We start from the raw sequence: 224,469 nt of genomic DNA on the forward strand, positions 1-224,469 counted from the left end.
GGAATGCGGACCGCGCATTTCCCAGACTGAGGAGCGAATTCCCTGGTTCCTTCGTCCTTCGGCTACGAGGAGATGTCCGTGAACGACTGGCCGCACTTGCTGAGCACGTTGCTGGACCGCCGGGACCTGTCCACGGGGCAGGCCGAATGGGCGATGGACGAGGCGATGACCGGCGCGGCCGGCCCCGCCCGGCTCGCCGCGCTGATGATGGGGCTGCGGGTGAAGGGCGAGACGGCCGCCGAGATCGAGGGCCTGGTCCGCGGCATGCTGCGGCACGCGGTGCCGCTGGCGGTGCCGGGCCGCTGCCTCGACATCGTCGGGACCGGCGGCGACGGCTCGCACAGCGTGAACATCTCCACGATGTCGGCGCTCGTCGCGGCCGGGGCCGGCGCCCGCGTCGTCAAGCACGGCAACCGGTCCGCGTCCTCGGCCTGCGGGTCGGCGGACGTGCTGGAGGAGCTGGGGGTGTCGCTCGACCTGCCGGCCGGCGAGGTGGGCGGGATCGTGGCGGAGACCGGGATCACCTTCTGCTTCGCCCCGCTGTTCCACCCGGCGATGCGGCACGCCGCCGGCCCGCGCCGCGAGCTCGGTATCCGTACGGTGTTCAACGCCCTCGGCCCGCTGACCAACCCGGCGCGGCCCGCGGCCCAGGCGGTCGGGGTCGCCGATCCGGTGCTGGCGCGGCGCATCGCCGAGGTGCTGGCGCGGCGGGGCACGGACGCGCTGGTCTTCCGCGGTGACGACGGGATGGACGAGCTGACGGTCACCACTACCTCCACGGTGTGGTCGGTGTCCGGCGGTGCGGTGCGCCGGGAGTCCTTCGATCCGCGGGACGTCGGCGTCCCCCTGGCGCCCGCGGAGGCGCTGCGCGGCGGGGACCGGGTCCACAACGCCCGGGTGGCCCGCGAGGTCCTGGCGGGCGCCACCGGTCCGGTCAGGGACGCGGTCCTCCTGTCCGCGGCAGCGGGCCTGGCCGCGTTCGACGGCGGCCCGGGCCCCCTGACCGAGCGCCTCGCCACCGGCGTGCGGCGGGCGGCCCGGGCGATCGACTCCGGCGCGGCGGCGGCGGTGCTGGACCGGTGGGTGGCGGTCTCGGCGGAGCGGATGGCCGCCGTGCGGGGGCGTGCGGTGGCGGTGGCCTGACCGCGGGGGACTGCCACACGGCCCCGCGCCCGACGGGATGCCGCACGACGTGCGCATCTCAGGGGCGCGGGGCGGTGACGATGTGCGGCTGCCGCCGCGTGGGCGCGACCGGCCCCGGAGGCACCCGCACCCGGGCCCGGACAGAACCCCGCAGACGCCTAGCCGCCCGGCGTCAGCGCCGCCACGGCACCCGCGCCGTCGCCGCTCGTCACCAACGCCTCCCCCACCAGCACCGCGTCCGCCCCCAGCGCCGCGTACCGGGCCACGTCGGCGGGCCCCCGCACGCCCGACTCGGCGACGCGCACGACGCCGGCCGGCAGGAGCGGGGCCACCCGGCCGAACGTCGAGGGGTCGACCCGCAGGGTCTTCAGGTCACGCGCGTTGACGCCGACGACGCGCGCGCCGACGGCGAGGGCGCGCTCCGCCTCCGCCTCGTCGTGGGTCTCCACCAGCGCCGTCAGGCCGGCCTCCGCCGCCAGCGCCGACAGGTCGGCGAGCAGCGGCTGTTCGAGCGCGGCGACGATCAGGAGCACCAGGTCCGCGCCGTGTGCCCGGGCCTCCCACACCTGGTAGGGGTCCACGACGAAGTCCTTGCGCAGCACCGGCAGGGCGACCTCGGCCCGCACCGCGTCCAGGTCGGCGAGGCTGCCCCCGAACCGGCGGCGCTCGGTGAGCACGCTGACCGCGGCGGCGCCGCCCTTCTCGTACGCCGCCGCCAGCGCGGCCGGGTCGGCGATCTCGGCCAGCGGTCCACGGGACGGGCTGGCCCGCTTCACCTCGGCGATGATCCTCGGCCGTCCGTCCGCCGCGCGCAGCAGCGGTACGCAGTCGACGCCCGGGCCGCGCGCCGCCGCGCGCTCCCTCAGCTCCCGCTCCGGCACGGTCCGCCGGCGTGCGGCGAGGTCCTCGCGGGCCCCCGCCACGATGTCGTCGAGCACTGTCATCCGTACTCCCCCGTTCCGTCCGTCCTGCCTCGGTGTGCCGTGGCGAGGGGCCCGGCGCACCCGCCGGGCCCCTCGTTCCGTTGTGCTCAGGTCATCGAGACGACGACCTTGCGCGTCCCGGTGAACGCCTGCCGGCCGTGCAGCACGGACGGGTTGTCCACGATCATCACGTCGCCCTGCTGCCAGGGCTCGGCCAGCTGGTGCGCGCGCTGGGCCGCGCGGACCTCGGCGAGGTCCGCGTCGGACAGCGGGGTGCCGTCGGCGTACGTCACCCAGTGCGGCAGGTCGTCCACCGAGTCGGTCAGCGACATCAGCAGCTCCCCCTCGTCGTCGGGGAGGTTGGACGGGTGCCACTGGTCGGCCTGGTTGAACCAGGTGTCGCGGCCGGTGCGCGGGTTCTCGATGACACCGGGGCGGTGCTGGCGCACCCGCAGGCCGCCGTCGCCGGTCCACTCGAACTCGGCCTCGGAGGCGGTGAGGAACTCCTCGACCACCGCCTTGTCGTCCGTCTCGAACGTGTCCTGCCAGGACTTGCCGAGGCCGGCCCCGCCGTGCAGGTACTGCCGGTAGACGACGCCGGCGGCGAACCGCTCGCGCAGCGCGGGCGAGAGCGCGCCGAGCAGGGCCTCGCCGTCGCAGACCGGGGTGGCGCCGCCGGTGTCGGGGGCGTCGAGGCAGCAGAAGTACAGCCGGTCGGGCCACTTGCGGGCATACGACAGCTCGTTGTGCAGGGAGATGTCGTAGCGCGCCGGGTACTCGGTGGAGGTGAAGACGCCGTCGGAGAGGGTCGTGCGGGGGGTGTTGCCGCCGCGGTAGCTGTCGATGAGGTCGCGGCCGAAGCCGCTGACGGCGGCGTGGAAGGCGGTGGTGTCGGGGATGCCCGCGCCGCGCAGCATGACCACGCCGTACGTGTCGAGCAGCGCCCGCACCCGGTCGCGCACCTCGTCCCAGCGGTTCTCGTCCCAGGTGCCGGCCGGGGTGCCGGTGTGGAGGACCGCGAGCCTGGTGCCTCCCGCGGTCCGGATCTCGTGCCGCATCTCAGCGAACCTCCTCGCCGGCCGGCTCCGCGCCCAGCGCGACGGGCAGGCCGCTGTAGCCCTGGATGAAGTTGGAGTAGAGGCGCTGCGGGGGGCCGAGCAGCACGATGTCGGCGACCATGGCGCGCAGCGCCTCCACCATGGCGTTCACATGGACCCGGCCCAGGAAGGCGCCGAGGCAGAAGTGCGGTCCGTGGCCGAAGACCACGTGCTTGTTGGGGCTGCGGCCGACGTCGAAGGTGTAGGGGTCGGTGAAGACGTCCTCGTCGAAGTTGGCGGAGGCGTTCCACAGGGTGACCACGTCCCCGGCCCTGACGACCCGGTCGCCGAGGGGTACGTCGACCAGGGCGCGGCGCCCGAAGTGCATGGCGGGCGTCGTCCAGCGCAGGATCTCCTCGGTGGCCGTTTCGGAGGTGACCTCGCCGCTCTTCAGGCGGCGCCACTGCTCCGGGTTCCCGGCCAGGGCGATGAGGCCGCCGATGATGGACATCCGGGTCGACTCGTCGCCGCCGAGGATGAGGCTGTAGCTGTTGAGGACGATCTCGTCGTCGCTCAGCGGCTTGCCGTCGATGGTGGCGGTGGCGAGCGTGCTGAGGACGTCGTCGCCCGGGTTCGCCCGGCGTTCGGCGGCGAGCTGGGAGATGTAGAGCAGGATCTCGTTGCGCGCCATGAGCGACTCGAACTCGTCCTCGTCGGAGCTGTGCCGCGACAGCGTCCGGGTGTTCCACTCGACCAGCTGCGGCCGGTCGGCGGCCGGGATGTCGAGGAGGTCGCCCATGGTGTGCATCGGGATGTGGTCGACGACGTCGGTGACGAAGTCGACCCGGTCCGACGCCACCGCCGCGCCGAGGAGGTCCCGCGTGTGCCGGTGGACGCCGTCCACGACGGGGGCGAGGACGCGCGGCGAGAACGACTTCAGCATCAGGTTGCGGATCTCGCGGTGGCGCACCCCGTCGGTGACGGCGAGCATCTTGCCGGCGGCCGAGTCCTCGCCGCGCAGCAGCGTGGTGAGCACGGTGCCCTTCTCCGAGGTGAACCGCTTGTTGTCCCGGTAGACGGCGACCGCGTCCTCGTACCGGGAGATCACCCAGAACCCGGGGGTGCCGGGGCCCGCGGGGTGCCAGTGCACGGGGCTCTCGGTGCGGAACCTGCGCCACATGGCGTGCTGGTCGACGTCGAGGAAGGTCTGGGGATCGGTGAGGTCGAGCGCGGCGGGCTCCGGCGCCGCCGCGCGTGCTGTGACAGGCATGGTGGAGGGTCCTTTGCTCAGGGCTTGCTGAAGCGGCGCAGGCTGACGGTGACGCAGACGGCGAACAGGGCGCTCAGCGTCACGGCGACCACGATCAGCGGGTGCTCGCCGACGTAGCCGGGTCCCGTGGTGGCGGGGTTGCCCCACAGGTCGCGGCAGGCGGCGATGACGGCGCTGACCGGGTTCCACTCGGCGATCGGGCGGACGGCGCCGGGCATGGACTGCGGGGAGAGGAAGGCGCTGGACAGGAAGGGCAGCACGATGACGATGAACGGGGCGACGACGCTGATCGTCTCGATGCTGCGCAGGGTGGTGGCGAGCAGCACGCCGAGCCACAGCATCACGTAGGTGAAGGCGGCGATCAGGGCGAACCCGCCGAGCGTGGGCAGCAGACCGGTGTGCGAGCGCCAGCCGAGCAGCAGCCCGGCTCCCGTGGTGACGACGAGCGCGGCCAGGGCGGTCAGCAGGTCCGCGGCGGTGTGCCCGAGGGGCACCGCGGACCGGCTGATCGGCAGTGACCGGAACCGGTCCACGATGCCGCCCTGCAGGTCCATCGCCATGGACACGGCCGTCGGCCCGACACAGGCGAGTCCCACCTGGACGGCGCCGCCGGCGAAGACGTACTCGACGTAACTGCCGCCTGCGGGAAGGGCGATGGCGTCCCGGAACAGGTAGCCGAGCAGCACCATCGACACCAGCGGGTTGAGGACGACGCCGATGGCGCGGCCGGGGCCGCGGCGCAGCCGCCGCAGCCTGCGTCCCAGGACGGCCAGCACCTCGGTGGTGAAGGTCCTCAGGCCCGACCGGGCCCCGCCGACGGGGGAACTCGGGGCGGGGGCCCGGCCGGGGGTCGGCGCCGCGGGGGACGGCGCCGGGGGGAGGGTGGTCGTCATGCCGGACTCCGATCGTCCTGGGTGGTCGGCGGTGCCGTGCGCCGGGTGCCGCCCCGCGCGGTGCCGAGGTCCGAGGCCGCGAGGACGCCCTTCCAGCCGGCCCGGCGGGCGGCGGCCCAGACCCGGCGCCGGCGGGCGGCGGCCGCGCGGGTCGCCGCCCGGGAGGCCGCCGCCCTCACCGGTCGCCTCCGTCCGAGGCGGCGTGCAGCCGGTCGAGTTCGGCGGCGACGGCACGGCCGATGCGGTCCAGGTTCGGGCCGGTGAGCATGTCGTCGTGCCCGCAGTCGACGTGGTGGACGGTGACGGGGCCGCGGGCGTGGGGCTCCCACAGCCGGTCCTTGTCCGTCACCTCGCCCCAGGGCGAGCGGTCGGCGAGGAAGAGCTGCATCTCGCCGTCGTACCGGCCGGGCCGGTAACGGGTGTTGAGGACCTGGTGACGGGCCATCAGGCCGACCATGCGGCTCATCCGCTCCTCGCCCAGCCGGGCGAGCGGGTTGTTGTCGCGCCGCAGCACCTCCACCAGGTCGGCGGGGGTGAGGTCGCGGCCGGCGAACTCGGCGGGGTCGTGTCCGATGCCCTCCAGGAGCCAGGCGAGGGAGCCCTGGACGTCCCGTTCGTCGACGACGTCGGTACGGGGGTAGGCGTCGAGGTTGGCGAGCAGCCCGACCTCCTGGCCGGCCGCCCGGAGCTGCACGGCGATCTCGTAGGCGAGCAGGCCGCCGTAGGACCAGCCGAACAGGTGGTAGGGCCCTTCGGGGCGGACCCGCCGGATCAGTTCGACGTAGGCGGCGGCGTTCTCCTCGATGCTGTCCGGCAGCGGCGCGCCGGCGACGACCGTCGGCGACTGCAGGCCGTACAGGGGGTGTTCCGTCCCGATGTACCGGGCCAGCGGCAGGTAGGACAGCGCGAGTCCGACACCGGAGTGCACGCAGAAGACGGGCGGGCGTTCGCCGGTGGGCCGGATGGCGAGCAGCGGCGCGAACGTGTCCGTCTGCTCCGGTTCCCCGGCCTCCGCGATCGCCTCGGCGACGGCCCGTACGGTGCTGCGCATCGCGGGGGCCGGTGCCTCGGGGGCCGGTGCTTCGGAGGCGGGTTCCGGCGCGGGCCGCGGTGCGGGTCCGGGGCGCAGTCCGGCCGCGAGGGCCGCGACGCTCTGGTGCCGGAAGACGTCCGCGATGGTGATCCCGATGCCCTCCTTGCGGGCCCGCGCCACCAGCCGCAGCGACTTCATGCTGTCCATCGACCGGGTCTCGAAGAAGTTCTCCGCCGCGCCCACGGACCCGGCCCCGACCACCTCGGCCACGATCGCGCACAACCGCTCCACGACCGGATCGGCCTCGGCGGCGGGAGCGTCCGCCGCCGGGACGGCCGGCTCCGCCGGGGCGGCCACGCCCCGGGTGACCTTCCGGCCGGTCCGCCACATGCGCGCCCCGGCCTCGCCCCAGGGGTCGGCCACGAACCGCTCGGCGGTGGCCGTCGCCCGGCCCGCGTAGGCCCGGGCGACGGCCGCGCCGGCGAGGTACAGCTCGCCCTCGGCGGCCGGGCGCAGCGCCTCGTCCAGGACGTAGCCGTGGGCGGGCCACGGGGCGGCGTCCGCCGGGACGGTGCCCGGGGCGGACCATGCGGCGGACGGGCGCTCCCGGGTGGCGACGCCGGTGCCGGCCAGCAGCGCCCCGAACAGGCCCGCCTCGCCCGGACGTCCCTCGTCCAGTGCGGCCGCGACGTGGGCGGCGGCCGTGCGGTGCTCCACGACGGTGCCCGTGGCGCCGCCGCGGGTCACGTACGCGGCCTGTCCGGGCCGGGCCGTGCCGGGCACGGGCCGGGGGTCCGGCACCGCGGCCCCGGTGCGCAGGCCGGCGACGTCGAGGACGAGCACCGGCACCCCGGTCGTCCGCAGGCGTCCGGCCAGGCCGGCGGTGGTCAGGACGCAGACCGGGTCGACGTCCGCGAACAGGGCGCGGACCGCGTCGGCCGGTTCGTCCGCGGCCAGCGGCACATAGGCCGCGCCCGCCTTGAGGACGGCGAGGGCCGCGAGGGCCTGGTCGGCGGCGCGCGGCACGGCGAGTGCCACGGTCCGCTCGGGACCGGCACCGGCCGCGACGAGGGTGTGCGCGAGCTCGTCGGCGTACCGGTCGAGGTCCGCGTACGACAGCGCCTGCGGGCCGCTTCCGGTGGCGACGGCGTCGGGCGCCTCGGCGACCCGCGCGGCGAACAGGTCGAGCAGGGTCGTCTCGGGCAGCTGCCGCACGATGCCGGCGAAGGCGTCACCGTCGGCCGAGCCGTCGCCGTCGGCGCCGCCGGCCCCTTCGTCTCCGTCGGCCGAGCGGTCGGCGGACCGCTCCGGGGCCGCGGGCGCGTCCGTCCCCGCGATCTCCAGGTCGCCGATCGTCATGTCCGGATCGGCCACCGCGCCGCGCAGCACCTGCGTGAACTGCGCCGCGAGGCCCTCGGCCGTCTCCCGGGTGAACAGGTCCTCGCTGAAGGTCAGCAGGCCCTGCATGCCGTCCGTGCCGTACGCCGGCACCAGTTCGACGACGAGGTCCAGCTTGGCCTGCCGGGACGGGACGTACTCGGGGCGGGCGGTCAGGCCGGGCAGGCCCAGGTCGCGTACGCCGTCGTACTGGACGGTGAGCGACACCTGGAACAGCGGGTGCCGGTTCAGTGCGCGGGCGGGCCGCAGCGCGTCGACCACCTGGTCGAACGGCACGTCCTGGTGGGAGAAGGCGGCGAGGTCGGTCTCCCGGAGCCGGTCGAGCAGTTCCCGGAAGGTCGGGTCGCCGCCGGTGTCGCCGCGCAGCACCAGGGTGTTGAGGAACATGCCGACGACGTCCGCGAGCGCGTCGTCCGTGCGGCCCGCGACCGAGACGCCCACCGGGACGTCGGTGCCCGCGCCGCGCCGGGTCAGCAGCGTCGACAGGGCCGCCTGGAAGACGATGAACTCGGTGGTGCCGGTGGAGCGGGCCAGTTCGCCGACGGCCGTGCACAGTGCGGCGTCCACGTCGAACAGGACCACGTCGCCGGTCCGGGTGCCCCGGTCGGGGCGGGGGAAGTCGGCGGGCAGCGGGGTCTCGTCGGGCAGGCCCGCGAGCGCGTCGCGCCAGAAGTCGAGCTGTTCGGCGGCGAGGCTGTCCGGGTCGTCGTCGTCGCCGAGCAGTTCGCGCTGCCAGACGGCGAAGTCGGCGTACTGCACGGGCAGCGGTTCGAAGCGCGGGGCGCGGCCCTTGCCGCGGGCCCGGTAGGCGGCGGCGAAGTCGCCGAGGAACGGGCCCATCGACCAGCCGTCGAAGGCGATGTGGTGGATCACGAAGAGCAGCACGCACTCGCCCGGGCCCGCCGGGAAGAGGCGGACGCGCAGCGGTGTCTCCTGGGTGAGGTCGAAGCCGCGGTCGGCCTCGGCGGCCACCGCCGCCCGCACCTCGCCGGCCGGGACCGACACCACCTTCAGCGCGGGCGTACCCGCCACGGCGTCCAGGACGCGCAGCGAGGGCACCCCGTCGGTGTCGGGGATGACGGTGCGCAGCACCTCGTGCCGTTCGGCGAGGTCGCGCAGTGCCGCCTGGAGGGCGTCCGCGTCGAGCTGCCCGGTGAGCCGGAAGGCGAGCACCGAGTTGAAGGAGCCGTCGGCGCTGCCCTCGCGGCGGTTGAGGAACCACTGGCGCTGCTGGGTGAAGGACAGCGGCCGCTCGGCCCCGGCCGGCGCGGGCGCCAGTGCCGGGCGTGCCCGGTCGGCCTGGGCCACGCGGGCGGCGAGCGCCGCGACGGTGCGGGCCTCGAAGAGGGCGCGGATGGGGAGTTCGGCGCCGAGGACGCTGCGTACCCGGCTGACCAAGCGGGTGGCGAGCAGCGAGTGCCCGCCGATCTCGAAGAAGTCGTCGTCGGCGTGGACCTGTTCGCGGCCGAGGATGTCGGCGAACAGGCCGCACAGGATCTCCTCGACGGGGGTGCGCGGGGCGCGTCCCCGGGTGCCGGCGCCCAGTTCGGGGTCGGGCAGGGCGGCGCGGTCCAGCTTTCCGTTGGTGGTCAGCGGGAGCGCGTCCAGGGCGACGACGGCGGACGGCACCATGTAGTCGGGCAGTTCCGTCACGAGGCGGTCGCGCAGCACGGTGGTGTCCACCCCGGCGCCGGCTCCGGCGGCGACCACGTAGGCGACCAGGCGCCGCTCGCCCGCCTCGTCCTCGCGCATCACGACGGCCGCCTGCTCGACGCCGGGCATGGCCGTCAGGGCCGTGGAGATCTCGCCGAGTTCGATGCGGATGCCGCGCAGCTGCACCTGGTCGTCGGTGCGGTCCAGGTAGTCGAGTTCGCCGTCGGGCAGCCAGCGCACCAGGTCACCGGTGCGGTACATGCGGCTGCCGGCCGGTCCGTGGGGGTCGGGCACGAACCGCAGGGCGGTCAGGTCGGGCCGGCCGAGGTAGCCGCGGGCCAGGCCGCCGCCGACGTACAGCTCGCCGGCGGATCCGACGGGGACCGGGCGCAGCGCCCGGTCCAGGACGTACACGCGGTGCGCGGCGGTCGGGCGGCCGATCGGGGGGCGTCCGCGGCCGGGCACGAGCGGCCCGCTGACGGTGCAGCCCACGACGGCCTCGGTGGGCCCGTACCCGTTGAACATCCGCACCGAGCCCGCCCAGCGGTCGACCACCTCGGCGGGTACGGCCTCGCCGGTGACCACCATGCGCAGGTCGGCGGGGAGCGTGCTGCCCTCGGGCAGCGCGCCGACGACGACCGGCGGCAGCGCGGCCAGGTTGATCCGCTCGTCGTTGATCAGGTCGACCAGCGGCTGTCCCGGGGTGCGGTGCTCCTCGTCGGCGATGACGAGGGTGCCGCCGTTGAGCAGGGCCAGCATGATGCCGAAGACGGAGGCGTCGAAGCTGAAGGACGCGAACTGCAGGACGCGTACGTCCTCGTCCAGCCCGAACCGCTCGGTGAGGCTGTCGACCATCGCCATCAGCCCGGTGTGCGGCACGGTCACCCCCTTGGGGCGGCCGGTGGACCCGGAGGTGTAGATCATGTACGCGGTGTGCAGCGGGTGAAGCGTCCCGTGCCGGTCGCCGGCGTCGGTCAGGTCGGTGCCGTCCAGGTCCGCCAGCTCCGCCGCGGTTCCGGGCGAGTCGAGGAGCAGGGGGGTGTCGGTGACGATCGGCAGCTCGGGCAGCCCCGCCGGGCGGGCGGCGGTGTCGGTGTCGGTGAGCAGGACGGCGGGCCGCGCGTCCGCCAGGAGGTAGCCGATGCGGTCGGCCGGGTAGTCGACGTCCACGGGCAGGAACACGGCGCCCGCCTTCAGCGCGGCCAGGGCCGCCACCACCAGCTGCGGGGAGCGCGGCAGCAGGACGGCGACCGGCTGTTCGGCTCGTACGCCCCGGGAGACGAGGAGCCGGGCGAGCCGGTTGGCGCGGGTGTTCAGCTCGGCGTAGGTGAGGACGTCGGCGCCGAGGGAGACGGCGGGCTTGTCCGGGAAGCGGGCCGCCCACCGCTCGAAGGCGTCGGTGGCGAGGGCCGCGGGTTCGGGCCTGGCGGCGTCGACGCCCGCCCAGGCGCGGGTGAGCCGGTGGCGTTCGGTGTCGTCGAGGGTGTCGACGTGGCCGAGCGGGACGCCGGGGTCGGCGGCGAGCCGCTCCAGGACGCGCAGGAAACGCTGGACGAAGCCGTCCGTGTGCTCCTCGGTGAACACGTCGGGCCGGTACTGGGCCTCGACGCGCAGCCGCCCGTCCGCGCCGGGGAAGACGCCGATGGCCAGGGGGTACTCGGCGACGACGCGGGCGGTCCAGCCGAGCATGGCCAGGCCGGGTATGTGCTCGCCGATGCGGTCGAGGGCGCCGGTCGGGTAGTTGTGGAAGCTGACGACGGTGTCGAACAGCTCGCCGGCTCCGGCGCACTGCTGCACCTCGGCCAGGCCCAGGTGGTGGTGGGGTTCGAGGCCGAGCTGGCGGTCCTGGAGGTCGGCGAGCACCGCCTCGAAGGGCTGTGCGGCGTCCAGCCGGGCCCGGACCGGGAGGGTGTGCAGGAACGCGCCCACCATCCGCTCCACTTCCGGCAGTTCGGCGGGGCGGCCGGAGACGACCGCGCCGAAGGTGACGTCGTCGCGTCCGGTGAGGGCGCCGAGGACGGTCGCCCAGGCGCCCTGCATCACGGTGTTCAGGGTGAGGCCGCGGCGGTGTGCCCAGCGGGTGAGCGCGTCCGTGACCTGGTCCGGGATGCCGGCGACGAGGGTTCTGGGCAGCACGGAGACGCGGTCGCGGTCGGCGGGGCCGAGCCGGGTGGCGCCCTCCACGCCGGCGAGTTCGGCCCGCCAGGCCGCGCGGGCCGCCTCCTTGTCCTGCGCCGCCGACCACTCCAGGTAGCGCTGGGCGGGGGCGACGCGGGCGAGGGCGGTCGTGTCGGCGCCGTCGGCCCACAGGGTGACGAGTTCCTCGGCGAGCACGGCGGACAGGGACCAGCCGTCGACCAGCATGTGGTGCGTGGTCCAGACGACGCGGTGCCGGTCGTCGGCGAACCGGTAGACGGTGAAGCGGGTCAGCGGGCCGCGGGTGACGTCGAAGCGGTGCAGCCACTCCTCGTCGGTGCGGCGGGCGGCCTCGGCGTCCACCTCGGCCGCGTCGACGTGGGTCAGGTCGACCTCGGTCCAGGGCAGTTCGACGTGGCCGGGGACCAGCTGGACCGGGTCGCCGGTGTCGCGCTCGCGGAAGCAGGCGCGCAGGCCCGGGTTCCGTTCGAGGAGTGCCTCGGCGGCGGCGCGCAGGGCGGTGCGGTCCAGGGCGCCGCCGATGTCCATGACGACCTGGAGGGTGTACGCGTCCATGCCCTGCCGGTCGAACTCGGCCTGGAAGAGCAGTCCGCGCTGGAGCGGGGAGAGCGGCAGGATGTCGGTGACGCCGCGCAGCTCGGCCTCGTAGGCGTCGATCTCCCGCTGCTCGACGTGGACGAGCGGGAACTCGGCCGGGATGCGGCCGGTGCTGCCGGGCCGTTCCGCGTGCGCGGCGAGGGCCCGCAGGGCGCGGAACCAGGTCTCGGCCAGGTCCCGTACGCCGGCCTCGTCGAGCAGGGCGGAGGCCCAGGTCCAGTCGGCCACCAGGACGGGGCCGTCGGGGCGGTCCTCGGTGACGGCGACGACCTCGACGGGCTGGCGCAGCGGAGTGCCGGGGGCCGCGGTCTGTCCGGCTCCGCCCGCCACCATGGACCAGTCGCCGCCGCTCGCGGTGAACCGGCCCAGGTAGTTGAAGGCGAGCTCGGGTACGGGGGTGCGGGCGAGGACGGCCGCGGTCTGCGGGTTGAGGTGGCGCAGCAGGCCGTGGCCGATGCCGTGGTCGGGCAGGGTGTGCAGGGTGGCCTTGGTCCGCTTCAGGGCGGTGCCGAGGGACGGGCCGGCCTGCCACACGTCGTCCCAGTCGAGCCGGCCGACGTCGAGGCCGACGGGGTGGACGCTGGTGAACCAGCCGACCGTGCGCGACAGGTCCGGGTCGCCGGCGATCTGCTCGCGGCCGTGTCCCTCCAGCTCGACCAGGGCGCGGGTGGCGGTGGAGCCGCCGCGGCGGGCGCGGTCGGCGAGGGCGAGGGCGAGGCCGGTGAGCAGTACCTCGTTGATCTCGGCGTGGAAGGCGGCGGGCACCGTGGTGAGCAGGGCCGCCGTGTGCTCGGCGGGCAGTTCGATGCGCAGGGTGCCGGCGCTGCCGTGCACGTCGCGGGCGGGGTCCAGCGGCTGCTCGGCGAGCGTGACCGACTCGCCGGTCGGCTGCTCGGTCCACAGCGGCAGTTCCGCCACCCGGTCCGCGGTGCGGGCCTCCTCGGCCAGGGTCTTCGCCCAGCGCCGGTAGGAGGTCGGTACGGCGTCCAGCCGCGGCTCGGTGCCGGTGGCGACGGCCTCCCAGGCCGCGCGGAGGTCGGGCAGCAGGATCCGCCAGGAGACGCCGTCGACGGCGAGGTGGTGGACGACGAGGAGGAGCGTGCCGGGGGCGTCGGGGTTCTCGTCGCTCAGCAGGACGGCCTGCATGACGAGGCCGTCCTCGGGGCGCAGCCGGGCACGGGCCGCGGCCAGTTCGCCGGCGAGGCGGGCCGGGCGGTCACCGTCGGCCGGGAGGGTGGCGGTGCGCAGCACGTCGGCGGCGGTGACGCCGCCCCGGGGCTGCGTGGTCAGGGACCACAGGCCCGGCACCGGGACGGTGAGGCGCAGGCGCAGGGTGTCGTGGCGGTCGAGGACGGCCTGGAGCGCGCGCTCCAGCCGGGGGGCGTCGACCTCGGCGGGCACGGTGACGGTGGCGTACTGCGCGAACTCCCTCGTCTCCTGCGGGAGATGGGCGAGCAGCTCGCGCAGCTGGTCGGCGACGGGGAGGAGTCCGACCTCGCCGACGCCGTCCTCCTCGGCGGCGGGCGCGGCCTGCGCGGCCTGCCCGGTGTGGCCGGCCGCGGCGGCGATGGCCGCGGGGGTGCGGTGCCGGAACACGTCCCGGGCGGTGATGACCAGGCCTTCCCTGCGTGCCCGGCTGACGACCTGGAGGGAGCTGATGCTGTCGCCGCCGAGGGCGAAGAAGCCGTCCTCGGGGCCGACCTCGGGCAGGCCGAGGACCTCGGCGAGGACGGCGCACAGGATCCGCTCCTCGTCGGTGCGGGCGGCACGGCCCCGCGTGGGGGCGCCGAAGTCGGGGGCGGGCAGGGCCTTGCGGTCGACCTTGCCATGTGCGGTCAACGGCAGTTCGTCCAGCGCGACGAGGGCGGTCGGCACGAGGGCGCCGGGCAGCCGCTCGACCAGCAGGCCGCGGGCGGCGGCGGTGTCCGGGCGGACGCCGTCGCCGACGACGTAGCCGACGAGCCGCTTCTGTCCGGCCGGGTCGGTGACGGCGGCGGCCACGGCGTCGGCGATGCCGGGCAGGGCGCGCAGGGCCGTCTCGACCTCGCCGAGTTCGATGCGCTGGCCGCGGATCTTCACCTGGTGGTCGACGCGCCCCACGAAGGCGAGCTGCCCGTCGGACCGCAGCACGACGTGGTCGCCGGTGCGGTACATGCGGGAACCGTCGGCGGCGAACGGGTCGGGCACGAACGTGGCGGCGGTGCGGCGCGGGTCGGCGAGGTAGCCGCGGCCGACGCCCCGGCCGGCGATGAACAGTTCGCCCTGGACACCGCGGGGTACCGGCCGCAGGTCGGCGCCGAGGACGTACAGCCGGGTGTTGCGCAGCGGCCGGCCGATCGGCACGACGGGCGCGTCCAGGTCGCCGGGGCCGGTGAGATAGGCGTGCGTGACGTCGTCGGAGCACTCGGTGGGGCCGTAGAGGTTGGCGAGCGGGATGCCCGGGTAGCGGGCGAACCAGCGGGTGCACAGGTCGGCGGGGAGCGCCTCGCCGTTGGAGATCATCCAGCGCAGGGCGGGCAGGGCGGGTGCGGTGCCGGCCGCGTCCCAGACGTCGAGGGTGGCGCGCAGCAGGGACGGCACGACCTCGATGACGGTCAGCTCCTCGGCGCCGATGACCGGGAACAGGACGTCCGGGTCGGCGATGTCGCCGCGGGCGAAGGCGCGCACCCGGCCGCCGACGAGCAGGGTCGTCAGGGTCTGCCAGACGGTGACGTCGAAGGTGACGGGCGCGTTGTGGACGAGCGCGTCGGCCTGGGTCAGCCCGAACTCCTCGATCTTGGCGAGGAGGTGGTTGACCATGCCGCCGCGCTGCACCATGGCGCCCTTGGGCTTGCCGGTGGAGCCGGAGGTGTAGATGACGTACGCGAGGTCGAGCGGGCCGCCGGTGACGGGGGCCAGGTCGTCGGCGGGGTCGGTGCGGCCGTCCAGGACGTGCACGGGCAGCGGCTCGTCCAGGGGCGCGGTGATCCGGCGTGCGAGGTCGGCGTGCTCGTCCTGGGTGAGCAGGGAACCGGCGCCGCTGTCGCGCAGCAGCGCGGTCAGCCGGGCGGCCGGGGCGCCGGGGTCGAGGGGCACGAAGGCGCGTCCGGCGCCGAGGACGGCGAGTTCCGCGGTGACGAAGTCACGGCCCGGCTCGGTGAGGACGGCGACCGGTCCGTGGCCGGTCAGCAGGCGGGAGACGGCGGAGGCCCGGCCGACCAGTACGGCGTAGTCGATGCTGCCGCCGTCGTCGGTGACGGCCACCGCGTGCGGTGCCCGCGCGGCCTGCTCCCGGACGCGTTCCACGACGCCCCGGTAGGGCGTCTCGCGGACGGGACCGGTGAGGGTGGCGGAGAGGTCGGCGCGCTCGTCGGCGGTGAGCAGGTCGAGGCCGCCGAGCGGGGCGTCGGGCGCGGCCCGGAGGAAGGCGTCCAGGAAGGCGGTGAACCGGTCGAGGTGGGTGCGGATCCCGGCGCGGTCGTAGCGTGCGGTGTTGCCGCTGAGGTCGACGCCGATGCCGGCCTCGCCCTTGTCGGCGACGGTGAACTCCAGGTCGTCCACCAGGCCCGTGGACGGGCTGTAGATGGTGGCCTCGCAGGGGCCGATGGCCAGCTTCTCGACCTGCGGCATCATGTTGAGGAACGGGCCGAAGGGCCGCCGGTCGTCGCTGGACAGGCCCATCGCCCGGCGGATCCTGCTGACGCGGTGGCGCTGGTGCTTCAGGCTCTGGGAGAACACCTGGTACGTCTCGGCCAGCAGCGTGGCGCGGGTGGTGTGCGCGGGCACGGCCAGGCGCAGCGGCAGGTTGTTGACGACCATGCCGGGGACGCGCTGCATGGTGCCGCCGACGCGGGCCGTCACCGGCAGGGCGAGCAGTACGTCCTCGGTGCCGGCGGTGCGCGCGGTGTAGGCGCCCAGCGCGGCGGCGAGCGTGGTCTGCCAGGTCACCCGGGACTCCCAGGCGACCGAGCGCAGCAGCTCGGCGGTGCGCTCGGGCAGGACGGTGCCCTCCTGGTGGAAGGTCTGGGCGGGCTCGGCGTCGCGGGTGGCGAGGCTGATCAGCCCGGGGCCGTCACCGACCTGCCGCTGCCAGTAGGCGGCGTCGCGTTCGGCCTTCGGCGACGCGGTGTACGCCGCCTCGGCCTCGACGAGTGTGGCGAGCGGGGGGAAGCGGTTCTCGTCCAGGGAGGTGCCGTCGAGCAGGGCGCCGTAGATCTCGGAGAGCCGCTGGAAGTAGATGACGTAGCTGAAGCCGTCGGAGACGAGGTGGTGGTTGAGCAGGCAGAAGAAGGTGCGCTCGGGGCCGAGCGTGAACACGCTCAGCCGGAACAACGGGACGTGCGCTGCGCCGTCCGGCCCCTCGCCCGGTGCCTCGTCCGGGCCCTCGTCCAGCGGGAAGGGCACGGCGAGGTCGGCGCGGATCGCCTGCTCGGCGGCGGCCGCGGGGTCGGGGGCCGTGCCGACGTCGGTGACGGTCAGCGGCAGCGCGCCGAGCGGTTCGACGAACTGGCGCGGTTCGCCGCCCCGGTCGTCGAACCGGGCGCGCAGGCACTCCGACTCCTCGGCCAGCCGGGCGAGGGCGGTGCGGAAGAGGTCGAGGTCGAGCGGTCCGCGGATGTCCCAGTAGATGGCGGTGTTGTAGGTCGCGCCCCCGCCGGAGAGTTTCGCGTCGAACCAGATGTCCTTCTGGCCGGCGGTGAGCGGCAGGCCGGCCGTCTGAACGGATGTCATAGCAGTCCCCTAGCGAAGGTCACTGAAGTCACGCCGTAGTCGTGGAGTGGGTATGGGGGGTGGGGTGGAGGTGGTGGGGGGCGGTGCGTGGGGGTGGTGGTGCGTGGAGGGCGGTCGTGGGGCCCGGGGTGGGCGGGGTCAGCCGCAGCCGCCCGCGTGCCCGTCGTCGGTGGCCGTGCCGATGCCGACCGCGGTCAGCTCGCGCGGTATCCCGGCGGCCGGCTCCTCCTGGGAGCGCAGGTGCTCCACGAACGCGTCGAGCCGGTCGATCCCCCAGAAGCGGCTGTAGCCGTGCACGAAGAACGGGACGCCGAACACGCCGTCCTTGCAGACGTCGAGGAGGATGCGGATGCCCTCGGCGCGCAGCTCGGGCCGGTCGCTGGCGCGGGACAGGCGCTGCGGGTCGATGCCCAGCTCCCAGCCGATGTCCTCGATGGTGCGCGGGTCGCAGATGTCGCGGCCCTGGCCGAACCTGGCCCGGTACACCGCGTCGATGTAGTCGTGGCCGCGGCCCTGGGCGGCGGCGACCAGGTAGCCCAGGTGCGGGACCTCCCACACCGGGTCGCGGTCGACCGGCCAGGTGACCTTGATCCCGCGGGCCTTGGTGAGGCGGCCGACGTCCTGGAGCACGTAGCGGTTCTTCTCGCGGGACATCTCCGAGTACGGGAACCGGCCGCCCTGCTCCTCCATGAGCCGGGCGCTGAGCGGGTCGGGCTCGAAGAACGGCACCCATTCGAGGCGCTCGGCGAGGTCCCGGTGCTCGGTCATCAGCGTGCGGTAGGCGAGCCACGAGTAGGGGCTGCGCAGGGAGAAGTAGAACCGCGGCGTCTTGTTCTTGGGCATGGTGGCGCCCCTTTCCGGTCAGACGACTTTCCGGTCAGACGACGAGGCCGCCGTCGACTCCGAATACCTGTCCTGTGATGTACGAGGCGCGGTCGGACGCGAGGAAGGCCACCAGGTCGGCGACCTCCTCGGGGCGGCCGAGGCGGCCGAGCGGGATCCGCTCGGTCATCTTCCTGACGTGGTCGTCGGCGAGGCCGGAGAGCATGTCGGTGTCGATGAAGCCGGGCGCCACCGCGTTGGCGCGGATGCCGTAGCGGCCGGACTCCTTGGCGAGTGCCTTGGTGAAGCCGATGATCCCGGCCTTGGTCGCCGAGTAGTTGGCCTGGGTGGCGTTGCCGTAGACGCCGGCCACCGAGGACAGTGTGATCACCGAGCCGGACCTGCGCTTCATCATGGCGAACACGCCGGCCTTGCAGAGGTTGTAGGTGCCGTCCAGGTTGACCCGCAGTACGGCGTCCCAGTCGGCCGGCGCGAGCATGACCAGCGGGTTGTCCCGCACGATGCCCGCGCAGGACACCACGGTGGCCAGCGGGCCGAGTGCGCGCTGGGCGGCCTTGACGAAGTCGTGTACGGCGTCGTGGTCGGCGACGTCGGTGCGCGCGGCGTACACCCGGGCGCCCTCTGCGGTCGCCTCCTCGGCGACGGCGTCGGCGGCCTCCTTGTTGGACTGGAAGCAGAACGCCACGTCGTAGCCGTCGCGGGCGAGCCGGGTCACCACGTGGCGGCCGATACCGCGCGAGCCGCCGCTGACGAGGGCGACGGGCCGGTCGGTTGCGGACATGCTGGTCTCTCCTGAGGGCTCTGGGGTGGGTGTCGGCCGCTTGGGCGGCCGGTCCGCGTGGCTCACACGCCGGTGAAGACGGCGCAGCCGACCTGGCCGTCCGGCTCGACGCCGGTCACCAGGGCCGCCTCGCCGGGGCCGAGGCCCTGCTCGCCGGCGGCGGCGAGGACGGCGGCCAGCTGGAGCGCCGTGGCCGCGGCGGAGGTGTCGCCGAGGTGCTCGCGCAGCCGGATCCAGGCGGGGTCGGCGCCGGGCAGGGCGTCGGTGACGGCCTGCTCCTCCTCGGCGGCCGGCTTCCCGCCGCCGCCGAGCGGGGCCACGAACCGTACGGAGCCGGGCGCCACGCCCGCCGCGTCCAGGGTGCTGCGGACGCAGGCGGTGAGGGCGTCGCGGATGCCGTCGGGTCCCTGGTAGGCGCGGAAGCGGGTGCCGGCGATCCGGGCCAGGACGGTACGGCCGGCCGCGGTGGCGTCCTCGGCCGGCTCGACCAGGAACACGGCCGCGCCCTCGCCAAGCGGGGTCCGCCGCTCCTCCTCGGCCCGCCCGTGCCACTCCAGCCAGGCGCGCTGGGTGGAGAACTCCTCGGCGGCCCCGCACAGCACCCGGGCGCAGTGGCCGCCGCGGTGCAGGCGCAGCGCGTAGCCGAGGGCGAGCAGACCGGTCAGCGCGCCGCCCGCGACCGTGGTGTTGGGGCCCTTGATCCGGTGCCAGATGGCGCTCTGCCCGGCGGCCCGGTTCATCACGGTGTTCGGGAAGCGGGCGGGCTCCACGTGGTACGGGCGCTCCCCGGACAGCGAGTCCTTGGTGAAGTCCATGATGCTCTGGACGCTGCCGGAGCCGGTGCCGAGGACCAGGGCGGTCTGCTCGGGGCGGCCCTCGAGTTCTCCGGCGATGGCGCCGACGAGTCCGCCGACCGCGGTGACGGCGAGCGCGGTCACCCGGTCCATGGTCCGGGTGCCCTTCTTGCCGACGTACTTGGCTGCGGTGAAGTCGGGTACCAGGGCGGCCCGTTCGAAGGGCACGGGGTAGCTGTCGTGGTCGAGGGCGGCGATCGCGTCGCGCCCCTCGGCGAGCCCCTCCCGCAGCGGGGCGTTGCCCACGCCGTAGGGGGAGATCGCCGACCAGGCGGAGATGACGAGGGACGACGGCATCACACGGCCTCCTTCAGGGGCTCCGGGCGGTCGGTGCGCCGTGTGCGGTTCATCCGGCCGAGGATCAGCACGGCGTTGTTGCCCGCGAAGGCGAGCGCGTTGTTCTGCACGACGTTCAGCTCGGCGGGGCGGGCCTCGTTCGGCACGCAGTCCAGGCCGCACTCCGGGTCCGTCTCGCGGTGGTTGACCGTCGGCGGGATGAAGCCCTCGGTGAGGGCGAGGGCGCAGGCCGCCGCGGCGAGGGCGCTGGCCGCCCCCATGGAGTGGCCGATCATCGACTTGATGGAGACGGTGGGCGGCGGGGTGTCGAAGACCTGCCGGATGGCTCCGGCCTCCGTCACGTCGTTGGCCCGGGTGCCGGTGCCGTGCGCGGAGATGAAGTCGATGTCCTCCTGCGCCACGCCGGCGTTGCGGTGGGCGACCTCCATGCACCGGGCGAGGCTGTCCTGGTCGGGGGCGACCGGGTGGTGGGCGTCGCAGTTCAGGCCGTAGCCGAGCACCTCGGCGTAGATCCGTGCCCCGCGGGCGAGGGCGGACTCCAGGCTTTCGAGGAGGAGGATGCCCGCGCCCTCGCCGGTGAGGATGCCCTTGCGGTCGATGTCGAAGGGCTGGCAGACCTCCGGGGCGATGGTGCCCAGGCGGTAGAAGCCGGTGAAGGTCTTGCGGCAGACGGCGTCGGCGCCGCCGCACAGCGCGGCCTCCACCTCGCCGTGCCGGATGGCGTCGAAGCCGCTGCCGATCGCGTAGTTGCCGGCCGCGCAGGCGGTCGGGATGGTGAGGGCCTCGACATCGACCAGGCCGAGTTCCCTGACGATGCCGCTGGACAGTCGTCCGGCCTGCGCCCGGCGGGCCACGCCGGGCGACAACCGCTCCGGTCCTTCCGTGAGTTGGGTGCCGACCAGGGTGTCGAGGTCGCGCGACTCGGCGTCGGTGGTGCCGACCGAGACCAGCACCCTGCGCTCGCGCAGGTCCTGCGCGGTCAGTCCGGCGTCGGCGACGGCCATGTTGGCCGCGGCGACGGAGAACTGGGTGGCCCGGCCCAGCTCCTGGGGGTCGACGTGGTGGATCCAGTCGCCCGGCACGAAGTCGGCCACCTCGCAGGCGTTGGCGTGCGCGAAGCCGGTCGTGTCGAAGGCCGTGATGGGCTTGACCCCGCTGCGGCCGGACTTCAGTCCGTCCAGGAAGGCCGGGGCTCCGAGCCCGATGCTGGTGACCGTGCCGAGTCCGGTGATGACCACTCGGCGTGGCTGCTGCTCGTCGTCGTACACCATGCGCTCCCGTCGCATCCGTGGGGCGGGGGTGGCTAGTTGGCCCGTGCGGCGACGGCCTCGCCGACCACGGTCACGACGCCGTCCAGGTTGACCATGCGGGACAGCTCGGCCTGGTCGATGTCGGTGCCGAAGGCCCGCTCCAGCTGGGAGAGGATCTCGATGGCGCCCATCGAGTCCGCCTCGTGGTCCTCCTTGAAGCGGCTGGTGTCGGTCATGTCCTCCGGCTCGATCTCCAGGATGTCGCAGATGATGCCCTTGATCCTGGCGCGGTCCTCGGTGTTCAGCTCGTGTGTTGTCGTCATGTCAACGATGCTGGCCGATGCCGCTGACCGTTCACTGACGAGTCGCTGACACGTACCGCCAGGCTCTGCCCCAAGGTCTCAGGAGGCGGCGGAACCGGTGAGGAAAGACTGGAGTTCGGGGAGTTCGGCGCGGTGCTCGACGAGCCAGCGCCAGTATCCGGGGATCGTGCGGGCGTAGCCGCAGTAGTAGTCGCGGACCGCGTGCACGAGCCGGCGTACGGTCTCCTCGGTGACCGCGCCGCGCCGCCACACCAGCTGCATCTCGACCAGCTCGGTGTCGGCCAGCGGGGTCAGCCGTACGTCGGGGGTGGCCCCGGAGGGCGTGGCCAGGGCCGCGGCCCCGCTGCCGGCCACCCAGGTCATCGCCTCGCGCTGGGTGCTGACGTGGTGCAGCACGCGGGCGGAACCGGGCCGGCCGAGTCCGGTGAGCAGCCGTTCCTCGACGGTGTGCAGCCAGTGTTCCCGCGAGTAGCGTACCCAGGTGTCCTCGGCGCGCCCCTCGTCCGCGGGCAGGGCGAGCCAGACGGGTTCGCGCACCACCGTCACGCTGCCGAGGGCGGGTTCGGCCGGGTCGGGAGCGGGGGCGGACAGCCGGGCGGGGCCCGGTACCAGGGCCACGGAGAGCGTGCCGCGGCGCACGCCCGCGACCGCGGCGTCGGGCGAGAGGGTCTCGGTCAGCACGGCGGTGCCGGGCAGCACGCTCTGCAGGGCGTCGCCGAGGGTGGGCGGGGTCCATTCGGTGTTGCCCAGGCGCAGGTGGCCGGCGCCGGCACGGCCGGCCTGGGCGTTGATCTCGTCGGCCCGTCGTACGAGGTCGCCGAGCAGCGGGATGAGCCGCTCGCCCAGCGGGGTCGGTGTGACCCCGCTGCGGGAGCGCTCGAAGAGTTCACCGCCGAGAGCCCGTTCGATGCGTCGGAGCTGGGCGGTGAGGCTCGGCTGGGGAAGGCTGAGTTCGTTCGCGCCGCGGGAGATGCTTCCGGCTTCACTTATCGTGACGACGATCCGCGCATGCCTCAATTCGATGTCCATGAGCCGCCTCGGTTTCGGAGCAGGCAAACGGAATCCGCCCGTCCGGGACCTGACCGGATGATCAGGTCCCGGGCGGACGGAGTTTCCACTGCCGTTCCACGGTAACCGCGCGGCGACGGACGACAACCCTCCTCTTGAGGTTTTCCCGTACTGCCCCAGTCCGGCCTCAGTATGTGCTCAGACATTATTCAGACCTTATTCAGGCCTTATTCAGTGATCCGTCAGTGCTTTTTCAGCGGTTATTCAGCGCTTCTTCAGCGTTACTTCAGTGAACCGCCAGTTCTTTGCCGGTCGCTTCCGCGGCCGTTCCTCAACAGCCCTCCAGCTGTTCAGCCGTCATTCCCTAGCGGTGTGCGAGGACCTGCCGCGGTTCGCCGAGCACGTCGTCCTGCTGCAGAATCGCCTGATAGGCGCGGTGCAGTGCGCGGCCCGGTTCCAGACCCATTTCGTCGGCGAGTCTGCGGCGGGCACGGTGGAACACGTCGAGGGCCTCGGCCTGCCGCCCCCCGTGGTAGAGCGCCAGCATCAGCAGTTCGGTGAGCCGCTCCCGTTCGGGATGCTCGGCGGCCGTCCCGCGCAGTTCCGGCAGCGAGATGCGGTGCGGGTCCACCGCGAGCCGCGCCGTGGTCAGGTCCTCGTACACGGTGATGCGCCGTTCCTCCAGATCGGCCGCGGCGATCCGCACCCGCAGGCCGTCGTGGGCGTCCGTCAGGGCGAGACCGCGCCACAGGGACAGGGCCTCCTCCAGCGCGACCGCGGCCAGCGTCGGGTCGCTCGCCACCAGGTCGGCGCCGCTGCGCGCCAGCTCCCGGAAGCGGTGGGCGTCCACCCGGTCGGCGGGGACACCGAGCTGGTAGCCCCCGCCCACGGTGCGGATCAGCTCGTCGCCGCGCCGGCCGGTGATCGACTCCAGGTACCTGCGCAGCCGGCCGACGCTCGCCTGCAGCGCGTTGCGAGCGTTGGCGAGCGTGCGGCCCGCCCACAGCTCGTCCTCCAACTGGTCCGCCGGGATCGTGCGTCCCGGGGAGAGCGCGAGCAGGGCGAGAATCGCCGTCAGCCGCTTCGACCCCACCGCGTGCTGTCGATTGCCGTACCGCACGGAAACCGAACCGAGAACCTGTATGTCCATGAGCGACGCCCCCGTAACTCGTTGGTTTGAGGCCCAAATATCGCCCGGGTCCACCGGTCAGGGGAAATACCATCCGCGTCGTCCGCGAACGTCCGCATGGTATGGGGGCCCCTTGCTGGGGCGCACGCCACGCGGGCATAATGCCGAATGAGGCTGACGGTTCGCTGACGCCGACCGGATTCCGGCCAACGAACCGATGCACCATGCGTTTTTCAGCCGTGGCTTAACGACCTGTTGTGCCCCGGCGCCGATTCCTAGGCTCCTGCCATGTCCGGAAGTCGGTCAACGAACAGGAGTCACCCCATGCTCAACAGACTGGTCATTGTCGGCGGCGGAACAGCGGGCTGGATGACGGCCTCGTACTTCAAGGCCGCCTTCGGCGACCGCATCGACATCACGCTGGTGGAGTCCGGCAATGTCGGCGCGGTCGGCGTCGGCGAGGCGACGTTCAGTGACATCCGGCACTTCTTCGAGTTCCTCGGGCTCAAGGAGAAGGACTGGATGCCGGCCTGCAACGCGACGTACAAGCTGGCGGTCCGGTTCGAGAACTGGCGCGAGGAGGGCCACTACTTCTACCACCCGTTCGAGCAGATGCGGTCGGTCAACGGCTTCCCGCTGGCGGACTGGTGGCTGAAGACGCGCCCGACGGACCGGTTCGACAAGGACATCTTCGTCATGCCCTCCGTCATCGACGCCGGGCTCAGCCCGCGCCACCTGGACGGCACGCTGATCGACCAGCCCTTCGACGAGGGCGCGGACGAGATGCAGGGCCTGACGATGTCCGAGCACCAGGGCAAGACGCAGTTCCCCTACGCCTACCAGTTCGAGGCGGCGCTGCTCGCCAAGTACCTGACGAAGTACGCGGTCGAGCGCGGCGTGAAGCACATCACGGACGACGTGAAGAAGGTCAACCTCGACGAGCGCGGCTGGATCTCCAACGTCACCACGGCCGAGCACGGTGACATCGAGGGCGACGTGTTCGTGGACTGCACCGGGTTCCGCGGACTGCTGCTGAACCAGGCGCTGGAGACGCCGTTCATCTCCTACGCGGACACCCTGCCCAACGACAGCGCGGTGGCGCTTCAGGTCCCGATGGACATGCAGGCCCGCGGCATCCTGCCGTGCACCACGGCCACCGCCCAGGAGGCCGGCTGGATCTGGACGATCCCGCTGATGGGCCGGGTCGGCACCGGCTACGTCTACGCCAAGGACTACCTGTCCCCGGAGGAGGCCGAGCGTACGCTGCGCGAGTTCGTGGGCCCGGCCGCGGCGGACGTCGAGGCCAACCACATCAAGATGCGCATCGGCCGCAGCGAGAACTCCTGGGTCAACAACTGCGTCGCGATCGGCCTGTCCAGCGGCTTCGTGGAGCCCCTGGAGTCCACCGGCATCTTCTTCATCCACCACGCCATCGAGCAGCTCGCCAAGAACTTCCCCGACGAGTCCTGGAACCCGGTCCAGCGGCAGCTGTACAACGACTCGGTCGCCCATGTCATGGACGGCATACGGGAGTTCCTCGTCCTGCACTACGTCTCCGCCAAGCGCAACGACACGCAGTACTGGCGCGACGCGAAGACCCGCCGCGTGCCGGACGAGCTGGCGGCCCGCATCGAGAAGTGGAAGACCCAGCTCCCCGACTCGGAGACCATCTTCCCCTACTACCACGGCCTGCCGGCGTACTCCTACCACTGCGTCCTGCTCGGCATGGGCGGCATCGAGGTGCAGGCCTCCCCGGCCCTCGCCCTCGCCGACCCGAGCGCGGCGGAACGGGAGTTCGCAGCGATCCGCGACAAGACGCGCCGCCTGACCGAGACGCTGCCGAAGGCGTACGACTACTTCGCCGCGCAGCACTGACCGCCCACGCCCGAAAGGTCCTGCGCGATGGACTTCCTCCACCTCCTGGGTCGGACCGGGCACCTGGTGGCGCTGCTCGCCGTGGTTCTGCTGCTCGCCCGCGCGGGCCGGGCGGCGGCGCGGCGGCTGCGTCAGCCCGAGGTGATCGGTGAGATCGTGGTGGGTCTTCTCGCCGGACCCGCCGTGCTCCACCTGCTCGGTCGGGACACGTTCGACGCGGTGCTGCCCGGGTCCGTCCTCGACGCGCTCACGGTGATCGCCAAGGCCGGGCTGGTGCTGTTCCTCGTCGGGCTCGCCCACGAACTGCGGGCCGGTTCCGGCGTCGACCGGCGCTCCACCTCCTGGGTGGCGGCCGGAGCGCTGGTCCCGCCCCTCGTCGCGGGCACCCTGCTCGCCGGTTTCGTCCTGCTCCAGGACGACCCGGCGGTGCGCGGGGACGCTCCGCTGCCCGCGTTCGTGCTGATGGTGGCCGTCACGATGTCCATCACGGCCGTGCCGGTACTGGCCCGGATCCTGGCCGACCGCGGCCTGAGCGCCACGCCGGCCGGCCGGCTCGCGCTGGCGGCGGCCGTCGCGATCGACTCCGTGGGCTGGCTGCTGTGCATGCTGGCGATCGGCCTGGGCTCCGGGAACGCGACGGGCTTGCTGCACTCGGTGCTCGCCCTGGGCGTCGGTGCGGCGGGCGCGCTCGCCGTGCGGTACGGCGTCCGCGTGCCGGTGGCGGGGCGGGCCTGTGCCCGCCGGCCGCGGACGGCCGCGGTGGTGCTCGGCGCGGTGGCTCTGGCCGTGGCCCTGACCGTGGAGCACCTCGGCATGACGGCGATCCTCGGTGCCGCCCTGGTGGGCTTCGCGATACCGGCGGGTGACGACAGCCCGTGGGAGCCGGCCGTCGCCCGGCTGGCCCGGACCGGGCGGGCGCTCGTCCCCGCGTTCTTCGTCGTCACCGGAATCACCGTCCTCGACGAGGCGTTCTCGCGGGTTCCGTGGGCCCTGATCGCGGTGACCGTCGTGCTCGCCTCGGCGGGCAAGGGGATCGGCGGCTACCTGGGCGCGCGTCTGGGCGGGCGGCCGCGCGGGGACTCCCGCCGGATCGCGGTGCTGATGAACGCGCGCGGACTCACCGAACTGATCGTGCTCCAGGCCGGGTTGAGCGCGGGAATCCTCACCGCGCCCCTGGTGCTCGCACTGACCCTGATGGCGGTGACCACCACCGCCGCGACGGGCCCGCTGCTCGGTCTCCTCGACCGCGGCACGAGCACCCCCGAGCCTGCTCCCGCCGTCGAACTGGTCGCCGCGGCGACAGAAAGCAGTGCCCGATGACCGAGTCCACCATCCGGACGACAGCGGCCCCGGCCGCCCTGTGCGACGACTTCCGCTCGATGATGAGCGGCTTCCCCACCGGGGTCGCCGTGATCGCCGCGGAGGACCTCGACGGCACCCCGTGGGGGATGACGTGCTCGTCGGTGTGCAGCGTCGCACTCGACCCGCCGACCCTCCTGGTGTGCCTCCGGGACGGCAGCCCCACGCTCCAGGCCGTCCTCGCCTCGGGCGAGTTCACCGTGAACCTGCTGCACGAGGACGCCCAGGGCGTCGCCGAGCTGTTCGCCTCCGGGGATCCCGAGCGTTTCCGGGTCACCCCCTGGGAGCGGACCGCCGACGGCGCGGGACCGCATCTCCCCCGGGACGCGCACACGATCGCGGACTGCACCGTGGCCCTGACCCAGCGGATGGGCGACCACGTGACGGTCTACGGACGGGTGCGGGACGTCCGCCGGCCGAGCGGGCGGCCCCCGCTCCTGTACGGGCTGCGGCGGTTCGCCGCCTGGCCCGCCACCACCTGACCACGGGTGCGGGGCGCGTCACCGCCGCGGTGGCGCGCCCCGCGCCCCCGACCCCAGCCACCCCCCTTTTCCACGGCCAAAGGACAGCCCATGATCGGGACACAGGACCCGCCTGCCCAGCCGGTCGTCCGGCTCGACTCCGTCAGCAGACTCTACGGCGGATCGAAGAACCGGGTGACAGCACTCGACAACGTCAGCATCAGCCTGGAGAGGGGTACGTTCACCGCCGTCATGGGCCCCTCCGGCTCGGGCAAATCGACGTTCCTGCACTGCGCGGCCGGCCTCGACCGGCCCTCCTCCGGCTCCGTGCACCTGGACGGGGTGGACATCGGCACGCTCCGCGAGAAGGCCCTGACCAAGTTCCGCCGCGAGCGCATCGGTTTCGTCTTCCAGGCGTTCAACCTGCTGCCGGCGCTGAACGTGGTGGACAACGTGACGCTTCCGCTGCGGCTCGCGGGCACGCGCCCGAAGAGGGCCGTGGTCGACCAGGTCCTGGAGCAGGTCGGGCTGTCCGGCAAGCGGCACAGCCGGCCCGGTGAGCTGTCCGGCGGCCAGCAGCAGCGCGTCGCCCTCGCGCGGGCGCTCGTCACGAACCCCGCGGTGATCTTCGGTGACGAGCCGACGGGCGCCCTGGACACCCGTACCGCCGCCGAGGTCCTCACCCTGCTGCGGCAGTCGGTGGACGTCGTCGGCCAGACCATCGTGATGGTCACGCACGACCCGGTGGCCGCCGCGTACGCGGACCGGGTCGTCTTCCTCGCCGACGGCCGGCTCATCGGCGCGCTGGAGCGGCCGACCGTGGACCAGATCACCGAGCAGATGCAGAAGCTGGGCACGTGGGGCGACCCGGTCGCGATCCGGCACACCGGGCGGGAGGCGCGCCGGTGATCAGGATCGCGCTGCGCACCCTGCGTTTCCACAAGGGCGGGTTCCTCGCCTCGTTCCTGGCGCTGTTCGCCGGTGCCGTCATCGTCATCGGGTCCGGCGGGCTCCTGGAGACCGGCATCCACAACGCGGCGCCGCCGCACCGGCTGGCCGCCGCACCGGTCGTCGTCACCGGCGACCAGAACTACCGGCACACGCGGCAGGAGCTGGTCTTCCCCGAGCGGCTGCGCATGGACGCCGCGCTGGCGGGCCGGATCGCGAAGGTCCCCGGCGTCGGGTCGGCGGTCCAGGACATCTCGTTCCCGGCGGCGCTCACCCGGGGCGGCGCGGTCACCGGCCACGGCTGGTCCTCCGCGAAGCTCTCCCCCTACCGGCTCACCGACGGAACGGCACCCACCGCGGACGGCCAGATCGTCCTCGGCGAGGCGCTCGCCGAGCGCGCGGGCGTGCGGACCGGCGAACGGATCCGGCTCCTCGTCCACGGCACCGAGCACGACTACCGGGTCGCGGGCCTGGCCGCCGGCCCCGACGACGGCGCGGACGTCTTCCTCAAGGACGCCGAGGCCGCCACGGTCGCGGACCTCGTCGGCAAGGCCGACACCATCGGCGTCTTCCCGGCCGCCGGCGCCGACCCGCGCGAAGTCGCCTCCGCCGTCCGCGACCTCGTCGGGGACGCCCCGGTCAGCGTGCTGACCGGTGACGACCGCGGCCGCGCCGAGAACCCGGACGTGGTGTCCGACGGCAGCGACCTGATCCCGCTCGCCGCCGCGTTCGGCGGCCTGTCGGCGATGGTCACGATCTTCGTGGTGGCGAGCACACTCGGTCTCTCCATCCAGCAGCGGCAGCGCGAGATGGCCCTGCTGCGCACGATCGGTTCCACGCCGGGGCAGCTGCGCCGGCTCATCCTCGGCGAGACCCTCGTCCTCGCGATCGTCGCCACCGGGCTCGCGGTCGTCCCGGGACCCCGGTTCGGGCACTGGCTCCTGGACGCGTTCGCGGACGCGGGCGTCGTACCCGACGCGATCGCGTACCGGGCCGGATCCGTCCCGGTGATCGCGGGTGTCGGTACGGCCCTGCTCACCGCGGTCGGTTCGGCGTACATCGCGGCGCAGTCCGCGGCACGGACCCGGCCGACCGAAGCGCTGGCCGAGGCCACGCTGCAGCGCCGGTGGTTCAGCGCGTTCCGGCTGGTCGTCGGGCTGCTGTGCCTGGTCGGGGGTGCCGCCCTCGCCTGGGGCACCTCGCGTGCGGCGGGACCCGACGCGGCCGGTGTCGCCACTCCGGCGGCGATGGTGTGGGCGGCGGCGTTCGGTCTGCTCGGTCCCGTCGTCGTCCGCGGCATCGTGGCCGTGCTGCGCCGTCCCGTCGGCAAGGTGTCCGGACTCGCCGGCGAGCTGGCCGCGCACAACGCGCGGGCGCGCACCGCCCGGCTCGCCTCCGCCGTGATGCCGGTCATGCTGGCGAGCGGCCTGGCCATCGGCCTGATGTACATGCAGACGACCCAGTCCGAGGGCGCCCAGAAGGCGTTCGACGACAACCTGCGCGCGGACGTCGTCGTGACGTCGGCCTCCGGCGGACTGCCGCTCGGCCTCGTCGACACCGTCCGCAGGCAGCCGGGGGTGGCGGCGGCGTCCGCGCAGATCCCCACGACCGGGTACATCGAGCCGGACCGGCCGATGCGGCCCGCCGACGGCGAGGACAAGGGGCCGCAGCCCACCGAGCTGTCGATGCAGGGCGTCACGCCCCAGGGCCTGGACCGTACGACGGCGTACCGCGCCGTGAGCGGCAGCCTCGCCGCCCTGGACGGCCACTCCGTCGCCCTCCCCGCCCGCTACGCCGAGGGCCGCGCGCTGGGTGACATGGTGCCCCTGCGCCTCGGTGACGGTACGCAGGTCAAGCTGAAGCTGGTCGCCACCGTCGACGGTCGGCGCGGGTACGAGACCGCGCTCGTCCCCGCGTCGCTGCTCCTGGGGCACACCGACGGCGGGCTCGTCCCGCAGATCATGGTGCGCGCCGCCGCCGGCACGACCCCGGCCCAGCTGACCCGGAACCTGTCGAAGCTGGCCGGGCGGCAGCCCGGTCTGCGGGTGAGCGGGACGGAGGTGCTGACCGCGGCGCGGGCGAAGGCGGACGACACGCAGGCGTGGATGGCGTACCTGGTCCTCGGTGTCGTCGTCGGCTACGCGACGCTCGCCCTGATCAACACGCAGGTCCTCGCGACGACCGAGCGCCGCAAGGAGTTCATGCTCCAGCGGCTCGTCGGGGCCACCCGCCGGCAGGTCCTGCAGATGATGACGGTGGAGGCGTCCCTGGTGGCGCTGGCCGGCATCGTCCTCGGCCTCCTGGTCGCCGTGGCCACGCTGGTGCCGCTGAGCATGAGTGTTCTCGGCACCGCGCTGCCGGGCGGCTCCCCGTGGATCCTCGTCGTGGTGCTGGCCGGGGCGGCGGCGCTGACCCTGGCGACGACCCTGCTGGCGGCGGGGGCGGTGCTGCGGGGCCGGCCCGGGGACATGGCGGGCATCAAGGAGTGACCTGCCGCCCTCCGCACGACAGTGGCGCCCGGCACGGATCTCCGTGCCGGGCGCCACTGTTCGGCGGGCCGGGGGGCCTCAGGCCGCCGGCGTCGTGCGTGCCGTCAGGTCGACCACCGGGTGCGGGTCCCGGTGCCGTACCACCGCGCCCGCCGGACGGCGGCGGGCCGGGGCGCGTACGGCGGTGGGGGCCGCCGGGCGCGGGGACATGCCCTTGAGGAGGGCCACGCCGAGCGGGGTCAGGGTGTGCAGCACCATGTTGCGGATGCGGCGGGTCGTGATGAGGCCGGCCCGGCGCAGCACCGCGGTGTGCTGGCTGGCGCCCGCCGCCGAGATGCCGAGCCGGTCGGCGAGCTGACTGGTCGTACAGCTGCTGCGCAGGGCGTGCAGCGCGGCGGCCCGCGTCTGTCCGACGAGCGCGCCGAGCGACTGCCCGCTGTCGTCGGGTTCGTCCCACAGCCCGGCGGCCTGGTGGGTGTCGGGCGGCGCGGCGAACGCGAGCACCACCGGGCCGTTCTCGGCGCGGCGGCGGGTGATCCGGCCCGGCCGGTGGGCCAGGAACACGGACGGCGTGAGGACCAGGCCCCGGCCGCCCAGGCTGATGTCCTCGTCCGGGCCGTCCGCGATCTCCAGTACCGGGGCCCGCCATGTGATCTTCGAGTGGAGGGTGGCCAGGAGCAGCTCGACCCCGCCGGCCATCAGCACGCGGCCACGGGCCTCGCACTCCGCCTCCAGGTAGTGCAGCAGCTGCTCCCAGTACGGGGCCACGGCGGCCCGCCACACCAGGGACAGGTCGCCGGCCGCCGGATGGAGGAGCGGCCCGGACGCCGCCCGGGCGGCGGGGGCCTCGGCGCTGACGCTGCGGGCGCTGCGCTCGATGAGGTCGAGCAGTCCGTCGAGGCCGGGCGCGGCGCTGCCGCCGCTCAGCGGCAGCGGCCACTGGATGAGCCGCTCCCCGACCTGGCTGCGCCAGCGGGCGAACGGCGCGCTGACGCCGCGCCCGAGCAGCCCGTACGCGAAGGCGCTCTCCACGACCGGGCCGGCACTCGTGCGCAGCCGGACCCGGGCGAAATCGGCAGGGGTGAAGTGGATGCGTTGCATAGGAAAGCCCCCGTGGATGTGCTGCTGGCGTCGGTCGCCGTACGGCTAGACCGACTTGCCGGTGAGAGAGACGAACACGTCGTCCAGAGTGGGCCTGCGCAGGGCGAAGTCGGCGACGGTGACGTCCGCCTGCCGCAGCGCGGCCGCGGCGGCCTCGATGCTCTCCATGCCGTCGCTCAGCACGATCGACACGGTGCCGTCCTCGGCGTCCACGGAGGGCTCACCGGGGGCGACCCGGCGCAGCGCCTCGGCGGCCCGGGCCACGCTCTCCGGCCGGGTGAGGGACACCTCGAGACGCTCCTCCCCCGCCTTGCGCTTGAGCTCCTCGGGGGTGCCCTCGGCGATGACACGGCCGGTGTCGATGACCGCGATCCGGTCGGCGAGGACGTCGGCCTCCTCCAGGTACTGGGTGGTCAGCAGCACGGTGACCCCGTCGGCCACCAACTCACGCACCGCGTCCCACAGTTGGGAGCGGCTGACCGGATCGAGGCCCGTGGTCGGCTCGTCGAGGAAGAGGACCGACGGAGTGGCCACCAGGCAGGCGGCCAGGTCGAGGCGGCGCCGCATGCCGCCCGAGTAGGTGCGCGCCGGGCGGTCGGCGGCGGCGGTCAGCTCGAACCGGTCGAGCAGCTCGGCCGCCCGGGCGCGCGCGGCCCGGCGTCCCAGATGGTTCAGGGTGCCGATGAGGGCGAGGTTCTCCCGCCCGGTGAGCATGTCGTCCACCGCGGCGTACTGCCCGGCCAGCCCGATGCGCCGCCGCACCTCGGCCGGCTCGCGCACCACGTCGTACCCGGCCACCCGGGCCCGGCCGCCGTCGGGTGCGAGCAGGGTCGAGAGCATCCTGACGGTGGTCGTCTTGCCCGCCCCGTTCGGGCCGAGCAGGCCGAGCACGGTGCCCGGGGCCACCGCCAGATCGACTCCGCCGGACACGTGCCGCCGGTCGTACCGCTTGTACAGGCCCTCGGCCTCGATCGCCCATTCCACCGCTGTCACCGCCGCTCCCTCGCCCCGACCCGGCCGGATCCGTCAGGCGGCCGGGGCGTCGGCGGACGGGCCGCGCAGGCTGCGCGGGCGCAGGTCGGTCCAGTGCTCCTCCACGTACGCGAGCGCCTTGTCGCGGGAGGTCTCGTCCAGGGCCACCGTCCAGCCGGCGGGGCGCTCCGCGAAGGCCGGCCACAGGGAGTGCTGGCCCTCGTCGTTGACCAGCACCAGGAAGGTTCCGTCCGGGTCGTCAAAGGGGTTCGCCACGTCGCACGCTCCAGGTCGTGTCCGATTCGATCGCCCGTTCGTGTCGTCCGGGCATCTCCAGGATCCCGACCCGCGCTGACGGATCACTGACCAGTCGCTGACGGCCGCCGGGGCGGACTCACCCGAGCACGAGGGAGCGGGTCGCCGCCACGTCGCACTTGCCGTTGGCGTTCACGACGATCTCCGGCACGGTGTGCACGGCCTCGGGCACCAGGGCCGAGGGCAGCACCGAGGCGAGCGCGGTGCGGACCGTGCCGGCCAGGTCGCCGGCGGGGACCGCCGAGACGGGCCGTACGAACAGCTCCAGCGTGTCGATGGGGCCGCGCACGATGTCGAAGGCGGCGTCCGCGACGCCCGGCACGGACAGCACGTGGTGGCGGAGTTCGCCGAGCTCGATCCGGTGGCCGTTGACCTTCAACTGGTCGTCCCCGCGCCCCAGGTGGAGCAGCGTGCCGTCGGGGCGGAGCTCCACCACGTCACCGGTGCGGTAGGCACGCCCGGCCGGTCCGCCCAGCTCGGCCTCGTCGATGAACCGGTTCCCCGACCGCCTCGGGTCGAGATAGCCGGCGGCGACCGCCCGCCCGGCGATCACCAGTTCACCGGGGCTGCCGGCCGGCACCGGACGCAGCTGCTCGTCCACGACGTACGCCCGGGTGTTCCAGGCCGGCCGGCCGATCGGCACGGTGGGCGTCGCGGGCACCGTCGTACGGTCGAAGCGGAACGCGCAGCAGCCGATGGTGGTCTCGGTCGGTCCGTAGTGGTTGACGAGGCGGACCCCGTCGAGGCGGTCGCCCAGGGAGGCGATGAGCGCCGGGTCGAGCCCCTCGCCCCCGAACATCAGCAGCCGTGTCACCCGGTCGTAGCGGGGCGGCTCGGCGAGGACGTCGAAGAAACGGGCGTGCGAGGGCGTCATCTTCACGAAGGTGTACGGGTCGTCCGGGCGCTCGCCGAACAGCGTCCGCTGGTCCCACAGCCCGGCGACGGTCACGACGGTGCGCCCCTGGGCGAGCGGCACCCACAGCGAGGTCATCGCCAGGTCGAAGCCGAGGCTGCCGAACAGCGGGCTGCCCATGCCCTCGGAGCCGACCAGGTCGCCGCACCAGGAGACGTAGTTGGCGAGGGAGGCGTGCGGCACCCGGACACCCTTGGGCGTACCGGTCGAACCGGAGGTGAACACGATGTACGCGATGTCCTCGGGGCCCGGCAGGCTCCCCCCGAGATCGGGCGCGTCGGCGTCCGGCAGGGCGGCGATGTCGAGGTACGGCATCGACGCCGGCGCGGACAGGTCCTCGGTCCCGCCGGGGCCGGAGTGCAGCAGCGCGGCGGGGGCCGCTCCCGCGAGCACGGCGGCGGTACGGTCGCCCGGGTGCTCGGGGTCGATGGGCACGTACGCCGCGCCGAGCACCATCACGGCGAGGGCGCCCACCACGGTGTCCGGGGTACGGCCGGCGAGGAGCGCCACCCGGTCCCCGGCCCCGACCCCGGCCTCGTCCAGGGCCGCCGCCACGACGAGGGCTCTGCGCCACAACTCCCGGTACGTGAGCCGCTGTCGGGCCGAGCGCACCGCGAGGGCGTCGGGCCGGGTCCGCGCGTGCCGGAGGACCATGTGGACGACGGACGCCTCCGCGACGGGGCGCACCGCGCCGGACACAGAGCTGGGGTGCGGGACGTGGGCCATGGCTGCTCCTGGGACGGCGACGGGACGAACGGGCGGGAACGGCGGGGGCGGACGACGAGGGGGTGAGGGGGACGCCAGCGTAGAAACCGCGGTGCCGCCCTCACCACGCCCTTAAGCCCCCGCCGAAACTCACCGGTCAGTCGCGCCGGCGAAGGCGACCGCGACGAGGAGCCCGTCCCGGGCGACCCAGCGACCGTCGAAGTCATGGCCTTGGTCGGGGCCTTCACCGGGCCCTTCGCCGGTGAGCACGGCGGCGCGGAACGTCCGTCCGGCCCCGTCGAATGTGATCACCACGTCCCGGAAGCCCAGTTCGCGCCGGGTCCGCGGGAACCACGCCTTGAACACGGCTTCCTTGGCGCAGAACAGCAGCCGGTCCCAGCAGGCGACGTGCGGATGCTCCGCCCGCAACGAGGCGATCCGCTCACGTTCCTCGGGCAGCGAGACGGTGTGCAGCACGCCCTCGCGCAGCGGGAGCGAGGGCTCGGCATCCACGCCCAGGGCATCCACGTCGCGTCGCCACGCCACCACGGCGGCCCGGTACCCCCGGCAGTGCGTCATGCTGCCCACGACCCCGGCCGGCCAGCGCGGTACGCCCCGCGGGTCCGGGACCAGCGGCACGGGGGCGTGCCCGAGCGCGGTCAGGGCGCGCCGGGCGCAGCCGCGGACCGTGGCGAACTCGCGGCGCCGCCCCTCGCTCACCCCGGCGACCGCGGCCCGCTCCTCGGGGAGCAGGACCTCGTCCGGGGCGTCGGCGCGGGTCTCGGCCCCGACGGCGTACGGCGGCAGCAGCTCCTTGACCAGCGACCGGCGCACCGGGATCACCGGGATCACCGGGATCACCGGATCCGCAGCACCGCGGCACCCAGCGGCGTGTCCGGATCGGCGAGGTCGAAGGGGAGGTCGAAGTGGTGGCGTCCGGGGACGACGAGACCGGTCACCTCGGTGCCGCCCGCGCGGGCCGCCGCCACGAAGCGGTGGTGCTGTGCGGCGAACGCGTCGGTGTCGTTCTCGGCGAGGGCGACGACGAGTGGGGGCAGGCAGGCGGGCACGCGGAGCTGCGGGCTGCAGTCGCGGGCTTCGGCGGCGTCCATGCCGAGGGCGTCGTTGACGTAGGTGTGGCGCAGGGGTTCCAGGTCGTAGACGCCGCTGAGCAGCGTCGCGGAGGCGAACGTGCCGGGTGCCTGCCGGTCGGCGGCGTCGAGCAGCGCGCTCGCGACGAGGTGGGCTCCGGCGGAGTGGCCGCCGAGGTGAACGGCGCGGGGCCGGACGGGAAGCCGGGCGCGTCCGGTGGCGACGCTGTACAGCGCGTCGCTGACGGAGGCGGTGATGTCGCGCATGCGGTGGCGCGGCGCGAGGCCGTAGCCGAGGGCGGCGAAGGAGATGCCGGCGGCCACGAAGTCCCGGGCGGCGAAGGCGGCTTCGGACTTGCTCAGCTCCTGCCAGTAGCCGCCGTGCACGAAGACGAAGAGGGGGGCGCCCGGGTCGGCGGCCGGGAACAGGTCGAGCCGCTGCTCGGGCCGGGGACCGCAGGGCAGGTCCAGGTGGACGGTCAGCCCGGCGCGGGCCCGGGCGCTGTCGGTGGCGTACCGGGTGAGGTGGACGTCGAGGTCGGTGACGCGCGAGCTGGGCGAGTAGGCGCGGTCCAGGTCCGTTCGGCCCAGGTCCGTACGGGCGGTGCCGGGGGCGGGGGTCGCGGTATCGGAGGCCGCGGCACCGGAGGTCGCGTCGGCGGTGGTCACGACAGGGGTGTCCAGACCTCGGGCAGGGCCCTGCGCAGGGCGGCGCGCCACAGGTAGGCGGCGCCTTCGGACCCGGCGGTGCCGGCGGCGGTGCCGAGGTAGCGCTCGGCGAGCGCGCCGTGCCGGGCCCGCCAGACGGCGGTGGCCTCGTCGAACTCCAGGAGGGCGAGGCGCACCCGCTCGACGGCGGCGCGGTCCGCGCAGGTGTCGGCGAACTCCCGGTAGGCCGCCGCGACCGAGCGCTCCTCCAGCCGGGCGAGCAGCCGGGCCCGGTCCTGCTCGGTGAACCCGGCCGTGGTCAGGTAGCGGGTGTCGCGCAGGCCGCAGAGGAACTCGATCTCACGCCACTGCGCGGACTGGAACCCGCTGGCGTCGCCGAGGGCGGTCCTGATGTCCTGGAACGCGGCCGGGGTGAGGGTGGCCAGCACGTCGAAGTGCCCCGTCAGCACGGACATGATCCGGGGCAGCGGGGCGGCCCGGCGTACGGCCAGGTCCGCGTCGCCCGCGTCGAGCGCCGCGCGCACCTCCTCCAGGTGGCGGGTGACGACGGCGAAGAGGATCTCGCAGGACTGGTGCGTGGCCATGAAGAGGACGTGGTCCACGTCGTCGTCGTGGACGCGGGCGGCGCTCAACAGCTCGTCGAGCCGGAGCACCTGACCGTAGGGCGGGGCTGTGGTCACGGCATTCACGGGGGCCTTCTTCCTCGCGTGTCCTCGCGCGTCCTCGTGTACGGAGCCCGGGGAGGGGACGCGGACAGGGCGGGTGGGGTGGTCCCGCGAGCGTAACCACGGGTCCGCCCCTCGATCACCGTGATCAAGCGGAGCCTTAAAGGACCACCTGAGACCGCCCGGCGTCCGAGCCGCATGAATTCTTCATCTCGCAGTGATGACACCGGCACTGGGCGCAGTTGCGCGGACTTCGCAGAATCTTCCCAGGAACACCGCAGGGCACAACCAGGAACGACAGAACGCCTCTCACCGCCGGGTACGACCTACCACCAGGGACATCACTGTCATGAACATGTTTTCCTCCGGGATCCAGCTGAAGGCCGTCGGGGCCGACGGCACCGTCTCCTCCCGCCCCGCCCGGGCCGCCCTCGTGATCGAGGACCTCGACGCGGTGGCGGACCACACGGTCGCGCTCTCCACGTTCTGCATCCAGGCCGAGGCCCTGGTGCCGGCCGCCGCGCGGAGAGCGGGGCGGCTCGACGCATGACACCTTCCGATGGACGGACGGAGCGCTCAGGGCTGACGGACCGGTTTCCCCGGCCCGACGCGGGGGACGGCGTCCTGGTCGGCTTCAAGGGCCATCTGCGCCCCACGGTCCTGCCGGACGACGCCACCTACCTGGTGTCACGCCGCGGCGTGACCGCACTGCACGGCCCCCAGGCCGAGGTGCTCGTACCTCTCCTCGACGGCTCGCGCAGCCCGAGCGCCGTACTCAGCGAGGCCGCCCCGGTCCTCGGCGACGAGGACGCCCAGGCGGCGCTGCGCGCCCTGGACGGCGCGGGCCTGCTGCGCTGGAGCGCTCCCGGGCAGCCGCACACGGACCCGGCGGCCGAGGCCTACTGGGACCTGATCGGCCTGGACGGCGGCCGTGCCGCGATCGCCCTCGCGGGCGCCACCGTCGCGATCGAGGCGCTGCCCGGGGTGTCCCCGGCCACCGTGATCGAAGCCTGCCGCGCCGAGGGGATCACCCTCGCCCCGCCCGGAGGCCACGCCGACCTGTCCCTCGTCCTGTGCGACGACTACCTGGCACCGCAACTCGCCGCCGTGGACGCCGCGCACCGCGCCTCCGGGCGTCCCTGGCTGCTGGCCGCGCTGTGCGGCGCGGACCCCTGGGTCGGCCCCGTGTTCCGGCCCGCGGACGCCGAGAGCCCCTGCTGGCACTGTCTTTCCGTACGGCTGCGCGGGCACCGCCGGTCCGAGGTGCCGGTGCAACGGGCCCTGGGGCTCGACGGACCGCTCCCCCGCCCCGTCGCGTCCCTGGCCACCGGGCGCACCCTGGCCGCCGGCATCGCCGTCCTGGAGGCGGCCAAGTGGCTGGCCGGGATGCGCGATCCGGAGCAGAGCCACATCCGCACGCTGGACACGGTCCGGCTGCGCACCGCCTCACACCCGGTGAGCCGGCGTCCGCAGTGCCCCGCGTGCGGGGACCCCGGCCTGGTCGCCCGGCAGGTGCACGCCCCGTTCCGGCCCGTCTCACGCACCAAGGCGGTCACCGACGGCAGCGGCCACCGGGCGCTGACGGCCCGGCAGATGCTCAGCCGCTACGGCCATCTGGTGGACCCGGTGACCGGCGTCGTCAAGGAGATCAGACCGGCGGGCGGCTGCCCCGACTTCGTGACCTCCTACGTCTCCGGACACAACCTCGCGATGGGGTCCGCGACGCTCGCCGGGCTGCGCTCCGGACTGCGCGCGCTCAGCGGCGGCAAGGGCCTGACCGAGACGGAGGCCCGCACCAGCGCCCTGTGCGAGGCGGTCGAGCGCTACAGCGGGACCCGGCACGGCGACGAACCGGTGGTACGGGCCTCCTACCGCGACCTCGGCCCGGTGGCCGTGCACCCGAACGACTGCCAGCTGTACGCGCGGCGCCAGTTCGCCGAACGGGAGCGCTGGAACGCGGCACACTCCCGTTTCCAGCACGTGAGCACCCCCTTCGACGAGAACCGGCCCACCGACTGGACCCCCGTCTGGTCCCTGACCCACCGGACCCGGCGCCTGCTGCCCACCTCCCTGCTCTACTTCACGGGCGCCGGCACGGGACCGGAGCACGACGACGGCCTGTGGGCCGACTCCAACGGAAACGCCGCCGGCAGCAGCCCCGAGGACGCCCTCCTGCAAGGGTTCCTCGAACTGGTCGAGCGGGACGCGGTCGCCCTGTGGTGGTACAACCGCACCCGCCAGCCCGCGGTCGACCTGGACGCCTTCGACGAGCCGTACGTGGACCGGCTGCGCGACGGCTACCACGGCGTCCACCGGGACCTGTGGGTCCTCGACCTCACCTCGGACTTCGGCATCCCGGTCATGGCGGCGCTCTCCCGCCGCCGCGACAAACCGGCCGAGGACGTCATCTTCGGCTTCGGCGCCCACTTCGACCCGCGGATCGCCCTGCGCCGCGCCCTCACCGAGATGGGCCAGCTCCTCCCCGCGGTCTGCGACGCACGCCCCGACGGCTCCGGCTACCGCATCCACGACCCCGAACCACGCCACTGGTGGCAGCACGCCACGGTGACCGACCAGCCCTACCTGACCCCGGACCCCCGCCAGGCGCCACGCACCCCCGCCCACTGGCACACCCCGCACCGCCCCGACCTCCTGGACGACGTCCAGGCCGTCACCGACCTGGTCCGCGCCAAGGGCCTGGAACTCCTGGTCCTCGACCAGCGCCGCCCCGACCTGGACCTGCCGGTGGTGAAGGTGATCATCCCGGGCCTGCGCCACTTCTGGTCCCGCTTCGCCCCGGGCCGCCTGTTCGACGTACCGGTGACCCTGGGCCGCCTCACGGAACCGACGGCGTACGAGGAGCTGAATCCGGTGCCGTTGTTCGTGTGAGGCCGACACCGGCCGCGGGCGGCGGACGGGGGCGGACGGGTGGACCGCCACACCCGGCGCCACGGCGCTCACATCGGCGCCCGCGCCGGCCGGGCAGGCCGCCTCGCTGGTGCGCACACCCCGGCCCGGGCACACTGCCCCGCATGCGTGACGACGACTCGCGGCCGACACCCGATCCCGCAGACACGGCCGCCTGGAACGCCTACCTCGCGGAAGGCAACGCCAAGCAGGCCCGCAAGCGCGTGGCGGCCGATGTGCTGCTGCGGGACCCGTCCGGCCGTGTGCTCCTGGTGAACCCCACCTACAAACCGGGATGGGATCTGCCCGGCGGGATGGCGGAGGCCAACGAGCCGCCGGAGGAGACGGTACGCCGTGAGCTGATGGAGGAGCTCGGCGTACGCGTCACCCTGCGCGGGCTGCTGGTGGTGGACTGGGTGGCCCCGCACGGCCCCTGGGACGATCAGCTCGCGTTCGTCTTCGACGGCGGCACCCTGGACGAGGACCAGGCGGACCGGCTACGGCCGCGGGACGACGAGCTGTCCGAAGCCGCCTTCGTCACCACCGCCGAAGCCGCCACCCGCCTTCGGGACCGTGTCCGGCACCGGTTCGAGCACGCTCTGGAGGCAGTGGACGCGGGACGGCCGCTGTACCTCCGCGACGGCGCGCCCCTCACATGAGGGTGCGCATCCCCCGGCACCTGGCCTGCGTCTCGCCGCCCGGTAGCCCGGGCGGCAGACGAGTCGGGCTGTACGCCGGGTTCTGTTCCCCGGTGTCCTCGCGGACGCCGGGGCGACGGCCATCCATCTAGGACCGGCGTTGCCGCCGGCCTCGTGCGGTCTACCCGCGGACTCGGGCGGGCAGCCCTCGATCGTCCGCGCAGAGACGCCCCTCTTCCGAAAGGCGGCCCCTTCTTGACCTTGCTCCGGGTGGGGTTTACCTAGCTGCCCAGGTCACCCTGGGCACTGGTGGTCTCTTACACCACCGTTTCACCCTTACCGAGGACCGAAATCCCCGGCGGTCTGCTTTCTGTGGCACTGTCCCGCGGGTCACCCCGGGTGGCCGTTAGCCACCACCCTGCCCTGTGGAGCCCGGACGTTCCTCGGGAAGCCCCCTGGGGGAACTCCACGCGGCCGTCCGCCCGGCTCGTCTGCCGTGCCGACCATGGTACCGGTCGACCGCCGCGCCGTGGACCGCCGGCCGCCCTCCCGCCCTGGCCGCCGGCCGATCGCCTGCCGTGGCCACCCGCCTCAAGGGCCTCCTGGTCCGCCCGGACGCCTTCATGGCCCGGGTCCGACGACCCGCGTCCCGCCCCCGGCCCGGCAAGCCGCAGCCCGCCCCCGACCCGGCGCCCGCCCCGCCCCGCCCTTGACCCCGCCGTAACGTCAACGTCTGTACTGATCCCATGCGGATCGGAGAACTCGCCGCCGCCGTCGGCGTCACGACGCGGACCGTGCGGCACTACCACCATCTGGGCCTGCTGCCCGAAGCCGAGCGGCTGTCCAACGGGTACCGCCGGTACACGCTGCGTCACGCCGTCGTTCTCGCCCGGGTCCGGCGGCTGACCGAGCTGGGCCTGGGTCTCGGCGAGGTCCGGGACGTGCTCGCGGACGACGCCGGCAAGGACCTCACCGAGGTGCTGACCGAGCTGGACGCGGACCTGGCCCGGCAGGAGGAGGAGATCGGGGAGCGGCGTCAGCGGCTGCGGGCGCTGCTGGAGGCCGGGGAGCTGCCCGCCGAGGGGCCCGTGTCCCCCCGGTTGGCCGGCCTGCTCGACGCGCTGCCCGCCGGTGACTCCCCCATGGCCGCCAAGGACCGGGAGATCCTGGCCCTGGTCGACGCGGGGGCGCCTCCGGAGGAGCGGGAGCGGCTGTTCTCCGTGCTGCGTGGCGCCCTGGACGACCCGGACGCGGTGGCGCGTGCCCGGCGGGCGTACGCGCTGCTGGACGCGCTGGCGGACGCCTCCCCCGACGACCCGCGCGTGGAGCGGGCGGCACGGGCGCTGGCCGACTGTGTGCCCGACGGTGTGGTGACGGGTCGTCATGCCGTCGATGACAGCGCGTTTTTGCGTGCTTTCTACGCCGATTTCGCCCCCGCCCAGGCCGAGGTGATCCGTCGTACGCTGAAGATCCTTTCCGGGGAGGGGAAATGACGATGGTGTACCGGTTGGCCCGGCACGAGATGCGGCTGTTCGCCGGGCTGGCGCTGTGGCTGGCCCGGCGGACCCACGGCACCGCCGGCGGGCGGGCGTTCGGGTATGCGCGCGGGCAGGGTGCGACGATGCTGGGGCTGGCCTTCGTGTGTGTGGTGGAGGCGGTGGGCGTGGCCGTGATGCTGCGCGACATGCCCCTGGCGCACGACGTGATGCTGGTGCTGGACGTGTACACCGTGCTGTTCGTCGTCGGCCTGCACGCGGCCTCCGTGGTCCGCCCGCACGTGCTGACACCGGACGTGCTGCGCGTGCGGTACGGCGCCCACGTGGACCTGCGGATCCCGCTGGCCGGGATCGCCGCCGTACGCCGGGAGACCCGGACCACGCACCAGCCGGAGGGGGACACCCTGGACCTCCCCGTCGGTTCCCAGACCACGGTGACGCTGGAACTGTCCGAGCCCGTGGTCCACACGAGTCTCCTCGGCCGCCGCCGGCGGGTCGGCACGGTGCGGCTGTACGCCGACGACCCCGGCGCCCTCGTCCAGGCCCTCACGCCCCGGTGAGGCGAGGCCCCACGCCCGGTGGATCCGGATCCGCACGCCCGGTGAATCCGGACTCTCACGTCCGGTGAATCCGGATCCGCACGCCCGGTGAATCGGATCCGCACGGCCGGCGGATCCGGACCCTCACGCCCGACGGATCCGGACCCTCACGGCCGACGGATCCGGACCGTCGCACCCCGGTGGATCCAGGCCCTCACACCACGGTGAACAGGATCTTCGCCGTGCCCGGGTCGGCCCGGGCGAGGCGGACGCGGAGGCGTTCGCCGAGCGGCAGGCGGTCGCCCTCGACGCGGCCGATGACCGCCGGGGTGAGCACCTGGACGGTGCCCACGGTCGGCTCGTGCTCGTCGACGTCGACCACACAGCCGTCGAAGACGTCCCCCACCCGGTCCTTGAGCAGGGCCGCCTCCACGAGGTCGACGCACTCCCGCTCGGCCGTGCCCGCGCGCCGGGAGCCCTCGGCCATCCGCGCGGGCAGCGCGTCCAGCGCGGCGAGCACCCAGTCGGGCGGGTCCTGCCCGGCCGCGGCGGCGAGGCACAGCTCCGAGGCGTGGCGGTCGGCCAGTCGGCGCAGCGGGGCGGTGCAGTGGGCGTAGGGCGCGGCGACGGCCGCGTGCAGGGTGTGCGCGGGCAGCCCGCCGCCGTGGAAGACGGTGTACCCGGCGCCGCGCAGCAGCGTGGTGCACTCCTGGAGGAAGGCCGCGTGGTGCGGGTCGTACGGGTCCAGGTGGCGCACGAGGGCCGCGTACGACAGGTGGTGCGGCCAGTCGATGTGGAGGGCGATCGCGGTACGGCGCAGCCGGGCCACCGCCCCGTCGGGGGCGGCCGGGAGGGTGCGCAGGATGCCGGTGCCGTGGGTGAGCATCAGATCGGCGGCGGCCATGCCGGTGAGCAGGGAGAGCTGCGCGTTCCAGCCGTCGGCGGGCAGCGGGGCCCGGTAGCGCAGCGCGTAGGCGTGGTCGTAAGCGACGATCTCCTGCTCGGGCACGTGCAGGGAGATGCCGCCGCGCTCGGCCTCCAGCCGCTCCCGCGCCTCCCCCACCTCCTTGAGCAGCGCCACCGGCTCCTCGGCCGTCCCGGCGTCGATGTCGCGCTGCACGCCCGCGTAGTCGAGCCGGGCCCGGCTGCGGACCAGGGCCCGGCGCACGTCCACGGCGCGGGTGCGGCCCGCCTCGTCCAGGTCGGCCGTCCACAGCACGGCCGGCCGGGTCTGGCCGGGCAGCAGACTGGCCGCGCCCTCGCTGAGCACGGCCGGGTAGAGGGGGATCCGCTCGTCGGGGAAGTACAGGGTGGTCACCCGCCGGTGCGCCTCCGCGTCCAGCGGGCCGCCGGGTGCGACGAAGGCGGCGACGTCGGCGATGGCGTACCGGACGCGGTAGCCGGAGCCCCGCCGGGAGAGGTGGACGGCCTGGTCCAGGTCCTCGGAGCCGGGCGGGTCGAGGGTGAAGAAGGGGATGTCGGTCGCGTCGGCCGGCGGCAGGGCGGGGTCCCTGGCCGCCTCGTCGGCCGCCTGCCGGACCTCCGGCGGGAAGTCCTCCGGGACGCCCAGCTCGGCGCGGAGCGCGGTGAGCGCGGCCCGGAGCGGGGCCTCGGGGGCGCCGGTGACGCGGATCCTGCGGCGGGGCATACAGCGAGCGTAGGCCGGGGGCGGGCGGGCGGCACGCCGTACCCTGGCGCGGAGGTCTACGTGAGGAGTGCGTGTTGCTGGTCCTGCTGCCGCCGTCGGAAGGCAAGGCGAACCCGGGCGAGGGCGCCCCGCTGGAGCTCGCGTCGCTGTCCCTGCCGGGGCTGACGGCCGCGCGGGAGGCCGTGCTCGGCGAGCTGGTGGAGCTGTGCGCGGCCGACGGGGAGAAGGCGCGCGAGGTGCTCGGGCTGAGCGAGGGGCTGCGCGGCGAGGTCGTGAAGAACGCGGGGCTGCGCACGGCCGGCACCCGCCCCGCCGGGGAGATCTACACCGGTGTGCTCTACGACGCCCTGGGCCTGGCCACGCTGGACGCGGCCGCCCGCCGGCGCGCGGCGGACTCGCTGCTGGTGTTCTCCGGGCTGTGGGGCGCCGTACGGGTGACGGACCCGATCCCCTCCTACCGGTGTTCGATGGGCGTGAAGCTGCCGGGGCTCGGCGCGCTGGCCGGACACTGGCGGGCGCCGATGGCCGAGGTGCTGCCGGAGGCGGCCGGGGAGGGGCTGGTGCTGGACCTGCGGTCCTCGGCGTACGCGGCGGCGTGGCGGCCGAAGGGCGAGGTGGCCGGGCGGACGGCGACGGTACGGGTGCTGCACGCGCCGACCCGGAAGGTCGTCAGCCACTTCAACAAGGCGACCAAGGGCCGCATCGTCCGCGCCCTGCTGACCGCCGGGGCCGCGCCGGCGGATCCCGCCGGGCTGGTGGAGGCGCTGCGCGGGCTGGGGTACGCCGTGGAGGCGGAGGCGCCCGGGAAGGCGGGCAAGGCGTGGGCGCTGGATGTGCTGGTGGACGAGATCCACTGAGCGCGCGTTGCAATATATGCAACGACCATTGCGTGTAATGCCGCCGCTGGGCACGATGAGGGCATGACCTCGCCGCTGCCCTCCCTTCCGGCTGCCTCCGTGCTGGACCTCGCCCCCGTCCTGCCCGTGGTCGTGCTGGCCGACGCCGCCGACGCCGTACCGCTCGCCCGGGCGCTGGTGGCGGGCGGGCTGCCCGCGATCGAGGTGACGCTCAGGACCCCGGCGGCCCTGGAGGCGGTGCGTGCCGTCGCCCGCGAGGTGCCTCGGGCTGTGGTCGGCGCGGGCACGGTGGTCACCCCGGAGCAGGTGGAGGCGTGTACGGCGGCCGGGGCGCGGTTCCTGGTCAGTCCCGGGTGGACGGAGGCGCTGCTGGCGGCGATGCGCGGGTCCGGGGTGCCGTTCCTGCCCGGGGTGTCGACCGCCTCGGAGGTGGTCGCGCTGCTGGAGCGGGGGGTGCGGGAGATGAAGTTCTTCCCGGCGCAGGCGGCGGGCGGCACGGCCTATCTGCGGTCGCTCGCCGGGCCGTTGCCGCAGGCCCGGTTCTGTCCGACCGGCGGGATCGGGCCGCAGACCGCGCCGGAGTACCTGTCCCTGCCCAACGTCGGCTGCGTCGGCGGCAGTTGGATGGTCCCGGCGGAGGCGGTGGCCGCCCGGGACTGGGACCGGATCGAGGAGCTGGCGCGGGCGGCGGCCGGGCTCGGGGCCGCCGGCCGGCTCAGGGACGCAGGTGGGACGTGTCGTTGAAGAGCCGGACGCTCGCGTTGCCGTCCGCGTAGTACGCCACCGCCGACAGGGAGGCGGCCGAGAGCTCCATCCGGAACAACGACTCGGGCGGGGCGCCCAGGGCGAGGCGGACGAGGGTCTTGATCGGGGTGACGTGCGTGACCAGCAGGACCGTGCGGCCCGCGTACGCGGCGACCAGCTCGTCCCGCGTGGCGGCGATCCGGGTGGCCGTCTCGGCGAAGCTCTCGCCGCCGCCGGTGGGGCGGGCCTCGGGGTCGGCGAGCCAGGCGTTCAGGTCGTCCGGGTGGCGCTCCCGGACCTCGCCGAAGGTCAGGCCCTCCCAGGCGCCGAAGTCCGTCTCCCGCAGGCCGCCTTCGACGGTCACGTCCAGACCCAGACGGGCGGCGACGATCTCCGCGGTCTCGCGGGTGCGGGCGAGGGGGGAGGCCACGACCGCCTGGATCGTGCCGCGCCTGGCGAGCGCCTCGGCGACGCGGTGCGCCTGTTCGCGGCCGGCGGCGGAGAGGGCGGGGTCGCTGCCGCCGCTGCCGGAGAAGCGCTTCTGCGGGGTGAGCGGGGTCTCGCCGTGCCGCAGGAGGACGAGGGTGGCGGGGGCGCCGAGGTCGGGGGCGGCGCTCCAGCCGGGGCTGCTGGGCAGGTGCCGCCCGGCGGGAGGTGCCGCGGCGGCGGCCTCCGTCGCGCGTACCGCCTCCGCTTCGACGTCCTCCTCGGCCGGAGCCGCCACCGGCTTCTCCTGACCGGCGGTCCGGCCCTCCGCCAGCGCCGCGCGGGCCTTCGCCGCGCCCGCCGCCGCGTCCCCGGGCGGGCCCGACGGCGCGGGGGCGGCGGGCGGGGTGTCCAGGGCCGCCCTGGACTCGGACGGGGACCACTGCCGGCCCTGCGCGCCGGCGTCCATCGCCTCGTTGGCCAGGCGGTCGGCGTGCTTGTTCCGCTCCCGCGGGATCCACTCGTAGGCGACCCGGTCCGGGGGGAAGACGGTGCGGGCCTCGGTGGCCAGGGGCTTCATCGAGGGGTGCTTGATCTTCCAGCGGCCCGACATCTGCTCGATGACGAGTTTGGAGTCCATGCGGACGTGCACCGTCGCGCCGGCGTCGAGGGCGTGGGCGGCGCGCAGGCCGGCCACGAGGCCGCGGTACTCGGCGACGTTGTTCGTGGCGACGCCGATGTACCCGGCCGTCTCCGCCAGCGTCTCCCCCGTCGCCGCGTCACGGACCACGGCCCCGTAGCCCGCGGGCCCGGGGTTGCCCCGCGACCCGCCGTCGGCCTCGACGATGAACTCCCGCACGCCCAGCGCCCCCGACGCCCCTACAGGCCCGACTCGGCCGTGCGCACCAGGATGCGGCGGCAGTTCTCGCAGCGGACCACCGTGTCCGGCGCCGCGGCGCGGATCTCGTTCAGCTCGGTGATGGCCAGCTCCTGCCGGCAGCCCTGGCAGGTGCGGGCGTACAGCTTGGCCGCGCCGATCCCGCCCTGCTGCGAGCGCAGCTTGTCGTAGAGCTTCAGCAGCTCCGCGGGGACGGAGGCCGCCACGACCTCGCGCTCCTTGGTGACCGAGGCGACCTCGGTGTCGATCTGCTCGAACGCCGCGTCCCGCCGGCCGGTCGCGTCGTCGATCTTCGCCTGGACGGAGCCGACCCGCTCGGTCAGCTCGCTCACCCGCTCCTGCGCGGCCTCGCGGCGCTCCATGACCTCCAGGACGACGTCCTCCAGGTCACCCTGCCGCTTGGCGAGGGAGGCGATCTCGTGCTGGAGGTTGGACAGGTCCTTCGGCGAGGTGACCGCGCCGGAGTCCAGGCGCCGCTGGTCGCGGGCGGCGCGCTGGCGCACCTGGTCGACGTCCTGCTCGGCCTTGGTCTGCTCGCGGGCGCAGTCGCTCTCCTCGGTCTGCGCGGCCACGAGCAGGTCGCGCAGCTGCGTGAGGTCCTTCGTCAGCGACTCGATCTCGGCGTGCTCCGGCAGGGACCTGCGCTTGTGCGCGAGCTGCTGCAGGCGGACGTCGAGGTCCTGGACGTCGAGGAGTCGGATCTGGTCGGCGGGCGCGGCGTTCAGTTGGGGGCTCCTGTTTAGCTAGAGGTGGTGGACGCCGCGTGGGCGGTCCAGGGGTCGGTGACCGTCTTGGAGACGTGGACGCGGAGGTCCCAGCCGTGGCGGTCGGAGATCTCGTCGAGCTGGCCCGCGGCCAGCTCGCACCAGGGCCACTCGGTGGCCCAGTGCGCCGCGTCGAGCAGCGCGAGGGGGCTTTGGGCCACCGCCTCGGACGTGGGGTGGTGGCGCAGGTCGGCGGTGAGGAAGGCGTCGACGCCGGCGGCACGGACGTGCTCGAAGAGGCTGTCGCCGGAGCCGCCGCTGACGGCGACCGTGCGGACGACGGCCTCGGGGTCGCCGGCCACCCGGATGCCCTGCGCGGTGGCGGGCAGCCGCTCGGCCGCCCGGGCGGCCAGCTCGCGGACGGTGAGCGGGTGGTCGAGTGCGCAGACGCGGCCGAGGCCCCGGCGGCCGTGCGGGTCGGAGGGGTCCGGCACGAGGGGGCGTACGACCCTCAGGTCGAGGGCTCCGGCGAGGGCGTCGGAGACACCCGGGTCGGCGGTGTCGGCGTTGGTGTGGGCGACGTGCAGCGCGATGTCGTTCTTGATCAGCGAGTGCACGACCCGGCCCTTGAAGTGCGTGGCCGCCACGGTGGTCGTGCCGCGCAGATAGAGCGGGTGGTGGGTGACCAGCAGGTCGGCACCGAGCTTCACCGCCTCGTCGACGGTCTCCCGCACGGGGTCGACGGCGAACAGCACCCGGGTGACCTCCTGGTCGGGGTCGCCCACCACCGTGCCGACCGCGTCCCAGGACTCGGCCCGCTCGGCGGGCCACAGGTTCTCCAGCGCGGCGATGACTTCAGACAGACGGGGCACGGCCCAAGGCTACCTGGCTGTTCGGCGGGGCTGTACCGCATGCGTCCGGTCTGTCCCCGGTCAGCACACACGCCCCGGTTTCCTCAGGTGAATCGCTTCTGCACCACCCGTACGTGTGAAGCCGGGGAGGGCCGGTCCCCCGCCTGTGCGTGCGAAAACTAGCTTCGTCGCCGGAGGTGACGAAGCGATGACGGCCTGTGCGATCGAAGCTCCGTCCACGGAGGGAGCCGGCGGCGTGCCGGAGGCGCGTTGTGTGATCACGGCGGACGGCGCGTACGCCGCCCGGCTCGCGCGCGAGGGCGACTCCTGGTTCCCGGAGCGCTGGACCCTGGACGGCCCGGAGCCGTACGCCGTACCGCTGCCCGGCAACCAGCCGGAGGAGCCCGGCACCGAGGTGCAGCCGATGGGCGACGGGCGGGTGCTGATCCACCGGCCGGCGGCCGGACGTCACGCCTTCTCGCTGCTGTACCCGACCGGCCCCGGCACCGGGGAGCTGCCGCTGGGGGCGGTGGAGTCCCCGGAGCCCGGCACCCGGCTCACCCTGCTGCCGCCGGCGCCGGGGGGCGTACGGGCGTACGCGCTCGCGGCCGGGCCCCGCTCCGGTGTGGTGTGGCTGGTGGCGGGCGGGGCGTTCGGGCCCGAGCGGCTCGCCGAGGTGCCGGGGCGCTGCTCGGGCGGGGTCTGGCTGGACGGTGCCGGGCGGATGCTGGCGCTCGACCGGGAGCTCGGCGGGCGCACCAAGACGGTCGTGGTGGACCTGGAGCGCGGAGAGGTCTCGCCGCTGCTGCAGATCGCGGACGGCAGCGACGACCGGCTGCTGCTCGCCGACCCGGACAGCGGCCTGCTGCTGATCTCCTCCGACGCGCCTTCCCCGGGGGAGGCGCGGCTGGGCTGGGGGGTGCTCGGCAGCACCCTGCCGGTGCGGTTCCCGGAGTGCCTGCGGGTGCCGGAGTGCGCGGTGACCCCGTTCGCGATCCAGCCCGGGCAGGCGCTGATGCCGGAGAACTGCGCGGTGGGCCTCAGGATCGAGGGCGCGCTCGGCAGCTGGGTGGGGACCTGGCGGCCGGCCGAACGCCGGGTCCGCCATCTCGCGGCGCCCGAGGGCTGGCTCGCGGGGGCCGGGGTGTGGACCCGGGACGCGGTACTGCGGCTGCCGTACGCGACCCGGACGACGCCGTGCGGGGTGTCGGATGTGGCGGACGTGGACGTGGGGGACGAGACCGCGGGAATGACAGCGGTTGTGACGGCGGCCACGGAAGCGGATCCTCCGGGGGCGGGCCGGGAAGCGGCGGCCGACGCGCGTCCGACGGTCGCGGAAGCGGATGCTCCGGTGCCGGTCGTGGCCCGTCCCGTGCCGTTGCAACAGGCGCCTCTGGCACGGCTTGTAACGAACTAGTGGCGGTTGGCGTGTGCGCCTGGATTCGCACCGTGGTGTGCCGGTTACACTCGCCCGGCTGTACGAAAGATCATGTTGACGGGGTGAATACGTCCGATGAGCGACACCAGCACCACTGAGCAGCTGTCTGCCGACTCTTACGAGACCGCCGGCCACGGCCGGCACCGGGGCCCGGTAGCGGCCCAGGAGAGTGAGTCGACTCCGCACGGCCGGCACCGTAAGCCGGTCAAGGAGACGGCCGAGGCGGCTGCCTGACGGTAGTGAAGAAGAGGGGGCGTTCGCGCGGCGGACGCCCCCTTTGCCGTACCTCCGCCTTGCCGTACCCGGCCGTGCCTCAGCCCCGCCTGAGCCCCAGCACCTCCGCCGCCGCGAACGTCTCCCCCGCCGGCCGGCCGGCGTAGTGCGGGGTGAGCAGCGCGTCGAGTTCCTCGTGGCTGAAGGTCTCCTGCTTGCTGTCGAACTTGGCCGCCACACGCGGCCGTTCGAGTACGGCCACCATGCCGCCGTGGACGACGAGCAGTTGGCCGTTGATCCCGGCGGCGGCCGGCGAGGCCAGGTAGCCGACGAGCGGGGCGACGTGCGCCGGGTCCAGCGGGTCCCGTCCCCCGTCGGGTTTCCGCAGGCCCGCGAAGACGTCCTCGGTCATCCGGGTCCGGGCGCGCGGGCAGATGACGTTGGCCGTGACGCCGTACTTGGCGAGGGCGAGGGCGGTGGAGGTGGTCAGGCCGACGATCCCGCCCTTCGCCGCCGCGTAGTTGGGCTGGCCCGCGGAACCGGCCACGAAGGCCTCCGAGGAGGTGTTCACGATCCGCCCGTACACCGCCGCCCCGGCCGCCTTGGACCGCTCCCGCCAGTGCGCGGCGGCGAAGCGGGTGGTGTTGAAGTGACCTTTGAGGTGGACGCGGATCACGGAGTCCCACTCGTCCTCCGTCATGGAGAAGACCATGCGGTCACGCAGGATGCCGGCGTTGTTGACGAGGATGTCCAGCTTGCCGAACTCCCGGGCCGCCAGCCCGACCAGCTCGCCGGCCTGCCGGAAGTCCGCGACGTCCCCGGTGTGCGGTACGGCGGTGCCGCCGGCCCCACGGATCTCCTCGACGACCTGCTCGGCGGGGCCCGCCGACGCCGCGCCCGAGCCGTCCCGGCCGGGTCGCCCGTAGTCGTTGACGACGACGGCCGCGCCGAGCCGGGCGAGTTCCAGCGCCTCGGCCCGGCCCAGGCCGCGCCCGGCTCCGGTGACGATCGCGGAGAGTCCCTCGAGTGGCAGTGACATCGGCCGGCTTCCTCAGATCTCGATGCAGGTGCGCAGGGCGGTCCCGGTGCGCATCTGGTCCAGTGCCTCGTTGATCTCCGCGAGCGGCACCCGGTGGGTGATCAGGCCCGCCAGGTCGACGCGGCCCGCCCGCCACAGGGCGATCGTGCGCGCGTAGGAGCGCAGCACGTCGCCGCCGCCGTACAGGGACGGCAGGATGCGCTTCTCGTCGAAGAACAGCTCGAACATGTTGAGCCGGAGGAAGTCGTCCATGGCGCCGGCGCCGACCACGACGAGGGTGCCGCCGCGCCGGGTGTTCTCGTAGGCGGTGCGGGCGGTGGCGGACCTGCCGACGACCTCGAAGACGTAGTCGAATCCCTCGCCGCCGGTGACCCGCTGCCTGGCGTCGGCCAGCTCCTCCGGTGAGACGGCCCTGGTCGCACCGAACTTCAGGGCGGACTCGCGCCGGGAGGCGACCGGGTCGACGGCGACGATCTCGGCGGCGCCCTTCAGCCGCGCCCCCTGTACGGCGGAGATGCCCACGCCCCCGCACCCGATGACGGCGACCGACGAACCGGCCGCCACGTCGGCGGTGTTGAGCGCGGCACCGAGTCCGGTGGTCACTCCGCAGCCGATCAGGGCGGCGATGTCGAAGGGCACGTCCTCGGGGATCGGCACGGCGCAGCCGGCGTCGACGACGACCTCCTCGGCGAAGGTCCCGGTGCCCGCGAAGCCGAACAGGTCGCCGCCGGGGCGCCGGAAGTTGGGGGTGCCCGCGTTCATGAACCCGGCCAGGCAGAGCCGGGTCTGCCCGCGCCGGCACGACGGACAGGCGCCGCAGGCCGGCAGCCAGCACAGCACGACCCGGTCCCCCGGCTTCAGGTGCCGTACACCGTCCCCCACCTCCAGGATCTCCCCGGCGCCCTCGTGCCCGGGCACGAAGGGAGCCGGCTGGGGCAGCACCCCGTTCATCGCGGACAGGTCGGAGTGGCACAGCCCGGTGGCGCGCACCCGGACCCTGACCTTGCCGGGACCGGAGCCCACCGCCTCGACGTCGTCGAGGACCTCCAGCTTCTCCTGGCCGATCTCGTGCAGTACGGCTGCGCGCATGGTGCGGCTCCCCTCGCGGTCTCTCAGGAATGCTGGACGACGGTGTCGGCGAGGACGGGCGCGTCGTCGCGTTCGACGGCGCTCACGGCGATCCGCACGGAGCCTTCGAAGCCCCACATGCGGATCCGCAGGGTCTCCCCCGGGTACACGACCCCGGCGAACCGCGTGGTGTACGACCGCACCCGGCTCACATCGCCGCCGAGCAGGGTGTCCACGACCGCCTTGAGCGTGACCCCGTAGGTGCACAGGCCGTGCAGGATGGGGCGTTCAAAGCCGGCGGGCTTGGCGAACTCGGGGTCGGCGTGCAGGGGGTTCCAGTCGCCGGACAGGCGGTAGAGCAGCGCCTGGTCCTCGCGCAGGCGCCGCTCGACGACCCGGTCCGGCTCCCCGGCGGGCGGTTCCGGACGGGCGGACGGCCCCCGGTCGCCGCCCCAGCCGCCCTCTCCCCGTACGAAGATCTGCGCGTCGTCGGTCCACAACGGGCCGTCGGCGTCGGTGACGTCCGTGCGCAGGACGAGGATGGCGGCCTTGCCCTTGTCGTACACGGCGGCGACGCGGTGGGTCGCGGTGGCGGTGCCCTCGGCCGGGAGGGGGCGGTGCAGGGTGAGTGTCTGGCCGCCGTGCAGGACCTTGGCGAGATCGACGTCGACGCCCGGCATGGACAGTCCGCTGATCACCCCGGGCGAGCCGGCGCCCGCGACGGTGGCGAAGCTCGGCAGGACGTGCAGCCGGGACTCCAGGGTGTAGCGCAGTTCGTCGGGGTCGGTGGCGGGGACGCCCGCGCCGATGCCGAGGTGGTAGAGCAGGACGTCCTTGCGCGTCCAGGAGATCTCTCCCGACCGGGGCTCGGCGGCGAGTGCCTGGGCTGCGTCGATGGGCATGGGGCTCCTGACGGGTCTCAAGACCTCGGTGCGGACGTCCGCACCGTCGGCCGCACCGAGGTCGTCCACGAGCGGACCTAGAACGCGTTCCAGTCCGGCGCCCTCTGTATAGCCGAGCGCTCCACAGTTGTGAAGACTCCTGACACTCTGTCAGTTCGGGACGAATGTACTGCGGGACTCCCCACATGCGTCTCTGCCGGGGCCGGGCCCCGTTCCGTACCGTTCGATCCGTACGCTGTGCTGCCCCGCCGCGACCGGGCGGGGAGAGACGAAGGCTTCGAACGGGGGACACCGAGATGACGTGGTGGCGGAGACCGCGCTGCCGACTGGCGGCCTTGCAGGCGGAACGGCTGGAGTGGCGGGCGGAGATGCGGCGTGCCAAGGCGGCCCGGCGGAGCGGCACCACCGTGCACGATCCGGGCCCACCGCCCACCGGCTTCGCCCTGCTGCCCTGGCTGCTGATGGGCATGGGCTCCTTCTCCAACCTGCTCCAGGGCCGGACCCCGAACCCGTGGATCGGCGGCCTGGGCCTGCTGGCCTTCAACTCGCTCTACGTCTACGTCTCCTTCCGCGCCTTCGACCGGGCCAAGCGGGAGGCGGCGTCCACCCGGGTGGCGCTGGGCCTGATGGGCCTGCTGACCACGGGCCTGGCCCTCGGCTACGGCGGCAGCTGGCTGATGTTCTTCCCGCTGCTCGGCCTGGCCGCCGGCGCCGTCCTGCGCGGACCGTGGCTGGGCCGCACCGGCATCGTTCTCGCGGTGTACGCCGGTGCCGTCGCCGCCGTCCAGGACGGCTGGGAGGACGCGTCCAGCATCGGCTACGGCACCTTCATCTCCGCCATGGTGACCGCCGCGATCCTCAGTCTGTCCGAGGCGGTACGGGAGCTGCGGGCCGCCCGCGAGGAGCTGGCCCGGCGCGCGGTGGAGCAGGAGCGGCTGCGGTTCTCCCGGGATCTGCACGATCTGCTCGGGCACACGCTGTCGGTGGTCGTGGTGAAGTCGGAGGCGGCCCGCCGGCTGGCTCCCCGCGACATGGACGCGGCGCTGGCACAGATCTCGGACATCGAGTCGGTGGGGCGGCAGGCGCTCACCGAGATCCGGGAGGCGGTGACCGGCTACCGGGAGGGCAGCCTGGCCACCGAGCTGACCCGGGCCCGGTCGGCGCTGAACGCGGCGAGCGTGCGGGTGGTGGTCCGCCAGTCCGGGGCACCGCTCGACCCGCAGACCGAGGCGCTGCTCGGCTGGGTGGTGCGCGAGGCGGTCACCAACGTCGTCCGGCACAGCCGCGCGAGCCGCTGCGAGATCACCGTGACGGGGGCCGCCGAGCGGGTCCGGCTGACGGTCTCGGACGACGGCACGGGCACGGGTACCGGCACGGGCGCCTTCACCGGCGGGGGCGTGGGCGGTACCGGGCTGAAGGGGCTGGCCGAGCGCCTCGCGGCGGCGGGCGGCTCCCTGACCGCCGGCCCGGCGCCGCGCGGCGGCTTCACCGTCACTGCCGACCTCCCGGCCGGCGGTGACGGGCCGGTGCCGTCGGCGGCTACGGCGCCCAGGGCGCTGTGACCGCCCAGCTGACGTCGTCCGTCCAGGAGGCGGCGCTGTCGAAGGCGTTGCTTCCGCCGTCGCTCGCCATGTAGAGGGTGTGGTCGTAGTGACGCAGGTACCTCGTCGGGTAGTTGTACGACGCGAACGAGGCGCCGGTGCCGTTCCTGCCGGTCTGCGGGCAGAAGGTGGCGTCGGCCCGGAACTGCGCGGTGCCGTCCATGGGCTGCCGGCGGACCCGGTAGTCGTAGTGGCGCAGGAAGTCGCCGGGGTAGCTCCGGGACTCGAAGGAGACGCAGGAGCCGTCGGCGAGCCCGCGCCGGACGATCCAGGTGGCGTCGTTCTTGTCCAGGGACGAACTGCTCGACGTCACCGTGGAGATGACGGCCGCGTCGTTCTGGTGGCGGACGTAGTCGCCGGTGCAGCAGGACGTCGTGGCGCGCAGGGAGATCTCCGAGCCGGGGCCGAGCGTGCCGGTGCTGCCGGTCGGGCCGCCGTAGCCGACGGAGACGATGTTGGCCTGGACGGCGTCGTCGGCGGCGTCGGTGGGGATGCCGGCGGTCATCACGCCCTCGAAGAAGGAGCCGATGGAACCGTTGCTGTTGTCGCCGCCGGTACCGAGGACGATCGCGCCCTCCTGGTGCATCGGCGAGTAACCGCCCGCGGTGGGCTCACCCCCGGAATAGGTGGTCGTCAGCCCGCCCGACCGGGCGTTCGCGTATTTCAGCGCGAAATGGTTCCGGCCGTTGTTCTTGAGCAGCGCGGTGACGAAAGGAAGCGGCCCGGTCCCGGTATCGGCGGTGTTCCTGCTGTAGCCGGCGTCGGACTGGAACAGCCCGTTCTCCAGGTCGGCCTGGACCCACGGCCCCTGTCCGTAGCAGGGTGAGAACCAGCACTCGGTGCCGAAGTTGATGGCGTCCATGTGACCGTTGCCGGTGTCCATGTTGTTGGTCTCGGCGTTGCCGTAGTCGAAGCAGCAGCGGTTGTTGACGTGCGTGCCCGAGGTCACCATGTACATTCCCTCGGCCTGCCCGTTCACGGCCACGCCCGAGGTGGAGTTGTCCCGGTAGCCCATGCCGGCGGAGATCTCCAGGCCGTAGACCTGGTGGCCGCCGGCGGTCACCGGCAGGGCGTCCGCGGGCGCCCCCACATCGGCCGCCCCGGCCCCGCCGGCGCCCTCGATCGTGAGGTCGTTGTGGCGCGGTGACTGGTCGTAGATCTCGGTGACGACGCAGGTCGTGCCGGAGCAGAAGGAGTCCTGCGCGGCGGCGTTGGCGTACCCGCCGGCGGACAGCGGACCGATGTTCGTCCTCGCCCCGTCCTTGGCGCGCTGCACCTGGTACAGCGGCCCGTTGTACGACGTGTACAGCGCCCGGGCCAGGCTGTGCGCGGCGACACAGGGCGTGCCGGCGGCGGCGTAGAGGTCACAGGGCAGCGAGCCCGCGGCGGCTGCCGGGGGTGCGCCGGCGCCGAGGAACAGCGCGGCGAGGGTGACGCAGACGGCGAGGAGGGACAGGAGTGCGCGGGGGGTTCTCAACAGCACGGTGGGCACCTCGGGTTCGTCGTGGGGCGAGGTTCGTCGTCGGGGAGCGGGGCGTGTCGTCGGACCGGCGTGTCGTCGTGGGGCGTGTCGTCGTGGGGCGTGTCGTCGTGGGGCGTGTCGTCGTGGGGCGTGTCGTCGTGGGGCGTGTCGTCGTGGGTGGGCCTGTCGCCACGGGCAGGCGTTGTCCGATATCCCGAACATCGTTCGGCCGACATACCGAACTCATTCACCTGCGGAATGAGACGGGAATTGCGAGAAACGCAGGGGCGATTGTTTGGGCCTCGCCGAGTGCCGTCAACCCCCGCCGCGTCGGACCATGCCGAGTCTTTACAGGCAGCCCATCAGGCCGTCGAGCGGAGCGGGGACGCGGTCGGGGTCGAGCGCCTCGACGAGGACGCGGCCGTAGCGGATCTTCCGCCCCTTCCTCGTGCCGAGGAAGCGCCGCACCTGCTGCTCCGCGCCGCGGCCCTGCTGCGCGGGCTGGCGCAGAAAGGTGCGCAGGGCCCGCAGTTCCCCCTCCGCCCGGACCAGCTCCCGCACCCGGGGCACGCCGAGCGCGCGGATCAGCTCGTCCTCCAGGTCCGCCGCACAGACGAAGAACCCGTGCGGTGCCGCACCGGCCCGCTCCCAGCCTCGGGCGTAGTAGCCGCGCTCCCGCTCGTCGCACAGCCCCGTGAGGCGCAGCCCCAGCCCGGACGGTCCCAGGAGGCCCGCGAAGCGACCGACGTTCATCGCCCCGCCCATCGGCAGCACACAGACCCCTTCGGCCGCCAGGTCCCGGTCCCGGCTCGCGGCGAGCGCGTCCACCGCCGCCGCGTCGCTCAGCCCTTCGAGCAGCACGGCCGCGCGGACGGACAGCCGCCCCGCCAGCTCCCGCGCGGGCTCGCCGGAGCCACCGGCCGCCCACGCGGTGACCGCCTCCCGGAACGCCCCCATGTCGGCCATGGGACCGAGTCTCCGCTCTTCCCGGCCCCAACGGTAGGCAATTACCGCATGGCGCCCAGCGCCTGAGGAGGCCCGCTCCCGCGGCCCCGCCGTACGCTGGCCCCATGAACGAGATGCCCCGGGACCGCCGGCCCGCGAAGTGCATCCGGGTGCTGCTCGCCGAGGACCAGGGCATGATGCGCGGCGCTCTCGCCCTGCTGCTCGGCATGGAGGGGGACATCCAGGTCGTGGCCCAGCTGGGCGAGGGCAGCGGCATCGTGGACGCCGTGCTCGCCCACCGCCCGGACGTGGCCCTGCTGGACATCGAACTGCCGGGCATGAGCGGCCTCGACGCGGCGGCCGAGCTGCGGGACCAGGCGCCCGACTGCCGGGTGCTGATCCTCACCACCTTCGGCCGCCCCGGCTATCTGCGCCGCGCCATGGAGGCCGGAGCGGCCGGCTTCCTCGTCAAGGACGGGCCGGTGGAGGAGCTGGCCGCGGCGATCCGGCGGGTGCTCACCGGGGAGACCGTGGTCGATCCGGCGCTGGCCGCCGCCGCGCTCAGCGCCGGGCCCAGTCCGCTGACGGCCCGCGAGTGCGAGGTGCTGCAGGCCTCGGTGGACGGGGCGACCGTCGCGGACATCGCCGGCAGGCTGCACCTGTCCGAGTCGACCGTCCGCAACTACCTCTCCTCCGCGATCGGCAAGACCGGCACCCGCAACCGGGCCGAGGCGGTGCGGGAGGCCCGGCAGCAGGGCTGGCTGTGAGCGGCACCGCCCCGTCGGCGGGTCACCTGGTCACCTCGACGTCCTTGTAGGCCGTGCCCTCGGGGGCGACGCACACGAACCAGTTCCCTCCCGGATAGCCGGCCACCGGGCGGATCAGCGAGGTGCCGTCATGGCCGGCGGACGCGGGACCCTCCAGCCGGGCCACGGTGGATCCGCCGTCCTTCCAGCGGCAGGTGACCTCCCGGCTGCTCTTCCCCACACGCCCGACCACCAGCCGTTCGGGGGCCGTGGCGCTGACCTTCTCCAGGCTGACGGCGGCGGCCTGCAGGTCGGTGCCCGTCAGGCGGTCGATTCTCCGGTGCGTGTCGAACATGACCACCAGGGCACGGCCGTCGCCGTAGGACCGCATCGAGAAGTACGACGTCTTGCCGACCAGGTCGGCGGCCTTGTCCACCGCCGGTTGCACGCCCACCCGCTTCATGGCGTCGAACTGCCGGTACGCCTCCCGAGCGTCACGCGGCGCGCCCCACACCTCGACCCAGACCCGCCACTCCTTGCCGTGTTCGGTCCCCCGCGCCAGCTCCGTCCGCTGCGGGGCGTACACATGCCTCTCCTCGGCGGACGCCGGGCGGGACGCGACCGGCGTCCCGCGGTCGGCACGCTCTCCTGGCAGCCCGGCGAAGGCCAGCGTGGCCCCCGTCGAACCCGCCAGCACCAGGGACGTGGCCGCCGCCACCGCCCAGCGTCGCGCCTTGCGGCGCCGGCCGCCGCGGACGACGGCCTGGACGGGGGCTATACCGATCTCGACCCCGTCCGCCGCGTCCGCGAGCAGGAGGGCGATGTCCGTCTGTGTCATGTCGTGGTTCTCCCGGTCCGCGCTCATCACTTCCGCCCTCCGTGCGGCACCATGTCGGCCAGTCCCGGTATGGCGCGGAGTTTCGCGATCCCCTTGGCCGCGTTGCTCTTCACCGTGCCGACCGAGCAGCCCATCGCCTCCGCCACCTGTGTCTCCGTCAGGTCCTCCCAGTAGCGCAGCACGACCGCCTCCCGCTGCCGGGCGGGCAGTTGCGCGAGCGCCTTGAGCAGGGCACTTCGGTCGTCGGCCTGGGCGATCCGGTCGCCGGTGTCGGCCACCTCGCGCGCCAGGCCGGAGTCGTCCTTCGGCGCCAGGAACTCCCTGAGCCTCCGGCGGTGTCTCCGCGCGTGCGCGTTGATCATCACGCGCCGTACGTAGGCCTCCGGGTCGTCCGCGCCGCCGACCCGCCGCCAGGCCACATAGACCTGCTCGAGCGTCGACTGGACCAGGTCCTCGGCGGCGTGCTGCTCCCCCGTGAGGAGAAATGCCGTGCGCATCAACCGCGGCCAGCGGCCGACCACGAAGCTCTGGAACTCCTCGTTCCGAGTCTGCTTCCCGTCCCCCATGGGCACCTCCTAGATGTCTGAAGGAGTCCATGGACCGCCCGAACCGTTGCCCCGGTCCGCACGGAGATTTTTCCCGGCGGACCCGACCCTCGTGGACCCGCGGACCAGCCCCCCGCGGACCAGCACCCCCGGCCCCGGCCTCCGCGGACCAGCACCCCCCGGACCCGGCCTCCGCAGCCATGACGCCGAGTCAGTAACCCATGAAACGGTCAAGATTTCATTAGAGGCCCGAAGCAACGGAATAGTTGCCTGTGCATACGAGGTTTACCCGGCACTTATGACACGCGGAAGGCCTCACCCCATGCCAGACACGACGACCGACCAGCCCACCCGGAGAGCGGGCGGCGCCGTGGTCCCCGTGCTCGCGTTCGCGGGCATCGTGGTCGCGGTGATGCAGACGCTGCTCGTGCCGGTCATCAAGGACCTGCCGCAGCTTCTGGACACCGCCCCCAGCAACGCCACCTGGGTCCTCACCTCGACCCTGCTGTCCGGTGCCGTGGCCACCCCGATCATGGGCCGGCTCGGCGACCTCTACGGCAAGCGCCGCATGCTGGTCCTCAGCCTCGCCGTGATGGTGGTCGGCGCCCTGGTCAGCGCGGTCACCAGCCAGCTGATCCTCATGATCGTGGGCCGTACCCTGCAGGGCTTCGCCATGGGCGCGATCCCGCTCGGCATCGGCCTGATGCGCGACATGCTGCCCCGCGAGCGACTCGGCTCGGCCATGGCCCTGATGAGTTCCTCGATCGGCGTCGGCGGCGGCCTCGCCCTGCCCGCCGCCGCCCTCGTCGCGCAGCACGCCGACTGGCACGCCCTGTTCTACGGCGCCGCCGGCCTCGGCGCGCTCGCCATCGTCCTCACCCTCCTGGCCGTACCGGAGTCCCCGATGCGCGCCCAGGGCACCTTCGACCTGCTCGGCGCGCTGGGCCTGTCCACCGGCCTGGTGCTGCTCCTGCTGCCGATCACCAAGGGCAGCGACTGGGGCTGGTCGTCGGGCACGACGCTCGGCCTGTTCGCCGCGTCCCTCGCCGTCCTGCTGCTCTGGGGCGTCTACGAGCTGCGCATCCCGGCCCCCCTGGTCGACCTGCGCACCACCGCCCGCCGCGAGGTGCTGCTCACCAACCTCGCCTCGATCATGGTCGGCGTCAGCTTCTACGTCGTCTCCCTCGTCCTGCCCCAGCTGCTCCAGCTGCCCACCGCCACCGGCTACGGCCTCGGCCAGTCCATGGTGGTCGCCGGCCTGTGCGTGGCCCCGCTGGGCCTGACGATGATGTTCACCGCCCCGGTCTACGCCCGCCTGTCCGCCCGCTACGGCCCCAAGGTCACCCTGATCACCGGCCTGATGGTCATCGCGATCGGCTACGGCGGCGGACTCGGCCTGATGGACGCGGCCTGGCAGACGGTCGTCACCTCCGTGATCCTGGGCGCCGGCATCGGCCTCGCCTACTCCTCGCTCCCCGCGCTGATCGTCGGCGCCGTCCCCGCCTCGGAGACCGGCGCGGCCAACGGTCTGAACACCCTGATGCGGTCCATCGGTACGTCGGTGTCCAGCGCCGTCATCGGGATGGTGCTGGCCAACACCGCGAACGACGTGGGCGGCGTCGCGGTGCCGACCATGCACGGTTTCCGGGTCTCCTTCCTCATCGCCACCGCCGCGGTCGCCGTGGGCCTGCTCCTGGCGTTCTTCCTGCCGAAGGCCGCACGGCCGGTTCCGCAGCACACGCAGCTGCGGGCGAGCAGCGAGGAGGAGGCCAACCTGGAGCGGGCCGAGGAGGTGCTGCGGGGGTTCCGGGGACGGGTCCTCGACGCCGGCGGCGCGCCCGTCGCCCGGGCCAAGGTCACCCTGATCGACCGGCGGGGACGGCAGGCCGGTGCGACGGTCTCCGGCGAGGACGGCGGCTACGCGCTGGCCGTGCCGGCGCAGGGGGCGTACGTGCTGGCCGCACGGGCCGCCGGACACGGTCCGTCGGCCTCCTCGGCCAGCCACTCCGGTGAGGAGCAGGCCGTCGATCTGGACCTTTCACTGCCCGGGGAGTCCGTGACCGCCTGACGGGTCCCCTCGCCCTGTCCTCCGGCGGCTGCGGCACCGTCCTGGCCGAGCGCGCCCACACGGCGGACCCGCACGCCGGACACGGCCCCGGGCTCCTCCGGGGCGCCGCACGCACCCCCGGTCACGCGTGTGACCGGGGGTGCGGCAGCATGGGCGCCCTGATTGCCGTACGACCGAAAGGCGCCCCATGCCCGCCGCTCCCCAGCCCGAGATCCTGGCCGCGTTCGAGGCGGCGAAGGGGTTCATGCCCGTCGACGAGGGGCTGGCGCTCCACGACGCGGCCGTCGCCGCCGGGCGGCTCGGACTGCCGTTGCTGGAGGTCGGGACCTACTGCGGGCGCTCCACGATCCTGCTGGCCGACGCCGCCCGCACGGCCGGGGTCACCGCGCTGACCGTCGACCATCACCGGGGCAGCGAGGAGCAGCAGCCCGGCTGGGACTACCACGACCCGGAGACGGTCGACCCCGAGATCGGCCTGATGGACACGCTCCCCGCCTTCCGGCGCACGCTGTACAGGGCGGGCCTGGAGGAGCACGTGGTCGCTCTCGTCGGCCGCTCCCCGCAGATCGCGGCGGTGTGGAACTCCCCGCTCGGGTTCGTGTTCATCGACGGCGGCCACACCGACGAGCACGCCGGCGCCGACTACGAGGGCTGGGCGCCGCACGTGGCCGAGGGCGGGCTGCTCGTCATCCACGACGTCTTCCCCCATCCGGAGGACGAGTTCACGGGCCAGGCGCCGTACCGGGTGTACCTGCGGGCCCTTGCTTCCGGGGCGTTCACGGAGGTCTCGGCGACCGGCTCGCTGCGTGTCCTGCGGCGAACGGGAGCGGGGATCTGAGGCCCCGGTTAGAGTCGCAGACGTGTCGTACACAGGACCGGACTTCGATCCCCCGCAGCAGCGCCGGAGCCGCCGTGGCCCGCTGACCGTGGCGCTCGCCGCGCTGGTGCCCGGCGCGCTGCTCGGCTGGCTGGTGTACGAGGAGGTGGGCGGCGGCGGTTCCGGCGCCGAGGTCCGTACGGCCTCCCCCGCGCCGGCCTCCAGCGGCTCCCCGCTGTCCCCCGCGCCCGGAACCGCCTCCTCGACCCGCTCCCCGGCCGCCTCTCCCGGTGACGACGGCAAGGTGTCCGGCACCCCCTCGCCCCGGCCGGACGGCACCGGCCCGCTCAAGGGCAAGGTCGTCGTGATCGACCCGGGACACAACCCGGGCAACTTCCGCCACACGGCCGAGATCAACCGCCAGGTGGACATCGGAACGAACCACAAGGAGTGCGACACCACCGGGACGTCCACCGACGACGGCTACACCGAGGCGCGGTTCAGCCTCGACGTCGCCCACCGGCTGCGCGCGCTCCTGGAACGGCAGGGCGCGACGGTGAAGCTGACCCGTGACGGGGACAGCCCGGCCTGGGGGCCGTGCGTGGACGAGCGGGCCCGGATCGGCAACACCGCGCGCGCGGACGCGGCCGTCTCGATCCACGCCGACGGCTCCGCCCCCGGAAACCGCGGCTTCCACGTCATCCTGCCGGGATCCGTGCACGCGGGTGCCGCCGACACCCGTCCCGTCGTCGGCCCGTCCCACGACCTCGGGGTGCGCATCGCGGGCACATTCCTCCGCGAGACCGGCGAACCGCCCTCCAACTACCTGGGCGAAGGTACCGGTCTCGTCACGCGCACGGACTTGGGCGGTCTCAATCTGTCAACGGTTCCCAAGGTGTTCATCGAGTGCGGCAACATGCGCGATAGCAAGGACGCGGCACTGCTGACCAGCGGAGCCTGGCGGCAGAAGGCCGCGCAGGGGATCTCTGGGGGAATCGTGAGTTTCCTGCGTCGGTCCTGACCGCCGGGCGGAACCGGCCGGACAGCCGGATCTTGCGGACGGTAGTGTCTACCGACGACGAGACGACTCACGAAGGACCTGAAGTGAATATCCGCTCCCTCACTAGAGGCGACGGCGTGGTGATCGGAGCAGCGGTGGTGCTGTTCATCGCGTCGTTCCTCGACTTCACCAGCCTGTCCTCCGGCTACGGCGAGTACAGCCAGAACGCGTGGGACTCCCTCGGCGTCGGCCTGGGCATCTACATGGGTGCGGTGATCGGTGCCGTCCTCATCGTCGTCAACCGCTCCCTGCCGCAGCCGCGGAAGGTCGCCGGACTCGACCTCGGCGCAGTCGGTACCGCGTTCGCCGTCATGGCCGCCTGGTTCCTGCTGTGGACGATGATCGACCTCGACCACGTCGACGCCGGCGCCGGTCTCGTCCTCGGGTTCATCGCCGCTCTCGTGCTGTCCGGCGCCGCCGTCGCCACCCCCCTGGTGCCCGCCCTCCAGGCCCCCCTGGTCCCCGCCCCCAAGCCGGTCGCCCCGCAGCCCTACGGCGCCCAGCCGCCCGGTGGGTACGGCTACCCGGGTGCCCAGCCGCAGCAGCCGTACGGTGCGCAGCCGCAGCCGGGCCAGCCGTTCGGCCAGCAGCCGGCGGCCGCCCAGGCGCCCGCTCCGGGTGCCCCGGCGGCACAGGCCCCGGTCGCGGACTTCTCGCCGTACTGGTTCGCCGTGCCGGTGCCCCGTCCGCTGTTCCCGGAGGACGGCTCCCAGACGCCGATCGCCGAACTGGCCCCGGGTACCTGGTACCTGGCGGTCGAGCAGCGCGGTACCGCCCTGGTCGCGCAGACCCAGGACGGCCGTCGTGGGGTGCTCCAGGACACCTCCGGCATCCAGCGCGGCTGAGCCCGGCGCCGAGCACCGGCGGCCCCTCGCCCTTCCGGGCGGGGGGCCGTTGTCGTACAGTCGCCTGCACCGCTGGTGTCTGACGATGCGTCAGGAGGCAGGTGCAGCATGCGGCTCGGTCTCGCACTCGGGTACTGGGGGCGCGGTCCCGACGCCCGTCACGTGCCGCTCGCCCGGGAGGCGGAGCGACTCGGGTACGACTCGGTGTGGACGGCGGAGTCCTGGGGCTCGGACGCCTTCACGCCGCTGACCTGGATCGCCGCGCGGACCTCGACGATCCGTCTGGGTACGGCTGTTGCGCAGATGGCCGCCCGCTCACCGGCCGCCACCGCGATGCACGCGCTCACCCTGGACCACCTCTCCGGCGGGCGGGTGCTGCTCGGGCTCGGACTCTCCGGCCCGCAGGTGGTGGAGGGCTGGTACGGCCGCCCGTTCCCGGGGTCGCCGCTGACCGCGACCCGGGAGTACGTGGACACCGTGCGGCAGGTGCTGCGGCGGGAGGCGCCGGTGGAGGTGGACGGGCGGTTCCACCCCCTCCCCTACCGGGGCCCGGACGGCACCGGGCTCGGCAAGCCGCTCAAGCCGATCACGCATCCCCTGCGCGGCGACCTCCCCGTCCTGCTGGGTGCCGAGGGCCCCCGGATGGTCGCCCAGACGGCCCGGATCGCCGACGGCTGGCTCCCGCTGTACTGGGCGCCGAGCCGGCCGGAGGTGTACGGCGACGCGGTGCGGACGTTGCCGGAGGGGTTCATGGTGGCGCCGATGGCCCGGGTGAAGGTGTGTGACGACGTGGCCGAGGGGCTGCTGCCCGTGAAGGCCATGCTCGGCTTCTACATCGGCGGGATGGGGCACGCGGCCCGCAACTTCCACGCCGACCTGATGGCCCGCATGGGGTACGCGGCCGAGGCCCGGCGGATCCAGGAGCTGTTCCTCGCCGGGCGGCGGGAGGAGGCCGTGCTGGCCGTGCCGGACGCCTTCGCCGACGAGATCTCCCTCGTCGGCCCCCGTGAACGCATCGCCGAGCGACTGGAGTTGTGGCGCGCGGGCCCGGTGACGGACCTGCTGGCCCTGTCACCGGACCCGCACAGCCTGCGGGTGCTGGCCGAACTGAACTCCTAGCCCTTGGTCAGCTGGGAGGTGGACGGCACCTTGTCCTTGACCGGGGCGCCGGCGCTCTTCCCCGCGTCCTTGACCTGGCCGATGACGTCGTTGAAGGAACTCGCCGCGTTCTCGTCGCCCTTGCGGAGCTTGGACGGCAGGTTCTTCAGGGCCTCGATGCCACTGGTGAGGGGCGCGAGTGCCTTGGAGAGGGTCGGATCGGCCTTGGCGTTCTTCTGGGCCGCCTTGAGCCGGTTGTAGGCGAAGGCGCCGGCCAGGGCGGCCTTGACCAGGGCCACCTTGCGGCCCTTGGCGCCCTTCTTGAACTTGCCGGCCTTCCACGGCTTCACGATCCACTGGTAGGTCGCGCCGGCGGCGAGGCCCGCGTCCACCACGAAGCGCGTCTTGGCGAACTTGCGCTTCTCCGCGGACGTGGTCGGGCTGGGGGTGTCGGCGGCGGGCTCGGCCCGCGCCTCCCCGGCCTGCTGCGCACTGCTCTTCGTGCTGGTCTTGGTGCTGCTCGCCTGCTCACCGCCGCACGCCGTGGCACCGGCCACCAGGGAACAGCACAGGGTGAGCGCCACGATGAGGCGCCGTATCGGTACGGGCACGAGGTCCTCCGAACGTGTCCTCCCCGAGCGGTCTGCTTCCTCCGGCAGCTTCACCCGGACCGGCCGGGTACGCCACCCGGGGGACGCCGTCCGGGTGGCGTCCGGGACGCGTCCGGGTCCTGCCCTGGTTTCACCGGCCCCGGCCCGGCAATCCGAAAGGTATGTCCCCTCGATATCGCAACGGCGCGAATCAGGCCGGTACGGTGATCGCGGTCGTCGCCGACATCATGGCGCTGATCCTCGGCCTGTGGATCCTGATGTACCTGTTGGACGCCAACCGGGCCAACAGCCTGATCCAGTTCGTCCATGACGCGGCCTCCTGGCTGGCCGGCTGGTCCCACGACCTCTTCACGTTCGACGAGGCCTGGGCCCGGGTCGTCGCCGGCTACGGCCTCGCCGCCGTCGTCTACCTCTTCGTCGGCCACGCCATAGCCAACCGGATGCACCGGCACTGAGCGGCGCGGATCAGCCGCAGCAGTCCGGGTCCAGGCCCGCCGGCAGGTGTTCGCCGCCGAAGACCGCGCACGTGGCCTCGTGGCCGCCCAGTGCGGCCACGGCCAGGAGGAGGGAACCCGCCGTCCAGGTGGTCAGCTCGCGGGGCCAGACGGCGTCGTCGTCGAAGACGTAGCCCGTCCAGTACAGGCCGCTGTCCGGGTCCCGCAGGTGCTGGATGGACTGGAGGATCTCCAGGGCCCGGTCGGACTCGCCCACCGCCCACAGGGCGAGCGCGAGTTCGGCGGACTCGCCGCCGGTCACCCACGGGTTGGGCACCACGCAGCGGACGCCGAGGCCGGGGACGACGAAGCGGTCCCAGGACTCCTCGATGCGGGCCTTGGCCTCCGCGCCCGTCAGCGCCCCGCCGAGGACCGGGTAGTACCAGTCCATCGAGTAGCGGTTCTTGTCCAGGAAGCGCTCGGGGTGGCGGCGGATCGCGTGCCGCAGCGCCCCGGCCGCCAACTCCCAGTCCGGCTGCGGTTCCTCCCGCTGCTCGGCGATGGCGAGCGCGCAGCGCAGGGCGTGGTGGATGGAGGAGCTGCCGGTGAGCAGGGCGTCCGCCGTCGGCGTGCCGTCGTCCTCGCGGCGCCAGCCGATCTGCCCGCCGGGCCGCTGGAGCCGCAGCACCCACTCGACGGCCGCGTAGACGGTCGGCCACATCCGGTCCAGGAACGTGTCGTCGCCCGTGGACAGGTAGTGGTGCCAGACACCGACGGCTATGTAGGCGACGAAGTTGGACTCGCGGGCCCGGTCGGTGACGTCGTCGTGGGCGCCGTCGGCGTAGGCGGCGTACCAGGAGCCGTCCTCGTTCTGGTGCCGGGCGAGCCAGCTGTACGCCCGCTCGGCGGCCTCGTGCTCACCGGCCGCGTCCAGGGCCATGGCGGCCTCGGTGTGGTCCCACGGGTCGAGGTGGTGCCCGCGGAACCACGGGATCGCCCCGTCCTCCCGCTGCACGGCGAGGATGCCGGCGACGGTCGCGGCGGCCTGCTCGGCGGTGAGGACCCCGGGCAGGACCAGGTGTTCTGTCCGGGGAGTGGTCACCGGCCGGCCGCCTCGGAGGTCTCGGTCCCGGCTCCGGTGCCGACCCCGGTCTCGGTGTCGTCGAGACGCGGCAGGTGCGGCTTGGTCGCGTACACCACGAAGCTCTTGCCGATCAGCGGGTTCAGCGCCTGCTCGGCGACCCGGGTGGCGAGCGGCTTCTTCATGATGTCCCAGACCAGCAGCTTGTGGTACGCCCGCACCGGCAGCGCCTTGTCGTTGTCGACGCCGAACGCGCACTTCAGCCACCAGTACGGCGAGTGCAGCGCGTGCGCGTGGTGGGTGCCGTACGGCTTCAGGCCCGCCTCGCGGACCTTCGCGACCAACTCGTCCGCCTTGTAGATGCGGATGTGGCCGCCCTCGACCTCGTGGTAGGCGTCGGACAGCGTCCAGCAGACCTTCTCGGGGCCGTAGCGCGGCACGGTGATCGCGATGCGCCCGCCGGGCCTGAGCACGCGCACCATCTCGGCGAGCACGCCCTTGTCGTCGGGGATGTGCTCCATCACCTCGGAGATGATGACGACGTCGAAGGAGTCGTCGGGGAAGGGCAGGGCGAGGGCGTCGCCCTCCATCGCCGTGGCGGTGGCGCCCTCCGGTGCCTCGCCGGCCTCCTTCATCGCCGCGAACCACTTGGCGACCTCGCGGATCTCCTCGCCGTTCTGGTCCAGGGCCACGACCTGGGCGCCGCGCCGGTAGCACTCGAAGGCGTGCCGGCCGGCTCCGCAGCCGAGGTCCAGGACGCGGTCGCCGGGGGCGAGCGGGAACCGGGAGAAGTCGACGGTCAGCACGTGGCCCTGCTTTCGGAGGAGACGCCTGCAACACTTGCCGGAGCCGCGGAACGGCCGGGGGTCGGGGCCGCGGAGCGGCTGTCGCCCGCCACGGGGCGGGCGGCGCGGCCGGGGCCCGCGGAGCGGGCGACGGCCTCGCGGTAGTGGGCCACGGTGCCCTCGGCGGCGCGGGCCCAGGTGAACTTCTCCAGCACCCGCTCCCGGCCCGCCGCCCCGAGCCGCGCCCGCAGCTCGCGGTCGCCCAGCAGCCGGGCGAGCCCGGCGGCCAGCGCACCCGCGTCACCGGGCGGTACGGCCAGGCAGGTCTCGCCGTCGCGTCCGGCGACCTCCGGGATCGCGCCGCCGGTGGTGGCGACCAGCGGGGTGCCGGTGGCCATGGCCTCGGCCGCGGGCAGCGAGAAGCCCTCGTACAGCGAGGGCACGCAGGCCACCTGGGCGGAGCGGATCAGGTCGACCAGTTCGGCGTCGGAGATGCCCTTGACGAACTCGACGGCGTCCTCGAGGCCGTACCGCTCGACGGCCTGCGCGACCGGGCCCTCCTGCGGGCGCTTGCCGACGACGACGAGGTGCGCGGCCGGGTGCTCGGTGCGCACCTTGGCGAGCGCCTCCACGAGGAACACCAGCCCCTTCAGCGGCACGTCGGCGCTGGAGGTGGTGACGATCCGGCCCGGCACCTCCGGCACGGCCGGATCCGGCGCGAACAGGTCGGTGTCGGCGCCGATGTGGACGACGTGGACGCGGTCGCCGCGGACACCGAGGTGGTCCACGATCTCCTGGCGTGAGCTGCCGGAGACGGTGAGGACCGAGGGCAGCCGGCGGGCGACGCGCTTCTGCATGCGGGTGAAGGCGTACCAGCGGCGCACCGAGTAGCGGCGCTGCCAGGTGTCGGCGGCGTCCAGCTCCAGCTGCCGGTCCACGGTGATCGGGTGGTGGATCGTGGTGACCAGGGGCGCGCCGATGTCGCCGAGCAGGCCGTAGCCGAGGGTCTGGTTGTCGTGGACGACGTCGAACTCGCCGCGCCGGGCGCGCAGATGCCGGCGGGCGCGCAGCGAGAAGGTCAGCGGTTCGGGGAAACCGCCGGTCCACATGGTGGCCACTTCGAGGGCGTCGACCCAGTCCCGGTACTCCTCCCGCTTCGGGGTGCGGAAGGGGTCGGGCTGGCGGTAGAGGTCGAGGCTGGGCAGCTCGGTGAGGGTGAGGCGCGGGCAGCCCTCGTCGAGGACGGGGTACGGCTGCGAGCCGATCACCTCGACGCGGTGGCCGAGGCGGGCCAGTTCGCGCGAGAGGTGCCGTACGTAGACGCCCTGGCCCCCGCAGAACGGGTTCCCCTTGTAGGTGAGGAGCGCGATGTCGAGCGGTCGCTCGCCGTCGGCAGCGGGTTCCTGGCCGGCACCCGCTTCCCGGGCCTCAGCGGTCACTCCGTGCCCCCTTCTGCCTGCACTGTCCCGCGAGACTACGACGGGACGCTAATCTAGAACAAGTTACAGACTTGATCGTTCAAGAGGCTCTGAATCTACCGGCAGGTAGGGGCGCTGTGAGCAGTGGATCAGGTGATTCGCGCCACGGCGGGCAGCCCGTCGCGCCGGCCGATCACGAGCCCTGCCGACACCCTCACCGACTGTCACGGAACGGAACCCATGCCTGCGGAAGCCAGCACCTCGCGTCCGGCCTCTCCACCTCTCACCGAGCGGCAGGAGGCCCGGCGGCGCAGGATCCTGCACGCCAGCGCCCAGCTGGCCAGCCGGGGCGGGTTCGACGCGGTGCAGATGCGCGAGGTCGCCGAGTCCTCCCAGGTGGCACTGGGCACGCTGTACCGCTACTTCCCGTCCAAGGTGCATCTGCTGGTCGCCACGATGCAGGACCAGTTGGAGCACATGCACGGCACCCTGCGCAAGAAGCCGCCCACGGGCGACACGGCGGCCGAGCGCGTCGCCGAGACCCTGATGCGCGCCTTCCGCGCCCTGCAGCGCGAGCCGCACCTGGCCGACGCGATGGTCCGCGCGCTCACCTTCGCCGACCGCAGCGTCTCGCCGGAGGTCGACCAGGTCTCCCGCCAGACCACCGCGATCATCCTGGACGCGATGGGCCTGGCGGACCCGACCGCCGAGCAGCTCTCCGCGGTCCGGGTCATCGAGCACACCTGGCACTCGGCCCTGGTCACCTGGCTGTCGGGCCGGGCCTCGATCGCGCAGGTGAGGATAGACATCGAGACGGTGTGCCGCCTGATCGACCTCACGGAGCCGGAGCGGGGCACCCACCGCTGACCGCCCGGGGCGAAGAGGGCGAGAAGAAGACCCTGAAGAGGGCAACGGGAAGACGACCCTGAAGAGGGCAAGAAGAGACCTACGAGACGGGTTCCCTGCGCCGGCATGGTCCGGATCAGGTGATGGGGGTCGCCGTCCGGCCTGACTGCTGCCTTCCGGCCTCTCAGCCCTACCGTCGCTGTCGGCCCGGGCGGATGCGTGTGCGTCTCGCCCAAGTCGGCTACTCCGGTGGGACTCCCTCACTCGCCTCGTAGGCTGCTACCAGCATAGAACGGATGACGCCTGACGGAACCGTTCAATTCACACCATTTGCCAACAAGCCGACAGCCTAGTCGACGGGCTCCAGCCCGCTCCAGCTCCGCCCGCCCGCGCTGCCGCCGGCCCACTCCTCCAGCAGGCGGCGGGCTTCCGCCTCGGGTGCCGCAGGCAGGACCCGCCGGGTGCCCGCGTGCGTGCCGTGCTCCCGCTCCACCGTGCCCTCGCTGCAGCAGGCGCACAGCGGCTCGAAGCTGCTCGCCGGCTCGGCGCCGTAGCCGTGCCCGCCGGGGCCGGGCCCGGCGAAAGAGGCCGGTCAGCGCCTCGACGTCGGCGGCCCGGGCCGCGTGCACCGTCACCGTGGACGTCGGCAGGCCGGAGGACTCGAAGAGCAGCAGCTCGACGAAGACCGGGTACTCGCGGCCGCCGACGCCCCGGCGGCCCTTCGGTTCGCCGTCGTGCACCACGACCTCGCCGAAGCGGCGCCCGGCGCTCCCCGGCACGTTCCCGGGTGGGGCAGAGCCGGCCGATCCAGACGACCTCCCGCTCCCCGCCCGTGTCCAGCCGTACGCAGGCGGCGCCGAAACGCCCGTCGATCTCGCCGTCCCCGTCCGGCACCGGGATGCCGAAGCGCTCCCAGGCCCGCCGCGCGGTGGCCCGGTCCCGCTGGATCGTGGCCGCGCTGCCCAGGTTCCCGTACGCCGGGTCGCCCTCCCCGCGCGGGGCCCGGGCGGCGGCCTCGCGGCCCAGCTCGTACGCCTTCGCCCGGTTGCGCAGGAACTTGTGGGCGAGCGCGTCGTACCACCGCACCGGGCTCTTCGGCGCGTCCGGGTGGTGGGCGAGCACCCGTTCCAGGAGCCCGGCCGCGACCGGCCGGTCCTGGGCGTCCCAGGCCGCGTAGGCCTCCTCGATCAGCCGTACGGCCTCGGACCCGCGCGCCGCTCCCCACCCGCTCTCTCCTCGGACCGCAGGAGCGGACCCCCCCGGTCAGGCGCCGACCGCCTTGCGGGTGCCGTACTTCGTGCCGACGTAGACGACCTTCTTGAACAGCACGGCGGTGCGTCCCTTGATGTGCCGGTCGCGGAGGGTGTCGTCGCGCTCGGTGAACTGGGCCACCGCGTCCTTGCCGCCGAGGCTGACGCACCGGGCCACATAGTGCAGCGCGTACGGCTCCGGGGCGCGGCCCTCGGACAGCCGGGCCAGGGCCTCGACCGCGGCACCGGCCTGCGGGGCGGCGGTCTGGCAGCCGAACCGGGCGCCGGGCACAGCCGCGCAGTCGCCGATGGCGAAGATCCGCGGATCGCTGACGCTGCGCAGGAACTCGTCCACGACGACCCGGCCTCCCTCGTCGACCTGGAGGCCGCTGCGCTCCGCGAGCGGGGGCACGCCCGCCACGATGGCCCACAGGGTCAGGTCGGACCCGATCTCCCGGCCCGACCGCAGCCGCAGCAGACCGCCGAACCCCCCGTCCTGCGCGGCCACTTCCTCCACCCCGTCGTCCACGACGTCCACGCCCAGCCGGTGCAGTGCGGCGAGGGCCCGCTGCCGTGCCCGGCCCGACAGGCAGTCGGCGACCGCCGTCGCGACGAGCCGCACCCGCAGGTCGGGCCTGGCCTCGGCCACCTCGGTCGCCGTCTCGATGCCGGTGGCCCCGCCGCCGACGACGGTGACGGTGTTCCCCGCCGGAAGCGCGGCGAGCGCGGTCCGCGCCTGCTCCGCGCCCTCCCAGGTGCCCACCGGAACGGTGCCCGGCAGCGGTCGCACCGTGCTGCCCACGGCGAGGAAGAGGTGGTCGAACCCGATGCTCTCCCCGTCGGCGAGGGTGACGAGTCCGTCGCCGATCTTCTCCACGGTCCCGATCCGCGACGTGATCCCGGCCCGCAGCACCGACGTGAGCGGCGTGGCCGCCTCCGCGGTCCCGGCGACCTGCTGGTGCAACCGGATCCGCTCCACGAACTCGGGCCGCTCGTTGACCACGGTGACCTCGGCACCCTTCACCCGCTTGGCCACCCGGTTCGCCGCGAACGCCCCCGCGTAACCGGCACCCACCACCACGACCTTCATCTCAGCCTCCCGTCGAAGCAACCTTTCGCACCCGAGACGAGAAAGGCCCCGCGGGCCGTGACACGAGGCGTGTGTGGCCCCCGTCACACAACGGCGGGCCGCTGTGCGGCATCCGCCCGCTCCTACTCCTCCGGCGGAAACACCGTCTCCCCGCTCCCCACGAGGGTGATCAGGATGGCCTCCACCGGGCAGCTCTCGGCCGCCTCCAGGATCTGCTCGCTCGCGTCGGTGTCCGGCGCGACGGGGTGGGACTGACGGGCGGTGTCGAGGCGGAAGCCGGTCGGGGCGTGGTGGAGGCACTGGGCGGAGCCGATGCACACCGACCGGTCGACCTCGACGTGCCAGCGGTCGCCCATGGGCTACGCCCCCGCCGGGAGGTGGATCATCTTGTGCTCCAGGTACTCCCCGTACCCCTCCGGGCCGAACTCCCGGCCCAGACCGGAGTTCTTGTAGCCGCCGAACGGGCCGAGCATGTCCAGGCTGAAGGTGTTGACGGAGTAGGTGCCGGTGCGGACCTGCCGGGCGATGTCGACGCCGTGCCCGGTGTCGGCCGTCCACACGCTGCCGGAGAGCCCGTAGTCGGAGTCGTTGGCGATCTTCACGGCCTCGGACTCGTCGCCGTACGGGATGAGGCAGATGACCGGGCCGAAGATCTCCTCGCGGGCGATGCGCATCGTGTTGTCGACGTCGCCGAAGAGGGTGGGTTCGACGTACCAGCCGCGGTCCAGCCCGGCCGGACGGCCGCCGCCGGTGAGGATCTTGGCGCCCTCCTCCTGGCCGATGCGGATGTAGTCCAGGTTGCGCTGCTGCTGGCGGCGGGCGACCAGCGGGCCGACCTGGGTCGAGGGGTCCAGCGGGTCACCGACCTTCAGGGCGCTCGCCGCCGCCGCGAAGGCGTCCGCGAACTCGTCGTAGCGGGCGCGCGGCAGCAGGATGCGGGTCTGGGCGACGCAGGCCTGCCCGTTGTTCATCCAGGCCGCCGGCACGATGCCCGCGACCGCCGCCTGGACGTCCGCGTCCGGCAGCACCAGCGCCGCCGACTTGCCGCCGAGTTCCAGGGTGACCCGGGTGAGGTTGCGGGCGGCGACCTCCATCACGCGCCTGCCGGCCGCGACCGAGCCGGTGAAGGAGACCTTGTCGACACCGGGGTGGCCGACCAGGTACTCGCCGACCTCGCGGTCGGCGGGGAGGACGGACAGCACGCCCTCGGGCAGACCGGCCTCGCGGGCGATCTCGCCCAGCAGGTACGCGTCCAGCGGGGACTCCGGGGACGGCTTGAGGACGACCGTGCAGCCGGTCAGCAGCGCGGGCGCCAGCTTCGCGGCGGCGACGAACTGCGGGACGTTCCAGGGGACGACCGCGGCGACCACGCCCACCGGCTCGCGCCGGACCAGGAGCGGGCCGAGCACACCGTCCCTGCGCTCCTCGTACGTGAAGTCGCGGGCGACCCGGATCGCCGCGTCCCACACCATCATCGCGCCGAGCGCCTGGGCGAGGACGCTCCAGGAGTACGGCGAGCCGTTCTCGGACGAGATCACCCGGGCGATCTCCTCGTGCCGGGCGGCGATGCCGTCCTTGATGCGGGTGACGACCTCGATCCGCTCTTCCGGGGTGGCGCGCGGCCAGGACCCTTCGTCGAAGGCGCGGCGCGCGACGGCCACGGCCCGGTCGACGTCCGCCCGGGAGGCGTGCGGCACGCGGCCGATGACCTCCTCGGTGTGCGGCGAGATCACCTCGATGACGTCCCGGCCCAGCGGGTCGGTCAACTCCCCGCCGATGAACAGCTGTCCGTGTTCCACGAGCTCGGTCATGACCGGCTGCCTCCCGCCGCACCGCACCGCGCCCACCGCCAACAGTGGCTCGAACGCGCATTTCTGACGCTGTTTCAGAACTGATACCAGTTCTGGTTCAAGTAGTCCACGGACGGGACGGGAATGCCTCTGACCGGCGGTTTCGTGGTGGTCAGGGGCGGGGCCCGGCACATCACGCGGCTCCCCCGCGCCGAGGAGTGCGCAGGTCTGTCCCGCCGCTGAGACGAGGTCCTATCCTGAACCGGCTGCGAGCGGGCGACGGATGAGCGGAGTGGCGTGTGATCGGGGGCCTCGTTGCGCCGGCCGTGTCCGTGGCGCTGGCCGTCCGGTACGTCGTGGCGGCTGCCCGGCTCTGGGGACATCCTGAGCGCGCTTCCGCTGCCGCACGGTCGTTCAGTGTGAGAGGGGCGCCGGGATGGGCCCTCACGCGTGGTGTCGTGATCGTTGCGGCGAACTTCGTCCTGATGTCCGTCATGGTGAGCACGCTGGCGGTGGGAGTCGCGGCCTCGCGGACACGGCGACCGGCCGAGCCCTGGTCGGGGATCGCGGCGGCGTCCCTCGGCGGCATGGTGCTCTGCTGGCTGCTGATCATCCTGATCGGGCTCTTCAACAGGCCGCGCTTCCTGGTACTCCCCTATCTCAGGGACAAGCGGCGGCTGTGACGTGGACGCCTACGGAAACGGGTTCTAGTTTTGGTGGGCCATGGGGGCGGAGGGTGGAGGGGCGGGGATCCGGATGGCGACGACGTTCGATCACGGTGGGGGCGTGCGGTCGGTCCGGGTGCCCATCCCCGACAACCCCCTCGGTCACACGCTGGTGTACGTGGTGGACACCGACCGGGGCCCGGTGCTCGTCGACACCGGCTGGGACGACCCGGGTTCCTGGGACACGCTGGTGGCGGGCCTCGCGGACTGCGGTACGGCGGTCGGGGAGGTCCACGGGGTCGTCATCACCCATCACCACCCCGATCACCACGGCCTCTCGGCGCGGGTGCGTGAGGCGTCCGGTGCCTGGGTGGCGCTGCACGCGGCCGACGCGGCGATCGTGCGCCGGGCGCGGGAGACCCGGCCGGAGCGCTGGTTCTCGTACATGGCGGCCAAACTGACCGCGGCGGGGGCGCCGGAGGAGCACGTGGCGCCGTTGCGGACACCCCGCGCCCGGACCCTGCCCGGCCTCTCCCCCGCCCTGCCGGACCGGGAGATCGTTCCGGGCGAGCTCCTCGACCTGCCCGGCCGCCGGCTGCGCGCCGTCTGGACACCGGGACACACGCCGGGCCATGTCTGCCTGCACCTGGAGGAGGAGCACCCGGCGCGACTCCCCGGGCGTGGACGCCTGTTCAGCGGCGACCACCTGCTGCCCGGGATCACCCCGCACATCGGGCTGTACGAGGACCCCGACGACGCGACCGTCACGGACCCCCTCGGCGACTACCTCGGCTCCCTGGAGCGGGTCGCCCGGCTCACCCCCGCCGAGATCCTCCCGGCCCACCAACACCCCTTCACCGACGCACCGGCGCGGGTGCGGGCGCTGCTCGACCACCACGAGGGCCGGCTGTCCGGCCTCCTCGCCCTCCTCGCCGAACCCCTCACCCCCTGGCAGCTCGCCGAGCGCATGGAGTGGAACCGCCCCTGGTCCGACATCCCCCACGGCTCCCGCAGCATCGCGGTCTCGGAGGCCGAGTCCCACCTGCGCCGCCTGGTGAAGCAGGGCCGCGCGGAGCCGGTGCCGGGGAGCGAGCCGGTGGTGTACGCGGCGGTGTGAGGAGCCCGCTTCCGCTCGCCGCCACCCCCCGGACGTGCGCGGCGGGCGGACCGTTCAGGCGCAGCGACTGTTCAGGCGCAGCGACTGTTCAGGCGCTGCCACCGTTCAGGCGCCGCCGGCACCCTCCGCCCGCTCCGAGGCGATGATCATCTCGGCCAGATCGGCCAGGGTGGCGAGCTGGCGGGCGTTCATCTGCGGAGCCCGGGCGGCCAGGCGTATCAGCCCGCTCTCACGCAGCCGCAACAACGGGTCCGCCTCCGCCTCCAGGCTCTGCAGCACCGGTTGCAGCGCCTCGTGCAGCGCCTCCGACTCGTCCGCCGTGAAGAAACCCGCGGGCAGGCCGAAGAAGCGGCGCAGCCGGTCGGCGTGTTCCAGGCTCGGCATGCCGCTCTTGCGCCACTCGCTCAGCCACTGCCGGCTGGTGCCGGCGATCCTGGCCAGCTCGTCCAGCGAGTACCGCTTGCCGTCCGGGCGGCGCCGGCTCTCCCGGATGAAGTCCAGGCGCTGACGCACGCGTTGGGCCAGGCAGGCCTCGGGGGCACGGCCACCGGAGAGGAGTTCCACGACGACGCCGACGGGGATGCCGGTGCGGTAGGAGAGGCCCGCCACGTCGAGGGCCTCCGGCAACCGGCCGGGACGGCCGGTCAACTCGCCCAGCCGGTCGAGGACTTCGGCCAGAGGGGCGTAGGCGTCACTCACCGAGGTCCCCCCTGGGCGTGTCGTCCGTTCGACGGCTTGGCTGACCGCGAGGCTACCCGTTCGCCCCTTCGGCTACCAGATGCGGCAAGGGTCCCTGCCTGATTGCGCAGCTATCGTTGACAGTTGAGGCCGCTGTGGGTGAGGATCGCTGCACGGAGAGCAAGATCCGACCCACCCCGGGTGCCGCCGATGGGGGAGCGGCACCCGGGGTGTTTCTTGTCCGCCCTCTCCCGAGGAAGGTCCAGGCACCCATGGCGCAGCCCGTCGTGCTCCTCGGGGCCGGCCGCCGGGACTCCTGCGACGAGTTCCCGCTGGCACGGATCGCCGCGGCCCGCCCGGTGGTCCTGGTCGACCCGGATCCGCCCGCCTGGACCCGCCCGTACCTGGCCGGGCACCTGACGGCCGACCCGGCGCGGGAGTCGGCCGCGACCGAGGCGGTGCTCGCGTACGCGGCCGGGCACCCGGTGGCCGGCGTCCTGACCTGGTCCGCAGCGCATCTGACGACCGCCGCGCGGATCACCGCCCGGCTGGGGTTGCCGGGCCTGCCGTACGAGACGGCCGCGGCCTGCGCCGACCCCGTCACGTTACGGGCCCTGCTGCACCGCAACCGACTGCCGACGACGGGCCCCCGGGGCAGGGGAAGCAGGGGAGACGGGGCGGGCACACCGAACGCACGGAACACAGCGGACGCACGGAACACAGCGGATGCCCGGGACGGCGAAGGCCCCCTGGTGTCCGCCGAGGCGGTCGTCCTGGACGACGAGGTCCGCATCGTCGCGCTCACCCGTACGACGCCGGGTCCGCCGCCCGCCCGCAGCCCGCTGCGGCACCACGTCCACGCCCACGACGGGCTCCTGCACAACCGTTTCCTGCGCACCTGCGTGGAACGGACGGTACGGGCCCTGGCCCTCACCCACACGGTCGCGCACATCACGCTACGGCTGACCGCCCGCGGTCCCCGCGTCCTGACCGTCGCCCCGCACCTGCCCGGCGACCTGATCCCGCTCCTGGTCGAACGGGCCACCGGCGTCGACCTCGCCACGGCCGCGGTGGCCCTGGCCACCGGCGACCACCCGGACCTCACCCCCACCCGACAGCGCGCCGCCGCCGTCCAGTTCGCCTACCCGACCGTGACCGGCCGCCTGACCCACCTGCACCTGGACCCCGCCGCCGAACACGACCCGTCCACCGACCACGTCCTCCTCACCCGCCACCCCGGCGACCCGGTGACAGCGGCCCCCCACGCACACGTCACCGACCGCCTGGCCCACTGGGTGACGACCGGTGAGGACCCGACGGCCTGTGAGGAGGCCCTGCGCCGCCTGGCCCGCCACCTGACGGTGACGGTGTCCCCGACCCCGGACGTCCACGCGGCCTAGGGAGGAAGTCCGGCAGCCGGGCGGGGCGCGAGAGGGGCCGTTGCCGTCGCCGTGCCCGTCACCGGAAGAGGAGGCGATCGCGCACGGAGTAGTGCGGTGCCACCTGGATCTCCAGCACGCCGGCGCATTCGCCCGTGTGGAAGTCGACCGTGGCGTGCGTCGCCGACGGGCCGGACGTGAAGGACAGCCGTGTCGCACCCTCACGGAAGACGTCCAGCAGCACCGCACCGCCACGCGACCAGCACACCCTGACCGACCTGGCGAGGACGTCGTAGGAAAGGACGAGCGCCTCCCCGTCGGTCCCGTGCCAGGCGAGGACGCGCGCACCGTTCTCGTCGGTGGCCGGCCACTCGCCGATCGCTTCGAGGACTTCCCGGTCGCCGGGGGCGAGGAACTTCCGGTACATGTCCTGCGTCCTGCCCCGCCCCTCAGACCGTGACCCCCCTCACCCTGCCCCTGTGCCCACAGCCACCCCTCAGCCCCTCCGGGACGGCCGGTAAAGTGGCGGGGGTCGTCATCACACCCGTACGGGGGGAAGCCGGTGTAAATCCGGCGTCGGTCCTTCTCCAGGTTCTCGGCTTGGCTCGAACAGGGGGTACCCCGATCCGTGTACCGCCGCGCAGGCGGTGAGCCGGACCGCCCCGGGCGGGACGTGACCGGCTCGCGTGCGTCGGCGGCCCGCCGCGCACGGCACCGTCGAGGTCTACGGAGCCGAGCCGCCCGGGTTGTCACCCGTGCGCTGCCCGGCTCCCCGCAGGAGAGGCAGTCGCCGACCATGAACGTCCGCCGCAGTGCCGCGGCTCTCGCCGCCGTAGGCGTGCTGGCCGCCGCCGCGCCCGCCACGGCCGCCGACCCGTCCCCGACCCCCAAGGCGACGGTCCCGGCCGGGCTGTACGGCAAGAGTGACCCGACGTACGACGGCGTGTGGCGGCAGTCGCTCACGCTGGTCGCGCAGCGGACGCTCGGCTACCGGCCCGCCACCGCCGCCGTCGACTGGCTCACCGGACAGCAGTGCGCGAACGGCTCCTTCGCCGCCTTCCGCGCCGCTCCCGGAGGACCCTGCGACGACAAGGTCAAGGCCGACACCAACAGCACGGCCGCCGCCGTCCAGGCCCTGGCCGCGACCGGCGGACACGGCGGTGCCGTGGAGAAGGCCGTGAACTGGCTGAAGTCCGTGCAGAACAAGGACGGCGGCTGGAGCTACTACCCGGGCGGCCCCAGCGACACCAACTCCACCTCCGTCGTCATCGGCGCGCTCGCCGCGACCGGCACCGACCCCGCGGACGTCCGCAAATCCGGCAAGTCCCCCTACGACGCACTGCCCGCCTGGTCCATCCCCTGCGACCAGGACGGCGGCGGCGCCCTCGCCTACCAGCCGGACAAGAAGGGCAAGCTGCTCGCCAACGCGGACGCGACGGCGGCCGGTCTGCTCGGCGCGCTCGGCAAGGGCTTCGTGGCGGAGGCCGGCAAGGCCCCGGCCCAGGACGCCTGCGCCGAGGCCGGCCACCTCACCCGCGCCCAGGTCGCCGACAACGCCGGCGCCTACCTGGGCACGGCCGTCGCGAAGACCGGCCACCTCCTCTCCGCCCTGCCCGGCGCCAAGGACCAGCCCGACTACGGCAACACCGCCGACGCCGTCGTCGCGCTCGCCGCGGACGGCCGGACCGAGCCCGCGAAGAAGGCGTACGCCTGGCTGGAGAAGAACGCCGGCCCCTGGGCCACCCAGAGCGGGCCGGCCGCCTACGCCCAGCTGATCCTCGCCGCCCACGCGATCGGCGAGCAGCCGGGCGACTTCAACGGCACCAGCCTGGTCAGCTCCCTCAACGCGCTCGGCCCGGCCCCGCGGATGGACTCCGCCGCGCACAAGCCGGCCGCGCAGGAGGAGGACTCCAAGAGGGGTGTCTGGTGGATCGTCGGCGTCGGTCTCGTCGCCGGCATCGGCATCGGCTTCCTGCTCAGCGGCCGGAAGAAGCGCCGGCCGTGACCGTCGTCCGCCGTACCGCGCCCGAGCACGGGCCCGCGCTCGTCGTGCTCGTCGCACTCGTCGCCGGCCTGCTGGTCCTCGCCTCCGCCGGGCCGGCGGGTGCCGCCGGGTACCGCTACTGGTCCTTCTGGGAGCGCACCGGCGGCCACTGGACGTACGCCACCCAGGGGCCGGCGACCGTACGCCCCGACGACGGCGCGGTCCAGGGTTTCCGGTTCGCGGTGAGCGCGGACTCCGCGGACGCGAGCCGGCCGCGCGGTACGGCGGACTTCGGCACCATCTGCGCGGACACGCCCGCCGCGTCCGGCAGCAAACGCGTCGCCCTCGTCCTCGACTTCGGCACGCGCGCGGACGCCCCGTCCGGTGAGACCCCGCCCGGCCGCCGCACGGCCTGCGCGCGGGTGCCGGCCGACGCGAGCAGCGCCGACGCGCTGGCCGCCGTGGCCAAGCCGCTCCGCTACGACACCAACGCCCTGCTGTGCGCGATCGCCGGGTATCCGCGCCAGGGCTGCGGGGAGCAGGTCTCCGCCGGGGACGCGGCCAAGAAGAGCAGTGCGGCCGACGGGAAGAGCGCGGCGGGGGAGAAGGGCGCGGACGACGGCGGTCCCTCGCTGGGGCTGCCGGTCGGCGCGGCGGTGGTCGCCCTCCTCGCGGCGGCGGCGGTGTGGCAGGCACGGCGGCGGCGCGATGCGTCAGGGTGACCTTCGCGTCCGTGCGGGGTGGTCCGGCCGGACCACCCTGCACCCCGGCGCCTGGTGGCTGTGGGCGGTGTCGCTCGGCACCGCCGCCACCCGCACCACCAACCCCCTCCTCCTCGGCCTCCTCATAGCCGCCTCCGGCTACGTCGTGGCCACGCACCGCTCCCCCGCTCCCTGGGCCCGCTCCTACACGGCCTTCGTGAAACTCGCCCTCGCCGTCCTCCTCGTCCGCGTCGTCTTCGCGGTGGCGCTCGGCTCCCCCATCCCGGGCACCCACACCCTCCTCACCCTCCCCGAGGTCCCGCTCCCGCACTGGGCGCAGGGCATCCGGCTGGGCGGCCGGGTCACCGCCGAGGCGGTCGTCTTCGCCGCCTACGACGGTCTCAAGCTCGCCACCCTCCTCGTCTGCGTCGGCGCGGCGAACGCCCTGGCCAGCCCCACCCGGCTGCTCAAGTCCCTGCCGGGCGCGCTGTACGAGACCGGTGTCGCCGTGGTCGTCGCCCTCACCTTCGCGCCCCACCTGATCGCCGACGTGCAGCGGCTGCGCGCCGCCCGCCGGCTGCGGGGCCGCCCGGACCGGGGCGTACGGGGCCTGCTCCAGGTCGGACTGCCCGTGCTGGAGGGCGCGTTGGAGCGCTCGGTCGCGCTCGCCGCCGCGATGGAGTCCCGCGGCTACGGCCGTACCGCCGAGGTCCCCGCCCGGGTCCGCCGTACGACGGCCGCGCTCACCCTGGGCGGCCTGCTCGGCGTCTGCGCGGGAACGTACGGGCTGCTGACGGCGGAAGGGGGGTCGTACGGGCTGCCCGTCCTGCTCGCCGGGGTCGCCGCCGCGCTCGCCGGACTGCGGCTGGGCGGCCGGCGTTCGCTGCGGACCCGGTACCGCCCGGACCCGTGGGGGCCGCGCGCCTGGCTGGTCACCGGCTCCGGTGCCGCGGTGGCCGCGCTGCTCACGCTCGCCTCCGTCCGCGATCCGCAGGCGCTGCACCCCGGGGTCGTGCCCCTCGTCGCGCCCGCCCTCCCGCTCTGGCCGGCCGCCGCCGTCCTGCTCGCCCTGCTGCCCGCCCTCGTCCCCAGGGAGCACCCGTGATCCGCTTCGAGGATGTCAGTGTGACGTACGAGGGTGTCGCCGAACCCACCGTCGCCGGTGTGGACTTCGAGGTGCCGGAGGGCGAACTCGTGCTGCTCGCCGGTCCGTCCGGGGCCGGCAAGTCGACCGTGCTGGGCGCGGTCAGCGGGCTGGTCCCGCACTTCACCGGCGGCACCCTGCGTGGTCGCGTCACGGTGGCCGGCCGGGACACCCGGACCCACCAGCCGCGGCACCTCGCCGACGTGGTCGGCACGGTGGGCCAGGATCCGCTCGCGCACTTCGTGACCGACACCGTGGAGGACGAACTCGCCTACGGCATGGAGTCGTTGGGCCTCGCCCCGGAGGTGATGCGGCGTCGCGTGGAGGAGACCCTCGACCTGCTGGGCCTGGCCGGGCTGCGGGACCGTCCGATCGCCGCGCTCTCCGGCGGCCAGCGGCAGCGGGTCGCGATCGGCTCGGTCCTCACCCCGCACCCTCAGGTCCTGGTCCTGGACGAGCCGACCTCGGCGCTGGACCCGGCCGCCGCCGAGGAGGTGCTGGCCGTGCTGCAGCGTCTGGTGCACGACCTGGGGACGACGGTCCTCATGGCCGAGCACCGGCTGGAGCGGGTGATCCAGTACGCCGACCGGGTCGTCCTGCTGCCCGGCCCCGGAGAGCCTCCGGTCGTCGGCACCCCGGCCGAGGTGATGGCCGTCTCCCCCGTCTTCCCCCCGGTGGTGGACCTGGGACGGCTGGCGGGCTGGTCCCCGCTCCCCCTGACGGTACGGGACGCCCGCCGCAGGGCCGCCGCCCTGAGGGAACGGCTGTCCGCCCGCTCGGAGACCGGTGCCGCGGCGACGGCGAGTGCGGCCGGTCCGGTCACCGCGGCCGCGGGCGGTCGAGCAGCCGTGGCCGCGGGCAGCCGTGTGTCCGCGGCACAGGCGGGCGCCGGGAGTGCCTCCTCCGGCGGAAGCACCCCACCGGCCCCGGCAAGCGCCCCCGTTCCCACCGCCGCCCCCACGCCCGCCTGGCCCCGGCGCCGGTCACCCGGCACCCCCTCCCCGCGCCGCTCCCTCTTCCGGCGCCGCGCCGCTGACGCCCCGGCACCCCGGCGGCCCCACATCGCCGACGTCCGCTCCCTCTCCCTGCACCGCGACCGTGTCCGGGCCCTGCGGCACGTGAGCCTCACCGTGACCCCCGGCGAGACCATCGCCCTCATGGGCCGCAACGGGGCCGGCAAGTCCACCCTGCTCGGCTCCCTCGTCGGCCTGCTCGCGCCCACCACCGGAAGCGTCACCGTCGGCGGGCTCATCCCCCACCGCACCCCGCCCCAGGCCCTCGTACGCCGGGTCGGTCTCGTCCCGCAGGACCCTCGTGACCTGCTGTACGCGGACACGGTCGCCGAGGAGTGCGCGGCGGCCGACCGGGACGCGGGCGCCGCGCCCGGCACCTGCCGGTCCCTGGTGTCCCGCCTGCTGCCGGGCATCGCGGACGACACGCATCCCCGGGACCTGTCCGAGGGCCAGTGCCTGGCGCTGGCGCTGGCCGTGGTGCTGACCGCGCGCCCTCCCCTGCTCCTGCTGGACGAGCCGACCCGCGGCCTGGACTACGCGGCGAAGGCCCGCCTGGTCGCCGTACTGCGCGGGCTGGCGGCCGAGGGGCACGCGATCGTGCTGGCCACGCACGATGTGGAGCTGGCGGCCGAGCTGGCCCATCGGGTGGTGCTGCTCGCCGAGGGCGAGGTGATCGCCGACGGTCCGACGGCCGAGATCGTGGTGTCCTCCCCGTCCTTCGCACCGCAGGTGACGAAGATCCTGGCCCCGCAGCGCTGGCTGACGGTGGCCGAGGTGCGGAAGGCCCTGGCATGAACCGCCCGCGAACCCGCATCCGTACCCGCGTGCACGCCGTCCGCCTGGGCCCCCGCGCGCTCGCCGCGCTGGCGCTGACCAGCGCGGTCGGTGTGGCCGCCCTGTGCTGGCCCTTCCTCACCCCGCCCGCCTCGCAGGTGAGCGCGCACGCGCAGGACGCGCCGTGGCTCTTCGCGGGACTGCTCATCCTGCTGGTCGCGGTGGTGGCGGCGACGATCTCGGAGTCGGACCTCGGGCCGAAGGCCGTGGCCATGCTGGGGGTGCTGGCCGCGACGGGCGCGGCGCTGCGGCCGATCGGCGCGGGTACGGCGGGGATCGAGCCGATGTTCTTCCTGATGGTGCTGAGCGGGCGGGTGCTCGGCCCCGGCTTCGGGTTCGCGCTGGGCTCGGTGACGATGTTCGCGTCCGCGCTGCTCACGGGCGGGGTCGGGCCGTGGCTGCCGTTCCAGATGCTGTCGATGGGGTGGTTCACCATGGGCGCGGGCCTGCTGCCGGGGGCGGTACGGCTGCGCGGTCGCGGTGAGCTGCTGATGCTCGCCGCATACGGCTTCCTCGCGGCCTTCGCGTACGGCACCGTCATGAACCTGGCCGGCTGGACCTTCATGGACGGCGCCGCGTCGAACATCTCCTTCGTCGCCGGTGCCCCGGTCGCCGTGAACCTGGCCCGGTTCGCCGCGTACTGCGTCGCGACCTCGCTCGGCTGGGACCTGGGCCGGGCGCTCTGCACGGTCGTGCTGACCCTCGTCCTGGGCCCGGCGCTGCTGCGGGCCCTGCGCCGGGCCACCCGGCGGGCCGCTTTCGAGACGGCGGTCACCTTCGACGGTCCCGCTGCGTGAGGGCTCGTGCCATCGCGGTGAGCACGGCGGTGAAGCACCCCACATGACGCAGGTCACCTACGAGGCCCGACCGTAGCCCCCTTTGCCCGTTATGCACCTTCCTGCACCCCTTCCGACCTGCGCATTGCGGCGTGGGTCACAGAGGGGACGTTTCCCTCCCATCCGGCCACAACTAGTAAAAGGGGTCATTGCGGACGGCTTCCGGGCCTGCTTGTCTTGAGGACGTCGCCAGGCGCCACGAGCCCACCCGGGCCGCGGCGCCGACGCGGACGGCCACGACGTGTGGTCCTTCCCCGCGGGCGATCCCCTGTCCCCGACGCAAGAGGTTCTCCGTGTCCGTCTCCTTCATCCGCCGCATCGCTTCCCCGAAGAAGGCCCTCACCGCCGCCGCCGTGGCCGCCGCCACCGCCGGTATGGCTCTGACCGCGGCGCCCGCCCAGGCCGCCACCACCTCGGCCTCCTCCGCCCAGGCGATCGCGCACCGGATGATCCCGGACGCCGCGCAGTTCAACGCCTTCAGCAAGATCGTCTCGCATGAGAGCGGCTGGAACCCCACCGCCACCAACAGCTCCTCCGGCGCCTACGGCCTGGTCCAGGCGCTGCCGGGCTCGAAGATGTCCTCGGCCGGTTCCGACTGGAAGACCAACCCGGCCACCCAGATCAAGTGGGGTCTGGACTACATGAACTCCCGCTACGGCAGCCCCGTGAAGGCCTGGAGCTTCTGGCAGGCCAACGGCTGGTACTGAGCCACCCTGCGCTGAAGCCCCCGCATCCGCACCCTCGCCTCCGCTCGGCGAGGGTGCGCGCGTCTGTACGCCGAGCGGGCTGCTTTCCCCTCCCTTTCCCCGCGGGCGCGCGTGTCCTGCCCCACGCCCCCGGCGTGACGGACGCAGGCTGCGCCGGAAACGCCCCGCGGAGGAACGATGACGACGCCGACGCCACCGGTGGAGCAGGACCCGGAGACCCGCGGGCTGCGGCTGGTGGCCGTGCTGCTGGGACTCACCATGGTCAGCGGCCTGATCGACGCCGTCTCCTATCTGAGCCTGGGGCGGGTCTTCACGGCCAACATGACCGGCAACGTGGTCGTCCTCGGCTTCGCCGCGGCCGGCGCCCCCGGCTTCTCCGTCTCCCACACGGCCACCTCCCTGGGCTGCTTCCTGCTCGGCGCGGCGACGGCCGGCCGGGCGGTCCCCGCCTCGGCGCCGGCTCCCGCCGCCGCCGGGTCCGGCTCGCCCTGACGGTGGAGGCGGTGCTGGTCGGCGCCTCGGCGGCCGTGGCCTTCGCCCGGCCGGACACGGGCGGCACCCGGTACGCCCTGATCGCCGTCACGGCCTACGCCCTGGGCCTGCGCAACGCCACGGTCCGCACGCTGCGCGTGGCCGACCTGCCCACCACCGTCCTGACGACGACCGTGACCGCCCTGGCCGCGGAGTTCCGCCTCGGTGACGCGACGGGCCACCGCTCCCCCCGCCGCTCGGCCTCCGTCCTGTCCATGGCCGGCGGCGCCTGCCTGGGCGGGTGGCTGGTCCTCCGGCACGGACCGGCCCTCCCCCTCCTGCTCGCGGCACTCGTGTCCGGGGTTCTGGCGGTGCTGGCGTCCGGCCGGGAGTGACGCGCCGGCCGGAGCGGCAGGAGAGACACCCCCGGGCCGGCCGCCGGTCGGGCACCCGCGACGTCGGACCCGGCACCCGCGACGTCGGACCGGCGACGGCCGGCCGCGAGCAGCGGCACGCGGAGTCCGCCGGTGAGCGGCGTGGCACGCCGGCCCCGACGGGTGAGCGGCGGGAACGCGGAGGCCGTCCGTGGCCCCGGCCCGGCGGCTCAGCCGGCCGTCACCCGGAGTTCCTTCACCCCGTTGATCCACGCCGAGCGCAGCCGGCGGGGGGCGTCGCCGGTCAGGCGCAGGCCGGGCATCGTGTCGGCGAGGGCGTTGAAGATGAGGTCGATCTCCAGGACCGCGAGGGACTTGCCGAGGCAGTAGTGGGGACCGCCTCCGCCGAAGCCCAGGTGGGGGTTGGGGTCGCGGGTGATGTCGAAGGTGTCGGGGTCGGTGAAGGTTTCCGGGTCGTGGTTGGCGGAGGCGTAGAAGAGCCCGATCCGGTCGCCCTTCCTCACGAGTACGCCGCCGAGTTCGGTGTCCTGGGTCGCCGTCCGCTGGAAGGCGTTGACCGGGGTCGCCCAGCGGACGATCTCCTCGGCCGTGGTGGACGGGCGCTCACGGCGGAAGAGGTCCCACTGGCCGGGGTGGGTGAGGAAGGCGTGCATGCCGTGGGTGATGGCGTTGCGGGTCGTCTCGTTGCCGGCGACCGCCAGCATCAGCACGAAGAAGCCGAACTCGTCGGAGTTCAGGTTGCCCTCGTCCTCCGCCGCCACCAGGGTCGTCACGATGTCCCGGGCCGGGCACCGCTTGCGCTCGGCGGCCATGTTCATGGCGTACGCGATGATCTCGGCGGCCGACCGGGCGCCGACCTCCTCGGTGATCGCGTACTCGGGGTCGTCGTAGGCGATCATCTTGTTGGACCAGTCGAAGATCTTCGACCGGTCGTCCTGCGGCACGCCGATCAGCTCGGCGATGGCCTGGAGCGGCAGCTCGCAGGCGACCTCGGTGACGAAGTCGAACGGTCCGCGGCGGGCGCGGGCGGCGGCGACGACGGCCTCGGCGCGGGCCCGCAGCCGGTCCTCCAGCGCGCGGATGGAGCGTGGCGTGAACCCGCGCTGCACTATCTGGCGCACCCGCGTATGTTCCGGTGGATCCATGTTGAGCAGGATCAGCCGCTGCGCGTCGATCGCCTCCCGCCGGATGTGCTCGTTGAAGCGGATGACCGCGGTGTTGAGGGAGGAGGAGAAGAGTTCCGGGTGCGTGGAGACGTACCGGACGTCGGCGTGTCGGGTCACGGCCCAGTACCCGGTGTCGGCGAAGCCCGCGACGCCGTGCGGCTGCGGGATCCAGCGGACCGGTTCGGTACGGCGCAGCTCGGCGAACTCCGGGAGGGGCACACGGTGGTGCAGCAGGTCGGGGTCGGTGAGGTCGAACCCGTCGGGCAGCGCTGGACAGGACATCGGCGACTCCAGCCATCTGACGGTCCATCAGCGGGTGCGGTGACGGTAGTAACGGGTTCTACAAGTCGCAAGGGGTACGGCTCCGCCAATCCGCGCGGAACGCGACGGATCGCTCCGCCGGCACCTGCAAGACCCTTGCGGTGACGGACGTCACGTCAGCAGACTGCTGGGCAGAACTAGAACGCGTACTAGTTCTGGAGGAGAGCCCTCTCGGAGAGGACCCGCACCCATGGCCGCCGAACCCGTGATCGTCGAAGCCGTACGCACCCCGATCGGCAAGCGCGGCGGCGCGCTCGCCAACCTGCACCCCGCCTACCTCCTGGGCGAGACCTACCGTGAACTCCTCGGCCGTACCGGCATTCCCGCCGACGCCGTCGAGCAGATCGTCGGCGGCACGGTGACCCACGCCGGCGAGCAGTCGATGAACCCCGCGCGCACGGCCTGGCTGACCATGGGGCTGCCGTACGAGACGGCCGCGACGACGGTCGACTGCCAGTGCGGCTCCTCCCAGCAGGCCTCGCACATGGTGGCCAACATGGTCGCGGCGGGCGTGATCGACGTCGGCATCAGCTGCGGTGTCGAGGCGATGTCCCGCGTGCCGCTCGGTTCCGGCTCCAAGCACGGACCCGGGAAGCCGTTCCCCGACGAGTGGAACGTCGACCTCCCCAACCAGTTCGAGGCGGCCGAACGCATAGCGCGGCACCGGGGTCTGACCCGCGAGGACGTCGACGCGCTCGGGCTGCTGTCGCAGGAGCGGGCGGCCCACGCCTGGGCGGAGGAACGTTTCAAGCGGGAGACCTTCGCCGTGCAGGTGCCGACGACGGAGGAGGAGCAGTACGCCGGACAGGGCATGTGGCGCCTGGTCGACAGGGACGAGGGGCCGCGGGACACCTCTCCGGAGGCGTTGGCGGGCCTGAAGCCGGTCATGCCGACGGCGGTCCACACGGCCGGCAACTCCTCCCAGATCTCCGACGGCGCGGCCGCCCTGATGTGGGCGTCGAAGCGGATGGCCCGCGCCCTGAAGCTGAAGCCGAGGGCGAGGATCGTCGCCCAGGCCCTGGTGGGCGCCGACCCGCACTTCCACCTGGACGGCCCGATCGACGCGACCCGCGCGGTCCTGGGCAAGGCGGGCATGTCCCTGAAGGACATCGACCTGGTGGAGATCAACGAGGCCTTCGCCTCCGTCGTGCTGAGCTGGGCCCGCGTCTTCGAGCAGAGCCTGGAGAAGGTCAACGTGAACGGCGGCGCCATCGCCCTCGGCCACCCGGTCGGCGCGACGGGTGCCCGTCTGATCACCACCGCCCTGCACGAGCTGGAACGGACGGACAGGGAGTTCGCCCTCGTCACCATGTGCGCGGGCGGCGGCCTGGCCACCGGAACGATCATCCAGCGGCTGTAATCCCCTCCCCTGGCCCCCGGCGGACGCGACAAGGATCACACCGAACGGCACGCATGGCCGCGGGTGAGCGGGCAGACGTACCTGCGTATCCGCGTTTTAGCTGCACTCTGCAGCTAAATGCATACACCACGTAAGGGGCAGAAGTCCCCGTATGGTCGTTTTTCGGCCCGTCGTACGTCATCGTCGCCGTCCGGGTCCCGTCCCTGTCCCCGTCGAAAGGTAGGCGAGCCCCGTTTTGGCGACCGCCACAGCCGTCATCCCGCACCAGAAGACCCGCCGGGCCGCCCAGACCCGCGACGTCACCGTCACCGACCCCGCGCTGGTCAAGCGTGCCGTGAAGGCGGCGGCGCTCGGCAACGCCATGGAGTGGTTCGACTTCGGCGTCTACAGCTACATCGCGGTCACCCTGGGCAAGGTCTTCTTCCCGTCCGGCAACCCGACCGCGCAGCTGCTGTCCACGTTCGGCGCCTTCGCCGCGGCCTTCCTGGTCCGCCCGCTCGGCGGCCTCGTCTTCGGCCCGCTCGGCGACCGGGTGGGCCGGCAGAAGGTCCTCGCCCTCACCATGATCATGATGGCGGCGGGCACGTTCGCGATCGGCCTGATCCCGTCGTACGGCACGATCGGCGTCGGCGCGCCGCTCCTGCTGCTGGCCGCCCGGCTGGTGCAGGGCTTCTCCACCGGTGGTGAGTACGCGGGCGCGACCACGTTCATCGCCGAGTACGCGCCGGACAAGAAGCGCGGCTTCCTCGGCAGCTGGCTGGAGTTCGGCACGCTCGCCGGCTACATCGGCGGCGCGGGTCTGGTCACCCTGATGACGGCCCTGCTCTCGTCGGACGACCTCACCTCCTGGGGCTGGCGGATCCCGTTCCTGATCGCCGGTCCGATGGGCATCATCGGCCTGTACCTGCGGATGAGGCTGGAGGAGACCCCGGCGTTCGCCGCCGAGGTCGAGAAGGCCGAGGCCGCCCGGCCGAAGGTGCCGCTGCGCGAGATGGTCGCGGGCCAGTGGAAGTCCCTGCTGCTGTGCATGGGCCTGGTGCTGGTCTTCAACGTCACCGACTACATGCTGCTGTCGTACATGCCGAGCTACCTCACCAGTGAGCTGAAGTACGACGAGACGCACGGACTGCTGGTCGTGCTCGCCGTGATGGTGCTGATGATGATCGTGCAGCCGTTCGCGGGCGCCCTGACCGACCGGATCGGGCGGCGGCCGGTGATCGCGGCGGGCTGCGCGGGCTTCCTGCTCCTGTCCGTCCCGGCGCTGCTGCTGATCCGCGAGGGCAGCCTGCTGGCCGTCGGACTGGGCATGGGCGCCCTGGGCCTGCTCCTGGTCTGCTTCACCGCGGCCATGCCGGCCGCGCTGCCCGCGCTGTTCCCGACACGGGTCCGCTACGGCTCCCTGTCCATCGGCTTCAACATCTCGGTGTCCCTGTTCGGCGGTACGACCCCGCTGGTCGTGACGGCGCTGATCGGGGCGACGGGCAACATGATGATGCCCGCGTACTACATGATGGCCGCCGCTGTCGTGGGCGGTTTCGCGGTCTGGCGGATGTCGGAGTCGGCGGGCAAGCCGCTGCCGGGTTCCGCGCCGGCGGTGGAGGGCAGCTAGGCGCCTTCGGGGGGTGCGGGCCGGCTCCCGGGTGCGGTTGCGTGGGGGGCGGGAGCCGCGGTGCCGCGGGCCGGCGCCCCGCGAGCCCCGGCGTGCGACCCCACCCCCGCCCGGTCCCCGTTCCGGAACCATGGACACGCGGGCACCGTCTGTAGCCCCGTGAAGCGCGCCCGGATACTCGCCGTCGTCCTCGCACTGCTCGGCATCCAGCTCGGCTGGCTGATGGCCCCCGCCTACGCCTGCGGCTGCGGTGCCATGGTCCCCGGGCCGGCGACCCGCATCGCCGTCTCCGACGAGCAGTCGGTGCTGCGCTGGGACGGCCGGCACGAGCAGATCGTGATGCGGCTGACGGTGAACGGCGACGCCGAGCACGTCGCGTGGATCATGCCGGTCCCGCACCGGGCGACCGTCCGCCTCGGCGACCCGGCCCTCTTCGACCAGCTGGCCGAGACCGTCGCCCCGGTCCACCGCACCCGGTACCACTTCTGGCCCCGCACCGGCGACTGGCCCTTCGACGGCGGCCGCCCGGTCGGCGACGGCGCCCCGCCCCCGGCCGCGGGCGGCACCCGCGTCGGCGTCGTCGGCCGCCAGCGGCTCGGCCCCTTCGACGTGGCCCGGCTGACCGCCACCGACCCGGCCGCCCTGCAGGACTGGCTCCGCGACCACGGCTTCACCCTGCCGGGCCGGCTGAGGACCGCCCTCCAGCCGTACGTCGACCGGCACTGGGAGTACGTCGCCGTCCGCCTCGCCCCGGACACCCGCGGCACCCCGCTGCACGGCGCCCTCGACCCGCTCCACCTCACCTTCGCCGCCGACCGCCCGGTCTACCCGATGCGCCTGTCCCGGCTGGCGGGCACCCCGCAGCGGCTCGCCCTGTACGTCCTCGCCGCGCACCGCATGGAGACGCGATCGGCGATCGGCGGTACCCGGCCCCACGTGCTGTTCGCCGGACGGGTCGGCACCCGGCGGGGCGCCCTGGGCGAGCTCGCCGCCGGCACCCCCTACCTCACCGCGCTCACCCAGGTCTTCCCGGAGCCCGCCCGCATCTCCGGCGACCACGAGCTGCGCCGGGCCGCCGCGGACACACCGGTCCAGCCGGTGGTCCACGAGGACGAGCTGCGCCGGGTCGCCGGGATACCCGCCTGGTCGCTGACGGTCGGCGGCACGCCGGCGGTACTCGTCGCGGCGGCCGCCCTGGTCGTCGTACGCCGCTCACGCCGGCCGGTGACTCCGCCGCCGCCGGTCTCCCCGCCCGCGCCGCTCGGCTGAGATCATCGAGACAGGACACTCGGGAAAGGCGGCAGACGCTATGAGCGGGCAGCAGCACTGGGACGACGTCGACGACTACTTCATCAGCACCCTCTCACCGGACGACGACGCGCTGCGCGCGGCCCTGCGGGACAGCGATGCCGCCGGGCTGCCCGCCATCGCCGTCACCGCGGCGCAGGGCAAGTTCCTCCAGCTGCTCGCCCAGCTGCAGGGTGCCCGGAACATCCTGGAGATCGGCACGCTCGGCGGGTACAGCACGATCTGGCTGGCCCGTGCCCTGCCCGGGGACGGCAGGCTGATCTCGCTGGAGTACAGCGCCAAGCACGCCGAGGTGGCCGTGCGGAACATCGCCCGCGCGGGTCTGGACCGGATCGCGGAGGTGCGGGTGGGACCGGCCCTGGAGTCGCTGCCCAAGCTCGCCGACGAGAACCCGGCCCCCTTCGACCTGGTCTTCATCGACGCGGACAAGGTCAACAACCCGCACTACGTGGAGTGGGCGCTCCGGCTCACCCGGGCGGGCAGCGTGATCGTCCTGGACAACGTGGTGCGCGGCGGCCGGGTGGCCGACGCGGGCAACACCGAGCCGGACGTGGTCGGCACCCGTGCCGCGCTGGAACTGATCGCCACCCACCCGCGGTTGACCGGTACGGCGCTCCAGACGGTCGGCGGCAAGGGCTACGACGGCTTCGCGCTGGCCCGGGTGCTCGGCTGAGGCCCCGTCGGCGGGGACCGGCTCAGAGGTCGTGGTAGAAGCCGACGTTGACGCTGCGCGGTGCGGTGCGGTCCTGGATGACGATCTCGCCGGACCCGCCGTGCGGCAGCGCGACGGTGGCGCCGTAGTCGACGGGCCGCACGTGCGGTCCGAGGGCGAGCCGGACCTCGGACGCCGGGTCGGGCTGGGAGCCGCGCAGCCAGGTCAGCTGCCAGGTGCCGTCCGGGCCGCACACGAACTCCAGGTGGACGCGGGAGACGAACAGCCAGTCGTCGGGGGTGACCAGCCGGCACAGCCCCCCGTCGCGGCCGACCCGCAGGACGGCGCCGGGCTCGCTGGGCGCCTCGGCCATCGTCATGCCGGCGGTGGCGCCCGTGTCGGCCCCGGAGACGGTGGCCATGGTGAGTTCGAGCACGAGCGTTCCCCCTGAAACGTCCTGGTGCGGCGGGTGATTGCGGCGGGCGGGGTGCCGTACCGACGCCGCATGATAAAACGCCCGGCGGGGCCGCGTCCGGCACAATGGGCTCATGACCGAGCGAAAGCCACCGGGTGTGCCGTTCGAGTCCTGGGTGGACAAGCAGATCCGGGACGCGCAGGGGCGCGGGGAGTTCGACCGGCTACCGGGAGCGGGTGCGCCGCTGCCGGCGGACGTGGAGTCGGCGTACGACGAACTGTGGTGGGTCAAGCGGAAGTTGGCGCGCGAGGGGCTGTCCGTGCTGCCGCCCGCGCTGGCGCTGCGCAAGGAGGCGGAGGACGCGCTGGAGGCGGCGTACGCGGCGCCCTCGGAGCGGATCGCCCGGAAGATCATCGAAGATGTCAACGTCCGCATCAAGGACATGATGTTCAAGCCGCCGCCCGGTCCGCCGCTGGGCAGGAAGCCGTACGACGTCGAGCAGGTCGTACGGGAATGGCGGCAGCGCAGGGCTGCCGCCAGGGGTGACGGGGGCGCGGCGGGGTCAGCCGTGTAGCAGGCGCCCGGCCAGCTCCCGGTAGTCCCGCAGGGCGAGCCGCAGCTGTTCGGTGTCGGCCCCGGCGGCCGTACCGCCCGCCTCGGCGTCCTCCCAGGACATCCGCAGCGTGCGGCGGCGGCGCGTGACGGCCTCGGTGAACCGCCTGGCGATCTCCTCCAGGGCCCGGTCGGCCTGCTCGACGGCATCCCTGGGGTGCTCGACGAACCCGACGGTCACCTCCCGCAGCCGCTGTTCCCACCGGTCCGTCTCCTCGTGCGGCAGCAGCGGGGCGCCGACGCCGGAGGGGGCGGTCGTGGTCTCCCCGGCGGTGCCGGCCGCGCCGCCCGGCGCGGCCGGCCAGGCGTCCGCCGCCCGTCCCTCGGTCGTACGGGACTCACGTCCGCTCACCCCGCCGACGGCCGGGGCCCCGAGCCCGTCGTCCGGCATCGCGCCTTCCTCCTCCCCGGCCCTCTCGGGGCCGCCGGCGTCCCTGCCGACGGTGCGGGCGTCCCGCCCGCCGTACGTCTCCGCGCCCGGCCCCTGCGTGCCGGGTGTCCCGGGTCCCAGTTCCTCCGTGCCGGGCCGCAGCCCCTCGGAGCCGTGGGGCCCTGCGGAGTCGGGGCCCCCGGCCGGACCGCCGCGGGACCAGGAGTCGTCGGCCGCGTCGGAGGCGGGGCTCTCCACCGGCCCCGGGGCGGACCCGGTGGCCCCGGACGCCCCGGACCGGGGTGCGCCCGCCGGGCCCGGAGGGGGCTGCGGCGTGTCCTCCGGAGTGCGGTCGTCGCCGGTCAGCCCTTCCCGGCGGGTACCGGCCGCGCCGGGGAGGTGTCCGCTCCCCGGCTCGTCCGCGGTCCGGCCGGCCGTGTCCGCGTCCCGGACCCAGCCGTCCGCTCCCTCACCCGACAGCCGGTCGCCTCCGGCCGGGCCCGCGCCCGGCTCCCGGCCGGCTCCGCTCCCGCGTGCTCCCGGTTCGCCCGGCAGGCGTTCCTCCGGCCGGGGCTTCCTCGGCACCCGGCGGCCCGGGGCCGCGTCGCCCGGGGCCCATTCGTCTCTCTCCACGGAATTCTGCTCCGGCGTCCACTCGTCACCTCGGGCGAGGCGCTCCGGGTGGCGGCGGTCGCCGCCGGGGCCGCTGGTCCTGTCCGTCATGATGGTCAGCTCTCCTTCGGCCGGCTGCGGTGCGGGGCCCACGGCGCCTGGGTGCGGGCGTGGGAGTGGCCGGCGGCGGGCGGTGCCGTGCGCTCCGTGCCGACGGGGGCCCGGTGCCGGCCGGACTCGGTGCCGGTCAGGTCGTCGAAGAGGGCGCGGGCTCCGAGCAGCGCCGACCGCAGCTCCTCGGTCCCCGTACCGGTCTCGCTCGTGCCGCCGGCGCCCGCGCGGGCCATCCGGTGCACGTGCCGATAGGCGTCGACGTGGTCCGGGTGGTGCACGGACAGCGCGGCGAGCTGCTCCTCGTACCGCCCGCCGTCGGGGTAGCCCCGCTCGGCGGCGAGTTCCGCGAGCAGCCGGTCGGCCTCGGCCACCGCCTCCCGGGGCGATTCGACGAAGTGTTCCTGCACGGCCGTCCAGCGGTCCGCGTACCGCTGCCGCTCGGTGGCGTCGAGCGGCCGCTCCCGCAGGTCACCGTGGCGTTCGAGACGCTGGGCGAGTTCCCGTTCGGCGGCCTTGGTGTCCCCGTCGTGCAGGGCCACGGTCCGCTCGTACTCGGGCCCGAAGCGCCGCTTCAGGCCGGCCCCGCCCCGCCCCCCGCGCCCGCGCACGACGAGAGCGGCTCCGCCGAGGACCACGACCGCCGCGAGCACGATCAAAATGATCAGGCCTGTGGACATGCTTCCCCTCCGGTCCGACCGGCCCCGCTGGCCGGCTCACCGTCCGGGTGACCCGGAACCCCGTCCACAAACGACGCCCCGTCCCGCGGCAGGCCCGCGGAATGCGGTTGCGGAGGGTGCCGGGCCGCTCCCGACAATGGCCGGCATGACATGGACGATCGCTCCGGAACCGTACGACTCCCCGGCCGCCGCCGCCCTGTGGCGGGCGTACTACACGGAGGTCAGCGACCGCTGGTACCTGCTGCACGAGGGGCACCCCACCGACCCGGAGGAGCTGGAGCGGGAGATCGCCGCGCGCCCGGGCGGCGACCTCGTGCCGCCGGGCGGGCGGCTGCTGATCGGCCGGTACGACGGCACACCGGCCGGTTCGGCCGGCGTACGGCTGCTGGACGCGGACACCGCCGAGCTGACCCGGGTGTTCGTGCTGCCGGGGATGCGCGGCCGGGGCGGGGCGGCGCTGCTGGTGGCCGCCGCCGAGGAGGCCGCGCGGGCGCTGGGTGCCCGGCGGATCGTCCTCGACACCCGCGGTGACCTGGTCGAGGCCCGCGCCCTGTACACCCGCCTCGGCTACACGGAGACCGGACCGCACAACGCCGACCCGTACGCCGAACACTGGTTCCGCAAGGAGCTGCCGTCGGCGGAGGCCGTCAACCGGCCCGGGTGACCGTGCCGTTGTGCGGGCGTTCGCGTTCGGCTCCGCAGAGTTCGCCGGTGAGGTCCCGGACCAGGTGGGTGAGGTCGGTGGAGCGGCCGGGCTGCCACCAGTCGCCGAGCAGTTCGGCCAGGGACTCCTCGCGGGCCGTGGCGAGCCGTTCGGCGGCCTCGCGGCCGGTGGCGGTCAGGACGAGGTCCAGGCCCCGGCGTTCGGCGAGCCGGCGTTCCTCGACCTGGCGGGCGGCGGCCATGACCGCCTGGAGCGGGACGGGGCTGCGCTCGGCCAGCACGGCCGGTTCGACGGAGCCGTAGCGGCGCATGCGCAGCAGCATCCAGCTGGCGGCGGGCAGCAGGTCGTAGCCGGCCCGTTCGGTGATCTCCCGGTAGACCTCGCGGCGGCCCTCGCGGGTGCCGAGGACGGACAGGGCGCGGCACACCTCGTCGTAGGAGGAGCGCTCCACGGGGTTGGGCGGGATGGTCTCGGAGACGTCCGGAGCGGTGACCGAGCCGCGCAGCCGGTCCTCCTTCAGGAACCAGGCCAGCAGGAAGCCGACGAGGGCGACGGGGGCGGCGTAGAGGAAGACGTCGGTGATGGCGGACGCGTAGGCGTGCAGGGCCGCCGGGCGCAGGGCGGGCGGCAGGGCGGCGATGCCCCGGGGGTCGGCCTTCAGCGCGCCGGCGCTCGTGCCGGGCGGCAGGCGTACGCCCCGGAAGGCGTCGGTGAGCTTGTCGCCGAGGCGGCTCGCGAAGACCGTGCCGAAGACGGCCACGCCGAAGGAGGCGCCGATGGAGCGGAAGAAGGTGGCACCGGAGGTGGCGACGCCCAGGTCCTCGTAGGAGACGGCGTTCTGCACGATCAGCACCAGGACCTGCATGACCAGGCCGAGGCCGAGGCCGAAGACGAAGAAGTAGACGCTCATCTCGGCGGTCGGGCTGTGTTCGTCGAGCCGGTGCAGGAGCAGCAGGCCGAGGGTGGTGACGGCGGTTCCGGCGACGGGGAAGACCTTCCAGCGGCCGGTGCGGCTGACGATCTGCCCGGAGAGGGTCGAGGACAGCAGCAGTCCGGCCACCATGGGCAGCATGTGCACGCCGGACAGGGTCGGGGAGATGCCGTGCACGACCTGGAGGAAGGTCGGCAGGTAGGTCATCGCGCCGAACATGGCGAAGCCGACGACGAAGCTGATGACGGCGGCGAGGCTGAAGGTGCGGATGCCGAAGAGTTTCAGGGGCAGCACGGGTTCGGCGGCGCGCCGCTCGACGGCGACGAACGCCACGGCCAGCAGCACGCCCAGCACGGCGAGCCCGATGATCTGCGCCGAGTCCCACGCCCAGGTCGTACCGCCGAGCGAGGCGACCAGCACCAGGCAGGTGGCTACGGCGGCGATCAGGAACGTGCCGAGGTAGTCGATGACGTGGTGGGCGGTGCGGCGCGGGATGCGCAGGGCGGCGGCGATCACGGCGAGCGCGACGACGCCGACGGGCAGGTTGACGTAGAACACCCAGCGCCAGCTCAGGTGCTCGGTGAACAGCCCGCCGAGCAGCGGTCCGAGCACGCTGGTCGCGCCGAACACGGCGCCGAACAGGCCCTGGTAGCGCCCGCGTTCGCGGGGCGGCACGAGGTCGCCGACGATCGCCATGGACAGCACCATCAGCCCGCCGCCGCCCAGCCCCTGCAGCGCCCGGAAGGCGATGAGCTGCGGCATGTCCTGCGCCATGCCGCACAGCGCCGAGCCGATCAGGAAGATCACGATGGCGGTCTGGAACAGCCGCTTGCGGCCGTACTGGTCGCCGAGTTTGCCCCACAGCGGAGTCGCGGCGGTCGAGGCCAGCAGATAGGCGGTGACGACCCAGGAGAGGTGCTCCAGGCCGCCCAGGTCGCTGACGATCGTCGGCAGCGCGGTCGCGACGATGGTCTGGTCGAGGGCGGCGAGCAGGAGTCCGAGCAGCAGCGCGCCGATCGGCACCAGCACACTGCCCGGGACGTGTTCGCCGCTGCCCACGTCCTTCGCCGTGCCGTGCGTGTCCAGGGCCATGGAGACCTCCCGGGGCTCGGGTGCACCTCTTCCATCGTGGTGGGTGTCAGCACTTGTGGCCTGTCGAGTCCTGCGGACGTGAAGGGGATCCGCATAATCTCTGAAGTTCCCAAGGGGAGGGGAAACAGGCGTGACGGAGGAGCGGGGCACCACGTGCCCGGAGTGCGGTGCGCCGAGGGGGCCGGACAACACCCCGTCCTGCGACTGCACCGAGCGGGCCTCGGCGGCGCTGCGGGAGGCGCGCACGGCCGAGGCGGCAGCGGCGGAGGACTTCGACCCGCTGCGGATACGGCCGTATGTGGAGGTCTCCGGCGCGGACGGGGTGCCGGAGCCCGAGGCGTCCGGGCCGCTCCCGGCCGCACGGGCGCCCGCACCTCCGGCACCGCCCGCCGCGACGACCCGGCCCACCCCGGTCCGGGCCGCCCCCGAGCCCGCCCCCGCGTCCGGGGCCGAGCGGCCCCGCTCCCGCCGTACCGCGCTGCTGGCCGTGACGGGCACGGCGCTGGCCGTCGCGGCGGCGACGGGTGCCGCCCTGTTCTCGTACCAGGCGCCGGCGCGGGACCACGTGGCCCGGGAGGTCAGGCAGGGCATCCCGGAAGCGTCGACACGGGCCCCTGCCTCACCGAGGGCGCCGATCCCCCCGGCCACCCCCCGCCCGCCGGCTCCCGCGACACCGGCCGCCCCGGCCTCGCCCTCCCCGTCACGGTCCCCGAGCCCGACCGCCACCGACTCCGGCAGCCCCTCCCCCACGGATTCCCCGAGCCCCTCCGCGACGGCCACCGCCACACCGGGCACCACCCCCGCCGTGGCCCCGGTACTGCGACGCGGCGACACCGGCCCGGAGGTCACCGAGCTCCAGCAGCGGCTGCGCCGGCTGAACCTCTACGGCGACCGGATCGACGGCGTCTTCACCCGCCCGGTCGAGGACGCGGTACGCAACTACCAGCTGGCACGGGGCGTCACGGGCGACGCCCTCGGCACCTACGGCCCGGCGACGCGGAGCGCCCTGGAGGCGGAGACGACGGAGCCGTGAGACACGGGCACCTGCACCGGCACCGGCACCGGCACCGGAAAACCGGCGGATCCCACCCGCCCGTCAGCCGATGTGCAACCGGATCGTGCCGTCGGCCGCCGCCTCGACCCGGACCCGGGTGAGGTCCCGCACCGCCACGTCCGGATCGTGGAGGACGGCACGCGGGCCGACGCCCACCACGGTCGCCCCGGCGGAGCGCCCCGCCGCGATGCCCGCCCCGGAGTCCTCGAAGACCACGCAGTCGGCCGGGTCGACGCCCAGCTCGGCGGCGCCCTTGAGGAACCCCTCGGGATCCGGCTTGCTCGCGCCCACCGACTCGGCGGTGACGCGGACGGCCGGCAGGGGCAGCCCGGCGGCGTTCATACGGGCGGTGGCCAGGGCGACGTCGGCGGAGGTCACCAGGGCGTGCGGGAGCCCGGCCAGCGCGGCGAGGAACGCGCGCGCACCGGGGATCTCCACGACACCGTCGGTGTCGGCGGTCTCCTCGGCGAGCATGCGGGCGTTGTCGGCGAGGTTCTGCTCGACGGGCCGGCCGGGCAGCAGGACGGCCATGGAGGCGTGGCCCTGCCTGCCGTGCACGACCTTCATCACCTCGTCGCCGTCCAGCCCGTGCCGCTCGGCCCAGCGCCGCCAGATGCGCTCTACCACGGCGTCGGAGTTGACGAGGGTGCCGTCCATGTCGAGCAGGAGGGCACGGGCGGTGAGGACGGTGGGCGTGGCGGTGGCCGGCATCGGCAGCTCCAGGAAGGAAAGAGGTCCCGTGTCGGGTGGGACGTCGGGAGGGACAAGGCGGCCCCGCCCGCCGGTCAGGGAAAACGGGCGGGAGCCACTTTGTTTCTCTACGGTACAAAACCCGGCCGTGATCCCGCCACCACCCCCGGCGAGCATTCACCCGCCGTTCGCTCAGCCGCTCACGGCCTCCCACAGGCTCCACACGCCGAGGCCCAGCATGAGCAGCGCGGCGATCTGCGTGATCAGCCGCAGCGGTACGCGCTTCATCAGGGCCTTTCCGCCGACGATGCCGAGTCCGGCGACGGCCCACAGGCCGAGCACCGCGCCCAGGCCGACGGAGAGCGGGTCGTCGTAGCGGGCGGCCAGGTTGGCGGTCATGATCTGGGTGAGATCGCCGAACTCGGCGACCAGGATGAGCATGAAGCCGGTCCCCGCGACCTTCCAGAAGGACTGGTCGGCGGGCTTCCTGATCTCCTCCTCGTCCTCGCCCTTCTGCAGCAGCAGCATCGCGGCACCGCCGAGGAAGAGGACGCCGGTGAGGGCGTGCACGATCTGCTGCGGGAGCAGGGTGAGCACGCTGCCGGCCGCCACGGCGAGCACGACGTGCAGCAGGAAGGCGGCGGCGACGCCCGCGAAGACGTACGAGGCGCGGTAGCGGGTGCCGAGGACGAGGCCGGCGAGCGCGGTCTTGTCCGGCAGTTCGGCGAGGAAGACGATGCCGAAGACGAGCGCCGTCACGGTGATGCTGATCAAGGATCCTCAATCGGTCGGGGCTGCCCCGCCGAGAGTGCGGTACGTCACGCGATGACACCTCGGCACGGCAGCGCACTCGGCGCCCGCGCCGGGGGGCACGGGCGTGCACTGCTTGCCGAAGGTCTCGCTGACGGACGTCGATGGAACACGACGGTCCGCCTCCGGGCGCCGGCTCAGGCTCGCTGAGCAGTATGTCGACGGTCCGGCGAAGAGCTACTCCCCTTCTGCGCTCCCCATCGTACGGGATGTGAAAGTTCCGTCGTCAACCTTGTCGTGACATGCGCACGTCACTAGCTTCTTACCGAGCGCTCACTCCCCGGCCACACCGCACCGCGAGCATTCCCTCGCTCGCGCACCAACACCCCGACCCCACAAGGGAGTTCACGCATGTCCAGGTTCTACGCGCGTCGACGGACGAGCATACTCGCGGCGCTCACCGGCCTGATCGCCTCCGTCGCCCTGTTCAACTCGCCCAGCGCCTCCGCCGCCCTCCCCACCCCGGTCAGCGCCGCCACCGCCCGCACCTACCTCTCCCAGCTCACCGTGGCCACCGAGAATCGCACCGGCTACGACCGTGATCTCTTCCCGCACTGGATCACCATCAGCGGCGCCTGCAACACCCGGGAGACGGTCCTCAAGCGGGACGGCACGAACGTCGTCACCGACTCCTCCTGCGCCGCCACCGGCGGAAGCTGGTACTCCCCGTACGACGGCGCCACCTGGACCGCCGCGTCCGACCTCGACATCGACCACCTCGTCCCGCTGGCCGAGGCCTGGGACTCCGGCGCGGGCAAGTGGACCACCGCGCAGAGGCAGGCCTTCGCCAACGACCTGACCCGGCCGCAGCTGATCGCCGTGACCGACAACGTCAACCAGGCCAAGGGCGACCAGGACCCGGCGACGTGGGTGCCGTCGCGGTCGGCGTACGTGTGCACGTACGTGCGGGCGTGGGTGCAGGTGAAGTACTACTACAACCTGTCGGTCGACTCGGCGGAGAAGAGCGCGCTGACGAACTACCTGGCCGGCTGCTGAGTCCTGCGGACAGCCGCTCAGGAGGCCGGGCGGCGGCGCACCAGGAAGCCCGCCGCCGCGCCGGCGCCGAACAGCGCGGCCACCGAGACCCCGGTCGCCAGCCAGGAGGCGCCCAGCCACTGGGCGCCGTAGTAGCCGAGGGCCACGCTGTAGGCGGCCCAGGACAGGCCGGCCAGGGCGGACCAGGGCAGGAAGTCGCGGGCGCGGCGGTGGGCCGCGCCCGCGCAGAAGGAGACGACCGAGCGGCCGGCCGGGGCGAAGCGGGCGAGGACGACCAGCGCGCCGCCGCCCCGGGCGAGGGCCTCGCCGAGACGTTCCTGCGCGACGGTCAGCCGCCGGGAGCGGGCTATCGCCCGGTCCAGCCGCTCCCCGCCCCGCCAGGCCAGGCGGTAGGCCACGAGGTCACCGAGGACGGAGGCGGTCGCGGCGGACAGGATCAGCGCCAGGATGTCCGGCACGTCGTGCGGCACCCCGCCCGCCGCCGCACCGGTACCGGCCGCGGCCGCGGTGCCGGCGGTGATGACGAGCACCCCGCTCGGCAGGACCGGCAGGAACACGTCGAGCAGCACCGACAGGGCCACCACGGCATAGATCCAGGGTCCGGCCGCCAGCGACCCCACGCTCTCCAACACGACGACTCCCGCCACTCCCCCATTGACAGCCATACAGCGTACGCGGGGGGTGTGACAGGAGGTTCGCCGGGGTTCTGGTGGGTTGCCGGGTCTGGTGGGCCGGCCGGGTCCGGTGGGCTGGCCGGGTCCGGTGGGCTGGCCGGGTCGGACGGGTTGCCGGGGCCGGTGGATTGCGGGCCCGGTGGATTGCCGGGTCCGGTGCATTGCCGGGCCCGGCGGATTGCCCGGGTGCGGCGGATTGCCGGGGCCGGTGGGTTCGGTGCCCGGATCGGGTCCGGTCAGGCCGCCAGCGGCTGCCGCTCCGCCGCGGGCTCCGCCGCGGTGCGCCGGGCGAAGAGCCGGTCCAGGCCGAAGGCGCCGGAACCGGTGAAGACCAGCAGGAGGAAGCCCCAGCAGAACAGGACCGGCAGCTCACCGCCGTTCTGTATGGGCCACAGCGCGGCCTGCTGGTGGACGTCGAAGTAGGCGTACGCCATCGAGCCGGAGGCGACCAGCGCGGCGCCGCGGGTGCCGAGGCCGAGCAGCACCAGGCCGCCGGCGACCAGCTGGATCACGGCCGCGTACCAGCCGGGCCAGGTGCCGGCCGCGATCGTGCCGCCGTCGGTGCCGGCGGCGCCGCCGAGGACGCCGAACAGGGAGGCGGTGCCGTGCACCGCGAAGAGCAGGCCGAGGACGGCGCGGAAGAGCCCGATGGCATAGGGCTGAGCGGAGTTGAGGCGTGCGGACATGAGGGGATCTCTCCTCTTCGGTGTCGGTCGGGCCGGCCGGGGACTGAGCAGGCCGGTCGTGGGGGCGGCGGTACCGAACGGGAGGCCAGGTTAGGCGAACCTAATCAATGCTTGCAAGTTCAACATCCAAGGTCCGGCGCATGCCCCGGACGCCCGGCGCGCCCGCGCTGGGGCGCACCGGACGGGAGAGTCTCCTCGTGAGGGCTGCCGACTGTGGGTCAGGTGAGGAAGCGGTGCGCCGGGCGCTACCCGGCGGGCCTCACCGAGCGCCCCCGCACCTCCAGGTCCCCGAGCAGTTCCGCCGTCGCCTGCGCCACCGCGGCCACCGCCCGGTCGAAGGCCTCGCGGTTGTGGGCGGCGGGCGCGCGGAAGCCCGAGATCTTGCGGACGTACTGCAGCGCGGCCGCGTGGATGTCCTCGTCCGTGGCCTCACCGGGCAGCACGGGCGGACGCAGGGTCTTGATACTCCGGCACATGAGACAAGTCTGGCGCGGGAGAGCCGCGCGCTGCCATGATCGTCGCGAAGGCGGCCACCGACTCCCGGGGCCGACCGTCGAAAGGACAACTCCATGACGCATCCGCTCACCGTGGCCGTCCTCGGCCCCGGCGGCACCGGCGGCCTGCTCGCCGCCCTGCTGTCGCGCTCCGGCCACCGCGTGGTCTGCCTGGCCGGGGAGGCCACGGCCGACGCCCTGCGCCGTTGCGGCATCACGGTCCGCAGCCGGCAGTTCGGCGACTTCACGGCCGCCGTCGACGCGGACACCGAGCTGCGCGCACCGGTGGACGCCTGCCTGGTCACCGTGAAGCACACCGCACTCGACGCCGCGCTCACCCGGGTGCCGCCCGCCGCCCTCGGCGACGCCCTGCTCGTGCCGCTGCTGAACGGCGTCGAACACCCCGCCGCCCTGCGCGCCCGCTACCGCCCCGAGCTCGTGGCCCCGGCCGTGATCCGGGTGGAGTCCACGCGGACCGCCCCGGGCGTGATCGAGCACGGCAGCCCGTTCACGGAGGTCGACCTCGCCGGGGACGCCGTGCCCCGCGCCCGCCTCGACGCGCTGGCCGGTCACCTCTCGGCCTCGGGTGCGACGGCCCGGGTGGCCGGGGACGAGACGGCGGCCCTGTGGGCGAAGATGGCGTTCCTCGCCCCGTTCGCCCTGCTCACCACCCGCTACGGCGTACCGCTCGGCACGGTCCGCACCCGGCACCGGGACGAGCTGGAGGCCATGGTCGCCGAGACGGCCGCCGTCAGCCACGCCTCGGGCGCCCCCGCCGACCCGGCCCGGGCCCTGGCCCGGTACGACGCCTTCCCGAGCGCTGCCAGGTCGTCCATGCAGCGGGACGCCGAGGCGGGCCGCCCGCTCGAACTCGACGCCATCGGCGGGGCGTTGCTGCGCGCGGCCGAGCGGCATGCCGTTCCGGTGCCGGTGACGGAACGGCTGGTGCGGGAGCTGCGGGCCGCCGGCCACTGAGCCCCGGCCACCCGTTCGGCTGAACCTCGCCCGGATCCCCCCTTCGGCCTCGCACCAGAAAATCGAACAGGCGTAGCATTGCGCCGTGGCTACGACCTATGAATTCCCCAGTGACCTCCTCGCCGGCCAGGAGGAGCTGCATCAGGTCCGGGCCGAGCTGTCGGCCCTGCTCAAGCGGCTGCCCTGGTCGGTCGAGCCGATGGACGGCTTCAGCGACGACACCGGCTGGCGCAAGGTGGAGCGGCCCGCGTCCCCGGGCTGGACGGAGGACGAGCAGGCCGAGGTGGAGAAGCTGCGGCGACGCGAGCACGAACTCGCGGTGTTCGTCAGCACCCACCGCTTCTGGGCCGAGGTGGCGGCGGCGGACCGCATGGAGGCCCGCTCCCGGCTGAAGCACGCCCACGAGCGGACGGCCGAGGAGGAGTAGGAACGGGAACGGCCCCTCGGAGGACTCTCCGAGGGGCCGGACCGGTGGGCGCGGACGGTTTCGAACCGCCGACATCCTGCTTGTAAGGCAGGCGCTCTACCCCTGAGCTACGCACCCGGGACAGGTCGACAGCCTACATCGCCGGGGCGGCTGCGCCGCAATCCGCGGTCGGGGTCCCGTGCCCTCGCCGATCCGCCGGCGCCGGTGAACTGACCGCCCCCCGTCGTCGTCCTACCCAGGTGGGACAATGACACCACCCAGCGCGAAGCACGGCACGGGAGAGGGATGTGACGGCGACACCGGGCACACCAGTGAGAGAGCCGTACCCGCCGTCGTCCGCCGTACGGGCCCGGCGTGGGACCTCGTCGCTGTGGGACCTCGTGGTGCTGGCGGGGCTGCCCGTGGTGGCCGTGCTCGCGGTGCCGGCCGCTTTCGCCGGCGGGGGGACCCGGCGGTGGTTCGGCGGGCGGGCGGAGAGCCAGCGGGCCGACGCACAGGCCGCGAAGGACGCGGCGGCCACGGCGTTCTACGAACTCGACACCGCGCAGCGGGACCTGCGCATCTCCATCGAGACGATCTCGGCGGTGGACGACTCCCCCGCGGCCCGGCGTGCCGTCGCGGACTTCGCGGCGCTCGGGCAGCGGATCGACGAGGTCAGCCGGCGGTACATCGAGGCGGTCGACGCGCACGACCTGGACCGGCACGACCTGGAGGCCGGTGTGGCGGCCCGGGCGCGGGCGGAACTGACGGCGGCCAAGGACGAGCTGGTGCGGGCCCGGCAGGAGCTGGACCGGTTCGGCGGCTCGCTCGGACCCCTGCTCGGCAAGGCGGAGACGCAGCTGGCGCGGCTGGCGCCGGCCGTGGAGCGGGCCCGCCAGTCGCTGCTGGCGGCGAGCAACGCGCTGGACGCCGTACGCGAGAGGGGCCTGCGGGCGGAGGAGCTCGCGGCGCGGCTGGCGTCCCTGGCGCCGGAGCTGACCAGGCTGAACCAGGGTGCGGGGCAGCACGGGGTGCAGGCGACGCTGGAGCGGGCCGAGTGGGTGCAGCGCGAGGCCGGGGCGATCCGGGCGGAGGCCGAGCGGCTTCCGGAGCGGGCGGCGGAGATCGATCACCGGCTGGTGAGTCTGCGGACCCGGGCAGAGGCGCTGACCACGCGGGCGGATCAGGTGGAACCGGTGCTGAGCGAGCTGCGGCGCCGGTTCGCGGCGGCCTGCTGGCAGGACCTGCAGCAGGTGCCGGCGCTGGCGGCGGAGAACGTGCGTCAGGCGGAGCTGAGGCTGCGGGAGGCGCGGGCGGCGCGGGACGAGCAGCGCTGGCCGGACGCCACCTCGCTGCTGTCGACGGTGCGGGCGCTGCTGAACGCGACGGACGACGCGGTGTCGGCGGCCGGTGACCGGCTGGGCCGGCTGAACGCGGTGCAGAAGGATCCGCAGGCGGAGATCGAGCGGACCCGGTTCGCGATCCGGGACGCCCAGCGGCTGGCGATGACGGGGCGTACGACTCCCGATCCGCGGCATGCCGGGCCGCTGGACGAGGCGGTGGCGCGGCTGGAGCGGGCGGTCGGCACGTTGGAGGGGCGGCATCCGGACTACTGGCACTTCCTGTCCGAGACGGAGGGGGTGCGGCAGTCGGTGGCGCGGGTGGTGGCGCGGATCCGTGAGGAGCGGGGTGCCGGGCACTGAGCCGTGACGTGTTGCCGGGGGTGCGGGGCAAGCGGATATTGAAGGGGACGGATGGCCTCCGCTAGCGCCCGAGGGAGGCGGACATGGCCACACACGCAGTGCATTCGAGGAACGCCGAGGAACGGCGGCGTCCGCGGCTGGACGACCACCTGCCCGTCGACCACCGGCTCAACACCGTCTACCGCGTCGGCGCGGGTCTGATCGGGGCGTTCCTGGTCGTCTTCGGCATCCTCGGCCTGGTGGACCACATCGGTTTCTTCAACACCGGCGGGAACGCGGTCGCCGGGCTGAACACCAACGGCGCGCTGAGTGTGCTGTCGGTCTGCATCGGCGCGGTTCTGCTCGTCGGCATGGTGATCGGCGGGAACCTCGCGTCGACGCTGAACATGGTCCTCGGGGTGCTGTTCCTGCTGAACGGCTTCCTGTTCCTCGGCCTGCTGGACACGACCGGCAATTTCCTGGCGTTCAGGATCCAGAACGTCTTCTTCAGCTTCATCGTGGGCCTGTTGCTGATGACGTTCGGCATGTACGGCCGGGTCGGCCACAATCTGCCGCACGACAACCCGTACTGGCGGGCCCGCCACCCGGAGACCTCCCCGCCGGAGCAGCGGATGCGGCCGGAGCGGCGGGAGGTTCAGGGGCGGCAGGGCCCGCGTCAGCCGGGACGGGGTCAGGTCCTGTAGGCGTAGAACGCCGCGTTCGGGTACGAGGCGACGAGGCTGGCCACCGACCTGTTGTAGGTGTTGGTGGAGTGGTAGCTCACGTACGGCACGCCCCGGCGGTCCCGGTAGGTGACGATCATCGAGTGGTCCTTGGACCCGTCGCGGTTGAAGTCCATCTGCAGCACGTCGCCGAGGTCCAGCTGGTAGACGTTGGCGAGGCTGGTGGCCCGCTTGGAGGACAGGGCGAACCAGGAGAACTCGTTGACGCCGACGAAGGAGTCGGACTGGATGTCGGAGTTCCCGAACCACTTGTGGAAGTCGTACGTGTAGCCGGGTACGTGCTTCCAGCCGCCGGCCTTCAGGGCCTGGCTGACGAAGTTGGTGCAGTCGCCGCCGGCGCCCTGCCCGTTGAAGTCGGGGTAGGCGGTGTTGTAGTTGTTCCAGTACTTCTGGGCGTAGGCCACCATGGCCTTGTAGTCGTAGCCGGTCGCGGAGAAGTTCTTCGCGTTGGCGGGCGCGGGCCAGGTGGTGGCGGAGCGGGTCGCGGAGGGCGGCCCGTCGTCGTCGCCGGCGGTCTTGACCTTGGCGACGGCGGGCTTGGCGACCTGGTTGACGGCGAGGTAGCCGTCGTCGGTGTCGCGGATGCCGGTGAGCTGCCAGGTGCCGTGCTGGTCGGCCCGGAAGGTCAGCTCGTGGTGGGCCTGGAACCCGGTGGTCTTGGGGCTCTTGCCGGTGACCTTGTCGTAGGTCAGCGAAGTGGTCTCCGTGACGGCGACCTTGGCGTGGCGGCCCTTGACCTGGGTGGCGTCCAGCGTGACCTTGGTGCTGCCGGCACGGTAGGTCTCGCCGAGGCGGGCGAGGCGGCTGCGGCGGTCGCGCAGGGCGTCGAGTGCGGACTTCTCCTGGCGGGTCTGTCCGCCGGACAGGCGCACGGAGCCGGAGAAGCCGGACGTGTGCCGGGTCTGCTGCTTGCCGGCGCCGTCCACGAGGGCCTGGGTGCGGTCGGTGAAGACCGCGTCGGCCAGTTTCTGGAAGGTCGCCTTGGTGGCCGCGTCCACCGTCGGGTCGTCGGTGACGGCCGCGCCCGCGCTCCAGTTGGGCACCAGGGCCACGCCCGCCACCACCGAGGCGGCCGCGGCGGTCACTATGGCCGTACGGCGCCGCCCACGGCTCAGTCTTCTAGATTTCAATGATGATCCCCTCTACGCCGGTACACCTACCGGGCGAGGGGCATCTTGCCACGCCGGGTGCGGCGGTTGTGAAGGGGGTTGCACAAGTGGAATCACTTGCGCGTACTTGTCACTTGACGACCGCCGACCAGTCGGGCGCCTGGGCGGGGTCCAGGCTGCGCAGGGCGGCCAGGGTCTGCGGCTTCTGGACGTCGAGCCAGTCGGACAGTTCCTTGAAGGACACGCACTTGACGCCCTTCCTGGTGCAGACGTCCTTGACCACCTGGTCGATGGACTTCATGTAGATGCCGCCGTTCCAGTCCTCGAAGTGGTTGCCGATGAACAGCGGGGCCCGGCTGCCGTAGTAGACGCGGTTGAAGCCCTTCATGTACGAGTCGACGGTCATCTGCTCCCACTCGGAGAACTTGGCCGGGTCGCCCTGGGTCTCGCCGTCGGACTGGTTGTAGAGGAAGTTGAAGTCCATGGACAGGGCCTGGACGTCGTTCGTGTACGGCAGCAGCTGGAGCGGGAAGTCCCAGATGCCGTTCTTCTTGGCGGGCCATATCTGGAAGTCGCCCGGGGAGCTGGCGTCGTAGCGCCAGCCGTAGCTCTTGATGGCCTTCAGCAGGTTGGGCTGGCCCTCCAGGCAGGGCGCGCGGCCGCCGGCGACCTCCTTCTTGAAGTCGAAGGGCAGCGGGGGGACGTCCTTCCAGCCGGTGTTGGTCTTCCAGTGCTCCACGAAGGAGTAGAACTGGTCGATCTCGCTCTTCCACTCCTGCACGCTCCAGTCGCCGCCGCCCTTGGCGCCGCAGAAGTGGCCGTTGAAGTGGGTGCCGATCTCGTTGCCGTCCTGGTAGGCCTTGCCCAGCTGCTCCAGTGTGGTGCGGATGTGGTCGTCGGTGGCGTAGTCGATCGCGGCGTCGCCCGGGGAGTGCATCGGGCCGTGGTACTGGGCCTTCTTGCTCTTGGGCAGCAGGTAGATGCCGGTGAGGAAGAAGGTCATGTGGGCGTTGTACTCCTTGGCCAGCTCCCGGTAGTGCGAGAACAGGTGGTCGCCGCCCTCCAGGGCGCCGTCCCAGGAGAAGACCACGAACTGCGGTGGTTTCTCACCGGGCTTGAGGGGCACCGGTTTCAACTGCCCCTTCTGCGGGCCGGTGTAGGAGGTGGAGCCGTCGCCGAGGATCTTCGTCCTGCCGTCCCACTCCGGGGTCGGTGAGGCCTTCGGCGCGGACGTGGGCTTCTTGCCGGCCGCGGCGGCGGGCGTGCCGTCGCCGTCCGTGCCCGACAGTGCCAGGAATCCGGCGACCAGCGAGGCGACGACGAGGAGGGCGGCCAGTGTCAGGACCTGTGGTCGGGTGGCGCGGGGCGCACTGCGGCGGCGGGGGGCTCGACGACGGCCTGACGACGACATCTTGCGGGGCATGCGCGGCTCATTCTGCGGAAGGGGAGGGTGCACGGGACCCCGGCTCAGCCGAGGCCCGTCGCTGCCGACCAGAGGGCATACGGGACGCTGTTGGCGGACGTTCCGGCCAGGCCCTTGAGCGGCAGTGGCTCCAGGGATCTGGCCAGGTCGATCCGGTAGACGACGATCGCGGTGGACACGGAGTCGGCCGTGCCGACGTACCAGGCGGCGGTGTCCTTCTCGGTGGTGCCGGCCTTCCCGGACACCCCGGTGCGGCCGGCGGCCGCCTCGGGGTGGGCGGTGCGGAAGGAGTCGCCTAGCGCCTCGGTGACCTCCTCGGCCACCTTGGCGCCGACCGCGCGCTCGGGGTGCGGGGTGGCGAGCGGGACCGGGGAGCCGTTGCGGGTGATCCGGCGCACCGAGTACGGCTCGGTGTGGGTGCCGCCGGCGGCGAAGGTGGCGTAGCCGCTGGCCATCCGGATCGCGCTGGGCGTGGAGTTGCCCAGCGACAGGGCGGGGACCTGGGGTCCCATGCTGGAGGACAGCAGCCCGGAGCCGACGGCGGTCCGGCGGACGGTGTCCAGGCCGGCGTCCATGCCGAGCTGCATGAACGGGGTGTTCACCGACTTCGCCATCGCCTCGCGCAGGGTGATCTTCCCGTAGGACCTGCCGCCGTCGTTGTGCGCGGCGACCTTCTTGCCGCTGCGGTCCCAGTACGGTCCCTCGGGGGTGGTGACGGGGACGCCGTCGTCGCCGTCGTAGACGCTGTCCGGGGTGACCGGGGTGGCGGGCCCGTCGCGGGTGGTGTGCACCCCGTGTTCCAGTCCGGCGGCGTAGACGAACGGGGTGAAGGCGGTGCCGGCCGGGACGGTGGTCGCGTTGGACTCGTTGTAGCCCTGTGTGCGGTGGTCCGGGCCGCCGTAGACGGCGAGGATCCGGCCGTCCGCGGTCACCGAGGCGGCGCCGTAGTGGCCGTTCTTCGCCACCGCCGGGTCGTCCTGCCGGGCCTTCTTGCGGGCCTGGGTGACGGCGTCGGTGAGGGCCTTCTCCCGCTTGCGGTCGAAGGTCGTGTAGATCTGGTAGCCGCCGAGGTCGAACTGCTTGTCCGTGAGGTGGGCGGCCTTCTTGGCGTACTGCGAGGCCAGCTCCACCAGGTAGTCGCTCTGCGCACCGGTGTTGTACAGCGGGTTGCTCTTCAGCGGCTCCGGGTACTTCGTGTACGTGGCCCGTTCCTGCGGCGACAGCTTGCCGATCTTGACCATGCGGTCGAGGATCCAGGACCAGCGTTCGACGGCCCGCGCGTGGTTGGCCTTGTTGAGGGTGGGGTCGTAGAGGCCGGCGCCCTTGAGCAGGGAGGCGAGCATGGCCGCCTCGGAGGCGTTGAGCTTGCCGACGTCCTTGCCGTAGTAGGCCTGGGCGGCGCGCTGGATGCCGTAGCTGCCGCGGCCGAACCAGCTGGTGTTGAGATAGCCCTCCAGGATCTCGTCCTTGCTCATCTTGTTGTCGAGCTTGAGGGCGATCATCGCCTCGGTGAATTTGCGGCTGACCGTCTGGTTCTGCGTCAGGTAGACGTTCTTGACGTACTGCTGGGTGATGGTCGATCCACCCTCGGTGTCTCCCTGTCCCAGAGTGCGGAACACCGCGCGGGTGATGCCCTTGGCGGATATGCCCGGGTCCGAGTAGAAACTCTCGTTCTCCGCCGCGAGCACCGCCCAGCGGACGTCCGGGGGGATGTCCTTCAGCGGCATCGCCTGCCGCTGCACCCAGCCCGTGCGGGCCATGGGCGTGCCGTCGGACCAGAAGTAGACGTTGTCCTGTTGTGTGGCGTACGAGTTGAGGTTGTCCGGTATGTCGGTCATCGCGTACGCGGTGACGAGGAACGCGCCGAGCAGACCGAACGAGGTCAGGGTGGCGCCGAGCCACTGGCGCCAGGAGGGTATCCAGCGCCGCCAGCCGGCGCGGCCGGGGCGCGGATAGACCGGCTTGAACCGGCGCGCGTACGGAGCCATGCGGCGCGCGTACGGGGCCAGGGGCGCGAACAGGCGGCCGAGCGGCGCGAGCGCGCGCCCGAGCGGGTCCAGCAGGCGGCCGAGCGGCGCGAGCGCGGCCGTGACGGCGCCGCCCGTCGTCGCGGTGCGCTCCCGTCCGGCGGAGCGCGCGCCACGGCGGCGCTCCGCACGGCCGCCACCCGGAGCGGGCGGCTCCGGCGGCGGAGGGACGCGCAACTGCATGGTCTCGTCCGCCCTGAGGGCGTCCACCCTCAGATGCAGGGTCTCGTCGGCGCCCTTCGGCTTCTCGCCACGGCCACCCCCCATGGGGCCGCCCTCCCCCTGCGACGCATCGGTCACGCCTGCGTCTCCCTCCGCACTCGGTCTTGCTCGCGCGGGTGAGCTGAGCATCCTCGCAACGGCGTTCACAAATTATCAGTAACGTTTTCGAATGCCCTGCACATATGCCGGATGGAAAGCAACACTCAGGAAACATTGAGACGCCCCCGGCCGGGCCTTGACGGCTAACCTGAGCGTATGCCTCGCTACGAGTACCGCTGCCGGACCTGCGGCGACACGTTCGAACTGAACCGACCGATGGCCGAGTCGGCCGCTCCCGCGTCGTGCCCCGCCGGGCACGACGACACGGTGAAGCTTTTGTCGACCGTTTCCGTGGGCGGCGTGTCGTCCGCCACACCCGCGCCCGCGCCCAGGGCCGGCGGGGGCGGGTGCTGCGGCGGCGGGTGCTGCGGGTAGCCGCCCACGGGGCGCCCCCTACACGGGCCGCCCGGCCGCGCTCAGGAACTCCCGCAGGATCCGCTCCCCCGCCAGTACGCCCCGCTCCGGCAGGGCACTGACCGCCGGAGCCGTCCAGCCCGTGTCCGCCAGTTCGCCGTGGCCCGGGCGCCAGCCCCTGTCGGCGGCCAGGAGCAGATCGGCGTCGAGCAGGGAGTCACCGGCGGCCAGGGTCGGCTCCGCGCCGGTGCGCCGGGCGACCTCGCGGACGGCCGCGCTCTTGGTGAGCGGCTTCGGGACGGCGTAGATCTTGCGGCCCTGGAGGGAGACCGTCCAGCCGCGGTTCTCCGCCCACACCGCCAGCTCCTTCACCCAGTCCTCGGGCAGCAGCTCGCGCTCCACCACCAGATAGGCGAACAGGTCCTCCGCGACCCGGTGCTTGCGCACCCACACCGGGTCCGCGGAGCGCAGCAGGTGCTCGCGCACCTCCTCCAGCGGCGCGCACTCGTCCGCGAGCCGCGCCAGCACGCTCGCGTGCCAGTCGGCGTCCGTGACCCCGTCCACCAGCAGATGGCCGCCGTTGGCGCAGATCGCGTACGCGGGCGGCGGACCCGGAAGGCTGATGCGCTGGTACTGCTTGCGCGTCCGGGTCGTCGTCGGCACGAACACGGCCGCGTCCCCGAGGTCGGTGAGCAGACCGGCCGCCGTCTCCGTCATATAGGAGAGGGGTCTCGATTCGTGGACCTCCACGCACAGCAGCCGGGGCGCCCGTGCGTCCGGCATGGTCAGCGCGAGGGCCGCGGAGGAGTAGATGAGCGTACGGTCGAGGTCGCTCGCCACCAGCACCGGCATCAGACGGTCACCGCCTTGCCGTCGGCGCCCGTCGCGCCCCGCGTGTACCGGGGGTGGATCAGGCCGACGCAGGTGTACGGCAGGTCGCCGACCTCCTCGACCGGCACCCCGCGCTGCTCGGCGAGCAGCCGCACGTGGTCCAGGTCGGCGCCCGCCCCCGCCCGCGCGAGGACCTTCCACGGCACCCGGCGCAGCAGCACCCGGGTGGTCTCGCCGACGCCCGGCTTGACCAGGTTGACGTCGTGGATGCCGTACTCCTCGCTGATCCGCTCGACCGCCCGCCAGCCCGCCCAGGTCGGGGTGCGGTCGGCTGCCAGCAGCTCCTTGACCGCGCCGTCGACGGCGTCGGCGACCTCCGGGAAGCGGGCGGAGACGGCGTCGAGGAAGGCCACGGAGACGTCCGCGCCGGCCAGTTCGCGGTAGAACTTGGCGCCGTGGAAGTCGTGCGGGCCGACCAGGTCGGCGCGCAGCACCGTACGGGAGACCAGGCCGGAGACGGTCGAGTTGAGGCAGGCGGAGGGGATGAGGAAGTCCTCGCGGGTGCCGTAGGTGCGCACGCAGGAGCCGGGGTCGGCGAGGACGGCGATCTCCGGGTCGAACCCGGTGACCCCTTCGGCGGCCTCGAACTCCTCGACGGCCCGGGCGAGTTCCCGGGTGATCGCGCCCTTGCCGGTCCAGCCGTCGACGAAGACGACGTCCCGGGGGTCGTGGCGGTCGGCGAGCCAGCGCAGCGCGTTGGCGTCGATGCCCCGGCCGCGCACGATCGACACGGCGTAGTGCGGAAGCTCCAGGCCGTGCCGGAACTGCGCCCAGCGGCGCATCAGGATCCCGATCGGGGTGCCCGCGCGGGCCAGGGAGACCAGCACCGGCCGCGGCGACCGCTCGGCGACGACGGTCTCGGTCACCACCCCGACGGCCCGCGCGATCCGGGCGGCCGACTCCTCCAGCGCCGCGTGGAACAGCTCCTGGTACTGCGCGCTGGGCTGGTACTCCACCGGCAGTGACTCGGCGTAGTGCGCACCGCCGCTCTGGACGGCCTCCTCCCGCTCCTCCGTCGGCGCCTCCAGGGGCACGGCGGACAGGTCCTGCAGCAGCCAGCCGACCTCCTCCGGCGCGTACGAGGAGAACGCGGGGCCGCGCAGGGGCTCGGGCAGCATGACCGGCCTTTCGGGAGGGTGCGGGACGTACGAGGGTACGACCGCGAGCAGGACGTGCGGGACGTGCGCGGCGAGGGCGGCGGGCAGGCCGTCGGGCGCGTGCAGGGCGGGGGTGTCGGCGACGGAGTCGACCACCGCGACGACGGCGTCGAAGCCGGCACCGGCCACGTTGTAGGCGTACCGTTCGCCGGGCCCGTCGGCCGGGTCGTCGTGGGCCGGGAAGACCAGCCGGGTACGGATGGCGTACCCCGGGTCGTCCACCGCGAGGACGGGCGACCGGGTGGTGGTGGAGAACCGCACCTCGGCGTCCATGCTCCGCTCCAGCTCGCGGGCGAGCCGCAGCGGTGCGTACATCAGCTCCTCGAAGCCGAGGACGAGGATCCGGCGGGCGCCGGCGGGCAGGGCGTCGCGCACGCGGGCGGCCATGGCGGGCAGGGCGGCTTCGAGACGGGCCCGGTGGGCGGGGGTGAAGCCGTGCCGCCCGCCGTCGGGGAGCCCGGGAGGCCAGTGCAGGTCGACCTGGGTGACCCGGCCGGGCCGGTGCGCCCCCTCGGGGACGCGGGACGGGACGGTGTGCGGCTCCGCCGCCCGGGCGGGGGCGACCCCCTCGGTCCCGCTCCCGGCGGCCTCGCATTCCGCGACCAGCCGCTGCCCCTTCTCCAGCACCCCCTCCGGCAGCCGTACGGTCCCGGACGCGGCGGCGACGAGATCCACCCGCGCCCCGATCTCCGCGGCGAACCGTTCCAGCCGGCCGGAGTCCTCGGCGGACCGCATGTCGACCAGGGCGACCACCACGTACCTCCGCCGCGGATACCGCGCGTGCAGATCACGGATGGTGTTGAGCACGGTGTTGCCGGTGGAGAACTCGTCGTCCACCAGCACCAGCGGCCCGTCCCCGGCCAGCAGACCGGGGTCCTCCGGCAGCAGGAGGTGCGACGTGGCGTGGGAGTGCGACTCCTCGAACCCGCCCGCCGGGACCACCCCGGGCACCTCCCGCCGCGTGGAGTGCAGATACGGCGCGGAACCGAGCCCGTCGGCGACGGCGTGCCCCAGGCCGGTCGCGGTCTCCGCGTAGCCGAGGACGACGGCACCGGCCCCCTGCCCGTCCTCGCCGAGCAGCGCGGCCACCCGCCGGCCCAGCCGGAAACCGTGCTCGTACACCACGGCCGGCGACTGCGGCACGTGCTTGCCGAGGACGTGGGAGACCAGCAGGTGGGCCCGCTTGGGGTTGCGCCGCAGCGCGAGCCCCAGCAGCGCCGGGAGCGCGTCGTCGCCCACGAGCGCGACCCCGAGCCGCTCGGCGACCCAGCTGCCGGACCAGACCCCGTCGTTCACTGCGTTGTTCATGCGTTCCTTGGAGAGGGGGAGAAGGGTTCAGCCGGGTATGCCGGCGGCGAGCAGTTCCACGAAGCCGACGTCCTCGCCCGCGACGCCGAACACCTCGGCGCGCAGCAGGGTCCGCTCGGCCCAGGCACGGTGCGGTTTCACTTCGTTCATCTTGTTCGTGTAGGCCGACCGGAGTACACCCCCGCCGCCGCGTTCCGGCCGCAGGATGTCCTGGGCGTCACTGAACTCCTCGTGGCTGACCACGGAGAGCGCGTGGACGGGCAGGACGTGCGAGGGATGGATGCAGGTCTTGCCGAGCAGGCCGTTGGCCTGGTCGAGGGAGATCTCCCGGAGCAGTCCGTCCATGGCGTGTTCGATCAGCTTCGCGCGCAGCTCGGCGGCCTGCACCTCCAGGAAGGGGCTCTGCCTCAGCTGCGGCTTGAACATGCGTTCGGACACGCGGAAGTACTCCCAGACCGGGCCGGTGACGGTGAAGCCGGTGCCGTCGGCGCGGCCGAGCATGTTCACGACGTCGGCGATCACCGAGGCGACGATCTGGACGTCGTAGGCGGTCATGTCGGGGGCGCGGCGCAGGCCGTAGGAGGAGCAGAAATCGGTCACGCCGAGGCGGAGGGCCAGCACCCGGTCGCGGTACTTGTCGACCGCGCGGAAGATCCCCTCCAGGGTCTCCACGCGGGACTCGCGGTAGAGCAGCTGGGGGGACTCCAGGACGGGCATGGCGAAGAGGCGCCGGCCGCAGGCCCGCTCGGCCGTGGTGAGGGCCTCCAGGAAGGGGATGCCGCGTTCCTCGGTGAACTTGGGCAGCACGAACCCGGACAGCAGGCGCACGGCCGGGCCGAGACGGCGGACCAGGTCCGGTATCTGCCCGGGGGCGCGGACCCGGATGAACAGCAGGGGCGGCTCCACACCGGGCCGGGCGGCCAGCTCGGCGAACTGCCGGACCAGGTTCTCCTCCCCGGGCCCGACGTCCGCGTCGTCGATCGAGTCCTCCAGGCACAGCACCATCGAGACCACGCCGTTGCCGGCCTGTTTGACGATGTCGTCGGCGAGCCGGGGCCGGGTGGCCGGGCTGTACAGCGTGGCGCCCAGGGCCGCGGAGAGCAGCCGGGCCGGGGAGTCGGCAGTGAACGCGCACGGCTCCTGATGGAAGAGGCGCTGTCGCACCTCGGGGGCGATGTGCCCGAAATGACGCATAGGACTCCCTCGGGGCGTGAGCCGAGCCTCTGTGTTCGGTAAAGGGTGGCCGGTAATAGTACGTACGGATCCATGTCGGGGGTTCCCGGCGGGCATGAATTTCCGGTGACCCGCCCATGTCGGCACCGTCACCCCCCGCATTGTCGTGACCAGGACCGAGAGGGCAGGATGACCGCATGACGCACGCGATGCTGAAGGGGTCGAACGTCCCGCTGGAGGCCACCACGGTGCGCGCCGTGCTGCGCTGGACGCCCGGACAGGACGTACCGGACGTGGACGTGTCGGCGCTGCTGCTGGGCCCCGACGGCCGTGTGCGCTCCGACGAGGACTTCGTCTTCTACAACCAGCCCCGGCATCCCTCCGGGACAGTGTGGCGGCTCGGCAAGAAGCGGATCACCGAGGGGCTCACCGACACGATCCAGACAGACCTCTCCGGTGTGGAGCCGGCCGTCGGCCGGATCCTGCTGGTGGCCTCCGCGGACGGGGTCGCCTTCGACCGGGTGCCGGCGCTGTGCATCCTGCTGTACGACGCCTCGGTCGCCGAGGGAGAGCCGCTGGCCCGGTTCGAGATCAAGCCGGAGACCGGCGCGGAGACGGCGCTGATCTGCGGTGAGCTGTACCGGCGCGGGGAGGGCTGGAAGTTCCGGGCGCTGGGCGAGGGCTACTCGAACGGGCTGAAGGGGCTCGCGACGGACTTCGGCATCTCGGTGGACGAGTCCGAGATGGAGGAGGAGCCGATCGCGGCGCCGCCGTCACTGCCGTCCCCGCCGTTGCCCGCGGAGCAGCCGACGTCCGCGGTTCCGGCACAGCCGCCCGCGTACGGCTATCCGCAGCCGATGACGGCGCCGGCGGCCGTGGCGGGGGACGGTTACTTCCGGCTGCCCCCGCAGGGGCCGCAGTTCATCGGGCGGTAGGGCGCCCGAGCCGCGCCTACCTGTCCACCTTCGTCTTGTACCCCCGGCCCCACTGCAGCCCCCACCCGTACAGGCGGTCCAGTTCGCCCTGGAAGCCGTAGACGAACTTGACCTCGCGGCGGACCATCAGCTCACCCTTGATGTTCTCGATCATGACCACGGCGCAGGAGCGAGCCTGGGGGTGGCGTTCGTCGAGGCCTATCTCGATGCGGGGGCCGTTGCTGGGGTAGAGGGTGACGACGGCGTGGGTACGGTCGAAGGCGGGCGTCTGGTCGTAGATGTACACGAAGACCAGCAGGCGTTTGATGGCGTCCCGGTGGTCGAGGTTGACGTACATGGTCTCGCCGGACGCCGAGCCGAACCGGTCGTCGCCGCTGAGCTTGATGTACGGCGGCGCGTTGACGTCGCCGAGGTAACCGCCGAGCGGCTGTACGACCCCCTTGGTGCCGTCGGCCAGCTCGTAGAGGCAGCCGAGGTCGAGGTCGACGTTGACCATGCTCTGACCGTGGCCCAGGACCTCCGGCGGCTTCAGCGCCTTGAGGGGGTGCCGGAACAGGCTGGGCCGCTGCATCCCGTCGAAGTCGGAGGTGCGCATCCGCCAGGAGAGGTTGACGCGCAGGTTGCCGGTGGCCGCCTGCTGCTTGGTGAGGGACACCGTCTGGTGCCGCCTGGTCAGTTCGATGGCGTTGCTCGAGGCGTTGCCCGAGTCGAAGTCGGCGGCGCGCCCGCCCAGCAGCCCGTCGAAGAAACCCATTCCCGCCCCCAGGTACCCGTTGTGACGCCGACGGGGCGGCCGGCCGTGCCGGCCGCCCCGCTCAGAGCGTTCCTCACCCGCCGGGCTGTCACACCCCGGAGGAGACCTCGGCCTTCTCGTCGCTGCCCTCGCCTGCCGCGGCCAGGGCACGGTTGCGGCGGACGGAGGAGAAGAACGACCAGGCGATCAGGACGACGCCGACCAGGCCGGTGATGACCTCGTGGATCTCGTACTGGATGGTGATCATGAGGATCACGGCGAGGGCGCCGATGGCGTAGTGGGCGCCGTGCTCCAGGTAGACGTAGTCGTCGAGGGTGCCCTGGCGGACCAGGTAGACCGTGAGCGACCGGACGTACATCGCGCCGATGCCGAGGCCGAGGGCCATCAGGACGATGTCGTTGGTGACGGCGAAGGCGCCGATCACACCGTCGAAGGAGAAGGAGGCGTCCAGGACCTCCAGGTAGAGGAACATGAAGAACGCGGCCTGGCCGGCCAGGACGATCGCGGGCTTCTGCTTGCCGCTGCGGGCGGCCTCTTCCTCCTCCTCGTGCTCGCGCTCCTCCTCTTCCTCCAGCTTGTCCTCGAAGTACCCGGACAGGCCGCCGACGACCATGTAGGTGATCAGGCCGGCGATGCCGGAGATCAGGACGGTCTGCGCCTTGTCGACGTGGATGCCGCCGTGCTGGTGGGCGTGGGTGGCGAAGGTGAAGGACGTGACCAGCAGGACGATCAGGGCGATGCAGACCGACAGCATGTCGACCTTGCCGAGCTTGGCCAGGGGCCGCTCGATCCAGCGCAGCCACTGGATGTCCCGGTCCTCGAAGATGAAGTCGAGGAAGATCATCAGCAGGAACATGCCACCGAACGCGGCGATCGCCGGGTGGGCGTCGGTGACCAGCTGCTGGTAGCGGTCCTTGTTGTTGAGCGCGAGGTCGACCGCCTCGATCGGACCCATCTTGGCGCTGATCGCGACGATGACGACGGGGAAGACCAGCCGCATGCCGAAGACGGCGATCAGGACGCCCACCGTGAGGAAGATCTTCTGCCAGAAGGCGTTCATCTTCTTCAGGATTCCGGCGTTGACCACCGCGTTGTCGAAGGACAGCGAGATCTCCAGGATGGCCAGGATCGCCACGAGGCCGAAAGCGGTCCACCCCCCGTAGAACACCGCCGCGACCAGACCGAGCGCGGTGACCGCGAACGACCAGCCGAAGGTTTTCAAAAGCACGGGCTACCCCATCGTGTGGTGGGGGCACCTCCCAGACGAAGTCTGGGGGAGGGTCTCCCCCGAGTCGTACCGAGTTTTACGAAACGTTGACTCCGAAGTCTAGAGCGATGCCCCGCAGACCCGACGCGTACCCCTGACCCACCGCGCGGAACTTCCACTCGCCCTGGTAGCGGTACAGCTCGCCGAAGATCATCGCCGTCTCGGTGGAGGCGTCCTCACTGAGGTCGTAGCGGGCCAGTTCCTGGCCGTCGGCCTGGTTGACCACGCGGATGAAGGCGTTGGAGACCTGGCCGAAGGTCTGGCCGCGCTCGTCCGCCATGTGGATGGAGACCGGGAAGATGATCTTCTCGCACTGGGGCGGCACCTTGGCGAGGTCCACCAGGACGGACTCGTCGTCACCCTCTCCCTCGCCGGTGAGGTTGTCACCGGTGTGCTCCACGGAGCCGTCGGGGCTCTTGAGCTGGTTGTAGAAGACGAACCACTCGTCACCCAGCACCCGGTTGCCGGCCCCGCACAGCAGCGCGCTGGCGTCCAGGTCGAAGGGGGCGCCGGTGGTGGACCGCGCGTCCCAGCCGAGCCCGATCATGATGTTGGTGAGGTTCGGTGCGGCCTTGGAGAGGGAGACGTTGCCCCCCTTGGCGAGTGTGACGCCCATGATGCTGGTCCTCCCCTGGTGGTGCTTCCCTGGTTGTCCTGCGCGTCCGGCGCCGCCCCTAAACGGAGCGGCGCCGGTCTCACGGGCTCTCGGTCGTCACACGTCTGCCGTCAGACGTTGACGCCGAAGTCCTGTGCGATGCCGCGGAGACCCGAGGCGTAGCCCTGGCCGATGGCACGGAACTTCCACTCCGTGCCGTTCCGGTACAGCTCACCGAAGACCATGGCGGTCTCGGTGGAGGCGTCCTCGCTCAGGTCGTAGCGGGCGATCTCCTGGCCGCCGGCCTGGTTCACGACGCGGATGAAGGCGTTGCGGACCTGGCCGAAGGACTGCTGGCGGTTCTCGGCGTCGTAGATCGACACCGGGAACACGATCTTGTCGACGTCGGCCGGGACACCGGCCAGGTCGACCTTGATCTGCTCGTCGTCGCCCTCGCCCTCACCGGTGATGTTGTCACCGGTGTGCTCGACCGAGCCGTCGGGGCTCTTGAGGTTGTTGAAGAAGACGAAGTGCTGGTCGCTCGCGACCTTGCCGGAGCTGTTCAGCAGCAACGCGCTGGCGTCGAGGTCGAAGTCCGTGCCGGTCGTGGTGCGCACGTCCCACCCCAGGCCGACGATGACGGCGGTCAGGCCCGGGGCCTCCTTCGTCAGCGATACGTTGCCGCCCTTGCTGAGGCTGACTCCCACGGGTCCTCCATGTGGTCTCCAGGGGCGGGGAGCCCCGTCGTGCTTCGGATATGGGATCAACGTGCCGATCGTAGTGACGGGTTCCCGCCCCCGCGGGCCCTGGAGCCGAACCGTCACGGATGTCGGCCCGGACGGCTCACAGAGTGTCGAGCGCCTTCACGTACTCGTCGAGGTCACGGGCGTCCGGCAGGCCGTTGACCACGGTCCACCGCACGACGCCCTCCTTGTCGATGATGAAGGTGCCCCGGACGGCGCAGCCCTTGTCCTCGTCGAAGACGCCGTACGCGCGCGAGACGTTGCCGTGCGGCCAGAAGTCGCTCAGCAGGGGGTATTCGAGGCCCTCCTGCTCGGCGAAGACGCGCAGGGTGTGGATGGAGTCGTTGGAGACGGCGAGCAGCTGGGTGTCGCGGTCCGCGAACTTCGGCAGGTTGTCGCGCAGCTCGCACAGCTCGCCGGTGCACACGCCGGTGAAGGCGAAGGGGTAGAAGAGCAGGACCACGTTCTTCTCGCCGCGGAAGTCCGAGAGCTTCACGCTCCGGCCGTGGTTGTCCTTCAGTTCGAAGTCGGGCGCCTTGTCGCCGACCTGGATCGCCATCGTCGTGCATCCCTTCGGTGGGCTGATCGGGTGAGAGCACAGCAAACGCTGTACCCCACCCTACGCAGGGATCACCGGGACGCCGCGGACGGGCCGAGCCTGGCCGGCCCGTCCGGGGGCGGACTCAGGTCACTTCTTGGGCTTGCTCGCCTTGGGCGTCGCCAGGCGCGAGCCGCTCCAGTCCTTGCCCACGCTGACGCTCTTGGCGGCCGTCAGACCGGCCGTCTTGGCGGCGTCCTGGATGTCGCTCGGCTCCACGTACCCGGAACGTCCGGTCTTCGGCGTGAGCAGCAGGATCGAGCCGCCCTCCTCGATGTACGTGGTGGCATCGACCAGCGCATCCGTCAGGTCGCCGTCGTCGTCACGGAACCACAGCACAACGGCGTCGGCCACGTCGTCGTAGTCCTCATCCATCAAGTCGCCTTCGACGGCTTCCTCGATGGCCTCGCGGAGCTCCTGATCGACGTCGTCGTCGTAGCCGATCTCCTGGACCACCTGCCCGGGCTGGAACCCCAGCCTGGCGGCAGGGTTCGTCCGCTCCTCCGCGTGGTCCGCGGTCGCGCTCACGGGTTGCCTCCTGATCATGTCTTGGTAAGTATCTCAGCCACGCGCGTGCGCGAAGCATTGGCCGTAGTCCACACGGGCGGGACGGATCGCGCAAGTACCCGGCCGTCGGGACCGTCGAAACGGTGACGATCCCGGCCGTGTCGCCGCAACTCCTGGCAGCGTATCCCGGTTCCACGCCCGCCACATCACACCGTTGTGCCCGGTTTGCACGGTTCGGAATCATCCGGGCTTACGCCACTCGAACATTTTTGCCAAGCGCGTCACACCCCGGGCGTATCGTTGCGTTTTGACCGGTACAGATGACGTACGCCGTCCCGAGGTACACGATGGGGAACGGTGTAGGCAGGTGCAAAGACTGGCCTCTGACAGGTAAGGAACAGCGTGGCTTCCGGATCCGATCGCAATCCGATCATCATTGGCGGCCTTCCGAGTCAGGTTCCTGACTTCGATCCCGAGGAAACCCAGGAGTGGCTCGACTCCCTGGACGCCGCCGTCGACGAGCGCGGCCGCGAGAGGGCCCGCTATCTCATGCTGCGCCTCATCGAGCGGGCCCGCGAGAAGCGCGTGGCCGTGCCCGAGATGCGCAGTACGGACTACGTCAACACCATCCCCACCAAGAGCGAGCCGTTCTTCCCGGGCAACGAGGAGATCGAGCGCCGGATCCTGAACGCGACCCGCTGGAACGCGGCCGTGATGGTCTCCCGCGCCCAGCGCCCGGGCATCGGCGTCGGCGGCCACATCGCCACCTTCGCCTCCTCCGCCTCGCTCTACGACGTCGGCTTCAACCACTTCTTCCGCGGCAAGGACGAGGGCGACGGCGGCGACCAGGTCTTCTTCCAGGGCCACGCCTCCCCCGGCATCTACGCGCGCGCCTACCTGCTCGACCGGCTCACCGAGCAGCAGCTCGACGGCTTCCGCCAGGAGAAGTCGGCGTACCCGAACGGTCTGTCCAGCTATCCGCACCCGCGCTCGATGCCCGACTTCTGGGAGTTCCCGACGGTCTCCATGGGCCTCGGCCCGCTCGGCGCGATCTACCAGGCGCGGATGAACCGCTACATGCAGGCGCGGGGCATCGCCGACACCTCGAAGTCGCACGTGTGGGCCTTCCTCGGCGACGGCGAGATGGACGAGCCGGAGTCGCTCGGCCAGCTGTCCATCGCGGCCCGGGAGGGCCTGGACAACCTGACCTTCGTGGTCAACTGCAACCTCCAGCGCCTCGACGGCCCGGTGCGCGGCAACGGCAAGATCATCCAGGAGCTGGAGTCGATCTTCCGGGGTGCCGGCTGGAACGTGATCAAGCTGATCTGGGACCGCACCTGGGACCCGCTGCTCGCCCAGGACCGGGACGGCATCCTGGTCAACAAGATGAACATCACGCCGGACGGGCAGTTCCAGACGTACGCCACCGAGACCGGCGCCTACATCCGCGAGCACTTCTTCGGCGACGACCACCGGCTGCGCGCGATGGTCGAGAACATGACCGACGACCAGATCCTGCACCTGGGCCGCGGCGGCCACGACCACCGCAAGATCTACGCGGCGTTCAAGGCGGCCAAGGAGCACGAGGGCCAGCCGACGGTCATCCTGGCCAAGACGATCAAGGGCTGGACGCTGGGCCCGAACTTCGAGGGCCGCAACGCCACGCACCAGATGAAGAAGCTGACGGTCGACGACCTCAAGCGCTTCCGGGACCGTCTGCACCTGCCGATCTCCGACAAGGAGCTGGAGTCCGGCGCGCCGCCGTACTACCACCCGGGCCGGAACTCGGAGGAGATCCAGTACATGCACGACCGCCGCAAGGGCCTCGGCGGTTACGTCCCGACCCGCGTCGTCCGCTCCGAGCCCCTCGCCCTGCCGGACGACAAGGCGTACGCGACCGTGAAGAAGGGCACGGGTCAGCAGTCCATCGCGACGACCATGGCCTTTGTGCGCCTGCTCAAGGACCTCATGCGGGACAAGGAGATCGGCAAGCGGTTCGTGCTGATCGCGCCGGACGAGTACCGCACGTTCGGCATGGACTCCTTCTTCCCGAGTGCGAAGATCTACAACCCGCTGGGCCAGCAGTACGAGTCGGTCGACCGCGAGCTGCTGCTCGCCTACAAGGAGTCGCCGACCGGTCAGATGCTGCACGACGGGATCTCCGAGGCGGGCTGCACCGCCTCGCTGATCGCGGCGGGCTCGGCGTACGCCACCCACGGCGAACCGCTGATCCCCGTCTACGTCTTCTACTCGATGTTCGGTTTCCAGCGCACGGGTGACCAGTTCTGGCAGATGGCCGACCAGCTGGCGCGTGGATTCGTCCTGGGCGCGACCGCCGGCCGCACGACCCTGACCGGCGAGGGCCTCCAGCACGCGGACGGGCACTCCCAGCTGCTGGCCTCCACCAACCCGGCGTGCGTGGCGTACGACCCGGCGTACGCCTACGAGATCGCGCACATCGTGCACGACGGCCTGCGCCGGATGTACGGCGGCTCCCCCGAGCACCCGCACGGCGAGGACGTCTTCTACTACCTCACCGTCTACAACGAGCCCATCCAGCACCCGGCCGAGCCGGCGGACGTGGACGTCGAGGGCATCGTCAAGGGCGTCCACCGGATCAGCGAGGGCACCGGCGGCTCGATCCCGGCGCAGATCATGGCCTCGGGCGTGGCCGTCCCCTGGGCCCTGGAGGCGCAGCGGATCCTCGCCGAGGAGTGGAACGTCAAGGCGGACGTGTGGTCCGCGACCTCGTGGAACGAGCTGCGCCGCGAGGCCGTGGAGTGCGAGGAGCACAACCTGCTGCATCCGGAGGAGGAGCAGCGGGTGCCGTACGTGACGCGGAAGCTCGGCGGCGCGGAGGGTCCGTTCGTGGCCGTGTCCGACTGGATGCGATCGGTTCCGGACCAGATCGCCCGCTGGGTGCCCGGCACGTACCAGTCCCTCGGCGCCGACGGCTTCGGCTTCGCCGACACCCGGGGTGCCGCGCGCCGCTTCTTCCACATCGACGCGCAGTCGATCGTGGTGGCGGTGCTGACCGAGCTGGCACGCGAGGGCAAGGTCGACCGCTCCGCGCTGAAGCAGGCCATCGACCGATACCAGTTGCTGGACGTCTCGGCGGCGGATCCGGGGGCGGCGGGCGGCGACGCGTAGCCGCTGCGCTTGGCTTCAGCCGGACCGCTGGCGGGGCGGGGCTGCCGGTCTGTTGCCGGGCGCGGGCAGGCGGTGGCTTGTCGCGCAGTTCCCCGCGCCCCTTCGGGGGCGCGGGGTCCTTACTGTTTCTTTACGATTACGGGCATGGAGCAACTGTCGGCGCAGGCCAGGTGGGAGCGGCACACTCAGCGGCCGTTGTTGGCGCTCGCGGTGGCCTTCGCCGTCGCGTACGCGGTGCCCATCGTCGACGCCTCCGCCGGCTCCTCCGTGACGACCGCGTGCACGGCGGTGGAGTGGGTGGTGTGGGGGGCCTTCGCCCTCGACTACGTGGTCCGGCTGGTCCTCGCCCCGCACCGGAGGGAGTTCGTACGCCGGCACTGGCTCGACCTGTGCGCGGTGGTCCTGCCGCTGCTGCAGCCGCTCCGGCTGCTGCGGCTGGTGTCGACGCTGCTGCTGGTCGGCCGGCGGGCGCGGATGGCACCGCAGATCCGGCTGACCACGTATGTCGTCGGGGCCGTGATCGGCCTGCTGATGTTCGGCTCGCTCGCCGTGCTGTCCGTGGAGCGGGAGTCACCGCACGGGAACATCCGGACGCTGGGTGACGCGGTGTGGTGGTCGTTCACGACGATGACGACCGTCGGGTACGGCGATCACGCGCCGACGACCGGGCTCGGGCGGATGATCGCGGTGGGCCTGATGCTCTCGGGGATCGCCCTGCTGGGTGTGGTCACCGCGAACATCGCCGCGTGGTTCATCTCTCGCTTCGAGAAGGACGACGTGGAGGAGCGCCGCCAGACGGAGGCGATCAGCGCGCTGACCGAGGAGGTACGGCTGCTCCGGGCCGAGGTGGCCCGTCTGGCCGAGCGCCCCGAGGAGGGGCGCGCGGCCACGCGGCCGACCACCGCGCAGCCGCTGCCGCGAGAGCACCTTCCGCTGCGCGGGGACGGGCTGTCGGCTACAGGAGACCGTGGCCCCAGGTCGCCGCGCCCGCCAGGGCGATGACGGCCAGCAGCGTGTCGATCGCGCCCAGGATCAGGGCCACCAGGGCGGGGACGTCGCGGTCGTTCGACCACGTGCGGCCCATCGCCTGCCAACCGCAGAACATCGCCACCGGGCCCAGCACGATGCCCAGGGCGAAGAAGCCGGCCACCGCGCAGATCGTGCCGATGATCCCGAGCGTCGCACGGTCCGGCCCTGTCCGTTGCCACGTCCGGCCACGTGACCGGGGGTACCCGCGCGTTCCGTGCCCGAAGCCTGCCATCATCAACTCCCTGATGTCTGCGGACAGTTCGGCTTCGGACTGCGGGTACCCCGGTTCCGCCGGGACAGACGTGCGCGCGCTGCCCCCCTCCGGCAGCGCGCGCCGCGACCGTCCGTCCCCCATGCCCTGCGGAGGACTTGACCCACTGTGACCCGCGGCGCGTGCCGAGGGCGAGGGATCTTTAGCGCGGTCACCCTGATAGGGGAACTCCGCCGCTCAGATGTGGCCGACGCCCGCGCCCGCCTCCGCGTTCGCGCCCCGCTTGGTGAACAGCGCGACGAGGACGGCGACGAGTGCGACACCGGCCGCGACCAGGGAGGCGAGGCTCATGCCGGAGAGGAACGTGTCGTGCGCGACGGTGGTGATCTTCGCGGCGACCGGTTCCGGCATGCTCTTCGTCACGGGCGCCACACCGACCTGGACCGCCTCCGAGGCCTTGTCCAGCTGCTCGGGGGTCAGCTTCGGCAGCCCCGCGTCCGCCCACTTGCCCGGCAGGACGCTGTCGACCTTGGAGGCCATCACGGCGCCCAGCACCGCCGTACCGAGGCTGCTGCCGATCTGCATGGCCGCCTGCTGGAGACCGCCCGCCACGCCGGACAGCTCCATGGGGGCGTTGCCGACGATGACCTCGGTGGCGCCGACCATGACCGGCGCGAGACCGAGGCCGAGCAGGGCGAACCAGAGGGACATCACACCGCTGCCGGTGTCGGCCTCCAGCGTCGACATGCCGTACAGCGCGACCGCGGTCACCGCCATGCCGAAGGCGAGCGGGATGCGCGGGCCCAGCTTGGTGATCGCGGTGCCGGCGAGCGGCGAGCCGATGATCATCATGCCGGTGAGCGGCAGCAGGTGGGCGCCGGCCTTGACCGGGCTCATCCCGTGCACGTTCTGCAGGTAGAACGTCACGAAGAACAGGCCGCCCATGAAGGCGATGGCCATCAGCACCATAAGGACGACACCCGCCGACAGCGCCACCGAGCGGAACAGGTTCAGCGGGATCAGCGGTTCGGCGACCTTCGTCTCCCAGAAGGAGAAGACGGCGAAGAGCACCACGGACACGGCGATGAACAGCCACGTCTTGCCGTCGCCCCAGCCCCAGGCCGGGGCCTTGATGAGCGCCCAGACCAGGCAGAACATCGCGCCGGACAGCAGGGCGATGCCGAGCAGGTCGAAGGAGCGCGGGGCGTTCTCGGCCCGGTGGTCGAGGAGGATCAGCGTGCCGAGGAGCAGCGCGAGGGCACCGACCGGCACGTTGATGAAGAACACGGACTGCCAGTTGACGTGCTCGACGAGGACACCGCCGAGGATCGGGCCGCCCGCGGTGGACGCGCCGATCACCATGCCCCATACGCCGATGGCCATGTTCAGCTTCTCGGCCGGGAAGGTGGCCCGCAGCACGCCGAGCGCGGCCGGCATCAGCAGCGCGCCGAACAGGCCCTGGAACACCCGGAAGGTGACGACCGCGGCGATGCTGCCCGACAGCCCGATGGCGCCGGAGGCGGCGGCGAAGCCGGTCACACCGATGAGGAAGGTCTGCCGGTGGCCGAAGCGGTCACCGAGCTTGCCCGCGGTGATCAGGGTGACCGCGAGGGCGAGGAAGTAGGCGTTGGAGACCCACTGCACGTCGGCGAAGGACGCGTTCAGGTCGTCGCGGATGGCCGGGTTGGCGATGGCCACGATGGTGCCGTCGAGGGCCACCATCATGACCCCTACGGCGACGGTGATGAGGGTGAGCCACGGATGGCCGCGCAGGCCGGCGGACGGCCGGGACCCCGACGGGGCACCCGGTGCTTTGTCCCCCGGCCCCGTCGCGTCGATGGTGGTCTGACTAGTCATACACTCAGGCTAGTGACAGTCGCTGACAGTTGACAAACGAGTTCACTAGTCGGTTACTGACACGAGATCGCCAGGGAGAGGGAGGCCATGGAGACGCTGCGGGAGCGCAAGAAGCGGCGTACGCGGGAGTCGCTGCTGCGGGCCGCTCTCGAACTGTTCACCAGCCAGGGGTACGAACGGACCACCGTCGACGAGATCGCCGAGGCCGTCGACGTCTCCCAGCGGACCTTCTTCCGCTATTTCGCGGGCAAGGAGGACGTGGCCCTCGCGGTACAGAAGATGACGGAGGCGGCCTTCGTCGCGGCCGTGCGCGCGCGTCCGCCGCACGAGGCACCGATGGAGGCCCTCCGCCAGGCGTTCCTGGAGGGGTGGGACACGATCCGCGAGACCGTCGAGTCGGTCGTCCCGGTCGAGCTGTACCTGCGCATGTACCGGACCATCGAGTCCACGCCCGCGCTGCTCGCCGCCCACCTGCGCCGGTCGGCGGCGACGGAGGAGACCCTCGCGCGCGTGCTGGCGGAGCGGGAGGGCGTCGACGTGGACGCCGATCCGCGGCCCCGGCTGGCGGTGGCCGTCTTCGGCGGTGTGATCCGCGTCTCGGAGCGGCGGTGGTGCACGAGCGAGGACTTCGGCCTGGAATCGATCCGTACGCTCACCGCGGAGTACCTCGATCAGGTGGGTTCGGCGCTCACGGGAAACTGGCGGACCGGCTGAGATCGTTGGGGAGATCACCGAGACCGTGTTCGGTAACCGACGAAACGTGATCCCTGTCACTCGGTTACCGCGAGACCCTCCCGTTCTCCTAGTGTGTCCTCCCAGTGACTTCCTTCGACACCTCCCCGCCATTGAACGTCTGGCGCGCACTGCTGGCGCTGTCCGTGGTGTTCGTGATGCTCGCGACGACCGGCTGGACCGCCCTGCGCAGTCACCGGGAGTCGACGGCGCTGCAGGCCTCGCTCACCCAGTGGGAGCACGGCCGCGTCCGCGGCCTCCACCTGCCGGACCCCCGGTCCGCCCCGGCGCGCCTCGCCCGCTTCTTCGCCTCGCTCACCCCGCACGAGCGCGACCGTCTCGCCCACCGCTACCCGCTGGCGGTCGGCAACATGAACGGCGCTCCCGCCTCCCTGCGCTACCGGGCCAACCGCATCGCGCTGGACCAGGCCCGCAAGGTCGAGCGCGCCCGCATGCACGACAGCCGGCTCAGCACCGCGGGCCAGCAGGACGCGGCCCACCGGATGGAGCGTTACACGTCGCTGCGGGATCCCGGCCGGCACATCCTGGCCTTCGACCCGGAGGGCTCGGGCCGGGTCGCCGAGGTGTTCGGCGACCTCGACCGGGCCGAGCGGATCTCGGTCGTCGTCCCCGGGGTCGACACCGACCTGCTCACCTTCCAGCGGACGTACCGCAAGTACAGCGCCCCGGTCGGCATGGCCAAGGCGCTGTACGCGGCCGAGCGCACGGCGAGCCCCGCGACCCGTACGGCGGTGATCGCCTGGGCCGACTACACCTCACCGGACGGTCTCGGGGTGGACGCGGCCACCGGCCTGCGCGCCGCGGAGGGTGCCGTACGGCTGAACGCGCTGCTGCACGCCCTGCCCGGCCGGTCGCCGGTGTCGATGTTCTGTCACAGCTACGGCTCGGTGGTCTGCGGCGTGGCCGCGCACGGGATGCCGCGCCGGGTCGCCGACGTAGCGGTGGCCGCGAGTCCCGGGATGCGCGCCGCCAGCGCCTCCCGGCTGGGCACCACGGCCCGGGTGTGGGCCATGCGGGACGCCAGCGACTGGGTGCGGGACGTTCCGTACCTGGAGCTGGGCGGTCTCGGCCACGGTGCCGACCCGGTGTCCCCGGCGTTCGGGGCGCGGGTGCTGTCGGCCCGGGACGCCCAGGGCCACAGCGGTTACTTCCAGCCCGGCACGGACAGCCTGCGCAACCTCGCCGACATCGGCGTGGGCGCGTACGACGAGGTGACGTGCGCGCGGGAGAACGATGTGTGCCGGTCCGGTCTGTCCGGCACGACGACGGCCGGACGCGCGTAGAAACAGCAGGAAGTGCGGTCTGCGCGGGTGGCGACGGAGGAGCACGTGCCGCATACGATGAGCCGCATGGGTGACGTACTGGCGGGTTTTCATGCCGTCTGGGAGTTCGAGTCCGACTCCGTGCTCATCCGTTACGAACGGGGGATTCGGACACCGAAGCTGTTCCAGGCGCTCGGTGAGCGCCGGATTCCGCTGTCCGCGGTCGAGGGGGTGAGCCTCGCCCCGGGCAAGCGCGGCACGGTCGTCCTGCGCCTGGAGCCGCGTCCCGGCGCGGACCCGCTGATGGAGGCGGCCGACGGCCAGCTGAAGGAGGGCGCGGACCCGTACCGGCTGGTGCTGCCGGCCGAGCGGGAGGCCCTCGCCGAGTACTACGCCGACGAGCTGAAGGGGCTGCTGACCGAGCCCGGGCCGGCCGAGCGGCACCTGGTGGCGGCGCCCGACGCTCCGCTGCAGTTCAAGGCGTACGACGGGAAGGCGTCCTTCGACGGCACGTCCGTGCAGTTCCGCTGGTCCTGGACGGGCGCGTCCTCGGCGAAGTGGAAGGCCGGCGACCAGAGCTTCCCGGTGGCCCGGCTGAGCGGGGTGGAGTGGCGGTCGCCGGAACTTTTCGAGGGGCATCTGCGGCTGCTGCCGCGCGATCCGGAGTCCGCCCGCTCCCCGCAGCCCGACCAGGACCCGGCGTCGGTGGTGTTCGGGCTGGGGTACGGGCCGGTGCACGAGTCCCTGCCGTTCGCCGCCGCGGTGCTGGCGGCGGTGCGGTCGCGGGGCGCGGTGCCGGTGGCCCCGGCCGTGTCCCGCCGCGATCCGGCCGACATCGCCGAGCGGATCCGTCACCTCGGGGAGCTGCACCAGGCGGGGCTGGTCACCGACGAGGAGTTCTCCTCGAAGAAGGCGGAACTGCTGGCGGAGCTCTAGCGCGGCTCCCCGTGTCCCCGCGGCGTGCTCACGCCTCCGCCGCGTAGAAGCTGATCTTCCGGTCGAGGACGCCGAGGGTGTCGTGGAGTTCCGCGATGCGGTTCAGCACGTCCCTGCGGGTCGACTCCAGCAGCTGCCGGCGTTCGGCGAAGGTCTGGTCGCCCTCCCTGACCAGTTCCGCGTACCGGACCATGTCCGCGACCGGCATCCCGGTCAGCCGCAGCTTGGTCACGAAGTCCAGCCAGTCCAGGTCACGGTTGCTGTAGCGGCGCTGTCCGGTGTGCGAGCGGTCGACGTGCGGCATCAGACCGATCCGCTCGTACCAGCGCAGGGTGTGCGCGGTGAGACCGGTGAACGCGACCACCTCGCTGATCGTGTACCGGTCCTGGCCGTCGGGGCGCGGATGACGCCGGGGCGGGGCGGAGCAGATGTCGGCGGGGGTGGCGCGCTCGGTGGCCGCGGGCGTGGTCTGCATCACCGTCATGGCTCCCACGCTATGACCTTGGAGTGCACTCCAGGCAAGCCGGTCCGGTAGGAAATCGGCGGGACGGCGCCCGGAGCGGCTGGTCGGCGTGTGACTCATGAGTCTCGTACGCCGGGCCCGGCCCGAGGACGGCGCCGAAGTGCTGCGCCTGCGCCAGGTGATGACCGACTCCCCGGGGAGCGCGGGAGGTTCCGGAACGGCCGAGTGGCACGCGCGGTCACTGCCGACGCTGCGGGAGCGGCTCGCGGAGGAGGACGGGGACTTCGCCGCGTTCGTCGTGGAGCACCCCGGGCGGCCGGGGCGCTGGCCGCGCTGGTCGCGGGGACGGTGGAGTACCGGATCGGCAAGGCCGGGAATCCGCGGGGCCGGGTCGGGCACGTCTTCAGCAACCCGTCGATGCGGCTGCTGCTGTGAGCCGCATAGGCTCGGACCCATGTCGTTGCAGAGCCTGGCGCTGATCGAGAACTGGCCCGTCCCCACCGCCGCGGCGGGTGTCGTACGAGCCGACGGGACCGTCCTCGGGACGCACGGTCCCGTCGGGCACCGCTTCCGTCTCGCCTCCGTCACCAAGCCGCTGGCGGCCTACGCGGCGCTCGTGGCCTACGAGGAGGGGGCGGTCGAGCTGGACGAGCCGGCCGGGCCGCCCGGGTCGACCGTCCGGCACCTGCTCGCGCACACCTCCGGACTGGCCTTCGACGAGCACCGCGCGACGGCCGCGCCCGGGGAGCGGCGGCTGTACTCCAACGCCGGGTTCGAGCAGCTCGGGGACCACATCGCCAAGGCGACGGACATTCCGTTCGCCGAGTACCTGCGGCAGGCCGTGCTGGAGCCGCTGGGCATGACGTCGACGTCGCTGGAGGGGTCGCCGGCGAAGGACGGGGTGTCGACGGTCGGGGACCTGCTGCGGTTCGCGGCGGAGGTGCAGGCGCCGCGGCTGCTGGACCCGCGGACGGTGGCGGCGGCGATGACCGTGCAGTACCCGGGGACGAAGGGCGTCCTGCCGGGGTACGGCCACCAGAACCCGAACGACTGGGGACTGGGCTTCGAGATCCGTGACGGGAAGGCCCCGCACTGGACGGGGAGTTCCTCGTCGCCCCGCACGTTCGGGCACTTCGGGCAGTCCGGTACGTTCCTGTGGATCGACCCCGACGCGGGGGTCTCCGGGATCGCCCTGACCGACCGCGCGTTCGGCCCCTGGGCGATCGAGGCGTGGCCGGTCCTCACGGACGCGGTGCTGGCGGAACTCCGGGGCTGAGACAGCGGCCCGAAGGGGACGGACCCACGGCCGGGACTACGGCGCCATCTCCCACAGCAGCAGCTCCGCCGGGGTCACCGCCACCGCCTCCAGCCCGTCGGCCCCGGTGATCCGCGCCGCGTCCCCGGGGCCGAGGCGCTCCGCCGCCAGCCGGACCTCGCCGCGTACGACGTGGACGTACAGGTACGCGGCGTCCGGGACCGCACCGCGCTCCCCGGCTCCGAGGCGCCGTACGTGCAGTACCGCACCCGCCGCCGGTACCGCGTACGGCGTCGCGTCGGTGATGTCCGGGACGAGGGCGTAGGCGGGGTCGCCGCCGGGCCCGCGTGGCGTCAGCCACATCTGCAGGAACGTCAGCGGCACTTCACCGTCGTTGCGTTCCACGTGCCGGACGCCCGCCGCCGCGCTGAGGTGCTGGACGTCCCCGGGGCGGACCCGCGTCTCGTGGCCGGCCGAGTCACGGTGGGTCAGCTCGCCCGCCACGACCCAGGTGACGATCTCCGTGTGGCTGTGCGGGTGTTCGTCGAAGCCGGCGCCGGGGGCGAGCCGCTCCTCGTTGCAGGCGATCATCGCGCCGAAGCGGAGGTTGTCCGGGTCGTAGTGGGGGCCGAAGGAGAAGGCGTGCCGGGTGTCGATCCCGGCCCCGGGGTCCCCTCCGCGGTAGCGCTCGGCGGCGCGCCGTACGTCGATCACGGGCACCACCGTAGACCTCATCCCCGACCCGGCGACGCACGGGCCCGTCCCGATAAGGCAGTCTTGTCCCCGTGCCCGAACCCGAATCCCACCACGGCGATCCCGCAGCCCGCCACGTCCACGCGCACGCAGCGACCCTGAAGCGACTGGAGAAGTCCTCCGGGAGGCTCGCCGCGCAGGCGATCGCGCGGATGGACGAGACCCTGCCGTGGTACCGGGCCATGCCCCCGGAGAACCGTTCCTGGATCGGTCTCGTCGCCCAGGCGGGCATCGCGGCCTTCACCGAGTGGTTCCGCCGCCCGGACGCGCCCCAGGCGATCTCCACGGACGTCTTCGGGACCGCCCCGCGTGAGCTGACCCGGGCCATCACGCTGCGGCAGACCGTGGAGATGGTGCGCACCACCATCGAGGTCATGGAGAGCGCCATCGACGAGGTGGCCGCTCCCGGTGACGAGAGCGTGCTGCGCGAGGCGCTGCTGGTGTACGCGCGGGAGATCGCCTTCGCCACCGCCCAGGTGTACGCCCAGGCCGCCGAGGCACGCGGTGCCTGGGACGCGCGGCTGGAGTCGCTGGTCGTGAACGCCGTACTGAGCGGGGAGGCGGACGAGGGCGCGGTCAGCCGGGCCGCCGCGCTGGGCTGGAACTCGCCGGAGCACGTGTGCGTGGTCCTCGGGACCGCGCCCGACGGGGACAGCGAACTGACCGTCGAGGCGATCCGGCGGGCCGCGCGCCACGCCAAGCTGCAGGTGCTCACGGGGGTGCTCGGGGACCGGCTGGTCGTCATCGCCGGGGGCAGCCCCCATCCGCTCGCCGTCGCCAGGTCGCTGATCGGGCCGTTCGCCGCGGGCCCGGTCGTCGCGGGGCCCGTCGTACCCGACCTGCTGGCCGCCACCCGGTCCGCGCAGGCCGCCGCCGCGGGGCTGAAGGCCTGTTCCGCCTGGCAGGACGCGCCGCGGCCGGTACTCGCGGACGATCTCCTGCCGGAGCGCGCCATGGCGGGTGATCCGAGCGCCCGCGAGCAGCTGGTGGAGGAGATCTACAGACCGCTGGAGGAGGCGGGCTCGGCGCTCCTGGAAACCCTGAGTGTCTACCTGGAGCAGGCGAGCAGCCTCGAAGGCGCGGCGAGGATGCTCTTCGTTCACCCGAACACCGTGCGCTACCGGCTCCGACGTGTGACAGACGTCACCGGATGGTCGCCCTCGGATGTACGATCCGCGTTCACACTGCGGATCGCGCTCATCCTGGGGCGTCTGGCCGACGCCGAATCCCCGGCATAGGGTTTTGTCGGAGGCCCACAAAAGCCCTTCGTGTTCTTCGTCCCTGTCCCCACGGGCGGCCGTGGCCGTCCCCAAGAGAGAGTGTGAGAGTGCTCGTACTCGTCGCTCCCGGCCAGGGCGCTCAGACGCCCGGCTTCCTGACCCCCTGGCTCGAACTGCCCGGTGCCGCCGACCGCGTCGCCGCCTGGTCGGACGCCATCGGACTGGACCTCGTCCACTACGGCACCCAGGCCGACGCCGACGCCATCCGTGACACCGCGGTGGCCCAGCCGCTGCTCGTGGCCGCCGGCATCCTGTCCGCGGCGGCACTCGGTGACATGTCCGAGATCGCGCCGGGCGCGGTCGCGGGTCACAGCGTCGGCGAGATCACCGCCGCCACGTTCGCCGGTGTGCTGGACGACACGTCCGCCCTCGGTCTCGTCCGCAAGCGGGGTCTGGCGATGGCCGACGCCGCCGCGGTCACCGAGACCGGTATGGCGGCGCTGCTCGGCGGCGACCCGGAGACCTCCGTCGCGCACCTGGAGAAGCTGGGGCTGACCCCGGCGAACATCAACGGCGCGGGCCAGATCGTCGCCGCCGGCACGCTGGAGCAGCTGGCCGCGCTGAACGACGACAAGCCCGAGGGTGTCCGCAAGGTCGTCGCGCTGAAGGTGGCCGGTGCCTTCCACACCCCGCACATGGCGCCCGCGGTGCAGACCCTGGCCAAGGCGGCGGGGCAGCTGTCGCCGGCCGACCCGAAGATCCCCTACGTCTCCAACAAGGACGGCCGGACCGTCTCCTCCGGCACCGAGGTGCTGGAGCGGCTGGTCGGCCAGGTGGCCAACCCGGTCCGCTGGGACCTGTGCATGGAGACGTTCAAGGAGCTGGGCGTCACCGCGATCGTCGAGGTGTGCCCGGGCGGCACCCTGACCGGCCTGGCCAAGCGCGCCCTGCCCGGGATCAGGAACCTCGCCCTGAAGACCCCCGACGACCTCGACGCCGCTCGCGAGCTCATCGCCGAGCACGCCGGCGCCTAAGGAGCCCGAGAGCATGTCGAAGATCAAGCCCAGCAAGGGTGCCCCGTACGCGCGCATCCTCGGCGTCGGCGGCTACCGGCCGACCCGGGTGGTGCCGAACGAGGTGATCCTCGAAAGGATCGACTCGTCCGACGAGTGGATCCGCTCGCGCTCCGGCATCGAGACCCGGCACTGGGCGGGTCCCGAGGAGACCGTGGCCGCGATGGCGATCGAGGCCTCCGGCAAGGCGATCGCGGACGCCGGCATCGACTCCGAGCAGATCGGCGCGGTCGTCGTGTCGACGGTCTCGCACTTCAGCCAGACCCCGGCCGTCGCCACCGAGATCGCCGACAAGCTCGGCACCGACAAGGCCGCCGCCTTCGACATCTCGGCGGGCTGCGCGGGCTTCGGCTACGGCCTGACGCTCGCCAAGGGCATGGTGGTGGAAGGTTCCGCCGAGTACGTGCTCGTCATCGGCGTGGAGCGGCTGAGCGACCTGACCGACCTGGAGGACCGGGCGACCGCCTTCCTGTTCGGTGACGGCGCCGGCGCGGTCGTGGTCGGCCCCTCGAAGGAGCCGGCGATCGGTCCGACGGTGTGGGGCTCGGAGGGCGACAAGTCCGAGACCATCAGGCAGACCATCCCGTGGAACCGCTTCCACATCGGCGACGTCTCCGACCTGCCCCTCGACAGCGAGGGCAACATCAAGTTCCCTGCGATCACGCAGGAGGGCCAGGCGGTGTTCCGCTGGGCCGTGTTCGAGATGGCGAAGGTCGCCCAGCAGGCGCTGGACGCGGCCGGAATCACCCCGGACGACCTGGACGTCTTCATTCCGCACCAGGCCAACGTGCGGATCATCGACTCGATGGTGAAGACGCTGAAGCTGCCGGAGCACGTCACGGTCGCCCGTGACATCCGCACCACCGGCAACACCTCGGCCGCCTCGATCCCGCTCGCGATGGAGCGGCTCCTGGCGACCGGGGAGGCGAAGAGCGGCGACACCGCGCTCGTCATCGGATTCGGGGCGGGTCTCGTCTACGCCGCCACGGTCGTTACCCTCCCCTAGGCACTCCGTGCCGGATCATGCGATCCGGAACGGGGACAACTGCCACAAACCGTCTGGATTATCGAAGAAGGAGCGCCTGACATGGCCGCCACTCAGGAGCAGATCGTCGAAGGTCTCGCCGAGATCGTCAACGAGATCGCCGGGATCCCCACCGAGGACGTCCAGCTGGACAAGTCCTTCACCGACGACCTGGACGTCGACTCGCTGTCCATGGTCGAGGTCGTCGTCGCCGCCGAGGAGCGCTTCGACGTGAAGATCCCGGACGAGGACGTCAAGAACCTCAAGACCGTCGGCGACGCGACGAAGTACATCCTCGAGCACCAGGCCTGAGCCATCCCCTAGGCCCTCACGGGCCGTCAGGCTGCAAGGCCCCGCCACCCGGCGGTGGCGCCGTCATCCCCGCTGAGGCGGGGGGAGTCCTCCCGTATTCCGTTGGAGAAAGAATTCCCGTGAGCCCGACCAATCGCACCGTGGTCGTCACCGGTATCGGCGCAACCACACCGCTGGGTGGCGACGCAGCCTCGACCTGGGAGGCCCTCGTCGCCGGCACGTCCGGTGTCAGCCTGCTGGAGCAGGAGTGGGCGGCCCAGCTGCCCGTCCGGATCGCCGCGCAGATCGCCGTCGAGCCGGGCGAGATCATCCCGCGCCCGCAGGCCCGCAAGCTGGACCGGTCCGCGCAGTTCGCGCTGATCGCCGCCCAGGAGGCCTGGAAGGACGCCGGTTTCACCGCCAGGGCCGGCGAGGACGCGTCCGTGAACCCCGATCGTCTCGGTGCGGTCATCGCCTCCGGCATCGGCGGCGTGACGACCCTGCTGGACCAGTACGACGTCCTCAAGGACAAGGGCGTACGCCGCGTCTCCCCGCACACCGTGCCGATGCTGATGCCCAACTCCCCGGCGGCCAACGTCGGTATCGAGCTGGGTGCCCGCGCCGGTGTGCACACCCCGGTCTCGGCCTGCGCCTCGGGCGCGGAGGCCATCGGGTACGCGATCGAGATGATCCGCACCGGGCGTGCGGACGTGGTCGTGGCCGGTGGCACCGAGGCCGCCATCCACCCGCTGCCCATCGCCGCGTTCGGCAACATGATGGCGATGTCCAAGAACAACGACGACCCGCAGGGCGCCTCGCGTCCCTACGACGCGGGCCGGGACGGCTTCGTGCTCGGCGAGGGCGCCGGCGTGATCGTCCTGGAGTCCGAGGAGCACGCGAAGGCACGCGGTGCCCGGGTCTACGCCGAGGCGGTCGGCCAGGGCATCTCCGCCGACGCCCACCACATCACGCAGCCCGAGCCGTCCGGCAACGGCATCGCGCAGGCGCTGCAGAACCTGCTGGACGGCACCGACCTGAAGCCGGCCGAGATCGTGCACGTGAACGCGCACGCCACCTCGACGCCGCAGGGTGACGTCGCCGAGATCAAGGCGCTGCGGAAGGTGTTCGGCGACGACGTCGACCACATGGCGATCTCCGCGACCAAGTCGATGACCGGTCACCTGCTCGGCGGCGCCGGCGGTGTCGAGACCGTCGCGTCGATCCTGGCCCTGGTGAACCGCACGGCTCCGCCGACCATCAACGTGGAGAACCTCGACCCGGAGGTCGACGCGGACGTGGTGGTCGGTGAGGCCCGCCGGCTGCCCGAGGGCCGAATCGCCGCGCTGAACGACTCGTTCGGGTTCGGCGGCCACAACGTGGTGCTGGCGTTCAGGACCGTCTGAACGGCATGAGCGAAGGGCCCCCACCGGCCTTGGTGGGGGCCCTTCGGCATGCCCGGGGGTGCGGGACGCTCACACGACCTGGTGCAGCCAGCGGACCGGGGCGCCCTCGCCGGCGTAGCGGAACGGCTCCAGCTCGTCGTCCCACGGCTTGCCCAGGAGCTTGGCGATCTCCGCCTCCAGGTCGGTCTCACCCTGCTTGGACCGCGTCAGCGCGGCGCGCAGGCGGTCCTCGGGGATCAGGATGTCGCCGTGGAGGCCGGTGACGGCGTGGAAGATGCCGAGGTCGGGGGTGCAGCTGTAGCGCTCGCCCTCGGCGGTGGCGCAGGGCTCGGCGGTGACCTCGAAGCGCAGCAGGTGCCAGCCCCGCAGCGCGGAGGCGAGCTTGGAGGCGGTGCCGGCCTCGCCCTGCCAGGAGAACTCCGAGCGCCAGGTGCCGGGGGCCGCGGGCTGCCGGATCCAGTCGAGGTTGACGCGCGTGCCGAGCACCCCGGCGACGGCCCACTCGACGTGCGGGCACAGCGCGCGCGGCGCGGAGTGCACGTACAGAACTCCACGTGTCGTCACCGGAACCTCCGGGCAGAGCGGGACATCTTGCGGACTGGCTGGGCGGCAGTGGCGCGACGGCCGCGTTGATGGCGAGGCTACCCTGCGACGGCGCAAGGAGTGTGACGTACCGTCGGTCCCGGTGCCAGGAAACCGCTGCCATTCACCCAGGGGGACGCTTGTACGGGGGTGCGCCGTTCCCGGGTGGCGGTGTGGGAACCCTCGCACGTTGTTATGGGAGGGGAGTGCCGACCGTCGAGCGAGGAGAACACCAGGATGCGGAAGCCAAGCCACCGTGTGCGGGCCGTTCTCGCCGTCGTGGCGGCCGTGGTGCTGGGAGCCGCCGGCTGCGCCGGCGGGGACGGGCGTTCCCCGGCGCCCCACAGCGCCACGGCACGCGGGGCCCGGCCACCGGTGTGGGACCGCAGCCCGGACTCCATCGCCGCCGTGGGCGACTCCATCACGCGCGGCTTCGACGCGTGCACGGTGCTGTCGGACTGTCCGGAGGCGTCGTGGGCGACGGGCAGCGACGCCCGGGTGGACAGCCTGGCGGTGCGGCTGCTGGGGGTGACGGGCGCGGCGGAGCACAGCTGGAACTACGCGGTGACCGGCGCCCGCATGGCCGACCTGCCGGGGCAGATGGAGCAGGCGGTGGGCCGCCGCCCGGAGTTGGTGACGGTGATGGTGGGGGCGAACGACGCCTGCCGGGCCTCGACGTCGGCGATGACCCCCGTGGCCGGCTTCCGCGCGGACTTCGAAGAGGCACTGGACACGCTGCGCTCGGCGCTGCCGAGGACGCAGGTGTACGTGTCGAGCGTGCCGAACCTGAAGCGGCTGTGGTCGCAGGGCCGGTCGAACGCGCTGGGCAAGCAGGTGTGGAAGCTCGGCATCTGCCCCTCGATGCTGGGTGACGCGGACGACATGACCAGCGCGGCGATGCTGCGCCGGGACGCCGTGCAGCAGCGGGTCGTGGCGTACAACAAGGTGCTGGCGGAGGTCTGCGCGAAGGACCGCCGCTGCCGCTTCGACGGCAACGCGGTGCACGACTACCGCTTCGGCACGGACCAGCTCAGTCACTGGGACTGGTTCCACCCCAGCAAGGACGGCCAGGCGCGGCTGGCGGAGATCGCGTACCGCAGGATCACCGCGCGTACCCCGTGACCTAGGGTTTCCCACATGAGCGAACTTTTCGGCACACTTTCCGACGGCACTCCGGTGCACCGGTGGACGCTGGAGCGCGGCGGGGTGCGGGTGCGGGTGCTGTCGTACGGCGGGATCGTGCAGTCGGTCGAGGTGCCGGACGGGGCCGGGCGGACGGCGGACGTGGTGCTGGGCTTCCCGGAGCTCGCCGGTTACCTGGCCCACCCGGAGCCGTATCTGGGCGCCGTGATCGGCCGGTACGCGAACCGGATCGCGGGCGGCCGGTTCCGTCTGGGCGACCGGACGTACACCCTGCCGCGGAACGACGGCCCGAACTCGCTGCACGGCGGTGAGCGCGGGTTCGACAAGCGGGTGTGGGACGTGGAGCCGGTGGCGCACGGGCTGCGGCTGAGCCGGGTGAGCGCGGACGGCGAGGAGGGCTTCCCGGGCCGGCTGGCGGTGACGGTGACGTACACGCTGACGGAGTCGGGTGCGCTGCGGATCGTCTACGAGGCGGACACCGACGCGCCGACGGTCGTGAACCTCACCCAGCACACGTACTGGAACCTGAGCGGCTCCGGTTCCGGTTCCGCCGGCGGACACGAGCTGCGGCTGGCCGCGTCCCGGTACACGCCGGTGGACGCGGACCTGATCCCGGCCGGGGAGCCGGCGGACGTGACGGGGACCCGCTTCGACTTCCGTACGGCCCGCAGGACCGGCTCGGGCTACGACCACAACTTCGTCCTCGACAAGGGGGTGACCGGCGCGGCCGAGGAGGTGGCCGAGCTGTACGACCCCGCGTCCGGGCGGAGGCTGACGGTCGCGACGACCGAGCCGGGCCTCCAGCTGTACACCGCCGACCATCTCTCCGGGCCGTTCTCCCCCTGCGCCGGGGTCGCCCTGGAGACGCAGCACTTCCCGGACTCGCCCAACCGGCCCGACTTCCCGAGCACGGTGCTGCGGCCCGGCGAGGTCTTCCGCTCCGAGACGGTGTACGCCCTCTCGGCGTCCTGACCGGCCCGCGACGCGGAGGAGGCCTCCGGGCCGGCGGGACGCGAGTCCCACCGGCCCGAAGGCCTCGACGGTGGCGAGGAGGAAAACGGTCCCCACCGACCGGACCGGCTTACGGGACTCAGCCCCCGGCGCCAGCACCGGCACCCGCACCGGCGCCAGCACCCGCACCAGCACCGGCACCCGCACCAGCCCCAGCACCAGCACCCGCACCAGATCCAGCACCAGCACCAGCACCAGCACCAGCACCAGCACCGGCACCAGCACCAGCACCAGCACCGGCACCAGCACCAGCACCAGCGCCAGCTCCGGCACCGGCACCAGCACCAGCACCAGCTCCGGCACCCGCTCCAGCACCCGCACCAGCACCCGCACCCGCACCAGCACCCGCACCCGCACCCGCACCCGCACCAGCACCGGCACCAGCACCAGCGCCGGCACCAGCACCCGCACCAGCTCCGGCACCCGCTCCAGCGCCTGCCCCAGCACCCGCACCAGCACCGGCCCCAGCGCCAGCTCCGGCACCCGCACCGGCGCCAGCACCGGCACCCGCTCCAGCACCCGCACCCGCACCCGCCCCGTTGCCCTGAGGCGCCTCAGTGTGTTTGTGCGGCTTGTTGTGCTTGTTGTGGTGCAGCGTCTGGGTGTGGGCCGACGCCGGTGCGGCCGCCGGTGCGGCGAAAGCGGCGGTGGGGATCAGGACGCCGCCGGCTGCCAGGGTGACCGTGGTGGCCAGCATCGCCAGGCGCTTCTTGTAGTTCTTGCGCTCGATGTTCGTCATGGGAATCCGCCTCCGAGGGGGGTTGGTGCCCGAGCCGTTCTCGGGCTGCTTCAAATGAACCCCGGCGGCCGCACCCCGGTCAGGTTCCGGAAACTCGTACCTTGACCGACGGAACACCCCCTGTTAAACGCACGTGCCGAGCCCCGGCCCAGGGGTCAGGTCCCGGGCCGGGGCTGCTCGTGCGGGGAGGCTTGTCCCGGATCAGACGTTAATCGGCGCGGTCAGCCGGCGGTCGGCGATCGAGCGTCCGACGGTGATCTCGTACGAACCCTTCACACACGACCACGCCTTCGCCTCCTCGTCCCAGACCTCGAAGACCCGGCGCGGCAGCTCGACGGCGGCCTCGGCGCTCCGGCCGGGGCCCGCCTCGACCGACGCGAAGCCCGCCAGCCGGCGCGCCGGGCGCTCGGGGCCGGGCCCGGCCGGTGAGACGTAGACCTGGACGACCTCCCGGCCGGCCCGCTCGCCGGTGTTGCACACCCGCACGCGCACGGTGGTGCCGTCGACCTCCAGGGACTCGTAGGCCCAGTCGGTGTAGCCGAGGCCGTGGCCGAAGGGGTACGACGGGGTGCGGCCGGCCCGCTCCCACGCGCTGTGGCCGATGAACACGCCCTCGCTGTAGGGCAGTTCGCCGTCGACGGGGACGACCTGGGTGACCGGGGCGTCGGCGAGGGAGCCCCAGGTGGTGGGCAGCCGGCCGCCGGGCTCGTGGGCGCCGGTGAGCACGTCGGCGAGGGCGGCGCCGCCCTCCTGGCCGGGGAACCAGGTCAGCAGGACGGCGGCGACCTCGTCCCGCCAGGGCATCTCCACCGGGGAGCCGGCGTTGACGACCACGACGGTGTTCGGGTTGGCGGCGGCGACCGCGCGGACCAGGTCGTCCTGGCGGCCGGGCAGCCTCAGGTCCCGGCGGTCGAAGCCCTCGGACTCCACGCGGTCGGTGGTGGCGACCACGACGACGGCCGTGTCGGCGGCCCGGGCGGCCCGGGCGGCCTCGGTGATCAGCTCGTCGGGGTCGCGCTGGGGGCCGGAGTGGGCGAGCGCGAAGGCGATCACCTTCATCGGCAGGTCCTCGGGGAGCCGGACGACGTGCGTGAGGGAGATGCCGACCGGTTCGCCGGCGGTCAGCTCGGTCTCGGCGCGGGGGACGGGGGCGGCGAAGAAGGCGTCGAAGGGGTCGTCCTCGGCGGGGCGCTGGACGTCGTCGTAGTACGTGGTGCCGTCGACGGTGAGGGTGAAGGGGCCCGTGCCCTTGATGCCGAAGGTGTGCGGGCCGGACTCGCGGGGGGTGAAGGTGCCGGTCAGCTCGATGGTGTGGAGGGTGGCGTGGGTGACGCCGTCGGGGAGGTCGGAGCCCATCCACTGGATCTGGCCGCCGGGGGCGGAGCGGGTGCCGATGACGTCGCCGGCGGCGTTCCGGCAGACGGCCCGCAGGGTGAAGCCCTGGTCGGCGACGGCCAGTTCGGTGGTGGGGTCGGCGCCGACGGCGTAGCGGAGGGTGCCGTCGGGGAGGGCGGCGGTGAGGCCGTCGAGCGGGGAGACGGTCCGGGCCGGGAAGACGGTGGCGGAGCCGCCGCCGAGGACACGGGCGTCGCGGGCGGCGGCTCCGGTCAGGGCGACGGTGGCGCCGGGCCGCAGCGGGAGCGCGCCGCGCTCGTTGCGCAGGAGGACGAAGGAGCGGCGGGCGATCTCGCGGGCCAGGGCCTCGCCGTCGACCGGCGCGGGCGGCTCGGCGACCACCGGTTCGGCGCCGGCGAGGATGCCGACACGGGCGGCGAGGCGGAGTACCCGGCGGACGGCCGCGTCGACGGTGGCCTCGCCGACCCTGCCGTCGCGCACGGCCTGGGCGAGGGCGGGGCCGTACACGGTCCGGGGGCCGGGCATGGCGACGTCGAGGCCGCCGTGGGCGGCGGCGACCGTGTCCCGGGCGGCCGTCCAGTCGGAGACGTTGAAGCCGTCGAAGCCCCACTCGCCGCGCAGGACCTCGTTGACGAGGTGATGGTGCTCGGTCATCGTCGTCCCGTTGACCGAGTTGTAGGCGGTCATGATCCCCCAGGGGCGGGCGCCGGTGACGATGGCCTCGAAGGGGGCCAGGTACAGCTCGCGCAGGGCGCGTTCGGGCACCAGGTTGTTCACGGTGAGGCGGTCGGTCTCGGCGTCGTTGGCGACGAAGTGCTTGACGGTGGTGCCGACTCCGCCGGACTGGACGCCGGTCACGTAGCCGGTGCCGATGGCGCCGGTCAGGTACGGGTCCTCGCTGTAGCACTCGAAGTGGCGGCCGCCGAGCGGGGAGCGGTGCAGGTTGACGGTGGGGGCGAGCAGGACGTGGACGCCCTTGCGGCGGGCCTCCTGGGCGAGCAGCACACCGGCGCGGCGGGCGAGTCCGGGGTCCCAGGTGGCGGCGAGCGCGGTCGGCGAGGGCAGGGCCACGGAGGGGTCGTCGGCGGTCCAGTGCACGCCCCGGACGCCGATCGGGCCGTCCGACATGACCAGGGAGTCCAGGCCGATCGCGGGCAGCGCGGGCAGGCTCCACATGTCCTGTCCGGCCAGCAGCCGGGTCTTGTCGTCGAGGTCGAGCGCGCCGAGGGCGGCCTCCACGACCGCCTCGCGGGCCTGGTCGGCCGGGGTGGGCTGGGCTCCCGCCATCGGGTTCCTCCTCGTCGAGTCCGTGCAGGTGCCTCCATCGTGCCCGCACCACCTGTAGCCGGGTAGGTTTCGTTACCTTGCCGTTATGATGGCGGGGCGGGGATGTCGTACGGTGACCTCATGAACGCGAGGGTCAGGGGCCAGGAGCGGCGCGCGGAGATCGTGGGGGCCGCCCTGGAGGTGATCGCCGAGCGCGGTTACCGGGGCGCGAGCCTCGCGGCCGTGGCCGAGCGGGTCGGGCTCACCCAGCAGGGGCTGCTGCACCACTTCCCCACCAAGGAGGCGCTGCTGGTGGCCGTGCTCCAGGACCGGGACCGGTGGGACGCGGTGCCGGACTCCCAGTGGCGGACGGACCTGCTGGCCTCGCTGGTCGAGTACAACGCGATGCGGCCGGCGATCATCCAGACCTTCTCCGCGCTGCTCGGCGAGAGCGTGACGGAGGGTCATCCGGCGCGGGGCTACTTCACCGAGCGGTACGCGCGCGTCCGCGCCTCCATGACCGCCGTCCTGCGCAGCGAGTACGGCGAGCGGCTCCCGAGCGGCCTCACCCCCGAACGCACCGCCCCCCTGCTCGTCGCCGTGATGGACGGCCTGCAGTACCAGTGGCTCCTGGACCCGGACTCGGTCGACATGCCGGGCGCGTTCCGGGACTTCCTGCGGCTGCTGGGGGAACGGGCGGACTGAGGGAGCGCTCCGCGGGGGCGCGGACACCCGCGCGACCGGCGCCCGCCGGCGCGCGGCCGAGTACGGTGGGCCGGAGTCACGGTGCTTCCCGGAAGGAGCCCAAATCCCTTGAGCCCCACACGACTTCGCCTCGGCGTCCTCGGTCTCGCGCTGCTCGCCGGCCTGTCCGCCCCGCCGGCCACCGCCTCGGCGGCCCCGGCCGCCCCCGCCCCCTCCCCCACCGTCGAGGAGCAGCGGCTCGACCGTGCGCAGCCGCAGGAGATCCTGCGGCGCTCCGGATTCGACGGCGCGGCACGGGAGTTCGGCCGTGCGCTGGAGCGCGCGCGGTCCTACGCGCAGGCCCGCCGCGTCGTCGTACGGGAGGGGTCCGCGCTGTGGCGGCGGGCCGTGGACCGGGCCCAGGGGCGGGGGCCCGCCGGCGGGGACCTGAGCCGGGACGACGACCGGCCGCTGTACTGGGCCCGGTTGGGCATGACCCGGGACGTACGTACCTGGCAGCCGGACTTCGGGCTCACGGAGCGGCAGCGGAGCGCGCTGCTCGACCGGCTGGAGCGGACCTCGCGGGGGCAGACCGACATCCGCTACCCGGCCGAGGGCCCCTCGCGCCGGGTCGTCCTCACCGGTTTCGACCCCTTCACGCTCGACCGGGACATCCGCACCTCCAACCCGTCCGGGGCGACGGCGCTCGCGCTGGACGGCACCGTCGTCGAGACGGCGGCGGGCCCGGCGCGCATCGAGACGGCCGTGTTCCCGGTGCGCTGGCGGGACTTCGCCGAGGGCACGGTGGAGCGGACCCTGCGGCCGTACCTGCCGGAGGCGGACCTGTTCACGACCGTGAGCCAGGGCCGGGTCGGCCGGTTCGACGTCGAGCGCACCAACGGCGCCTGGCGCGGCGGCTTCCCGGACAACGACGACATCGGCCGGACGGAGACCGTGCCGGTCACGGACCCGGCCACGCAGCCGCAGTGGACGACCACGACCCTGCCGTTCGCCGCCGTCACGGCCGCGCACACCGGGCGTTTCCCGGTGTACGACCACACGGAGGTCACCGAGATCCCCGCGGGCGGGAGCGAGCCCGTCGTGCGGCCGGACGGACCGACTCCCGGCTCCACCGCCCGGGCCGGGGGCGGCGGCGACTACCTGTCCAACGAGATCGCCTACCGGGCCACCCTGCTGCGGGACCGGCTCGGCCTGCACGACACGCTGCCGGGCGGGCACGTGCACACCCCGGTGCTGCGGTTCGGGGCCGGGAACACCACCGAGGTGACCGACCCCGAGTTCGTCCGCAACCGGCTGGACATCATCGCCCAGGTGCGGGCGATCGTCGCCGTGGCGGTCAGTGCGACGGAGCGAAGGCCAGGCTGATGCCGAGGCCGGCGAGGACGGAGCCGATGACCTTGTTGAGGACCTTCTGGGCGCGGAGCATCAGCGTGCGCATGCGCTCCTGCGAGAAGAAGAGCGCGACGACGCCGAACCACACCAGGTGGGCCAGCGCCATGAAGAGGCCGTAGCCCGCCTGCCGCCAGACCGGTGTGCCGGGGCTGACGACCTGGGCGAAGGTGGAGACGACGAAGAGGGTCGTCTTGGGGTTGAGGACGTTGGTGAGGAAGCCGGTGCGCAGCGCGGCGAGCGGGGTCAGCGTGGCCTTGTGCTCCAGGTCCACCTGCACCTCGCCGCGGGCGCGGAAGGTGCGCACGCCGATGTGGACGAGGTAGGCGGCGCCGATCAGCTTGACGACCGTGAACAGGAAGGTGGAGGAGGCGATCAGCAGGCCCACGCCGAGCATCGTGTAGGTGACGTGGACCAGTACGCCGGCGGCGACTCCGGCGGCGGCGAACAGGCCGGTGCGGCGGCCGTACAGATAGCTGTTGCGCACGATCATCGCGAAGTCGGCGCCGGGGGCGATGACGGCCAGGACGGTGATGACGGCGACGGCGAGTATCTCGGTCACGGGGTGGCGTTCTCCTCTTCGGGCTCGTCGGTGCCGTGCCCCGCGGTCTCCTCGCCCAGCAGGTCACGGGCGAGGAGCGTGGCGCCCGCGACCGCGCCCGGCATCAGGAACACCGCGACGAACGGAACCAGGAAGGCCAGGCCCAGGGGTGTGCCGAAGCCCCAGGCCAGGGTCTTGCGGGAGCGGAGCAGGGTGAGGCGGGCGCGCAGGTCGACGCCCCGGCGCTGCAGGGCCACGGCGGCGAGTTCCTCGGTGAGGAAGAAACCGGTGACGAGGAAGCCGATCACGGGGACGACGGTCTGCCCGACGAACGGCAGGAAGCCGAGCGCGAAGAGCAGGACGCCCCACAGGCCGGCCCGGACCAGGACGCGCAGGCTGTCCCGGGCCGAGATCCACAGCTCCCGCCAGAGCGGCAGGTCGGACCGGGGGGCGGTGCCGTCGGGCGAGGCGTCGGCGTCGGCCTGCTCGGAGAGGCTCTCGTAGAAGGGCTGGCCGACGAGCAGGGTGACGGCGGTGAACGTCAGCACGGCCAGCAGCAGGCCGAGCGCGAAGAGGACGGCGGTCAGGAAGCCGCGGAACAGGCCCTGCCAGGGGCTGGACCAGTCGTCCGCGAACGGGGTGGCCCAGCCGACCGCGTCCTCGCCCCACAGCGCGAGCGCGACCAGTGCGGCGGCGTACAGCACCAGTGTGATCAGGCCGGGCAGCAGCCCGAAGCCGTAACTCCGCCGGTGCCGGGCCACCCACCGCTGGCCCTTCAGCAGATAACCGAAACCCACCCCGAGATCGCGCATGGCGAGGACTCTACTGGCTGGGTGTGACGGTGCGTGATGCCGGTCGAGGGGGGTCAGACGTCCAGCATGCGGCGGAGCAGGTCGCGCAGGGAGCCGCGTTCGTCGTCGCTCAGGGCGGCGAGCGGTTCGCGTGCGAAGTCGAGGTTCTCGCGCAGGTCGCGGGCCATCCGGCGGCCCTCCTCGGTGGCGGCGGCGACCTTCACCCGGCGGTCGGCCGGGTCGGGGCGGCGCTCGACCAGTCCGCGGGTCTCCAGGCGGTCCACGATCCCGGTCACGTTCGACGGCTCGCACTTCAGCTTCTGGGCCAGCTTGCGCATGGGCAGCGGCTCCAGCGAGAGCAGGCTGAGCAGCCGGGCCTGGGGGCCGGTCAGCGAGTGCTCGGCCGCCGCCTTCTCGTAGTCCGCGTAGAAGCGGGCCACGACGTCGCCGATCAGCTCCACGACTTCCAGGGTGAGGGCGTCGGGGCGACGGTTCTTCGATGGGGTGGACATACCCTCCAGGATACCCGGTTACTTGACATACTGAAATATTCAGGAGCATGGTTGTTTCAGGTACTGAAGTAATCGTGAAAGGCACCGTCATGATCAACCGCGAGTGGCACCTGCTCAGCCGTCCCGTCGGCTGGCCCAAGCCCGAGGACTTCGCCCTGGTCGAGGCGCCGGTCCCGACCCCGCGCGAGGGTCAGGTGCTGGTGCGGAACACGTACCTCTCCGTCGACCCGTACATGCGCGGCCGGATGAGTGAAGCGAAGTCGTACGTCGCCCCCTTCGAGCTGGGCAAGGTCATGCAGGGCGGCGCGGTCGGCGAGGTGGTCGAGTCCCACGCCGAGGGCATCGCCGTCGGCGACCACGTCCTGCACTTCCTCGGCTGGCGCGAGTACGCGGCCGTGGACGCCCGGCACGCCGTCAAGGTCGACCCCAAGGCCGCGCCCCTGTCGACGTACCTGGGCGTCCTCGGCATGACCGGCCTGACCGCCTACGCCGGCCTGCTGCGCACCGCCTCCTTCAAGGAGGGCGACGCCGTCTTCGTGTCCGGTGCGGCCGGGGCCGTGGGCAGCCAGGTGGGCCAGATCGCCAGGCTCAAGGGCGCCTCCCGGGTCATCGGCTCGGCCGGCTCCGACGAGAAGGTCAGGCTGCTGGTGGACGAGTACGGCTTCGACGCCGCGTTCAACTACAAGAGCGGCCCGGTCGCCGAGCAGCTGCGCGAGGCGGCGCCCGACGGCATCGACGTCTACTTCGACAACGTCGGCGGGGACCACCTGGAGGCGGCCATCGGCTCGCTGAACGAGGGCGGCCGGATCGCGGTCTGCGGCATGATCTCGGTCTACAACAACACCGAGCCCGCCCCCGGTCCGAAGAACCTGGCCCGCCTCATCCAGACCCGCGGCCGGATCGAGGGCTTCCTGGTCGGCGACCACTACGACCTCCAGCCGCAGTTCGTCCAGGAGGTCGGGCCGTGGGTCGCCTCGGGCGCGCTGAAGTACCGGGAGACCGTGGTCGAGGGCATCGAGAACAACCTGGAGGCGTTCCTCGGGGTCCTGCGCGGCGACAACGTCGGCAAGATGGTCGTCAAGCTCTAGCCTTCCCGAGATTTTCGGCATGCGGTAACTTCTTTCCGAAATCCGTCGCGATCGTGGGCGCGAGTCGCGGCGGACCGAGGAGGAAGACAACCGCATGCCCATCACGCAGTCCGACGTCCTGTACACCGCCGTCGCCACCGCCGAGAACGGCCGTGACGGCCGGGTCGCCACGGACGACGGCCGACTCGACGTCGTCGTCAACCCGCCGAAGGAGATGGGCGGCAGCGGGTCCGGGACCAACCCGGAACAGCTGTTCGCCGCGGGGTACAGCGCCTGCTTCCAGGGAGCGCTGGGGGTGGTGGCCCGGCAGGAGGGCGTCGACGTCTCCGGTTCCACCGTCACGGCCAAGGTCGGCATCGGCAAGAACGAGGACGGCTTCGGGATCATCGTGGAGATCTCCGCGAGCATCCCCCAGGTCGACGCGGCGACCGCGAAGAGCCTCGTCGAGAAGGCCCACCAGGTGTGCCCCTACTCGAAGGCGACTCGGGGCAACATCACCGTGACGCTGGTCTGACCTTCGTCGTTGCCTACTCGGCAGCCGCATCCTTGGACGTGGGGTGCGGCTGCTCCTCTGTCCGGGGGCGTCCGCCGGGAAGCTGTGCGGAGTCGCGTGCGGATCGCGGGCGGTCGCTCGCGCAGTGCCCCGCGCCCCTTCAGAGTGCTGCCAGGGCCGCCCGCTGGACGGCGGCCGCGAACCTGTTGTTCTCGGGTGCCGCTCCGCCGGGGAACGCGAACCTCCGCCTCGTGTAGCCGTAGGCGATCCCGCTGTGCGGGTCGGCGAAGGACTGGACGCCGCTCGCGCCGCTGTGGCCGACGGTCTTGGCACCCAGGAAGGGGTACCAGGTGTCGGCGGTCGCCTGGAAGCCGAGGCCGAAGGACGTGTGGGTGCGGGCCACGAGGTCATAGCCCGTGGAGTGGATCTGGGCGAACTCCGCCAGCGTGTCCTCCTTCAGCAGCGGGGTCCTGCCGTCCACCTCGCTGATCACGGCGGCGTACATGGCCGCCAGGCCGCGCGCCGAGCCGACGCCGCCCACCGACGCCGGACCCTTGGCGCGGACCAGCCGCTCGTTCGGCAGGCCCCCCAGGTCGGTGGGGTCCGTGCCGTGCCGGTTGAAGGCGATCGACACGAGGGTGTGCGGACCGCCCGGTACGGCGTCGAGCTGCGCCTGCTGCGCGGGGGTCGGCAGCATCGGCTGGACCGTGCGGAAGCGGGGCTCGTGCGCGGCCGGCAGCCCCAGGTACAGGTCGAGGCCGTGCGGGGCGCGGACCCGCTCCTCGTACACCTCCTGCAGCGTGCGGCCCGTCGCCCGGCGGACGACCTCGCCGGTCAGCGCGCCGATCACCAGCGCGTGGTAGCCGAAGGCCGTGCCCGGCCGCCAGAAGGGCCGCTGGTCCGCGAGGCGTTCGGCGATCATCCGGTCGTCGGCCAGTTCGGCGAGGGTGAAGCCGGTGTCGGTGCCGACCAGCCCGGCGCGGTGCGCGAGCAGGTCCCGCAGGGTCAGCGCACCCTTGCCCTCGGCGGCGAACTCCGGCCAGTAGTAGGTGACCTTGCGGTCCAGCTCCAGCGTGCCGTCCTGCACGAGCAGCGCCGCGACGAGGTGCGCCGCGCCCTTCGTGGCCGAGTACAGGGCGTACAGCGCGTCACCCGTCACCCCCGTGCCCGCCCACAGGTCCACGACTCTGCATCCGTGGACGTACGCGCACAACTGGCCCTCGTAGTCCTCCCGTTCGCCGGCGACGAAGGCGGCGAACTCCTCGCGCACCGGCTCGAAGCCCTCGGCGACCGTGCCCTGGACGGTGATCTCCCGCGTCATCCGCTCTCCTTGACCATCCGCTGTTCGCTGCTCCACCCGGCACAACACCCGTCCGGCCGCGGGCGTTCCCGACACCGGTACGGCGAGACGTGCCTGTTCGACTCAACCCCCGTGAGGGCCCGTGGGTGTCACGGATGCCCCGGATGGCCGGTGGGACGGTGCGGCACGGGTGCGCCGTGGTGTGCTCCCGATCCACCCGGATGCCGCCAGGTGCGGTCAGGTGCACCACCACAGGAAGCGGTCGCAGGTCTTGGTCTTGGTGGGCGTCGGCTGGGGAGCGGGGGCGGAGGTCGTCGAGGCCGCGGTGGGGGTGGCGGGCCGGGCGGGGGGCGGGGCGGCGGGGCTCGCCGGGGTCGTACCGGCGTCGGCCTGGGACGACTGCCGGACCCGGTCGGTCGCACCGGCGGAGGGGGAGGCGGAGTCCTTGTCCTTGGCGGACTCGGGGGACTTCGAGGCGGACGCGGAGGCCGAGGCGTCGGCGGAGGCGGAGTCGCCCGGACGCGGGGCGGCGCCGGAGCCGGCGCCGGCCGGGTCGGCGGAGGTGCCGCCCGGCGCGCTGGAGGCGGCGCCGCCGTTGGCGGTGGTGTCCCCGGCCGGGGCCGGGGTGTCGCCGGCGAACGGCGAGAAGGGCGCGTCGGTGCCGAGTTCGGCGAGGCTCAGTCCGCCGGCCGCGAGCACGAAACCGGCCGCGACCAGGACGGCACGGCGACGGCGGCGCCGGTGCACGGCGGCCTTGCGGTCCCGCCGGCTCGCCCCGGCACGGTCGGCACGCCGGCCGGCGGGAGCGCCGTCGGGGGCCTCGCCGTCATCAGGACCGTACGCAGGGCCGCCCTCAGGATCAGGACCGTACCCAGGGCCGCCCTCAGGGCCGTCCTCGGCGGCCTCCCCCGGCCGGCCGGGGTCCTCGCGCGTCCCGTCGTACGACTGTTCGTAGGGGGATGTGCGCGGCGGCTCGTACGACCGCCCGTACGCCCCTCCCCCGTACCCCGCGGGCGTCTGCGCGTACCCGTGCGCGTGGATGGCCGGCGCGGCCGTGGTGACGGCGAGGCGGGCGGCCGGTGTTCCGCACCCGGGGCAGGCCAGGGCGCCGTTGAGGTGCCGTTGGCACGGGTGGCAGTAGTCCATGACGCGGGAAGACTAGAGTCCGCGCGGGACACGGTTCCAGGCGGCGCTGTGAAGGTTTCGTGCGGGGTCGAAAGACTTCTCGAAAGCCTTGCCGAAACCGTTACCTGTTCGACCCATTGACACCCCCGCCGCAGCCTCCTTACTGTCACGCCAGCATTTCGAACGTGTGACGAAATCTCGAACAACCGAGGGGCAACTGCCGTGCGCATCACCGGAATCAGCACGCACGTGGTCGGCACGCCGTGGCGCAACCTGACCTACGTCCAGGTGCACACCGACGAGGGGATCACGGGAGTCGGCGAGACCCGGATGCTCGGTCACACCGACGCGCTGATCGGCTACCTCAAGGAGGCCGAGGCCAACCACATTCTCGGCTCGGACCCGTTCGCCGTCGAGGACCTGGTCCGCCGCATGAAGTACGGCGACTACGGCCGCGCCGGCGAGATCGTCATGTCCGGCATCGCCGTCGTCGAGATGGCCTGCTGGGACATCAAGGGCAAGGCGCTGGGCGTGCCGGTCTGGCAGCTGCTCGGCGGGAAGGTGACCGACAAGGTCAAGGCGTACGCCAACGGGTGGTACACGACCGAGCGAACGCCCGAGGCGTACCACAAGGCCGCCCAGGGGGTGAGGGAGCGCGGTTACCGGGCCCTGAAGATCGATCCCTTCGGCACCGGGCACTTCGAACTGGACCACGAGCAGACCCTGTACGCCGTCTCGCTCATCGAGGCCGTGCGGGACGCCATCGGTCCCGAGGCCGAGCTGATGCTGGAGATGCACGGCCGCTTCTCCCCCGCCACCGCCGTCCGGCTGGCCAGGGAGATGGCCCCCTTCAAGCCCGCGTGGCTGGAGGAGCCGGTGCCGCCGGAGAACCTGAAGGCGCTGGAGAAGGTCGCCGCCAAGGTGGACATCCCGGTGGCCACCGGTGAGCGCATCCACGACCGGATCGAGTTCCGCGAGCTGTTCGACAGCCAGTCCGTGGACATCATCCAGCCCGACGTCGGCCACATCGGCGGCATCTGGGAGACCCGGAAGCTGGCCGCCACCGCCGAGACGCACTACATGCTGGTCGCCCCGCACAACGTGGGCGGCCCGGTGCTCACCGCCGCCTCCCTCCAGGTCGGGTTCACCTCCCCGAACTTCAAGATCCTTGAGCACTTCAACGACTTCGCGGACGCGGAGATCAAGAAGGTGGTCAAGGGCGCGCCGCAGGTGAACCCGGAGGACGGCTGCTTCCACCTCTCCGACGCGCCCGGTCTCGGAGTCGAGCTCGACGTCGACGCGGCGGCGGAGTTCCCGCAGCAGCAGGCCCGGTTCGACCTGTGGGCCGAGGGCTGGGAGCAGCGCAAGCCGAAGGGCACGAAGTGAGTTCCCAGGTCCTGGTCGAGGCGCCGGGGGTGCACCGGGTCGAGGCCCACACGCCCCGGCAGCCCGGTCCCGGGGAGGCGCTGGTCGCGGTGCACGCGGCCGGCATCTGCGGCAGCGACCGCGAGGTGTACCAGGGCAACCGGCCCGAAGGGTACGTGCGGTATCCGCTCACGCCCGGGCACGAGTGGTCGGGGACGGTCGCGGCGGTGGGGGCCGGGGTGCCCGGCTCGCTCGTCGGCCGGAAGGTCGTCGGCGAGGGCTTCCGCAACTGCCAGGTGTGCGAGCGCTGTCACGCGGGCGAGACCACGCTGTGCTCGGCCGGGTACGAGGAGACCGGGTTCACCCGGCCCGGCGCCATGGCGGCCACGCTCACCCTGCCCGCCCGGCTGCTGCACGTCCTGCCGGACGACGCCGACCTCACCGCCGCCGCGCTGCTGGAGCCGGCCGCCTGCATCGCGGCCGCCGCGCTGAAGGCGAACGCGCGGCCGGGCGAGCGGGTCGCGGTGGTCGGCACGGGCACGCTGGGCATGTTCGCCGTGCAGTTCCTGAAGGCGGTCTCGCCGGCGGAGCTGCTGGTCGTGGGCACGCGGAACGACCGGGAGGCGCTGTCCCGGCGGTTCGGGGCGAGCGACTTCCGGCTCCGGGACGAGAAGCTGCCCGACGACTTCGACGTGGTGATCGAGACCGCCGGGTCGGCCTCCGCCGCCCTCACCGCCGCCGCGCTGCCGCGGCGCGGCGGGCGCCTGGTCCTCACCGGGATCCCGGCGCCGGGCGCGGACGGGCTCGACCCGACCGGTCTCGTCGTACGGCAGCTGGAGGTGCACACCGTCTTCGGGGCGCCGCCGGAGGCCTGGGCGCACGCGGTGCGGGTGTTCGGCGCCGGGCTGCTCGACCCGCTGCCGCTGGTCACGCACGAGTTGCCGCTGACGGCGTTCCCGCAGGCGATCGAGCTGGTGGGGGCCGGTGATCCCACGGTGGGCAAGGTGCTGCTCCGCCCCTGAACCGTACGCCGGTCAGGGCGTGACCTGACGGCGCCCCGACCGGCGTACACCCAGCGCTTTTTCGCACCCCGAGCCGCGAACCTTGTCCGAGATACCGAACACTCACGACCCCAAGGACAGCTTGTGACCGACGCTTCCGTCCCGGCGGCCCGCAGGCCCGGCGAGCAGGCGCTCGCCGCGCTCGGCCTCGGCGCGCCCGCCCTCGACCCCGCCGACGCCTCCGCCCACACCTTCCCGGGCGGCGGCCGCTGGCGCACCGAGATCCCCTCGTGCGAGGGTCCCGAAGCGCTGGCGGTCGTCCTCAAGGAGGCCTCCCGCCTCGATGTGCCGATCCACCGGATCAGCCAGGGCAGCGGTGTGTGGATGCTCACCGACGCCGAGATCACCGAGATGGTCGACGCCACCGCCGAACGCGACATCGAGCTCTGCCTGTTCACCGGCCCGCGCGGCACCTGGGACATCGGCGGCTCGGTGCGGTCCGACTCGCGGGGGGCCGGACTGCGCGCCCGGGGCCACGACGCGGTCGCCGGCTGCGTCGAGGACGCCGTCCGGGCCACCGAGCTGGGCGTCACGTGCCTGCTCGTCGCCGACGAGGGCGTGCTGTGGACCCTGCACCGGGCCCGCGAGGCCGGGATCATCCCGGCCGACACCACGCTGAAGGTCTCGGCGCTCATCGGCCCGGTCAACCCGACCTCGTACGCCGTGTACGAGCGGCTCGGCGCCGACTCCGTCAACGTCCCCAGCGATCTGACGCTGGACCACCTCACCGAGATCCGCCGGGTCTCCGCCGCCCCCATGGACATGTACATCGAGGCGCCCGACGACCTCGGCGGCTACGTCCGGATGTACGAGGTCGCCGAGCTGATCCGGCGCGGCGCACCGCTCTACCTGAAGTTCGGTCTGTCCAAGGCGCCCGGCATCTACCCGTGGGGCACCCACCTCAGGGACGTGACGCTGGACACCGCCCGGGAGCGGGTGCGGCGCGGCCGGCTCGCCCTGGACCTGCTCGCCCGGCACGGCGCGGACGGCGACATGGCGCCGCTCGGCTCCCGGTCGCCCGGAACGCTCCACCGCTTCCCCGTCACCGCGTGACCCCTCTCCACGACGAGAAGAACAAGGACTGATCCCCATGCGCAACCGCAGAGCCGCCCTCGCCGCCCTGGCCGGAGCCGCCTCGCTCGCCCTCACCCTCACCGCCTGCGGCCAGAGCGGCGAGGGCGGCAGCAAGGAGAAGGCGGGCGACACCAAGGGCGCCACCATCGGCATCGCCATGCCGACCAAGTCCTCCGAGCGCTGGATCAACGACGGCAAGAACGTCGTCAAGGACCTTCAGGCCAAGGGCTACAAGACGAAGCTGGTCTACGGCGAGGACGACCCCGAGCAGCAGGTCTCCCAGATCGAGAACCTGATCACGCAGGGCGTCAAGGGCCTCGTCATCGCGGCCATCGACAACAAGTCGCTGAACAGCGTGCTCCAGCAGGCCGCGGACGCGCACATCCCGGTCATCTCCTACGACCGGCTGATCCTCGGCACGAAGAACGTCGACTACTACGCCTCGTTCGACAACGAGAAGGTCGGCAAGCTCCAGGGCCAGTACATCGTCGACAAGCTCGGGCTGGACAAGGGCAGGAAGGGCCCGTTCAACATCGAGCTGTTCGCGGGCTCCAACGACGACAACAACACCAAGTACTTCTTCGGCGGCGCCATGAGCGTCCTCCAGCCGTACATCGACAAGAAGCAGCTGGTGGTCAGGTCCGGGCAGACGAAGCTGCCCCAGGTCGTCACCCTGCGCTGGGACGGCACCACCGCGCAGAAGCGCATGGAGGACATCCTCACCTCGTCCTACAAGAGCGGCCGGGTCGACGCGGTCCTCTCGCCGTACGACGGCATCTCCATCGGCATCCTGTCCGCGCTGAAGTCGGACGGCTACGGCTCGGGCAGCAAGGCGCTGCCGGTCATCACCGGCCAGGACGCCGAGCTGGCCTCCGTGAAGTCGATCATCGCCGACCAGCAGACGCAGACCGTCTACAAGGACCTCCGCAAGCTCGCCGAGGTCGCCGCCTCGATGATGGACGACTCCCTCAAGGGCAAGAAGCCGCAGGTCAACGACACCAAGACCTACGACAACGGGACCAAGGTCGTGCCCGCCTACCTGCTCCAGCCGGTGAGCGTCGACAAGTCCAACTACCAGAAGGTCCTGGTCGACGGCGGCTACTACACCGAGGGCGACCTCAAGTAACCCGCCCATTTCCTACGGATTGGAAGGCACGACCATGGCGGGACCCGTCCTGGAAATGCGCTCGATCGTCAAGACCTTTCCCGGTGTCAAAGCGCTGTCGGACGTCACCCTGACCGTCCGGCAGGGCGAGGTCCACGCCATCTGCGGGGAGAACGGCGCCGGCAAGTCCACCCTGATGAAGGTGCTCTCCGGCGTCCACTCCCACGGCAGTTACGAGGGGGACGTCCTCTTCGAGGGAGAGATCTGCCGGTTCAAGGACATCCGGGCGAGCGAGCAGCACGGCATCGTCATCATCCACCAGGAACTGGCGCTGGTACCGCACCTGTCCATCGCGGAGAACCTCTTCCTCGGCAACGAGCACGCCACGCGCGGACTCGTCAACTGGCGCGAGACCCTGCGCCACGCCACCGAACTGCTGCGCCGGGTCGGTCTGGACGAGCACCCGGAGACCCGGGTCGCCGACATCGGCGTGGGCAAGCAGCAGCTGGTGGAGATCGCCAAGGCGCTGTCCAAGCAGGTGAAGCTGCTGATCCTGGACGAGCCGACGGCGGCCCTGAACGACGAGGACAGCGACAAGCTCCTCGATTTGATCCTGGAGCTGAAGAACCAGGGCATCACCTCGATCATCATCTCCCACAAGCTCAACGAGATCCGCAAGGCCGCCGACTCGGTGACGATCATCCGGGACGGCCGGTCCATCGAGACCCTCGACGTGAAGGCGCCGGAGACGACCGAGGAGCGGATCATCGCCGGCATGGTCGGCCGCGACCTCGACCACCGCTTCCCCGAGCGCAGCCCGCACCAGCCGGAGGAGGGGGCGGCACCGGCGCTGGAGATCCGCGGCTGGACCGTGTTCCACCCGATCGACCAGCAGCGCAAGGTCGTGGACGACGTGTCGCTGACCGTGCGCCGCGGGGAGATCGTGGGCATCGCGGGCCTGATGGGCGCGGGCCGCACCGAGCTGGCGATGAGCGTCTTCGGGCGGACCTACGGCCGGTACGCGGGCGGCACCGTCCTGAAGGACGGCACGGAGATCCGTACGAAGACCGTGGCGGAGGCGATCGGGCACGGCATCGCGTACGTCACCGAGGACCGCAAGCACTACGGGCTGAACCTCATCGACACCATCAACCGGAACATCTCGCTGACCGCGCTGGACAAGGTCGCCCGGCGGGGTGTGGTGGACGAGCACGAGGAACGGCAGGTCGCCGAGGGCTTCCGGAAGTCCATGAACATCAAGGCGCCCACGGTCTTCGAGCCGGTGGGCAAGCTCTCCGGCGGCAACCAGCAGAAGGTCGTCCTCAGCAAGTGGATCTTCGCCGGTCCGGACGTGCTGATCCTCGACGAGCCGACCCGCGGCATCGACGTGGGCGCCAAGTACGAGATCTACACGGTCATCGACCAGCTCGCCGCCCAGGGCAAGGCGGTCGTCTTCATCTCCTCCGAGCTTCCCGAACTGCTCGGCATGTGCGACCGCATCTACACGATGGCCGCCGGGCGGCTGACCGGTGAGGTGCCGCGGGCCGAGGCCACGCAGGAAGTGCTGATGCGCCATATGACGAAGGACAAAGAGGTAACGCGATGAGCACGGATGTGACCGCCAAGAGCCCGGCCCCCGCGCCGCCGGGCGGGAGCGGACCGGCCGCCGGCGGGGGACTGCTCGGCCTGGTGCTGGCCGGCCTGCGCCGCAACATGCGCCAGTACGGCATGCTGATCGCGCTCGGCCTGATCGTGGTCCTCTTCGCCATCTGGACCGACGGGGACCTGCTGCTGCCGCGCAACGTCTCCAACCTGGTGCTCCAGAACAGCTACATCCTGATCCTCGCGATCGGCATGATGCTGGTGATCATCGCCGGGCACATCGACCTGTCGGTCGGCTCGCTCACCGCGTTCGTCGGCGCCTTCGCGGCCGTCCTGACCGTGCAGCACGGGGTGCCCTGGCCGGTCGCGCTGGTGCTGTGCCTGCTGGTGGGCGCCGCGGCCGGCTCGGTCCAGGGCTATCTGATCGCCTATCTCGGCATACCGTCCTTCATCGTCACCCTCGCCGGGATGCTGCTCTTCCGCGGCCTCACCGAGATCCTCCTCAAGGGCCAGACCCTCGGCCCGTTCCCCGACGGACTGCAGAAGCTCGGCAACGGCTTCCTGCCGGAGACCGGACCGGACACCAACTACCACAACCTCACCCTGCTGCTCGGGCTCGTCCTGATCGCCGCCGTGGTGTGGCAGGAGTTCCGGGACCGCCGCCGCCAGCAGGAGTTCTCCCTGGACGTGCCGCCCACCCGGCTGTTCCTGCTGAAGCTGACCGCGCTGGTCGCCGCGATCCTCGTCCTCACCCTGCTGCTCGCCAGCTACAAGGGCGCCCCGATCGTGCTGATCATCCTCGGCGCGCTGGTCGTCGGCTACGGCTACGTCATGCGCAACGCGGTCTTCGGCCGGCACATCTACGCGATCGGCGGCAACCTGCCGGCGGCCAAGCTGTCCGGTGTGAAGGACAAGAAGGTCACCTTCTACGTCTTCCTGAACATGGGCGTGCTCGCGGCCCTGGCGGGCATGGTGGTCGCCGCCCGGCTGAACGCGGCCTCGCCGAAGGCGGGCGTCAACTTCGAACTGGAGGCGATCGCCTCCTCGTTCATCGGCGGCGCGTCCATGAGCGGCGGTGTCGGCACCGTCCTCGGCGCCATCATCGGCGGTCTCGTCCTCGGCGTGCTGAACAACGGCATGAACCTCCTCAGCGTCGGCACGGACTGGCAGCAGGTCATCAAGGGTCTCGCCCTGCTGGTGGCGGTCGGGTTCGACGTGTGGAACAAGCGCAAGTCCGGTTCGTAAGCGCCCAACAACACGGAGCCGCAGCATGGAACTGAACAGACGCACGGTCATGGCGGGAGCAGCCGCGGCAGGCCTCGCCGCCACCACCCTCGGCACGGGCAGCGCCGAGGCCGCCACCGGCCGGGGAGGCCGGAAGCGGGTGAGGGAACTCTTCGGCACGCTCGCCGACGGCACGAAGGTGTACCGCTGGTCGCTGGAGAACGGCGGCACCCGGCTGAAGGTGCTGTCCTACGGCGGCATCGTCCAGACCCTGGAGATCCCCGACCGGCACGGCCGGTACGCCAACGTGGTCGCCGGTTTCGACGACCTCGCCGACTACGTCGCGAAGAGCCCGTACTTCGGCGCGCTGATCGGCCGGTACGGCAACCGCATCGGCAAGGGCCGGTTCACGCTGGACGGCACGGCGTACCAGCTCTCCGTGAACGACGGTGACAACAGCCTGCACGGCGGGGCCAAGGGCTTCGACAAACACGTGTGGGACGTGGAGCCGTTCACCAAGGGCCCGGACGTCGGCCTGCACCTGCACTACACCAGCGTCGACGGGGAGATGGGCTACCCCGGCACGCTGCGGACGAAGGTGACGTACACCCTCACCCGGCACGGCGACTGGCGCATCGACTACGAGGCCACGACCGACAGGGCCACCGTCGTCAACCTCACCAGTCACGTCTACTGGAACCTGGCCGGCGAGGGCAGCGGCACGATCGAGGACCACGAACTCACGATCGCCGCCGCCCGCTACACCCCCACCGACTCCGGGCTGATCCCCACCGGTGAGCTGGCGAAGGTGGCGGGCACCCCGTTCGACTTCCGGCACGCCAAGCCGATCGGCCGGGACATCCGGGCCGGCCACGAGCAGCAGGTGCAGGCCAAGGGGTACGACCACAACTGGGTCCTGGACAAGGGGATCACGGCCCGGCCCGAGCACGTCGCGACCCTGCGCGACCCGCGCTCCGGCCGCACCCTGGAGATCGCCACCAACGAGCCGGGCCTGCAGTTCTACTCCGGCAACTTCCTCGACGGGACGCTCACCGGCACCGGCGGCCGCACCTACCGGCAGGGCGACGCCCTGTGCCTGGAGACGCAGCACTTCCCGGACTCGCCGAACCACGCGGACTTCCCGTCGACGGTGCTCAGGCCGGGGCGGACGTACCGGACGACGACCGTCCACACCTTCGGGCGGTGAACCGGCTCACACCCCCGGTGAGTTGAACGCCACCGGGATCTCCTCCGTATCGAAGGGCGGCCCGTGCTCCCCCGCACGGGCCACCCTTCGACGGAGGTCCCCTTGCCTGACAACGTCACCTCGTTGTTCCGCAACACCGCCGCGCACAGCCCTTCGATGGCGGCGCTGACGCGGGAGAGCGACGGGTCGGGCCCGGTGGACTTCTGCATCCCGTGCAACCCGTACTTCCCCACTCCCGCCATGTTCGAGGAGATGGCCGCCCGGCTGCGCGAGATCGTCACGTACTACCCCAGCGGCGCCGACACCATCACCGCGGAGCTGTGCGACCTGCTCCGGCTCCCGCCGCAGTGCGTGGCGATGGGCAACGGCTCGACGGAGCTGATCACCTGGATCGACCACCTCCTCGTCCGTGAGTCCCTGGCGGTACCGGTCCCCACCTTCGGCCGCTGGACCGACCAGCCGATGGAGACCGGCAAGCGGGTCGACATGTTCCCGCTCCAGGAGGCGAACGGCTTCGGCCTGGACCTCGCCCAGTACGCCGAGTTCATCCGCAGCCGGGGCACCCGGGTGGCCGTGGTCTGCAACCCGAACAACCCCGACGGCGGCTATCTGCGCCGGCAGCAGGTGGTGCAGTTCGTGGACGCCATGGCGGACCTGGACCTGGTCGTGGTCGACGAGTCGTTCCTGGAGTTCGCCGACGCGGAGGCCGAACCGAGCGTCGTCCAGGAGGCCGTGCTCCGCCCCAACGTGATCGTCCTGCGCAGCCTCGGCAAGAACTTCGGCCTGCACGGCATCCGCTTCGGTTACCTCGTCGCCAACCCGGCGCTCGCGGGCAGGGTCCGCTCGATGCTGCCGAAGTGGAACCTCAACTCCTTCGCCGAGCACGTGGTGTTCATGCTGAAGGAGCACGGCTCGGAGTACGAGCGGAGCCTCCAGCAGGTCCGCCGCGACCGGCTGGAGATGGCCAGCCACCTCTCCGCGCTCCCCGGCCTCACCGTCTACCCCTCCCAGGGCAACTTCCTGTTCGTACGGCTGCCCGTGGGCGCCGAGGGCACGGTGGTGCGGGACCGGATGCTCACCGAGCACCGGATCCTGGTCCGCGAGTGCGGCAACAAGATCGGATCCTCCAGCCGCTTCCTGCGGCTCGTGGTGCGCCCCCAGGTCGACGTGCGTCGCCTGGTGTCCGGCCTGGAACAGGTGCTCTACGGGTCCGGGAGGGGAGCCGCCGTACCCGGGCCGGGCACCGGGACCAGCTACAGCTCGGGTACGGCGGCGGTCGACCGGCTGGTCAGCGAGACCAACGGGGCCGGGATGCGGCTGACACCGGCCGGCCCCGCTCCGGCCGCCGGCACCGGCATGCCGCTCCCCGCCGCCGTCACACCGGCCGGCGGCGGGATGCCGATGCCGGCGGCAGCCCAGCCACTGCCGACCCCGGCCCCGATCCCGGCCACACCCGCACCACAGCCGGCATTCACACCGCCCCCCGCTCCCGCGCCGGCTCCGGCCCCGTTGGCCCCCGCACCCGCACCCACACCCGCACCCGCACCGATGGCTCCCGCACCGCTCGCGCCCGCCGCGATGGCTCCCGCGCCCGTCCCGGCCGCCCCCGCCGTGGCTCTCGCGCCCACTCCGCCCGGTGTCCCGGCCCGCGGCGGGCTCACCGCGGCCCAGGTCCGCGGGATGACGGCGCCGGCCCCCGCGGCCGGTCTGACCCCGGCGCCCGCGACGGGCTGGCCCAACGCCAGGAGCTGGCCGAACGCGGCAGGAACGGGCCAAGCAGCCGGTTAAGAGCCGTTCGAAGGATCGAACTTCGGCCACGATCCGATCCGGGCCACCCGGACCGGATCGCTCGGCATTCCGCTCACACCGGACGAAACCGGCAGGGCGCCCCTTACACACCGGAGCCGAATCCTTGCGCTCCCCCTGCGCGCCGAGGGGTCATCGAGGCGGGGGCGCCGGACGAGCACACGGGCGGCGCGAGCCCCTCTGACCCCTGCATTTACATAGTAATCGTCATTATGTTTCTCGTACGCAAACTCGTTCCATGTTGAACCAATGCCTTGGCATATGCCAGAGGCCGCTCCACGAGTCGGCACCATGGCCGGAATCCAGCCACCCGCCGATACTTGCCCCCCGCATCTATCCATCGCTTGACTACCTCGACGCCAACTGCATGCAATGGGCAACAGTCAGGCCGCCGTAGTGCGGCGCTCACCTTTCCATTCATGCCGAGGGGTCACCCCGTGCCCGATGTCAGGGAGACAACCGCCCGCGCTTTTTCACACACGGACATCCAGTCCGTCATCGACGGGAGTTGCTTAGCCGTACACATTCCTCAATTCGTCCCCCGGATCGCCCTGGAGAACGTGCGGAAGAAACTGCTCGACCATCCCGACCGAGGGGGACTGAGCCAGGCGAACGAGTTCAAGCGAATAGGGTTCGCCTTCTCCGAGATCAGTGACGAGGCGTCCCGCGACCGGTACTACGCGGAGGCCCGCGACAACATCCAGCGGATGCGCGACCTGTTCGCGCCGTACGCCTGCCCGAGCGACGTGCTGCGGCTGCTGCTGGAGGAGGCCTGGGGCCCCGGCGCCGACCTGCTGCAGCTCGACGGCCGCAAGGCGTTCATCGGCATCTGCCGCTACCAGGACAAGGACGTCGACCTCAATCCGCACACCGACGCCCTCGAACGCAACCTGCCCACGGAGTCCGGCCACACCCTCAAGGCCCAGTTGTCGGTCAACATCTACATCGACATCCCGCAGACCGGCGGCGAGCTGGAGCTGTGGGGAGTCGAGCCGACCGAGGACGAGTACGACCGGCTGCGCGGCGAGCGCACCTGGGGCATCGACCGCGACAAGCTCGGACCGCCCCGCACCGTGTTCAAGCCCGCACCCGGTGACCTGCTGCTCCTCAACCCCCGGCAGATCCACGCGGTGCGTCCCTCCGGCGACCGGCCCCGCGTCACCCTGGGGCACTTCGTCGGCTACCACGGCGGCGACCGGCCGCTCGAGCTGTGGAGCTGATCCCGATGACCGAACACCTGCTCGACGGGCGCACCAAGGCCAGCTTCGGGCGGGCCGGCCAGGAGACCGACCTGTCCGGCCGCCGGACCATCCTGCTGATCAGCGTGGGTCAGCGCTATCACGAGGGCGACAAGCTCCGGGCCACCGTGGAACTGCTCAACCGGACCGGCTTCGGCGAGGTGACGATCGCGGTGGCGGACACCCTCCAGCGCACCAACCTCCTTGGAACCGATCCCGCTGAAGCACGTCGCCGAGCCCTGCGGGAAGGCGACGAATGGCTGGAGCGGAATGGCAAGGTTCTGGGCGGCCTGACCGTGCCCAACGACGTGCTTCGCTGGGACGAGGCATTACAGGACCCGGATTACCCGCGCTTTCTGCGGCAGGTCGAGGAAGCCTACCGGGAAAACCCTGAATACCGTGGTGCGGTGAATGCCACGGTTCAGAGGTTCATCGACCGGATGGTGGCCCGCGACCCGGACACCGACACCGAGCAGGCATTCCAGAACTGCCTGTCCTATCTCATCGAGGAATGCCCCGTCATTCAGCCGATGTGGGCGCACCAGGGATACGACTTCGTCGTGTACCCACAGCCCATGACGGCCGCCATGGCCGAAACCCATCGGCTCTTCGTCGCCGGGGAATATCCAGGCAAGGGCGGCTGGCTGTCCCTCAAGTTCAAGAAGCGGGCGGCTGTCTCCACGGCCGCCGCCTGACCCTGCACGATCCGGCGTAGAGGACGCACTCCGTGATTCCAGCAGCAACTGACCGCAAATGGTGGGCCTTCGTCGGTGTGGGCCTGATCAGCTTCCTCGGCTGCATCGACCTGACCATCGTCAACACCGCGGCACCGCGCATCCAGGCCGACCTGGGGGCCTCGGTGGCGGAGCTGCAGCTCATCGTCAACATGTTCATCGTCGCCTTGTCGATGTTCATGGTGGCCATGGGCCGGCTGGCCGACGCGCACGGCCGCCGCCGGGTCCTCTACGCCGGCACCGTCGTCTTCGGCCTGGCCTCCCTGGGAGCGGGGGCCGCCGCCGGCACCGGCTGGCTGATCGCCTTCCGGTTCCTCCAGGGCGCCGCGTGCGCGGTCCTGTACACCTCCACCGGCGCCATCGTGCAGAACGCCTTCCCGCCCCAGCAGCGCGGCCGGGCCATGGGAGCCCTCTACGGCGTCAACGGCTTCGGCCTGGCCATCGGCCCGCTGCTCGGCGGGGTCCTGGTGTCGGCGGCGGGCTGGCGCTGGGTCTTCTGGATCAACGTGCCACTCGTCGTGATCGCCCTCGCGGTGTGCTCGTTCAGCGTCCGCGAGTCCCGGGACGAGACGGCCACCGGCCGCCTGGACTGGCCCGGTCTCGCCCTGTCCGGCCTCGGCATCCCCTCCGCCGTCCTCGCCTTCACGCTCGGCGGCACGTGGGGCTGGGCCAGTCCGGGGACGCTGGGGCTGGCCGCCTTCGCCGTCGTCGCCCTGATCGCCTTCGCCGTGGTCGAGCGCCGCAGCAGCGCCCCGTTGCTCCACCTCGGCCTGTTCCGCAAGCCGGCCTTCGTCGCGGCGCTCTCCTCCGACTTCGCTCTGGCCTGCTTCTACACCACCGTGCTCTTCCTCGTCCCGCTCTACCTGAGCACCGTGCGGGGAATGGACGGGTACGCCACCGGCGCCCTGCTGCTGCCGTGTACGGCGGTGATGGCGGCCCTGTCGCCGTTCATCGGGCGGCTGATCGACCGGTTCGGCCCGCGTCCGCTGCTGGCGGTGGGTTTCGTCGCGTTCACTGTCTCCGCCCTGTTGCAGACGCGGCTGACCGCCGACACGTCCCTGGTCGAGCTGGCGGTCGCGCTCGTCGCGATGGGCATCGGCTGGGCCTGCGTCCTCAGCCCGGCGACGGTCTCCGCGCTGTCGGCCGTGCCGGAGCGGCAGGCGGGCCTGGCCGTGGGCTCCTCCTGGACCTTCCACAATCTCGGGGGCGCGATCGGTCTGGCCGCCTCCGTCGTCCTCTTCCGCTCCTTCGCCTCCGACCGGCTGACCACCGAACTGGCCGGGCGTGACCAGCCGAACGGCTCCTGGACCGAGTCCGTGGTCACCGACCCCGAGCACGCCACCGAGGTCCTGGCCGACAGGACCTCGCTGTCCCCCGCCGACGTGGACCGGGTCTTCGGCGCGGTCTTCAGTCACGGCGTGCAGGCCGCGATGTGGCTGCTGACCGGCGTGTCCCTCGCGGCCCTCGCCGTCGTCGGCCTGCTCTCGCGCAGGGCGGCCGGGCAGCCGGCCGAGGAGACGGACAGCGTCCCGGCGGGCCAGTCCGCGTAGGCACGACGCGGACGGTCCCCGGAGCACCGAGTGCCCGGGGACCGTCCGCGTCCGCCGTCATCGAAGGAACAGCAGCAGCGCGGCCATGACGGTGGTGAGGCCGGCGCACACCGCCAGGGCGGCGCCCAGGCAGCGGCGGCGCAGCTCCTGGTAGCGCTGTTCGTACTCGGCGCGCAGGGAGACGCAGCGGGACGCGATGCGTTCGAGGTCGGCCTTGGCCCGCTGCAGGCTGTCGGCGACGTAGTGCTGTTCGACCTGCTCGCGCTGGGCCGTCGTCATCCAGTCCAGGGGGCCGGTGAACTCCCGGGCCCGTCGCTCCGCCTCGGCGATCCGGGCCTGCCACAGCAGATAGCCCTCCACCTCGTTGCCGAGGTCGCCGCCGGCGTCGGCCCCCTGTTTGGGCAGACCGCTCATTCGAGGCCCCGACCGCCCGTGCCCGGCAGCGCGTGGGCCGCCTGCTCCCGCAGGGCGATGTCCGGGTGGTGCAGGTCGAACGCCGGGGACTCGCTGCGGATCCGAGGCAGGGTGAGGAAGTTGTGCCGCGGCGGCGGGCAGGAGGTCGCCCACTCCAGGGAGCGGCCGTAGCCCCACGGGTCGTCCAGGCGGACCGGAGTGCCGTACTTGGCCGTCTTCCACACGTTGTAGAGGAAGGGCAGCATCGACAGGCCGAGCAGGAAGGAGCTGATGGTCGAGACCGTGTTCAGCGCGGTGAAGCCGTCGGCCGACAGGTAGTCGGCGTACCGGCGCGGCATGCCCTCGGCGCCCAGCCAGTGCTGGACCAGGAAGGTGCCGTGGAAGCCGGTGAACAGCGTCCAGAAGGTCATCTTGCCGAGGCGTTCGTCCAGCATCTTGCCCGTGAACTTGGGCCACCAGAAGTGGAACCCGGCGAACATCGCGAAGACCACCGTCCCGAAGACCACGTAGTGGAAGTGGGCCACCACGAAGTAGCTGTCGGAGACGTGGAAGTCCATGGGCGGCGAGGCGAGGATGATGCCGGTCAGGCCGCCGAAGAGGAACGTGACGAGGAATCCGGTCGCCCACAGCATCGGTGTCTCGAAGGAGACGCTCCCCTTCCACATCGTGCCGATCCAGTTGAAGAACTTCACACCGGTCGGGACCGCGATCAGGAAGGTCATGAAGGAGAAGAACGGCAGCAGCACGGCACCGGTGACGAACATGTGGTGCGCCCACACCGTGACGGAGAGACCGGCGATCGCGATCGTGGCCGCCACCAGGCCCATGTAGCCGAAGATCGGCTTACGGGAGAAGACCGGGAGGATCTCGGTGACGATGCCGAAGAACGGCAGCGCGATGATGTACACCTCCGGATGGCCGAAGAACCAGAAGAGGTGCTGCCACAGGATCGGACCGCCGTTGGCCGCGTCGTACACATGGGCGCCGAAGATGCGGTCCGCCGCGAGGGCGAACAGGGCGGCGGCCAGGACCGGGAAGGCGAACAGGACCAGGACGGCGGTCAGCAGCACGTTCCAGGTGAAGATCGGCAGGCGGAACATGGTCATGCCGGGGGCGCGCATACAGATGATCGTGGTGATGAAGTTGACGGCGCCGAGGATGGTGCCGAAGCCGGAGAAGGCCAGGCCCAGGATCCAGAGGTTGGCGCCGAGCTGGGGGCTGCGGATCGCGTCCGACAGGGGGGTGTACGCGAACCAGCCGAAGTCGGCCGCGCCCTCGGGGGTGAGGAAGCCGCCGACGGCGATGAGCGAGCCGAAGAGGTACAGCCAGTAGGCGAACATGTTCAGCCGGGGGAAGGCGACGTCCGGGGCGCCGATCTGGAGCGGCATGATCCAGTTCGTGAACCCGGCGAACAGCGGGGTGGCGAACATCAGCAGCATCACGGTGCCGTGCATCGTGAACATCTGGTTGTACTGCTCGTTCGAGATCAGCTGCAGGCCGGGGCGGGCCAGCTCGGCCCGGATGATCAGCGCCAGCACACCGCCGAACAGGAAGAACGCGAACGACGTCGACAGGTACAGCGTGCCGATCGTCTTGTGGTCGGTGGTGGTCAGCCACCTCACCACGACGTTGCCGGGCTGTTTGCGCCGCAGCGGCAGCTCGTTCTCGTACGAGTCCTCGGCTGCCGTCGCCCCGTCCTGGGGTTCGTTGAGGATGCTCACAGGTCGTCCGTCTCCCGATGCTCGCCGTCCGGCCACGCCATGGCGCCGGTCATCCGCCATCCTGGCCGGGCGGCGGCGGCAGGGAGGCCCTGAGCGGCCGAGGCACGGCCGTTCGGATGACGGATGCACCCGTTCGGAGCAGCGGTCCGGCCCGTCCTCCCGGCGCCCCGGCACGCTTGGTAGGTTCGTCCGGATGTCGGTGACGCTGACGTACGAGAACCTTGGAGGCGGACCTCACCGTCCGGGACGGCGGGCGGGTGGTGTTCGCGGCGCCGGAGTTCCCGGTCGCGGAGCTGGCGCGGGCCTTGGTCGACTGGCTGGGGCAGGAGGTGCCGGGCGGCTTCCGCTTCGACTCGCTGCCCTTCGCGGAGCCCGGCACGGTACGGATCGAGGAGTCGGCCGGGGGCTGGCGGGTCGGGTCGGTGTGCGAGCCGGACTAGTGGACCGCGCCGGTCGCCCGGGAGGTCCTGGCGGCGGAGCTGACGCGGTTCACGGACGCCGTCCGGGAGGGGGTCGCGGCCCTCGGCGCCGACCCGGCCCTGGTTCCCCCGCTCAGTTCAGCAGGTTGACGCCGAGCTTCGGGGTGCCGCCGTCGTCGCCGTCGTAGTAGTGGTGGTGGACGATCAGGTCGCCGTCGGTGGGGCTGGGGCACGCGGAGGCGGTGCGCTTCTTCATTCCGGCGTCCCCTGTCTGTCCGTGGTTTCCGCGTCAACGGTTCGCGCGGGAACTGCGGCTGACGGACAGCCAGCGCGGTACGTCGACCTCGGCCCGCACGGTCTTCCCCGGCGGGTCGCGGTCCACGACCTCCCACCGGTCGGCCAGCGCCGCCACCAACAGGAGCCCACGGCCCGTCTCCGCGAGGGGCGCGGGCTCGCGCACGTCCGCCGGTGACGGCGGGCGGCGCTCGGCCCTGGTGTCACTGACCTCGATCCGCACGCTCCCGGTCACGAGTCGAAGCCGCAGTTCGAAGTCCCGTCCCGGCACACGCCCGTGCGTCACGGCGTTGGCGGCCAGCTCGGCCACGATCACGGCGACGGCCTCCGCCGTCTCGCAGTCGTGCGGGATCCCCCAGGAGTCCAGCTCGGTCAACGCGAGACGTCGCGCCAGACGGGCGCCGCGAGGGGTGGGGCTGAGACGGAGGGTGAGCGACGGCGTGGAGGCCGGTGGTGCGGTCATGGGGCCCAATGTGGGGCCTGGGGCGGGGGGTTCACCAGGGTCGGCGCGTGTACGGTGCGGGAGCGTACGCGGTGACGCACTGGACAGTACGCGTCACTGCGCGTGACCATTTCTCCATGGGTACGGGAAGCAATGGGGAGCCGGAGACGTCGGACAGTCTGCGGACGTTCGGGGCGGTGGTACAGGCCCTGCGGGAGCATGCGGGGCTGAGCCGGGAGGAGTTCGGCCGGCGGGTGGGGTACTCCAAACACACGGTCGCGTCCGTGGAGCTGGGGAGGCGGATGCCGGACGAGGTGTTCGTGGAGGCGGCGGAGAGGGAGCTGGGGAACACGGGGGCGTTGCGGAGGGCGGCGGGGTTCCTGGAGCGGCAGCCGGGTCTCGCTTCCTGGTTCCGGCGGTGGGCTGAGCTGGAGAAGCTCGCGATCACTCTCTATACGTACGAGTGCCGCATGATTCCAGGACTGTTGCAGGCCGAGGCGTACGCGCGGCAACTGTTCGTCGATGAGCTGCCACCCTTGACCGACGAGCAGATCGAAGACAACTGGGCTGCACGAGCGAAACGCCAACGGCTGCTCCTGGAACGGCCGAACACCACCTTCAGCTTCATCATCGAGGAGCAGGTGCTCCACCGGCGTACCGGCGGCGAGCAAGTAACCCGAGAGGCCATCGACCACCTGCTGGACACCGCGCAGTTACGAAACGTGGAGATTCAGATCATGCCGTTGGCCCGGGAGACGCACGCCGGGCTGCACGGGCCGATGCAGCTGCTGGAAACCCCGAAGCACAAGTGGTTCTCCTACATGGAGGCCCCCGAGTGCGGCATGCTCCTCGCGGACCCGAAAGCGATCAGCGTGCTCAACGTACGGTATGCCAGGATGCGTTCACAGGCTCTGTCGGACGAGAAGTCCGCAAGCCTGCTGGAGCGGATGCGAGGAGACTTATGAGCACCTCCGAACTGGCCTGGTTCAAAAGCAGCTACAGCAGCAGCGGCTCCGGCGACTGCGTGGAGGTCGCCCTGGACTGGCACAAGTCCACGTACAGCAGCGGCTCCGGCGACAACTGCGTCGAGGTCGCCCACACCCCCACCACCATCCACGTCCGCGACTCCAAGGCCCAGCACGGCCCCACGCTCGCCCTCTCCCCCACCGCCTGGTCGGCCTTTCTCGGTCGCGCCGGGAAGTGACCGTCGGGCCGCTCGCCTCGCGCGAGCGGCCCGGGATCCTTCCACCCCGCTCAGGAGGCCGGGCGGCACTCCTTCCACGCCAGGTGGTACACCGTGCTGATGTCCCCGTCCGTCGAGTCCATCGTCATGAAGCTGACCTTGTCGGGGGCCGCGGTCCCCGCGTTCACGCGGAGTTCGGTGTTGATGTTGAAGTTGCGGAGGACCCCGCAGGGCGCCCAGACCAGCTGGGCCCAGTCCGTGGAGTCGGTGGCCTGCCAGTCGTCGTTGTAGGGGCCGTTGTACGGGTGGGTCCTGGGGACCGTCTGGGACGAGCCCTGGAAGTAGTACGACGCCTTCTGCGTGGCGGTGGCGCCCCGCTGGAGTGAGGCGAAGCCCCGGTAGTCGGCGCTGGCTATCGCGTAGGTGAAGCCCTGGGGGACGTGGACCACCAGGTTGAGCTGGCAGTTCTTGCGGAAGGCCGTGGGGTCGGAGTTGCCGCCGGCCTGGGCCAGGTAGGCGCTGTACGTGACCGTGAACGCCGTGTTGTCCGGTGACACCGCCACGGCGGCCGTCCCGGCGGGACAGCCCGAGCCGTTCACCGTGGCGACGTCGATGACGATCTTGTCGGGGGGCGGGTCGTCGAAGGGGGACGAGCCTTGGGCGGGCGCTATCGCGGTGGTGAGCAGGGCGGCCACTGCGCCGCCCATGAGGAGTCCACCAGCCATGGGATTCTCCCGGTTGTCGAGTGGGGGGTGCCGCCTCCGCCCGAAGCGGTTCAAAGGTGAAAGACCTGTGCGTCACCTGTGAAGCCGGGGTGGAGGCGTGGGTAGCGTAGGGACCCCCGCCCGGGGCCGGGAGAGTGAACTCCGGCCATTCACGGCCCGCCCGTAATGGCCCTGTTGGGCTTTTTCGCCCGGTCAGCCCTGGAGTCGCGTGGGGAGCAGCGTGCGCAGCGACGTGACCGGGTGGCCCACTTCAAGGGAGCCGAGGAGGCCGTTCAGGAGGGCACTGCCGGGGACGGCGGTGGACGGGGCGGGGCGCTGGGCGGCCTCGGCGGTGGGCGCGGCGGCCAGCAGGGCGGCGGCCAGGACGGTGACGCAGGTCAGCTTCTTGATCATGGCCTTACCAACGACCGAGCCCACGGGGGGAAACCTCTCCGTCCCCCGAGTGGAGGAGCGGCGGGCGGCCGGGCGGCGGCGATTTCCCCTGCCTTCACCGGGCCGTTACCCTGCCGTACGGCCAGCTCCGGTACCGCCCGTACCGCGTAATCCGCCCGCGCGCCGAGATCCCCAGGGGTCCGTCGAGGGGCGTGCCCGTGTGGAGAATGGCCGGACCGCGCCCCCGTAAGATCGCCCGGGAGGATCCACCTTGGCGCTCAGCAGACGTACCTTCAGTGCCCTGACCGGTTCCGCCGCGCTCGGGCTCGCCCTGGGCGGCAGCGGCGGCCCCGGGGCACCCTCGGCGTACGCGGGCGGCAGCGCGCCGACCGGTCCGGCACCGGCCCCGCCGAGCGCCGACGGCCGGCGGCACACCATCGGGTACGACCGCTACTCGCTGCTCGTGGACGGGCGGCGGCTGGTGCTGTGGTCGGGCGAGATGCATCCGTTCCGGCTGCCGAGTCCGTCCCTGTGGCGGGACGTGCTGCAGAAGATGCGGGCGCACGGCTTCAACGCCGTCAGCATCTACGTGGCCTGGAACCACCACTCCCCCGCGCCGGGCCGCTACGACTTCGACGGGGTCCGGGACCTCGACCTGTTCCTGCGGACGGCCGCCGAGACCGGGCTGTACGTCGTCCTGCGTCCCGGGCCCTACATCAACGCCGAGGTCGACGGGGGCGGATTCCCCGGGTGGCTGACCGCGACCAAGGGCACCGCCCGGACCGACGACCCGGTCTACCTGTCGTACGTGGACGAGTGGCTGACCCAGGTGAACCGGATCGCCCGCCGGCACCTGTTCACCCAGGGCACCGGCACGGTCCTGCTGTACCAGATCGAGAACGAGTACGACGCCCACGCGGACGACGCCACCGGGCGCAACTACATGTCCCACCTGTACCGGAAGGTGCGCGACGACGGGATCGACGTCCCGCTGTTCCACAACGACAAGGGGCGCAACGGGTACTGGACGCCGGGGTCCTTCGACACGGGCGGGGAGAGGGGTGGCTGGCTGTACGGGTTCGACGGCTACCCGTCGCCGTCGCAGACCCCGCCGGACTGGGGGCACTACGGTCCGGGCGGGCCGAAGGGCGGAGCCACGGCCTCGCCGTCCACGCCCGGGTTCGTGCCCGAGTTCGGGGGCGGCTGGTTCGACCCGTGGGGCGGGGCCTGGTTCGACGGCAAGGGGTACGCCGAGTCGCGGCGCACCCGGGACGCCGCGTACGAGCGCCGGTTCTACCTGACCAACCTCGCCAACGGGCTCACCCTGCACAACGTCTACATGGCGTTCGGCGGGACCTCCTGGGGGTGGCTGCCCGCGCCGGTCGTCTACACGTCGTACGACTACGGCGCCGCCATCGACGAGGGCCGCAACGTCACGGACAAGATGGCGCCGATGCACCAGCTCGGGCACCTGCTCCAGCGCGTGCCCGACTTCGCCAAGCTGGACCGGGCGGCGGACGTGACCGCCGCGGGGCTGAAGGTCTACCACCTGACCAACCCGGACACCGGCAGCCATGTGTACGTCGCCCGCAACGACGGCGGCGACCCGGTCACCACCGAGCTGCCCACCGAGGCCGGCAGGCTGCGGATCACCGTGCCCGGCAAGGACGCCAAGCTGCTCACCACCGGCCTGCCGCTGGGCGGGCGGAAGCTGAAGTACGCCACCGCCGCGCCGATGACCCTCCTGACGGCGGGCCGGCAGGACATCGCCGTGTTCGCCGGGCGGCGCGACGAGATGGCCGAGCTGGTGCTGGACTGCGCGGAAGAGCCCTTCGTGCAGCGTCTGGACGAGGAGGCCGGCTGGGCCTACGACCGGGGCGAGCTGCACGTGAACGCCCCCCTCGGGCAGGGCGGGCTGACCCGGGTGCTGGTGCAGAAGGGCGAGAGCGACACCCCGCTGCTGCTGCTCCTCGCCGACGACGCGACCGCCCTCCGCCTCTTCCCGTACGACACCCCGTCCGGGAGTCTCCTCGTCTACGGCCCGGCGCTGCTGCGGCACGCGGAGGTGCACGGCTCGGAGGTCCGGCTGACCGGTGACATCGCCGAGCGGACCAGCATGGAGGTGTGGGGCCCGCGCGGGATCGACACCCTGGTGTGGAACGGGCGGAGGCTGCCCACCCGGGTCACCCTCTCCGGCAGCCTGATGACCACCGGGATGCTGCCGGACACCCCGGAGGTGCGGCTGCCCGAGCTCGGCGGCTGGCGGATGCGGACGGAGAACCCGGAGGCGGGCCCGAGCTTCGACGACTCCTCGTGGCCGCTCGCCGACAAGACCACCTCGTACAGCACCACGGCCGTCCCGGACGGGCAGCCGGTCCTCTTCGCCGACGACTACGGCTTCCACTACGGGGACGTCTGGTACCGGGGCACCCTCACCGACACCAGCGCTGTCGAGGAGGTCTCGCTCGCCTACAGCACCGGCACGCAGGGCCTGCTGATGGCCTGGCTGGACGGCGAGCCGCTGGGCACCCACCGGATGCCGGTGCCGGACAAGACCACGACCATCCGCAAGGGCACATGGGCGGAGACGGCCGTCTTTCCCGTGCGCGAGCAGCTGCGCTCCCCCGGCCGGCACGTACTGTCGGTCCTGGTCCGGCGCATGCAGCACGACCAGGACGGCAAGGCGCTCGACACGCACAAGGCGGCGCGGGGCCTGACGGCGGTCACCTTCAAGGGCGCCGAGCCGAAGGTGCGCTGGCGCGTCCAGGGCGCGGGCGCCCCCGACCCGGTGCGCGGGCCGATGAACAACGGCGGCCTGTACGGCGAGCGGGAGGGCTGGCACCTGCCCGGCTTCCGGGACCGCGACTGGGAGAAGACGGCGTTCCCGCGCGCGGCGCGGTACCAGGGCGTGACCTGGTACCGGACCACGTTCCGGCTGTCGGTGCCGGCCGACGTCGACGCGTCGATCGGCCTGACCCTGGACGACGACCCGTACCGCGCCTACCGCGCCCAGATCTTCCTCAACGGCTGGAACCTGGGCCAGTACATCAACAACGTCGGCCCGCAGCACACCTTCGTCCTGCCGAACGGCATCCTGCGCACCCGGGGCACCAACACCCTCGCGCTGGCGGTCCTCTCGGAGTTCACCACGCTGTCGGGTCCCGGGTCGGTACGGCTGACCCTGCTCGGCAGGACGACGGGCGGTGTACCGGTCAAGCCGGTCTGATCACGCGTCCGCTCACGCCAGCCTGATCACGTTCCAGGACAGCGGCTCCAGTACGGCGGTGAGGGTGCCGTCCCTCAGGGCGGTGCCCCCGACCGGGTGCGGGGTGACGCGGTCGGGGTCGGCCAGGGTGTTGCGGGCGTCGGGGTCGGCGTCCGCGAGCGCGCTGTGCTCGGTGACGGACGTCAGCTCCAGGCCGTGCAGCGCCACTTCGAGGGGCAGCGGTCCGGTGCGGTCGCGGTTGACCGCGAACACGGTGACCGTGCCGTCGTCCGCGCGGACGGCGGTGGCGTGCAGCAGGTCGGTCCCGCCGTACTTCTCCGTCTCGTACGTCGGCGAGTCCACGCGCACGTCCAGCACCTGGCCCCGGCCGTACCGGGAGGCCTGCGCGAACGGGTGGAACGTGGTCTGCCGCCAGGCCGGGCCGCCCGGTTCGGTCATGATCGGCGCGATCACGTTGACGAGCTGGGCGAGGCAGGCGACGGTGACGCGGTCGGCGTGCCGGAGCAGCGCGATGAGGAGCGAGCCGAGGACGACGGCGTCCGTGACGCTGTAGACGTCCTCCAGCAGGCGGGGCGCCTCCGGCCAGTCGGACTGGTCGACGGTCTTCGCGTACTCCTCCCACCGGGAGAGGTACCAGACGTTCCACTCGTCGAAGGAGAGGTTGATCCTCTTCTTCGACTTCAGCTTCGCGCCCACGTGGTCGGCGGTCGCGACCACGTTCTCGATGAAGGACTCCATGTCGACGGCCGAGGCGAGGAAGGAGTCCACGTCGCCGTCGACGGGCTCGTAGTAGGCGTGCAGGGAGATGTGGTCGACCAGGTCGTACGTCTCCTCCAGGACGGTCGCCTCCCACTCGGCGAAGGTGGGCATGGCCTGGCTGGAGGAGCCGCAGACGACCAGTTCCACGGCGGGGTCCTGCCGGCGCATGGCCCGTGCCGTCTCGGCGGCGATCCGGCCGTATTCCGCGGCCGTCTTGTGGCCGGTCTGCCAGGGGCCGTCCATCTCGTTGCCGAGGCACCAGAGCCGGATGCCGAAGGGGTCCTTGTCGCCGTGGGCGGCCCGGAGGTCGGACAGGGCCGTGCCGGCGGGGTGGTTGGCGTACTCCTGGAGTTCCAGCGCCTCGGCCACACCCCGGGTGCCGAGGTTGACGGCCATCACGGGTTCGGCCCGGGGGCCGAGCTTCCTCAGGAACGCGATGTACTCGGACAGACCGAAGCGGTTGGTCTCGGTGGAGTGCCAGGCCAGGTCCAGACGGCGGGGGCGGTCTTCCACCGGGCCGACCGAGTCCTCCCACCGGTAGCCGGAGACGAAGTTGCCGCCGGGGTAGCGGACGGCGGTGACACCGAGTTCGCGGACCAGGTCCAGCACGTCCGTACGGAGGCCCTCGGCGTCGGCCGCGGGGTGGCCGGGCTCGTGGATGCCGGTGTAGACGCAGCGGCCGAGGTGTTCGACGAAGGAGCCGAAGAGGCGGGGGTCCACCCGGCCGACGGTGAACGCGGGGTCGAGGGTGAAGCGGGCGGTGCGCTTGCTCATGGGGTCCTTCCGGGTCACGAGTCGTGACGTGTGGTCACCGGCCGGCCGCGCCGCTGCCGTTCGGCAGCAGCGGACCCGTGCGCGCGCCCGCGATTCAGGCCAGGGTGTCGCATACCCTCCCCCCATCGTTCGATATGCCGAATAATGCTCGTCACTTCGAACGGGACCGTAGAGTCGAAGCGCGTCCACGTCAATGGGTTGGACGCAAGGTCACAGGTGGTTCCCCGTTGAACGGCTGCCGTCGGATCACATGACGTGGGCACATCCGTGCGCGTACGCTCGGACCAGCCGCGACCGGCGGTGGGGAGGGAGACGGATGAGCTTCGGGGGCGCGCGGGAGCAGGCGGCACGCCTGGCCGCACGGCTGCGGCGCACCCGCCCGGGTTCGGCCATGCGCACCCTCTCCGGCGACCTCGCCGCCGCCGTCCGCGCCCGGCCCGAACAGCCCGACGGCGTACGGCCGTTGTGCCGGGCGCTGTGCGAGGAGATGAGCGCGCTGCGCGGCGGGCGGCCGGTCGAACTGCGCTTCGAACGCTTCCCGGACGAGATCGAGGTGACCGGACTGTGGGTCGAGTTCGCCGACTTCGACCTGGTCATCGTCGAGGAACGGGCCGAGGCCGTCCAGCAGTTGGTCATCCTCGGGCACGAGCTGTGGCACCTGTACGCCGGGCACCGGCACCACCATCTCGCCGGGGACGCCGCCGCCCGGGCCCTCGCCGACACCCCCGGCTGGCGGGAGGGCGCCCTCACCGTCGCCGCCCGCAACGGCTCCCGGGAGGCCGACGAGGCCGAGGCCGACGACTTCGGGCACCGCCTGGCCACCCTGTTCCGGGGCCGCCTCGCCGGAAACGCCACCGCCCCGCTGGACCCGGTGCAGCGTTCCCTCGGCTACCGGGGGCGCGGAGGAACGGCTCGGTGACCCTGCCGGCCAAGAACCCCTCCGGGGTCCTCAGCGCGTTCTACATCTCCTTCTGGATCCCCACGGCCGTGCTCACCGCCGCCCTCGTGATCAAGCTGCCCAGCATCATCCGGCTGTGGCGGGACCCCCTGCTGCGCGCGGTCGGCGGACTGCTGCTGCTCGCCTGCGCGGTGTTCGTGTCCTGCACCCCGTCCACCATCGCCCGGGTCAACCGGCTGACCGGCGTGCCGAACCTCTCGGCCCCCTGGTGCTACTCGCTCATCACCGCGTTCTGCGGCTCCTGCCTGCTGCTCCTCGTCACCTGGCGCAACGGCCCGTACGACCGCTCGGCCGCCACGCGCCGGGCGACGCGGTGGGTGGTCGCGGGGTACGCGGGTGTGATCGCCGCCCTGTGGCTGCTGTTCGCGCTCGCCGACGCGCGCGAGGAGCGGGTGCGGGACCTGGACACCTACTACGCGACCACGCCGTACATGCGCGAGGAGATCCTGCTCTACCTCGTCGCGCACGCCGTGGCCTGCGTGCTCACCTGCCGGCTGATCCGGGACTGGGTACGGACCGCCGGGCTGGACGCGTGGCTGCGCCGGGGCCTGAAACTGCTGGGCGCGGGCTACGTCCTGAACCTGCTGTTCGGCGCGGCCAAGCTGACCGCGGTGGCCGCGCGCTGGTGCGGGCGGGACCTGGACTGGCTGAGCACCGACCTGGCCCCGCCGGTGGCGGCCCTCTCCGCCATCCTCATCGCGGTCGGCTTCGTCCTGCCCCACGCCGGCCAGTACCTGCACGACCGCCGACGGGTCCGGCGCGCCCACCGCGAACTGCGGCCGCTGTACCGGGTGCTCGCCGCCGTGAGCGGCGAGGGAGTGCCGTTCGCGCTGCGCGCCACGCCGGAACTGCGGCTCACCCGGCGCGAGACCTTCATCCGCGACGCGCTGCTGACGCTGGCCCGCCACATCGACACCGGCCTCGGCAGCCGCGCGTACGACGCCGCGCTCGGCCTCGGCCACCCGCCGGAGCGGGCTCGTGCGCTGGCCGCGGCGGTGGCCGTGCTCGACGCGGTCGAGACCAGGGCGTGCCTGCCGTCGCCGGCGGAGCCGGCCGCCGGGGCCGACACCGCGGAACTGCTCCGCGAGATCGGCGCCGTCTCCCGCGCGCTGCGGCGCCCCGCCGACATCGCGGCGGTCCGCGCGGCGGCCGTGCCGGCGCGGAGCGTCACGGTTCCGGAGTGAGGACGCGTGCCGCCGTCCGCGGGGCCGTCGTGGCCGGTCGCGCCCCGCGGCGGCGCCGTGACGGGGTTCAGCCCTGGAAGGCGGGCTGGGGCAGTCCCCGGCCCGCGCCGGGGATCACCAGGAGGGAGCCCGACAGGGGGTGCGGGGAGGTCAGGCCCGTGCGGGCCGTCGTGACGTACAGGTCGGTCAGGTCCGCGCCGCCGAACGCGCAGGCCGTCGTGCGCGGGGCCGGCAAGGTGATCACTCGGTCCAGGGCGCCGGCGGGCGTGTAGCGGCGTACCGCTCCCCCGTCCCACAGCGCCACCCACACGCAGCCCTCCGCGTCGACCGTGAGGCCGTCGGGGAAGCCGGCGCCCTCCTCGATCTCCACCAGGGGGCGGCGGTCGCGGACCGTGCCGTCGGGATCGTGGTCGAAGACGTCCACGCGCCGGGTCGGGGAGTCGACGTAGTACATGAGGCGGCCGTCGGGGCTCCAGCCGGTGCCGTTGCTGACGGCGGCGTCGGGGAGGACCGTCGTCACCGCTCCGTCCCCCGTCAGGCGGGAGAGGGTGCCGCCTCCCGGTGCCTCGTCGTAGCGCATCGTGCCCGCCCAGAGGGAGCCGTCGGGGGCCACCGCGGCGTCGTTCGCGCGGCGGCCGGGGACCGGCTCGTGGTGCAGCCAGCGGAACGTGTCGTCGGGGTCCAGCAGGCCGACGCCGTCCCGCAGGTTCAGCACCAGGCCGCCGCCCGCCCGGGGCTTGGCGGCGCCGATGTGCTGCGGTGTCGTCCGCAGGGTGCGGCGGCCGGAGGAGGGGTCGTAGGTGTGCAGCCGCATGCCCAGGATGTCCAGCCAGACCAGCCGGCCCGTCGCCGGGTCCCAGGTGGGGCCCTCGCCGAGCGCCGCCTCCGCCCGTACCGCGACCTCGTACGCCGTCATGCCGCGCTCCGGTGGCCCAGGCGCTCCGACAGCTCCGCCGCGCCCTTCGCGGCGAGCTGCTCCAGTTCGGCCCGGCGGTCCTCGCTCCAGCGGATCATCGGCACCGAGATGGACAGGGCGGCGACGACCTGGCCGGTGCGGTCGCGGACCGGGGCGGCCACGCAGGAGACGTCCGGGTTGGACTCGCGGTTCTCGACGGCGATCCCCCGCCGCCGGATCTCCGCCAGGGTCTCGCGCAGGGCGGCGGGATCGGTGATGCTGTTGGGCGTCATCGCGGCCAGCCCGGCGCCGTCCGGGATCCGCGCGGCCAGCTCCGGTTCGGACAGGGAGGCCAGCAGCATCTTGCCGACCGACGTGCAGTGGGCCGGGAGGCGGCGGCCGGCGGCGGAGACCATGCGGACCGCGTGCGTGGAGTCGACCTTGGCGATGTAGATGACGTCGGTGCCTTCGAGGATGGCGACGTGGACGGTCTCGTCGCAGGTCTCGGCGACCGAACGGGCCACCTGCTGGCCCTCGGCGGCGAGGTCGAGCTGCTCGGCGTAGCGGCTGCCGAGCTGGTACGGGCGTACGCCGAGCCGGTACCGTCCGGGCTGTCCGGGCACCTGCACGATGTACGACCGTGCGGCGAGCGTGGTGACCAGCTCGTGCACGGTGGTGCGCGGCAGCTGGAGCCTGCGCACGATGTCGGGGGCGGAGAGCGTCCCGTCCCCGTCGAGGAACAGCTCAAGAATGTCGAGAGCCCGGGTCACGGCAGGCACGAGGCGTCCCACGTCCGGCCCCCTCCCTTACGGTCTGGCGTCTGCGTTCGAGATTTCAACAGACGATCGGCATGACGAACACAGGCTAGTCACGGCGGGTGGTGCGGGCAATGGGTCGGGCACGGGCCCCGTGGCTGCGGGCACCACTAAGGCCATGGACCTCGACTTCCAGCTGGTGCTGCTGCGCCGCATGGCCGACCACAATCCGGGTCTGGTCGAGGAGGCCCGGCGGCGGCTCGGCGCGTCGGCCGCGGACATGCGGGAGGCCAACAGGCGGTGGCAGGCCATGGTCCGTTCGCCGCGGGCCCGGGGCGCGGCGGCCCGGTACCGGTCCGTCCTCGGCGCGCCCGAGTCCGTCGTGCCCCGCCGCCTCGGCGACGCCGTCTGCGAGGCCCGGCGGTGGGCCCTGCCGCTCTGGCCGGGCCTGCGCTTCGAGGTGCTCGTCGGGCCCGACGGCGGGGTCTGGAACGAGTGGCTGGTACGGGCGCCCGGCGCGCCCGCACCCCCGCTCGGCACCCTGGAGGACCTGACGCCCTGGTCCTGCACCGTGGACGAGGCCGCCCGCGCCTTCCCTCCGGCCCGCCCGCTGGAGGGCACCGCCCCCACCCGGTGGGGCCTGGCCCTCACCGCCCCCGACCGGGAGGGCGTACGGCGGCAGGTCGTCGCCGAGTTCACCTGGGGGCTGCTCCAGCGGACGGCGGTGCTGCCCTGAGGGGCATCAGGCGTCGAAGCCCGTCGCCCGGGTCCGCTTCTCCCACTCCACGACCTCCCCGCGGACCCGGTCGAGGTGGGCCAGCACCGCGCTCACCCCGTCGTCCCCGAGCGGCAGCCGCAGCGGGGTCCGCTCGGCCTCCAGCGCGGCCAGGATCAGGGCCGCCGCCTTGGCCGGGTCGCCCGGCTGGCCGCCGTCGCCGCCGGCCACGGCCGCCCGGGTGCCGCTCACCTTGGCGTACACCCCGCTGTCCTCGCTGGCCCCGGACCGGCCGGCGCCGAACAGCGAGGTCCGGAACGCGCCCGGCTCCACGATCAGCACCTTGATGCCGAACTCCGCCACCTCGTCCGCGAGCGCCTCGGAGAGGCCCTCCAGCGCGAACTTCGTGCCGCTGTAGGCGCCGAAGCCCGCGAAGGACATCCGCCCGCCCATGCTGCTCATCTGCACGATCGCGCCCGAGCGCCGCTCCCGCATGTGCGGCAGCACGGCCCGCACGAGCGCCACCGGCCCGAAGAAGTGCAGGTCGAACAGGTCCCGCAGCTCCGCGTCGGTGGTCTCCTCGACCGCGCCGACGTGGGTGCGGCCCGCGTTGTTGACCAGCACGTCGATCCGGCCGTGCCGGTCCACGGCCTCCCGGACCACCGTGTCGGCCGCGGCCGGGTCGGTGACGTCCAGACGCACCGCCTCGACCCGGCCCGGGTGCGCGGCCACCAGGTCGTCCAGGGCCTCCGGACGGCGGACCGCGCCGACGACCAGGTCGCCCGCGGCGACGGCCGCCTCGGTGATCGCCCGCCCGAAGCCGCTGCTCGCCCCGGTCACCAGCCAGACCTTCTCCACGTCAACTCCCGTTCGACCGCTGCGCCTTGATGATCACGTGCATGACGGACACACGCTAGGCGGAGTCCTCGGCCGCCGCCAGGACCGCCTGTGTGACGCGCGGCAGCGAGTCCGGGTGCAGCCACAGGAACAGGTTCGGCTCCACCAGTTCCAGCTCCATCAGACGGGGCTCTCCGTCGTCGCCGTCGACCAGGTCGACGCGGGCGTACAGCAGCCCGGAAGAGCCGGGCACGGCCGCCAACGCCTTCTCCGCCACGACGAGTTCGGCGTCGGTGGGCTGCCAGGGCGCCAGGCGGGGGTGGGCCACCTTGTCGGCGCCGTACGGGGTGCCGGGCGCGAGGACGGCGCCCTTGCGGCCGGCGTGCAGCAGCCGGCCGCCGAAGAACTGCAGCGCCCGCTCGCCGCCGACGTCGATGCGGGGCATGTACGGCTGCACCATCGCGGTGAGGCCCTCCGCGTGCATGCGCGCCAGGTGCCGTACCGCCGTGTCGTGTTCGGCGGGTGTGTAGCGGGCGGCGAAGCGGGCGCCCGCGCCGGACGTCGGCTTGACCACGAACTCCCCGTCGACGGGCAGGCCGGGCGGCTCACCGGGCGGCACGTAACGGGTGGGGACGGTGGGCACACCGGCCGCCGCCAGGTCGCCGAGGTAGCGCTTGTCGGCGTTCCAGCGCACCACCGGCGCCGGGTTGGCGAGCCGGGTCAGCGCGCCGACCCGGTCCACCCAGGCGCCGAACTCCGCGGCCCGCCGGCTGTAGTCCCAGGTCGAGCGGATGACGACCAGGTCGTAGCCGCCCCAGTCCACCGCCGGGTCGTCCCAGTGCCGGGCCTCCGCCTCGGCACCGGCGTCCGTGAGCGCCCGCACCAGCAGCGGCAGATCGGCGTCCCTGCCCGGCTCGGCTCCGGGGTCGTAGGTGGCGAGGGCTGTCCGGGACACGTCGGGCTCCCTGTCGTACGGGGGTTCGAGGGTGGCGCGGCTGTGAGGCTGACAAGCGCGGGGGGCCGGGCCGCGGTCACCGCCGGTCCGGGGCACGGTCGTCGGGGCACGGCTCCTGGTGTAGGAAGGGTGCTGTCGTCCCCGGTCGGCACCGTCGACAGTAAGGAGTACGCCCCGTGTCCTCCCTCTTCCCCGCCCTGACGGGCGGCCCCGCCGAGCGCAGCGAGACGGGGGTCCCCCCGGGCGACGTCCGCGGGAGGGTCGCCCTGCGGTTCGGGCCACGGAGCCTGACGTACGGCGCGCTCGCGGGCGCCGCGGGTGCCCTCGCCGCCCGCATCGAGGGCTCCGGCCGGGTCGCCGTGTGGGCCGTGCCGGAGCTGGAGACCGCCGTCGCGGTGACCGGTGCGCTGCTCGCCGGGGTGGCCGCGGTGCCGCTCAACCCGAAGTCGGGCGAGAAGGAGCTGGCGCACATCCTGTCCGACAGCGCGCCGGCCCTGGTGCTCGCCGCGCCCGGTGCGCACCTGCCGCCCGTCTTCGGCGACCTGCCGCGGATCGACGTGGACGCGTCCGCATCCGGGGCCGTGCCGCAGGAGCGGGCGTCGGACGGCGACCCGGCGCTGGTCGTCTACACCTCCGGCACCACCGGCCCGCCCAAGGGCGCGGTCCTGCCCCGCCGTGCCCTCGCCACCACCCTGGACGCGCTCGCCGACGCCTGGCGGTGGACCGCCGACGACGTACTGGTGCACGGGCTGCCGCTGTTCCACGTGCACGGACTGGTGCTGGGCGTCCTCGGCCCGCTGCGCCGCGGCGGCTCGGTCCGGCACCTGGGCCGGTTCAGCCCCGAGGGCGTGGCCCGCGAGCTGAACGACGGCGCGACCATGGTGTTCGGGGTGCCGACGATGTACCACCGGATCGCGGAGGCGCTGCCCGGCGATCCGGAGCTGGCCAAGGCGCTCGCCGGGGCCCGGCTGCTGGTCTCCGGCTCGGCCGCGCTGCCGGTGCACGACCACGAGCGGATCGCGGCGGCCACCGGGCGCCGGGTGGTCGAGCGGTACGGCATGACGGAGACGCTCATGAACACCGCCGTGCGGGCCGACGGCGAGGCCCGGGCCGGCACGGTCGGCGTGCCGCTGCCGGGCGTGGAGCTGCGGCTGGTGGAGGAGGACGGCACGGAGCTCACCGCCTACGACGGGGAGAGCGTCGGGGAGATCCAGGTGCGCGGCCCGAACCTGTTCACGGAGTACCTGAACCGGCCCGACGCGACCGCCGCCGCGTTCACCGCCGACGGCTTCTTCCGCACCGGCGACATGGCGGTGCGCGAGCCGGACGGCTACGTCCGCATCGTCGGGCGCAAGGCCACCGACCTGATCAAGAGCGGGGGTTACAAGATCGGGGCCGGTGAGATCGAGAACGCGCTGCTGGAGCACCCGGGGGTGCGGGAGGCCGCGGTCACCGGGGAGCCGGACGCCGACCTGGGCGAGCGGATCGTGGCCTGGATCGTCCCGGCCGATCCCGGATCGCCGCCCGCCGCCGAGGAGTTGGCGGATCACGTGGCCCGGCGGCTGGCCCCGCACAAGCGCCCGCGCGTCGTCCGCTACCTGGAGGCCCTCCCCCGCAACGACATGGGCAAGATCATGAAGCGGGCCCTCGCCGATGCCTGAGCGGCTCTCGGCACGGGAGGCGCTGGCGCTGCTCGCGGACGCGGGCAGCTTCCGCGAACTCCTCCCGCCGTCCGGGCGGTCACGCCCGGACGGCCCCCTCGGCTGGCAGGGCTACGACGCCTCGCGCGCCCGCGCCGCCGCGCGCACCGGCGAGCAGGAGTCGGTGGTGTGCGGCACCGCGAGCGTCGACGGCACCCGGGCCGTCCTGATCGCCTTCGAGTTCGGTTTCCTCGGCGGCTCGCTGGGCGAGCGCACCGGGGACCGGCTGGAGGCGGCGTACACCCATGCCCGCGCACACCGGCTGCCGGTCGTGCCGTTGATCGCGACCGGGGGCAGCCGTATGCAGGAGGGCATGCTCGCGCTGACCCAGCTGCAGCGGGTGGCCCGGCAGTCCGCGCTCACCCGGGAGGCCGGACTGCCCCGGATCGCGGTCCTGCGGGACCCGACGACCGGCGGCGGCTGGGCCACCCTCGGCGCCGACGCGGACATCGTCCTCGCCCTGCCCGGCGCCCAGGTCGGCTTCGCCGGCTCCCGGGTCCGCCCACCGGACGCCGACCCGGCCGCGTACACGGCCGAGGCGCAGGTCGCGGCGGGTTCGGCGGACGCGGCGGTGGAACCGGCCGAGCTGAAGGACGTGCTCGGGCGGTGGCTGCGGCTGCTGGCCGGGGCACCCGCGGAACCGGCGCCCGCCCCCGTGCCCCGCGCGCTCGGACCCGGCGGGCTGCCCGGGAGCGGGTGGGCGGCCGTCGAGGCGGCCCGGTCGGCCGCGCGGCCACGGGCGCACGCCTATCTGGACGCCTACTTCACCGACCGGCTCCCGCTCGGCGGGGACCGGTGCGGCGGCACCGACCCCGGCGGGATGCTGTGCGGGTTCGGCGAGCGGGACGGCCGTACCGTGGCGTACGCGGCGCAGACCGGGGCGGCGACCCGCCCCGCCGGGTACCGCACCGCCGCCCGGCTGATCCGGCTCGCTGACCGGCTCGGCATCCCCGTGCTGACGCTGGTGGACACCCCGGGCGCCGCGAACGACGCGGACGCCGAGCGGCAGGGCGCCGGCCCGGCGATCGCCGAGGTGTTCGGCGCGGTGGCCGCCGCCCGGGTGCCGGTCACCACCCTCGTCATCGGCGAGGGCGGATCCGGCGGCGCGCTCGCGCTGGCCGCGCCCGGCAACACCTGGGCCACACCGGACAGTTACTTCTCGGTGATCGCCCCGGAGCTCGCCGCCGCCATCCTGAAGCGCGGGCCGGAGGAGGTCCGGCCGACCGCGGACCAGCTCCGCATCCGCCCCCAGGACCTGGTGGAACTGGGGGTGATCCGGGGCGTCGTGGACCGCGTGGACCCTCCCCGGCCGCAGGTCACCTCACCCCCACCGCCCGAATGATCTCCTGCGTCACCGATCCCCCCTTCTCGTCGTGGGCCGAGGCCCGCAGCGACACGGACGACGCGCCGCGCGGCACGGTCAGCGTGCCCCGCCAGGAGGCGCCGCGGCCGGTGGTCAGGGGGACCGTCCGCCAGGTCGCGCCGTCGTCGTACGACACCTCCAGCCTCCCCCCGCCGAGCGTGCCCGTTCCGGCGGCCCCGGCGACGTACCGCGCGCTGAACCCGACGCCTGCGCGACGCCCGCCGGGCACCGTGCCGGCGAGGTCGGTGTCGAGGTCGTAGGCGAGGTTGACCAGCGGCAGGTACGTCCAGTGGTCCTCCGGGGTGGCGGCCGAGCGGAAGGTCCACTCGGTGTGTCCCCGGGTCGCGAGCGGCCACCGGCCGGCGTCGAGTTCCGTGTCGGTGACGACCCGGTAGGTGTGCGCGTCGGCGGGCGCGTCCTCCACGTACGCGGCGGAACCCGTCCGACGGTCGACCAGGACGCCGTCGAGGTCGACGGCGGTGGTCTGGCGCATTCCGCTGTCCTCGCTCCACACGTCGCCGAAGCCGGTGTGGTCGGGCCCGGAGTCGCCCCAGCCGGGCACGTTCAGCCGGATCCGGTTCCCCGCGCGCTGCTGGCCCCAGCCGAGTCCGCTGCCCAGCCAGGGGTGCCACACCGGACGGAACCAGTTCAGCACCGGACGGGTGCCGCCGGTGTAGCGGACGAGCCCGCTGCGCTCCTCCAGCGCGCCGTCGGCGGTGGTGACGGACTCGTGCCACAGCTGGCCGGGGCCGGTGGAGACGTAGTCGGTGCGCTCGGCGGGCAGCGCGACGCGCTCCTGGAAGCCGAGGCCGACGGGGAACGTGTCGGTGAGGGAGTACCGGAACTCGCCGCCCTGTCGCGGGCGCGCCGCGTGGAACCTCACGTGCACGGCGGCGAGTTGCCGGTGGCCGGGCGCGTAGGTCAGGTCCCGGTCCGGGACCGCGCCCCGGTGGCCCTCGGAGAGGTCGTACACGTACGGCGGGTCGGCCGTGCCGGTCATGTCGACCCGGCCCGCCGCCCTGAGGCGGGCCGCGTCCGCCTGGTTCACGGTGGCGATCTGCAGCGGCCGGTCAGCGTTGTCGTCGGTGCCCCACCAGGCCGTCAGCCGGCCGGGCGCGTCGTCCGTGACGAACAGGGCCCGGGCTCCGGCGTCCTGCGCGGCCTGCGCGAGCGCGGCCGGGTCGGCTCCGTCGCCGAGGCGGGCGAGCACGGCCTTTCCGGACACCCCGGTGACGGGTCCGTCGCCCACGTCCACCAGCGGGAGCCTGCTGCGGCCCTCGACGAGGGTGCCGCCGGGCTGGACGGTGGCCTCGCCGACGCCCCTGACCTCCAGAAGCGGCTTCGCCAGCCGCCACACGGTCCGGTACTCGAAGCCGCCGCGGGTGACCTTCGGGGTGGGCGCGGCGAAGACGCTGTCGTACGTGGGGGGCACCTGGACCGCCTCGGACAGGTCGGTGCCGTCCGCCGTCCGGTCGTACTCCATGACGAGCTGGCGGGTCTCGGTGCGCCGGCCGGCCTTCGCGCGGACCTCCCGCAGCGCGCGGCCGTCCAGGGTGACCTCGCGGTCCCGGTCGAGGGTGATCTCGGGTGCGGCGAGGAAGCCGAGGCCGAGGGAGTCGGCGCCGTGGCTGCCGCGCACGTCGAGGAAGGACGCGACGGAGTAGGTGCCGGGCCTCAGCCGCAGTCTGAGTGTGCCGGATTCGCCGACGCGGGCGGCCTCGGGGTCCGCGCCGGCGGCGAGCCGCCGCACGGTGAGGCCGGCGGCGGCGGGCGCGCCGGCACGGTCCCTGACGTGGACGGTGAGCGTGTACCGCTCCTCCTCCTTGACCAGCCCGAACACGGTGTGCGCGACCGCCGTTCCGGCCGGGTCGGTGGCCGTGATCCGTCCGCTGGTCTCGCCCACCGGTGCCGTCGAGCCGTCACCGGTGACGGTGGTGGAGGCGGTGCCGTGCGCGGGGACGGTGAGGGTGTCGTCGGCGAGGGTGGCGACACCCGCCGGGGCGCCCCGCACCGCGAGCTTCAACTCCACCGGCTCCGAGGAGGAGTTGGTGTAGGTGAGGGTCCGGGTGACCGGCCGGTTCACGTCGTACGGCCAGGTGTGGAAGCCGAGGTCGGCGCTGCCGGTGGCGGTGACCGCCGCGCGCACCGCGTCCGGCACGCTCACCCGGCCCGCGCCCAGCACGTAGGCGGAGGCGTCCAGGGGCTTCGAGGTGGACATCAGCGCGTCCTTCAGCCGCCCGCCGGTCCAGTCGGGGTGCTGCTCGGCGAGGAGCGCGGCGACGCCCGCGACCTGTGGCGTCGCCATCGACGTACCGCTCATGGACGTGTAGGCGCCCGAGCCGGGGACGAGCCGGGAGCGGGCGGCGAGGACGTCGACGCCGGGGGCGGCCAGGTCGGGTTTCAGGGCGGCGTCACCGGACCGGGGGCCGGCCGAGGTGAAGGGGGCCGCCTGGTCGGCGGAGTCCACCGCGCCGACGGTCAGGGCGGCGTCGGCGGCACCGGGCGAGCCGATGGAGGAGGGGGCGCCGGTGTTGCCGGCGGCGACCACGAACAGCGCGCCGGTCTGTGCCGAGAGGGTGTTCACCGCCTGCGCCATGGGGTCGGTGCCGTCGCTCGGCTCCGTGGAGCCCAGGCTCATGGAGACGATCCGGGCGTGCACGTCCCGGGCGGCCCACTCCATCCCGGCGATGATCTGTGACTCGCTGCCCGAGCCCTGGTCGCCGAGCACCTTGCCGACGGCGAGGGCCGCGCCGGGTGCCACACCCCTCTCCCGGCCGTCGGAGGCGGCGCCGCTGCCGCCGACGGTGGAGGTGACGTGGGTGCCGTGCCCGTTGCGGTCGGCGACCTCCTGCCCCTCCACGAAGCTCCTCGTCGCGCTCACCCGGCCCGCGAGGTCGGGGTGGCCGAGATCGGCGCCGGTGTCCAGGACGGCGACGGTGACGCCCTTGCCGGTCAGCCCCGCGTCCCAGGCCGCCGCCGTGCCGATCTGCCCGTTGCTCTCGGCGAGTTCGGCCGAGACCCGCCCGTCGAGCCACACCTTGTCGATGCCGGGCGTCCGGGTGAACGACCGCCAGAAGGTACGGCCCCTGCCGGCCGCCACGGCGGTCCCGCGCAGGCTGGGCAGTGCGCGGGTCCGCTCGGCGCCGGCCGGGGTCGCGGCCCGTACGCCCTTGTCGTAGGTCACGATGAGCGGCAGCGCGTCGGACTCCGCGTCGGTGAGCCCCTGCCGGATCAGCCCGCTGACGTCGAACAGCCGCCGGTCCAGGGTGCCGGCGCGCAGATACGGCAGCGCCTCGTCCGGTACGACGGTGAGGTCCCCGTCGCTGCGCTGGGTCCGGACGGCGCCGGTGGCCCCGCGCGGCCGCTGGACGGTGACGGTCCCTCTGCCGTGTCCGAGGCCGGTGACGGTCACCTTGTCGCCGGTGACCAGGGTGACGGTGGCGGTGTCGCGGCCGCCGGGTCCGGGGCCGGGCGTGTGCCGGGCCGCGACCGCCGGGCCGGCCGGGAGCAGGGCGCTCACCAGTCCCGCCGCCAGCAGGGCCGCCCCGCGTCTGACTGGTCCTGTGCTCATCCACGCCTCTTCTCGTCCGTGTCGAGTGCGTCGAGTGCTGGGACGAGTGTGAGGCGCCTTCTTCTGTAGGTGAGTTGACCGGAACTGACGGAAAGGCGCCCTGGCGGGTTTTCGCCACCCCCGGTGGACGTCCCGCCGCGCACCGCCGAACATGTGACACCGTCGGCACCGTCCGTAACATGGGCGGTGTCACTGGTCAGGTACGACGGGGGAGCGGGCACCGCGATGGACGGATTGGTGGAGTTCAGGACCGAGGACGGTGCGCTCGTCGTCGTGGAGGGCGCGGGCACCACCCGGTCGGGTGCCCGCCTCGTCTCGCGCGGTGACGGACCCGCGCAGGCCGCGCGCACCTTCGAGGGCGCGCTGGACGGCGTCCGCGCGGCGGCGGCGGCCGCGCTGCGGGTCTTCCGGGACGGCAGTCTGCGCCCCGACGCGGTGGAGATCGAGTTCGGCGTACGGCTGTCCGCCGAGGCCGGTGCCGTGATCGCGAAGGGTTCGGCGGAGGGCCACCTCGTCGTCAAGCTCAGCTGGTCGCCGGGGCGGCAGCCGGAGCAGGCCGCGTCCGGGGAGTCCCGGCCGGGCGTACCCGACCGGACCGCGCCGGCCGTACCCGGGCAGAGTGTGCCGGCGCCGGCCGTGCCCGGCCCGGAGGCCGCCGACCGGTGATGCACAGCGCCGCCTGGCACGCCCGCATCGCCTGCGGCCACGAGGTGGGGGCCGGCTTCCTGATCACCGGCCGCCGGGTGCTCACCTGCGCCCATGTCGTCCGGTGCAGCGACCGGGCGGCGGTCACCGTGTCCTTCCCGAACGCCCGGGGGCTGGGCGAGCTGACCGCCTCCGTCGTCGTCCACGGCGGCTGGGCGGGCGCGGTCACCGACCCCGGCGATGTCGCCGTCCTCGAACTGGACCGTGATGTCCCGCTCGCCCCGGCCGGATTCGCGCCGCCCCAGGCCGCGTACACCGAGCCGTACCCCAAACTGATCGCGTACGGCTTCCCCGAGGGCTACGACGAGGGCACCCTCGCCGAGTACCAGGCGGTGTCCGGTCAGTTGATCGCCGGGGAGTGGCTGGAGCTGGTGGCGTGGAACGGGCACGGGCAGCCGCTCGTCGGCGGGTTCAGCGGGGCGGCGGCGACGCTGCCGGACGGCAGGGTCGCCGGCATGGTCACCGCGGCCTCGGACACGCCGGACGTACGCAAGGGCCGCATGCTGCCGCCGGACGTGATGGCCCGGTACTGGCCCGCGCTGGGCGAGCTGGTGCCCGGCCCCGGCCACCGGCACGACGCCCGCGGCCGGCTGGACGGCCTGCTGCGCCGGGCCGCCGCCGCGTCCGAGCGGGTGTGCGACCCGAACCGGCTGTACGTCGACGCGGTCGGCCCCTTCGGGCCGCCCCTGCCCCCGGGCGGCTTCCCCTCCCTGGGGGCGGCCGCCGCCTATGTGCAGGGCGAGGTCCCGGACCCGGGAGCGGTGACCCGGTTCGCCGACCGGCTCCGGGAACTGCTCGACGGGGAAACGGCGTTACGGTCCCCGGCGGGCCCGGCGGCTTCTTCGCCCCCGACGGCTCCCCCGACCCCGGCCGCCCCGCCGGCCCCCGACGCGGCAGCCCCGACGGCGGTCCCTTCGGCCCCCGCGGCGTCCGACACGCCGGCCTGGTCCCCGGTCGTCGTGGAGATCGACCACAGCGGCGCCGGTCCCGACCAGGTCACCGTGGAGGTGTCGGCGTACCGCGACGGCCGGCGCCGCCCGGTGGGCGCCCGCCGGCTGCCGCGGAACGCGGTGCGGGCCTACGTCCAGAACCGCATCGACGAGGCCGTGGCCCACCTCGCGCCCGACGCCGACGAACTGGTGACGTTCGTCCTGCCGCGCGAGTGGCTCAACGAGGCGGTGGCGCACTGGGAGTGCGGCGCGGACGACAGCACGCCCCTCGGCTGCGCCTACCCCCTGGTGGTGACCGACCGTGCCCGCCACCACAGCGGCCGGCTGCGCCACCAGCTGCGCAAGAAGTGGCAGAGACTGGACGCGGGCGGGGCGGTCGAGGTGCACCGCGTCGAGTGCGGCACCCGGGAGCGACCGCAGAGCCTGCGCAAACGGCTCTGGGACGGCGAAGCCGGGCTGGCGGGCTTCGCGACCCCGCCCACGGCGGCCCGGCAGCACTTCGAGGTCGGCCTCCACGTCCCCGTCCCCGTCCTGCTGTGGCCCCGCACCGGCTCCGACTGCCCCGGCCACGAGGACGACACCCCCTGCCCCGATCCGCCCGCCGGGGAGCCGTCCTGCCCGGGTGCCGCGTTCCTCGACCAGCTCACCGCCTCGGTGACCGGTGTCCCGCCCGCCGAACTCCCCCGGCACATCCTGTCGTTGCGGCTCACCGCGGACGCCGCCGAAGAACCCGACCGGCACTGGGCGAGAGACCTCCAGCTGCTGTGGGACGACCCGCGCTGCTTCCCCGAGACCACCGCGAGCCTGCACTCGCCCGTCGCCTGACCGACCGCACGACCGAACCGCCCCCCCACGGAGAAGAAGAGCCCATGCCCCTGTGGCCCGTCTACACCGGTACGAACGAGCCGCACGACGGCATCACGAAGCTGCCCCCGCCGCCGCCCTGGCGGGCCTTCGACGGCGGTCCGGTGCTCCCGGCGCCGGACGCGGCCGCCGACGCCTCCGCCGTCTCCCCCGACCGCACCCACCGCGCCGAGACGTACCAGGCCACACGGGAGACGGTCCAGCTGGTCAACGCGGCCCTGTACCTGCGCCGTCCGCTGCTGGTCACCGGCCCGCCCGGCACCGGCAAGTCCTCGCTGGCGTACGCCGTCGCCCGGGAGCTGCGGCTCGGCCCGGTGCTGCGCTGGAACATCACCAGCCGCAGCACCCTCCACGACGGCCTCTACCAGTACGACCCGCTCTCCCGGCTGTACGCGGCCCGGCAGGAGGCCACGAAGGGCACGGCGGACACGGGGGGCACGGAGAACCGGTCGGGCATCGAGCACCATCTGCGTCTCGGTCCGCTCGGCACCGCGCTGCTGCCCTACGGCCGTCCCCGCGCGCTGCTCATCGACGAGATCGACAAGAGCGACCTCGACCTGCCGAACGACCTGCTGAACGTGCTGGAGGAGGGCCAGTACGAGATCCCGGAGCTGGTGCGGGCCTCGCGGCTCACGCCGGACGGTGTCGCCGAGGTGCTGGCCGACGGCACGGACGAGCGGGTCCCGGTGGCCCGCGGCCGGGTGCGCTGCCGGACCTTCCCGTTCGTCGTCCTCACCAGCAACGGCGAGCGCGAGTTCCCGCCCGCCTTCCTGCGCCGGTGCGTCACGCTGCACCTGCGCCAGCCGGACGACCGGCACCTCGCCGAGATCGTCCGCGCACACCTGGGCGAGCCGGACGCGTACGCCCGCACCCTGATCGAGCGCTTCCTGTCCCGGTCGGGCGTCGGCGACCTGGCCACGGACCAGCTCCTCAACGCGATCTACCTGGCCCGTTCCGCCGACCTGGACGCCGAGTCCCTGGACCGGCTCGCCGAGCAGCTGATGCCGTACCTGGGGCCGACGACACAGTCCGATGTCTTCTGACCCCGCCGAGGCCGCCGAACCGTCCGGCTCCCCGGATCCGCTGGTCCGCCTGGCCGACATCCTGGCCGCGGCGGCCCACGGGGTGCGTCCGAGCCCCCGGGAACTGGCCGAACTGCTCTGGCTGGCCCGGCAGATGGAGGCGGCCGGCGGCACACCCGACGGCACCGACGGGACACCCCCCGAACCGGTTCCCCCGGAGCCCCGGGAGACGGCGCTGGAGCCCGGACCGGTCCCGCCCCCGAAGGAACGCACCCCGCCGCCCGAAGCCCGCCCCGCCACCAGGCCGCCGTCCCGCGTCCCCCTCCACCTGCCCTCCCGCCGTCCCGGACCGGCGGGAGACCGGCCCCACAGCCCGCTGCTGGCCCCCGCGCCGCCGATGCTGCGCCACCCGCTCGCGCTGCAACGCGCGCTGCGCCCGCTGGCACGCCGCACCGACGCGCCCGTGGGCCGGGAACTGGACGAGCCGGCGACCGCCGACCGCATCGCCCGCCTCGGCGCCGACCCCGCCTGGTGGCTGCCGGTGCTGCGCCCCGCCCGGGAGCGCTGGCTGCGCCTGAACCTGGTGTACGACGCCGGGCCCACGATGCCGGTCTGGCGCCCCCTGGTCCGCGAACTGCACACGGTGCTGGCCCAGTCGGGCGCGTTCCGCACGGTCACCCTGTACCGGGCCGCCGCCGACGGCACCGTGCACGGACCCGACCCGCACGCTCCCGCCGACGGCCGGACCGTCACCCTGCTGATCAGCGACTGCATGGGCCCGCAGTGGCGGGAGGGCCCCGCCGGCACCCGGTGGTACGCCACCCTGCACCGCTGGGCACGCCGGATGCCCCTGGCCGTCGTACAGCCGCTCCCGGAGCACCTGTGGCGGAACACGGCCCTGCCCACCAGTCCGGGCACCCTGTCGGCCCCGCACCCCGCCGCGCCCACGGCGGCGCTCGCGTTCACGCCGTACGAGCGGCCCGAGACGGACGAGTTCACCGTGGCGGACGCCACCGTCCCGCTGCCCGTGCTGGAGCCGGAGCCGAGGTGGCTGGCGAACTGGGCGGCGCTGCTCACCACGCAGGGCGGAGCGGAGATCCCCGGTGCCGCCGCCCGGCTGGGCCGTCCGCTGCCGGGGGACGCCGAGGACCGCACGGACGTCGGGCTGCTGTCCGCCGAGGAGCTGGTCCTGCGGTTCCGGGCGACCGCGTCCCCCGAGGCGGTGCGGCTGGCCGGCCACCTCGCGGTGGGCCGCCCCGACCTGCCGGTGATGCGGCTGGTCCAGGCGGCGGTCGCACCGGATCCGCGGCCCCGGCACCTGGCCGAGGTCATCCTCAGCGGCATGCTCACCACCGATCCGGGCGGTCCGCCCGGCTCCTACGCCTTCCGGGACGGCGTCCGCGAGCTGCTCCTCCTCGGCCTGCCCCGCACCGAACGCCACCGCACCGGCGAACTCCTCGACCGCATCGGCGAGTTCATCGACCACCGGGCGGGCCGCGCCCCGGGCGAGTTCCGCGCGGTGGTCCCGTCCGCGCGCGGGGCGGCCACGGCGGCGGAGGCCGACCCGTTCGCCACGCTCAGCGAGGACAGCGTGCGACGGCTGTCGGCGGCCGGCCTGTCCGACGGGGCCCCGGGCGGGTTGTTCGCGGGGCGGTACCGGCTGACACGGCCGACGGGAACCCAGGGCACCGACTGGCTGGCCGCGGACACACAGGACGACGACAAGACGGTCCTGGTGCGGCGGTACCGGCACCTGCCGCAGGGGCTGCGCGACGGCTTCCCGGACATCGCCCGGCGACTCGGCGACGTCCGCCATCCCCGCGTCGCGGCGGTCACGGACCACGGCGTCCAGGGCGACGTCCCCTACATCGTCCGGGAGTTCGTCGACGGACGCAGCCTGCGCCAACGGCTCGCGAAGGCACCGCACGGCCTGCCCCCCGCTGAACTCGTCGCCGTCGTCCCCCCGCTCGTGGAAGCCGTGGACGCCCTGGGCGCGCACGGCCGGCCGCTCGGCCGGCTGGACGCGTCGGACATCGTCCTCACCCCCGACGGGCCGGTCCTCACCTGCCTCGACATCAGGACGTCGGGCGCTGCCGACCTCGCCGAGACCCTGTACGCGCTGGGGCAGCTCGTGCGCACCATGCACCGGGGCCCGGCCGGCTCACAACAGCTGTCGCTCCCCGGTGAAGGCCTGTCCGTTCCGCCACGGCTCGCCGAGGAACTGGACGCGGCCGTGGCGGACCTGCTCACCGGCCGGCTGGATGCCCAACTACGCGGAGCCGGCCGGCTCCGCGACCTGCCCCGGTACTCGCGGCACCGCTCCCCGGCCCCGGCCCAGAGCCCCGCGCACTCCACCGGAACGCCCTCCCCGGCCGACGCCCCCGTCGGCCGCCCCGAGATCCACTTCACGGCCGACGACCTCACCGGCCGCCCCGAAGCCCGGATCACCCTCGAAGCCGCGGTGCACGAGATCCTCTCGCGTGGTTCGCTGAGCCCCCGGCAGTACGCGGTGGAGGTCCGGCCGGACGGTTACCTGGTGCGGGCCGAGCCGGGTGCGTACCTGCTGCCCGTTCTCGTCGCCGTACTGCGCGAGCTGCCCCACGCGCTGACCCGGCTGACCGATCCGCCGCGGCTGCGGGTGACGTTCGGGCAGCCGTCCGCCCGGCCGCCTGAGGCGGCGGCGGACTGTGTGGTGGTCGTACCGCCCGCCCTGTACGACGACTTCGCCGCCAGCTCCGCCGCCCGGCGCTCCCCGCGGTTCCGGCCGGTGTTCGGCGACAGCGCCCCGGACAGCCCGCCGGCCGCCTGGTACTGCCTGCCAGGGGCGGGGCCGGCGGACGCCGGGGAGCGGGACCTGGTGCAGGGGCCGTTCATCGCGCACGACCTTCGGGAGCTGGGCGTGCCCACGCCGGGCCGTACGGCGGTGGTGCACACCCGGCCCGGCGGCCCGCTCACGCTGCTCGACCCGATCCAGCCGTACGGCACGCGTCCGCCGCGTCCGGAGACGTACTACTCGGTGGATCTCGCCCCGCACGAGGCCCGGCAGATCGTGTCCCTGCCGAGTTCGGGGAAGGGCGCGTTCCAGGCCGCGGTGAAGCTGTCCTGGCGGGTCGAGGACCCGGTGGCGTTCGTCCGCGCCGAGGCCGACGGTGTCCGCGGGCTGCTGCTGGAGCGTCTGCGGGCCGCGGCGGCCCCGGTCACCCGCCGTTATCCGCTGCGCCGGGCGGGCGCGGCCCAGCGGGCGGTGAACGCGGGGGTGGACGGCTGGCCGGTGCCGGGGCTCGCGGTGTCGTACACGGTGCAGCTGGTCCCGGAGTGGGCGCCCGCCCCGGAGGCGGAGCCGCCGGTGCCGTCGCGGCGGCGGCTGTCGGCACTGCTCGGCGACGCGGAGACGGTACTGGTCGGCTTCGACGGGCCGCTGGCCCGGCTGTTCCCGGCGCAGACGGCGCGGGAGGCCGTGCTCGACCTGCTGTCGGTCGTGTCCGACCACCGCGATCCGCAGGCCGCCCTGGCGGGCCGGCCGCTGCCGGTGGCGGGCGCACCCGGCCAGGAGGCGTTCCCGCACCCGCTGGACCTGCTGCGGGCCTTCGCCCACGACCGGCTCGGCCCGCTGCTGCGGGCGCGCCTCGACGAGCTGGAGCTGCGGGCCGTGCCGGACGCGCCCACGACGCACCGCTCCCTGGCGCTCGTCCGCGCCCTGCACCGGTCCGGCCGCCGGGTGAGCGTGGTGACGGACGTGTGCACGCAGGCCGTCCACCGCTATCTGGAGCCCTACCGGCTGCCGCTCGCGGGCATCCACGGCCGCCGCGACGACCTGAGCCTGCTGACGCCCCACCCGGACTGCCTGCTGCGCGCCCTGCGGGTGCGCGGTACGCCGTCCCGCTCGGGGGTCCTGATCAGCTCCTCGGTCGCCGAGGTCACCGCCGCCCAGCAGCTCGGCCTGCGCTTCATCGGGTACGCGCCCGGCGCGGCCGGGCGGCGCGGTCTGCGGGAGGCCGGCAGCGAGGTGACCGTCGCGTCGCTGGAGCCGCTGCTGGAGGCCGCGCGCTCGCTGTGACCCGCCGACACACCGGTACGGCCCGGAAATACGCCCGTTCAGCGGCGCCCCGCCCGGGCGCGCACAGCGGGCGTCCGTCTCCCGGCCCGCGCAGGATGCCAGTGAGCCCGCCGAATCGGGCGGGGCCCCAAGGCCACCGCACTCGGGAGGATCCACCGTGACCGTCAGCCTGGAGCAGTTGCGCCGCTGCCACTTCGCCGTCGACCTGGGCGCGGCCCGCACCCGGGTGTATGTGAAGGGCGCCGGGCTGGTCGTGGATCAGCCCTCGGTCGCCGCCGTGAACATGCGCACCGGCGGGCTGATCGCCGTGGGCGAGTTCGCGGAGCGGATGACGGGACGCACCCCGGACTACATCAGGGTCGTACGGCCCATCTCCGGCGGCACGGTGGTGGACATCGAGATGGCCCAGCGGATGCTGCGGCACCTGCTCGGCGACAAGATGCGCCGGGCGCTGCGCCGCAAGCCCCGGCTGCGGGCGGCGGCCTGTGCCCCGCACGACGCGGATCCACTGGCCCAGCGGGCGACGATCGAGACGCTGGTCGGGCTGGGGGCGCGCCGGGTGGAGCTGGTGGACACGCTGATCGCCGCCGCCGTGGGGTGCGGGCTGCCGGTGGAACGGCCCGAGGCCAGCATGATCATGGTGTGCGGGGCGGCGGCGACCCAGGTCGCGGTGCTCTCGCTGGGTTCCATCGTCGCCGCCGAGCGGATCCCGGTGGGCGGGGAGGCCGTGGACGCCGCGATCGTGCAGCACCTGCGGCACGAGCACGCGCTGATGCTGCCCAGCCAGGCGGTACGGCCGCTGCAGCTGGCGCTGTCCGGCAACGGGCTGTCCCCGCACGGCCCGGTGTCCGCAGAGATCCAGGGCCGGGACGTGGTGACGGGGCTGGCGCGCAGTGTGCGGGTGGACACCGCGGCCGTGCGCGACGCGATCCAGACCCTGCTCACGGCCGTCCTGGACGGCATCGGCAAGGTGCTGCGGGGCTGCCCGCCCGATCTGGTGGCCGACCTCGCCGACCGCGGGATCACGATGGTCGGCGGCTCGGCGCTGCTGCCCGGCTTCGACCAGATGCTGCGGCAGGCCACCCGGATGCCGGTGCACATCGCCGAGCGGCCCGACGTGTGCGCGGCCCAGGGCCTGGGCGCGATGCTGGAGGGCCGGATCGAGCCGCTGATGCTGGATCCGCTCGCGGCCTGAGCAGTCCCGCGCGCGGGCATCTCAGCGGCGCAGGTGGCACCGGATGGTCGTGCCCTGCGCACCGGTGTGGGTCCGCACCAGGTCGGCGAGGAGGTTGACCATCAGCAGCCCGCGTCCGCCGCGCTGGTCGCGGCTCGCGGGGCGGCGGCCGGCCAGGGGGTCGGTGAGGCACCCCTTGTCGCGGACCTCGCACAGCACGTACCCGTCCTCGGGCCACACCGTGAGCACGCCCGTGCCACCGCCGTGGACCACGCTGTTCGTGGTCAGCTCGGCGGTGATCAGGGCCAGGTTCTCCAGGGCCAGGCCGGCCAGGCCGAGGCGGGCGCCGTGGTCGGTGGCCAGGTGCCGGACCGTGGACAGGGAGTCCTCGTCGAAGGCGACCTGGAACACGTCCGGGGCGGCGCCGGGGGCGGGCGGCAGCGGCTCGTTGTAGCGGGCGATCACGCCGTCGGGGTCGTAGGCCGCGCTGGGGTGCCGCGCGCCGGAGCCGGCCGGGACGACGACCGGGTGGGTGGCGTGCGCGTCGGCGAGCGCGCGCTCGTCGAGGCGGGCGGTGTCGTAGGGGCACAGGATGGTGACCTCGCGACCCCGGAACGCGGCGTTGATCAGCGCCTCGTGCTGGGCGCAGGCCGGGTACTCGGCCGGGCTGCGGCCCGCCCAGACCGGCTCGCCGATGATGTGGACCCGCCGGCCGGGCGGCTGGGCGTCGGCGAAGGCGCGCAGCACCCCGGGGATGATCCGGCCGGGGTTGCGGCCGGCCTCCCGCATGTCCAGCCAGCGCACGGCGGCGCCGTCGGCGCCCAGCTCGTCCCGGATCAGCCCCAGGTTCTCGGCGGGGACGGCGACCGCGACGGGGTCGCCCGCCGCCAGCGCCGCCCGGACGAAGGGCACGGTGCCGGACAGGTACTCGTGCGTGTCGCCGTAGAACAGCGCCGGGTGCACGAACGGCTCGGCGGGCTCCATGGGGTCGGCCGTCGCGGTCCTCACGGGGCCACCTCGATCCCGGGCAGGCCGGGCCACAGCAGGTCCAGTATGCGTGGCACGGTGTCCGGCGGCCGGTCCAGCACCAGACGGCGCCGGCCGCCGAGGCTGCGGGCGGCGTCCGCCAGGGCGCCGACACCGGCGACGTCGACGAAGGTCAGCGCGGAAAGCTCCAAGTAATACACGTCCTCGCCCTCGCGAACGGCCCGGTCCAGCGCGCGCTCCCAGATGCTGCGCGTGGGCAGGCTGACCTCGCCCGCCGCCCGAAATCCGGTCCGCCCGGCCAGCGGCTGCACATCGAGCCGCGGCACCGCGGGCTGTGGCACGGCGACGGTCGGCGGGGGCCACGCCGGCTCGGGTCCGCTCACGTCGTCTCCCAGCGCACAGGTTCTTGAGCGTCCAGTATGCGCCTCGCTCGCCCCGATGCGGGTGTGGGTCACGGCACCGGGGGCGGACGGGGGGTGAACGACGGACGGCGGAGCGGAACGGAAACCCGACCTCGGCGGCAGGCGCCTCGCACCCCGGACGGCCCGTACCCCTTGCCGTCGAGGGCCGCACGGAGGGCGGCCGGGCCCTGCTGACCGCGCACGGCGAACCGGTCCGCGGCCGGGCGCCCGCCGGGCCTCGTCTCCGCCGTGTTCTTCCTAGACACGGCGGAGACGTCCGTGCTGAACACGCCGAGCGCGCAGGGCCGCCGGCACGGCGTACCGGTACGGGTCACCGGCCGGCGGGGACAGCCGCGCCGGGTACCGGAGCTCGTGGGACCGGACCCCGAGGACACGCCGGGCGCCGCCCGGCCCGCGGACGTGTCCGACCGGGGCGCGTCCACGGGGGCGCAGGAGCGCGCCGGGCAAGTGGACGTGCCGGGCCGGGAGGTGGAGCAGCTGCGGCACGCGTGGACTCGCGACCGGTGATCGACCGGGCCCGCGGCATCCTGGTGGCGGCGCACGGCTGTACCCCGGAACAGGCGTGGGAGATCCCGCGGGAGGCGTCCCAGCTGTGCAACACCGAGCTGTGGCCGGTGGGTTCGGCGGTCACGGCGAGCGCGGCGCCGGACGGGCCGGCCCCGCCGGAGCCGCTGCGCACGGCGCCGGCCGCGGCGGCCCACCGGGTCAGTACGGCAGGATGCGCCCCGAGGGAGTCCTGCGGTCGATCTCCTGCCCGCGCGGCGCGGCCGGCCGCCGGCTGACACGCACCCGGATCCGACGGTCCATGACGCCCTCCTCCTGCCGACACCGCCCGGCTCGACGCCGGTAGGAGGTCCGTGCCCAGGACCCGGCCGGTTCAAGCCTGTACGGGCCAAGTCGTGCGGTCGTCACGGCGGTTGGCCGTGCGCTCCTAGCGGGTCAGGTACCGGGCGAGGACCGGGTCGAGCTGGGTCAGCCAGGCGGTCAGCCGGGCCCTGCGGCGGGCGTTCAGCTCACAGGAGTACACCCCGCCGTCCCACAGCCGCACGGTGACGGTGAGGCGGTGGCCGCGCCAGTGGCGTTCGACGTGGGCGATCTCGTCCCAGGGGAAGTCGGCGGCGGCGCCCGCGACTTCGAGGAGCACCCCGGCGGCGCCCACCATCACGCCGGACTGCGCGTCGGCGAGCACGGCCTCGGGGTTGCCGTAGCCGCCGCCGTACGGCACGGGCGGCGGCCCGAACCCGGGCGGCGGCGGGGTGAGGGGTTGCGCGGGCAGGTGCGTGGGTGTGGCGGGCTGCGCGGGCAGGTGCGGAGGTGTGGCGGGGTACGCGGGCGGGGTGAAGGCCTGCGGGGTGAACGCCTGGGCCGGCCCGACTGCCTGTGGGGGCGTCAGCGGCCGCGGGGGCGTCATCGCCGGCGAAGGATGCGACTGCGGAGGGGGTACCTGCGAAGGCGTCGTCTGCGGCGGGGTCGTCTGCGGCGGGGCGAGGACGGTCGGCGGGTACGCCGGTGCCGGGTCCGTCAGCCGGTCCAGCAGCGCGGTGGGCGTGGGCCGGTCCGCGGGATCCTTCGCCAGGCACGCCGAGACCAGGTCCGCCAGCGCGGCCGGTACGGCGGACAGGTCCGGCGGCTCGTGCACCGAGCGGTACATCAGCCCCATCGGCGTGCCCTCGCCCCAGGCGGCGCCGCCCGCCGCCGCGACCAGCACGGCGCCGAGGGCGAACACGTCGGCGGCGCCGGTCACATCGTGGCCGAGGGCCTGCTCGGGGGCGAGGAAGCCGGGGGTGCCGAAGGCGGTGCCGGTGGCGGTGAGGCGGGTGGACTCCACGGCCCGGGCGATGCCGAAGTCCAGGACGCGCGGCCCGTCGGCGGCCATGATGATGTTGCCGGGCTTGAGGTCCCGGTGCACCAGGCCGCAGGAGTGGATGGACTCCAGCGCCTCGGCGAGGGCGGCGCCCAGGGACCGCAGCCGGGGCTCGTCCATGGCACCCTCGGCGGCGAGCCGCTCGGCGAGGGTGGGGCCGGGGATGTAGGCGGTGGCCAGCCAGAGCGGGTCGCCGTCGACGTCGGCGTCCACCACCGGCGCCGTGTGGAAGCCGCCGACCGCGCGGGCCGCCTCCACCTCGCTGCGGAACCGCTCGCGGAACACCGGGTCGGCGGCCAGTTCGGCCTTGGCCACCTTCAGCGCGACGGCCCGCCCGCCGCGCGTCCGTGCGAGATAGACCGTGCCCATGCCGCCCTCGCCGAGCCGGCGCTCGACGAGGTATCCCCCGATGCGTTCCATGCGGACCAGTATGGCCGCCGGACCTGACCCGTCCATGCCCAGGCGGGTACGGTCCGGGTCCGGCGGCCGGTACGGCTCAGAGCACGACGTCCACGTCGTACGCGCGCAGCCACTCGTCCAGCTGGAGGGTCGTCTCCAGCGCGGCCCGGCTCATGCCCTCCTCCAGCGCCGCGGCCCCGTCCCGTCGTACCCGTGTCTTCAGGTCGGGCGAGAAGAAGGGGTCGAGCGGGCCGGTGCCGGTGCAGACGAGGTCGGCGAGGCGCTCGCGCAGGGTGCGGTTGTAGGCCTCGGCCCGGATGGACGGGTACGGCGTCTTGACGCGCTGGGCGACCGCCGTGGGCAGCAGGTCCTTCATGGCGGCGCGCAGCAGGCTCTTCTCCCGGCCGTCGAAACTCTTCATCGCCCAGGGGATGTTGAAGGTGTACTCGACCAGCCGGTGGTCGGCGAACGGGACGCGGACCTCCAGGCCGCAGGCCATGCTCATGCGGTCCTTGCGGTCGAAGAGGACCTGGGCGTGGCGGGTGAGGGCGAGGTAGGTGACCTCGCGGTAGCGGGCCTCGGCGGGGTCGTCCAGGTGCCGGCGGGCGTCGATCTCGGCGACGGCGGCGCTGTGGCAGTCCCGTTCGTAACTGCCGAGGTCCAGCTTGGCGAGCAGGTCGGGGGTGAAGACGACCTCGTTGCCCTGGTAGTTGTGGCGGCCCTCGTGGACCCAGGGGAAGGTGGTGGAGAAGACCGCGTCGGGGTCGCGCTGCCAGCGGTAGCCGCCGAACACCTCGTCGCCGCACTCGCCGGACAGGGCGACGGTGGAGTGCTGCCGGACGATGCCGAACAACAGGTGCAGCGAGGCGTGTTCGTCGCCCTTGGCGATGGGCAGGTCGTAGGCGCGCAGCACGGACGCGCGCAGGGCCGGGTCGAGCAGGTCGGGGGCCTTGAGCGGGAGTTCGCTGTGCTCGGAGCCGACGTGTTCGGCGAGCAGACGGGCGTAGACGTGGTCCTCGTTGGCGTCGGGGCCGGCGGTGCCGTCGAGGTCGGGGTCGCTGACCGAGCAGGAGCGGATGCGGCCGTGGCCCTTGGTGCGGGCGGTGTGCGCGGCGAGCGCGGTCAGCGAGCTGGAGTCGAGGCCGCCGGAGAGCAGGGTGCACAGGGGGACGTCGGAGACCATCTGCTGTTCCACGACGGAGGCGAGCAGGTCGCGGACCGTGCGGACGGTGTCGTCCAGGGAGTCGGTGTGCTCGGCGACCCGGAGCCGCCAGTAGCGCTCCTCGGTGAGGCCGGTGCGGTCGACGCGGACCAGGCAGCCGGCCGGTACCTCGCGCATGCCGCGGAAGACGGCGTGTCCGGGGACCTTGGCCACGGAGAGGATGTCCCGCAGGCCGTCCGCGTCGAGCACGGGCCGGAACGCGGGGTGGGCGAGGATCGCCTTGGGTTCGGAGCCGAAGAGGACACCGGAGGGCGTCTCGGCGTAGTAGAGGGGTTTGACGCCCATGCGGTCGCGGACGAGGAGGAGTTCCTCGCGGTCGCGGTCCCAGATCGCGAAGGCGTAGATGCCTTCGAGCCGGTCCACGAACGCCGGGCCCCACTCCAGGTAGGCGCGCAGCACCACCTCGGTGTCGCTGCGGGTGGCGAAGCGGTGGCCGAGGCCGGTCAGCCGGCCGCGCAGTTCCTGGAAGTTGTAGGTCTCGCCGCTGTAGGTGAGGACGGCGCGGGCGCCGGGGCCCTCGTCGGCGGCCATGGGCTGGCAGCCGCCTTCGAGGTCGATGATCGAGAGCCGGCGGTGGCCGAGGGCCACGTGGTCGTCGGTCCAGACTCCCTCCGCGTCGGGGCCGCGCCGGGCCATCGTGTCGGTCATGGCGCGCGCGAGGGCGTGGTCGACGGGGCGGGCGAAGTCGACCCACCCGGCGATACCGCACATGGAAGCACTCCTGGGGTGTGGGAACGGGGAAATCGGGGCCGTCGGTCAGAGGCGTTCGACGTGCGGCTGCGGGCGGGCGGCGCCGCGGGTGTCGAGGAGCAGCGGGGCGTGCCGCTGGATCTCGTCCAGGTCGAACATCCGGTGCCGCTGGAGGAGGATGGCGAGGTCGGTGGCGTCCAGGGCGGACGGCAGGTCGGCGGCCGAGGGGACGGCCGTACCGTCGACGGACCACTCGGGCACGTACGGGTCGTGGTAGGTGACGAGGGCGCCGCGGGCCCGCAGGCGTCTGACGACGTCGCGGGCGGAGGTCTCCCGCTGGTCGGCGATGTCCGCCTTGTAGGTGACGCCGAGCAGCAGCACGCGGGCGCCGGTGAGGGTCTGGCCGGACCGGTCCAGGAGGTGCTGGGCACGTTCCACGACGTAGCGCGGCATGCGCGTGTTGATCTCCTGGGCCAGTTCGACCATGCGGAACGGGTAGCCGAGGGTGCGGACCTTGTGGGCGAGGTAGTTGGGGTCGATGGGGATGCAGTGGCCGCCGACGCCGGGGCCGGGCCGGAACGCCTGGTAGCCGAACGGCTTGGTGGCGGCGCAGGAGATGGCGTCCCACAGGTCGATGCCGAGCTCGTTGCAGAAGACGGCCATCTCGTTGACCAGCGCGATGTTGACGTGCCGGTAGGTGTTCTCGATGAGCTTGGCCATCTCGGCCTCGCGGGTCCCGGTGGCCTGGACGACGGTGTCCACGAACTTGCCGTAGAAGGCCGCGGCGGCGGTGGCGCAGGCGGGGGTGTGGCCGCCGACGACCTTGGGGGTGTTGCGGATGCCGTAGACCTTGTTGCCGGGGTCGACGCGTTCCGGCGAGAAGGCGAGGTGGAAGTCGCGGCCTGCGGTGAGCCCGGACTTCTCCAGGAGGGGCCGGACGATCTCGTCGGTGGTGCCCGGGTAGGTGGTCGACTCCAGGACGACCAGGGTGCCGGGCCGCAGGTGGCGGCCGATCGCCGCGCAGGCGCTCTCGACCATGGTGAGGTCGGGGCCGCCGTGCTCGGACAGCGGGGTGGGCACGCAGATCACGACGGTGTCCGCCTCGGCGACGGCGCTCTCGTCGGTGGTCGCGGTGAAGCCCTGGGCGCGGACGCCCACGACGGTGGTGTCGTCGATGTCGTCGACGTGCGAGACACCGCTGTTGAGCCGGGCGACGACCCCGGGGTCGCGGTCGAAGCCGACGACGGTCAGCCCGGCGCGGGTGGCTTCCACGGCGAGGGGCAGGCCCACGTAGCCGAGGCCTGTGACGACAAGGTCACTGCGCACAACGGTCCCTTTCGGACGGGAGGGTGCGGACGGTAAGTGGTGAGGGGGCTCAGTCGCCGCGGGCGCGGACGGCGAGCAGGGCGACCAGCAGGGTCGGCAGGACGAGCAGCGCGAAGGCCACGCGGTAGCCGCCGAGCGGGCCGGTGCCGGCGGCCAGGCAGGCGTTGAGGACCGCGGAGGCGAGCGCCAGGACGACGACCTGGCCGAGGTTCATGTTGGTCTGCATGGCGCTGGTGGTGTGGCCCTGCCGGTGCGGCTCGCTGTGTTTCAGGGAGAGCACGGTGACGCAGGGGTCGAGCAGTCCCATGCCCACGGCGGACAGCGGCATCGCCGCGGCGGCCGTGACCGCGGGCAGGCCGCCGGAGCAGCCGGCCGCCGCGAGGGCGGCGGAGACGGCCATGACGAGGGCGCCCACGGTGACCAGGCGGTGCCGGGCGACGTGCTGGAGCGCCTTTCCCTGCACCCAGGAGGCGCCCGCCCACAGCACCGCGGAGGCCGTGAACGCCACGCCGACCACGACGGCGGCGACCCGCCGTTCGGTGATCAGCATCAGCGGCACCAGGGCCTCGATGGTGAAGTACGTCCCGGAGGTCAGGCCGCGCAGCAGCACCGCGGTCGGCAGGCCCGGGGCGCTGCGCCAGGTGCCGCGCGGCAGCAGCCGCGGGGCGAACACGGCGAGCAGGACGATGCCGGCGGCGGTGAACACCAGGTGGCGCGGGTCCCAGTCGGAGACGCCGTACTGGCCGAGGGCCGCGCCCAGACTGAGCAGGGCGGCGATGAGCAGCGGGGGGCGGGTGGCCCGTTCGCCGGCGGGCTCCGCGCCGTCGGCGGGCGGTCTGCGCAGGACGACGACGAGGGCGACGGCGGGCAGCGCGGTCAGGGCGGCGAGGCCGTAGAAGACCGCGCGCCAGGACCACCACTGGACGACCAGGCCGGCGAGGGGCGGGCCGATCAGGGACGGGACGACCCAGCCGGCGCTCATCATGGCGAGCATCCGGGGCCGCAGGTGTTCGGGGTAGGCCTGGCCGATGGCGGTGGTCACCGAGACGGCGACCATGCCGGCGGCCAGTCCGTCCACGAACCGGCCGGCGGCGAGCTGCCAGACGGAGACGCTGGACGCGGACACCAGGAGGGTGAGCACCGACAGGACCATGCCGAGCGCCAGGGGCCGCCGGGCGCCCGCCCGGTCCGCCCAGTGGCCGCCCAGCACCCCGCCGAGCAGGCTGGCGGCGACGAAACAGCCCGCCACGACCGGGAACAGGGACACGCCGTCCAGGTCCCGGGCCGCGGTCGGCAGGGTGGGCACCACGGCGAGCGCGGCGAACCCGGTCAGGAACATCACCACGGTGAACGTCAGGGTGGCGGCGAGGTGGGGCGGCGCGAAGATCCCGCCGTCCTCCGTGCCGCCCCCCGGCCCGGGCGCGGCCCGCCGTCGCCCCCGGTCGGCCTGCTGCGCCTTCTCGGCCTTGTCCGGCATCGTCAGGCCCACAGTCCGGCGAGGTCGTCGTGGGTGTCGCAGGCCAGCCACTGGGCCTGGGCCCGGGCGCCGCCCGGCAGGGGGGCCGAGGGCCGCCAGCCGGTCTCGGCGCTGATCAGGCGGGTGGACATGAGCGGGGTGTGCGGCGCGGAGGCGGGTGCCTGCTCCCAGGGGGTGCGGCGGGCGGTCTGGGTGACCAGTTCGGCGAGCGCGGTCTCGTCGTAGCCGGCGGAGGCGACGTTGCAGACCTCCGGGCCGGCGGGGCGGGCGAGGAGCGCGGCGAGGGCCCCGGCCATGTCGCGGTAGTCGGTGACCTGGTGCCGGCGGCCCTCGACCAGGGACATGGGGCGCCGGGTCCAGGCGCGCAGCATCCAGTCGGCGAGGACCCCGGTGAGCGGGGCGCGCGGGCCCACCGGTTCGGCGAACCTGACGATCTGCACGGGCGTCCCGCTCTGCCGGCCCCAGGCGCGGCACTGCTGCTCCGCGTCCCACCACAGCCGTGCCTCGGGGTCCTGCGGTGCTTCGGTGACGGAGTCCTCGGTGCGGTCCTCGGCGGGCCCGCCGCGGTAGACGGCGGCCGAACCGGCGTGGACCAGCCGGCGGGCACCGAGCTTCTCCGCGTCGGCGAGCAGGTCGGCCAGCGGGTAGCGGGTGTCGTGCGGGGTGCCGAGGTGGACGACGGCGTCGGGGGCCGGTGGCACGCCGGGGGCCGCCGGGTCGAGCCGTTCGGTGTGGACGGCGGCGTGGCCCGCGTCGGTCAGCAGCCGTGCCAGCTGGGCGGCGAAGGCCGGGTCGCCGCCGGTGACGACGACGCGGGGTACGGGGGCGGGGGCCGGGGTGGGGGCGGCGGCGCGGTGGGCGGCCCGGCCGGCGGCGAACGCGGCCAGGGCGAGGTCGCGGACGAGCGGGATCATCGGCAGGAGTTCGGCGCCGGTGTACTCCTCGCACAGACCGCCGGGGCCGAGCGCGTCGAACACGGCGGCGGCCACCGCGGGTTCGGGCTCGCGGTCGGTCAGGCCGGCCACCACGGCGCCGGTCGCGAAGGCGGTGAGCCACACCTGCCGGCAGACGGTGCCGGGCAGTGCGGGGAGGTCGGCTTCGGCGAGGCCGGCCTCGCAGCGGTCGAGCAGCCCGGCCCGTCGCAGGTACCGGTCGGTGTCCAGGATCTCCCAGCCCTCCGGCTGCCGTACCGCGCACTTGGACTCGCCGTACTGGTAGAACGGCACCACGGTGAACGCGGCGCACGGGGCGTCCTGTCCGGGGGAGAGCTCCGCCCGGTCGGTGAAGTAGGTGGCGCGGCGCCAGCCGTGGGTGCCGTTCCCGGCGATGCTCGGCACGTCGTCGTGGTCGACCGTGCTGGGGACGGCGAGCCGCACCGGGATGTCCAGTGCCTTGAGGTACCGCTGGATCACCACGTCGTAGGGCCAGCCGTCGCCGTGTTCCGCGGCGAACCGCTCGTATCCGCGGGCGGCTTCGGCGGGGAGCATGAGGGCCAGCGAGGGGACGTGTTCGTCGATGGCATAGGCCCACCGTGCACCGGTGAGTGCCCCGAGGCGTACGACACCGCTGTTCCTCCCTTCCCAGCCCTCGTAGAAGGCGACCGCCTCGCCGGGGGCGGCGGCGGCGACCCGCTCGGCGTGGGGGAAGAAATTCTCGGCGATCAGGACGTCGTCCTGGAAGACCACGTGGTGGGTGGCGTCCGTGCCGACGCAGGCCCAGGACGGATTGGCGGTGCGCAGGGCGGTGGGCGGACCGGAGGGGTCCGGGTCGGTGACGACGCGGACGCGCCCGCGGGGGTCCTGGGCAGCGATGGCCTCGGCCGCCGCGCGGCGTCGGGGGTGCGTCATCACGGCACCGGTCAGAATGACGGCGTTCACAGCTTTCCCATCTGGCTGTCGAGGGGGCCGGGCCGGTGGCGGGCCGGCCCGGCGGTGGAGGCGACGGCGGGCCCGGGGGTCAGTCCTCGGTGAAGCCCGCGTTGCGGACCTGCCGGACGTTCTCGTTGAGTCCGTGGTCCGCGCCCTGTGCGCGTTCGTGCCGGATCATCGCTGCCGGCCGGTAGTTGAGGATGTACGCGCGCCGGGTGCCGTCGGTGGTGTTGCCCCGCGAGTAGTGCAGCGTGAAGCCGGAGTGGGCCACTGCTTCCCCCGCACGCAGTGGCACCGGGGTCGCACCCGGCTCGTCCTCGGAGCAGTCGCACTCGATGTTCTTGCCGTCGCTGGTGGGCCGGTGCGGGCGCAGCGGCTTTCGGTGCGAGCCGCGGACGTACCACATGCAGCCGTTGTCGACGTCCGTGTCGTCCAGTGCCACCCAGATGGAGACGGCCCGGTGGTCGGGCATGTCGATCCAGTAGGCCGCGTCCTGGTGCCAGGGCGTGGGCACGGCCGTGTGCGCTCCTTTGTGGATCATCATGTCGAAGTCGAGTTCCGCGTCGGCGCCGATGAGTTCGCGGGCGACGGTGAGGGCCTTGTGGTGCAGGGGCAGTTCCCGCAGCGGCGGGTGGAGGGCCGAGGGCCACATGATCTGCGTGATGTTCTCCCGTACGCCGTCCTTGCGCGGCACGTGGGAACCGAGGTCCGAGCGCTTGTCGCCCGCCTCGATGTCGCCGCTCAGGAAACGGTCGTAGATGTCCCGGTAGGCGGCGAGTTCACCGGGTGATACGAGTGCTCCGACGGCGGCGAACCCGTCGGCCGTGAACGTCTGCGCGAGGTCCGAAAGCACCTGCGTCGTCAAGACAAACATCCCCTTCGCCCCTTCTCCCAGCAGCCTGAGAGCACAGCGCACCCCGAGAAGGGGGATCGTCGAACGGAAAGTCCAGTACACCGTCGAACGTTTGGTCTGGACCATTGATCAAGACGAGACGGGAATCTACGGGGGCCCGCGCGCCGGGGTCAACAGTGATCAGGAAATTGGTCCAGACCTGTAGCGGGGAGATCATCCGGCGGCTACGGTGCTCCCGGAAACGCTCAACAGGCAGGCCCAGCAAGGAGGATCAGGCGTGACGAGCACGGCCGGCACACTCCGCGTCGAGGCGGCGGTGCGCCGCAACCCCTACACCTACATGCTCACCGACCAGGAGCTGACCGACCTGCTGACGGACCTCGGGCGCCGCCGTGCCGAGAGCGTCCTGCGCAACCACTCCGCCGCCGAGGGCAAGGCCCCCCGCGGCCCCTACCCCCGCCCCGCGATGGGCTTCGTCGTCCTCGACCCCACGGCCGACGCGGGCACCGCCCCCGCCGACGCGGTGCTGGGCGCCGTCACGGTCGGGGAGGACGCGCGCCGCTTCCTGCCCAAGGCCGCGGCCAAGGCCGCCGCCCACCGGCGTCTCGGCGGCGACAACGGCACCCCGGTCCACACCGACCCGCACCTCCTCGGCACCGGCGCCTTCCGCTACGGGCACTCGGCCGAGGTGCGCGGCCTGATCGTCGCCGCCAGCTCCCAGAGCACCGACCAGGACCTGTACGAGGCCTCCCGGCTGGCCGCCGAACTCGTGGAGGAACTCGGCGCCCGCCACCGCGCCTTCGAGTGGCGCCAAGGCGAGACCGACTGGCTCTCCCCCGCCGGCGACGTCCCGCCGGAGTACGAGGAGATGGTGTCCTGGTTCCCCGCGCCGGCGGCGTGACGGCCCTTCACCCGCCGGGCGGCACCGGCACGGAGGCGGGACCCGTCAGGAAGGCGAGGGCCACGGCGGCCTCGCAGGCGATGCCCGTGGCGAGCACGTCCTCGTCGACGGTCATGCGGGAGGAGTGCAGCGACGGGGCCTCGTGCGGTGCCGTGTCCGGCGGGCACGCGCCGAGGAAGGCCAGCGCGCCGGGGACGGCCCGCAGCACGTAGGAGAAGTCCTCCGCCGTCATCAGCGGGGCCGGCAGCACCTCCACCGCGTCGGCACCGAGCGCGCCGGCGGCGGCGGACAGCACGAGGTCCGTGAAGGCGGCGTCGTTGGCGGTGACCGGGTAGCCGGTCTCGACGGTCGCCTCCGCCGTCGCCCCGTGCGCGGCGGCCACGCCCCGGGCGACCCGGTCGATCACCTCGTGCAGCCGCCGCCGGGTCGGCCCGGACAGCGTGCGCAGGGTCCCCGCGAGTTCCGCGGTGTCCGGGATGACGCCGGTGGCTGTGCCCGCGGCCAGCCGGGTCACGCTCAGCACGGCGCTGTCGTCGGCGGCCACGCCCCGGGTGACCGCCGTCTGCAGGGCGAGCACGATCTCGCAGGCCACCGGCACCGGGTCGCAGGCGGTGTGCGGGGCGGAGGCATGCCCGCCGCGGCCCCGGACCACGACCCGGAACCGGTCGGAGGCCGCCATCTGCGGACCGGGCCGCAGCCGTACCGTCCCGGCCGGCAGGTTCGGGTGCACGTGCAGGGCGAACGCGCCGTCCACCCGGGCGCCGGACGCCTCCAGCACCCCCTCCTCGATCATCCGCCGGGCGCCGTGGTGGCCCTCCTCGCCGGGCTGGAACATGAACACCACCCGCCCGGGAAGCGCGTCCCGCCGCCCGGTGAGCAGCCGTGCCGCGCCCACCAGCATCGCCGCGTGGACGTCGTGCCCGCAGGCGTGCATCAGCCCGTCGTTCCGCGAGGCGAACGGCAGCCCGGTCTCCTCGGTGACGGGCAGCGCGTCCATGTCGGCCCGCAGCAGGATCGTCGGCCCGGCGTCCGCGCCGGCGAGGACCGCGGTGACGGAGGACAGCTCACGGCCGGTACGCACCTCCAGGCCGAGCCCGTCGAGGGCGTCGAGGAGCAGCCGCTGCGTGCGCGGCAGTTCGAGCCCCGGCTCCGGGACCCGGTGCAGGGCGCGGCGCAACTCCACCGCTCCGGGGGCCAGCCGACGCGCCTCATCTAGCAGCTCGGGACCGACGACTGCGCCGACAGGGGCGGCATCCGACGCACCACCCACGGTCCGGGACGGGCCCGCGTCCGACGCACCACGCGCGGCCCGAGGGGAAGGCGTCATGGATCCGTTCTCCTATCCGGGCCCGGCCCGACGGCGGCTTAGCCTCCCGGGGAGCGGACCTCGAGGAGGCGGCACCCCCTCACCGCGGGGACCGCGAGGAGGCGGTACTCCCTCACCGTAGGGACGGCGGGGCCGTGCCGGACAGTCCCCGGCGCGGGGATTCGGACAGCGTTGGCCGGCTGCAGGATGGCATTCCGCGCCCCGACCAGAGCCCGGCGCGCTGACGCGTTCGGACGAGAAAGCCCCCTCCGGCAAGAGGGGGCTGACACTGTCTCGCAGGTGAAAACGTTCCTGCGCCGAAGCGCCTCGGTGGGGCGGGTGGGACTCGAACCCACGGCCGACGGATTATGAGTCCTTTGGGGATCTTCCTCGATCTTCCTGATCCTGCCCTTCGCTTCCTATTATCGCAGGTCACAGCCGTGCTGCCATGCGCCTGTGCCAGCACCCTTCCCGATCTTTCCGGGTCCTTCCGGTCCCTTGCGGGCCCCTGGGCACCTTTCGGGTCCCTGGAAGACCTCTGCCCCGGGTCCCTGAACGTGTGATGAGAGGGCTGCGGCGCCGCCTCATTCGCGAAGGCGCTGGTCGCCGCCGCGAGAAGCGGCCCGGTTGAACTCGGCCACAGCGGAGTGCCTTACCGATGAGAAGGGCTCCGCCCTCTTCGCCCGAGGGTGGAGCCGCGCGGCGTTTTCGCAGGTCAGCCGCCTACTCACACCGTAGCAAAGCCACAGCTCCAAATGACGCGGGCGTAGCGACCTGCTAGCTCGCTACGCCCGGGCAGCTCTGGTCGAGAGCACCGCGACGGCCGCTATTGTGAGCCACCTCATTTGCCGGTGAACTTGTTGCATGCACCGCTGGACAGCGTTGAACGACCGGCAGCTCACACTCCTCAGAAACATCGCCGACGGAAAAGATCCCAGCGCCCAGGACCCGGGCATGCGGCGGTCAACCTATGCACTGCGTGATCGAGGTCTGGTGACGGTCAGTCGTCAGGGTGGCGGCTGGCAAACGCAAGTCACCGAGGCTGGTCAGTTCTACCTGGAGCGCGGTCATCATCCAGAGCATCCGACACTTGGCAGTCTTCCGGGTGAAGCGTCAAAGACCTCGGTGACTGTGGCGACGGGCACGGGCGGCGTTTCCGAGACGGCAACTGCACAGCTCCGACGCAAGGGCAAGACGACGCAGAAGAAGCCGCCAACGCCCCATAGTGAAAGGCCCATCCCCGTGGCGCGCCGGGCGCAGGCAACCAGGCTCGTCGAGCGATTGGTCGCAGAGCACCATGTTGTCATCTCGGAGCCGGACGAAGCTGAGATCATCGAGTGGCGGCGTGTCGTCGACTTTGCCAAGCGACACGGACTTGCTCCGCCGGGCAAGCGCATCGAGAAGCAGCGACTGTGGAATGCGGGTCGGGACCTGCAAATATCGCTGGTGGATGGCCCGCACGCCAACTCGGGGCGCAGGTCCTCGGTGGACAACCCGCGAGTTCCAGTACCTGCGCAGTTGCGCTCGCCGCACCGCGTCGTGGCGGGGTTGCGAGATAGTGAGCGCCGGCTTCTCATGCCGCCCTCCCTGCGCCGCCGGGCTCTGCTGATGCTCCAGGGACTGGCCGCAGAAGCTGAGCGCCGGGGGTACAAGGTCCGAGAGCATCCCGCCCCCGAGCGTGACAATCGTTCAGCGCACTACTACAACGGCCGGTACTTCCCCGCGAGCTCCCGCGAAGGGGTGCTGGACATCGTCGTCGATGACTTCACCTGCAGCGTCACGATCAAGCAGGAGTTTCCCCAGTCTGCTGACCCAGATCGCTCTCAGCAACTCGCCCTGGACATCGGTTACAGCCGATCCCATAGGCAGCACCACTGGGGCGACCGCAAGCGGTCGAAACTCGAGGACGTCCTGGGGATCGTGCTTCGGGAACTAGAGACCCGCGCCGTCGAGGAGCGGCAGAGGGAGTTGGATGAGAAGCGAGCGAAGGAAGAGCGCCGTGTCCGATGGGAAGCGGCCATAGCTGCCGCCAAAGACAAGGCTGCTCAGGCTCGCTTCGGGACGATTCTCCGTGAGCAAGCAAAGCATTGGCAGGAAGCGCAGGCGCTCCGCCGGTATTGCGACGCTCTGGAGTGCCGGCTGGATTCAGCGACGGAAGAAAGTTCAGACGTCGAGTCGGCGCGTTCCTGGTTGCAGTGGGCACGCGAATATGCGGAGGCTCTGGACCCGCTGACGCAACTGCCGACCATGCCGTCTGGGCTTGCGTTCGAGCCTGAAGACCTCAAGCCCTACCTCAAGGGGTGGAGTCCTTACGGACCAGAAGCACACACATCCATGTGGAACTCCGTCTGACGGGGACGGTGTAGTAGCGCAAGCATCGTCTCTACCCAAAGCGACGGGCAGGGCGCCACCCCTTCTGGGGTGGCGCCGCATGGTCCCTCCACGGCCGGCAGATCTTCACAGGGCTACGTGGTCATGTGTCCCCCTGGTGGGTTTGCGGAGTCTACGGCCGAGGCGCCCTCGGCCTGCTCGAGGCGGTGGACCGCAGCGACCTCAGCAGCGAAGGCCTGCCGGGCCTGCTCAAGGCGTTCACTGTGCTTCTTCAATGCCTCCCGGGTCCGGGCGAGGGCTGTTGCCTGGCGTTTCTCCAGTTCGGCGAGCCTGGCGATTTGGCGTTCGGAGTGAGCGATTTCCTCTGCTCTCCGAAGCGCCGCAGGTCGACGAGTCACCGACCTGCGTGGCGTAGTACGCCTCTTGTTCATCTGGTCACGGGCGAAGGCGAGGACTCGTCGCGTGGGACGTACTTCATGCGGTCTGTCGCCGATGCCGGTCAGCAACGCGACCTTCGGGAAGTTTCCGTGGCGTTTGGCCCAGTTGCTGACCGTGGAGCGAGTAACGCCTACAAGCTCGGCTCCGGCAGCAAGGTTGATCAGTTCATCCTCGCGTCCTTTGTACTCAGGACGTAGCCATGTGACGGACTGGTGCTCGCTCACGCCGCCTCGCTCGCGTCGCACTCGAGAGACAGCGCCTCGATGAACTCCGTTGAAGACCGCCTCTTCAGCGGCCCGATGAGGAGGTCGTAGCTGCTTGCTGGTGCCAGGATGGTGGGTCGGTATTCAGGTGTCGACTCGGGCTGAGGTCGGCGGGCGCAGCCGGAGTGGCCCCAGGCGATGCGCCAGATGTCGCGGTAGTTGCTGTCCTTGTTCCAGTAGTGGGGCGGGTAGGTCGTGTGTCCGGCGATGGCGCCGCGCAGTTCGTTCGTGTGGGTCACGGTTCGCTTCTGGTCAGGTGGCCCCGGCGCACGGGGCCAAGGCTGCGGTGGTGGTCAGAGGGTGCGGAGCGCGGCTTCGTCGTCGGCATGGTCCTGGGCGGCCGCGGTGCGGAAGACCTCGAGGAGGCGGTCTACCGGCACGTCCTGATTGAGTCCTTGGTGGAGGTACTGGGCCAGCAGGTAGTCGCTGTCGATAGTCATGGCCTCGCGGAGGGCGAGGCGTGCGGTGGCGGTGTCGTCCTGTCGCCACATGACCCAGGCGAGGAGGGTGAGTAGGGCGGGGGCGAGTTCGGTGTAGGGGGGCACGCAGCGGCGGGCGAGGTCTGCCCAGAGCTGCCGCTCGTACGGCAGGTCCGCTTTCGGTCCCCAGGAGAGGGCGCGGTCGCGGGCGCGCCGGTCCTGGAGGCCGAGGATGATGCGGGCGGCGGACTCGTCGGCGATGGGAGTGCTGTTTCGCACGTCCTTCAAGGCCCCGTCGATGATGTTGAGGGTGCCCTGCCGGGCGATGAGTCGGCCGCGGGGGGTGCGGCTATTGGTGAGGAAGTCGGTGCTGGCCTCATGGAGGGCTCGCCGGTAGCGGGCGGCGTTAGTGTGGGTGGGCCGGTACTCGTTGGCGATCTCGCTGCTGAGGCGGCCGGGTATGCGGCCGAGAGCCCGGAGTTGGGCGGTGACGCTCTCTGGGTGGTCGCCGGCGGGCAGGGGGGCACCTTCGCAGCAGCCGGGCCAGTGGCAGGTGTAGTCCCACCACTGGTTTCCCACGATGCCGAGGACAAGCTTGACCGGAGCGTCGCCGAAGTCGCAGAAGGCGTCGACCATCCAGTCAGCCATGTGGCCGAGAAGGTGTGCGGTGGTTTCAGGGGTCTGTCCGGGCTGTGGGGTGCGGTAGAGGCAGACGACGACGTCGAGGATGTCGATTCCGCGGCCTCGGGTGGAGTGGATGAATTCAGGAGCAGCGGCTTCGGCGAGAGGACGCCATTGGGTGGGGTCGGCAGGGAACGGCAGGGCCATGACGGGTCCGGCGAGGCCGATGTTGGTGATGCCGTGCAGGACGAGGGTGTTCTCCGGGGTGTAGCCGAGGAGGAATGGCATCAGTTCGAGGAAGTCGCTGGGGCTGGCGATGCGGAGGGGCTGGGTCATGTCGCGGGTCCTTCGGTTGGGGTGTCGGTCTGCTGCGTGTCGGTGCTTGTGCTGACGCGCTTGGGCTTGCGGGTGAGTGTTGGAAGCAGGTCGTCGTGGACGAGTGCGTCGAGGTCGGCGGCCAGGTCCTTGCTGTTGCGTGTGGCGAGGACGGCGTTCCAGGTGCGACCAGGCTGGAGCCGGGCATCGTTGGCGGCTTGTGCTTCTGCCTGCTCGATGTCAGTGCCGTCGGGGATCGGCGGCAGGTGGGGGCCTGCGGTGATCCAGGTCTGGACGGCGAGGCCGCGGGGCTGGACGCGCAGGCCGATGCGGTGACCATCGGGGTGGTGGTAGGCGGCGGTTCGGTCGGGGGTGTCGGTGTCCTTCTTGCGCCAGGGCGGGTCGAGGGTCGGGGCGACCTGGTCCAGGGGCGGCACGTCGATCTCGTCGCGGGGCCCGGCGAAGGCCGGGCGCCGGCGGCGTGGTGCTGGGGTGGTGCCGGGTCGGTCGAAGGGATCGGGTTCGGTCACGCGGCGTTCTCTTTGCTGGGCATGAGCTGGTCGAGGAGGGCGAGGGCGCGGCGGTGGGCGACGATCGTGGTGGCGGTCTCGACGTACCGGTCGCGCTGCTCGAAGGCTTCTTTCGCTTCTGCGCGTGTCTGGGCGTAGTCGTCGTCCGGTGCGAGGGAGTCGGCGCAGCCGATGAGGCAGTGCGGGCCGAGGTCCCAGATGATCGCGTTGACGGCGGCGCACCCGGCGGACAGCGAGTCGATGTCGTTGCCGTACCAGTGGAAGTCGTGCGGGTTGAGGCCGAGGTCGCGCAGGCGCTGGGCGACGGAGCGGAACATGGTGCCGGAGCCGACGGCGGGTTCGCGAAAGGACATGCCGGGTTGGGCGAAGTCCTTGTCCACGGTCATGTTCGCCATCAGGTCCGTGATGCACGCCGGCGTGTGGTACTCGCCGCGCCACTTCTTGTCGCTCTTGTGGCGCAGGCCAGTGAGCAGGGGGCTCAGGACGTCGGCTTCGGAGCGTTGCCCGGGATCGTCGTGGCCAGTGAGGTCGAGCAGGCCGGTGTTGATGGCCGCGCGGGTGACGGCGTGGACGGCGCGGAGCTGCTGCTTGTCCGGGTCAGGGTTCCAGGCCCAGTCGTGTAGGCGTATCGCGCGGTTGATCAGGTCGGGGCGCTTGATCCAGTGGCCGAGGTAGATCTCCTTGAGCAGCTGCGGGAGTTGTTCGGGCTGGAGGTTGAGCAGCCAGTCCGCCAGGCCGGGGACGTTGCGCAGCAGGCAGAGCCCGGCGACCGTGCCGAGGGGTACGTCGATGCTGCTGCCGCCGAAGGACTGGTACCAGGCGTCGAGGACGTTCTCCGCGATCTTGCGGGCGTGCTCGTGCGGATCGCGCGGGGCGGCGTAGCGACGGGCGGAGATCTTGCCGGTGGGGCGGGCCTTGGACTTGGGCGGGGGCTTCTTCGCCCACGACGGCGCGGGCCGCGCGGCGGTGGCCGGGGCTGCGGCGCGGGGCAAGAAGTCGTCGGACATGGGGGCGGAATCCTTTCTGCGAGCGCGCATGGGGCCGCCCCGGTGCGCGGTGCGCAGCGGGGCGGCGTGGGCTGGTGATGGGTGTGGTTCAGGCGCTCTGCTGGAGGGAGCGCAGCGTGGCGAAGATGCCGCGGACCTCGACCGCGTACGCGGCTTCGGGGTGTCCGGCCTGACGCAGGCCGCTGATGAGGAACATCAGGGCTGCCTCGTCGGCGTCCATGTCGCCGACGAGCTGTTCGAAGGTGGCGTCGCGCAGTTCGTCAGGCCGGTTGTCGTAGCCGACTCGGAGGGTCTGCTCGATGTCGGCGAGGGTCGCTGCGGTCTGCTTCTCGGTGAGGCCCAGAAGAGCAGACCAGGACGCCAGGGTGGCGTCGTCGACGGGGAGCTTCATGGGGTTGGCGCCTTTCTCGAGGGCCGGGCCCGACCGCACAGGCGACCGCGGCTCGGACAGGGTCAGGAGGTCGGGGTGGCGGGGAAGGGGTTGTCCCGGTGGTCGGGGTGGCAGGCGCCGTACAGGCCGCCCGGCAGGCTTTCGGTGAGGACGCCCCATCCGGCCCAGCGCATGACCGCGAGGTAGCCGAGGTCTCCGCCGGCGAAGCCAGTACGGGCCTTGGCCTCGGGGTCCGGCGCGATGAATACCCAGCCGGGGAAGTGGCCGGTGTCGTCGGGCAACATTTGGAAGCCGGGGCGCAGCTCGTGGACGCCGTCAGTGTGAATAGGCGGGAGCCCGGCGGCGATGAGGATGCACACGGCCTGCCGGACGTAGGGGTGGTCGTGGCACTCGGGCAGGGTGCCGATGCCGGTGTGAATGGGCTGCTGGTACGGGGTGGCGCCGACGCTGGCCTTGTAGATGTCCATCAGCAGTTGGGCGTCGTCGCGGCGGCCGGCGTGGCGCATGGCGATGTTCGCGACGATGGCGATGGAGTGCCGGTCCTGGGTGAACAGGCGGCGGAACTGCTCGACGGTCATGCCGGTGGTCATCTGTACGCGGGCGAAAGTGTGTGAGGCGAGGCGCACGGCGTGTGCGACGTGTTCGGGGTCGAGTCCTATTTCGTCTGCGAGTTTGAGGACTCCGGGTGAGTAGTTGGTCATGGGGCTCTCCAAGAGGACGCTTGCGCGTATGGATGCGCCCCCGGCGGTGGGCCGGGGGCGCAAGGTGCTCGGGTGTGGTGGGCTTAGCTGCGTCCGCCGCATCCGGCGTGGCCGCAGCCGCCGCAGAATCCGCCTCGGTTGCGTTCACACGGGCAGCCGTGCATTTCCGCTTCCCCTCCATTCGGCATTTCCCGAATTCGTTACTTATATCTTAATGGCAAATACCTCCAAAGCAAGTTTTGCCGCTTTACATTCCAACTAATTCAGAGAATTCGAAATCCCTAATTCGCGGCGGGAGGCAGCAGCTCGGGCCACTTCACCGCTTCCAGCGCCCGGCGGTGGGTGTCGGGCACGGGCACGGTGGGGTAGCCGAGCCAGTCCAGGCCCATCGCGGCGAGGATCGTGGCGTCCGCCTGGTCGTAGCGGCCCGACCCTTCGCACTCGACGCCGTACCGCTCTACGGCCACCGCGCGCACCATGCCCTTCGCGATCCGGGTCCGGTCCTTCCGCGGGTAGTCCTGAGCGGGGTTCGCCCGCCCGGTCGCGTAGATCGTGCGTCCATGTGGGGTGACGACGGCGTACGGGATGCGGTGGCGCCACAGGTACTGAGTGACCAGCCACCACAGCCCGGCCAGTTCGTGGTGCCCGGCCTGGCCACCCTGGGCGTAGGCCGCGCCCTCGACCACCACCAGGTCCGCGCCGTCCTTCACGCTCAGCGCGACGGCCGACAGTAGCCAGTCCAGGCGCTCGTGGCTGCGGCGGCGCCCGGGCCGGCAGGCGCGCGCCCAGTCCGTTCCCGCGATGCCGGTCGAGGTGAGCGACAGATCCAGACCGATGACGCGCGGCTGCCACTCCCCCTTCTCCTGCACGCTGGGCAGGGTCACCGGGGCGCTCTGCAGTTCGGCGGTCACGCGGCACCCCCTGCTTGCCGGATGACGTCGGCCATCGGCAGGTCCTTCCGGAACGGGGAGCCCGTCTCCGCCTCCCAGTCGGCGTACTCGCGGGCCAACTCGGGGCGTTGAATCCGACCGCTCACCGGCTGCCCTCGCCAGTGGTCGTGCGGTGCTTGGTGATCAGCCGATCGGCCTCAGTCTTGGCCGGGCCCTTGTTGCGGTGGGCCCACTCGCCGTCGTATCTGCCGAGCGGTCCCCACAGGTACCAGCCGGTGTCGTGGTAGCCGTCCTTGGGGTTCCTGCGGCGGTAGCTCAGCTCCCACCAGCCGTCGCGCCAGCGCCACAGGCGCTTGCCGTCGGTGTCTCTTACCCAGCCAGCACGCTCGGCCAGGGCCTGGAAGCGCGCCAAGTCGATTCGCAGCACTGCCGCTTCGGCGGCGGCGTCCAGGTCCTGCGCGACGGCGCGTTCGGCGCCGCCCGGTATGGATGCGGGCGAGTGGGGGCGGGGGCCGAGCTGTCGCACGGCGTTGTCCCTCTGGCGGGCGACGCGTCGCAGCAGACTCGCCGCGCCGTATATACCGCGCTGCTCCAGCCATTTCGCGGTGGCTTCGATCTCGACCCCCACGGAACGGTCATTCATTTGTCGATCTCCTTCGGCGGGGCCGCCCGCCGTAAGACCGGGCGGCCCCTGGTGTGCAGCGGCTACGGGCGGGTGGCCTTGGGGGTCTTGGGGTCCTTCTGGATGCAGTTGCCGGAGGCAGGCATGGCCCGGCGACCTGCGACGAGGTCCTGGAAGCGGACGCCGGGGCGGAACTTCACCACCCGGCGGCGCGGCGATTTGCACCGGCTCCCCCGTCTGCGGGTTGCGGCCGGTGCGGCCCACGCGCACCACGGGGGTGAGGCTGCCGAAGCCGGTGATGGAGACGGTTTCGCCTGCGGCGACGGCGCGGACCATGGCGTCGAACGTGGTTTCCACGGCCAGCGTCGCTTGGGCGCGGCTGCCGATCGCCTCCGCCACCACCTTGATGAGCTGGGCCTTGTTCACGAGTTCTTCCTTTCGCTTCGCGGGATGGGCCGCAGGAGTGCAGGGCGGGTGAGCCACGCGGCAGGCAGAGGCCTCAAGGCGTAGCCGGGCTCCGCGTGGCAGTCACACCTGGAGTCCGAGGAGGCTGATCGTTGATGCATGAATGTCACCTATCTCACTGGAAAATCAGGTGCCGGTGGCGCGCTTGCGGGCCCGGCGGGCCTGCTGGGCGAGCCGTCCGGCCTCCAGGCACAGGGAGCAGGCGCGCTCCCCGCGCCGGTTGTGGGCGCGGGCCCCGGCTTCGGTGCCGTGGGTGATCGGGCGTCGCCCGCGCTCGCGCAGCTCGCCGGGTCGCGCGCCCTCGCAGGTGGCGAGGACCTGCCCGTTGCGCCACAGCCGCCCGCCGCACACGCCGTCGAACAGGCTCACGCTCGGCAAGACCAGCTCGACGCACTGCGCGCGGAACGGGCAGCCTTGGCAGACGGAGAGGAGGGAAGCGACCAGCGGCGTCGTCGGGTCTTCGGCCGCCGTCTCCTCGGACGTGAAGCGGGAATCCCCGGCGCAGGGGGCCGTCCGGACCCACCCGTTGCCGCTCATCTGCTCCTCCTCCGTGAGCTAGGCGGTCGGCGGTAGCGGCATCAGGCGCATCTGGTCGCTGGTGCTGAAGCCGTACGGGTGGAGGTAGTCGCCGGGCAGGGGCATCAGGTGCCGGTCGGACAGAGCCGGGAGGGCGAGCATTTGGCCGAGCAGCCGGGTCAGGGCGGTGTCGTAGGCGGGCGACCCATTCGGTCGCGGGACGCGCACCTGTGTGCCGTCGTCGGCGACGCCTTCGAGGACCTCGATGATCCGGCCTGCCCTGCGGCCATCGATGATGACCGCGGTGGCCTCGGGGTGGTGTTCGCGCACAAGCTCGGCCACGCGGGCGGCCCTGTCAGGCGGGGGCAGCTCCAGCAACCAGGAGTTGCCGTCGGAGGCCGTGTTGCGGTGGACCGACGCCCACACCGGGGAGGTGTAGGGGGCGAGCGCGGTCTGTAGGTCGGACTCGATCTCGTCCACGATCAGGTCGAGCGGGTGCTCGCCTTCCCCTTCGCGGTTGTCCCACAGTTCGGGGCACGTCCCCAGCGGGCTCGGCTGCGCGCCCAGTACACCGTGCAGGTCGAGGGTGCGGGAGCCGTAGTAGGCGAAGGTCACGTAGACGGCCTCCGGGCAGGCGGCGCGGATCTTGGCGGTGATGTGGTCGAGCACGGCGACGCAGTACGCCTTGTCGATTCGCAGCCGCTCGGCCTCCAGGTCCTCGCGCTGCTCGGCGAGGACGGCCAACTGGTCATGGGCTGCCGGTGTCATGGCAGAGATGTCCCTTCTTCTTCGGGGGTGGTGGTCAGGCGAGGACTGGCTTGAGGCGTTCGCCGATCCAGCGGGCGACGTTGACCGACACGGCGTTGCCGGCCTGCTGGGTCTGGGCGGCTTTGGAGCCGACGACCTCGTAGCTCTCCGGGAACCGCTGGGCCGACAGCTGCTCGCGTGGCTGGAGCATGCGGAAGTAGCAGTCCTCGAGTGCGGGCGCGCTGCGTACGATGGCCGCCGAGTCGCGGGTGGACAGGGTGTGCAGGGGTTCGGACGCGGTCTTCGCCGCCGCCTTGCGGTACGGGATGACCAGCGTGTTGCGGGCCTGGGAGCGCACGTCCCCGCCGGGCACGACCAAGCCGTGGTGGCGGGCCGTGGCGATGGTGCTGAGCGGGGCGTCGATCGGCGCGGCGTCGCAGTTGTTGCGGAACTCCACGATGAACGGGTCCACCGTCACCAGGGCTTCGCTCTCGCGGGTGGTGCGGGTGCGCATCGGCTCGTCCGCCGAGGAGGCGGTGTCGTTCCACGAGTCTCCGACCGGCACCAGGAGGGCTTCGCCGAGCTTGGCCGTGCGGGTGGGCAGCGGCCGGGTGTGCGGGGCGAACGCGCGGTCGGTGCCGTCCTTGCCGTGCGTGAGGGTGACGACGGACGGCTGGTAGGGGAACTTCGCCAGCCCGGCGGCGATCCTGCGCATCGTGTTCGGCACTAGCGGCTTGGCCCGGTCCCCGATCCGCTGGCCGATGTTGTCCCACATGATCACGTCGGCGGCGGGTCGGACGTACGGCTCCACCAGCGCGTGGCCGCAGCGGGTGTTGGGGCACCGGTAGTCGTACTGGACGCCGTACTTGCCCACCTTCACCCGCGGGTCGCGCCAGCTCTGGCGTGCCTTGACGTCCCGGCCGCACTCGACGCAGTACGCCAGCGGACGCGGCGCGAAGTCGGGGCGGCGCACGCCCGCGAGGGTGAACACCAGGTAGACGCGGTCGCGCCATTGCGGGGCGTACGGGTTGGTCTCGGAGCCGATGTGCGCGGAGGACACGGAGACGATCTGGACCCGGTAGCCGAGCTTCTTCATGGCGCGGATCCACTCCGGGAACAAGAACCAGTCCGTGGCGAACTCGACCACGTTCTCCACGACAACGCAGGGGAACCGTTTTGCCTCGGCGGCGCGCAGCACGCACCAGGCGGTCACCCGGGTCATCTCGAAGGCTTCCGGCGGCAGCTCGCGCCACTGCTCCTCTTCTTCGAAGAGGGCGTCCTGTATGGGATAGGGGCGCTTCTTCCCGCCGGCGGGGCTGATCTCGGTGCAGATGACGCTAGCCCACAGGACGAGGGCCTTCGGGAGCCAGCGCATGGGGTAGTTCCGGATGTCGGCACAGCGCGCGGCTGCGGTCGGA

At 73.0% G+C, this 224,469-nt stretch carries 201 protein-coding genes, 1 tRNA gene, 1 other RNA gene and 3 pseudogenes (1 of these 206 running past the window's edge); 95 read left to right on the forward strand and 111 right to left on the reverse strand.

Going from position 1 to position 224,469, the window contains the following annotated elements:
- Window positions 1-72: 72 nt before the first annotated feature.
- On the forward strand, window positions 73-1,143 hold the full coding sequence (gene trpD, locus ACZ7N4_RS01845) for an anthranilate phosphoribosyltransferase (RefSeq protein WP_467924785.1): 1,071 nt from the start codon (window positions 73-75) through the stop codon (window positions 1,141-1,143).
- Window positions 1,144-1,301: 158 nt separating this feature from the next.
- Here the strand turns inward: trpD and trpC are convergent, their stop codons facing one another.
- The 13 genes from trpC to ACZ7N4_RS01910 form a co-directional block, all read right to left on the reverse strand.
- A complete protein-coding gene (gene trpC / locus ACZ7N4_RS01850) occupies window positions 1,302-2,087 on the reverse strand; it encodes an indole-3-glycerol phosphate synthase TrpC (protein ID WP_471352675.1) in 786 nt (261 codons plus the stop codon).
- 86 nt (window positions 2,088-2,173) lie between these two features.
- Entirely contained in the window at window positions 2,174-3,124 is a 951-nt protein-coding gene (locus ACZ7N4_RS01855) for a TauD/TfdA family dioxygenase (RefSeq protein ID WP_471352677.1), read from the reverse strand.
- Between the two features lies 1 nt (window position 3,125).
- Complete coding sequence (locus ACZ7N4_RS01860; RefSeq protein WP_471352680.1) at window positions 3,126-4,373, reverse strand: cytochrome P450; 1,248 nt, start codon at window positions 4,371-4,373, stop codon at window positions 3,126-3,128.
- Window positions 4,374-4,390: 17 nt separating this feature from the next.
- Entirely contained in the window at window positions 4,391-5,266 is an 876-nt protein-coding gene (locus ACZ7N4_RS01865; RefSeq protein ID WP_471352682.1) for an ABC transporter permease, read from the reverse strand.
- Window positions 5,263-5,445, reverse strand: a complete 183-nt coding sequence (locus tag ACZ7N4_RS01870; protein WP_471352684.1) for a hypothetical protein — start codon at window positions 5,443-5,445, stop codon at window positions 5,263-5,265. Before ACZ7N4_RS01870 ends, ACZ7N4_RS01865 begins: the two co-directional genes overlap by 4 nt.
- Window positions 5,442-16,814 (reverse strand): amino acid adenylation domain-containing protein, encoded by an 11,373-nt coding sequence (locus tag ACZ7N4_RS01875; RefSeq protein ID WP_471352686.1) that lies wholly within the window; start codon window positions 16,812-16,814, stop codon window positions 5,442-5,444. The genes ACZ7N4_RS01870 and ACZ7N4_RS01875 overlap by 4 nt, the downstream gene beginning before the upstream one ends.
- 138 nt (window positions 16,815-16,952) lie before the next feature.
- Window positions 16,953-17,657 (reverse strand): DsbA family protein, encoded by a 705-nt coding sequence (locus ACZ7N4_RS01880; RefSeq protein ID WP_471352688.1) that lies wholly within the window; start codon window positions 17,655-17,657, stop codon window positions 16,953-16,955.
- A 34-nt stretch (window positions 17,658-17,691) separates the two neighbouring features.
- A complete protein-coding gene (gene fabG / locus ACZ7N4_RS01885; RefSeq protein ID WP_471352690.1) occupies window positions 17,692-18,438 on the reverse strand; it encodes a 3-oxoacyl-ACP reductase FabG in 747 nt (248 codons plus the stop codon).
- 62 nt (window positions 18,439-18,500) lie between these two features.
- Window positions 18,501-19,589, reverse strand: coding sequence for a beta-ketoacyl synthase N-terminal-like domain-containing protein (locus tag ACZ7N4_RS01890; RefSeq protein ID WP_471352693.1), 1,089 nt, complete (start codon window positions 19,587-19,589; stop codon window positions 18,501-18,503).
- Entirely contained in the window at window positions 19,589-20,860 is a 1,272-nt protein-coding gene (locus ACZ7N4_RS01895) for a beta-ketoacyl-[acyl-carrier-protein] synthase family protein (RefSeq protein ID WP_471352695.1), read from the reverse strand. The genes ACZ7N4_RS01890 and ACZ7N4_RS01895 overlap by 1 nt, the downstream gene beginning before the upstream one ends.
- 32 nt (window positions 20,861-20,892) lie before the next feature.
- A complete protein-coding gene (locus tag ACZ7N4_RS01900; RefSeq protein WP_471352697.1) occupies window positions 20,893-21,162 on the reverse strand; it encodes an acyl carrier protein in 270 nt (89 codons plus the stop codon).
- Between the two features lie 78 nt (window positions 21,163-21,240).
- Window positions 21,241-22,191, reverse strand: a complete 951-nt coding sequence (locus ACZ7N4_RS01905) for a LysR family transcriptional regulator (protein WP_471352699.1) — start codon at window positions 22,189-22,191, stop codon at window positions 21,241-21,243.
- Window positions 22,192-22,534: 343 nt separating this feature from the next.
- Complete coding sequence (locus ACZ7N4_RS01910; protein WP_471352701.1) at window positions 22,535-23,320, reverse strand: AfsR/SARP family transcriptional regulator; 786 nt, start codon at window positions 23,318-23,320, stop codon at window positions 22,535-22,537.
- A gap of 303 nt (window positions 23,321-23,623) precedes the next feature.
- On the opposite strand from ACZ7N4_RS01910, the gene ACZ7N4_RS01915 reads away from it, so the two are divergent.
- The 5 genes from ACZ7N4_RS01915 to ACZ7N4_RS01935 all read left to right on the forward strand — a co-directional run bounded on the left by ACZ7N4_RS01915 (window position 23,624) and on the right by ACZ7N4_RS01935 (window position 30,431).
- Entirely contained in the window at window positions 23,624-25,174 is a 1,551-nt protein-coding gene (locus ACZ7N4_RS01915; protein ID WP_471352703.1) for a tryptophan halogenase family protein, read from the forward strand.
- Between the two features lie 27 nt (window positions 25,175-25,201).
- Window positions 25,202-26,494 (forward strand): cation:proton antiporter, encoded by a 1,293-nt coding sequence (locus ACZ7N4_RS01920; RefSeq protein ID WP_471352705.1) that lies wholly within the window; start codon window positions 25,202-25,204, stop codon window positions 26,492-26,494.
- The gene (locus ACZ7N4_RS01925; RefSeq protein ID WP_471352707.1) at window positions 26,491-27,015 is read left to right on the forward strand and encodes a flavin reductase family protein; all 525 of its coding nucleotides are present in this window, start codon (window positions 26,491-26,493) and stop codon (window positions 27,013-27,015) included. The genes ACZ7N4_RS01920 and ACZ7N4_RS01925 overlap by 4 nt, the downstream gene beginning before the upstream one ends.
- 90 nt (window positions 27,016-27,105) lie before the next feature.
- On the forward strand, window positions 27,106-27,903 hold the full coding sequence (locus ACZ7N4_RS01930; protein WP_471352709.1) for an ABC transporter ATP-binding protein: 798 nt from the start codon (window positions 27,106-27,108) through the stop codon (window positions 27,901-27,903).
- Window positions 27,900-30,431: an ABC transporter permease gene (locus ACZ7N4_RS01935; protein ID WP_471352711.1), complete on the forward strand. Its 2,532-nt coding sequence runs from the start codon at window positions 27,900-27,902 to the stop codon at window positions 30,429-30,431. Before ACZ7N4_RS01930 ends, ACZ7N4_RS01935 begins: the two co-directional genes overlap by 4 nt.
- A gap of 78 nt (window positions 30,432-30,509) precedes the next feature.
- On the opposite strand, the gene ACZ7N4_RS01940 is transcribed toward ACZ7N4_RS01935, so the two are convergent.
- From ACZ7N4_RS01940 to ACZ7N4_RS01970, 7 genes are all read right to left on the reverse strand, one after another.
- A complete protein-coding gene (locus tag ACZ7N4_RS01940; protein ID WP_471352713.1) occupies window positions 30,510-31,532 on the reverse strand; it encodes an ArsR/SmtB family transcription factor in 1,023 nt (340 codons plus the stop codon).
- A gap of 45 nt (window positions 31,533-31,577) precedes the next feature.
- On the reverse strand, window positions 31,578-32,516 hold the full coding sequence (locus ACZ7N4_RS01945; RefSeq protein ID WP_471353139.1) for an ATP-binding cassette domain-containing protein: 939 nt from the start codon (window positions 32,514-32,516) through the stop codon (window positions 31,578-31,580).
- A 42-nt stretch (window positions 32,517-32,558) separates the two neighbouring features.
- Window positions 32,559-32,780, reverse strand: coding sequence for an MbtH family protein (locus ACZ7N4_RS01950; RefSeq protein WP_189293990.1), 222 nt, complete (start codon window positions 32,778-32,780; stop codon window positions 32,559-32,561).
- Window positions 32,781-32,898: 118 nt separating this feature from the next.
- Window positions 32,899-34,458, reverse strand: a complete 1,560-nt coding sequence (locus ACZ7N4_RS01955; protein ID WP_471352715.1) for an amino acid adenylation domain-containing protein — start codon at window positions 34,456-34,458, stop codon at window positions 32,899-32,901.
- Between the two features lie 129 nt (window positions 34,459-34,587).
- Complete coding sequence (locus ACZ7N4_RS01960) at window positions 34,588-35,289, reverse strand: 4'-phosphopantetheinyl transferase family protein (protein ID WP_471352717.1); 702 nt, start codon at window positions 35,287-35,289, stop codon at window positions 34,588-34,590.
- A 5-nt stretch (window positions 35,290-35,294) separates the two neighbouring features.
- Entirely contained in the window at window positions 35,295-36,197 is a 903-nt protein-coding gene (locus ACZ7N4_RS01965) for an alpha/beta hydrolase (protein WP_471352719.1), read from the reverse strand.
- On the reverse strand, window positions 36,194-36,886 hold the full coding sequence (locus ACZ7N4_RS01970) for a tryptophan 2,3-dioxygenase family protein (RefSeq protein ID WP_471352721.1): 693 nt from the start codon (window positions 36,884-36,886) through the stop codon (window positions 36,194-36,196). Before ACZ7N4_RS01970 ends, ACZ7N4_RS01965 begins: the two co-directional genes overlap by 4 nt.
- 325 nt (window positions 36,887-37,211) lie before the next feature.
- Between ACZ7N4_RS01970 and ACZ7N4_RS01975 the strand changes: the two genes are divergently transcribed.
- The 3 genes from ACZ7N4_RS01975 to ACZ7N4_RS01985 all read left to right on the forward strand — a co-directional run bounded on the left by ACZ7N4_RS01975 (window position 37,212) and on the right by ACZ7N4_RS01985 (window position 40,428).
- Window positions 37,212-37,412: a hypothetical protein gene (locus tag ACZ7N4_RS01975; RefSeq protein WP_471352723.1), complete on the forward strand. Its 201-nt coding sequence runs from the start codon at window positions 37,212-37,214 to the stop codon at window positions 37,410-37,412.
- Entirely contained in the window at window positions 37,409-39,751 is a 2,343-nt protein-coding gene (locus tag ACZ7N4_RS01980) for a TOMM precursor leader peptide-binding protein (RefSeq protein ID WP_471352725.1), read from the forward strand. Before ACZ7N4_RS01975 ends, ACZ7N4_RS01980 begins: the two co-directional genes overlap by 4 nt.
- A gap of 143 nt (window positions 39,752-39,894) precedes the next feature.
- Entirely contained in the window at window positions 39,895-40,428 is a 534-nt protein-coding gene (locus ACZ7N4_RS01985; protein WP_471352727.1) for an NUDIX domain-containing protein, read from the forward strand.
- A 55-nt stretch (window positions 40,429-40,483) separates the two neighbouring features.
- Here ACZ7N4_RS01985 and rnpB read toward each other — a convergent pair.
- An RNA gene (gene rnpB, locus ACZ7N4_RS01990) (RNase P RNA component class A) lies at window positions 40,484-40,897 on the reverse strand.
- A 256-nt stretch (window positions 40,898-41,153) separates the two neighbouring features.
- On the opposite strand from rnpB, the gene ACZ7N4_RS01995 reads away from it, so the two are divergent.
- Both ACZ7N4_RS01995 and ACZ7N4_RS02000 read left to right on the forward strand, forming a co-directional pair.
- Window positions 41,154-41,900, forward strand: a complete 747-nt coding sequence (locus ACZ7N4_RS01995; protein WP_471352729.1) for a MerR family transcriptional regulator — start codon at window positions 41,154-41,156, stop codon at window positions 41,898-41,900.
- On the forward strand, window positions 41,897-42,463 hold the full coding sequence (locus tag ACZ7N4_RS02000) for a hypothetical protein (protein ID WP_471352731.1): 567 nt from the start codon (window positions 41,897-41,899) through the stop codon (window positions 42,461-42,463). Before ACZ7N4_RS01995 ends, ACZ7N4_RS02000 begins: the two co-directional genes overlap by 4 nt.
- A 193-nt stretch (window positions 42,464-42,656) precedes the next feature.
- Here the strand turns inward: ACZ7N4_RS02000 and ACZ7N4_RS02005 are convergent, their stop codons facing one another.
- Window positions 42,657-44,090 carry an RNB domain-containing ribonuclease gene (locus ACZ7N4_RS02005; RefSeq protein WP_471352733.1) on the reverse strand — a complete coding sequence of 478 codons (1,434 nt, stop codon included), beginning with the start codon at window positions 44,088-44,090 and terminating at the stop codon, window positions 42,657-42,659.
- 74 nt (window positions 44,091-44,164) lie between these two features.
- Between ACZ7N4_RS02005 and yaaA the strand changes: the two genes are divergently transcribed.
- The gene (yaaA, locus tag ACZ7N4_RS02010) at window positions 44,165-44,947 is read left to right on the forward strand and encodes a peroxide stress protein YaaA (protein ID WP_471353141.1); all 783 of its coding nucleotides are present in this window, start codon (window positions 44,165-44,167) and stop codon (window positions 44,945-44,947) included.
- A gap of 63 nt (window positions 44,948-45,010) precedes the next feature.
- Window positions 45,011-45,691 (forward strand): bifunctional 4-hydroxy-2-oxoglutarate aldolase/2-dehydro-3-deoxy-phosphogluconate aldolase, encoded by a 681-nt coding sequence (eda, locus tag ACZ7N4_RS02015; RefSeq protein ID WP_471352735.1) that lies wholly within the window; start codon window positions 45,011-45,013, stop codon window positions 45,689-45,691.
- Here the strand turns inward: eda and ACZ7N4_RS02020 are convergent.
- The 3 genes from ACZ7N4_RS02020 to ACZ7N4_RS02030 form a co-directional block, all read right to left on the reverse strand.
- Window positions 45,663-46,976, reverse strand: coding sequence for a bifunctional RNase H/acid phosphatase (locus tag ACZ7N4_RS02020; protein WP_471352737.1), 1,314 nt, complete (start codon window positions 46,974-46,976; stop codon window positions 45,663-45,665). The two genes, eda and ACZ7N4_RS02020, sit on opposite strands and share 29 nt — an antisense overlap.
- Before the next feature lie 20 nt (window positions 46,977-46,996).
- Complete coding sequence (locus ACZ7N4_RS02025) at window positions 46,997-47,680, reverse strand: zinc ribbon domain-containing protein (RefSeq protein WP_471353143.1); 684 nt, start codon at window positions 47,678-47,680, stop codon at window positions 46,997-46,999.
- A 74-nt stretch (window positions 47,681-47,754) separates the two neighbouring features.
- Entirely contained in the window at window positions 47,755-48,591 is an 837-nt protein-coding gene (locus tag ACZ7N4_RS02030) for a Nif3-like dinuclear metal center hexameric protein (RefSeq protein WP_471352739.1), read from the reverse strand.
- A gap of 187 nt (window positions 48,592-48,778) precedes the next feature.
- Between ACZ7N4_RS02030 and ACZ7N4_RS02035 the strand changes: the two genes are divergently transcribed.
- On the forward strand, window positions 48,779-49,987 hold the full coding sequence (locus tag ACZ7N4_RS02035) for a hypothetical protein (protein WP_471352741.1): 1,209 nt from the start codon (window positions 48,779-48,781) through the stop codon (window positions 49,985-49,987).
- Between the two features lie 334 nt (window positions 49,988-50,321).
- Here the strand turns inward: ACZ7N4_RS02035 and ACZ7N4_RS02040 are convergent, their stop codons facing one another.
- Genes ACZ7N4_RS02040 through ACZ7N4_RS02050 form a run of 3 tightly spaced genes read right to left on the reverse strand, consistent with a single transcriptional unit; the run spans window position 50,322 to window position 53,230 of the window.
- Window positions 50,322-51,260, reverse strand: a complete 939-nt coding sequence (locus ACZ7N4_RS02040; protein ID WP_471352743.1) for a 3-oxoacyl-ACP reductase — start codon at window positions 51,258-51,260, stop codon at window positions 50,322-50,324.
- 12 nt (window positions 51,261-51,272) lie between these two features.
- On the reverse strand, window positions 51,273-52,349 hold the full coding sequence (locus ACZ7N4_RS02045) for a Zn-dependent alcohol dehydrogenase (RefSeq protein ID WP_471352745.1): 1,077 nt from the start codon (window positions 52,347-52,349) through the stop codon (window positions 51,273-51,275).
- Window positions 52,350-52,372: 23 nt separating this feature from the next.
- Complete coding sequence (locus ACZ7N4_RS02050; RefSeq protein WP_471352748.1) at window positions 52,373-53,230, reverse strand: MaoC/PaaZ C-terminal domain-containing protein; 858 nt, start codon at window positions 53,228-53,230, stop codon at window positions 52,373-52,375.
- A 296-nt stretch (window positions 53,231-53,526) separates the two neighbouring features.
- Between ACZ7N4_RS02050 and ACZ7N4_RS02055 the strand changes: the two genes are divergently transcribed.
- The gene (locus ACZ7N4_RS02055; protein ID WP_471352750.1) at window positions 53,527-54,792 is read left to right on the forward strand and encodes a sensor histidine kinase; all 1,266 of its coding nucleotides are present in this window, start codon (window positions 53,527-53,529) and stop codon (window positions 54,790-54,792) included.
- Here the strand turns inward: ACZ7N4_RS02055 and ACZ7N4_RS02060 are convergent.
- Window positions 54,770-56,323, reverse strand: a complete 1,554-nt coding sequence (locus ACZ7N4_RS02060; RefSeq protein WP_471352752.1) for an alpha-L-arabinofuranosidase B — start codon at window positions 56,321-56,323, stop codon at window positions 54,770-54,772. The two genes, ACZ7N4_RS02055 and ACZ7N4_RS02060, sit on opposite strands and share 23 nt — an antisense overlap.
- A 318-nt stretch (window positions 56,324-56,641) precedes the next feature.
- Window positions 56,642-57,259 carry a TOPRIM nucleotidyl transferase/hydrolase domain-containing protein gene (locus ACZ7N4_RS02065; protein WP_471352754.1) on the reverse strand — a complete coding sequence of 206 codons (618 nt, stop codon included), beginning with the start codon at window positions 57,257-57,259 and terminating at the stop codon, window positions 56,642-56,644.
- A gap of 104 nt (window positions 57,260-57,363) precedes the next feature.
- Here ACZ7N4_RS02065 and ACZ7N4_RS02070 point away from each other — a divergent pair, with 104 nt between their 5' ends.
- On the forward strand, window positions 57,364-58,005 hold the full coding sequence (locus tag ACZ7N4_RS02070; protein ID WP_471352756.1) for a response regulator: 642 nt from the start codon (window positions 57,364-57,366) through the stop codon (window positions 58,003-58,005).
- Between the two features lie 22 nt (window positions 58,006-58,027).
- Here the strand turns inward: ACZ7N4_RS02070 and ACZ7N4_RS02075 are convergent, their stop codons facing one another.
- Entirely contained in the window at window positions 58,028-58,822 is a 795-nt protein-coding gene (locus ACZ7N4_RS02075; RefSeq protein WP_471352758.1) for a hypothetical protein, read from the reverse strand.
- A 26-nt stretch (window positions 58,823-58,848) separates the two neighbouring features.
- A complete protein-coding gene (locus ACZ7N4_RS02080) occupies window positions 58,849-59,388 on the reverse strand; it encodes a SigE family RNA polymerase sigma factor (protein ID WP_471352760.1) in 540 nt (179 codons plus the stop codon).
- A gap of 301 nt (window positions 59,389-59,689) precedes the next feature.
- Here ACZ7N4_RS02080 and ACZ7N4_RS02085 point away from each other — a divergent pair, with 301 nt between their 5' ends.
- The 5 genes from ACZ7N4_RS02085 to ACZ7N4_RS02105 all read left to right on the forward strand — a co-directional run bounded on the left by ACZ7N4_RS02085 (window position 59,690) and on the right by ACZ7N4_RS02105 (window position 65,276).
- On the forward strand, window positions 59,690-61,435 hold the full coding sequence (locus ACZ7N4_RS02085) for an MFS transporter (protein WP_471352762.1): 1,746 nt from the start codon (window positions 59,690-59,692) through the stop codon (window positions 61,433-61,435).
- A 187-nt stretch (window positions 61,436-61,622) separates the two neighbouring features.
- On the forward strand, window positions 61,623-62,273 hold the full coding sequence (locus ACZ7N4_RS02090; protein WP_471352763.1) for a class I SAM-dependent methyltransferase: 651 nt from the start codon (window positions 61,623-61,625) through the stop codon (window positions 62,271-62,273).
- Between the two features lie 22 nt (window positions 62,274-62,295).
- Window positions 62,296-63,273: an N-acetylmuramoyl-L-alanine amidase gene (locus ACZ7N4_RS02095; protein ID WP_471352766.1), complete on the forward strand. Its 978-nt coding sequence runs from the start codon at window positions 62,296-62,298 to the stop codon at window positions 63,271-63,273.
- 83 nt (window positions 63,274-63,356) lie between these two features.
- The gene (locus ACZ7N4_RS02100) at window positions 63,357-64,157 is read left to right on the forward strand and encodes a DUF5336 domain-containing protein (RefSeq protein WP_471352768.1); all 801 of its coding nucleotides are present in this window, start codon (window positions 63,357-63,359) and stop codon (window positions 64,155-64,157) included.
- Between the two features lie 108 nt (window positions 64,158-64,265).
- A complete protein-coding gene (locus tag ACZ7N4_RS02105) occupies window positions 64,266-65,276 on the forward strand; it encodes an LLM class F420-dependent oxidoreductase (RefSeq protein ID WP_471352771.1) in 1,011 nt (336 codons plus the stop codon).
- Here ACZ7N4_RS02105 and ACZ7N4_RS02110 read toward each other — a convergent pair.
- Complete coding sequence (locus ACZ7N4_RS02110; protein WP_471352773.1) at window positions 65,273-65,866, reverse strand: hypothetical protein; 594 nt, start codon at window positions 65,864-65,866, stop codon at window positions 65,273-65,275. The two genes, ACZ7N4_RS02105 and ACZ7N4_RS02110, sit on opposite strands and share 4 nt — an antisense overlap.
- A 161-nt stretch (window positions 65,867-66,027) precedes the next feature.
- Between ACZ7N4_RS02110 and ACZ7N4_RS02115 the strand changes: the two genes are divergently transcribed.
- Complete coding sequence (locus ACZ7N4_RS02115; RefSeq protein WP_471352775.1) at window positions 66,028-66,321, forward strand: hypothetical protein; 294 nt, start codon at window positions 66,028-66,030, stop codon at window positions 66,319-66,321.
- Between the two features lie 10 nt (window positions 66,322-66,331).
- Here the strand turns inward: ACZ7N4_RS02115 and ACZ7N4_RS02120 are convergent, their stop codons facing one another.
- From ACZ7N4_RS02120 to ACZ7N4_RS02130, 3 genes are read right to left on the reverse strand one after another with little or no spacing between them, the layout of a single operon-like run.
- Window positions 66,332-67,402 (reverse strand): prenyltransferase/squalene oxidase repeat-containing protein, encoded by a 1,071-nt coding sequence (locus ACZ7N4_RS02120; RefSeq protein WP_471352777.1) that lies wholly within the window; start codon window positions 67,400-67,402, stop codon window positions 66,332-66,334.
- On the reverse strand, window positions 67,399-68,187 hold the full coding sequence (locus tag ACZ7N4_RS02125; RefSeq protein ID WP_471352779.1) for a class I SAM-dependent methyltransferase: 789 nt from the start codon (window positions 68,185-68,187) through the stop codon (window positions 67,399-67,401). Before ACZ7N4_RS02125 ends, ACZ7N4_RS02120 begins: the two co-directional genes overlap by 4 nt.
- Window positions 68,181-69,605 carry a glycosyltransferase family 4 protein gene (locus tag ACZ7N4_RS02130; protein ID WP_471352781.1) on the reverse strand — a complete coding sequence of 475 codons (1,425 nt, stop codon included), beginning with the start codon at window positions 69,603-69,605 and terminating at the stop codon, window positions 68,181-68,183. Before ACZ7N4_RS02130 ends, ACZ7N4_RS02125 begins: the two co-directional genes overlap by 7 nt.
- Window positions 69,606-69,824: 219 nt before the next feature.
- Here ACZ7N4_RS02130 and ACZ7N4_RS02135 point away from each other — a divergent pair, with 219 nt between their 5' ends.
- Complete coding sequence (locus ACZ7N4_RS02135; protein ID WP_471352783.1) at window positions 69,825-70,451, forward strand: TetR family transcriptional regulator; 627 nt, start codon at window positions 69,825-69,827, stop codon at window positions 70,449-70,451.
- 328 nt (window positions 70,452-70,779) lie between these two features.
- Here the strand turns inward: ACZ7N4_RS02135 and ACZ7N4_RS02140 are convergent, their stop codons facing one another.
- Window positions 70,780-70,923 (reverse strand): hypothetical protein, encoded by a 144-nt coding sequence (locus tag ACZ7N4_RS02140; protein WP_471352785.1) that lies wholly within the window; start codon window positions 70,921-70,923, stop codon window positions 70,780-70,782.
- Between the two features lie 339 nt (window positions 70,924-71,262).
- Here ACZ7N4_RS02140 and ACZ7N4_RS02145 point away from each other — a divergent pair, with 339 nt between their 5' ends.
- The gene (locus ACZ7N4_RS02145; RefSeq protein ID WP_471352787.1) at window positions 71,263-71,607 is read left to right on the forward strand and encodes a hypothetical protein; all 345 of its coding nucleotides are present in this window, start codon (window positions 71,263-71,265) and stop codon (window positions 71,605-71,607) included.
- An 86-nt stretch (window positions 71,608-71,693) separates the two neighbouring features.
- On the opposite strand, the gene ACZ7N4_RS02150 is transcribed toward ACZ7N4_RS02145, so the two are convergent.
- The 3 genes from ACZ7N4_RS02150 to ACZ7N4_RS02160 form a co-directional block, all read right to left on the reverse strand.
- Window positions 71,694-72,770, reverse strand: coding sequence for an NAD(P)/FAD-dependent oxidoreductase (locus ACZ7N4_RS02150; protein ID WP_471352789.1), 1,077 nt, complete (start codon window positions 72,768-72,770; stop codon window positions 71,694-71,696).
- A 122-nt stretch (window positions 72,771-72,892) separates the two neighbouring features.
- Window positions 72,893-73,126: a ferredoxin gene (locus tag ACZ7N4_RS02155; protein WP_471352791.1), complete on the reverse strand. Its 234-nt coding sequence runs from the start codon at window positions 73,124-73,126 to the stop codon at window positions 72,893-72,895.
- Window positions 73,127-73,129: 3 nt separating this feature from the next.
- Complete coding sequence (locus ACZ7N4_RS02160; protein WP_471352793.1) at window positions 73,130-74,581, reverse strand: aldehyde dehydrogenase; 1,452 nt, start codon at window positions 74,579-74,581, stop codon at window positions 73,130-73,132.
- A gap of 437 nt (window positions 74,582-75,018) precedes the next feature.
- Here ACZ7N4_RS02160 and ACZ7N4_RS02165 point away from each other — a divergent pair, with 437 nt between their 5' ends.
- Both ACZ7N4_RS02165 and ACZ7N4_RS02170 read left to right on the forward strand, forming a co-directional pair.
- Window positions 75,019-75,243 carry a hypothetical protein gene (locus tag ACZ7N4_RS02165; RefSeq protein WP_471352795.1) on the forward strand — a complete coding sequence of 75 codons (225 nt, stop codon included), beginning with the start codon at window positions 75,019-75,021 and terminating at the stop codon, window positions 75,241-75,243.
- Between the two features lie 73 nt (window positions 75,244-75,316).
- The gene (locus ACZ7N4_RS02170) at window positions 75,317-76,342 is read left to right on the forward strand and encodes an MBL fold metallo-hydrolase (RefSeq protein ID WP_471352797.1); all 1,026 of its coding nucleotides are present in this window, start codon (window positions 75,317-75,319) and stop codon (window positions 76,340-76,342) included.
- 105 nt (window positions 76,343-76,447) lie between these two features.
- Here the strand turns inward: ACZ7N4_RS02170 and ACZ7N4_RS02175 are convergent, their stop codons facing one another.
- Entirely contained in the window at window positions 76,448-77,041 is a 594-nt protein-coding gene (locus tag ACZ7N4_RS02175; RefSeq protein WP_471352800.1) for a helix-turn-helix domain-containing protein, read from the reverse strand.
- Between the two features lie 251 nt (window positions 77,042-77,292).
- On the opposite strand from ACZ7N4_RS02175, the gene ACZ7N4_RS02180 reads away from it, so the two are divergent.
- Window positions 77,293-78,420, forward strand: a complete 1,128-nt coding sequence (locus tag ACZ7N4_RS02180; RefSeq protein ID WP_471352801.1) for a hypothetical protein — start codon at window positions 77,293-77,295, stop codon at window positions 78,418-78,420.
- 58 nt (window positions 78,421-78,478) lie between these two features.
- Here ACZ7N4_RS02180 and ACZ7N4_RS02185 read toward each other — a convergent pair whose 3' ends face one another.
- Window positions 78,479-78,826: a hypothetical protein gene (locus tag ACZ7N4_RS02185; protein ID WP_471352803.1), complete on the reverse strand. Its 348-nt coding sequence runs from the start codon at window positions 78,824-78,826 to the stop codon at window positions 78,479-78,481.
- Between the two features lie 369 nt (window positions 78,827-79,195).
- Here ACZ7N4_RS02185 and ACZ7N4_RS02190 point away from each other — a divergent pair, with 369 nt between their 5' ends.
- The 7 genes and pseudogenes from ACZ7N4_RS02190 (at window position 79,196) to ACZ7N4_RS02220 (ending at window position 86,484) form a co-directional block, all read left to right on the forward strand.
- Window positions 79,196-80,404 (forward strand): prenyltransferase/squalene oxidase repeat-containing protein, encoded by a 1,209-nt coding sequence (locus ACZ7N4_RS02190; RefSeq protein WP_471352805.1) that lies wholly within the window; start codon window positions 79,196-79,198, stop codon window positions 80,402-80,404.
- Window positions 80,401-81,105 (forward strand): SCO2322 family protein, encoded by a 705-nt coding sequence (locus ACZ7N4_RS02195; RefSeq protein WP_471352807.1) that lies wholly within the window; start codon window positions 80,401-80,403, stop codon window positions 81,103-81,105. The genes ACZ7N4_RS02190 and ACZ7N4_RS02195 overlap by 4 nt, the downstream gene beginning before the upstream one ends.
- The gene (locus ACZ7N4_RS02200; protein ID WP_471352809.1) at window positions 81,092-82,189 is read left to right on the forward strand and encodes an energy-coupling factor transporter transmembrane component T; all 1,098 of its coding nucleotides are present in this window, start codon (window positions 81,092-81,094) and stop codon (window positions 82,187-82,189) included. The genes ACZ7N4_RS02195 and ACZ7N4_RS02200 overlap by 14 nt, the downstream gene beginning before the upstream one ends.
- Window positions 82,186-84,036, forward strand: a complete 1,851-nt coding sequence (locus ACZ7N4_RS02205; protein ID WP_471352811.1) for an ABC transporter ATP-binding protein — start codon at window positions 82,186-82,188, stop codon at window positions 84,034-84,036. Before ACZ7N4_RS02200 ends, ACZ7N4_RS02205 begins: the two co-directional genes overlap by 4 nt.
- Entirely contained in the window at window positions 84,033-84,872 is an 840-nt protein-coding gene (locus ACZ7N4_RS02210; RefSeq protein WP_471352813.1) for an ECF transporter S component, read from the forward strand. Before ACZ7N4_RS02205 ends, ACZ7N4_RS02210 begins: the two co-directional genes overlap by 4 nt.
- A 332-nt stretch (window positions 84,873-85,204) precedes the next feature.
- Complete coding sequence (locus tag ACZ7N4_RS02215) at window positions 85,205-85,618, forward strand: aggregation-promoting factor C-terminal-like domain-containing protein (RefSeq protein ID WP_471352815.1); 414 nt, start codon at window positions 85,205-85,207, stop codon at window positions 85,616-85,618.
- Window positions 85,619-85,795: 177 nt separating this feature from the next.
- A pseudogene (locus ACZ7N4_RS02220) lies at window positions 85,796-86,484 on the forward strand (YoaK family protein).
- 209 nt (window positions 86,485-86,693) lie between these two features.
- Here the strand turns inward: ACZ7N4_RS02220 and ACZ7N4_RS02225 are convergent.
- On the reverse strand, window positions 86,694-87,932 hold the full coding sequence (locus ACZ7N4_RS02225) for a cytochrome P450 (RefSeq protein ID WP_471352817.1): 1,239 nt from the start codon (window positions 87,930-87,932) through the stop codon (window positions 86,694-86,696).
- A 229-nt stretch (window positions 87,933-88,161) separates the two neighbouring features.
- Here ACZ7N4_RS02225 and ACZ7N4_RS02230 point away from each other — a divergent pair, with 229 nt between their 5' ends.
- From ACZ7N4_RS02230 to ACZ7N4_RS02245, 4 genes are all read left to right on the forward strand, one after another.
- Window positions 88,162-89,331, forward strand: a complete 1,170-nt coding sequence (locus ACZ7N4_RS02230) for a steroid 3-ketoacyl-CoA thiolase (RefSeq protein WP_471352819.1) — start codon at window positions 88,162-88,164, stop codon at window positions 89,329-89,331.
- Window positions 89,332-89,587: 256 nt separating this feature from the next.
- The gene (gene proP, locus ACZ7N4_RS02235) at window positions 89,588-90,940 is read left to right on the forward strand and encodes a glycine betaine/L-proline transporter ProP (RefSeq protein ID WP_471353145.1); all 1,353 of its coding nucleotides are present in this window, start codon (window positions 89,588-89,590) and stop codon (window positions 90,938-90,940) included.
- Window positions 90,941-91,162: 222 nt separating this feature from the next.
- Window positions 91,163-92,209: a DUF2330 domain-containing protein gene (locus tag ACZ7N4_RS02240; RefSeq protein ID WP_471353147.1), complete on the forward strand. Its 1,047-nt coding sequence runs from the start codon at window positions 91,163-91,165 to the stop codon at window positions 92,207-92,209.
- A gap of 40 nt (window positions 92,210-92,249) precedes the next feature.
- Entirely contained in the window at window positions 92,250-92,921 is a 672-nt protein-coding gene (locus ACZ7N4_RS02245) for an O-methyltransferase (protein WP_471352821.1), read from the forward strand.
- 22 nt (window positions 92,922-92,943) lie between these two features.
- Here ACZ7N4_RS02245 and ACZ7N4_RS02250 read toward each other — a convergent pair whose 3' ends face one another.
- The gene (locus tag ACZ7N4_RS02250; RefSeq protein ID WP_471352823.1) at window positions 92,944-93,336 is read right to left on the reverse strand and encodes a hypothetical protein; all 393 of its coding nucleotides are present in this window, start codon (window positions 93,334-93,336) and stop codon (window positions 92,944-92,946) included.
- 112 nt (window positions 93,337-93,448) lie between these two features.
- Here ACZ7N4_RS02250 and ACZ7N4_RS02255 point away from each other — a divergent pair, with 112 nt between their 5' ends.
- Entirely contained in the window at window positions 93,449-93,889 is a 441-nt protein-coding gene (locus ACZ7N4_RS02255; protein WP_471352824.1) for a DnaJ family domain-containing protein, read from the forward strand.
- Here ACZ7N4_RS02255 and ACZ7N4_RS02260 read toward each other — a convergent pair.
- Together ACZ7N4_RS02260 and ACZ7N4_RS02265 are read right to left on the reverse strand one after the other, a co-directional pair.
- Entirely contained in the window at window positions 93,878-95,020 is a 1,143-nt protein-coding gene (locus tag ACZ7N4_RS02260) for a hypothetical protein (protein WP_471352826.1), read from the reverse strand. The two genes, ACZ7N4_RS02255 and ACZ7N4_RS02260, sit on opposite strands and share 12 nt — an antisense overlap.
- 5 nt (window positions 95,021-95,025) lie before the next feature.
- Entirely contained in the window at window positions 95,026-95,700 is a 675-nt protein-coding gene (locus tag ACZ7N4_RS02265) for a hypothetical protein (protein WP_471352828.1), read from the reverse strand.
- A 145-nt stretch (window positions 95,701-95,845) separates the two neighbouring features.
- On the opposite strand from ACZ7N4_RS02265, the gene ACZ7N4_RS02270 reads away from it, so the two are divergent.
- Window positions 95,846-96,364 (forward strand): GNAT family N-acetyltransferase, encoded by a 519-nt coding sequence (locus tag ACZ7N4_RS02270; protein WP_471352830.1) that lies wholly within the window; start codon window positions 95,846-95,848, stop codon window positions 96,362-96,364.
- Here the strand turns inward: ACZ7N4_RS02270 and ACZ7N4_RS02275 are convergent.
- Window positions 96,348-98,387 carry an MDR family MFS transporter gene (locus tag ACZ7N4_RS02275; RefSeq protein WP_471352832.1) on the reverse strand — a complete coding sequence of 680 codons (2,040 nt, stop codon included), beginning with the start codon at window positions 98,385-98,387 and terminating at the stop codon, window positions 96,348-96,350. The genes ACZ7N4_RS02270 and ACZ7N4_RS02275 overlap by 17 nt on opposite strands.
- 130 nt (window positions 98,388-98,517) lie before the next feature.
- Between ACZ7N4_RS02275 and ACZ7N4_RS02280 the strand changes: the two genes are divergently transcribed.
- Complete coding sequence (locus ACZ7N4_RS02280) at window positions 98,518-99,420, forward strand: peptidoglycan-binding domain-containing protein (protein ID WP_471352834.1); 903 nt, start codon at window positions 98,518-98,520, stop codon at window positions 99,418-99,420.
- A 63-nt stretch (window positions 99,421-99,483) separates the two neighbouring features.
- Here the strand turns inward: ACZ7N4_RS02280 and ACZ7N4_RS02285 are convergent, their stop codons facing one another.
- Both ACZ7N4_RS02285 and ACZ7N4_RS02290 read right to left on the reverse strand, forming a co-directional pair.
- The gene (locus ACZ7N4_RS02285; RefSeq protein ID WP_471352836.1) at window positions 99,484-100,152 is read right to left on the reverse strand and encodes an HAD family hydrolase; all 669 of its coding nucleotides are present in this window, start codon (window positions 100,150-100,152) and stop codon (window positions 99,484-99,486) included.
- Between the two features lie 171 nt (window positions 100,153-100,323).
- Window positions 100,324-100,905, reverse strand: coding sequence for a TMEM165/GDT1 family protein (locus ACZ7N4_RS02290; RefSeq protein ID WP_471352838.1), 582 nt, complete (start codon window positions 100,903-100,905; stop codon window positions 100,324-100,326).
- A 387-nt stretch (window positions 100,906-101,292) separates the two neighbouring features.
- On the opposite strand from ACZ7N4_RS02290, the gene ACZ7N4_RS02295 reads away from it, so the two are divergent.
- Window positions 101,293-101,937: an HNH endonuclease family protein gene (locus tag ACZ7N4_RS02295; protein ID WP_471352840.1), complete on the forward strand. Its 645-nt coding sequence runs from the start codon at window positions 101,293-101,295 to the stop codon at window positions 101,935-101,937.
- A gap of 17 nt (window positions 101,938-101,954) precedes the next feature.
- Here ACZ7N4_RS02295 and ACZ7N4_RS02300 read toward each other — a convergent pair whose 3' ends face one another.
- From ACZ7N4_RS02300 to ACZ7N4_RS02310, 3 genes are all read right to left on the reverse strand, one after another.
- Complete coding sequence (locus ACZ7N4_RS02300) at window positions 101,955-102,569, reverse strand: DedA family protein (RefSeq protein ID WP_471352842.1); 615 nt, start codon at window positions 102,567-102,569, stop codon at window positions 101,955-101,957.
- Window positions 102,570-102,847: 278 nt separating this feature from the next.
- Window positions 102,848-103,297 carry a DoxX family protein gene (locus ACZ7N4_RS02305; RefSeq protein ID WP_471352844.1) on the reverse strand — a complete coding sequence of 150 codons (450 nt, stop codon included), beginning with the start codon at window positions 103,295-103,297 and terminating at the stop codon, window positions 102,848-102,850.
- Window positions 103,298-103,542: 245 nt separating this feature from the next.
- A complete protein-coding gene (locus tag ACZ7N4_RS02310; RefSeq protein WP_471352846.1) occupies window positions 103,543-103,773 on the reverse strand; it encodes a DUF2277 domain-containing protein in 231 nt (76 codons plus the stop codon).
- A gap of 93 nt (window positions 103,774-103,866) precedes the next feature.
- On the opposite strand from ACZ7N4_RS02310, the gene ACZ7N4_RS02315 reads away from it, so the two are divergent.
- Both ACZ7N4_RS02315 and ACZ7N4_RS02320 read left to right on the forward strand, forming a co-directional pair.
- The gene (locus ACZ7N4_RS02315; RefSeq protein ID WP_471352848.1) at window positions 103,867-104,766 is read left to right on the forward strand and encodes a ketopantoate reductase family protein; all 900 of its coding nucleotides are present in this window, start codon (window positions 103,867-103,869) and stop codon (window positions 104,764-104,766) included.
- Between the two features lie 85 nt (window positions 104,767-104,851).
- On the forward strand, window positions 104,852-105,193 hold the full coding sequence (locus tag ACZ7N4_RS02320) for a hypothetical protein (RefSeq protein WP_471352850.1): 342 nt from the start codon (window positions 104,852-104,854) through the stop codon (window positions 105,191-105,193).
- Between the two features lie 45 nt (window positions 105,194-105,238).
- On the opposite strand, the gene ACZ7N4_RS02325 is transcribed toward ACZ7N4_RS02320, so the two are convergent.
- A tRNA-Val gene (locus tag ACZ7N4_RS02325) sits at window positions 105,239-105,310 on the reverse strand.
- A gap of 170 nt (window positions 105,311-105,480) precedes the next feature.
- On the opposite strand from ACZ7N4_RS02325, the gene ACZ7N4_RS02330 reads away from it, so the two are divergent.
- Both ACZ7N4_RS02330 and ACZ7N4_RS02335 read left to right on the forward strand, forming a co-directional pair.
- The gene (locus tag ACZ7N4_RS02330) at window positions 105,481-106,875 is read left to right on the forward strand and encodes a hypothetical protein (protein WP_471352852.1); all 1,395 of its coding nucleotides are present in this window, start codon (window positions 105,481-105,483) and stop codon (window positions 106,873-106,875) included.
- A gap of 83 nt (window positions 106,876-106,958) precedes the next feature.
- Window positions 106,959-107,558 (forward strand): DUF4383 domain-containing protein, encoded by a 600-nt coding sequence (locus tag ACZ7N4_RS02335; RefSeq protein WP_471352854.1) that lies wholly within the window; start codon window positions 106,959-106,961, stop codon window positions 107,556-107,558.
- Here the strand turns inward: ACZ7N4_RS02335 and ACZ7N4_RS02340 are convergent.
- From ACZ7N4_RS02340 to ACZ7N4_RS02350, 3 genes are all read right to left on the reverse strand, one after another.
- A complete protein-coding gene (locus ACZ7N4_RS02340; RefSeq protein WP_471352856.1) occupies window positions 107,546-108,682 on the reverse strand; it encodes an amidase domain-containing protein in 1,137 nt (378 codons plus the stop codon). The two genes, ACZ7N4_RS02335 and ACZ7N4_RS02340, sit on opposite strands and share 13 nt — an antisense overlap.
- A 154-nt stretch (window positions 108,683-108,836) precedes the next feature.
- Entirely contained in the window at window positions 108,837-110,129 is a 1,293-nt protein-coding gene (locus ACZ7N4_RS02345; protein ID WP_471352858.1) for a polysaccharide deacetylase family protein, read from the reverse strand.
- A gap of 44 nt (window positions 110,130-110,173) precedes the next feature.
- The gene (locus ACZ7N4_RS02350; protein ID WP_471353149.1) at window positions 110,174-112,423 is read right to left on the reverse strand and encodes a transglycosylase domain-containing protein; all 2,250 of its coding nucleotides are present in this window, start codon (window positions 112,421-112,423) and stop codon (window positions 110,174-110,176) included.
- Between the two features lie 210 nt (window positions 112,424-112,633).
- On the opposite strand from ACZ7N4_RS02350, the gene ACZ7N4_RS02355 reads away from it, so the two are divergent.
- The gene (locus ACZ7N4_RS02355) at window positions 112,634-112,852 is read left to right on the forward strand and encodes an FmdB family zinc ribbon protein (protein WP_471352861.1); all 219 of its coding nucleotides are present in this window, start codon (window positions 112,634-112,636) and stop codon (window positions 112,850-112,852) included.
- A gap of 18 nt (window positions 112,853-112,870) precedes the next feature.
- Here ACZ7N4_RS02355 and ACZ7N4_RS02360 read toward each other — a convergent pair whose 3' ends face one another.
- Genes ACZ7N4_RS02360 through ACZ7N4_RS02370 form a run of 3 tightly spaced genes read right to left on the reverse strand, consistent with a single transcriptional unit; the run spans window position 112,871 to window position 117,381 of the window.
- Window positions 112,871-113,683, reverse strand: a complete 813-nt coding sequence (locus ACZ7N4_RS02360) for an HAD family hydrolase (RefSeq protein WP_471352863.1) — start codon at window positions 113,681-113,683, stop codon at window positions 112,871-112,873.
- On the reverse strand, window positions 113,683-116,187 hold the full coding sequence (locus ACZ7N4_RS02365; protein ID WP_471352865.1) for a phosphoribosyltransferase: 2,505 nt from the start codon (window positions 116,185-116,187) through the stop codon (window positions 113,683-113,685). Before ACZ7N4_RS02365 ends, ACZ7N4_RS02360 begins: the two co-directional genes overlap by 1 nt.
- 27 nt (window positions 116,188-116,214) lie before the next feature.
- Window positions 116,215-117,381: an HpcH/HpaI aldolase/citrate lyase family protein gene (locus ACZ7N4_RS02370; RefSeq protein ID WP_471352867.1), complete on the reverse strand. Its 1,167-nt coding sequence runs from the start codon at window positions 117,379-117,381 to the stop codon at window positions 116,215-116,217.
- Between the two features lie 176 nt (window positions 117,382-117,557).
- Between ACZ7N4_RS02370 and ACZ7N4_RS02375 the strand changes: the two genes are divergently transcribed.
- On the forward strand, window positions 117,558-118,295 hold the full coding sequence (locus tag ACZ7N4_RS02375; RefSeq protein ID WP_471352869.1) for a TerD family protein: 738 nt from the start codon (window positions 117,558-117,560) through the stop codon (window positions 118,293-118,295).
- A gap of 16 nt (window positions 118,296-118,311) precedes the next feature.
- Here ACZ7N4_RS02375 and ACZ7N4_RS02380 read toward each other — a convergent pair whose 3' ends face one another.
- The 6 genes from ACZ7N4_RS02380 to ACZ7N4_RS02405 form a co-directional block, all read right to left on the reverse strand.
- Entirely contained in the window at window positions 118,312-119,049 is a 738-nt protein-coding gene (locus tag ACZ7N4_RS02380) for a TerD family protein (protein WP_471352871.1), read from the reverse strand.
- An 88-nt stretch (window positions 119,050-119,137) separates the two neighbouring features.
- Window positions 119,138-120,277 carry a DUF475 domain-containing protein gene (locus ACZ7N4_RS02385; RefSeq protein ID WP_467924984.1) on the reverse strand — a complete coding sequence of 380 codons (1,140 nt, stop codon included), beginning with the start codon at window positions 120,275-120,277 and terminating at the stop codon, window positions 119,138-119,140.
- Window positions 120,278-120,353: 76 nt separating this feature from the next.
- Window positions 120,354-120,932: a TerD family protein gene (locus tag ACZ7N4_RS02390; RefSeq protein ID WP_471352873.1), complete on the reverse strand. Its 579-nt coding sequence runs from the start codon at window positions 120,930-120,932 to the stop codon at window positions 120,354-120,356.
- A 110-nt stretch (window positions 120,933-121,042) separates the two neighbouring features.
- Window positions 121,043-121,618: a TerD family protein gene (locus tag ACZ7N4_RS02395; protein WP_471352875.1), complete on the reverse strand. Its 576-nt coding sequence runs from the start codon at window positions 121,616-121,618 to the stop codon at window positions 121,043-121,045.
- Between the two features lie 136 nt (window positions 121,619-121,754).
- Window positions 121,755-122,213 (reverse strand): peroxiredoxin, encoded by a 459-nt coding sequence (locus ACZ7N4_RS02400; RefSeq protein ID WP_471352877.1) that lies wholly within the window; start codon window positions 122,211-122,213, stop codon window positions 121,755-121,757.
- Between the two features lie 129 nt (window positions 122,214-122,342).
- Entirely contained in the window at window positions 122,343-122,780 is a 438-nt protein-coding gene (locus ACZ7N4_RS02405; protein WP_471352879.1) for a DUF3052 domain-containing protein, read from the reverse strand.
- A gap of 381 nt (window positions 122,781-123,161) precedes the next feature.
- Between ACZ7N4_RS02405 and aceE the strand changes: the two genes are divergently transcribed.
- Together aceE and ACZ7N4_RS02415 are read left to right on the forward strand one after the other, a co-directional pair.
- Window positions 123,162-125,909, forward strand: a complete 2,748-nt coding sequence (gene aceE, locus ACZ7N4_RS02410) for a pyruvate dehydrogenase (acetyl-transferring), homodimeric type (protein WP_471352881.1) — start codon at window positions 123,162-123,164, stop codon at window positions 125,907-125,909.
- A 144-nt stretch (window positions 125,910-126,053) separates the two neighbouring features.
- Complete coding sequence (locus tag ACZ7N4_RS02415; RefSeq protein WP_471352883.1) at window positions 126,054-126,911, forward strand: potassium channel family protein; 858 nt, start codon at window positions 126,054-126,056, stop codon at window positions 126,909-126,911.
- On the opposite strand, the gene ACZ7N4_RS02420 is transcribed toward ACZ7N4_RS02415, so the two are convergent.
- Window positions 126,865-127,170: a small hydrophobic protein gene (locus ACZ7N4_RS02420; protein ID WP_471352885.1), complete on the reverse strand. Its 306-nt coding sequence runs from the start codon at window positions 127,168-127,170 to the stop codon at window positions 126,865-126,867. The genes ACZ7N4_RS02415 and ACZ7N4_RS02420 overlap by 47 nt on opposite strands.
- A gap of 216 nt (window positions 127,171-127,386) precedes the next feature.
- Window positions 127,387-129,006 carry an MFS transporter gene (locus ACZ7N4_RS02425; RefSeq protein ID WP_471352887.1) on the reverse strand — a complete coding sequence of 540 codons (1,620 nt, stop codon included), beginning with the start codon at window positions 129,004-129,006 and terminating at the stop codon, window positions 127,387-127,389.
- 87 nt (window positions 129,007-129,093) lie between these two features.
- On the opposite strand from ACZ7N4_RS02425, the gene ACZ7N4_RS02430 reads away from it, so the two are divergent.
- From ACZ7N4_RS02430 to ACZ7N4_RS02440, 3 genes are all read left to right on the forward strand, one after another.
- Complete coding sequence (locus ACZ7N4_RS02430) at window positions 129,094-129,720, forward strand: TetR family transcriptional regulator (RefSeq protein ID WP_471352888.1); 627 nt, start codon at window positions 129,094-129,096, stop codon at window positions 129,718-129,720.
- Between the two features lie 104 nt (window positions 129,721-129,824).
- The gene (locus ACZ7N4_RS02435; protein ID WP_471352890.1) at window positions 129,825-131,042 is read left to right on the forward strand and encodes an alpha/beta hydrolase; all 1,218 of its coding nucleotides are present in this window, start codon (window positions 129,825-129,827) and stop codon (window positions 131,040-131,042) included.
- Between the two features lie 66 nt (window positions 131,043-131,108).
- Window positions 131,109-131,957, forward strand: a complete 849-nt coding sequence (locus tag ACZ7N4_RS02440; protein ID WP_471352892.1) for a DUF4429 domain-containing protein — start codon at window positions 131,109-131,111, stop codon at window positions 131,955-131,957.
- Window positions 131,958-131,985: 28 nt separating this feature from the next.
- Here ACZ7N4_RS02440 and ACZ7N4_RS02445 read toward each other — a convergent pair whose 3' ends face one another.
- A complete protein-coding gene (locus ACZ7N4_RS02445) occupies window positions 131,986-132,441 on the reverse strand; it encodes a MerR family transcriptional regulator (protein ID WP_471352894.1) in 456 nt (151 codons plus the stop codon).
- A 97-nt stretch (window positions 132,442-132,538) separates the two neighbouring features.
- Between ACZ7N4_RS02445 and ACZ7N4_RS02450 the strand changes: the two are divergent.
- Window positions 132,539-132,828 (forward strand): annotated as a pseudogene (locus tag ACZ7N4_RS02450) (GNAT family N-acetyltransferase); the annotation flags it as partial.
- A gap of 46 nt (window positions 132,829-132,874) precedes the next feature.
- Window positions 132,875-133,696, forward strand: a complete 822-nt coding sequence (locus tag ACZ7N4_RS02455) for a serine hydrolase domain-containing protein (protein WP_471352896.1) — start codon at window positions 132,875-132,877, stop codon at window positions 133,694-133,696.
- A 36-nt stretch (window positions 133,697-133,732) separates the two neighbouring features.
- Here ACZ7N4_RS02455 and ACZ7N4_RS02460 read toward each other — a convergent pair whose 3' ends face one another.
- On the reverse strand, window positions 133,733-134,386 hold the full coding sequence (locus ACZ7N4_RS02460) for a pirin family protein (RefSeq protein WP_471353151.1): 654 nt from the start codon (window positions 134,384-134,386) through the stop codon (window positions 133,733-133,735).
- A gap of 74 nt (window positions 134,387-134,460) precedes the next feature.
- Between ACZ7N4_RS02460 and ACZ7N4_RS02465 the strand changes: the two genes are divergently transcribed.
- The 5 genes from ACZ7N4_RS02465 to fabF all read left to right on the forward strand — a co-directional run bounded on the left by ACZ7N4_RS02465 (window position 134,461) and on the right by fabF (window position 139,439).
- Window positions 134,461-135,666 carry a PucR family transcriptional regulator gene (locus ACZ7N4_RS02465; RefSeq protein WP_471352898.1) on the forward strand — a complete coding sequence of 402 codons (1,206 nt, stop codon included), beginning with the start codon at window positions 134,461-134,463 and terminating at the stop codon, window positions 135,664-135,666.
- Window positions 135,667-135,755: 89 nt separating this feature from the next.
- Window positions 135,756-136,682 (forward strand): ACP S-malonyltransferase, encoded by a 927-nt coding sequence (locus tag ACZ7N4_RS02470; RefSeq protein WP_471352900.1) that lies wholly within the window; start codon window positions 135,756-135,758, stop codon window positions 136,680-136,682.
- 13 nt (window positions 136,683-136,695) lie between these two features.
- Window positions 136,696-137,727 (forward strand): beta-ketoacyl-ACP synthase 3, encoded by a 1,032-nt coding sequence (locus tag ACZ7N4_RS02475; RefSeq protein ID WP_471352902.1) that lies wholly within the window; start codon window positions 136,696-136,698, stop codon window positions 137,725-137,727.
- An 81-nt stretch (window positions 137,728-137,808) separates the two neighbouring features.
- Window positions 137,809-138,057, forward strand: coding sequence for an acyl carrier protein (locus ACZ7N4_RS02480; protein WP_471352904.1), 249 nt, complete (start codon window positions 137,809-137,811; stop codon window positions 138,055-138,057).
- Between the two features lie 119 nt (window positions 138,058-138,176).
- Window positions 138,177-139,439 carry a beta-ketoacyl-ACP synthase II gene (gene fabF, locus ACZ7N4_RS02485; protein WP_471352906.1) on the forward strand — a complete coding sequence of 421 codons (1,263 nt, stop codon included), beginning with the start codon at window positions 138,177-138,179 and terminating at the stop codon, window positions 139,437-139,439.
- Window positions 139,440-139,508: 69 nt separating this feature from the next.
- On the opposite strand, the gene ACZ7N4_RS02490 is transcribed toward fabF, so the two are convergent.
- Window positions 139,509-140,003, reverse strand: a complete 495-nt coding sequence (locus ACZ7N4_RS02490; RefSeq protein WP_471352908.1) for a DUF3145 domain-containing protein — start codon at window positions 140,001-140,003, stop codon at window positions 139,509-139,511.
- Between the two features lie 255 nt (window positions 140,004-140,258).
- Between ACZ7N4_RS02490 and ACZ7N4_RS02495 the strand changes: the two genes are divergently transcribed.
- Both ACZ7N4_RS02495 and ACZ7N4_RS02500 read left to right on the forward strand, forming a co-directional pair.
- Complete coding sequence (locus ACZ7N4_RS02495) at window positions 140,259-141,143, forward strand: SGNH/GDSL hydrolase family protein (RefSeq protein ID WP_471352910.1); 885 nt, start codon at window positions 140,259-140,261, stop codon at window positions 141,141-141,143.
- Window positions 141,144-141,158: 15 nt separating this feature from the next.
- Window positions 141,159-142,136 carry an aldose epimerase family protein gene (locus ACZ7N4_RS02500; RefSeq protein WP_471352912.1) on the forward strand — a complete coding sequence of 326 codons (978 nt, stop codon included), beginning with the start codon at window positions 141,159-141,161 and terminating at the stop codon, window positions 142,134-142,136.
- Between the two features lie 979 nt (window positions 142,137-143,115).
- Here ACZ7N4_RS02500 and ACZ7N4_RS02505 read toward each other — a convergent pair.
- A complete protein-coding gene (locus tag ACZ7N4_RS02505) occupies window positions 143,116-145,557 on the reverse strand; it encodes a beta-glucosidase H (protein WP_471352914.1) in 2,442 nt (813 codons plus the stop codon).
- Window positions 145,558-145,659: 102 nt separating this feature from the next.
- Between ACZ7N4_RS02505 and ACZ7N4_RS02510 the strand changes: the two genes are divergently transcribed.
- On the forward strand, window positions 145,660-146,241 hold the full coding sequence (locus ACZ7N4_RS02510) for a TetR/AcrR family transcriptional regulator (RefSeq protein ID WP_471352915.1): 582 nt from the start codon (window positions 145,660-145,662) through the stop codon (window positions 146,239-146,241).
- A gap of 108 nt (window positions 146,242-146,349) precedes the next feature.
- Window positions 146,350-147,606, forward strand: coding sequence for a pyroglutamyl-peptidase I (locus ACZ7N4_RS02515; RefSeq protein WP_471352917.1), 1,257 nt, complete (start codon window positions 146,350-146,352; stop codon window positions 147,604-147,606).
- On the opposite strand, the gene ACZ7N4_RS02520 is transcribed toward ACZ7N4_RS02515, so the two are convergent.
- Genes ACZ7N4_RS02520 through ACZ7N4_RS02530 form a run of 3 tightly spaced genes read right to left on the reverse strand, consistent with a single transcriptional unit; the run spans window position 147,578 to window position 149,474 of the window.
- A complete protein-coding gene (locus ACZ7N4_RS02520) occupies window positions 147,578-148,192 on the reverse strand; it encodes a LysE family translocator (RefSeq protein WP_471352919.1) in 615 nt (204 codons plus the stop codon). The two genes, ACZ7N4_RS02515 and ACZ7N4_RS02520, sit on opposite strands and share 29 nt — an antisense overlap.
- Window positions 148,189-148,983, reverse strand: coding sequence for an EI24 domain-containing protein (locus ACZ7N4_RS02525; protein WP_471352921.1), 795 nt, complete (start codon window positions 148,981-148,983; stop codon window positions 148,189-148,191). Before ACZ7N4_RS02525 ends, ACZ7N4_RS02520 begins: the two co-directional genes overlap by 4 nt.
- A gap of 53 nt (window positions 148,984-149,036) precedes the next feature.
- The gene (locus ACZ7N4_RS02530; protein ID WP_388313908.1) at window positions 149,037-149,474 is read right to left on the reverse strand and encodes a MarR family winged helix-turn-helix transcriptional regulator; all 438 of its coding nucleotides are present in this window, start codon (window positions 149,472-149,474) and stop codon (window positions 149,037-149,039) included.
- A gap of 89 nt (window positions 149,475-149,563) precedes the next feature.
- Between ACZ7N4_RS02530 and ACZ7N4_RS02535 the strand changes: the two genes are divergently transcribed.
- Together ACZ7N4_RS02535 and ACZ7N4_RS02540 are read left to right on the forward strand one after the other, a co-directional pair.
- A complete protein-coding gene (locus ACZ7N4_RS02535; protein ID WP_471353153.1) occupies window positions 149,564-150,562 on the forward strand; it encodes an NADP-dependent oxidoreductase in 999 nt (332 codons plus the stop codon).
- A gap of 94 nt (window positions 150,563-150,656) precedes the next feature.
- The gene (locus tag ACZ7N4_RS02540; RefSeq protein ID WP_471352923.1) at window positions 150,657-151,076 is read left to right on the forward strand and encodes an organic hydroperoxide resistance protein; all 420 of its coding nucleotides are present in this window, start codon (window positions 150,657-150,659) and stop codon (window positions 151,074-151,076) included.
- 139 nt (window positions 151,077-151,215) lie between these two features.
- Here the strand turns inward: ACZ7N4_RS02540 and ACZ7N4_RS02545 are convergent, their stop codons facing one another.
- Window positions 151,216-152,376 carry a serine hydrolase domain-containing protein gene (locus tag ACZ7N4_RS02545; protein WP_471352925.1) on the reverse strand — a complete coding sequence of 387 codons (1,161 nt, stop codon included), beginning with the start codon at window positions 152,374-152,376 and terminating at the stop codon, window positions 151,216-151,218.
- A 216-nt stretch (window positions 152,377-152,592) separates the two neighbouring features.
- Window positions 152,593-153,501 (reverse strand): SCO2400 family protein, encoded by a 909-nt coding sequence (locus tag ACZ7N4_RS02550; RefSeq protein WP_471352927.1) that lies wholly within the window; start codon window positions 153,499-153,501, stop codon window positions 152,593-152,595.
- 201 nt (window positions 153,502-153,702) lie between these two features.
- On the opposite strand from ACZ7N4_RS02550, the gene ACZ7N4_RS02555 reads away from it, so the two are divergent.
- From ACZ7N4_RS02555 to ACZ7N4_RS02605, 11 genes are all read left to right on the forward strand, one after another.
- Complete coding sequence (locus ACZ7N4_RS02555) at window positions 153,703-154,866, forward strand: mandelate racemase/muconate lactonizing enzyme family protein (protein WP_471352929.1); 1,164 nt, start codon at window positions 153,703-153,705, stop codon at window positions 154,864-154,866.
- Window positions 154,863-155,867 carry a zinc-dependent alcohol dehydrogenase gene (locus ACZ7N4_RS02560; RefSeq protein WP_471352931.1) on the forward strand — a complete coding sequence of 335 codons (1,005 nt, stop codon included), beginning with the start codon at window positions 154,863-154,865 and terminating at the stop codon, window positions 155,865-155,867. Before ACZ7N4_RS02555 ends, ACZ7N4_RS02560 begins: the two co-directional genes overlap by 4 nt.
- Before the next feature lie 123 nt (window positions 155,868-155,990).
- Complete coding sequence (locus ACZ7N4_RS02565) at window positions 155,991-156,959, forward strand: hypothetical protein (RefSeq protein WP_471352933.1); 969 nt, start codon at window positions 155,991-155,993, stop codon at window positions 156,957-156,959.
- Window positions 156,960-156,996: 37 nt separating this feature from the next.
- Complete coding sequence (chvE, locus tag ACZ7N4_RS02570) at window positions 156,997-158,106, forward strand: multiple monosaccharide ABC transporter substrate-binding protein (protein ID WP_471352935.1); 1,110 nt, start codon at window positions 156,997-156,999, stop codon at window positions 158,104-158,106.
- A 34-nt stretch (window positions 158,107-158,140) separates the two neighbouring features.
- The gene (mmsA, locus tag ACZ7N4_RS02575; protein ID WP_471352937.1) at window positions 158,141-159,691 is read left to right on the forward strand and encodes a multiple monosaccharide ABC transporter ATP-binding protein; all 1,551 of its coding nucleotides are present in this window, start codon (window positions 158,141-158,143) and stop codon (window positions 159,689-159,691) included.
- Window positions 159,688-160,932: a multiple monosaccharide ABC transporter permease gene (gene mmsB / locus ACZ7N4_RS02580; RefSeq protein WP_471352939.1), complete on the forward strand. Its 1,245-nt coding sequence runs from the start codon at window positions 159,688-159,690 to the stop codon at window positions 160,930-160,932. The genes mmsA and mmsB overlap by 4 nt, the downstream gene beginning before the upstream one ends.
- A 25-nt stretch (window positions 160,933-160,957) precedes the next feature.
- Window positions 160,958-162,118 (forward strand): aldose epimerase family protein, encoded by a 1,161-nt coding sequence (locus ACZ7N4_RS02585; RefSeq protein ID WP_471352941.1) that lies wholly within the window; start codon window positions 160,958-160,960, stop codon window positions 162,116-162,118.
- A gap of 102 nt (window positions 162,119-162,220) precedes the next feature.
- The gene (locus ACZ7N4_RS02590) at window positions 162,221-163,906 is read left to right on the forward strand and encodes a pyridoxal phosphate-dependent aminotransferase (RefSeq protein ID WP_471352943.1); all 1,686 of its coding nucleotides are present in this window, start codon (window positions 162,221-162,223) and stop codon (window positions 163,904-163,906) included.
- A 455-nt stretch (window positions 163,907-164,361) separates the two neighbouring features.
- The gene (locus ACZ7N4_RS02595; protein WP_471352945.1) at window positions 164,362-165,144 is read left to right on the forward strand and encodes a 2OG-Fe(II)-dependent halogenase WelO5 family protein; all 783 of its coding nucleotides are present in this window, start codon (window positions 164,362-164,364) and stop codon (window positions 165,142-165,144) included.
- A 5-nt stretch (window positions 165,145-165,149) separates the two neighbouring features.
- Window positions 165,150-165,857 (forward strand): tRNA-dependent cyclodipeptide synthase, encoded by a 708-nt coding sequence (locus ACZ7N4_RS02600; RefSeq protein WP_471352947.1) that lies wholly within the window; start codon window positions 165,150-165,152, stop codon window positions 165,855-165,857.
- A gap of 32 nt (window positions 165,858-165,889) precedes the next feature.
- Window positions 165,890-167,446: an MFS transporter gene (locus tag ACZ7N4_RS02605; protein ID WP_471352949.1), complete on the forward strand. Its 1,557-nt coding sequence runs from the start codon at window positions 165,890-165,892 to the stop codon at window positions 167,444-167,446.
- A 57-nt stretch (window positions 167,447-167,503) separates the two neighbouring features.
- On the opposite strand, the gene ACZ7N4_RS02610 is transcribed toward ACZ7N4_RS02605, so the two are convergent.
- Together ACZ7N4_RS02610 and ctaD are read right to left on the reverse strand one after the other, a co-directional pair.
- Window positions 167,504-167,860: a cytochrome C oxidase subunit I gene (locus tag ACZ7N4_RS02610; protein ID WP_471352951.1), complete on the reverse strand. Its 357-nt coding sequence runs from the start codon at window positions 167,858-167,860 to the stop codon at window positions 167,504-167,506.
- On the reverse strand, window positions 167,857-169,581 hold the full coding sequence (ctaD, locus tag ACZ7N4_RS02615) for an aa3-type cytochrome oxidase subunit I (protein ID WP_471352953.1): 1,725 nt from the start codon (window positions 169,579-169,581) through the stop codon (window positions 167,857-167,859). Before ctaD ends, ACZ7N4_RS02610 begins: the two co-directional genes overlap by 4 nt.
- 221 nt (window positions 169,582-169,802) lie before the next feature.
- Between ctaD and ACZ7N4_RS02620 the strand changes: the two genes are divergently transcribed.
- Window positions 169,803-170,021 carry a DUF7878 domain-containing protein gene (locus tag ACZ7N4_RS02620; RefSeq protein WP_471352955.1) on the forward strand — a complete coding sequence of 73 codons (219 nt, stop codon included), beginning with the start codon at window positions 169,803-169,805 and terminating at the stop codon, window positions 170,019-170,021.
- Between the two features lie 112 nt (window positions 170,022-170,133).
- Here ACZ7N4_RS02620 and ACZ7N4_RS02625 read toward each other — a convergent pair whose 3' ends face one another.
- On the reverse strand, window positions 170,134-170,256 hold the full coding sequence (locus tag ACZ7N4_RS02625) for a hypothetical protein (protein ID WP_471353159.1): 123 nt from the start codon (window positions 170,254-170,256) through the stop codon (window positions 170,134-170,136).
- Window positions 170,257-170,289: 33 nt separating this feature from the next.
- Complete coding sequence (locus tag ACZ7N4_RS02630; protein ID WP_471352957.1) at window positions 170,290-170,757, reverse strand: ATP-binding protein; 468 nt, start codon at window positions 170,755-170,757, stop codon at window positions 170,290-170,292.
- 116 nt (window positions 170,758-170,873) lie between these two features.
- Between ACZ7N4_RS02630 and ACZ7N4_RS02635 the strand changes: the two genes are divergently transcribed.
- Together ACZ7N4_RS02635 and ACZ7N4_RS02640 are read left to right on the forward strand one after the other, a co-directional pair.
- Window positions 170,874-171,701: a helix-turn-helix domain-containing protein gene (locus tag ACZ7N4_RS02635; protein WP_471352959.1), complete on the forward strand. Its 828-nt coding sequence runs from the start codon at window positions 170,874-170,876 to the stop codon at window positions 171,699-171,701.
- Complete coding sequence (locus ACZ7N4_RS02640) at window positions 171,698-171,940, forward strand: DUF397 domain-containing protein (RefSeq protein ID WP_471352961.1); 243 nt, start codon at window positions 171,698-171,700, stop codon at window positions 171,938-171,940. The genes ACZ7N4_RS02635 and ACZ7N4_RS02640 overlap by 4 nt, the downstream gene beginning before the upstream one ends.
- 50 nt (window positions 171,941-171,990) lie before the next feature.
- Here the strand turns inward: ACZ7N4_RS02640 and ACZ7N4_RS02645 are convergent, their stop codons facing one another.
- The 3 genes and pseudogenes from ACZ7N4_RS02645 to ACZ7N4_RS02655 form a co-directional block, all read right to left on the reverse strand.
- Window positions 171,991-172,644, reverse strand: a complete 654-nt coding sequence (locus tag ACZ7N4_RS02645) for a DUF4360 domain-containing protein (RefSeq protein ID WP_471352963.1) — start codon at window positions 172,642-172,644, stop codon at window positions 171,991-171,993.
- A gap of 192 nt (window positions 172,645-172,836) precedes the next feature.
- Window positions 172,837-173,037, reverse strand: coding sequence for a hypothetical protein (locus tag ACZ7N4_RS02650; protein ID WP_471352965.1), 201 nt, complete (start codon window positions 173,035-173,037; stop codon window positions 172,837-172,839).
- Between the two features lie 68 nt (window positions 173,038-173,105).
- Window positions 173,106-173,204: pseudogene (locus tag ACZ7N4_RS02655) on the reverse strand (transcriptional regulator); the annotation flags it as partial.
- 83 nt (window positions 173,205-173,287) lie between these two features.
- Between ACZ7N4_RS02655 and ACZ7N4_RS02660 the strand changes: the two are divergent.
- Window positions 173,288-176,242, forward strand: a complete 2,955-nt coding sequence (locus ACZ7N4_RS02660) for a glycoside hydrolase family 35 protein (protein ID WP_471352967.1) — start codon at window positions 173,288-173,290, stop codon at window positions 176,240-176,242.
- Between the two features lie 12 nt (window positions 176,243-176,254).
- On the opposite strand, the gene arfA is transcribed toward ACZ7N4_RS02660, so the two are convergent.
- Window positions 176,255-177,775 (reverse strand): arabinosylfuranosidase ArfA, encoded by a 1,521-nt coding sequence (arfA, locus tag ACZ7N4_RS02665; RefSeq protein ID WP_471352969.1) that lies wholly within the window; start codon window positions 177,773-177,775, stop codon window positions 176,255-176,257.
- 316 nt (window positions 177,776-178,091) lie between these two features.
- On the opposite strand from arfA, the gene ACZ7N4_RS02670 reads away from it, so the two are divergent.
- Window positions 178,092-178,694: a toxin-antitoxin system, toxin component family protein gene (locus ACZ7N4_RS02670; protein WP_471352971.1), complete on the forward strand. Its 603-nt coding sequence runs from the start codon at window positions 178,092-178,094 to the stop codon at window positions 178,692-178,694.
- Window positions 178,691-179,917: an MAB_1171c family putative transporter gene (locus tag ACZ7N4_RS02675; RefSeq protein WP_471352973.1), complete on the forward strand. Its 1,227-nt coding sequence runs from the start codon at window positions 178,691-178,693 to the stop codon at window positions 179,915-179,917. Before ACZ7N4_RS02670 ends, ACZ7N4_RS02675 begins: the two co-directional genes overlap by 4 nt.
- A gap of 67 nt (window positions 179,918-179,984) precedes the next feature.
- Here the strand turns inward: ACZ7N4_RS02675 and ACZ7N4_RS02680 are convergent, their stop codons facing one another.
- Window positions 179,985-180,833 carry an SMP-30/gluconolactonase/LRE family protein gene (locus ACZ7N4_RS02680; protein ID WP_471352975.1) on the reverse strand — a complete coding sequence of 283 codons (849 nt, stop codon included), beginning with the start codon at window positions 180,831-180,833 and terminating at the stop codon, window positions 179,985-179,987.
- The gene (locus tag ACZ7N4_RS02685) at window positions 180,830-181,603 is read right to left on the reverse strand and encodes an IclR family transcriptional regulator (RefSeq protein WP_471352977.1); all 774 of its coding nucleotides are present in this window, start codon (window positions 181,601-181,603) and stop codon (window positions 180,830-180,832) included. Before ACZ7N4_RS02685 ends, ACZ7N4_RS02680 begins: the two co-directional genes overlap by 4 nt.
- Window positions 181,604-181,745: 142 nt before the next feature.
- On the opposite strand from ACZ7N4_RS02685, the gene ACZ7N4_RS02690 reads away from it, so the two are divergent.
- Window positions 181,746-182,303 carry a hypothetical protein gene (locus ACZ7N4_RS02690; RefSeq protein WP_471352979.1) on the forward strand — a complete coding sequence of 186 codons (558 nt, stop codon included), beginning with the start codon at window positions 181,746-181,748 and terminating at the stop codon, window positions 182,301-182,303.
- 6 nt (window positions 182,304-182,309) lie between these two features.
- Here the strand turns inward: ACZ7N4_RS02690 and ACZ7N4_RS02695 are convergent, their stop codons facing one another.
- Together ACZ7N4_RS02695 and ACZ7N4_RS02700 are read right to left on the reverse strand one after the other, a co-directional pair.
- Entirely contained in the window at window positions 182,310-183,140 is an 831-nt protein-coding gene (locus tag ACZ7N4_RS02695) for an oxidoreductase (RefSeq protein ID WP_471352980.1), read from the reverse strand.
- 55 nt (window positions 183,141-183,195) lie between these two features.
- The gene (locus ACZ7N4_RS02700) at window positions 183,196-184,074 is read right to left on the reverse strand and encodes an ATP-grasp domain-containing protein (RefSeq protein ID WP_471352982.1); all 879 of its coding nucleotides are present in this window, start codon (window positions 184,072-184,074) and stop codon (window positions 183,196-183,198) included.
- Between the two features lie 176 nt (window positions 184,075-184,250).
- Between ACZ7N4_RS02700 and ACZ7N4_RS02705 the strand changes: the two genes are divergently transcribed.
- Together ACZ7N4_RS02705 and ACZ7N4_RS02710 are read left to right on the forward strand one after the other, a co-directional pair.
- Window positions 184,251-185,735, forward strand: a complete 1,485-nt coding sequence (locus tag ACZ7N4_RS02705) for an acyl-CoA synthetase (RefSeq protein WP_471352984.1) — start codon at window positions 184,251-184,253, stop codon at window positions 185,733-185,735.
- The gene (locus ACZ7N4_RS02710) at window positions 185,728-187,116 is read left to right on the forward strand and encodes a carboxyl transferase domain-containing protein (protein ID WP_471352986.1); all 1,389 of its coding nucleotides are present in this window, start codon (window positions 185,728-185,730) and stop codon (window positions 187,114-187,116) included. The genes ACZ7N4_RS02705 and ACZ7N4_RS02710 overlap by 8 nt, the downstream gene beginning before the upstream one ends.
- Here ACZ7N4_RS02710 and ACZ7N4_RS02715 read toward each other — a convergent pair.
- The gene (locus tag ACZ7N4_RS02715) at window positions 187,091-190,708 is read right to left on the reverse strand and encodes a S8 family serine peptidase (RefSeq protein ID WP_471352988.1); all 3,618 of its coding nucleotides are present in this window, start codon (window positions 190,706-190,708) and stop codon (window positions 187,091-187,093) included. The genes ACZ7N4_RS02710 and ACZ7N4_RS02715 overlap by 26 nt on opposite strands.
- Before the next feature lie 186 nt (window positions 190,709-190,894).
- Between ACZ7N4_RS02715 and ACZ7N4_RS02720 the strand changes: the two genes are divergently transcribed.
- The 5 genes from ACZ7N4_RS02720 to ACZ7N4_RS02740 all read left to right on the forward strand — a co-directional run bounded on the left by ACZ7N4_RS02720 (window position 190,895) and on the right by ACZ7N4_RS02740 (window position 199,501).
- Complete coding sequence (locus ACZ7N4_RS02720) at window positions 190,895-191,374, forward strand: CU044_2847 family protein (RefSeq protein ID WP_471352990.1); 480 nt, start codon at window positions 190,895-190,897, stop codon at window positions 191,372-191,374.
- The gene (locus ACZ7N4_RS02725; protein ID WP_471353155.1) at window positions 191,374-193,188 is read left to right on the forward strand and encodes a VMAP-C domain-containing protein; all 1,815 of its coding nucleotides are present in this window, start codon (window positions 191,374-191,376) and stop codon (window positions 193,186-193,188) included. The genes ACZ7N4_RS02720 and ACZ7N4_RS02725 overlap by 1 nt, the downstream gene beginning before the upstream one ends.
- A gap of 44 nt (window positions 193,189-193,232) precedes the next feature.
- Entirely contained in the window at window positions 193,233-194,270 is a 1,038-nt protein-coding gene (locus tag ACZ7N4_RS02730) for an AAA family ATPase (protein WP_471352992.1), read from the forward strand.
- Complete coding sequence (locus tag ACZ7N4_RS02735) at window positions 194,260-198,306, forward strand: SAV_2336 N-terminal domain-related protein (RefSeq protein ID WP_471352995.1); 4,047 nt, start codon at window positions 194,260-194,262, stop codon at window positions 198,304-198,306. The genes ACZ7N4_RS02730 and ACZ7N4_RS02735 overlap by 11 nt, the downstream gene beginning before the upstream one ends.
- 157 nt (window positions 198,307-198,463) lie before the next feature.
- Entirely contained in the window at window positions 198,464-199,501 is a 1,038-nt protein-coding gene (locus tag ACZ7N4_RS02740; RefSeq protein ID WP_471352997.1) for a rod shape-determining protein, read from the forward strand.
- 21 nt (window positions 199,502-199,522) lie between these two features.
- On the opposite strand, the gene ACZ7N4_RS02745 is transcribed toward ACZ7N4_RS02740, so the two are convergent.
- Entirely contained in the window at window positions 199,523-200,464 is a 942-nt protein-coding gene (locus ACZ7N4_RS02745; protein WP_471353157.1) for an anti-sigma factor RsbA family regulatory protein, read from the reverse strand.
- A gap of 20 nt (window positions 200,465-200,484) precedes the next feature.
- Window positions 200,485-200,850: an STAS domain-containing protein gene (locus ACZ7N4_RS02750; RefSeq protein WP_471352999.1), complete on the reverse strand. Its 366-nt coding sequence runs from the start codon at window positions 200,848-200,850 to the stop codon at window positions 200,485-200,487.
- Window positions 200,851-201,147: 297 nt separating this feature from the next.
- Here ACZ7N4_RS02750 and ACZ7N4_RS02755 point away from each other — a divergent pair, with 297 nt between their 5' ends.
- Together ACZ7N4_RS02755 and ACZ7N4_RS02760 are read left to right on the forward strand one after the other, a co-directional pair.
- On the forward strand, window positions 201,148-201,396 hold the full coding sequence (locus ACZ7N4_RS02755; RefSeq protein WP_471353001.1) for a hypothetical protein: 249 nt from the start codon (window positions 201,148-201,150) through the stop codon (window positions 201,394-201,396).
- Window positions 201,378-201,671, forward strand: a complete 294-nt coding sequence (locus ACZ7N4_RS02760; protein WP_471353003.1) for an ANTAR domain-containing protein — start codon at window positions 201,378-201,380, stop codon at window positions 201,669-201,671. Before ACZ7N4_RS02755 ends, ACZ7N4_RS02760 begins: the two co-directional genes overlap by 19 nt.
- Window positions 201,672-201,820: 149 nt before the next feature.
- Here ACZ7N4_RS02760 and ACZ7N4_RS02765 read toward each other — a convergent pair whose 3' ends face one another.
- The 6 genes from ACZ7N4_RS02765 to ACZ7N4_RS02790 all read right to left on the reverse strand — a co-directional run bounded on the left by ACZ7N4_RS02765 (window position 201,821) and on the right by ACZ7N4_RS02790 (window position 210,609).
- Window positions 201,821-203,173 carry a serine/threonine-protein kinase gene (locus tag ACZ7N4_RS02765; RefSeq protein ID WP_471353005.1) on the reverse strand — a complete coding sequence of 451 codons (1,353 nt, stop codon included), beginning with the start codon at window positions 203,171-203,173 and terminating at the stop codon, window positions 201,821-201,823.
- Between the two features lie 76 nt (window positions 203,174-203,249).
- A complete protein-coding gene (gene asnB, locus ACZ7N4_RS02770) occupies window positions 203,250-205,085 on the reverse strand; it encodes an asparagine synthase (glutamine-hydrolyzing) (RefSeq protein WP_471353007.1) in 1,836 nt (611 codons plus the stop codon).
- 45 nt (window positions 205,086-205,130) lie between these two features.
- Complete coding sequence (locus tag ACZ7N4_RS02775; protein ID WP_471353009.1) at window positions 205,131-206,390, reverse strand: nucleotide sugar dehydrogenase; 1,260 nt, start codon at window positions 206,388-206,390, stop codon at window positions 205,131-205,133.
- A gap of 49 nt (window positions 206,391-206,439) precedes the next feature.
- Window positions 206,440-207,867: an MFS transporter gene (locus ACZ7N4_RS02780; protein ID WP_471353011.1), complete on the reverse strand. Its 1,428-nt coding sequence runs from the start codon at window positions 207,865-207,867 to the stop codon at window positions 206,440-206,442.
- A 2-nt stretch (window positions 207,868-207,869) separates the two neighbouring features.
- Entirely contained in the window at window positions 207,870-209,744 is a 1,875-nt protein-coding gene (locus ACZ7N4_RS02785) for an NAD-dependent epimerase/dehydratase family protein (RefSeq protein WP_471353012.1), read from the reverse strand.
- A 79-nt stretch (window positions 209,745-209,823) separates the two neighbouring features.
- On the reverse strand, window positions 209,824-210,609 hold the full coding sequence (locus ACZ7N4_RS02790) for a phytanoyl-CoA dioxygenase family protein (protein ID WP_471353015.1): 786 nt from the start codon (window positions 210,607-210,609) through the stop codon (window positions 209,824-209,826).
- Window positions 210,610-210,865: 256 nt separating this feature from the next.
- Between ACZ7N4_RS02790 and ACZ7N4_RS02795 the strand changes: the two genes are divergently transcribed.
- Complete coding sequence (locus ACZ7N4_RS02795) at window positions 210,866-211,489, forward strand: hypothetical protein (RefSeq protein ID WP_471353017.1); 624 nt, start codon at window positions 210,866-210,868, stop codon at window positions 211,487-211,489.
- Between the two features lie 7 nt (window positions 211,490-211,496).
- Here ACZ7N4_RS02795 and ACZ7N4_RS02800 read toward each other — a convergent pair whose 3' ends face one another.
- Window positions 211,497-212,816: a M20 metallopeptidase family protein gene (locus tag ACZ7N4_RS02800; RefSeq protein WP_471353019.1), complete on the reverse strand. Its 1,320-nt coding sequence runs from the start codon at window positions 212,814-212,816 to the stop codon at window positions 211,497-211,499.
- A gap of 843 nt (window positions 212,817-213,659) precedes the next feature.
- Between ACZ7N4_RS02800 and ACZ7N4_RS02805 the strand changes: the two genes are divergently transcribed.
- Window positions 213,660-215,147 (forward strand): hypothetical protein, encoded by a 1,488-nt coding sequence (locus tag ACZ7N4_RS02805; RefSeq protein WP_471353020.1) that lies wholly within the window; start codon window positions 213,660-213,662, stop codon window positions 215,145-215,147.
- A 113-nt stretch (window positions 215,148-215,260) separates the two neighbouring features.
- On the opposite strand, the gene ACZ7N4_RS02810 is transcribed toward ACZ7N4_RS02805, so the two are convergent.
- The 13 genes from ACZ7N4_RS02810 to ACZ7N4_RS02870 all read right to left on the reverse strand — a co-directional run.
- A complete protein-coding gene (locus ACZ7N4_RS02810; protein WP_471353022.1) occupies window positions 215,261-215,788 on the reverse strand; it encodes a hypothetical protein in 528 nt (175 codons plus the stop codon).
- Window positions 215,785-216,066 (reverse strand): hypothetical protein, encoded by a 282-nt coding sequence (locus ACZ7N4_RS02815; protein WP_467394073.1) that lies wholly within the window; start codon window positions 216,064-216,066, stop codon window positions 215,785-215,787. Before ACZ7N4_RS02815 ends, ACZ7N4_RS02810 begins: the two co-directional genes overlap by 4 nt.
- Window positions 216,067-216,120: 54 nt before the next feature.
- The gene (locus ACZ7N4_RS02820; RefSeq protein WP_467394075.1) at window positions 216,121-217,203 is read right to left on the reverse strand and encodes a DUF4192 domain-containing protein; all 1,083 of its coding nucleotides are present in this window, start codon (window positions 217,201-217,203) and stop codon (window positions 216,121-216,123) included.
- A complete protein-coding gene (locus ACZ7N4_RS02825) occupies window positions 217,200-217,712 on the reverse strand; it encodes a hypothetical protein (RefSeq protein WP_471353024.1) in 513 nt (170 codons plus the stop codon). Before ACZ7N4_RS02825 ends, ACZ7N4_RS02820 begins: the two co-directional genes overlap by 4 nt.
- Window positions 217,709-218,719 (reverse strand): N-6 DNA methylase, encoded by a 1,011-nt coding sequence (locus ACZ7N4_RS02830; RefSeq protein WP_471353026.1) that lies wholly within the window; start codon window positions 218,717-218,719, stop codon window positions 217,709-217,711. The genes ACZ7N4_RS02825 and ACZ7N4_RS02830 overlap by 4 nt, the downstream gene beginning before the upstream one ends.
- A gap of 88 nt (window positions 218,720-218,807) precedes the next feature.
- Complete coding sequence (locus tag ACZ7N4_RS02835; protein WP_471353029.1) at window positions 218,808-219,110, reverse strand: hypothetical protein; 303 nt, start codon at window positions 219,108-219,110, stop codon at window positions 218,808-218,810.
- Between the two features lie 62 nt (window positions 219,111-219,172).
- On the reverse strand, window positions 219,173-219,811 hold the full coding sequence (locus ACZ7N4_RS02840; RefSeq protein ID WP_471353031.1) for a hypothetical protein: 639 nt from the start codon (window positions 219,809-219,811) through the stop codon (window positions 219,173-219,175).
- Between the two features lie 281 nt (window positions 219,812-220,092).
- Complete coding sequence (locus ACZ7N4_RS02845) at window positions 220,093-220,722, reverse strand: hypothetical protein (RefSeq protein ID WP_471353033.1); 630 nt, start codon at window positions 220,720-220,722, stop codon at window positions 220,093-220,095.
- Window positions 220,719-220,847, reverse strand: coding sequence for a hypothetical protein (locus ACZ7N4_RS02850; protein WP_467394087.1), 129 nt, complete (start codon window positions 220,845-220,847; stop codon window positions 220,719-220,721). The genes ACZ7N4_RS02845 and ACZ7N4_RS02850 overlap by 4 nt, the downstream gene beginning before the upstream one ends.
- Window positions 220,844-221,749, reverse strand: coding sequence for an HU family DNA-binding protein (locus ACZ7N4_RS02855; protein WP_471353036.1), 906 nt, complete (start codon window positions 221,747-221,749; stop codon window positions 220,844-220,846). The genes ACZ7N4_RS02850 and ACZ7N4_RS02855 overlap by 4 nt, the downstream gene beginning before the upstream one ends.
- Window positions 221,750-221,914: 165 nt before the next feature.
- Entirely contained in the window at window positions 221,915-222,325 is a 411-nt protein-coding gene (locus ACZ7N4_RS02860; protein ID WP_467394092.1) for a hypothetical protein, read from the reverse strand.
- Between the two features lie 18 nt (window positions 222,326-222,343).
- Window positions 222,344-223,072 (reverse strand): hypothetical protein, encoded by a 729-nt coding sequence (locus ACZ7N4_RS02865; protein ID WP_471353038.1) that lies wholly within the window; start codon window positions 223,070-223,072, stop codon window positions 222,344-222,346.
- Window positions 223,073-223,106: 34 nt separating this feature from the next.
- On the reverse strand, window positions 223,107-224,469 hold the 3' portion of the coding sequence (locus ACZ7N4_RS02870) for a DNA cytosine methyltransferase (RefSeq protein WP_471353040.1). The gene runs 128 nt beyond the window's last position; only the last 1,363 of its 1,491 coding nucleotides appear in the window; its start codon lies off the right edge, out of view; it ends in the stop codon at window positions 223,107-223,109.

The sequence above is a fragment of the Streptomyces sp. NPDC107654 genome (assembly GCF_055639035.1).

What these genes read in the sequence shown, in the direction of transcription:
- ACZ7N4_RS02475 (WP_471352902.1), top strand. Translation starts at nt 136,696, where the DNA reads ATGTCGAAGATCAAGCCCAGCAAGGGTGCCCCGTACGCGCGCATCCTC.
- arfA (WP_471352969.1), bottom strand. Translation starts at nt 177,775, where the DNA reads ATGAGCAAGCGCACCGCCCGCTTCACCCTCGACCCCGCGTTCACCGTC.
- ACZ7N4_RS02045 (WP_471352745.1), bottom strand. Translation starts at nt 52,349, where the DNA reads ATGCGCGCAGCCGTACTGCACGAGATCGGCCAGGAGAAGCTGGAGGTC.
- ACZ7N4_RS02065 (WP_471352754.1), bottom strand. Translation starts at nt 57,259, where the DNA reads ATGGCCGACATGGGGGCGTTCCGGGAGGCGGTCACCGCGTGGGCGGCC.
- ACZ7N4_RS02640 (WP_471352961.1), top strand. Translation starts at nt 171,698, where the DNA reads ATGAGCACCTCCGAACTGGCCTGGTTCAAAAGCAGCTACAGCAGCAGC.
- ACZ7N4_RS02710 (WP_471352986.1), top strand. Translation starts at nt 185,728, where the DNA reads ATGCCTGAGCGGCTCTCGGCACGGGAGGCGCTGGCGCTGCTCGCGGAC.
- ACZ7N4_RS02055 (WP_471352750.1), top strand. Translation starts at nt 53,527, where the DNA reads ATGACGTGGTGGCGGAGACCGCGCTGCCGACTGGCGGCCTTGCAGGCG.
- ACZ7N4_RS02585 (WP_471352941.1), top strand. Translation starts at nt 160,958, where the DNA reads ATGGAACTGAACAGACGCACGGTCATGGCGGGAGCAGCCGCGGCAGGC.
- ACZ7N4_RS01980 (WP_471352725.1), top strand. Translation starts at nt 37,409, where the DNA reads ATGACACCTTCCGATGGACGGACGGAGCGCTCAGGGCTGACGGACCGG.
- ACZ7N4_RS02440 (WP_471352892.1), top strand. Translation starts at nt 131,109, where the DNA reads ATGGGTGACGTACTGGCGGGTTTTCATGCCGTCTGGGAGTTCGAGTCC.
- ACZ7N4_RS02510 (WP_471352915.1), top strand. Translation starts at nt 145,660, where the DNA reads ATGTCGTACGGTGACCTCATGAACGCGAGGGTCAGGGGCCAGGAGCGG.
- ACZ7N4_RS02155 (WP_471352791.1), bottom strand. Translation starts at nt 73,126, where the DNA reads ATGGGCGACCGCTGGCACGTCGAGGTCGACCGGTCGGTGTGCATCGGC.
- ACZ7N4_RS02365 (WP_471352865.1), bottom strand. Translation starts at nt 116,187, where the DNA reads ATGAACAACGCAGTGAACGACGGGGTCTGGTCCGGCAGCTGGGTCGCC.
- ACZ7N4_RS02425 (WP_471352887.1), bottom strand. Translation starts at nt 129,006, where the DNA reads ATGACTAGTCAGACCACCATCGACGCGACGGGGCCGGGGGACAAAGCA.
- ACZ7N4_RS02080 (WP_471352760.1), bottom strand. Translation starts at nt 59,388, where the DNA reads ATGGGGGACGGGAAGCAGACTCGGAACGAGGAGTTCCAGAGCTTCGTG.
- ACZ7N4_RS02275 (WP_471352832.1), bottom strand. Translation starts at nt 98,387, where the DNA reads ATGGCCCTGGACACGCACGGCACGGCGAAGGACGTGGGCAGCGGCGAA.
- trpC (WP_471352675.1), bottom strand. Translation starts at nt 2,087, where the DNA reads ATGACAGTGCTCGACGACATCGTGGCGGGGGCCCGCGAGGACCTCGCC.
- ACZ7N4_RS02270 (WP_471352830.1), top strand. Translation starts at nt 95,846, where the DNA reads ATGACATGGACGATCGCTCCGGAACCGTACGACTCCCCGGCCGCCGCC.
- ACZ7N4_RS02495 (WP_471352910.1), top strand. Translation starts at nt 140,259, where the DNA reads ATGCGGAAGCCAAGCCACCGTGTGCGGGCCGTTCTCGCCGTCGTGGCG.
- ACZ7N4_RS02225 (WP_471352817.1), bottom strand. Translation starts at nt 87,932, where the DNA reads ATGTCCTGTCCAGCGCTGCCCGACGGGTTCGACCTCACCGACCCCGAC.
- ACZ7N4_RS02550 (WP_471352927.1), bottom strand. Translation starts at nt 153,501, where the DNA reads ATGGACTACTGCCACCCGTGCCAACGGCACCTCAACGGCGCCCTGGCC.
- ACZ7N4_RS02715 (WP_471352988.1), bottom strand. Translation starts at nt 190,708, where the DNA reads ATGAGCACAGGACCAGTCAGACGCGGGGCGGCCCTGCTGGCGGCGGGA.
- ACZ7N4_RS02430 (WP_471352888.1), top strand. Translation starts at nt 129,094, where the DNA reads ATGGAGACGCTGCGGGAGCGCAAGAAGCGGCGTACGCGGGAGTCGCTG.
- ACZ7N4_RS02600 (WP_471352947.1), top strand. Translation starts at nt 165,150, where the DNA reads ATGACCGAACACCTGCTCGACGGGCGCACCAAGGCCAGCTTCGGGCGG.
- ACZ7N4_RS02380 (WP_471352871.1), bottom strand. Translation starts at nt 119,049, where the DNA reads ATGGGTTTCTTCGACGGGCTGCTGGGCGGGCGCGCCGCCGACTTCGAC.
- ACZ7N4_RS02630 (WP_471352957.1), bottom strand. Translation starts at nt 170,757, where the DNA reads ATGACCGCACCACCGGCCTCCACGCCGTCGCTCACCCTCCGTCTCAGC.
- ACZ7N4_RS02190 (WP_471352805.1), top strand. Translation starts at nt 79,196, where the DNA reads ATGAACGTCCGCCGCAGTGCCGCGGCTCTCGCCGCCGTAGGCGTGCTG.
- chvE (WP_471352935.1), top strand. Translation starts at nt 156,997, where the DNA reads ATGCGCAACCGCAGAGCCGCCCTCGCCGCCCTGGCCGGAGCCGCCTCG.
- ACZ7N4_RS02070 (WP_471352756.1), top strand. Translation starts at nt 57,364, where the DNA reads ATGAACGAGATGCCCCGGGACCGCCGGCCCGCGAAGTGCATCCGGGTG.
- ACZ7N4_RS02170 (WP_471352797.1), top strand. Translation starts at nt 75,317, where the DNA reads ATGGCGACGACGTTCGATCACGGTGGGGGCGTGCGGTCGGTCCGGGTG.
- ACZ7N4_RS01865 (WP_471352682.1), bottom strand. Translation starts at nt 5,266, where the DNA reads ATGACGACCACCCTCCCCCCGGCGCCGTCCCCCGCGGCGCCGACCCCC.
- ACZ7N4_RS02245 (WP_471352821.1), top strand. Translation starts at nt 92,250, where the DNA reads ATGAGCGGGCAGCAGCACTGGGACGACGTCGACGACTACTTCATCAGC.
- ACZ7N4_RS02805 (WP_471353020.1), top strand. Translation starts at nt 213,660, where the DNA reads ATGCACCGCTGGACAGCGTTGAACGACCGGCAGCTCACACTCCTCAGA.
- ACZ7N4_RS02840 (WP_471353031.1), bottom strand. Translation starts at nt 219,811, where the DNA reads ATGACCAACTACTCACCCGGAGTCCTCAAACTCGCAGACGAAATAGGA.
- ACZ7N4_RS02530 (WP_388313908.1), bottom strand. Translation starts at nt 149,474, where the DNA reads ATGTCCACCCCATCGAAGAACCGTCGCCCCGACGCCCTCACCCTGGAA.
- ACZ7N4_RS02500 (WP_471352912.1), top strand. Translation starts at nt 141,159, where the DNA reads ATGAGCGAACTTTTCGGCACACTTTCCGACGGCACTCCGGTGCACCGG.
- ACZ7N4_RS02150 (WP_471352789.1), bottom strand. Translation starts at nt 72,770, where the DNA reads ATGAAGGTCGTGGTGGTGGGTGCCGGTTACGCGGGGGCGTTCGCGGCG.
- ACZ7N4_RS01890 (WP_471352693.1), bottom strand. Translation starts at nt 19,589, where the DNA reads ATGCCGTCGTCCCTCGTCATCTCCGCCTGGTCGGCGATCTCCCCCTAC.
- ACZ7N4_RS02350 (WP_471353149.1), bottom strand. Translation starts at nt 112,423, where the DNA reads ATGGGGGGTGGCCGTGGCGAGAAGCCGAAGGGCGCCGACGAGACCCTG.
- ACZ7N4_RS01925 (WP_471352707.1), top strand. Translation starts at nt 26,491, where the DNA reads ATGACCGAGTCCACCATCCGGACGACAGCGGCCCCGGCCGCCCTGTGC.
- ACZ7N4_RS02295 (WP_471352840.1), top strand. Translation starts at nt 101,293, where the DNA reads ATGTCCAGGTTCTACGCGCGTCGACGGACGAGCATACTCGCGGCGCTC.
- ACZ7N4_RS01910 (WP_471352701.1), bottom strand. Translation starts at nt 23,320, where the DNA reads ATGGACATACAGGTTCTCGGTTCGGTTTCCGTGCGGTACGGCAATCGA.
- ACZ7N4_RS02860 (WP_467394092.1), bottom strand. Translation starts at nt 222,325, where the DNA reads ATGAGCGGCAACGGGTGGGTCCGGACGGCCCCCTGCGCCGGGGATTCC.
- eda (WP_471352735.1), top strand. Translation starts at nt 45,011, where the DNA reads ATGACCTCGCCGCTGCCCTCCCTTCCGGCTGCCTCCGTGCTGGACCTC.
- ACZ7N4_RS02160 (WP_471352793.1), bottom strand. Translation starts at nt 74,581, where the DNA reads ATGACCGAGCTCGTGGAACACGGACAGCTGTTCATCGGCGGGGAGTTG.
- ACZ7N4_RS02735 (WP_471352995.1), top strand. Translation starts at nt 194,260, where the DNA reads ATGTCTTCTGACCCCGCCGAGGCCGCCGAACCGTCCGGCTCCCCGGAT.
- ACZ7N4_RS02360 (WP_471352863.1), bottom strand. Translation starts at nt 113,683, where the DNA reads ATGCCGGTGCTGGTGGCGAGCGACCTCGACCGTACGCTCATCTACTCC.
- ACZ7N4_RS02075 (WP_471352758.1), bottom strand. Translation starts at nt 58,822, where the DNA reads ATGACACAGACGGACATCGCCCTCCTGCTCGCGGACGCGGCGGACGGG.
- ACZ7N4_RS02105 (WP_471352771.1), top strand. Translation starts at nt 64,266, where the DNA reads ATGCGGCTCGGTCTCGCACTCGGGTACTGGGGGCGCGGTCCCGACGCC.
- ACZ7N4_RS02635 (WP_471352959.1), top strand. Translation starts at nt 170,874, where the DNA reads ATGGGTACGGGAAGCAATGGGGAGCCGGAGACGTCGGACAGTCTGCGG.
- ACZ7N4_RS01955 (WP_471352715.1), bottom strand. Translation starts at nt 34,458, where the DNA reads ATGGCCCACGTCCCGCACCCCAGCTCTGTGTCCGGCGCGGTGCGCCCC.
- ACZ7N4_RS02345 (WP_471352858.1), bottom strand. Translation starts at nt 110,129, where the DNA reads ATGCCCCGCAAGATGTCGTCGTCAGGCCGTCGTCGAGCCCCCCGCCGC.
- ACZ7N4_RS02780 (WP_471353011.1), bottom strand. Translation starts at nt 207,867, where the DNA reads ATGCCGGACAAGGCCGAGAAGGCGCAGCAGGCCGACCGGGGGCGACGG.
- ACZ7N4_RS01860 (WP_471352680.1), bottom strand. Translation starts at nt 4,373, where the DNA reads ATGCCTGTCACAGCACGCGCGGCGGCGCCGGAGCCCGCCGCGCTCGAC.
- ACZ7N4_RS02535 (WP_471353153.1), top strand. Translation starts at nt 149,564, where the DNA reads ATGATCAACCGCGAGTGGCACCTGCTCAGCCGTCCCGTCGGCTGGCCC.
- ACZ7N4_RS02690 (WP_471352979.1), top strand. Translation starts at nt 181,746, where the DNA reads ATGGACCTCGACTTCCAGCTGGTGCTGCTGCGCCGCATGGCCGACCAC.
- ACZ7N4_RS02725 (WP_471353155.1), top strand. Translation starts at nt 191,374, where the DNA reads ATGCACAGCGCCGCCTGGCACGCCCGCATCGCCTGCGGCCACGAGGTG.
- ACZ7N4_RS02305 (WP_471352844.1), bottom strand. Translation starts at nt 103,297, where the DNA reads ATGTCCGCACGCCTCAACTCCGCTCAGCCCTATGCCATCGGGCTCTTC.
- ACZ7N4_RS02265 (WP_471352828.1), bottom strand. Translation starts at nt 95,700, where the DNA reads ATGTCCACAGGCCTGATCATTTTGATCGTGCTCGCGGCGGTCGTGGTC.
- ACZ7N4_RS02260 (WP_471352826.1), bottom strand. Translation starts at nt 95,020, where the DNA reads ATGACGGACAGGACCAGCGGCCCCGGCGGCGACCGCCGCCACCCGGAG.
- ACZ7N4_RS02375 (WP_471352869.1), top strand. Translation starts at nt 117,558, where the DNA reads ATGACGCACGCGATGCTGAAGGGGTCGAACGTCCCGCTGGAGGCCACC.
- ACZ7N4_RS02090 (WP_471352763.1), top strand. Translation starts at nt 61,623, where the DNA reads ATGCCCGCCGCTCCCCAGCCCGAGATCCTGGCCGCGTTCGAGGCGGCG.
- ACZ7N4_RS02610 (WP_471352951.1), bottom strand. Translation starts at nt 167,860, where the DNA reads ATGAGCGGTCTGCCCAAACAGGGGGCCGACGCCGGCGGCGACCTCGGC.
- ACZ7N4_RS01920 (WP_471352705.1), top strand. Translation starts at nt 25,202, where the DNA reads ATGGACTTCCTCCACCTCCTGGGTCGGACCGGGCACCTGGTGGCGCTG.
- ACZ7N4_RS01940 (WP_471352713.1), bottom strand. Translation starts at nt 31,532, where the DNA reads ATGCAACGCATCCACTTCACCCCTGCCGATTTCGCCCGGGTCCGGCTG.
- fabG (WP_471352690.1), bottom strand. Translation starts at nt 18,438, where the DNA reads ATGTCCGCAACCGACCGGCCCGTCGCCCTCGTCAGCGGCGGCTCGCGC.
- ACZ7N4_RS01875 (WP_471352686.1), bottom strand. Translation starts at nt 16,814, where the DNA reads ATGACATCCGTTCAGACGGCCGGCCTGCCGCTCACCGCCGGCCAGAAG.
- ACZ7N4_RS01930 (WP_471352709.1), top strand. Translation starts at nt 27,106, where the DNA reads ATGATCGGGACACAGGACCCGCCTGCCCAGCCGGTCGTCCGGCTCGAC.
- ACZ7N4_RS02210 (WP_471352813.1), top strand. Translation starts at nt 84,033, where the DNA reads ATGAACCGCCCGCGAACCCGCATCCGTACCCGCGTGCACGCCGTCCGC.
- ACZ7N4_RS02230 (WP_471352819.1), top strand. Translation starts at nt 88,162, where the DNA reads ATGGCCGCCGAACCCGTGATCGTCGAAGCCGTACGCACCCCGATCGGC.
- ACZ7N4_RS02800 (WP_471353019.1), bottom strand. Translation starts at nt 212,816, where the DNA reads ATGACGCCTTCCCCTCGGGCCGCGCGTGGTGCGTCGGACGCGGGCCCG.
- ACZ7N4_RS02765 (WP_471353005.1), bottom strand. Translation starts at nt 203,173, where the DNA reads ATGGAACGCATCGGGGGATACCTCGTCGAGCGCCGGCTCGGCGAGGGC.
- ACZ7N4_RS01975 (WP_471352723.1), top strand. Translation starts at nt 37,212, where the DNA reads ATGAACATGTTTTCCTCCGGGATCCAGCTGAAGGCCGTCGGGGCCGAC.
- asnB (WP_471353007.1), bottom strand. Translation starts at nt 205,085, where the DNA reads ATGTGCGGTATCGCCGGGTGGGTCGACTTCGCCCGCCCCGTCGACCAC.
- ACZ7N4_RS02310 (WP_471352846.1), bottom strand. Translation starts at nt 103,773, where the DNA reads ATGTGCCGGAGTATCAAGACCCTGCGTCCGCCCGTGCTGCCCGGTGAG.
- ACZ7N4_RS02185 (WP_471352803.1), bottom strand. Translation starts at nt 78,826, where the DNA reads ATGTACCGGAAGTTCCTCGCCCCCGGCGACCGGGAAGTCCTCGAAGCG.
- ACZ7N4_RS01900 (WP_471352697.1), bottom strand. Translation starts at nt 21,162, where the DNA reads ATGACGACAACACACGAGCTGAACACCGAGGACCGCGCCAGGATCAAG.
- ACZ7N4_RS02730 (WP_471352992.1), top strand. Translation starts at nt 193,233, where the DNA reads ATGCCCCTGTGGCCCGTCTACACCGGTACGAACGAGCCGCACGACGGC.
- ACZ7N4_RS02415 (WP_471352883.1), top strand. Translation starts at nt 126,054, where the DNA reads ATGGAGCAACTGTCGGCGCAGGCCAGGTGGGAGCGGCACACTCAGCGG.
- ACZ7N4_RS02285 (WP_471352836.1), bottom strand. Translation starts at nt 100,152, where the DNA reads ATGCCGGCCACCGCCACGCCCACCGTCCTCACCGCCCGTGCCCTCCTG.
- ACZ7N4_RS01915 (WP_471352703.1), top strand. Translation starts at nt 23,624, where the DNA reads ATGCTCAACAGACTGGTCATTGTCGGCGGCGGAACAGCGGGCTGGATG.
- ACZ7N4_RS02180 (WP_471352801.1), top strand. Translation starts at nt 77,293, where the DNA reads ATGGCGCAGCCCGTCGTGCTCCTCGGGGCCGGCCGCCGGGACTCCTGC.
- ACZ7N4_RS02420 (WP_471352885.1), bottom strand. Translation starts at nt 127,170, where the DNA reads ATGGCAGGCTTCGGGCACGGAACGCGCGGGTACCCCCGGTCACGTGGC.
- ACZ7N4_RS02000 (WP_471352731.1), top strand. Translation starts at nt 41,897, where the DNA reads ATGACGATGGTGTACCGGTTGGCCCGGCACGAGATGCGGCTGTTCGCC.
- ACZ7N4_RS02400 (WP_471352877.1), bottom strand. Translation starts at nt 122,213, where the DNA reads ATGGCGATCCAGGTCGGCGACAAGGCGCCCGACTTCGAACTGAAGGAC.
- ACZ7N4_RS02040 (WP_471352743.1), bottom strand. Translation starts at nt 51,260, where the DNA reads ATGTCACTGCCACTCGAGGGACTCTCCGCGATCGTCACCGGAGCCGGG.
- trpD (WP_467924785.1), top strand. Translation starts at nt 73, where the DNA reads ATGTCCGTGAACGACTGGCCGCACTTGCTGAGCACGTTGCTGGACCGC.
- ACZ7N4_RS01895 (WP_471352695.1), bottom strand. Translation starts at nt 20,860, where the DNA reads ATGGTGTACGACGACGAGCAGCAGCCACGCCGAGTGGTCATCACCGGA.
- ACZ7N4_RS02645 (WP_471352963.1), bottom strand. Translation starts at nt 172,644, where the DNA reads ATGGCTGGTGGACTCCTCATGGGCGGCGCAGTGGCCGCCCTGCTCACC.
- ACZ7N4_RS02680 (WP_471352975.1), bottom strand. Translation starts at nt 180,833, where the DNA reads ATGACGGCGTACGAGGTCGCGGTACGGGCGGAGGCGGCGCTCGGCGAG.
- ACZ7N4_RS02240 (WP_471353147.1), top strand. Translation starts at nt 91,163, where the DNA reads ATGGCCCCCGCCTACGCCTGCGGCTGCGGTGCCATGGTCCCCGGGCCG.
- ACZ7N4_RS01985 (WP_471352727.1), top strand. Translation starts at nt 39,895, where the DNA reads ATGCGTGACGACGACTCGCGGCCGACACCCGATCCCGCAGACACGGCC.
- ACZ7N4_RS02745 (WP_471353157.1), bottom strand. Translation starts at nt 200,464, where the DNA reads ATGGAGCCCGCCGAGCCGTTCGTGCACCCGGCGCTGTTCTACGGCGAC.
- ACZ7N4_RS02455 (WP_471352896.1), top strand. Translation starts at nt 132,875, where the DNA reads ATGTCGTTGCAGAGCCTGGCGCTGATCGAGAACTGGCCCGTCCCCACC.
- ACZ7N4_RS02670 (WP_471352971.1), top strand. Translation starts at nt 178,092, where the DNA reads ATGAGCTTCGGGGGCGCGCGGGAGCAGGCGGCACGCCTGGCCGCACGG.
- ACZ7N4_RS02835 (WP_471353029.1), bottom strand. Translation starts at nt 219,110, where the DNA reads ATGAAGCTCCCCGTCGACGACGCCACCCTGGCGTCCTGGTCTGCTCTT.
- ACZ7N4_RS02650 (WP_471352965.1), bottom strand. Translation starts at nt 173,037, where the DNA reads ATGATCAAGAAGCTGACCTGCGTCACCGTCCTGGCCGCCGCCCTGCTG.
- ACZ7N4_RS02505 (WP_471352914.1), bottom strand. Translation starts at nt 145,557, where the DNA reads ATGGCGGGAGCCCAGCCCACCCCGGCCGACCAGGCCCGCGAGGCGGTC.
- mmsA (WP_471352937.1), top strand. Translation starts at nt 158,141, where the DNA reads ATGGCGGGACCCGTCCTGGAAATGCGCTCGATCGTCAAGACCTTTCCC.
- ACZ7N4_RS02335 (WP_471352854.1), top strand. Translation starts at nt 106,959, where the DNA reads ATGGCCACACACGCAGTGCATTCGAGGAACGCCGAGGAACGGCGGCGT.
- ACZ7N4_RS02545 (WP_471352925.1), bottom strand. Translation starts at nt 152,376, where the DNA reads ATGACGCGGGAGATCACCGTCCAGGGCACGGTCGCCGAGGGCTTCGAG.
- ACZ7N4_RS01880 (WP_471352688.1), bottom strand. Translation starts at nt 17,657, where the DNA reads ATGCCCAAGAACAAGACGCCGCGGTTCTACTTCTCCCTGCGCAGCCCC.
- ACZ7N4_RS02830 (WP_471353026.1), bottom strand. Translation starts at nt 218,719, where the DNA reads ATGTCCGACGACTTCTTGCCCCGCGCCGCAGCCCCGGCCACCGCCGCG.
- ACZ7N4_RS02525 (WP_471352921.1), bottom strand. Translation starts at nt 148,983, where the DNA reads ATGCGCGATCTCGGGGTGGGTTTCGGTTATCTGCTGAAGGGCCAGCGG.
- ACZ7N4_RS02625 (WP_471353159.1), bottom strand. Translation starts at nt 170,256, where the DNA reads ATGAAGAAGCGCACCGCCTCCGCGTGCCCCAGCCCCACCGACGGCGAC.
- ACZ7N4_RS02390 (WP_471352873.1), bottom strand. Translation starts at nt 120,932, where the DNA reads ATGGGCGTCACACTCGCCAAGGGGGGCAACGTCTCCCTCTCCAAGGCC.
- ACZ7N4_RS02035 (WP_471352741.1), top strand. Translation starts at nt 48,779, where the DNA reads ATGACGGCCTGTGCGATCGAAGCTCCGTCCACGGAGGGAGCCGGCGGC.
- ACZ7N4_RS02540 (WP_471352923.1), top strand. Translation starts at nt 150,657, where the DNA reads ATGCCCATCACGCAGTCCGACGTCCTGTACACCGCCGTCGCCACCGCC.
- ACZ7N4_RS01855 (WP_471352677.1), bottom strand. Translation starts at nt 3,124, where the DNA reads ATGCGGCACGAGATCCGGACCGCGGGAGGCACCAGGCTCGCGGTCCTC.
- ACZ7N4_RS02135 (WP_471352783.1), top strand. Translation starts at nt 69,825, where the DNA reads ATGCCTGCGGAAGCCAGCACCTCGCGTCCGGCCTCTCCACCTCTCACC.
- ACZ7N4_RS02480 (WP_471352904.1), top strand. Translation starts at nt 137,809, where the DNA reads ATGGCCGCCACTCAGGAGCAGATCGTCGAAGGTCTCGCCGAGATCGTC.
- ACZ7N4_RS02255 (WP_471352824.1), top strand. Translation starts at nt 93,449, where the DNA reads ATGACCGAGCGAAAGCCACCGGGTGTGCCGTTCGAGTCCTGGGTGGAC.
- mmsB (WP_471352939.1), top strand. Translation starts at nt 159,688, where the DNA reads ATGAGCACGGATGTGACCGCCAAGAGCCCGGCCCCCGCGCCGCCGGGC.
- ACZ7N4_RS02050 (WP_471352748.1), bottom strand. Translation starts at nt 53,230, where the DNA reads ATGCCCATCGACGCAGCCCAGGCACTCGCCGCCGAGCCCCGGTCGGGA.
- ACZ7N4_RS02200 (WP_471352809.1), top strand. Translation starts at nt 81,092, where the DNA reads ATGCGTCAGGGTGACCTTCGCGTCCGTGCGGGGTGGTCCGGCCGGACC.
- ACZ7N4_RS02315 (WP_471352848.1), top strand. Translation starts at nt 103,867, where the DNA reads ATGACGCATCCGCTCACCGTGGCCGTCCTCGGCCCCGGCGGCACCGGC.
- ACZ7N4_RS02115 (WP_471352775.1), top strand. Translation starts at nt 66,028, where the DNA reads ATGTCCCCTCGATATCGCAACGGCGCGAATCAGGCCGGTACGGTGATC.
- ACZ7N4_RS02085 (WP_471352762.1), top strand. Translation starts at nt 59,690, where the DNA reads ATGCCAGACACGACGACCGACCAGCCCACCCGGAGAGCGGGCGGCGCC.
- ACZ7N4_RS02005 (WP_471352733.1), bottom strand. Translation starts at nt 44,090, where the DNA reads ATGCCCCGCCGCAGGATCCGCGTCACCGGCGCCCCCGAGGCCCCGCTC.
- ACZ7N4_RS02865 (WP_471353038.1), bottom strand. Translation starts at nt 223,072, where the DNA reads ATGACACCGGCAGCCCATGACCAGTTGGCCGTCCTCGCCGAGCAGCGC.
- ACZ7N4_RS01905 (WP_471352699.1), bottom strand. Translation starts at nt 22,191, where the DNA reads ATGGACATCGAATTGAGGCATGCGCGGATCGTCGTCACGATAAGTGAA.
- ACZ7N4_RS02790 (WP_471353015.1), bottom strand. Translation starts at nt 210,609, where the DNA reads ATGTTTGTCTTGACGACGCAGGTGCTTTCGGACCTCGCGCAGACGTTC.
- ACZ7N4_RS02355 (WP_471352861.1), top strand. Translation starts at nt 112,634, where the DNA reads ATGCCTCGCTACGAGTACCGCTGCCGGACCTGCGGCGACACGTTCGAA.
- ACZ7N4_RS02445 (WP_471352894.1), bottom strand. Translation starts at nt 132,441, where the DNA reads ATGACGGTGATGCAGACCACGCCCGCGGCCACCGAGCGCGCCACCCCC.
- ACZ7N4_RS02370 (WP_471352867.1), bottom strand. Translation starts at nt 117,381, where the DNA reads ATGCGTCATTTCGGGCACATCGCCCCCGAGGTGCGACAGCGCCTCTTC.
- ACZ7N4_RS02820 (WP_467394075.1), bottom strand. Translation starts at nt 217,203, where the DNA reads ATGACCCAGCCCCTCCGCATCGCCAGCCCCAGCGACTTCCTCGAACTG.
- ACZ7N4_RS01995 (WP_471352729.1), top strand. Translation starts at nt 41,154, where the DNA reads ATGCGGATCGGAGAACTCGCCGCCGCCGTCGGCGTCACGACGCGGACC.